Genomic DNA, 230,686 nt, shown 5'->3' with positions numbered 1-230,686 from the left:
CCATGCGCCCGGCCGCCTGGTCGTCCGTGCCGCCGCCGGCCTCGCCAGCTCCGATCTGCTCGGCCGGACGCGGTTCGTGGACGCCGCCTCGCTGACCGGCCGTGCCTATGCCACCGGACGGCCCCAGATCAGCGACGACGGCAGCGGCCCGCTCGTCCTGGGCCCAGAGCTCCCGATCGCGACGCGCCTGGGGCCGGCCATGGCCGTTCCGCTCACCGACCGCGACACACCCGTCGGCACGCTGTCCGTCGCCCGTGCCAGGACGCGCGGACGCTTCGGCGACACGGAGGTGGAACTCCTCGCGTCCTTCGCCGTCCAGGCGGCACTCACCCGGTGCCTGGCCGCACACCGAGCGGACGACGAACGGCTCCGGCACCTCCGGGACCGGGACCGCATCGGAGCGGACCTGCACGACCGCGCCGTCCACGATCTCTACGCCGTCGGCCTCGACCTGCACAGCATCGCCGGACGCCTCGACGCCGACCGGCAGCGGGCGGTACTCGACGTGGTCGACCGCATCGACGAGGTCATCAAGGACGTCACCAACACCGTCTTCGGCCTCCGGACCGGGCCCGAAAGATGAGCCGCCGCCCTCACCGGCCCGCGGTCCGACCGCGAACGCGTTCATGCCGAAGGCATGGGGCGGCCGTTCTCGCCGCCTTATGCGTACCGTCACCGAACCGGATGGGGTGAGCGATGAACGATCAGAGGGCGTCGACCGGACGGATCGTGGTCGGTGTCGACGGGTCCGAGCCGTCGAAGGCCGCCCTGCGGTGGGCGGCGCGGCAGGCTGGGTTGACGGGGGCTGTGGTCGAGGCGGTGACCGCCTGGGAGTACCCGTCGTTCTACGGCTGGGGTCCCTCCGGGTTCGACTTCGGCGACAACGCGGGTGCGGTCCTCACACAGGCGATCGACGAGGCCCTCGGTCCCGACCGCGGGGGCGAGGTCCGGCAGGTGGTCGTGTGCGGGAACCCGGCGGCCGTGCTGCTGGACGCGTCCCGGGGAGCGGAGCTGCTGGTGGTGGGGAGCCGGGGGCACGGCGGATTCACCGAGGCGCTGCTGGGCTCGGTCGGCCAGCACGTCGTCCAGCACGCCGACTGCCCGGTCGTCGTCATCCGTGGACCGGCTGACGCCACGCACGGATGAGAAGGCACCGGGAAAGGCCGGGGAAGGCCGGGGAAGGGAGAGGTCCGGCGTCCTTCGCGTGCCGAATTCCCGGCTTTGCTTCGCCGGGCAGTCGGTCAGTGCCGTCAGTACCTGGACGCAGGGTGTGGCTCAGTCCTGGCTGGTGCTCCGGTTGACCGGCTCGGGTGCGGGGCTCGGGCTGGTGGCCGCCGCGCAGTTCCTGCCGCGGCGGGCGGCCGGCGGCGGGCGGCGGGCGCTGTCGGGCGCCTCGCCCGCGGCGCCCGCGCGAAGCGCGCCGCCACCAGGGCCCGGTGCCGCGGCACCGGCGGGCCCGTACGGCGGGCTGGTCGCCGGCCGTGCCGGCAAGCGCCGTCTGATGGCCACGCAGTCCGCCTGGGCGGTCTGTCCTCGGCGCCGGGGCTGCTGACCGTCACTCCGGCCCGCACACTGCGCGGCGCCCGGGCAGTCGGCCCGTCGTGACCTGCGGTGCCGAATCGCACGTCCCGGACGAGCCTCCCGCTCGTCGGCCCGCCGGGGCATGCGGCGGCGGTGTGCGCTACCGGGCCGTGTCGTCGACGCCGTAGTCGATCATGGGCCTGACGGTGACGACGCCGTCCACGCCCTTGGCGAGCCGTTCCGCGATCTCGGCGGTGCTGCGGTTCTCGACCTCACCGCGCAGGGTGACGACACCCTCGTGCACCTGGACCTGCACTTCCGTGCCGCCCAGCCGCAGCATCCCCGCCAGCACGTCGTCCCGGATCTCCTCCCGGATCTCGTCGTCGGGGCGCAGGAAGACGCGTAGCAGGTCCGAGCGGCTGACGATGCCGATGATGCGGTCGGTGTCGTCCACGACCAGCAGCCGCCTGACCCGGTGGCGGTCCATCTCCCGGGCGGCCTGGGCGACCGGCCAGTCGGCGTGAGCGGTGACCACCGGGGTGGTCATCAGCCCGGCGGCGTTCTCCGCGCGTGCCTTGGCCCTCTCGTGGGGCCATTCGGGGGGTGCTGCCTGCTCGCCGTATTTGTCGGGCTGGTCGACCTGCTTGCGGAGCAGGTCGGTTTCCGACACCAGTCCCATCGGCGCGCCACGCGCGTCGGCCACGGGCACGGCGCTGATGCCATGGGTGGCCAGGACGGACGTGATCTCTTTGAACGGGGTGTCGGGGCGGACGGTGACGACGTCGCGTGTCATCACCTCGCCGACGGTGCTGTGCTGGGCGGGTTTCGTCGCCGGCCTGCCTTTCGAGACGGGGGTCTGAACCGTTGGGTGGGGCGGACTCGCGGCCCAGGCGACGGCGTCGTCTAGTTCGTCGTATCCGAACTGCCTCACCTCGGCCTGGACGAAGTGGTGAGCGAAGTGCGGTACGAGTCCGGCGAGCTTGCTGTCGGCCGCCAGCGCGATCCGCCCGATCCTGCGATGGTGGTCGCGGACGAAACGCACATGCCGCAGCAGGCTTCCGATGTTCTCCCAGCCCGGGAAGTCGCGGACATGCACCACGACGCCGGACAGGGCGTCGTGGGTTTCGAGCCAGCTGTCGGCGGTCTGTGCCAGTGCGTCGAAGTCCTGCGTGCGCAGGGGCTGTTCCACCTCGACCACGAGAACCTTGGACTCGGTCAGAAGCTCGTGGGACACGCCGGGCCCCTCAGGCAGCGAGACGAGCCAGCGCAGGGCCTCCTCGCGATCCTGGCCGCCGAAGACGCGTACCGGACAAGGCATCAGGAAGCTCGCGAGCCGGGTCGAGTCCCGGATCCAGCGCATGTCGGTGACGACGGCGCACCCCTCGAACAGGCGCATGGCGCCGGTCCCGGTCTTGAGGTCCTCCCATCCGGCGGCCGGGGTGAAGGACCGGAACTCCGGGCCGCACTCCCACAGGAGCCGGATGCGGCGGCCTTCCCTGCGGGCGTCATCGATGAGCGGCTCGATCACCGCCTTGTAGTCGTCCTTCGACACCGTGCCGCTCGCCTTGACCGCGTCGACCCCTGAGGGCGCGTCCTGGGCTCTTTCAAGCATGCCGTTCCTCTCTGGGCGCAGGTGCTACCCGGCCTGCCTCTGCCATCGGAATCGACTCGTATGGCTACTTTTCCTGTTTTCCAGTCTTTTTTCCTGTTGTTCCATCATGGCAAGGTGCCAAGGTCTCCGCGACCGTGTCGCACGTCGCACGTCGCGCACGTCGCACGAAGATTCGGCTCGGCCGCGAGGCGGGCGGGGCGCGATCACCACGGCCGTGAGCGAGGGCCGTGCGGCGCCCGCCCGGTCGGCTACCGCCGTCCGTACAGCCGGTCGAGGCCGATGAGTGTCACCTGTCCCTGGGCTTCGGCGGCGCGCAGGGCGGGGCTGAAGCCGGCACCGCTGTAGCAGGCCGGCCGGGCGTGGGTGATGTCCTCGCCGCGGTCGGCGAGGACGTCGAGGAGGCCGCGGAGATGTTCCAGATGGACCAGGTCCATGACCTCGTCCCAGCGGGCCAGGCCCACCGACAGCAGAGTCCCTTTGCGCACGCCCCCGTGGCCGCGTACGACCACTTCCGCCGCCACGTCCGCGCCCCCGGAGTGCGCCGGGTCGGCCACCGATCCGTGAGCCGCGGACCTGGCAGGGGCGCCGAAGACGTCAGGGCCGGCGAAGTGGAGGGCCCAGTCACGGCAGATCTGAGCGAAGTGGGACCTGGCCACCATCGAGTCGAAGCCCGGGCGGGCGTGCTTCCAGACCGCGACGGCGTCCTGCTGTGCCAGAGCCGACCGATGAGGTCGTACGACCGCGTGCTCGAAGGCCAGCAGCGGCTCGGCCACGCACAGCCTGACGAGGCTGGGCCGGAACGCGTCGGGCTCGCTGTGCAGCAGGCCGTGTTCCCGCAGCAGCCCGAGGCAGCGCGCGGTGTCGGTCAGGGGAGCACCGAGGCAGTCCGCGACCTGGCCCTGGGTCGCGCAGCCCGTGGCGACGGCGGAGAGCGCGGAGTGGCACAGGGCGCGGTCCTTGTGGTCGGTCTCCTCCTGCAGCAGGTGGTACGCCTCGCGGTACAGGGGCCGGCCGGGATTGAGCACGGTTCTGCACACCCAGGCGTCGAAGTCCTCCCGCCCGGTGGGGCTGTCCTCGTGGACGTAGGCGTGCCGGTAGGCGGGCGTTCCGCCGACGACGGCGTGCACGAGCAGCGCGAGGGCGGGGTCGTCGATGTCCCAGAAGCATGCCGCCCGGCGGTAGTCGAACGGGCGCAGGGTGAGGTGCAGATCGCTCAGTTCGTGCAGCGGGGAGGCGGTACTGAACAGCCGGTGCATCAGGGGCAGGGAGCTGCCGCTCAGCAGGAGACGGGCCCGGCCGGGGCGGCCGCCGTCGTGGCGCCGGTAGACGCCGTGCAGGACGGAGGGAAGCGAGGGGCTCTGCCGAACCAGGTCGGGGAACTCATCGATGACGATGGGCGTCGGGCACCGGTCCCCGAGCGCCAGGAGGTCGTCGACGGCGTCCTCCCAGCCGTGCCAGTGCGGTGCGCAGGAATCGTTCGTGTACCGGGCGAACTCGCCGGCGAGGTGGCTCAGCGACTCGGCCTGCGTCCCCTGCTGCGCCCCGAAGTAGAAGCCGCCCAGCGCGCTGGTGAGCGCCTCCAGCAAGTACGTCTTGCCCTGGCGAAGCCGCCCGCTGACCACCCCGAGGCGGACCTCGGGCCGGCGGTCACAGGCGAAGGCGACGAGTTCCTGCCACTCGGCGTCCCGGTCGAAGACCTTGTGCGGCTTGCCCGGTGGAGGGATGTCGGACGACGACGGCACGGCCAGCTTCCCCTCGTTCGGCGGTGCTTCCCTTCCCAGTACAACGCCGGACGCCCTGCCCCGCGACACGCGCCCGGGATTACCGAGGACTGGGATTGCTGCGGACTGGGATGATGAGAGGTGCCGCTCGGCACGGGCTCCTGTCGCGGGCGTGGGGAGGTGTCGGCCGCCCGTGTCTGCGGGCGATGGACGCCGGGCTCACACCCGAGTACGGCGAATGGGGGCGGGAGGGGCGCACCTATGTCCTGGCCGACGCCGTGGACCGACACCCACGCACGTGACGGCGTCGGCGCTGAGGCGTCCGTGGCCGAGGCGGCACACGGAGCCGTGCTGCGACGGATCGGGCCGGTGTGACCGGAGGTCTCGCCCCGGCGAGCGGTCGCCCGGGCGCTGACCGTCGTACGTCCGTGGGGAACGGGCCAGGCCCTGGTCCTCCGTCAGTTGGTCACCGACACCTTCGGCCTCGACCGAATGGAGGACGCCTACGAGGTGTTCCGCACGCGGCACCGCCCACAGGAGCCCTCAAAGTCGTGCTTCACCGAGAGTGATTCACGTATCCGTCGAAGTTCAGGCGGCCACGCAGACAGCCTCGACGAAATGGCCCACCTGTTTTTCCGGCAGGCGGCGTGCGAGGTCCGCCTCGCTGATCATGCCTACCAGGCGGTGGTTCTCGATGACCGGCAGCCGCCGGATCCTGTGCTCCTGCATGACCTGGAGGACCCGGCCGCTGTCGGTGTCCGCGTCGACCGTGACCGGCTTGCCCTGTTCGAGCTGGCCCGCGGTCATGCTCCGGGGGTCCCTGCCCTTGGCGAGACACTTCACGACGATGTCACGGTCGGTGATGATCCCGTGCAGACGATCGTCCTCCCCGCAGATCGGCAGGGCCCCGACGTCCAGCTCTTTCATTCTGCGCGCTGCGGCTTCCAGAGTCTCGTTCTCCTGGATGCAGGTGGCGCCGGCGTGCATGATGTCCCGCGCGGTGGTCATGACTGCTTCCTTCCGATGGGGCCGATGGGGGTGCGTTCTCCGCCGGCGGCGGATGCTCGTCGGCGGCCGGGTGTCCGCTCGCATCGGACCGGCTGGGCGCTCGCGCAGCAGACCGCCTCCGACACCGTGCCGATGCGGTTGTTCTGTTCGTCGGCGACCGGGACCCCTGCGACCGGCCGCCGCGGCGTCCCGTCCCGGCTGGTCAGCCCGGACGGACACCCTGCTGGCCACGTGCGGCGAATGTACTGCCCGCTGTCTCGTGCCGCAGGTCAGGCGGTCGGCTGGAGAAGCAAGGCGCGGATGTCGTGCGGGAGTTGTTCCAGCGCCGCTTCCAGGTGCCCGGGCGAGACGTGCTTGCGTACGACGCTGGTGACCGCAGCGGCGATCCGGGGGACGTCCTCGGCGCTGACCTTGGCTTCCTGGACGAAGCGGTCCACGTACCCCTGGCGGTCGTACTTGACCGGTACGGCACTGGGGTCCCAGCCGTCGTAGTAGGCGCCGCGCACCAGTTCGGGCAGTTGCGCGGCGAAGTTGGCGGTCACATCGACGGTGAGCCGGTCGCGGAGCGTGTGCAGCCAGGTGCGCAGGATCCGGTGGGCGAGGTGGCGGTCCTCCGTGTCCAGGGCTTCCGACACCGCTTTGAGCCAGATGTTCGCGCTGTGGATGGAGTGCTCGAAGTCAGGGGGGTGTGTGGGGGGCATGGATCTTCCCTTCCGGTCGGTCCGCGGGAAGGACGTGCTGCGCGGGTGCCGAGAAACCTCGTCCACACCTGCGAGGCTGACTTTGTTCAGAAGCGGCGGGATCGCGGCACAGGCCCGGTGGCGTCCGGTCGGGCACCAACGGCGCCGCTGTGGCTTCTCTTTCCCTGCCCAGGGCTCCATGCTAAGGCGGGCGGGGCCGGTTGGCAGCCCCACCCGGCACCCGGCACCCAGCACCCGGCACCCGGCACCCAGCACCCAGCACCCGGCACCCAGCACCCGGCACCGTGCGGCCGTGCGCCCAGGGCCATGCGCTTGGCCGGCCCGGCGTCCGGCGGAGTCCGGTCGGCTCCTCTTGGCGCGGGCTTCCCACCTCGTCGCTGTCCGGGCCGCTTCGGCATGTCCGGTTCAGGGCAAGGAGGTTGATCAGCCGGGGACGGGCACGCTGGCCGTGCGCGCAGGCCCGATGAGCGCAAGTGTGGAGAGGGGGACATACGCGGCAAGGAGGCTGCCATGAAGCGATCGGCACCACAGCAGGCTCCCGAGATCCAGGTGGAGACCCAGGGGCAGATGCCGCCAGGAGCCATCGAGTACGCACAGGAGAAGGTACGGGCGCTCACCGGCCGCACGCGGGAGCCGGTTCTGTTCGCCCGCGTCAAGCTGACCCGCATGGCCAACCCCGCCATGGAGCGGCCGGCGATCGCGCAGGCCAATATGGACGTCAACGGGCGTCCGGCTCGCGCGCATGTGGCCGCCACGACTGTGACCGAGGCCGTCGACCTGCTGCAGGACCGGCTCGGCGCACGGCTGGAACGTCTCGAACAGCACTGGGAGGCACGGCGCGGCAGGACGCCCGCGCCGGGCTCGCACGAGTGGCGGCACGGCAGCGAGCCCACCCACCGCCCGGACCACTTCCCGCGCCCGGCCGAGGACCGGCAGGTCGTGCGGCACAAGTCCTACTCGCTGGCCTGGGAGACGCCCGACGAGGCGGCCTTCGAGCTGGAGACGATGGACTACGACTTCCACCTCTTCACCGACATCGGCACCGGAGAGGACAGCGTGCTGTACCGGTCGGGCCCGACGGGCTACCGCCTCGCCCAGGTGCGCCCGCACCCCGAGCTGGTCGGCCCGGCGGCCGTGCCGCTGACCTTGAGCGAGCTTCCCGCTCCCCGGATGAACGTGGCCGAGGCGAAGGAGCGGCTGGACCTTGCGGGATTCCCGTTCGTGTTCTTCGCCGACGCCGCCACCGGACGGGGAAACGTCCTCTACCACCGCTACGACGGCCACTACGGCCTGATCTCACCGGTCGAGTAGCGGCCCCGCCACCCGAGGGCCGCGCCCAGGCGGGAGGCCCGGCCCCGGGGCCGATGACGTGCCTCCCCGCGTTCAGAACCGGGCCTCCCCGTGAGGTGCCGGGGCCGTGTGGCCGGTGAACCGGTCACGGGCTTGCCGGGTCGGGAGTGATCATGAAACTTTCCTTCCTCGAACCTCTCTACACGCAACGCGGTCCTTTCGCGTCCGTCTATCTGGACACGTCCCGTGACGGCGCCATCGAGGATCCCGATGCCGCGGTGCAACTGCGCTGGCGGCGTCTTCGGGAGGCGCTGATGGCCGAGGGAGCGGACCGGGACTCCATCACCGCGGTGGCGGGCACCGTGGGCGGCGACGCGGACGTTCCCGGCACGCACGGCCGGGCTGTCTTCACCGCCCACGGACACCTGGCCCTGCTGGACGAGTTGCCCGCACCGCCCACACGGGACACCGCGCACTTCGGCACGCTGCCGGACACCATGCCGCTGATCGTGCAGCACGCGCCCGGGATCCCGTACCTGGCGGTGCACGTGCACTACGGCGGCCGGCACTCGACGGACGCCGTCGGCACCGTACGGATCGAGGCCGAGGCGGGTTTGTGGCCCCTGACCAGGGTCACGCCGGGACACCGCGTGGACCAGGAGATCCCGGTGGCCGACTGGACCCGTGCCGCCGGAGAGGTCGGCCGAGAGCTGGAAGGACACGCACGGCGCATCGACGTCGAGACGGTGTTCGTCGCCGGAGACGTCTGGGCCCGCGGCATCCTCGTCCGCCGGCTACCGGCGGCCCTGCGCGGGCGGGTCACCACCGTGGACGGCGCCGGCGAGTCCGAGCCCGGCCGGGCCCTGATGGAGCAGTGCCTCGAACGCCTCTTCACCGGGCGCATGGCCGCGCACGACCGGGCACTGCTGGACGCCTTCCTCGCCGAGCGTGCCCGCGGCGGAGCGTTCGCGGAAGGTCTCGCCCCCGCCGTGTCGGAGCTGCAACGCGGCAGGGTCAAGGCCCTCTTCCTCAACGACCACCCCGAGTCGCCGTTGCGTCTGTGGGCCGGCCCGGAACCTGGTCAACTCGCCCTCGCCGAAGAGGAACTGCGCTCCTACGGAATACGGGAGATCAGCGAAGAGCGCGCCGACACGGCCCTGGCTCGCGCGGTCGTCGGCACGCGGGCCGAGCTGGTCGTGGTGCCCGAGCAGGAGCTGAGGCTGAGCGAGGGCGTGGGCGTACTGCTGCGCTACACCGATCCCCGCCTCCCGTGAGCGAACGGACTTCCGAGAAGCGGCAACACTTCGCCCCGAGCCTCAGCGCGCGTTGTCGAGCACCGGTGCGCCGAGCTGCCGGGCAGCGGCGCGCCAGGCCCGGGTCAGCGCGCTGTGCGTCATGGCGAGTGCCTGGGCCTGGGTCTGTCCGCTGTCCAAGCGCAGGGGAGCGCCGACGTACACGCGCAGTCGTGGACGGCGCAACGGGGCGGTGAGCAGCCGGGCCACCTGTTCGAAGGGGCTGCCGGATGTCAGCGCGCGGGCTCCGGCCTGGCCTACCGGCACGATCTGGGCGCCGGTGGCGCGCGCGAGGTGGAAGAGGCCCGGGTGAAAGGGCCGGGGCGGAGCCTCGCGGACGCCCTTGCGATGGGGGAGCCCGCCTTCCGGGTAGAGCAGGACGGACCGGCCCGCGGCCAGTGCGGCTTGCGCTTCTCGCAGGGCCTGGGCGGCCCGCGGGTCGTGGCGGTGCACGGGGATGTGCCCCTCGCGGGTCAGGGCGCGGCCGAGCAGGGGGACGCGCCACAGCCCGGCGGCTGCCAGCACGATGGGCTCGGTGCCGAGGCGGCGCAGCGCGGCGAGGACGATCGCGGGGTCACTGAGCGAGGTGTGGTTGGCGATGACGATGCTGCCTGCGACCGGTCCAGAACCGGTCTCCGTGGTGATGTCCAGGCGGCCGAAGACCGGCACTACGGCGGTTGCGAGGCGACTGAGCACAGCGGCACCCCCAGGGCGGCGACAACCGGAGGCTGCTCTTGTCGTTGCGTGGGGCGAGCACTCCGTGATCACCCTATGCCGCGCGTGCCGCTCCGGTCGGCTGTCCCGGCCCCTTGCCGCCCGGCCCGGGGACTCCATTCGGCGTCAGTCGGCCGCGCGGCCGCGCTCGCCATGTGCTCCTGAGGCGCGCCGGGCCGTCGGGCAACAGTGGTTCGCCGTGCGCCCGGTCGTCCCGGCAGCGTTCTGCCAGGCGGGTTCTCCGTCCCGCGGGGCGCCCACGGACTACGGCGCCCGCTGCCGCGCCGACGGGCCGTCCCGGCGAGGCGGTGGTAGGCGGGCGGCCGACGAATGCGCCGTCGCAGGATGCCGGCCCGGCCCGGCCACGCGTACCGCCCTTCAGGACGGCATCGGGTGCGAGACCGGTCGGCCGCTGCGAAAAGCGCGATCGACGTCCTCGCCGGTGGGCTTCTGCCGCGTGAACACGTCCTGCCCCACCACAGTGGACTCCCACGCCTCCACCGTGGCGGAACGGGTCAGCAGCCACGTGCTGAGGATGCGTTCCGGGTCGGCCAGGAACTGGCCGCTCCAACTCGTGACCGAGCCCACGTTGCCGTGCTCGTTGCGCCAGGCGACCGTCCAGCCGAGAGCGATGCCGTTCCCCGGGCTCGCAGGCCCGTCATGGCGCCCGGTGAGCAGGTACGTCCCCGGCGTGTGTCCCACGGCGGTCACGTACTGCCCGCTGACGGTCCCTTCGGGGTCCATCTCCAGGTGCATTTGTGAACCGAACTCGTTGTACCACTCTCCGTCAATGGGCATGGTCTTCCCTCTACTCGCTCGCGCCTGCGGCAGCACGGGCCGGAACCGCCCCTGCCTCCCTGCGGTGACCGCCACCGTAATGCCAAATACGCGGATGAATCCGACAGGCGTGCCGGAGGCTGGGAAGAGGGACGGGCTGTCGTGGACCTCAGGCTGCGCCGGGACGGGCGGGCAGCGTTGCCGAGGTCGGCCCCCTCGCTAGCCCTTGAGGACGCCCAGCGGCACCAGGCGCGCTACCAGGCGCCCCAGGTTGTTGTGTTCGCTGGCCCGGACGACGGCGTCGACGTCCTTGTACGCCTCGGGCGCTTCCTCGATCACGCTGCGCCAGGAGGCGGGCCGCACCCAGACCCCCGCACCGGCCAGTTCGAGGCGCAACTGCCGGGCGGACGTCTCACGGTGGGCGCGGTGCCGGCTCCAGACGCGGCCCGCGCCGTGGCAGCAGGAGTCGAACGCCCGGTTGCCGGTGCTGCCGGTCATGACATACGAGGCGGTGCCCATCGTGCCGGGCACGAACACCGGCTGGCCGAAGCGGCGCAGGGCGTCCGGCAGGTCGGCGTGGCCCGGCGGCAGCGCCCGGGTGGCGCCCTTGCGGTGGACACACAGCAGCGCCCGGGCGCCGTCATGGGGGTGGGTCTCCAGCTTGGCCAGGTTGTGCGAGACGTCGTAGAGCAGATCGAGCCCCGAGCCGGTCAGCTGCAGGAACACCTGGCGGGCCGCGTCGGCGAGCAGCTGGCGGTTGGCGCGGGCGTAGTTCGCGGCCGCTGCCATCGCGCCCAGGTAGGCGCGGCCTTCGGGCGAGTCGACGGGCGCGCAGGCGAGTTGCGCGTCGGGTACGTCGATGCCGTAGTGCCGCATCGCGGCGTCCATGACCCGCACGTGGTCGGAGCAGATCTGGTGGCCCAGTCCGCGTGAGCCACAGTGGATCATGACGCACACCAGGCCGGGCCGCAGGCCGAACGCCCGTGCGCAGGTCTCGTCGTACACGGTGTCGACCGCCTGGATCTCCAGGAAGTGGTTGGCCGAGCCCAGGCTGCCGACCTGCCCGGCGCCACGGTCCAGCGCGCGTTCGGCGACCTGGGCGGGGTCGGCGTCACCGACGGCTCCGCCGTCCTCGCACCGCTCCAGGTCGCGCGGCACCCCGTGGCCCTGTTCGACCGCGTACCGGGCGCCGCCGCGCAGGATCTCGCGCAGCTGTGCCCGGCCCGTCAGGTCCCAGAGTCCGCCGCGCCCGAGCCCGCGTGGGATCAGGCCGTCCAGCCGGTCCATCAGCGCGGGCAGCCGGTGCCGCAGGACGGTGCGGTCGACGTGCGCGGTGAGCAGGCGCACCCCGCAGGAGATGTCGAAGCCCACCCCGCCCGGCGAGATGACGCCGCCGCCCGCGACTTCGGTGGCGGCCACACCGCCGATGGGGAAGCCGTAGCCCCAGTGGATGTCGGGCATGGCGTACGAGGCGCGGACGATGGCCGGAAGCGTGGCCACATTGGCCACCTGGGCGAGGGCCTGGTCACCCGGCTCGTTCGGCAGCAGCTCCCGTGGGGCGAGGACCACGCCGGGTACGCGCATGGCGCCGGTCTGTTCGATGCGGAACCGCCAGGGTCCGTCTGCCATGAGCCGGATGTCCATGTCGGTTCGGCCTCCTCGGAGAGGCGTCCCGGCACCGGAGCCGGGACGGGCGTCACACATCGAGCGTGACTCGGCACGCCCACCCGTGCGCGTCCCGGGCCAGCCGCAGGCCGTGCAGTGCGACGGCCTTGGGCACGGCCCCGGTCTGCGTGGCCGCCGAGCTGTCGGCCATCGTGAACCGCACCCGCACGCCGTCCGGTTCCGGCGTCACCGTGACGTCCACCGGGAGTTCGTCCGCCGCGTCCATGCGGTAGACGACTTCCTCGAGCACGGCGACCAGGAGCCGGCTGTCGTCCTCGGCCGCCACCACACACTCCCGCGTCCCGTGGGAGGCGCCGGCGGGCAGTTCGGCGAAGCTGCCGACCATGCCCCGCACCGCCTCGGCGATGCACTCCTCACGTGTCGGTGCCCAGGCCTCGACCCGCAGATCACCGGTGTGCGGCACCCTCCGGTGACCGCGCAGCGAATGCCCGGGCCCGGTGGTCATGGCCGTCCGGAGACCCGGCCGGTCGGGCCGACGCGCGTCCCGGCACGCAGGATCATGGCTGGCGCGTTCCTGTCGCGTGGTGCAGGGGGCGTGCGGCCGCCGTTCGACCGGCCGCCTCACGCGGTCGCGCGGGTGCGGTTCGAGCGTCGGCCGTGCGGACCCCTCGGTCGCCTCCCTGCGGGAGCGGTGGTTCAGCCCTCGATCTCGATGTGACGGGGCTTGGCCGCCTGGGCCTTGGGAACGGCGACGGTGAGAATGCCGTCGGCAAGGGTGGCGTGCACCTCCTCGGCCTTCACCTCGGTGGGCAGCAGCGCCCGGTACTCGAAGCGCCCGGTGCGGCGCGTGGCGCGACGCAGTACGCCTTCCCGTTCGCTTTCCTTCAGCTCCCCGGTGATGTGCAGTTCCCGTCCGCTGACCTCGACGTTGACGTCCTCGCGTTTGACGCCGGGCAGTTCGCACTCGATCTTGTACGCTTCGTCGGTCTCGCTCAGGTCGGCCAACGGCGCCCAGGCCATGGGCTCGGCCCAGGACGGTGCGGCGGACTCCAGGAACCGGTTCATGCGCTCGAAGAACTCGTCGAACTCGGCGGCTATCGGCGGGTAGGCCCGCTCCAGCATGCTGCCGTGCCGGTGTCGTGCGGGCAGAGTCATGAGGCTCACCTCCGCGGATGTGGACTCGAAAAGCCGTGTGACCCTCTTGCTCTCCATCATGAGCGGCGGCGGCCCGGTCTGCGACTCGCACCGGCGCGGCACGGACGCGGCGGGAAGGCGCGCATCGGCGGCCGAAGGCCAGTGCGGCGGCGCCGGGGGCAGGGCGGGCCGGGCAGCGCCACCCGCCAGGAGCCTCGGGCTCGGGGGTACGGTCTCGCCTCGTCGCTGCCCGGCGTGCGCCCGTAACCGCGGCAGCCACTCGCCCGCACACACCGGCAGGACGACGGACACCCGCACACACGGGCAGGACGACGGGCAGGCGGCGGCGGGAGCGACACCCTGGCGCGGCCTCGCCCGGCCGGAGTCCGGACGCGAGGGACGGCTCCGCGGCGTACGCGGCGTACGCACGCGCACCGGGAGCCGGTGAGCCGGTCGCCTCCCTCGCCCGCCGGCTCGGGTTCCCCGGCCCTGGCTTTACCCTGCGTACATGGACGCACCGCATGCCCGCCGCCGGCATGCGAGGTCGCGCCGCCATGGATGCTTGGGTGGGCGGGGAGGCGGACTCCCTGAACCCCCTGACGTCGTGCGGGGGCGTGAAGGGCGGTAAGCGTGCAGGTCATGGCGGGTATGGAGCGGAATTCATGCGGTTGACGGTCTTCTGGCAGCGGATGGCGGAACACTTCGGTGCCGGGTACGCCGACACCTTCGCGCGCGATCATGTGATGACGGAGCTCGGCGGACTGACGGTGCACGAGGCGCTGGACGCCGGCTGGGACGCGAAGGACGTGTGGCGTGTGGTCTGCACGGTCATGAACGTTCCGGGAGAGAAGCGCTGACCGTGCGCGAAGATCGGATACGGCCCACGCGTTGTCAGTGGCGTGCGCGAGAATTGCCCCGTGGCAGCCACTGACGAGGACGGGCGGACCGCCCAGGACGCATCCCCGGTCGACACGACGCCGCGCGCCGGGGCGCCGGCCGCCGGCGTCGCGGTACCGGGCGCCCGCATGCCACGCTGGCTGCCGCGCGCCATGGTGCTGGCGCTCGCCCTCGTCGCCGCCTTCCAACTGGGCAGCTGGGCGTTCCACCAGCTCACCGGCCTGTTGATCAACATCCTCATCGCGTTCTTCCTGGCGCTGGCCATCGAGCCCCCGGTGAGCCGGATGGCCTCCCGCGGCATGCGCCGCGGCTTCGCGACCTTCCTGGTCTTCCTCGGCCTGGCGATCGCCGTCGCGGGCTTCGTCACCCTGCTCGGCTCGATGCTCGCCGGACAGATCAACAAGATCGTCGAAGACTTCCCGGACTACCTGGACTCGGTCATCAACTGGGTCAACGAGACCTTCCACAGCCACCTGAGACGGGTCGACGTCCAGGAGGGCCTGCTGCACTCCGACTGGCTGCGCAAGTACGCGCAGAACAGCGCGGCCGGCGTGCTCGACGTCTCCGGGCAGGTGCTCGGCGGTCTGTTCCAACTGCTGACGATCACCCTGTTCGCCTTCTACTTCGCCGCCGACGGCCCCCGGCTGCGCCGCACCCTGTGCTCCGTGCTGCCGCCCGCCCGCCAGGCCGAGGTGCTGCGCGCCTGGGAGATCGCGGTCGACAAGACCGGCGGCTATCTGTACTCGCGCGGTGTGATGGCGCTGATCTCCGGCATCGCCCACTACATCCTGCTGGAGGCCCTGGGCGTGCCGTACGCGCCCGTGCTGGGCGTCTGGGTGGGGCTGGTCTCGCAGTTCATCCCCACCATCGGCACCTATCTCGCGGGTGCGCTGCCGATGCTGATCGCGTTCACCGTCAACCCCCTGTACGCGGTGTGGGTGCTGGTGTTCGTCGTGGTCTACCAGCAGTTCGAGAACTACGTGCTCCAGCCCAAGCTGACCTCCAAGTCGGTCGACATCCACCCGGCGGTCGCCTTCGGCTCGGTCATCGCGGGCACCGCGCTCCTCGGCGCGGTCGGCGCACTGGTCGCCATCCCGGCGGTCGCCACGCTCCAGGCGTTCCTGAGCGCCTATGTGAAGCGTTACGACGTCACGGACGACCCGCGGGTGCACGGCCACCGCCGGCGCGGCAGGGGCGGTCCCGGGCTGCTCACGCGCGTGCGGCGGCTGATATGGCAGCGGCCCCCCGGGGAATCCGGGGACAGCCCGTCCTGACGGCCGCCGCTAACGGTAGGTGAGCACCGCCCACACCCCGGCCGCGGCCACCGCCGCCGCGTAGCAGCCCACCGCCGCGGCCACGACCCGCCACCGGGTCTCCTCGCTCCACGTGGTGCGGGACAGCAGCCAGGCCAGAGCCGGCAGGACCAGCACCGCGTGCAGGCTGACGCCGTGCAGCGGCTTGAGCGGGGCCGTCGACCCGTACGCCGCCGCCTGGTGCCCGCTCCGGACGAGCACCACCCCGCGCGCGATCATCGCCGCTCCCGCGGCCAGCGCCACCAGCAGGATCGCGAACCCGGAGCGCACCGCGAGCGCCATGCCCGCGGGGCCTGACGGCCGCCGCCGGAAGGACGCCACCGCGAAGACGGTGAGCAGCGCCACCAGGACCCCGCCGCCCACCGCGAGCACCATGGACACCGCCGTGTCGAACGGCGTCCCCATGTCGAGGTGCGAGGGCACCCGCCGCCACGCCTGCAGCGTGATCCCGCCGACCTCCACCACACAGTCGGCGGCGAACACGAGGAGCAGGACGGTCCGCAGCCGCTCCCCGATCCTCAGATACGAGGTGACCCAGGTGACCGCGATCAGCGTCAGCCCGAAGGAGAGCCCGAACGTGACGGGCTTGCGCCAGGAGACCGGGCCGTACCAGGGGCCGCCGTCGACCGCGAACACCACCAGATGCGCCAGGCCGGACAGGACGAGGAGCGCACCGGTCGTGTGACACAGACGCTCGGCGGGGCGCACCTCGTCCGGCGGGTTCGCCGGTGGCTTCCGGGGCGGACTCTTCAGGGAGGAGGACATGCGCTCAGCCTCCCGGGGGCCGTCCGCGCGGTCGTCGTCCGGCCGAAGACACCCGCGGTACGCCTCGCGGAGTAGGGGGATCAGGAGACCGTGGCGGCCGGCGGGATCCACCGCCGGGTGCGGGGCACGGTGCCTTGTACTCCGTAGTCCTTCTTGAGGTGTTCGGGGATGGCGTAGTGCATGACGCGGCCCCGCGTGAGCGAGGACAGTTCGAGGACGGTGGTGAGGTGGCCGAGGCGGTCCAGGGCCCACGCGCCCAGCGGGGAGCGGTCCTCGATGGTCTCCAGGACGCCGAGGAGATGCGGTACGGCCTTGACGACGGTGTCCCACGGGGTGCGCGGCACCGCCAGCCAGTCGGCGCAGGTGTCGCCGACCAGATGGCGGATCAGCGCCGAGACGACCGGGTCGAAGAAGGTGCCGGGGACGACCTCCTCGTAGAGGTCGATGAGCTGCCGGGTCAGGACCACGCCCTCCTCGGATGGGCCCATGTACCGGACCATGTACAGATCGAGGAAGGCGCGCGCCTCTTCGAGGGTCTTCGGGACGGCCTCCTGGTCCACGCCGAGCATGGCGCCCACCACCCGCCACGCGTAGTAGTACGCCTGCGCGCCCTCCGTGGACAGGTGGACGCCCAGCCGGTGCAGGCTGTCGAGGACCAGCAGAGAGAAGAACATCTGCCCGCCGATCATGTCCTCCTGGCAGATCGGCGTGCCCAGCGCCTCGGTGTCCCAGCGGTTCTCACGCCTGAGGTGATGCCGGATGGAGGCGTGCAGCAGGCGCACCTTCTGGGCGGCCGGGATGAAGCGGCTGCCTGCCTCGAAGGCGCCGGGCTGCATGAGGTACACCGTGAACTGACCGGTCTCCGCCATGCGCTTGGACGGGTACCGCAGCCCGTGGGTGGCCGACAGCAGCTGCGCCACGCGCGGGACGACGTAACAGGCGGGCATGGCGGCGAAGGACAGCGCGGTCGAGATGTGCACGTTGTTGTCGATGAAGAACAGCCGGGCCTTCTCCATCTCGCCCCAGTCCACCCAGGACGGCGGCATCCGGGTGGCCTCCAGGTACTCCCGCGCGACGTCGGGCAGCCCGTCCGGCAGCGGGGCGCCGGCGGTGGAGACGTACCGCATGAGGGTGTTGAACGTGCCCACCTCCCCGCGTTCGAAGAGCGCGGCGACCGTGGCGTCGGCGAGTTCGTCACCGGCGTGCCGCAGGGTGTCCATCGAGGCCTCGGTGCAGGTCACGGCAGAACTCCTTGTCGTCGCGGGTGCCCTCCGGGCCACCCGTGGGGGGGCAGGACAGTCAGGACAGGCGGACCGCGGCCGAGTGGGCCAGCGAGGTCAGGGCGCCGGCGGCGGGAGCCGGCACGTCCAGTTCGTGGAGAGCGTCGAGTGCTTCCGCGACCCGCGCGCCGATCATGTGCTCGATCCGGTCGGGTGCTCCGAGCCGGCACATCACCTCGCGGACCGCGTCCAGGCCGTCCGCGTCCAGATCCGGGCTGCCGAGCAACGCGCCCAGCCGCTCCCGGTCGTCGGCACGGGCGAGCCGCCAGGTCTCCGCGAGCAGGGCGGTGGGCCGGTGGCCGCGTACGTCGTCGGCGTTGGCCTTGCCGGTGTGCTCCGGTGCCCCGAACAGGCCGAGCAGGTCGTCGCGGAGCTGGAAGGCCTCGCCCAGCGGCAGTCCGTACGCGGAGTACCCCTCGCGCAGCCGCTCGCCGGCCCCGGCCAGGGCGCCGCCGATCAGCAGGGGCTGCTCGACCGTGTACTTCGCGGTCTTGTAGCGGATCACCTTCAGCGAGGCCGAGGTGTCCGGACCGGCTCCGGTGCGCAGGATCTCCAGGCACTCGCCCGCGATCAGCTCCCGGGCCAGCACCGACCACAGGGGCCGGGCGCGGGCGAGGTAGGCGGCGGGCAGCCCGCAGGTCGCGAACAGCTGTCCGGCCAGCGACATCAGCAGATCGCCCACCAGCATCGCCAGCGACCGCGCGGTGGCCTCGGCGCGCGGACGGTCTCGTACGGCGGTGCGCAGGGCGAGATGCGGGGTGGGGCGCCCGTGCCGCAGCGGGCTGTCGTCGATCAGGTCGTCGTGTACGACGGCGGCGGCGTGCACGAGCTCCATGGAGGCCGCCGCCCGCACCAGCGCGGCGCTGTCCGGCTGGCCCGCCGCGCGCCAGCCCCAGTAGCAGAAAGCCGCCCGCAGCCGTTTGCCGTCCGCGGCCGCCGCCTCCAGTTGCTCGGCCACCGGGCTCAGGAGCGGGTCGACCGCGGCGAACAGGTCGGCCTCCTCGGCGACGAACCGGCGCAGCACCTCGTCGACGCGGTTCTTGAAGGCGGTCGGATCCCACCGGTCAGTCATCGGCGGTGGTCCGTCGGGCGAGGGCGTGCCGGGCGAGGATCTCCAGATGGGCCGGGGGCACGGCCGCGTACCGGTCCAGCACCAGGCGTCCCCGCGCGGTGAGGTCGTGCTCCGCCTCCGCCGCCAGCGCACCGGCGTCCGAGCGGCGCAGCAGCCCCCGTAACGTCCCGAAGGCGGTGCCCACCGTGCTCACCGCCAGGTCGGCCAGCCCCGCCGCCAGCAGCACGGCCTGCTCGTCCAGACCGCGTCGTCCCGTCTCATGTGTCATGCGCTCTCCCACCCGCAGCACCACAGGGCGGCGCCGCTCCCCGGCCGCCTCTTCGAGCATCGCGGCAGCGCGGGCGGGGCATGCGGAAACTCACGATCGGGTGAACGCCTTGCGGGGTGGTGCGGGGTTCCGTGCCGCGGTCCCGCCTCCGGCTGCCGCCCCCCGGCGCGCCGCGCGCTCCCGCCCGCGGGCCGCGTACGCCCGCCTCCCGGCGCCGGCCGTCCCCGCCTCGCGCCCCGTCCCCGCCTCGCGCTCCGTCCCCGCGCTCAGTGGGTGAGCGGTGGGTGAGCACCCTGCGGGGAAGTGGCGGGAGTACCGGGTGGTGCGCTTGACACGAAAATCGAACATCCATTCTTATGGGAGCTCCGGGGAGGCTCCGGGTGGGGATTTCAGTGGCAGTTCGACACGTTTTCGGCGGATAAGTCCCCGAGTTGTCCACAGGCCGAACCGGCGTCGGGGCGCATTGTCAGTGGCAGGCGTTAGCGTCTTTGACGTGAAGCGATCGACTCAAGCAAACCGGGTGGAACCCATGGCAGGAACCGACCGCGAGAAGGCGCTCGACGCCGCGCTCGCACAGATTGAACGGCAATTCGGCAAGGGCGCGGTGATGCGCATGGGAGACCGGGCCAATGAGCCCATCGAGGTCATCCCGACCGGCTCGACCGCGCTCGACGTCGCCCTCGGTGTCGGTGGCCTGCCGCGCGGCCGCGTCGTGGAGATCTACGGCCCGGAGTCCTCCGGTAAGACGACCCTGACCCTGCACGCCGTGGCCAACGCACAGAAGGCCGGAGGCCAGGTCGCCTTCGTGGACGCGGAGCACGCCCTCGACCCCGAGTACGCGAAGAAGCTCGGCGTCGACATCGACAACCTGATCCTCTCCCAGCCCGACAACGGCGAACAGGCCCTGGAGATCGTGGACATGCTGGTCCGCTCCGGGGCCCTCGACCTCATCGTCATCGACTCCGTCGCGGCGCTCGTCCCGCGCGCGGAGATCGAGGGCGAGATGGGCGACAGCCACGTCGGTCTCCAGGCCCGCCTGATGAGCCAGGCGCTGCGGAAGATCACCAGCGCGCTCAACCAGTCCAAGACCACCGCGATCTTCATTAACCAGCTCCGCGAGAAGATCGGCGTGATGTTCGGCTCCCCGGAGACCACGACCGGTGGCCGCGCGCTGAAGTTCTACGCCTCGGTGCGTATCGACATCCGCCGCATCGAGACCCTGAAGGACGGCACCGAGGCGGTCGGCAACCGCACCCGGGTCAAGGTCGTGAAGAACAAGGTCGCCCCGCCCTTCAAGCAGGCCGAGTTCGACATCCTCTACGGCCACGGCATCAGCCGCGAGGGTGGTCTGATCGACATGGGCGTGGAGCACGGCTTCGTCCGCAAGGCCGGCGCCTGGTACACGTACGAGGGCGACCAGCTCGGCCAGGGCAAGGAGAACGCGCGCAACTTCCTCAAGGACAACCCCGACCTGGCCAACGAGATCGAGAAGAAGATCAAGGAGAAGCTGGGCGTCGGTGTCCGCCCGGCGGAGCCCGCCGCCGAGCCGGGCGCGGCCGCGGCGGTCACCACCACCGTGGCCTCGGACGACGCGGCGAAGACGGTGCCCGCACCGGCCGCCGCCAAGGCCACCAAGCCCAAGGCCGCCACCGCCAAGAGCTGACGCCGTGACACGACGAACCGACTGGGCCGACCACGAGTACACGTCCCCCGGTGCCCCACGGGGGAGGGGCACCGGGGGCGACTCGGGCTCCGCCGGGGGCGGTGACGAGGCCTATGGCACGGGCGGCGACTACGGGAGCGACGGCGCGTACGGCGCCGGCACGCACGGCGGTCCGGGCGGGCCCCGCGGGCACGGGTCACCCGGCCGTGGCTCGCGCAAGCCCGGGACGCGCCGTCGGCGTGGCTTCGGGGAGCCGTCCGGTGAGGACGGAGGTTCCGCTTCCTCGTCGAGGGCCGAGCAGGAGGAACCTTCAGCGGACCCGGTTGAGCGGGCGCGGGCGATCTGCCTGCGCCTGCTCACCGGGACCCCGCGCACCCGGAAACAGCTCGCGGACGCCCTGCGCAAGCGGGAGATCCCGGACGACGTGGCCGAGGAGGTGCTGTCACGGTTCGAGGAGGTCGGGCTGATCAACGACAGCGCCTACGCGGACGCCTGGGTGGAGTCCCGGCACCACGGCCGGGGGCTCGCCAGGCGCGCACTCGCCCAGGAACTGCGCACCAAGGGGGTCGAATCGGCGCTCGTCGACGAGGCCGTCGGCCGGCTCGACGCCGAGCAGGAGGAGGAGACGGCCCGCGAACTCGTCGCCCGCAAGCTCCGCTCCACCCGGGGCCTCGACCGCGACAAGCGGATCCGCCGCCTCGCCGGCATGCTCGCCCGCAAGGGGTACCCCGAGGGCATGGCCCTCCGGGTCGTCCGGCGAGCCCTGGAGGAGGAGGGCGAGGACACCGAGTTCCTGGAGGCCGGGGACTTCTGACGGGGCGACAGTCCCCAAGGAAGTCGGGTTGACCCTCCCCCGTCAGGGCACCGGACCACCGCAGTGCTCCGGGCCCTTCAGTGCCGACGACGGTGTACGCCATGATGCTGCTGCGCTACGCCCGCAAGACCGTCCGCGCTCGCAAGGGCGTTTTCCTCGGTGCCCTCCTTGCCCTGCTCTGCGCGGCCGCCCCGATCTCCGCCTGCGGCACCCTCCTCGACACCGGCCTGCGCGGCAGGATCCGCACCGAGCGCTACGCGGCGACCCCCGGTCGTGGTCTCCGGCGACCAGCACGTCCACGGACCACCGTCTCGCGGACCACCGTCTCCCCGTGCGGCTCACCACCCTGCGCACCGGACCCGCCTCGGCTCCGGTCACCTTCCTCGACGTCGTGGTCCTTACCGTCTCCGTAGCCTGCTCGGTCCATTGCTGGGCGGCCGCGCTGTCGCCCGCCGGCCCTTCCGGGACGAGTGGCGCCGCGGTACGGGTGGTGACGGCGTCGACGGTGAAAGAGTCAGCCTCCAGCCTCCAGCCGCCACCGTCGGGGGCCCGATCCCCGAGGGCCCAGGCTCTCGGCCGCGTCCCTGCGGGGGCGCCGGGGTCTCGAACGCCCGAAGGCCTGGGCCGGACCGCTTGCGACTGGGCGCGCGCCTAGGACGACGGGGGTGACTGGGGCGGCTGAGATGTGACCGGCAGGCCCGCCGCCTTCCAGGCCTGGAAGCCGCCGACCAGGTCCGTCGCCCGGTGCAGGCCCAGCTGGTGGAGGGAGGCGGCGGCCAGGCTGGAGGCGTAGCCCTCGTTGCAGACCACGACGACCTGGATGTCGTGGCCGGTGGCCTCCGGGGTCTTGTGGCTGCCCTGGGGGTCCAGGCGCCACTCCAGTTCGTTGCGCTCCACGACGAGGGCACCGGGTATCACCCCGTCCCGTTCGCGCAGCGCCGCGTACCGGATGTCGACGAGCAGGGCCTCGCCGGTGCGCGCCGCGTCGTACGCCTCCTGCGCCTCGATGCGCCGGTAGCCCGCGCGCACCCGCTCCAGCAGCTCGTCGATGCCGACCGGGCGCGGCTCCACCGGTTCCGCGCCGCTCACTGCCAGTCCTCCGGGCGCTCGACCTGCTCCAGGCGCAGCACCTGCCCGGTGCGGCTGTAGCGGCGGATCCGGGGCAGCGGCGGGTAGTAGGCGTGGACGGAGACCGCGTGGTGCTCGGTGGACTCGTTGAGCACCTCGTGGACGTGATCGCGGCCGAAGGACCTGCCCTTCCCCGCGGGCAGCCGGCGCTCGCGGTCGACGCCCTCGGAGAGTTCCAGGGTCTGCCAGCCGTCGGTGGGCAGCCGGGTGGCCAGCGAGTTCTCCTTCAGCTCACCGGCGGCGGCGGTGAAGGCGCCGAACGACTCGGCGTGGTCGTGCCAGCCGGTGCCGGTGCCGGGGGGCCAGCCGATCAGCCAGGCCTCGCTGCCGGCGGGGCCGTCGAGCCGTACCCAGGTGCGGCCCCCGGAGTCGAGCGGGAGTGAGGCGATCAGCTCGGCGTCGGCGGCCGTACGCCGGACGAAGTCGAGAAGGTCCGCCTGGGTGGGCGCGGCGCCTGGCGCGGGGGCGGAGGAGGAGGCGGAGGAGGCGGAGAGGGAGGCAGACACGTGCACCGATCCTGAGGAGCGTTCGCGGAACGGGGCGCAGACGGCGCCCTGAGAAAGAAAGAGGAATGCGAAGTCAGCAGGACGGAAGACACACGCAGCCCGCATAGCGGACGAGGTCCACATGGACCTTCCGCCACAGGCGCACAGTGGTGTCGTTCACGATGCGGAGTACACCATGCCGGTGCGGGCCGGTCAACTCACCATCAGCATGTGAACCGCCCGGTCACCGGGCGGGAGAATCGGCCTACGCCCCCGTCCTCTGCTCCGCCCGCGCGGTGTTCTCCGCGTCCTCGACGGGCTCCGTGCTCTCCTGGCCCTTGCCGCCCAGGGTCGCCTCGGCCGCCGCGTAGAGATCGGCCGGGCGGACCCCGTTGAGGGCGGTCACCAGGTGGCCGTCGGGGCGCACGAGCAGCACGGTGTGCGCCGGGGCGCCCGGGTAGGCCTCGGCGACCAGCAGCTCGGCCGGGTGCGGCAGTGCGGTCACGGCCGCCGCGAGCCGGGGCATGAGCCCGGCGGAGACCCAGTGCTTGCGGTCCCACACTCCGGTACCGGGGGCGATGAGGACGACGAGCAGCGCGCCCCGGCCGAGCCGCGAGCGCAGCCGCACGAAGGTGCCGTCCTCCGCGGTGACCCGGACATCGGTGACCGGCGAGCCGAACGGGGTGCCGACCGGGACCTCGTGCTCCAGATGCCGGGGCGCCAGGGGCGAGGCGGCGTACGCCGCCGGCTCACCGAGCGGGCCGTGCCCCAGGTGACCGTCCGCGAGGAGCGCGTCCTGCCCTCGGGACGCGCCGGGGACGAACCCGCGCAGCCCGCCACCGCCGCGCAGCACCGGCAGCACCTGGTCGGCGGCGCGCAGCCGGGCGGCGACCGCTCCGCGCCGCTCGGTCTGGTAGCTGTCCAGCAGCGCCTCGTGAGGGCCGTTATGCCAGGCCGGGGCCAGCTTCCAGGCGAGGTTGTCGACATCCCGCAGCCCCTCGTCGAGCCCGTGCGTCCCGAGCGCGCCGAGCAGGTGCGCGGCGTCCCCGGCGACGAACACCCGGCCCACCCGCCACCGGCGGGCGAGCCGGTGGTGCACGGTGTGCACTCCGGTGTCGAGCAGGTCGTACGGTGGTGTGGTGCCGTCCGTCCAGCCGGCGAGGGTCTCGCGGATCCGGGTCACGAGCAGCTCGGGCGTGACCAGGTCCTTGCCGGGCGGCAGCAGCCAGTCCAGGCGCCACACGCCGTCCGGGAGGGGGCGGGCGGTCACTTCCCCGGCCGAGGGCCCGGACGTCCGCCACGGCGGTGTCCGATGGAGCAACGCCTGGCCGGGCCACGGAAGTTCCACGCGCAGCGCGGCGACCGCGTGCCGTTCCACCGCCGTACGGCCCGGGAAGCGGATGTCCAGGAGCTTGCGCACGGTCGAGCGGGTGCCGTCGCAGCCCACCAGGTGGCTGCCGCGCCACCAGGTGCCCTTGGGGCCACGGGTGTGCGCGGTGACCCCGGAACGATCCTGCTCGACGGTGTCCAGGCGGCTGTCGGTGACGACGTTGACCAGCGGTTCCCCGGCGATCGCGGCGCGCAGGGCGTTGGCCAGCACGTGCTGCGCGATGTGCAGCGGGGAGGGCTCGCCGGCGTCGTCGAAGACGACCTCGCGCATCACCTGCCGGCGCCGTACCGACCGCCAGCCGGTCCAGCGCAGGCCCAGATCGTCCAGTGCCGCGCCGCTCAGCCGCGCCACCAGGGCGGTGGTGTCCTCGCGCAGCACCACCGTGCGCGCCGGGCGCGGCTCGTCGTTGCCCGGGCTCTCGTCCAGGACGACGGACGGCACCTCCTGGCGGGCCAGCGCCAGGGCGAGCGTGAGCCCGACGGGCCCCGCTCCGACGATGATCACCGGGTCCACGGCGCGGCGCCCCCTGCCCGTACGCGAGTCCCGACGGAGATGGATGAACAGGTGGGTGGAGCAGGGTGCACGATCACAGAACGTATGCAACAGACTGGGCGCCACCCGGTCAAGCGGCGCACCTGGGGACACGTCAGCATGGCGGGCGCGCGGAGCCCGTCGGGCCGGTGGAAAGCGGCGGAGGCGGCGACCGTCCGGCCGCCGCCCCGCTACCCGTGCGCGGGTTGACTCCGGGTCAGGCGGACGTCCCCGAGCCGAAGGCGCCGGCCACCTCGGCCGTGTTCAGGTCCTGGACGTCCTCGGCGCCGAGGACCGCGCCCGTGCTCCGCTTGCTGCGCCGCAGCCGGCGCTCCAGCCAGGAGGCGAACGTGGTGAGCGCGAGGTTCAGCACGATGAAGATGACCGCGACGACGACGAAACTGGGGATGACGTTGGCGTAGTTGGCGGCCAGGGTGCCGCGTGCCGTGAGCAGCTCCGTGAACTGCAGCATCACCCCGCCCAGCGCGGTGTCCTTCACGATCACCACGAGCTGGCTGACGATGGCCGGCAGCATCACGGTGACCGCCTGCGGCAGCAGGATGCCGGTCATCGTCTGCCCCTTGCGCAGCCCGATCGCGTACGCCGCCTCCGTCTGCCCCTTCGGCAGGGCCAGGACGCCGGCCCGTACCACCTCGGCCAGCACCGAGGCGTTGTAGAGCACCAGACCGGTGACGACCGCGTACAGCGGGCGTTCGTCGCTGCCGACGTCGGTGGAACGGACGTAGAACTCCTGGGCGAACAGCATCAGCAGCAGCACCGGGATCGAGCGGAAGAACTCGACCACCCAGCCCGCCGGGATCCGCACCCAGGTGTGGTCGGACATCCGGGCCATGCCGAAGAGCGCGCCCAGCGGGAGCGCGATCACCATGGCGAGCGCGGCCGCCTTGAGGGTGTTGCCGAGGCCCGGCAGCAGATACGTGGTCCACGCCTCGGAGGTGGTGAACGGCTGCCACAGGGCCCATTTCAACTGGCCCTTGTCGTCCAGCTTCTGCCAGACCCACCAGGCCAGCAGGGCGAGGAGCAGCACGAAGACGACGGAGAGCAGCAGGTTGCGCCGCTTGGCGCGGGGCCCCGGGGTGTCGTACAGGACGGAGCTCATCGCTTCACCGCCAGGCGCTTGGCGAGCCAGCCGAGGAACAGGCCGGTCGGGAGGGTCAGGACCACGAAGCCGAAGGCGAAGACCGCGCCGACGGCCACTGTCTGGGCCTCGTTCTCGATCATCGTCTTCATCAGGGCCGCGGCCTCGGCGACGCTGATCGCGGCCGCCACGGTGGTGTTCTTGGTCAGGGCGATCAGGACGTTGGCCAACGGTCCGATCACCGCGCGGAAGGCCTGCGGCAGCACGATCAGCCGCAGGGTCTGGGAGAAGTTCAGCCCGATCGCGCGGGCCGCCTCGGCCTGCCCGACGGGCACGGTGTTGATGCCGGAGCGGAGGGCCTCGCAGACGAAGGCCGCGGTGTAGGCGGTCAGGCCGAGCACCGCGAGACGGAAGCCCTGGACCTTGAAGTCGGAGGCGCCGAGCGTCACGCCGAAGATGTCGGCCAGGCCGAGCGAGGTGAAGATGACGATGACGGTCAGGGGGATGTTCCGGACGATGTTGACGTAGGCGGTGCCGAACCCGCGCATCAACGGGACCGGGCTGACCCGCATGGCGGCCAGCAGGGTGCCCCAGACCAGCGAGCCGACGGCGGAGAAGACGGTCAGTTTCACCGTCGTCCAGAACGCCCCTAGGACGTCGTAGCCTTGAAGAAAGTCGAACACGATTTCCCGCGCTTCCGGGTGTGTGGCGTACGTGGAGGGCATGACACGCCGCCGCCGGGGAAGCGGTGGCGGGCGGCGCGCCCGAGAGGGTCCCCTTGAGAACCGTGCCTTACTTGACGATCACGCCGATCTTCGGAGCGGGCTCGTTCTTGTAGCCGGCCGGGCCGAAGTTCTTGTCGACGGCCTTCTGCCAGGAGCCGTCGCCGACCATCTTCTCCAGCGCCTTGTTGATCTTGTCCATGGTCGCGGCGTCGCCCTTCTTGACGCCGATGCCGTAGTTCTCGTTGCTCAGCTTCAGGCCGGCGAGCTTGAACTGGCCCTTGTACTTGTCCTGTGCCGCGAAGCCCGCGAGGATCGAGTCGTCCGTGGTCACGGCGTCGACCGCGCCGCTCTGCAGGCCGGCGATGCACTCCGAGTAGGTGCCGACCTCCTTGAGGTTGGCCTTCGGGGCGAGCGTCTTCTGGACGTTCTGCGCCGAGGTCGAACCGGTCACGGAACACAGCTTCCTGCCGTTGAGGTCCGTGCCCTTGGAGATGGTCGAGTCCTTCTTGACCAGCAGGTCCTGATGGGCCAGCAGGTACGGGCCGGCGAAGTCCACCTTCGCCTTGCGCTCGTCGGTGATCGAGTAGGTGGCCGCGATGAACTTGACGTCACCGCGCGCGAGGGCGTTCTCCCGGTCGGCGCTCTTGGTCTGCACGAACTCGATCTGGCTCGGCTTGTAACCGAGCTGGCCGGCGACATAGGTGGCGACGTCCACGTCGAAGCCCGAGAAGGAGCCGTCGGGCTCCTGGAGGCCGAGACCGGGCTGGTCGTACTTGATGCCGATCTTGACCTTGCCGCCGCCCGAGGAGCCGTTGTCGTCCTTGTCACCGCTGCCGCACGCCGTGGCGGACAGGGCGAGCGCGAGCACGGCGGCAGAGGCTGCGGTGACCTTGCGGAACTGCATGATGAACATCCCTCGTTTTGGTGAAGACGGCGAAGACGGCGAAGACAGCTCTGAGGCCGGCTCTGAAGACAGCTGTGGAGACGTCCGTGGAGACGTCCGTGCAGACGTCCGTGGAGACGTCTGTGAAAGGGAAGCGGGCGCTGCCGCGCCTCAGTGGTGCAGGATCTTCGACAGGAAGTCCTTGGCCCGGTCGCTGGCCGGGTTGCTGAAGAACTGGTCGGGTGTCGCCTGTTCGACGATCCGGCCGTCGGCCATGAAGACCACGCGGTTCGCGGCCGAGCGGGCGAAGCCCATCTCATGAGTGACGACGATCATCGTCATGCCGTCCCTGGCCAGCTGCTGCATGACCTCCAGGACCTCGTTGATCATCTCGGGGTCGAGAGCCGAGGTCGGCTCGTCGAAGAGCATGACCTTCGGATCCATCGCCAGCGCCCGCGCGATGGCGACGCGCTGCTGCTGGCCGCCGGAGAGCTGCGCGGGGTACTTGTCGGCCTGGGTGCCCACCCCGACCCGGTCGAGCAGGGCGCGGGCCTTCTCCTGGGCCTGCTTGCGGTCCGCCTTGCGGACCTTGAGCTGGCCGAGCATCACGTTCTCCAGCACCGTCTTGTGCGCGAAGAGGTTGAAGGACTGGAAGACCATGCCGACGTCGGCGCGCAGCCGGGCCAGCTCCTTGCCCTCCTGGGGCAGCGGCCTGCCGTCGATGGTGATCGTTCCGCCGTCGATGGTCTCCAGGCGGTTGATGGTGCGGCACAGAGTGGACTTGCCGGATCCGGAGGGCCCGATCACCACGACGACCTCACCGCGGGCGATCGTCAGGTCGATGTCCTGGAGTACGTGCAACGCTCCGAAATGCTTGTTGACGTTCTTCAGGACGACCAGGTCGCCGGTCGCGGCCACGTCTTCCTTGACCACCGATACTTCGGTCATCGCTTTCGGACTCCGTCCTCCTCGGTTGCGCAGAATGTAGTTTTCGCTGATGAGCGGCGTCAGCACATCTGAGGGAGATCTGAGCATCACGATCCGATAGCAACCGGGCACATGTTGTGGCAGTGCTGGCGGTCCGCGTATCGGCCGCGTAACGGAACCCGTCCGCCACCGGAACCCACTTGACGCCGTCGGCGTCCATCAGCGTGACTGCCCTGTGCACGCGCGCGTGTTCGCGTTTTCCACGATGCGCGGATTCTCCGCAGGCAAGCCGACGACGAACCACCACCGTACGACCGCTGAACCGGAGGGGGCCGGAATGAGAGTGCTGCTCGTCGAGGACGACAACCACGTTGCCGCCGCGCTCTCCGCGGTCCTGGCCCGGCACGGGTTCTCCGTCACCCACGCCCGCAGCGGCGAGGAGGCCCTGCGGGCCCTCGTCCCCGAGAGCGACGGCTACGACGTCGTCCTCCTCGACCTCGGCCTGCCCGACCAGGACGGCTACGAGGTCTGCGGCAAGATCCGCAAACGCACCAGCACCCCGGTGATCATGGTGACGGCCCGCTCCGACGTCCGCTCCCGCATCCACGGCCTCAACCTCGGCGCCGACGACTACGTGGTGAAGCCGTACGACACCGGGGAACTGCTCGCCCGGATCCACGCGGTGAGCCGGCGCACCCATCACGAGGACGGCGCGGCCGGCGCCGACGGCGACAGCGCGCTGCGGCTCGGCGCCGTCCGCATCGAACTGCCCACCCGTCAGGTCAGCGTGGACGGCACGGTCGTCCAGCTGACCCGCAAGGAGTTCGACCTGTTGGCGCTGCTCGCCCAGCGGCCCGGCGTGGTCTTCCGCCGGGAGCAGATCATCAGCGAGGTCTGGCGCACCAGCTGGGAGGGGACCGGCCGCACCCTGGAGGTGCATGTCGCCTCCCTGCGCGCCAAACTGCGCATGCCCGCGCTCATCGAGACCGTACGTGGCGTGGGTTACCGGCTCGTCGCCCCGGCCGCGTAGCGGGGACGGGTGCGCACACGTCTCCTGCCGCTGCTCATCGTCCTGATGGCGGCCGTGCTGCTCGCGCTGGGCGTACCGCTCGCCGTCAGCACGGCCGCCGCGCAGCAGCAGAAGGTCGTCGTCGACCGCATCGACGACACCGCGCGGTTCGCGGCCCTCGCCCAGTTCGTGACCGACACGCCCACCACCGCGCGCCCCATGAGCACGGACGACCGGCTGGAGACCCTCCGCCGCGAACTGATCAGCTACTACGGCGTCTACGGCATCCGCGCGGGCGTCTTCCACCGCAACGCCTCCGCCATGGCCAACGCGCCCGACGACTGGCTACTGCCGACCACCGGTGAGGTCCGGGAAGCCTTCGACGAGGCCCTGCTCAGCCGCCGCAGCCACGACCCCGCGCAGGTGTGGCCCTGGCAGCACAGCCGGCTGGTGGTGGCCTCGCCGGTGATCCGGGACGGTGACGTCGTCGCCGTGGTGGTCACCGACTCGCCCACCGGCCCGATGCGCTCCCGCACCCTGCGCGACTGGCTGGTCATCGGCGCCGGCGAGGGCGCGGCGATGCTGCTCGCCGTCGGCGCGGCGCTGCGGCTGACCGGCTGGGTGCTGCGACCGGTACGGGTGCTCGACGCCACCACGCACGCGATCGCCAGCGGCCGGCTCAAGTCCCGGGTAGCGGCGGCCGGCGGCCCGCCGGAACTCAGACGGCTGGCCCTGGCGTTCAACGAGATGGCGGACAACGTCGAGGACGTGCTGGAGCAGCAGCGGGCCTTCGTCGCCGACGCCTCCCACCAGTTGCGCAACCCCCTCTCCGCGCTGCTGCTGCGCATCGAACTGCTCGCCCTCGAACTCCCCGAGGACAACGAGGAGATCGCCTCGGTCCGCACCGAGGGCAAGCGGCTCGCTCAGGTGCTGGACGACCTGCTCGACCTGGCGCTGGCCGAGCACGCCGAGGCGGACCTGACACTGACCGACATCGGGCGGCTGGCCGAGGAGCGGATCGCTGCGTGGGCACCGGCCGCCGCGGCGAAGAAAGTCCGGCTGACCGGGCACTGCACGCCGACGACGGGGTGGGCCGACCCGGTCACGCTGTCCAGCGCGCTGGACGCGGTGATCGACAACGCGGTGAAGTTCACGCCGGAGGGAGGCGTGGTGGAGGTGACCGTGACCGCCGAGCGGGACGTGTCGACGGTCGTGGTGACCGACACGGGACCGGGGTTGACCGATGAGGAGCTCGCGCGCGTGGGGGACCGGTTCTGGCGGAGCGGGCGGCATCAGAACGTGAAGGGGTCGGGGCTGGGCTTGTCGATCACGCGGGCGTTGCTGGCGGCGGGTGGGGGTTCGCTCTCGTGCGAGCACCATGAGCCGCGGGGGTTGCGGGTGACCGTGTCCGTGCCGCGAGGCGGGTGAGAGACGGGGCGGCGCGGTGGTGGACCGGGTGCGGACCGGTGCGCACTCGCCGCGCCCACGCGGCGGAGCCGCATGTCCGTATCGCCCCGCGCTCCTGACGGGGCGGTGTGGTCACGGCTAGGGCTTCACCGAGCGGTAGTACCGTCTGGCCCCTTCCTGCAGGGGCAGCGGGTCCGTGTAGATCGCTGTGCGCAGGTCCACGAGCTGGGCGGAGTGGACGTGGTTGCCGATGTCGTCGCGGCTCTTGATGACCGTGCGGGTCACCCACTCGGTGAGGCGCGGGTCGATGTCCTTGCGGGTCATCAGGACGTTGGAGACCGCGATCGTGGGGACGGTCGTGCCCTGCTGCACGGAGGGGTACGCCGACTCCGGCATGTTGGTCGCCCGGTAGTAGAGCGCGGCCTCGCCCTCGGTGTGCAGCCGGGTCACGAGGTTTCCGCCGATCGGCACGAACGTGAAGCTGAACTTCTTCGCCAGGTCGAGCAGCCCCTTGGTCGGCAGGCCGCCCGACCAGAAGAACGCGTCGAGCTTGCCCCGCCGCAACTGGTCCGGGCCGGTGTCTATGCCCTCGGACATCGGTGTGATGTCCTTCGCCGGGTCCATCCCGGCGGCCTTGAGCACCCGGTTGGCGATCAGCCGCACCCCCGAGTTGGGCAGCCCGATCGCCACCCGCTTGTGCCGCAGCTGTGTGACGTTGGTGATGCCCGAGTCGCGCGCCACGACGAGCTGGACGTAGTCGTCGTAGAGCCGCGCCACTCCGCGCAGCAGTCCGGCACCCCGCCCGCCGTTCAGTTCGTACGTCTCCACCGCGTCGGCCGCCGCGATGGTGAAGTCGGCCTGGCCGGTCGCCACCCGCCGCACGTTCTCGTACGACCCGTTGCTCTGCACCAGCTTCACCTTCAGCCCCGGCATGTCCTTGCCCAGCTCGGTGCGCAGCCGTTCGCCGTACTCCTGGTAGACGCCGCGCAGGGTCCCGGTGCTGAAGGTGATCGTCCCGGTCGGCGGCTTCGCGCCCAGCGGCAGCAGCCACCACAGCAGCAGGCCGAGGGCGACGATGCCGGCCGCCGCGCACTGGAGCGCACGGCGTCCGCGGATACGGGGGAACGGCTTGGGCATGCGCGCGATCCTGCCAGCCGGTCACCGTCCTGGCCAGGGCCGGTCGGTGCCAAGGGCACGGCGGCGGGCCGGGACTGTCAGCGGCGGCCGCTAGAGTCGTTCGCATGACCAGTTCCGTCCCCGGTGGCCCGACCGGAGCCTCGCCCGCCCGCCTCGTCCGGGAGTTCCACCACGCCTTCGGTCTGGACGCCCGCAGCACGCCGACCGAGGTGTCCCCCGAACTGGCCGCGCACCGGGAGGAGTTGCTCGCCGAGGAGGCCGCCGAAGTCGCCGAGGTCGCGGTCGGGGGACCTCTTGACCGGCTCGCGCACGAGCTGGCGGACGTGGTCTACGTGGCATACGGCACCGCGTTGGTGCACGGGATCGACCTGGACGCGGTGCTCGCCGAGATCCACCGGTCCAACATGAGCAAGCTGGGGCCCGACGGGCAGGTGGCCCGCCGGGCCGACGGCAAGGTGCTCAAGGGCGAGCACTACCGGCCGCCGGACGTCTCGGCGGTGCTGCGCGGTCAGGGCTGGACACCGGGCGGTACGGCCTGACCCAGGTGCCCAGGTGCCCAAGGGTGCCGGGGTCGAGGGTGCTGCCCGCCCCGGCCCGTCAGCCCTGTTGCTGTGCGGCTGCCCGGCGCTGCCGCTTGCTGAGAGGCGCCTGGGAGAGGTCCTCGGCGCTGGACCTGAGGTTCTTGTAGCCGTAGCCGCGGTCGGTCAGCCACGCCCTGGCCGCCTCCTCGGCGCGCTCGGTCGCCTCCAGGATGTCCTCCTCGTCCTCCCCGCTGTCCTGGAAGCGGAAGGTGAAGGCCGGCCGGGCGGCGATGTCGTAGCTGAGGTGGCCCTCCGGCGTGAAGGCGGCGCGCAGCACGTCGTGGTCGGCGGCCCGGGAGCGCAGTTCGGCGCGCTGCTCGGCGCTGAGGCCGTCGAAGACGCCGCGGACGGTGACGCGGAAGGTGCGGGTGGTCATGACGCGACCCTAGGCAGGCCGGGGCGCACCGCTCCACCGCATTTCCGGCGCCCGCCGAACACTCCCTAGCCGCCGGCCCGGCCGAGCCGCAGGTTCCAGCGTCCCGGCCCGCCCGTGACCTCCGTCGCCGACAGCGGGGGGACGTCCACGCGCCAGAACGCGGTCTCGGGTGCCCCGAGGACGTGCAGCACCATGGCCCGCACCACCTCCGGCTCCACCACGGCGACCGTCCTGCCGATGGCCAGGCCCGTCCGGTCCAGCCAGCCGGTGACCCGGGCGCGCAACTCCCGTACCGATTCGCCGCCGTGGGGCGCGGCCCCCGGGTCGGTCAGCCACTGGAGCAGCGCGTCGGGTTCGGCGGTGCCGACCTCCTCCAGCGTCCGGCCCCGCCAGCGGCCCGCGTCCAGGCCGGACAACTCGGGCTCCGCCGAGGCGTCGAGACCCAGTGCGGCCGCCGTCTCCCGGCAGCGCACGCTGGGGGAGCACACCTCCTCGCCCGCGGCCGGCAGGGACATCGCCACCGCGTCCGGCTTCTCGATCGAGTCACCGTCGTCGAAGCGGGCCCGCCGCAGCGAGGGGGTCATGGCCGGGGCTATGAGGATGACACGGCAGGTCACGGGAGGTTCCTCCTTGGTCGTCCGTCCATCGGCCCCCGGCCCGGCGGCGGTCCACCGCCGGGCCACCGCCGGCCCAACGGCCGCCGTCGACGGCGGCCGCGGGTGACGGGCGGGCACGACAGTACGCCGTCGGCCACCCGTACCCGGGCCCGCGCCAGGCCTCGGCCACGGTTCCGCCCGCACCCACCGGGCCGCCGCGACCAGGTTCTCCGGAGCGGCCCGGACCTCCGGCCGGCGGCGGGACTTCAGGCCGCGGCCGTGGGTGGCCCCACAGCCTTTCGGCCGGGACGGTCCTCGGGCCGGTCCGCACCAGGGCGCCGGCCTCCGCCGGGCTCGGCACCCGGGCGAGCGGGGCCGTGGCTTCGCCGGCCCGGTTGTCAGTGCCGGCTGGCACAGTGGGCGGTGTGGACACTCAACGCCGTGAACTGGCCGCACGCTTCGTGGAGTCGCACCGGGAAGGCTGCTTCCTGCTTCCCAACGCATGGGACGCGGGAAGCGCCCGCGTTCTGGAGGCGGCCGGTTTCCCGGCCGTGGCCACCACCAGCGCGGGCATCGCCTTCTCCCTGGGCCGCGCGGACCACGACTACGGCGGCGCCCGGGTCGACCGCGCGAGGATGACGGACCGGATCCGCGAGATAGCCGCCGAGGTGCGGATCCCGGTCAGCGCGGACCTGGAGGACGGGTTCGGAGAGTCCCCGGAGACCGTGGCCGAGACGATCTCGCTGACCCTCGCGGCCGGAGCCGCCGGCGGCGGCATCGAGGACTTCACCGGCGACCGCTCCCGGCCGCTGTACGACCCGGAGCTCGCCACCGACCGGATCCGCGCCGCGCGCGAGGCGGTCGACGCGGCAGGCGAGCCGTTCGCCCTGGTCGGCCGGACCGATGTGCTGCTGACCGGCGGCCCGCTCGACGAGGCGGTCCGGCGGGCCAACGCGTATCTGGCGGCGGGCGCCGACTGCGCGTTCGTGCCGGGCGCAGCGGACGCGGCGACGATCGGCACACTGGTGCGCGAGCTGGACGGCCCGCTGAACGTGGTGATGGGCCTGACCGGCAACGCCCTGTCCCTGGCCGACCTCCGCGAACTCGGCGTGCGCCGGGTCACGGTGGGCGGGAGCATCGCCCGGGCGATGTACGCGCATCTGCTGGACGCGGCGAGGGAGCTGGCGGACCGGGGGACCTTCTCGTACGCCGAGAACCAGATCTCGCAGACGGACCTCAACCAACTCTTCCGGAGGTGATTAACCGGCCAGGCCGGTGGTCCGGCCCGCCCCGGCACCCGGGCGGGCGCCGGGCCGGACCCCCTTGGGGAGCGCCTACCCTTGTCTCATGACCAGCAGCAGCGACCGGAGCCCCGCGGTGGACGTTCAGGAACCCAGGACCTACGAAGTGCGCACCTACGGGTGCCAGATGAACGTCCACGACTCCGAGCGATTGTCCGGGCTGCTGGAGGAGGCCGGGTACGTGCGCGCCCCCGAGGGGGCCGACGGCGATGCCGATGTCGTGGTCTTCAACACCTGCGCCGTCCGGGAGAACGCCGACAACCGGCTCTACGGCAACCTGGGCCGCCTCGCGCCGAAGAAGGCGGACCGGCCCGGAATGCAGATCGCGGTCGGCGGCTGCCTGGCGCAGAAGGACCGCGACACGATCGTACGGAAGGCCCCCTGGGTCGACGTGGTCTTCGGCACGCACAACATCGGCAAGCTGCCGGTCCTCCTGGAGCGCGCCCGGGTCCAGGAGGAGGCCCAGGTCGAGATCGCCGAGTCGCTGGAGGCGTTCCCCTCGACCCTGCCGACGCGCCGCGAGAGCGCCTACGCCGCCTGGGTGTCGATCTCCGTCGGCTGCAACAACACCTGCACGTTCTGCATCGTCCCGGCCCTGCGCGGCAAGGAGAAGGACCGCCGCACCGGCGACATCCTCGCCGAGATCGAGGCCCTGGTCGCCGAGGGCGTCTCCGAGATCACGCTGCTCGGCCAGAACGTCAACGCGTACGGCTCCGACATCGGCGACCGCGAGGCCTTCAGCAAGCTGCTGCGGGCCTGCGGGAACATCGAGGGCCTGGAGCGGGTCCGGTTCACCTCCCCGCACCCCCGTGACTTCACGGACGACGTGATCGCCGCCATGGCCGAGACCCCGAACGTGATGCCGCAGCTGCACATGCCGCTGCAGTCCGGCTCGGACACGGTCCTGAAGGCGATGCGCCGCTCGTACCGGCAGGAGCGCTACCTCGGCATCATCGAGAAGGTGCGGGCAGCGATCCCGCACGCGGCGATCACCACCGACATCATCGTGGGCTTCCCCGGCGAGACCGAGGCGGACTTCGAGCAGACGATGCACGTCGTGCGCGAGGCCCGTTTCACGCAGGCCTTCACCTTCCAGTACTCCAAGCGGCCCGGCACTCCCGCGGCGACCATGGAGAACCAGATCCCCAAGGAGGTCGTCCAGGCGCGTTACGAGCGTCTCGTCGCCCTCCAGGAGGAGATCTCCTGGGAGGAGAACAAGAAGCAGGTCGGCCGCACGCTCGACCTGATGGTCGCCGAGGGGGAGGGGCGCAAGGACGGCGCCACCCACCGCCTGTCCGGGCGCGCCCCCGACAACCGGCTCGTCCACTTCACCAAGCCGGACCAGGAGGTCCGCCCCGGCGACGTCGTCACCGTCGAGATCACCTACGCCGCCCCGCACCACCTCCTCGCCGAGGGCCCGGTGACCGGCGTGCGGCGCACCCGCGCCGGCGACGCCTGGGAGAAGCGGAACGCGGCCGAGGCGGCCAAGCCGGCGGGCGTGCTGCTGGGGCTGCCGAAGATCGGCGTGCCGGAGCCGCTGCCGGCGGCGACCGGGGGCTGCGCGGCACACTGAGCGCGCGCCATACTCCTCACGGAGATCACGAGCTGGGGGGCGGGACCATGGCGCGCTGGGTGGTTGTGGTGCAGTTCGGGAACGGGGAGTACTACAGGGTCGAGGAGGTCACCCGCTTCGAGAGCACCCTGGAGCAGGCCCGGGCCACCCTCTACGAGGTCGCGTGCAGCCACCGTCCGCGCACGGGCCTGCGCCAGCAGCGCCGTGAGGTGTTCCGGATGGAAGACGGGGACGCGTACTACGTCCACATCGCCGGCATGGTGTCCACGCACCGTGTGTTCTACCGGCTGGCGGAACTCGCGTGGAGCACCGGCGCCGCGTCGGCGTACCCGCAGTAGGCTGCCGATCATGCTTGTCGCAGCCGCCGTCTGCCCCTGCCCGCCCGTTCTCGTTCCCGAGGTCGCCGCGGGAGCCGCGCCGGAACTGGACACCGCGCGTGCCGCCTGCGCCGACGCGCTCGGGGTGCTCGCCGCCGCCCGGCCCGACCTCCTGGTGGTGGTCGGGCCCGCGGAACAGCCGGGGCGGGGGGTCTTCCCGCAGGGCAGCCGGGGCACGTTCAGGGGTTTCGGGGCCGAGGTCGACGTACGGCTGGGCAGCGGCGCGGCCGGTGGCGGAGACGCTGTCGGCGGGCGGGACGCCGCCGATGAGCGGGAGCTGCCGCCCTCGCTCGCCGTCGGCGCCTGGCTGCTGGAGCGCACCGGCTGGGCCGACGCCCCCGTCGAGGGACTCGGCGTCGGCGAGCTGCTGGAGCCCGAGCGGTGCGTGCGGGCCGGCCGGGAGATCGCCGGCCGGGCCGCGCGGGTGGCACTGCTGGTCATGGGCGACGCCAGTGCCTGCCGCACCCTCAAGGCGCCGGGCTACCTGGACGAACGGGCGGCCCCCTTCGACGCCGAGGCCGCCCGGGCGCTCAGCGCGGCCGACATCGCCGCGATCAAGGCCCTCGACGCCGACCTGGCGTACCAGCTCAAGGCCGCCGGCCGCGCTCCCTGGCAGGTCCTGGCCGGCGCCGCCGAGGACGCGGACCTCGGCGGCGCCCTCCTCTACGACGACGCCCCGTACGGCGTCTGCTACCTGGTGGCGGCCTGGTCCTGAGCACCGGCCGCCCCGCGCCCTGGTCCTGACCGCCTGCCGAAACGGCGGACGGCCGGGAGCCGGGTGACTCTCGGCCGTCCGCCGATCTTCTCCGGGTCCCGCCCGGCTCAGGAACCGGGCGGCGGCGCGTCCGGCCGGGGCGGGGCGGTGTGGCCGGTGGTACCGCCCACGGCGTCCGGGTGCACAAACCGGTCCATGGCGCCCTTGGCCCGGCCCGTACCGGTCTGGATCTTCTCGCTGTACTTGCCCTTGGTCTTCTCGTCGACCACCCGCGCGGCCTTGTCGATGCCGTGCTGGAGCTTGTCGATCTTGTCCTCGTGCTGCTGCGCGAGGTGGGATGCCTTGTCCTTGGCCGGGGCGAGCTTGGCCTTCAAATTGTCCAAGAGACCCATGGTTACCTTCCCTGGTATGGCTTCCCTCGCGGGCCGTTATGTGCGGGCGCCCTCGCCGGCCTCGTTGTCGGCGGCCTCCTTGGCGGACTGCTGCCTGGGGATCTCGGTGCTCTCGGCGGCGACCGCGGCGCGCTCCCGCTCCGTCCTCGCGTCCGTGCTCCGGCCGTCGCCCTCGCCCGAGTCCTTCGCCACCGCCTCGGCCGTCTCCTCCGTGGCGTTGTCCGGTCCGGGCCCGTCCGGCTCGGCGCCGTCCGATGCCTCGGCCTCGGCCTTAGCCTCCGGCTCCTGCGACGTCGTCGGCTCTTCCGACGTCTTCTGCTTCTTCCCAAGGAACCGTGCAAAAACGCCCATATCAACTCCATACGTTACTCGTGCGAGCGAAATCCCGCGTGATCCCGGTGCGTCCGATTGCGTCGGACCGGCCGCCGCCTCTCGCGGGCGGCGGGAACCACGCATCGGGCAACGAAGCCGCACACGCTCCGTCACGTAACTCGTTCGAGACCCGCCTCCGGGGTTTGCGAGACTGGTGCGGTGAGCAGCGCACCCCCCGCCCCCCGTGTCATCGCCGTCGTCGGCCCCACCGCGGCCGGAAAGTCCGACCTCGGTGTCTTCCTGGCCCAACGGCTCGGCGGGGAGGTCGTCAACGCCGACTCCATGCAGCTGTACCAGGGGATGGACATCGGCACCGCCAAGCTGACGACCGAGGAGCGTGCCGGCGTCCCGCACCACCTGCTCGACATCTGGGACGTGACCGTCACCGCCTCCGTCGCCGAGTACCAGCGGCTCGCCCGCGCCCGTATCGACGCCCTGCTCGCCGCCGGCCGCTGGCCGATCCTGGTCGGCGGCAGCGGGCTGTACGTCCGCGGCGCCGTCGACAACCTGGAGTTCCCCGGCACCGACCCCGAGGTCCGGGCCCGCCTGGAGGACGAGCTCGCCCTGCGCGGCTCCGGCGCTCTGCACGCCCGGCTGTCCGCCGCCGACCCCGAGGCGGGCCGCGCGATCCTGCCCAGCAACGGCCGCCGTATCGTCCGCGCGCTGGAGGTGATCGAGATCACCGGGCGCCCCTTCACCGCGAATCTGCCCGGCCACGACTCGGTCTACGACACCGTCCAGATCGGTGTCGACGTGGCCCGGCCCGAGCTTGACGAGCGCATCGCGCTGCGTGTGGACCGGATGTGGGAGGCCGGTCTCGTGGCCGAGGTGCGCGCACTGGAGGCGCACGGACTGCGCGAGGGACGCACGGCGTCGCGCGCGCTCGGCTACCAGCAGGTCCTGGCGGCGCTCGCCGGCGAGTGCACGGAAGCGGAAGCGCGGGCCGAGACGGTCCGTGCCACCAAGCGCTTCGCGCGCCGCCAGGATTCGTGGTTCAGGCGCGACCCCCGCGTGCACTGGTTGAGTGGGGCCGCGGCGGACCGCGAAGAACTTCCGCGGCTGGCCCTGGCGTTGGTCGAACGACCGGTCACAGCCTGATCACGTCATGGCATCGGGATGCGCCACCGGTCATCGAGGCCTCCAGTGCCGTGCCATCATCGAGCTTCGATCGTAAGTGGAGTCCTAGGTTGGGAGGGCGCGTGGCGATGGAGGCCGGCCCTCGCGACACCGCAGACACCGAGCATGTCGCCGTCGGGCCCGTTGACGGGGAAGACGCCGAGGCCCGGCTGAGCTCCGACGGTCCGGACGACACGGTGGGCGGCGGCGTCACCGCCGACGGCCCCGAGCCGGAGGAGATGTTCGCGAGCGGCCCCGAGGTCGAGGTCGAGCTCCGCCCGCAGCGCCGCCTGCGCCTGTGGCAGCTGGCGCCCATCGTCGGCCTGGCCGCGGTCGGGTCCCTGATGTTCGCCTTCCCGCTGGCCTTCGACTTCGGCGACAGCGGCGCGGTGATCGCGATGCTCGGTCTGCTGATCTGCTCCTGCGCGGCCGGCTGGGGAATGATGGCGGCGCGCAGGGTCGGCTACACCTGGCCGGGGCTGCCGGCCAGGGGGTCGAGCCGCAGGGCCGACTGGCGCGTGGTGATCGGTTACGTGGTCCTGGTGGCGATCGTGGTCGTGCTGGCCGTGTGGCGGGTGGCGAGACTGCGCTGAAGCAGGGCTTCGCCGGAGCTGCCGTAGCGCTCGCTGAAAGCGCCCCGGGTGGAGCGACCCGTAAGGTACGCGGGGAAATGCGCGACAGGCCCCTCGGCGACCCGCGGCTGAGATGCGACGCGCTCCCCTCCCGTACCCTCGAAGAATGAGCATCCCCTTCCTCAAGGGCCACGGCACCCAGAACGACTTCGTGATCGTCCCGGACCCCGGCAACGCCCTGGACCTCACCCCGGCCGCCGTAGCCGCCCTCTGCGACCGCCGCGCCGGCCTCGGCGCCGACGGCGTGCTGCACGTTGTACGGTCTGCCGCGCACCCGGAGGCCAAGGGGATGGCCGCCGACGCCGAGTGGTTCATGGACTACCGCAACGGCGACGGCTCGATCGCCGAGATGTGCGGCAACGGCGTCCGCGTCTTCGCCCGCTACCTCCAGCACGCCGGCCACACCACGGAGGGCGACCTCGCCGTCGCCACCCGCGGCGGCGTCAAGGCCGTGCACATCGCCAAGAACGGAGACATCACCGTCGGCATGGGCAGCGCCCGCCTCCCCGAGGGCGACGTGACCGTGAGCGTCGGCGAGCGCAGCTGGCCCGCGCGGAACGTGAACATGGGCAACCCGCACGCCGTTGCCTTCGTCGAGGACCTCGCCGACGCCGGTGACCTCCGCACCCCGCCCCCCTTCAGTCCGCCGTCGGCCTACCCCGAAGGGGTCAACGTCGAGTTCGTCGTCGACCGCGGCCCCCGCCACGTCGCGATGCGCGTGCACGAGCGCGGCGCCGGCGAGACCCGCTCCTGCGGCACCGGCGCCTGCGCGGTCGCCGTGGCCGCCGCCCGCCGCGACGGAGCCGACCCCTCGGTCACCGGCGCCCCGGCGACGTACACCGTGGACGTGCCCGGCGGACGGCTCGTCATCACCGAGCGGCCCGACGGCGAGATCGAGATGACCGGCCCCGCCGTGATCGTCGCCGAGGGCGAGATCGACGCCGAGTGGCTGGAAGACGTCACCCGTTAGCTGACCGCGCATCGGAAACCGTGCTCCAGACGGCCATTCAACATCCAGATCAACGGCCCGCGTTGCCCCTGACGGCGAGAAACATCGGCCACCCCGCGAACAGGTGGCGCAAAATCGTAAACCTCGAAATCGTCGCTCGATGGGGTGATCCGTTTCACGCTCGGCGGGAGCCGGTCAATCGGGGGCGATCGGCTCGGTAGCATCAAGCACCGGCACGGACGGGGGAACGTCGCCAATCCCTGAGCCGCGTATGCCCTGGGGCCCCGTCCGCCGGTCACGAGCCGGAGGTGCCCATGAGTGCGGAGGCCACGAACCCTGTGACGTCCGGTCCCGTAGCGCCCGCGGCGGCGGTCCGCAGGAAGGCCCGCCCCCGGATCGACCTGCGCCGGCTCGGCCGGGCCGCGCTGCTCGGCAACGCCGCTCGCGGCAAACTCCCCGATGCCATCGGCCACGTCGTCGAGGCGCACCGCGCCCACTACCCCGACGCCGATCTCGAACCCCTGCGCCGGGCCTACGTGCTGGCCGAGTCCTCGCACCGCGGCCAGATGCGCAAGAGCGGCGAGCCGTACATCACCCACCCTCTCGCGGTCACCCTCATCCTCGCCGAACTCGGCGCCGAGACCACGACCCTGACGGCGTCTCTGCTCCACGACACCGTCGAGGACACCGATGTGACGCTCGACCAGGTCAGGGAACAGTTCGGCGAGGAGGTCCGTTATCTGGTCGACGGGGTGACGAAACTCGAGAAGGTCGACTACGGGGCCGCCGCCGAACCCGAGACCTTCCGCAAGATGCTCGTCGCCACCGGCAGCGACGTCCGGGTGATGTCGATCAAGCTCGCCGATCGTCTGCACAACATGCGCACCCTCGGCGTGATGCGCCCCGAGAAACAGGCCCGCATCGCCAAGGTCACCCGTGACGTCCTCATCCCGCTCGCCGAGCGGCTGGGCGTGCAGGCGCTGAAGACCGAGCTGGAGGACCTGGTCTTCGCCATCCTGCACCCCGAGGAGTACGAGCACACCCGGGAGCTGATCGCCGAGAACGCGGCCCGCACCGGCGACCCGCTCGCCGAGATCGCCGACGAGGTCCGCGGTGTGCTGCGCGAGGCCGACATCCCGGCCGAAGTCCTGATCCGGCCCCGCCACTTCGTCTCCGTGCACCGCGTCAGCCGCAAGCGCGGCGAACTGCGCGGCGCCGACTTCGGCCGGATCCTCGTCCTGGTCAACGAGGACGCGGACTGTTACGCCGTCCTCGGAGAACTGCACACCTGTATGACCCCGGTGGTCTCGGAGTTCAAGGACTTCATCGCCGTACCGAAGTTCAACCTCTACCAGTCGCTCCACACGGCGGTCGCCCGCGCCGACGGACAGGTCGCCGAAGTCCTCATCCGCACCCACCAGATGCACAAGACCGCCGAGGCCGGCGTGGTCGCCCTCGGCAACCCCTACGCCCCGGCCGCCGACGCTCCCGCGGCGGACGCCTCCGACTCCCCGGCCGACGGCGAGCGCGCCGACCCCACCCGCCCCGGCTGGCTCTCCCGTCTCCTCGACTGGCAGAAGGCCGCCCCGGACACCGACACCTTCTGGTCCACCCTGCGCGAGGACCTCGCCCAGGACCGCGAGATCACCGTCTTCCGCCCCGACGGCGGCACCCTCGGCCTCCCCGAGGGCGCAACCTGCGTGGACGCCGCGTACGCCCAGTACGGCGAGGACGCCCACGCCTGTATCGGTGCCCGCGTCAACGGCCGCCTCGCGACCCTCAGCACGGTCCTCGTGGACGGCGACACCGTCCAGCTCCTGATGGGGCAGGACCCGGCCTCCGAGCCCTCACGGGAGTGGCTGGAGCACGCCCACACCCCGGCGGCCCGGATCGCCATCCAGCGCTGGCTCGCCACCCACCCGGACAGCACCGAGGAGCCGCCGGCGCCCGCCCCCAGCCGGCCCGTCCCCGACCCCGCGGTCCCCAGCGCCGCCCCCCGGACCGCCAACGCCCTGGTCGTGGACCGCCCAGGGGCGACCGTACGGCTCGCCGGCTGCTGCACCCCGGTCCCGCCCGACGAGGTCACCGGTTTCGCCGTCCGCGGGGGAGTGGTCACCGTGCATCGCGTCGAGTGCGCCTCGGTACTCCACATGAAGAGCACCGGGCGCCCCGAGGTGACCGTGAGCTGGGGCGACAGCACGGCCTGCCGGGTCACCCTGGTCGCTGAATCGTTCGGCCGCCCGCATCTGCTCGCCGACCTCACCGAGGCGATGGCCCAGGAGGGCGCCGAGATCGTCTCGGCGACCGTGGAACCCCCCAGCCAGCAGCGCGTGCGGCACACGTACACCGTGGAGCTTCCCGACGCGGCCCACCTGCCCGCCCTGATGCGCGCGATGCGCAACGTGCCCGGTGTGTACGACGTCGGCCGAGCGCAACACCAGTGACCTACTCGTTCGAGTGGATCGGTCGCGCGTCGGCGTCTTGACGGCGGGGTGCGCTGGTAGCGGTGTTTCATGCCGCTCACCCTCCGCTTTCGCCTGCTGACGGGACGTACTCACCTGCTGACGGGGCGCACCGGCCCACTGACGGGAGCCCGGCCGCTGACGGGACGCACCCGCCCACCAGTGGCCCGCCCCGGCCAGCCCCGGCGTGTCGCCGGCCCGCTCCCGTCTGCCGTCGGTCCGCTCCGGCGCCGGCGGGCCGCCGCCCTGCTCGCCTCCGCCGTCTCCGTCGCCCTCCTCGGCGCGAGCGCCCCGCCGGTCCCGCTCGGCCTCGGCGACCGGCTCTTCCCGTACCTCGGCAACCCGGGGTACGACGTGGCGTCGTACGACCTCTCCTTCACCTACCGCGGCAGCAACGACACGCCGCTCGAGGCCGTCACCACCATCGACGCCCGGACCATCGCCGACCTGGACCGGCTCAATCTGGACTTCGCGCACGGCAAGGTCGAGTCCGTCGAGGTGGACGGCCGTCCCGCCGACTTCGAGAGCGCCGGTGAGGACCTGGTCGTCACACCCGGCCGGCCACTGCGGCGGGGCGACCGGACACGGATCACGGTGAAGCACACCAGCGATCCGGTCTCCGCCAAGGGCGAGGACGGCGGCTGGGTGCGCACCGCCGACGGGCTCGCCATGGCCAACCAGGCCGACGCCGCGCACCGGGTCTTCCCGTGCAACGACCATCCCTCCGACAAGGCGATGTTCACCTTCCACGTGACCGCCCCGAACGACTACACCGTCGTAGCCAACGGCCTGCCCGCGAAAGCGTCCCGGACCGGCCGCACGACCACCTGGACCTACCGCACCCAGCACCCCATGGCCACCGAGCTGGCCCAGGTCTCCATCGGCCGCTCCGCCGTACTGCACCGGGCCGGACCGCACGGACTGCCCGTCCGGGACGTCGTCCCGAGCGCCGAGGCCGGGAAACTCGAACCCTGGCTGGCGAAGACCCCGGACCAGATCGCCTGGCTGGAGCGCAAGGTCGGCACCTTCCCGTTCGAGACGTACGGCGTGCTCATGGCCCAGGCCTCCACCGGCTTCGAGCTGGAGACCCAGACCCTCTCCCTCTTCGAGGAGCACCTGTTCACCGAGCCCACCCACACCAAGTGGTACCTGGAGTCGATCATGGTGCACGAGCTGTCCCACCAGTGGTTCGGCGACAGCGTCAGCCCGCGCGTCTGGTCCGACGTCTGGCTGAACGAGGGCCACGCCACCTGGTACGAGGCGCTGTACGCGGAGGAGAAGGGCCACCAGCCCATGGTCAACCGCATGAAGGCCGCATACGGGGCCTCCGACCGCTGGCGTGCCGCCGGCGGACCGCCCGCCCTGCCCAAGGCCCCCGAGCCCGGCCAGAAGATCAGCATCTTCCGGCCGAACATCTACGACGGCGCCGCCCTCGCCCTCTACGCCCTGCGTCAGGAGATCGGCAAGCCCGCCTTCGAGCGCCTGGAGCGGGCCTGGGTCCAGCGGCACAAGGACGGCACGGCGACCACCGCGGACTTCGTCCGGCTGGCCTCCACGATCGCGAACCGCGACCTCACCGGCTTCCTCGACGCCTGGCTGTACGGCGAGAAGACCCCGCCGATGCCCGGCCACCCGGACTGGAAGCCGGTCCCGGCCTCGAAGGAGCTGGCCGGCAAGTAACAGGCCGGGAAGCGACGGCCGGGCGACCCCGGAACGACCAACGGCGGAGCGACCCCCCGGAATAACACGGTGCCGGGACGAGCCGTACCGTGCGACCATCATGGGACCGGCGCGGTACGGGTCACGGGGAATCTCCCGGGGTACTCGTACGTTGACTGAATGAAAGCCGGTTTCGGCATTCCCATCGACGTAAGGACCCAATGACCTCCTCTTCTTCCCCTTCCCAGGACACCAGGCGCCTCGCGCAGGACTACCCCGACGGTCTTCGGGCCGATGCCCTGATGGAAGAGGACGTCGCCTGGAGCCACGAGATCGACGGAGAGCGGGACGGCGACCAGTTCGACCGCTCCGAGCGCGCGGCCCTGCGCCGCGTGGCAGGCCTCTCCACCGAGCTCGAGGACGTCACCGAGGTCGAGTACCGCCAGCTCCGCCTGGAGCGGGTCGTGCTGGTCGGGGTGTGGACCTCGGGCACCGTGCAGGACGCGGACAACTCCCTCGCGGAACTGGCGGCCCTCGCCGAGACGGCGGGCGCGCTCGTCCTCGACGGCGTCATCCAGCGCCGCGACAAGCCGGATGCGGCCACCTACATCGGCTCCGGCAAGGCCCTGGAGCTGCGCGACATCGTCCTCGAAACCGGCGCCGACACGGTCATCTGCGACGGTGAGCTCAGCCCGGGCCAGCTGATCCAGCTGGAGGACGTCGTCAAGGTCAAGGTCATCGACCGGACCGCCCTGATCCTGGACATCTTCGCCCAGCACGCCAAGTCCCGCGAGGGCAAGGCGCAGGTCGCGCTCGCGCAGATGCAGTACATGCTGCCGCGGCTGCGAGGCTGGGGTCAGTCGCTGTCCCGGCAGATGGGTGGCGGTCGCGGTGGCCTGGCCACGCGTGGTCCCGGTGAGACCAAGATCGAGACGGACCGGCGGCGGATCCGCGAGAAGATGGCGAAGATGCGCCGGGAGATCGCGGAGATGAAGACCGGCCGCGAGATCAAGCGCCAGGAGCGCCGCCGCAACAAGGTGCCGTCCGTCGCCATCGCGGGCTACACCAACGCCGGCAAGTCCTCCCTGCTCAACCGCCTCACTGGCGCAGGCGTCCTGGTCGAGAACGCCCTGTTCGCGACCCTGGACCCGACGGTCCGCCGCGCGGAGACCCCGAGCGGCCGTCTGTACACCCTGACGGACACCGTCGGCTTCGTCCGCCACCTGCCCCACCACCTGGTCGAGGCGTTCCGCTCCACCATGGAGGAGGTCGGCGACTCCGACCTGATCCTGCACGTGGTCGACGGCTCGCACCCGGCTCCGGAGGAGCAGCTGGCCGCCGTGCGCGAGGTGATCAGGGACGTCGGCGCCACCGACGTGCCCGAGATCGTCGTGATCAACAAGGCGGACGCGGCGGACCCCCTGGTCCTCCAGCGCCTGCTGCGCAACGAGAAGCGCTCCCTCGCGGTCTCGGCCCGCACCGGCCTGGGCATCGAGGAACTCCTCGCCCTGATCGACAACGAGCTGCCCCGCCCGTCGGTGGAGATCGAGGCCCTGGTCCCGTACACCCACGGCAAGCTGGTGGCCCGCGCCCACAACGAGGGCGAGGTCCTCTCGGAGGAACACACCGCCGAGGGCACCCTCCTCAAGGTACGGGTGCACGAGGAACTGGCGGCGGAACTCGCGCCGTACGTTCCGGCTCCGGCCGCGTGACAGTTCGCAAGTGAAGGCCCGCCCCCTTGGTTCGGCAGTTTCCAGGGGGCGGGCCTTTTCGCACCCCCCTCAGGGGCGCGGGGAACCCACGGCGGCCGTCAGCCGCCCACTGACAGACACCTCTGTGGCGACAAGTCGGCGGTCACTCACTGATCCGCGAACTCCTTACTGACCCCCTCGTACACACCCCTGGCCACGTCCCCGAACCGAGGCCCGGCCAGCCACCCCGAACTCACCGGCCCGATCGACGTGTTGGACACCAGCGCCGGCTTGCCGTCGGCGCCCGTCTCCACCCAGCCGCCCCCCGACGCCCCACCGGTCATCGTGCACCCGATCCGGTACATCGTCGGCGCCGACGCATCGACCGACAGCCGCCCCGGCTTGTCCGCGCACTGATACAGCAGCGACCCGTCGTACGGCTTCGCCGCCGGATACCCGGCGGCGGTGATGCTCGGCACCTTCGGCACCGCGGGCGCGTCGAAGTTCACCGGCAACGCCGAACCCACCGTCTCCTCAAGTGACTTGCCGCCATTACCCTGCTCGGGCGTCACATGGATCACGGCGTAGTCGTACGACGCCCCGTGGCCGCCCGTCTCACCGCCCTGGTCGATCCACTGCTGCGAGGTCTGCGCCCCGTCCCCCCACCAGACGCCGTACGGCGCGATCTCCGAACGGTTCGCCGCCGCCAGCGCCGAACCGGTCAGCCCCTTGTCGTTGTACGACGGCACGAACGCGATGTTGCGGTACCAGCCGCCGTTCCTGCCGGCGTGCACACAGTGCCCCGCCGTCCACACCAGGTTGGACTTGCCCGGGTGCGCCGGGTCCTCGACGACCGTCGCCGAGCAGACCATCGTGCCCTCGGGGGAGTCGAAGAAGACCTTCCCGGCCGTGGCCGCGCTCGCGTGATACGCCGGCCGCACCGCCTTCGCCCGGACCGGCTCCGGCGTCGGGTCGGTCACCCCCTGGTCACCGGAGATGTCGTTGGCGTCAACACCCTTGTCCTGGTCGGGGTCGTTGGCGTCGCGCATCCGGTTCGGGTCCCACAGGCCCTTGACGATGGGATTGATGAAGTCGTCGGCCTCGCGCAGCCAGTCGTTCTTGTCCCAGTTCTTCCAGGCGCCGTTCTTCCATTTGTCGACGTCGATCCCGTGCTCTTTGAGCTTGTTCTTGATGTCGTCCGGGATCTTGATCTTGCCGTCACCGGTGCCGGCCGTGGCGGACGCGGACGCCGGGCCGCCCGCGTTGTCGTCGCCCGAGCCGCCGCAGGCGGTGGCGGTCAGTGCCAGAGCCGAGGCGAGGGCGACGGCCGCCAGCGCACGGGGCGCGCCCCTTCCCCCTCGAAGGGCGAACGACGGCCGGATGGATCGCATGGTGGTGACTCCCCCTGCTGGTAAGGAACTTCAGCGCCACACACTATGCGCTCGCTGTGCGCCGCTTCCCATGGAAGGGCAACGGTTTCGCTACGGCCCTCACCAGCGAGGCAACCGCAGTTCGTAGGTGGGATCGACGCGTCGCATGTAACCGGTGTCGTCACGCGTGCGCATTCCCGACTCCAGGTACAGCCGGTGCAGCCGGTCGAGCACCTCGTGATCGAGTTCGACGCCGAGCCCCGGGCCGGTGGGGACCCGGACCGCTCCGTCGGCCAGCTCCAGCACACCGGGCCGGATCACGTCGTCGGCGCTGTTCCACGGGTAGTGCGTGTCGCAGGAGTGGTCCAGGTTCGGGATCGCCGCCGCGACATGGGTCATGGCGGCCAGGCTGATGCCCAGATGCGAGTTGGAGTGCATGGACAGGGCCAGGCCGAACGCCTCGCAGACGGCGGCGAGTTCCCGGGTGCGACGCAGCCCGCCCCAGTAGTGGTGGTCGGTGAGCAGCACCTGGATCGCGTTCCGCTCGACCGCCGGCCGGAGGTGCTCCCAGGCGATCACGCACATGTTGGTGGCGAGGGGGAGCGGCGACTCCTCGGCCACGGCCGCCATGCCCTCGATGGTCGCGGTCGGATCCTCCAGGTACTCGAGGACGCCGTCGAGTTCCCGTGCCACGTACCCCGACGTCTCCACCGTCCAGGCCGTGTTCGGGTCGAGCCGCAGCGGCTGGCCAGGGAACGCCTCCGCGAGCGCCCGCATCGCCGCTATCTCCTCGTCCGGTGGGAGCACGCCCCCCTTCAGCTTGAACGACCGGAACCCGTACCGCTGTCGCATCAGCCGGGCCTGCTCCACGATCCCGGCCGGGTCCAGCGCCGCGCCCCAGCCGTCGCCGACCGCCGGGCGGCCGTCCAGGGCGGGATGCTCCGCCCACTTGTAGAAGAGATAGGCCGCGAACGGCACCGAGTCCCGGACCCGGCCGCCGAGCAGGTCGCTGACCGGGCGCCCGAGCAGCCTGCCCTGGGCGTCGAGGCAGGCCACCTCCACCGCACTCGTGGTCCACCCGCGTTCGTGCGAGCTGGGCACGGTCGGGAACAGAGCCGCGTCGATCGCCGCGGTGACGGCGGTCACCTCGAAGACGTCCATACCCACCACGAGCCGCGCCGCCGCTTCGAGACACTCCAGCCGGGCCGTGCCGCCGGGAGCCTCCCCGAGCCCCACCGTGCCGTCCTCCAGCACGAGTTGGAGCACGATCCGCAGGGCCAGCGGCTCGTGGACGCCGCTGGAGTTCAGCAGCGGCGGGTCACGGAAGGCGATCGGGGTGACGATCAGCTCACGGATCTTCGTGCTCATGGGCCACTGCCTCCGGTCCGCGGTCGCACTCACCGCTGTTCAAGTCAGCAAACCTGCATCACATATCTAAATCGATGAGCCAAGTTATGAATCGTTCGATCCTCACGTCAAGACACGGCGAGGGGCTCGGTCGGGAGCGCTGGGGGTGGGTCCGTGTTGGTCCGCGTCCCGCGGGGTGAACGGCGGACGGGCCAGGAAAGGCAAGCTCGCGGCAATGATCTCGAGGTGACCCGTAACCCGCCGACCGGTCCGGGGTTGGTAGCGGTGGGGGGCCCGCTGCCTGCGCCCGGTCCCCGCCGATCAACTCGCCTCTGGACAGCGGGGAGGACAGCGAGCCGTGGCCGTGACGGAGTCGGTGACCGGGGGGACGTTCGGGGGAGCGCACGCGGCGCACGAGGGGATCCTCAGGCGTCAGTCGGCGCGTGAGTCGCGGGCACGTACCTACGCGCGCGCCCTGCCCATCGTGCCGGTGCGGGCCCGCGGCCTGACCATCGAGGGCGCCGACGGACGCCGCTACCTGGACTGCCTCTCCGGCGCCGGCACCCTCGCCCTCGGACACAACCACCCCGTCGTGCTGGAAGCGATCCGCAAGGTCCTCGACTCCGGGGCCCCGCTCGCCGTCCTCGACCTGGCGACCCCCGTCAAGGACGCCTTCACCACCGAACTGTTCCGCACCCTGCCGCCCGGCCTCGCCGACCGCGGCCGCGTCCAGTTCTGCGGGCCCGCCGGCACGGACGCCGTCGAGGCGGCCTTCAAACTCGTCCGGGCCGCGACCGGCCGCACCGGCATCCTCGCCTTCGCCGGCGCCTACCACGGGATGACCACAGGCGCCCTGGCCGCCTCCGGCGGAGCCGGCGAGGTCCGCGTCGCCCGGCTGCCCTATCCCCAGGACTACCGCTGCCCGTTCGGCGTCGGCGGCCTTGGCGGCGCCGAACTCGCCGCCCGCTGGACCGAGACCGTCCTCGACGACCCCAAGTCCGGCGTCCCCCTCCCCGCCGGCATGATCCTCGAACCCGTCCAGGGCGAGGGCGGGGTGATTCCCGCGCCGGACGACTGGCTCCGCCGGATGCGCCGGCTCACCGCCGACCGGTCCATCCCCCTGATCGCCGACGAGATCCAGACCGGGGTCGGCAGGACCGGTGCCTTCTGGGCCGTCGAGCACAGCGGCGTCACTCCCGACGTCATGGTCCTGTCCAAGGCCATCGGCGGCAGCCTCCCCCTGGCCGTCGTCGTCTACCGCGACGACCTCGACGTGTGGGAACCCGGCGCCCACGCCGGTACTTTCCGCGGCAACCAGCTCGCCATGGCGGCCGGCGCCGCCACCCTCGCCCACGTCCGCGAGAACGCCCTCGCCGAACGAGCGGGCCGCCTCGGCGCCCACATGCTCTCCCAACTGCGTCGGCTCCAGGACGACTTCGCGTGCGTGGGGGACGTGCGGGGGCGGGGGCTGATGATCGGGGTGGAGCTGGTGGATCCGGAAGGGGAGGCGCTCACGGGGGCGGCGGAGCGCGCGAGGGAGGCCAAGGAGGCTGGGGAGGCCACCGGGGAGGCGGAAGCCCAGCCAGCCGGTGCTGCCGTGCGGACGCGGGGCGGTGCGGTGAGCGGGAGGGACGGTGGACCTCGGTCCGGGCCGCGCCCCGCCGCCCCCGAACTGGCCGCGGCCGTCCAGCGTGCCTGCCTGGAGCGGGGCCTGATCGTCGAACTCGGCGGCCGCCATGCGGGTGTCGTACGACTGCTGCCGCCGCTGACCATCACCGACGAACAGGCGGCCGCGGTACTGGACCGCCTCGCCGACGCCGTGGCCGCCGTGGCCCGCGACCCGGCCGCCCACGGCGCCCGGCCCCGACGACCCGGGGGCCGCAAGGAGCCGGCCGACTGACCGGCGCACCGGGAAGGCCCCGGACGTCCGGCACGCCCGCCCCGAACCGGCCACCCGGACCACCCGGAAGGCCAACGTCAAGAAGGCCGGGGCCAAGGCCGAGAAGGCCGGAAAGACCCGGCCGGGGCCTGCCCGCCGAACCGCCGACAACAGGCCGGCCGACCGGCGCACCGCGGACGAACCAACCGGGCGACGACCCCGGAGGGTTCCGACCGCCGCACGCACCGAACTCGACATCGTCCACACCTCTCTCGTCAGGACATCCAGCACTCGACTCACCGTCCGACCAGCCCGGTTCGCCGGCACGACGCCGAACGCCGCACCGCCCGAGCCCCCGAGGAACTTCCTTGAACGCCACCCCCGCCCCCGACGACAACGGAGACCGAGGTCCACAGGGACGCCCGGTCCCGCTCGCCGAGTCGGTCCCTCCGCAGCGAGGCCGCACCGCCCCGCCCGAGGTACCCCGCGACGACCCGGAAGACCTCCTCGAACACCCCGACCCGCACCTCGCCGCGCAGGCCGCCGCCGCAGAGAACCTGCTCCGCTGCTGGGTACGCGAGACGAACCTGCCCGCGCCCACCACCGGCACCCTCCGCATCCCGCTGCCCGCCAGCGGTACGACGCTGGTCACCCCGGTCCGCCACTGGTCCGCGACCGGCTGGCACCGCTTCGGCCCGCCCCGCCTGGCCGGCGCCCCCGACACCGCCCCACCCGTCGACGCGGTCACCCTCGCCGCCCTGCTCACCCGCGAGGCGACCACAGCACCCGCGCTCACGGCCGACCGAACCGCGGGCGGCACCGGCCACGCCGCCGACGTCACCCCCGGCCTGTGGGGCGCCCCCGACGACGGCGACCTCGTGGCCCGGGTCGCCGACTCCCTGCGCCGCACGGTCACCTTCATCGCGGACCGTCGCGCCCACCCCGCCGACGGCCCCGACCACTTCCTCGCCGCCGAGCAGGCACTTCTCCTCGGACACCCACTGCACCCGACCCCGAAGAGCCGCGAGGGCCTGACCGACTCCGAAGCCCGGCTCTGCTCACCGGAGCTGCGCGGCTCCTTCCCCCTGCACTGGATGGCGGTCGCCTCCTGTCTGCTCGCCACCGACTCGGCCTGGACCGAGCGAGGCCGTCCCGTTGCCGCGCCACACCTCGTGGAACGCCTGGCCGGCATCGTCCTGCCCCTGCCCGACGGCTTCGCCGCCGCCCTGCCCCTGCACCCCTGGCAGGCCCGCGAGGCCGCCCTCCGTCCGGAGACCGCCGCCCTCCTCGACGCCGGACTCCTCCGCGACCTGGGCCCGCTCGGCGCCTCCTGGAACCCCACCTCCTCCGTGCGCACCGTCCACCGCACCGGCGCGCCCGCCATGCTCAAGCTGTCGCTCGGCCTGCGCATCACCAACTCGCGCCGGGAGAACCTCCGCAAGGAACTCCACCGCGGCGTCGAGGTGCACCGCCTGCTGCGCACCGGCCTCGCCAGACAGTGGCAGGCCGTCCACCCCGGCTTCGACATCGTCCGCGATCCCGCCTGGCTGGCTGTCGACGGCCTGGACGGCCGGCCCGTGCCCGGACTCGACGTGGTGATCCGGCACAATCCGTTCGCCCCGGCCGACGACGTGTCCTGCGTCGCCGGGCTGGTCACGCCCCGGCCCCTCGACGTCCCCGCGGCGAACGGCAGCCCCCGCCCCTACCGCTCCCGGCTGGCCCGGGTGGTCTCCCGGCTCGCCGAACGCACCGGCCGACCTGTCGGCGCCGTCAGTGCCGAGTGGTTCCTGCGCTACCTGGAGCAGGTCGTCCGCCCGGTGCTCTGGCTCGACAGCGAGGCCGGTATCGCCCTGGAGGCGCACCAGCAGAACACCCTCCTCCTGCTGGACGCCGACGGCTGGCCCGCCGGCGGGCGCTACCGCGACAACCAGGGCTACTACTTCCGCGAGTCCCGACGGGCGGACCTCGACGCCCGGCTGCCCGGCATCGGGAAGCGCAGCGACACCTTCGTCTCCGACGAGGTCACCGACGAGCGTTTCGCCTACTACCTCGGCATCAACAACGTGTTCGGTCTGATCGGCGCGTTCGGCTCCCAGCGGCTCGCCGACGAGCGACTCCTGCTCGCGGCGTTCCGCCGGTTCCTCGTCGCCGCCGCGGCCGGACCCGCCCGGCTGCGCACCTCCCTGCCCGGCCGCCTGCTCGACTCACCCGTCCTGCCCTGCAAGGCCAACATGCTGACCCGGCTGCGCGGCCTCGACGAGCTCACAGGTCCCGTCGACACCCAGTCCGTCTACGTCACCATCACCAACCCCCTCCACTCGTAGCTCTGCTGAGCCCACCGACACCGTCTCCGCCCCGAGGAACATGCCCCATCTCGTCTCCTGAGAGGAGCGCACCATGCCTCCCACCGACGCGAGCGCCGACACAGGCTCCGTCCCGGTGCACCCCGGACCCTCTGGCCACCCCGGTGACCCCGGCCGATGCGGACCCGCCGAGGACATCAGGGACTGTGAGGACACCCTGGACCTCCGCCTGCCCGACGAACTTCTCGCCCCCCTCGCCGGGAAGACGACCGACACCGGCGAACGAGCCCCAGGACTGACCCATGACCGACCCGTTCCCCTCGTCTCGCCCGGCCTGCTCAGCCTCCCGGGCACGCTCGACCTGCTCGACCAGGTCGGCACCTGGGGCCCCGTCGAATGCCCCGTCGGCCTCTTCCACCTGACGCCGGTCCACGTCGAACGCGACCTGCCGATCATCAGCGGCTGGATGAACGACCCCGCCGTGGCCGCCTTCTGGCAGCTGGCCGGCTCACAGGCGCAGACAGCGGACCATCTGCGTGCCCAGCTCACGGGAGACGGACGGAGCGTGCCGTGCCTGGGCGTGCTCGACGGCACCCCGATGAGCTACTGGGAGATCTATCGAGCCGACCTCGACCCGCTCGCGCGCCACTATCCGGCCCGTCCGCACGACACCGGCGTCCACCTCCTCGTCGGCGATGTCGCCGACCGGGGCCGGGGACTGGGGTCCGCCCTGCTCAGAGCCGTGGCCGACCTCGTACTCGACCACCGCCCCGCCTGTGCGCGCGTCGTCGCGGAACCCGATCTTCATAACACCCCCTCCGTGGCCGCCTTCCTCAACGCCGGCTTCCGCTACGCCGCTGAGGTCGACCTGCCGGGCAAACGGGCCGCCCTCATGATCCGGGACCGGTCCCTACGTCATCTGATGTAGCGCTGAGTGATGGCGCGTACACATGTAGTACGAATCGGCGACCGATCGAGTTCCCGGCCGTCCGAAAGAATTTCGACCGGCCCGCCCGGCGGCCCGCCCGTCCCCCTCGGCCTGCCCCTCCCCCCTTGGCCCGTCCGCCCAGGAGCCCCGGCGTGATCTCACCCCCCGTCCCCGGTTTGATCGCCCGGTTGTCGGTGCCGGGTCGTAGGGTGGTCGCGCTATGACGAAGCCCTCACTCCCCGAACTCCTGCATGCCGCTGTCACAGCTGTCGGCGGTACGGAGCGCCCCGGCCAGGTGACCATGGCCGAATCGGTCGCCGAAGCGATCGATGACGGATCCCATCTGCTGGTCCAGGCCGGCACCGGCACCGGAAAGTCACTCGGTTATCTGGTGCCCGCGCTCGCGCACGGGGAGAGGGTCGTCGTGGCGACGGCGACCCTCGCCCTGCAGAGACAGCTCGTCGAGCGGGATCTGCCGCGCACCGTCGACGCCCTGCACCCGCTGCTGCGCCGGCGCCCGGAGTTCGCCATGCTCAAAGGCAGGTCGAACTACCTGTGCCTGCACCGGCTGCACGAGGGCATGCCACAGGACGAGGAGGAGGGCCTCTTCGACCAGTTCGAGGCGGCCGCGCCCACCAGCAAGCTCGGTCAGGACCTGCTGCGGCTGCGGGACTGGGCCGACGAGACGGAGAACGGCGACCGGGACGACCTCACCCCGGGCGTCTCCGACAAGGCCTGGGCCCAGATCTCGGTCTCCTCCCGGGAGTGCCTGGGCGCCTCCAAGTGCGCCTACGGCGCCGAGTGCTTCGCAGAGATGGCCCGTGAGCGCGCCAAGCTCGCCGAGGTGGTCGTCACCAACCACGCCCTGCTCGCGATCGACGCCATCGAGGGCGCCCCGGTACTTCCGCAGCACGAGGTGCTGATCGTGGACGAGGCGCACGAACTGGTCTCCCGGGTCACCGGCGTCGCCACCGGCGAACTCACCCCGGGGCAGGTCAACCGTGCCGTCCGGCGCGCCGCCAGGCTGGTCGACGAGAAGGCCGCCGACCAGCTCCAGACCGCCGCCGAGGGCTTCGAGCGGCTGATGGAGCTGGCTCTGCCGGGGCGCCTGGAGGAGATCCCGGAGGATCTCGGCTACGCCCTTGCGGCGCTCAGGGACGCAGCCCGCACCGTGATCTCCGCGCTCGGTACGACCCGCGACAAGTCGGTCCAGGACGAGGACGCGGTCCGCAAGCAGGCGCTGGCCTCCGTGGAGACCGTGCACGACGTGGCGGAGCGGATCGTGAACGGCTCCGAGTTCGACGTTGTCTGGTACGAACGTCACGACCGCTTCGGTGCCTCACTCCGGGTCGCCCCCATGTCCGTGTCCGGCCTGCTCAGGGAGAAGCTCTTCGCGGACCGCTCGGTCGTGCTCACCTCGGCGACCCTCAAGCTCGGCGGCGATTTCAACGGCGTCGGCGCCTCCCTGGGTCTCGCCCCGGAGGGCACCGAGGGCGACGACTTCCCGAAGTGGAAGGGCGTCGACGTCGGCTCGCCCTTCGACTATCCGCGACAGGGCATCCTCTATGTCGCCAAGCACCTGTCGCGCCCCGCACGGGACGGCGACCGCGCCGACATGCTCGACGAACTGACCGAGCTGATCCAGGCCGCCGGGGGCCGCACCCTCGGCCTCTTCTCCTCGATGCGGGCCGCCCAGCAGGCCGCGGAGGAACTGCGCGTCCGGATCCCCGAGTTCCCGATACTGCTGCAGGGCGAGGAGACCCTCGGCGAACTGATCAAGAACTTCGCGGCGGATCCCAGGACCTGCCTCTTCGGCACGCTGTCGCTCTGGCAGGGCGTCGACGTCCCCGGCCCGAGCTGCCAGCTGGTCGTCATGGACAAGATCCCGTTCCCGCGCCCGGACGATCCGCTGATGAGCGCCCGGCAGAAGGCCGTCGAGGACGCCGGCGGCAACGGTTTCATGGCGGTCGCCGCCACCCACGCCGCGCTCCTGATGGCCCAGGGCGCCGGCCGGCTCGTACGCGCTTCCGGGGACCGCGGCGTGGTCGCCGTACTCGACCAGCGGCTGGCCACCGCGCGGTACGGCGGCTACCTCAAGTCCTCACTGCCCGACTTCTGGTACACCACCGACCGCAACCAGGTCCGCAAGTCGCTGGCGGCGATCGACGCGGCGGCGCGGCAGGCGGAGGCGGAGTGATTCGCGGGCCGGCCTGACCCGCGCCGGTCAGGCCGGCCCGCGATCCAGGCAGGCTGTCGCCGCGATCCGGACAGTGCAGGACCCCGGAACCGGCGCAGGGGTCCCGGGGCCCGATCGGAGGGCGGGCGGAGACGACCGCCCGCCGCAGGCGTCACACGCGCCGCAGCACCGCGACGACCTTGCCCAGGATGGTCGCGTCGTCGCCGGGGATCGGCTCGTAGGCGGCGTTGTGAGGGAGGAGCCAGACATGGCCGTCCTCGCGCTTGAAGCGCTTGACGGTGGCCTCGCCGTCGAGCATGGCGGCGACGATGTCACCGTTCTCGGCGACCGGCTGGCGGCGGACGGTGACCCAGTCACCGTCGCAGATCGCGGCCTCGATCATGGAGTCGCCGACGACCTTGAGCACGAACAGCTCACCGTCACCGACCAGCTGCCGGGGGAGAGGGAAGACGTCCTCGACCGACTCCTCGGCGAGGATCGGCCCACCGGCGGCGATCCGGCCGACCAGCGGGACGTACGACGCGGCGGGCTTGCCGGCGGTGTCCGTGGGCTGCACGGTCACGGCCTGGTCCGAGCCACGCACCTCGTACGCACGCGGACGGTGCGGGTCGCGGCGCAGGAAGCCCTTGCGCTCCAGAGCCATCAGCTGGTGCGCCACCGAGGACGTGCTCGACAGACCGACGGCCTGGCCGATCTCCCGCATCGACGGCGGGTAGCCGCGCCGCTGCACCGAGTCCCGGATCACCTCGATCACCCGTCGCTGCCGATCGGTCAGGCCCGAGCTGTCCGCCCGGATGCCTGGAGGTCGGCCCGGCAGGGAACGCTTGAGTCCCTCGGGATTCACGGCTTCGTTCATGGCATGCACCGGGTCGAGTCGGCCCTGGGAGCGGTCCTGGGCGGTGATGGTGGCACTGTCTGCGGTCGTGGTCACGTCGGCCCCTCTCGATGGTCTCCCTGCTGGACAACGGTAGTTGCTTTCGAAAGGTTGCGCCAAACACACGTTCGAGTGAAAAAACGCGGTTTGCCCTACGTGATCTCATGTCTGGCTGTATGGCTCAAGCGGTACCCGGCGGGCAAAAGGGCCCATTGCTGTACTCTTCACCGCCGGGCCGATGACCTTGTGGGTGCACCCAGTGTGCCATCCGGACCGCCGCCGACCGGGATGTCCGTCCCCATCTGCGCCTGAGTCGCACGTGACCTCCGTGCGGCGCTCACCGTATCTCCGTATTCGCCGTAGCGGTACGTGTGCGACACGCGCAACCTAGTGATGTATCAGCCAATCACCACATCTAGTGGTTGGATTGCTACTGCAGCCCACAAGTTGTGGTCCCCCGGGTCCCCGGTCTCTCAGAGATCGCCTATGCTTGGGGCTGCTTCGAGGGGCCCGTGTGGTCCAGCGAGGCTATTGAGTCTGCTGTGAGGAGGGTTGGAGATCATGCACTGCCCCTTCTGCAGGCACCCCGACAGCCGTGTGGTCGACAGCCGTACGACCGACGACGGCACGTCGATCCGCAGGCGCCGCCAGTGTCCGGACTGCTCCCGTCGTTTCACGACCGTGGAGACGTGCTCGCTCATGGTGGTCAAGCGGTCCGGGGTCACCGAGCCGTTCAGTCGTACGAAGGTCATCAACGGTGTGCGCAAGGCATGCCAGGGGCGGCCTGTCACCGAGGACGCGCTCGCCCAGCTCGGCCAGCGGGTCGAGGAGGCGGTGCGGGCCACCGGAAGCGCCGAGCTGACCACCCACGACGTGGGACTGGCCATACTCGGCCCGTTGCAGGAGCTCGACCTGGTCGCCTACCTGCGGTTCGCCTCGGTCTACCGGGCGTTCGACTCGCTTGAGGACTTCGAGACCGCGATCGCGGAGCTCAGGCAGGCCGCGCAGGATCCCGCGGACGACGAAGACGCGGGAGTGGGGGGCCAGGAGGAAGAGCACGGGCCAGGCGGGGCCGCACAGGCGCCCGCCCCCGTTCACATCGCCGGCTGACGGGCGGACCGGAACCGGGCGGAGGGCCCGGATTCCTGGGGGTCGGACGGCGATCCAGGACTTGTCGCGGGTGGCGGCCGAAGGTGCCCGCGACGCGAACACAGAACAGTGTGTCACGGGAACATCGTGGCATTTCAGGGCGTTTTAGCCCGTACCAGGGAGGCGGCATGACAGAGACGGCGAGCGGTCCGGCACGGAGTTCCCGCGCGAAGGCCACCAAGGCCGGCAAGGGACTGCGTATCGAGCGCGTCCACACCACCCCCGGCGTACACCCGTACGACGAGGTGAGCTGGGAGCGCCGTGACGTCGTCATGACCAACTGGCGCGACGGCTCGGTCAACTTCGAGCAGCGTGGCGTCGAGTTCCCCGACTTCTGGTCGGTGAACGCGGTCAACATCGTCACCAGCAAGTACTTCCGCGGTGCCGTGGGCACCCCGCAGCGCGAGACCGGCCTCAGGCAGCTGATCGACCGCATCGTGAAGACGTACCGGAAGGCCGGTGAGGACCACAAGTACTTCGCCTCGCCCGCCGACGCCGAGATCTTCGAGCACGAGTTGGCGTACGCCCTCCTGCACCAGATCTTCAGCTTCAACAGCCCCGTGTGGTTCAACGTGGGCACCCCGCAGCCCCAGCAGGTCTCCGCCTGCTTCATCCTGTCCGTCGACGACTCCATGGAGTCGATCCTCGACTGGTACAAGGAAGAGGGCATGATCTTCAAGGGCGGTTCCGGCGCCGGCCTGAACCTCTCCCGGATCCGCTCCTCCAAGGAGCTGCTCTCCTCCGGCGGCAACGCCTCCGGCCCGGTCTCCTTCATGCGCGGCGCCGACGCCTCCGCCGGCACCATCAAGTCCGGTGGCGCCACCCGCCGCGCCGCCAAGATGGTCATCCTCGACGTCGACCACCCCGACATCGAGGACTTCATCGAGACCAAGGTCAAGGAGGAGGAGAAGATCCGCGCCCTCCGTGACGCGGGCTTCGACATGGACCTGGGCGGCGAGGACATCACCTCCGTCCAGTACCAGAACGCCAACAACTCGGTCCGCGTGAACGACGAGTTCATGAAGTCGGTCGAGCAGGGCGGCCGGTTCGGTCTGCGTGCCCGGATGACCGGCGAGGTCATCGAAGAGGTCGAGGCCAAGAGCCTGTTCCGCAAGATGGCCGAGGCGGCCTGGGCCTGTGCCGATCCGGGCATCCAGTACGACGACACCATCAACCACTGGCACACCTGCCCGGAGTCCGGCCGGATCAACGGCTCGAACCCCTGCAGCGAGTACATGCACCTGGACAACACGTCCTGCAACCTCGCCTCGCTGAACCTGATGAAGTTCCTCAAGGACGACGGCAAGGGCACCCAGTCCTTCGACGTCGACCGCTTCAGCAAGGTCGTGGAGCTGGTCATCACCGCGATGGACATCTCCATCTGCTTCGCGGACTTCCCGACCCAGAAGATCGGCGAGAACACCCGCGCCTTCCGCCAGCTCGGCATCGGCTACGCCAACCTCGGCGCCCTGCTGATGGCGACCGGCCACGCCTACGACTCCGACGGCGGCCGTGCCCTCGCCGGTGCCATCACCTCCCTGATGACCAGTACCGCCTACAAGCGCTCCGCCGAGCTCGCCGCGGTCGTCGGCCCGTACGACGGCTACGCCCGCAACGCCGACGCCCACAACCGCGTCATGAAGCAGCACGCCGACGCCAACACCGTGGCCGTCCGCATGGACGACCTGGACACCCCGGTCTGGGCCGCCGCCACGGAGGCCTGGCAGGACGTGGTGCGCCTCGGTGAGAAGAACGGTTTCCGTAACTCCCAGGCGTCCGTCCTCGCCCCCACCGGCACCATCGGTCTCGCGATGTCCTGCGACACCACCGGCGTCGAGCCCGACCTGGCCCTGGTCAAGTTCAAGAAGCTGGTCGGCGGCGGCTCGATGCAGATCGTCAACGGCACGGTCCCGCAGGCCCTGCGCCGCCTGGGCTACCAGGAGGAGCAGATCGAGGCGATCGTCGCCCACATCGCCGAGAACGGCAACGTGATCGACGCCCCCGGCCTCAAGCACGAGCACTACGAGGTCTTCGACTGCGCCATGGGCGAGCGGGCCATCTCCCCGATGGGCCACGTCCGCATGATGGCCGCGATCCAGCCCTGGATCTCCGGTGCCATCTCCAAGACGGTCAACATGCCGGAGACGGCGACCGTCGAGGAAGTCGAGGAGATCTACTTCGAGGCCTGGAAGCTCGGCGTCAAGGCACTCGCGATCTACCGCGACAACTGCAAGGTCGGCCAGCCCCTCTCCGCCAAGACCAAGGAGAAGGAGAAGACGGAGATCGCCGAGAAGACCGAGGCGACCATCCGTGAGACGGTCGAGAAGGTCATCGAGTACCGCCCGGTCCGCAAGCGCCTCCCGAAGGGTCGTCCCGGCATCACCACGTCCTTCACCGTCGGCGGTGCCGAGGGCTACATGACGGCCAACTCCTACCCGGACGACGGCCTGGGTGAGGTCTTCCTGAAGATGTCCAAGCAGGGCTCGACCCTCGCGGGCATGATGGACGCCTTCTCCATCGCGGTCTCCGTCGGCCTCCAGTACGGCGTCCCGCTGGAGACGTACGTCTCGAAGTTCACCAACATGCGCTTCGAGCCGGCCGGCATGACGGACGACCCGGACGTGCGGATGGCGCAGTCGATCGTCGACTACATCTTCCGCCGCCTGGCGCTGGACTTCCTGCCGTTCGAGACGCGTTCCGCGCTCGGCATCCACTCCGCCGAGGAGCGTCAGCGGCACCTGGAGACCGGTTCGTACGAGCCGTCCCTCGACGATGACGAGGTCGACGTCGAGGGTCTGGCCCAGTCGGCGCCGCGTGCCCAGGAGCTGAAGGCCGTGGCCGCCCCCAAGATCGAGGCGGCCAAGCCCGCCCCGAGGCAGGCGCACACCAGCGCCGAACTGGTGGAGATGCAGCTGGGGATCCAGGCCGACGCCCCGCTCTGCTTCTCCTGCGGCACGAAGATGCAGCGGGCCGGCTCCTGCTACATCTGCGAGGGCTGCGGCTCGACCAGCGGCTGCAGCTGACCGGTCGATGTGACATGAGGTGAGGGGCGCCGGCCGTGGCCGGCGCCCCTCACCGTGTGCCCGCTCCGGGCGGTCGTTCGCCGTCAGGGGCGGCCGAGCGCACCCATCTCCCGGGTGAAGACCACCGGGTCGTCCTCGAAGCCGTGCAGGCCGGGCCGGAAGCCCCAGTCACCGGACCCGTCGCGCACGAACTCCGCGACGGTGGCCGCCGTCGCCCCGAGGACCGTGCCGAAGTCGTCCTCGGCCAGTACGTTGTAGCCCTCCCGGACACGGACGGCCGGGTTCAGGACATTCACGAACGTCCGGTGCGTGGGCCGCTGCTGGATGACGACTCCGACGACCACGCGCGCGTACCGGCTGTCGAGCCGGTTCAGTTCGAGTGTCATCACCTCGTCCCAGCCGAAGCCCTTGCCGTCCGTGCTGTCCCGGTTGAGAAAGATCGTGCCGTCGGGCGAACGGCTGTCGAAGTGCACCAGATAGGCCGGAGTCCCGTACGGGTCAACCGTCGTGTACGTACCGGCGATGACGTCGAGATCGGTGGGCGGCTGCCCGGAAGGGCTCGGATCCCACTTCACCGCGACCTCGACCTTGCGGATCGCCTTGCTGAAACCGCTCACCACGCGTCCCCTTCCCCCTAGAGGTCACTGCCCCAACTGATGTTCTGCCAAGCCTCTTTGCCCATCGTGCCATGCGCGCGGGGGCGCACGCGCGGGTGATCTCTGCCGGAGCGTGACCGACGCCACGCCCCATGGCCTTACGATGGCGCGGTGCTGGTCAAGTGGATTCGCTGCACCGTGGTTGACCGCCGCGGCTTCGAGCGGGGGCAGCGGAAATGGGCGGGGCTTCTGGGGGAGCCGGGATTTCGGGGACAGGGCGGGGGCTGGAGTCGACAGCGACCTGGAGTGGCGCACATCTTCGCCTTCTGGGAGAGCCGTGCCTTCTACGACTCCTTCATGGCGCGTTCGCACGACCGCCTGGCCGCGTCCCAGTCCGGGACGTACAAGAACCAGCAGGTCAAGCTGTTCGAGTACCGGTTCGACGTGAAGACCGGCTTCGAACCGCGGTTCACGGACAGCGACCTGGTCCGGGTCGCCCTGTGCCGGGTGCACGAGGAGCGCGTCGAGCACTTCACGCTGATGCAGGAGAAGGTCTGGAACCCGGCGATGGCCGGCTCGCCCGGCATGATCCGCGGCATGTTCGCGGAGGCCCCGGAGCACGAGTTCATGATTCTTTCGATGTGGCGGGCGGCAGCCGAGCACGGCAAGTACCGCACCGAACGGGTGGAGCGGCTGGCGTTGCGCGCCCAGACGGAGGCCGACATCGCGGCCCTCACGGGAGACATCGTGGAGCTGGAACCGAGCTGGATCGTTTGAAAATCAAACCCATAATTTTGTGTGACCTGCGCTGTATGAGGCCCCTCCGAGTGCTCCACTTTCCGCCACTCGATCTAGGGTTTTGGCATGGCACGACCACGGCGCATCGTCCTTGTCCGGCACGGCGAGTCAACCGGCAATGTCGACGACTCCGTGTATGAGCGGCAACCAGACCACGCGCTGGCCCTGACCGAGCGGGGCTGGCGGCAGGCTGAGGAGACCGGGAAGCGCATCCGGGAGATCTTCGGCCAGGAGCGCGTCAGCGTGTACGTCTCTCCCTACCGCCGTACGCACGAGACCCTCCGCGCCTTCCACCTCGACCCGGATCTCATACGCGTGCGCGAGGAGCCCCGGCTGCGTGAGCAGGACTGGGGAAACTGGCAGGACCGCGACGACGTGCGCCTGCAGAAGGCGTACCGGGACGCGTACGGGCACTTCTTCTTCCGCTTCCCGCAGGGGGAGTCCGGGGCCGACGTGTACGACCGCGTCGGCGGCTTCCTGGAGAGCCTGTTCCGCAGCTTCGAGGCGCCGGACCACCCGCCCAACGTGCTCCTGGTGACCCATGGCCTGGCGATGCGGCTGTTCTGCATGCGCTGGTTCCACTGGACGGTCGCGGAGTTCGAGTCGCTCTCCAATCCCGGGAACGCCGAGATGCGGATGCTCGTCCTCGGGGACGACGGCAAGTACACGCTCAACCAGCCCTTCGACCGCTGGCGGGACCCGGAGCCCTACTGGATGAGCGGTTAGGCTGACCGCGATGACCTCCTTCACTGATTCCCCGACCCCAGGGCGCCTGGAGCGCGCCCTGGCCAGCCTGCGCGGACTCGCCGTCGGCGACGCGCTGGGCTCGCAGTTCTTCGTGCCGGAGAACTATCCGCTGCTGAAGCGGCGGGAGCTGCCCGCGGCCCCCTGGCAGTGGACCGACGACACCGAGATGGCCTGCTCCGTCGTCGCGGTCCTGGCCGCCCACCACCGCGTCGACCAGGACGCGCTGGCCCACTCCTTCGCCGCGCACCACGACTTCGACCGGGGCTACGGCCCCGCCGTCAACCGCCTGCTGCGTCTCGTCCGGGAGGGCGGCGACTGGCGCGAGCTGGCCGCCGGGCTCTTCGACGGGCAGGGATCCTGGGGCAACGGCGCGGCGATGCGGATCGCGCCCCTGGGCGCCTGGTACGCGGACGATCCGGAGCAGGCCACCCATCAGGCAGAGATCTCGGCCTACCCCACGCATCAGCACCGGGAGGCCGTGGCCGGTGCCATGGCCGTGGCGGCCGCAGCGGCGCTGGCGGCCGCGCCCGGCGGCCCGCCGAGCCCCGGGGCATTCCTGGACGGGGTCCTCGCTCTCGTCCCCAGGAGCGCGGTCGGCCAGGGCCTGCGACGCGCCCGCGACATGCTCGACTACGACGACGCGGGCACCGTCGCGGCCGTCCTGGGCTGCGGACGCCGTACGACCGCCCAGGACACCGTCCCCTTCGCCCTCTGGTCGGCGGCACGTGCCCTCGGTGACTACGAGACGGCCTTCTGGGCGACTGCACAGGTGGGCGGCGATGTGGACACCACCTGCGCCATCGTGGGCGGCGTGCTCGCGGGCGGCGCGGCGGGGGCGCTGCCGGCCGCATGGGAGGAGCGGACGGAGGCGCTGCCGGAATGGGTACCGACGGGCGCGGGGGCGGTGGCGGGGCGGGGATCGGCGTCGGCGGGTTGACGGCGGAGGCCGGGCGCGGAACCTTTGCGGCGACGACGCGGCTCGGCGACTCTTCGGGCTGGCTGGTGCGGAACCTCGCGAGGCCGCGCCGTCGACGAGGGCGCCGGGGGCGCCGGGGGCGCCGGAGGCACGCGAGGGGACCGGCGTCGCCGTCTTCCGGCGGGCGCGGTTTGTGCAGGCCGCCGAAGCGCGCCGGGGCGTAGCCGTGTCGGCCCGAGAACCGCCGGGGCTTCTGTGAACCCGGCGGTCCATATGGGGAACTTTCCGTGGTCGACGGGAACTCTGCGTGACATTCGGGTGTTTTCCCGGTAGCCGCCCCGCTCTGCGTATGTACCGGAAGGCGGGCGGGAGGCGTCGTCGCGGGGGAGGTGCGGGGCCGTGAGGGTGGAGCCGGTTCTTCTGGTGTTGTGCGCCGGGCTGATGCTCGCGGCGCCGACGGTCGCGATGCGGATGGCCGGGCCTCTGCCTCTGCCTCTGCCGTCTGTCCCCTGGCAGAGGTCCGGCCGTCCGCGGCGCTGCGCGGACCCGGTGGGGTCAGCCCACCCCCGGGCCGGCCGTGCCCGCGAGGGCTTCGAGGTCGCTCTTGCGGACCTTGATCACCAGCCAGGCGGTGAGCAGGCCGAGCCCGGCCATGACAGCGGCGGGGACGAACGCGGTCGAGATGCCGTGCGCAAGCACCTCGTGCCCCCAGGGCGCGGGCAGCTGATGAGACTTGGCGAACTCCGCCTTCTGCTCCGGCGAACCACCGGCCAGGAACTTCGGCAGCTGCTTCTTCGCCTCGTCCTTGCTGGCCGAGCCGAACACCGTGGTCAGGATGGACAGACCCAGCGAACCGCCCACCTGCTGCATGGCGTTGAGCAGCCCGGAAGCTGCCCCGGCCTCGTGCTGGGCGACACCGGAGACCGCGGTGACCGTCGCCGTCACGAAGTTCAGCCCCATACCGAAGCCGAAGATCAGCATGGGTCCGAGCACTCCGCTGACATAGGAGCTGTCGGGTTTGATGAACGTCTGCCAGGTCAGTCCGACGACCACGAGCGCCGAACCGGCCATCATGAACGGCTTGGGACCCAGGACGGGCAGGAACCGCTGTGAGAGCCCGGCGCCGACGGCGATGGCCACTGTCACGGGCAGGAACGCCAGACCGGCCCTGATCGGGCTGTAACCCAGCACGTTCTGCACGAACAGCACGATGTAGAAGAACATGCCGAACATCGCCGCGGCCAGGCTGAGCATGATCACGTAAGTGCCGGCGCGGTTGCGGTCGGCGAACATTCTCAGCGGTGTGATGGGCTCTTTCGCCCGGGTCTCGATGAAGACGAAGGCCAGCAGAAGCACCACCGCGGCGGCGAACGACCCGACGGTCAGGCCGTCGCGCCAGCCGTCCTCCGAGGCCCGGATGAAGCCGTACACCAGGGAGGCCATGCCGAGGGTGGAGGTGAGCGCGCCCGCGATGTCGAACCGGCCGGGATGCCGTTCGGACTCGTTGATGTACTGCGGGGTGAGGGCGACGATCAGCAGTCCGATCGGTACGTTGACGAAGAACACCCAGCGCCAGTCGAGCCAGTCGGTGAGCATGCCGCCCGCCAGCAGGCCGATGGCCCCACCGCCCGCGGAGACCGCCGCGAACACTCCGAACGCCCGGTTCCGCTCCGGACCTTCGGGGAATGTCGTGGTGATCAGCGCCAGCGAGGTCGGCGACGCGATCGCGCCCCCCATGCCCTGGAGGGCGCGGGCGGCGAGCAGCTGCCAGGGTTCCTGGGCGAGACCACCGAGGAGCGAGGCGAAGGTGAACAGCAGAATGCCGGTCATGAACACCCGGCGCCGGCCGAGGATGTCACCGGCCCGCGCACCGAGGAGCAGCAGGCCGCCGAAGGTGAGGGTGTAGGCGCTGACCACCCACGTGAGATCGGTGGTGCTGAACTTGAGCGCGTCTTGAATGTGCGGGAGCGCGATGTTCACAATCGTCGCGTCGAGTACCACCATGAGCTGGCAGGCGGCAATCACGGTGAGCGCGATGCCGGGGCGCCCCTGCCGACGGGCCGCACCCGGTTTCTGGTCCGGTATCAGTTGAGAGGTTGTCACTATGGATCCCCCACGAAGGTGTTAGTGAACGCTCGCGTTCACTGTCGTGTCAACGGTAGTGAGTCCCCAGTAGAGAACGCAAGCGTTCACTTAACTCCGCGTCGCGTGTCACGTCCCCCTTCGCCGTCGCGCGCCGCGTCCCCCCGCTCCGGAATTCCTGCTCCCCCTTGCTCGCTGGAGAAACTCAGATGGTTACCTCGCGCTGGACTGCCGCTTCCGCTCAGGCGGCCTCCCCTCGTCGGCGCGGTGCGGTCCTCGAACGCGCGATCCTGGACGCCGCCTTGGAACAGCTCAGCACCGTCGGCTGGAACGGCCTCACCATGGAGGGCGTCGCCGCCGGTGCCCAGACCGGGAAGGCGGCGGTCTATCGCCGCTGGCCCTCCAAGGAAGACCTGGTCGCCGACGCGCTGCAGGCCGGTCTGCCGCGTCTGGAGGAGGCGCCCGACCTTGGAAGTGTGCGCGAAGATCTGTTGGCTCTGTGCCGGCAGGCCCGGGACGCGATGTTCTCGCGCCCCGGCTTCGCACTGCTGTCCGTGATTCACGAATGCGATCCCCTGCAGGTCGCGCGGTTCCACGGCGTGATCTTCGACGGGGTCGTGGGGCCGGCGATCCGGCTGATCGGTGACATCGTCACCCGAGGTGTCGAGCGGGGGGAGGTGCGCGCCGATGCGGCCAACGGGTATGTCCTCGACGCCATTCCGGCGATGATGATGTACCGCAACAAGATTTATGGAAGCGAATGGAGCGACCGCGAGATCGCGGAGATGATCGACCGGTTCATGCTTCCGCTGCTGCTGTCGCACGGGGCGTGAGCAGCGGCTCCGGCGGTCTTTGGCGCGGTCCGGGAAGCCGGGGTGTCGCTCGGGGATCGGTGCGGCGTACCCTAAGGGCGCCATGCCGTACGAACCGCCTACTCACACCGTCGAGCGCTCCCTTCGCGCCACGACCGGAGCCAAGGTCATTGCCGGTGTCGACGAGGTGGGGCGCGGCGCCTGGGCCGGTCCCGTCACCGTCTGTGCCGCGATCACCGGTCTTCGCCGACCCCCTGAGGGCCTCACCGACTCCAAGCTCCTGACCATCAAGCGGCGTACGGAACTTGCCGGCACGCTGCGAGGGTGGGTCACGGCCTACTCCCTGGGGCATGCCTCGCCGGAGGAGATCGACGACCTGGGGATGACCGCCGCACTGCGGCTTGCGGCGGTCCGTGCCCTGGAGGCCCTGCCGGTCCGTCCTGACGCGGTCATCCTCGACGGAAAGCACGACTACCTCGGTGCCCCGTGGCGGGTGCGCACCGTCATCAAGGGTGACCGATCGTGTGTCGCCGTGGCCGCGGCCTCGGTGATCGCCAAAGTTCAGCGCGACAAAATGATGGCCGAACTGGGTATCGACCATGCAGACTTCGGATTTGCGGACAACGCCGGGTACCCGTCGCCCGTGCACAAGGCCGCACTGGAGGAGCGGGGCCCCACCCCGTACCACCGGTTGTCGTGGGCGTATCTTGATGCGCTGCCCCAGTGGCGGCACCTCAAGAAGGTCCGCAGCTGGGCGGAGGGAAGCGTTCCGGAGATCGAGGGTCAGCTCGGCTTCGATTTCTGACGTTCCAGTCGCACTGTTGTGCCACCCGGTTCATGTGACCTGCACCAACGTTTGATAAATATCAGCTCATGCCTCTCATTCCCGAGGAGCCTCAGATTCACGAGAGTGCCCAGGGTCCCCGCGCCACCTCGGCCAGTGGCCGTACCGCGCCGACCCCTCGTCCCGTACCCGGCCCCCGCCCCGCGGCTCCGTCGCGTCCCGGTCGTCCCGGCCCTCTGCGGCCCACGCCGCCGGTGCAGCGCACGCCGCGTGACGTGGCCGCGCCAGGCCAGCCCGGTCCGGCCGTCCCCGCCGCGGCAGCGGCGGCCCCGCAGATCCAGCTGATCCCGGCCTCCGTCGAGAGTGCTCTCGACGCGGCCGAGGAAGCAGTGGACCTGCTCCTCGACTCGGGTCGTGCCCCCGGCGACGTGCTGGTGATCACCACCGGCGCGCAGCACCCGTGGGCCGATCACGAGCTGTCCTTCGGCGAAGCCTCCTACTGGGCCCAGCACGACGCGGGCGACGACGTCTTCTATGCGGACGCCGCCGTCGCTTCCCGTGCCGCGACCCGCGCCGTGGTCGTCGTCGCCCTCAACGGCGGCCCTGACACCGTCGCCGCCGCGGCCCTGCCGCTGGCCCTCTCCCGGGCCGGCGCCCTGCTGATCGTCTGCGGGGACCCGCAGCGCATCAACTCGGTGCTCGGCGCGGGCGTCTGAGCTGTCTCCGGCACCTCTGGGACTCCGGAGGTACCGAAGGAGCCGCAGCATGAGTCGCGGCGGTGACTCGCACAGTGGTGCTTTTGGCGTGCCCGGACGAAGGGCGAGCGCCGCTGCCCGTCGCGGAGCACGGCGCGACCGCCGAGCACGCCGTACGTCATGTCCACAGCGCCGTGCCCGGCGGAGCGAGCCCGGCCGGTGCCCCCTCGCGGGGGCCGGGGTTCAGCGGGCGGCAGCGCGGCGCAGTACCTCGGAGACGGCGCCTCCCGTACGCGGCGGCAGCGGCGGGGCCTCCGACAGGGCGAAGGGTTCGGGAGTCGAGTCGGCGTTGGGCCGCCGCCCGCCGCGGCCCTCGCCGAGCACCTGCCAGCCGTCGTGCGTCAGCGTGATGTACGCCCCGCAGCGCAGGCCGTGCAGTGTGCAGGCGTCCCGCAGCCCCCACATCCAGGCGCCGTCCTCCTCCGTCCAACGCGCGTCCCCCTCGCGGCAGTAGAGCAGCACGGCGGTCCGTACCGGGGTGCGGCGGCGCAGGTCGTGGGGGATGACCCGGCGCAACTGCGCCAGCAGCGCGTTGCGGAACATCCAGCCGTCGGCCGGGGTCGAGCGCCGGCCGAAGGAGGCGCTGGCACAGAGCCGTTCCTCCGGATCGAGGACGGCGACGACCGCGGTGCCCGGGCGGGGGCGATGCCGGGAGTGCAGGCCGCTGACGACCTCGCGTGGGTTGCGCAGCAGCGGTATTCCGGCGTCGGCCCACTCGGCGGGCTCAAGCAGACGACTGGCGGACGCGGCGGACGCGGACGTCAACGAGGCCGCCGAGGACGGAGCGAATCCGAAGGTCACGTTCCTCCCTTCGGCTACGCGCCCACACTGGGGGCGAGATCTGATTCGGGGCCGCGCGCACCGCAGCAAAGCCCAACCGGATCACGGACGAGCCGTGCGGGGAGCGGAACTCAATTGTTCCTGTCGAACTTGGATGCGGCAACGAGCAAATGGGGCCACCGACTGTTATCTGGTGGTGCGTGACTTATATCCCTACCCGATGAGGTGCCCCGCGACCCCTGGGACGTTCGAGCGCGGCACGTCCGTGCGCCGCGCCCCGCGCCGGATTCGGGTCATGGCGGGCCGGGTCAGCCCTGAACAGCGAGGACCAGCGGCAACACCCCCCGTGCCCCGGACCTGAGGAGCAGGCGTGCGGCGACCGCCAGGGTCCAGCCGGTCTCGGTGAAGTCGTCCACCAGCAGGACCGGCCCCTGGACCTCGGACAGAGCGGTGGCGAGGCCAGGCGGCACGGTCAGGTCGCCGTCGAGGGCCTTGAGACGCTGGGCGCTGTTGCTGCGCGAGACCAGTCGCGCCTCGCCCGCGTGCTCCACGGAACCCAGCAGGGGCAGTCTGCCGACCTCCGCGACGCGCGCGCCCAGGGAGTGGATCAGCAGGGGCCTGGAGCGCGAGGCGACGGTGACGACGCCCACGGGGCGTGGCTGTGCCTCGGCCACGCCCGCGGCCCAGCCGCCCGGGCTCTTCGCCCAGTCGGCCAGCACCTCCACCACGGCACGGGCGACATCGTCCGGCACGGGTGCGTCCGCGGCCCGGGGCGCGAGCAGCGGTCGTAGCCGATTGCCCCAGCCGATGTCCGACAGCCGTCCCAAGGCCCGTCCCACCGAAGCCTGTTCACCGGCCGGGATGCGCCCCTTGAGAGAGATGCCGATCGCCGGCAGGCCGGTCGGCCACATCCGGCGCGGCTCCACCTCGACGCCCGCGCGGCCCAGGTCGACCCGTGCGGCGTCCAGCGCGGCAGCGGAGGTGTCGGCCGTGAAGCGTGGCCGCACACAGTTGTCGCAGCGGCCGCAGGGCTTGGCGCCCTCATCGTCCAGCTGGCGCTGCAGAAACTCCATCCGGCAGTCCGGCGTGGCCGCGTAGTCGCGCATGGCCTGCTGCTCGGCCTCGCGCTGCCGCGCCACCCAGGCGTACCGCTGCGCGTCGTACGCCCACGGCTGCCCGGTCGCGATCCAGCCGCCCTTGACCCGGCTGACCGCGCCGTCCACGTCGAGCACCTTCAGCATGGACTCGAGCCGGGAGCGGCGCAGCTCCACCAGCGGCTCCAGCGCGGGCAGCGACATGGGCCCGCCGGCCCTGGAGAGGACGTCCAGGGTGCGGCGCACCAGATCCTCCGAAGGGAAGGCGAGCGAGGCGAAGTAGTCCCAGATCGCCTCGTCCTCCTTCCCCGGCAGCAGCAGCACCTCGGCGTGTTCGACACCGCGGCCCGCACGGCCCACCTGCTGGTAGTAGGCGATGGGGGAGGAGGGCGAGCCCAGGTGCACCACGAACCCGAGATCGGGCTTGTCGAAGCCCATGCCGAGCGCGGAGGTGGCGATCAGCGCCTTGACCCGGTTGCCGAGCAGGTCCTCCTCGGCCTGCTGCCGGTCGGCGTTCTCCGTCTTCCCCGTGTACGACGCCACGGTGTGCCCGCGCTGCCGCAGGAACGCGGTGACCTCCTCGGCGGCGGCCACGGTGAGCGTGTAGACGATGCCGGAACCCGGCAGTTCGTCCAGGCGGTCCGCGAGCCAGGCCATGCGGTGCGCGGCGTCCGGCAGCCGCAGCACATTCAGGCTGAGGCTCTCCCGGTCCAGCGGACCGCGCAGCACCAGCGCGTCCGAGGCGGCACCGGTCCCGAGCTGCTCGGCCACGTCGGCGGTCACGCGCGCATTGGCCGTGGCGGTGGTCGCCAGCACCGGCACGCCCGGCGGCAGGTCGGCCAGCATGGTGCGCAGCCGCCGGTAGTCGGGGCGGAAGTCGTGTCCCCAGTCCGAGATGCAGTGGGCCTCGTCCACGACGAGCAGTCCGGTCGCCGCGGCGAGCCTGGGCAGGACCTGGTCGCGGAAGTCCGGGTTGTTGAGCCGCTCCGGGGACACGAGCAGGACATCGACCTCGCCGGCCCCGATCTCCGCCTGAATCGCCTCCCACTCCTCCGTGTTGGAGGAGTTGATGGTGCGGGCGTGGATGCCGGCCCGGGCCGCGGCCTCCACCTGGTTGCGCATGAGCGCGAGCAGCGGGGAGACGATCACCGTCGGGCCGCTGCCCGAGGCCCGCAGCAATGAGGTCGCCACGAAGTACACCGCGGACTTGCCCCAGCCCGTGCGCTGGACGACCAGGGCCCGGCGCCGGTCCGCGACCAGCGCCTCGATCGCCCGCCACTGGTCCTCGCGCAGCCGGGCGGCGCCCGTGTCGTCCCCGACGAGACGGGCGAGGACGGCGTCCGCCCGGGCCCGGAGTTCCGCGTTGCTCGTGTGCTCCATGCGTCCCATACAACAGGACGGGACCGACAGCCGGGCGAGCCTGTGGATACGGAAGACGGCTTTGTCGTGTCCCTGATTTGACTTATCCACAGGCCCAACCGGAATCACAAGATCCGCGAGATCGTCTGTCGTATGACGAATCACGGCGAAATCCCTGGACCCCACGAAAACGGCGACATCACCCGAGGCCCGGTCCCCCTCGGGCCATCCGCCCACGAGACCCAGGTCACCCTGCGCACCCCGGCCGAACTGGCCGACGCGCTGCCCTACCTGCTGGGGTACCGCCCCGAGGACAGCATGGTGCTGGTGGCCCTGCACGACCGCGCCGGCCGCGGCCGCTTCGGCGGACGGGCCCGGCTCGGCATTCCCGTCAACAAGGACGACTGGGAGTCGGCCGCACGCCAGCTCGCACAGGGCCTGGTGACCGGTGGCGAGCGCCGGGGAGCCCGGCCCGAACAGATGGTCGCCTACGTCTGCCAGGAACCGGCGCCCGGCGAATCGGGCCGGGACGTGATGCGCCGGCTGACCCCCCTCGCCCAGCTGCTGCGGACCGAGTGCGGTCGGCTCGACGTGCCCGTGATCGAGGCACTGTGCGTCTCCGACGGCCGCTTCTGGTCGTACTGCTGTCCCACTGAGAAATGCTGTCCGCCCGAGGGCGCCCCCATGGGCCTCCCCGGCACCTCCGTGCTCGCGGCCGCGGCCACGTACGCCGGTATCCAGGTGCGCGGCAGCCTGCGCGAGCTGCGGGCCCGGCTGCTCCCCTGGGAGACCGGCGCCGTGCTGGAGCAGGAGGTCGCCCTCGACAGCGCCGGAATGGCCCTGGTGCCTCGCATCCTCGACGGTTCCCTCCGGGCGGGCGTGGCCGAGGAGACCCTCGCCCTCGCCGAACGCGTCATCCACCGGTACGCCGCTGCCACCCCTGTGTCCGGCACCCACCGAGCCGACCTCCGCGACGACGCCCTGGTCTCCCACGACGAGGCGGCGACACTGATTCTCGGCCTGCAGGACCGCACGACCCGTGACCGCGCGGCCGCCTGGATGGAAGGCGACGAGGCGGGACCGGCCCTGCGCCTGTGGCGGGCCCTGGCCCGCCGCTGCGTCGGCCCGTACGGCGAACACGCCGCCGCTCCCCTCACTCTGGCGGGTTGGGTCGCCTGGTCCACCGGTGACGACCTGGAGGCACGGGAGGCCCTGGCGATGGCCCTGGGCGCGGACCCCGACTACCTCTTCGCCCGTCTGCTCCACCAGGCCTGCAACGAGGGCCTTGACCCGGAGTCGATCCGCCGCTGCCTGCGCCCGGAACGCGCGGGCAGTACGGGCCTCGCGCGGGCGGACGGCACGGCAGCGGTCGGTGACGCCGGCCTGCTCCACCCCGCCGACCTCGACCCCGACCCCGACCTTGACCTCGCCCCCGGTGCCGGTGCGGAGACCGGTGCCGAGGCCGAGGCCGACGGTATGCCGGCCACCGCCTCCGGTAGCCGCCGTCGCCGCCGTCCGCGCATCACGGACGCCGCCGACGACCGGCGGCCGAAGGCGGATTGCGAAAGGCCGCGACCAGCGCGCTCGGAGCGCAGCCGCCCTGGTTCGTCCGGGCCGGGCGCGGGCCGCACACGCACGCGTGCGGCGCAGCGAGCGGAGCGGAGCGGGACCGGGGACAGCCGAACCGCACAGGAGGGCAGGCGCTCCGGGGACGGCCTCGGCGAGGGGGGCGAATGAACGGCGGACAGTCGTGGTCGGCGGGCGGCCGGACCCCGGCCGGCGAGCGCCCCAGCACGGACCCTCGCCCTCCGCCCGCCCCGCGGCGCGCCCCTGGGCGAACTCGGCCCGCCGGGCTGCGGGTCGCCGGTACGCCCTTCTCGATGCGGGTCAGCCGCCTCGGCATGGCCATGGTCGAGGAGGCCGCGACCGGCCTGCGGCCCGGGGTGTGAGCTGCCAGAAGGAGGGCGGCGAGCCGGTACGACGTCACGGCCGTGGCGAAAGGACGGCCGAGTGGAGAGCACGTGCCGGAACGAACCGGGGCGTATGCCGGAGCGAAGTGGATCAGCCCTCGGAGTGACCACCGAAGGGAGTGTTTATCGTCAGGCAGACGACTATGATCACCGCATGCCCTACGACCCGTCAGCCTTTCCGCCGTTCGCCGTCACCGTGGACCTGGTCGTGCTGACCGTGCGTCGCCATGCCCTGTGCGCGTTGGCCGTACGCAGAGGCGAGTCGCCGTTCCAGGGACGGTGGGCGCTGCCGGGCGGCTTCGTGAGGGCAGACGAGGATCTTTCGCAGGCGGCGGCACGGGAACTCGCGGAGGAGACCGGGCTGCGGGCCCACGAACCCGACGCCCCTGCCCAGGAAGGCGGAGCCCACCTGGAGCAGCTGGCGACCTACGGTGACCCCAAGCGTGACCCCCGGATGCGCGTGGTCAGCGTCGCCCACCTCGCCCTGGCCCCCGACCTGCCCGCACCCCGCGCGGGCGGTGACGCCAGCAACGCACGGTGGGCGCCGGTGGAGGAGCTGCTCACGCAGGGCGGCTACGGCCGGGACGGCGAGTCCGTCGCGCCGCTCGCCTTCGACCACGCCCAGATTCTGTCCGACGGTGTGGAGCGGGCCCGCTCCAAGATCGAATACTCGTCCCTGGCCACCGCGTTCTGCCCGCCCGAGTTCACGGTCGGTGAGCTGCGCCGGGTCTACGAGGCGGTGTGGGGAGTGGCGCTCGACCCGCGCAACTTCCATCGCAAGGTGACCGGTACCCCCGGCTTTCTCGTCCCCACCGGCGGTACGACGACCCGCCAGGGCGGCCGCCCGGCTCAGCTCTTCCGGGCCGGCGGGGCCACCTTGCTCAACCCGCCGATGCTGCGGCCCGAGGTGTGACCGTCCGGCCGTGCGAACTCGGCAAAGGTTAAAACCTTTCATACCCGGAAAAACGGTCATTTCGCGCTATCTTCCCTAAGGTGATCCAGGCCTTCGGACTGACCAGCATTCCCCGCAAGGCGCACCCGCCCGCCGTCGACGACGTGACCTTCGAAGCGCGCGCGGGCCGCGTCACCGCACTCCTGGGCGAGGCGGGCGCGGGCAAGACCACGGTGCTCAGACTGATGCTCGAACTCCAACAGGGGCGTGGGCTGACCTACTTCAGGGGCCGCCCTCTGCACCGCATCGCCCACCCGGCCCGTGAGGTCGGCGTACTCCTCGGTGACGTCCCCGGTCATCCATCGCGTTCCGTCCGCGGTCATCTGCGCATGCTGTGCGCGGCGACCGGGGTGCCTGCCCGGCGCGCCGACGAAGTGCTCGAAGCCGTCGGGCTCGTCAGCCTGCGCGAGGAGCGGCTGGGCACGCTGTCACACGGCATGGACCGCCGGCTCGGTCTGGCCTGCGCCCTCCTCCCCGCCCCGCACACCCTCGTCCTGGACGAGCCCACGGACGGCCTGCCCACCCGCGAGGCCCAGTGGCTGCACCGCATGCTCCGGGCACACGCGGCACAGGGCGGCACGGTCCTGTTCACCACCGCCGACCCGAAGGAGGCCGCCCGCGCCGCCGACCGGGTCGTCACCCTGAAGTCCGGCAGACTCGTGGCGGACCAGGAGGCCAGGGAGTTCGCCCGCACCCGGCTCCGCCCGCGCGTGGCCGTCCGCAGCCCCCATGCCGACCGGCTCGCCGCCGTGCTCAGCAAGGAGGCACGCATTGCCCACCGCTCGGTGGAGGTCGTCCGGGAAGGAGGCAACCGCCTCTGTGTGTACGGCAGTACGACCGCCGAGGTCGGCGAGGCCGCCTTCCGCCACGGCATCCTGGTCCACCAACTCGCGGACGAGACAGGCGACATGGGCCCGGGCGCCGTCCTGCCGGAGCCGTCGACGGGTGAGGTGCCGGAGGAGGTGCTGCAGGAGCCGAACTCTCGGGAACCGGCCGCCGCGGACGAGGGCCGGTCGACGCGCGAGCTGACTCCTGGTGCGAGCCGGGGTGAGCGGACCGCGGTGGAGAGTGCCCGGGCGGCGTGTCCGCAGCGAGCCGCCGGAGAGGCGTCCGCCGCCGGCCGGCAGGACGCGCCGCGCGCGGACCGGCGCACGCAGGCGGACACACCCGCGGTCGCCCCACAGCCGAGGGCGGAGCGGGCCGCCCCGAGCCTCGCACAGCAGCCGCACGCCGCAGGCCAGGAGCCGAGTCGAAGCCGATCGACGGCCGCCGATGAACCCCGCGGCGCGGCTGAACCGCAGCCCTCGGCCACCGCCGCTGGGCTCGCCGACGACTCGGCCCTCATGTCCCTGCCCGCGACCCCGGACACGGAGTTCTCCGCTCCTGCGCGTCCCAGCGACCAGCTGTCCGCCCCGGCGAGTGCCAAGCCTTCGACGACCCCCGGGCGCGCCCAGCCGTCGGTCTCCCTCGGCTCCGCCGAGCCCGCCGGTCATGGCGGGGCCACCAGGACAGCACCCGCCGTCCCGGCACAGCCACCGGCCGCCACTTCCGCCCAGCCGCTGACCCGCACGGCGTCCGCCGGGGCCGTGATGTCCGTCGAAGCCACGACAGACCAGTCGCCGACCCACGCCGTACCCACCGAAGGGGCCACCACCCAGCCCGTTGCCCGCGGGCTGTCCCACGAGGCTCGGTCCGCACAGCCGCCGACGCAGAGTGGGTCCGCCGAAGCCGCCGTCGGCGGGCCGCCGAACCGCGACGTACCCGCCGAGGGCCGCACAAGCCGTCTGCCCGCTGACTCTGAGCCTGTATCCGCTGAGGGCCGCAGAAGCCGTCCGGTCACTCATTCCGGACTTGTATCCGCCGAGGGTCGCACAAGCCGTGCGCCCGCTCACTCCGGACCCGCCGAAACCCCCACCGTCCGGCTGGCCGGGGGCCGTCCGCAGCCGGAGTCGCAGCCCTCCAGGGGCCCGGCGGCGGGCGACGAGCCCGCCGCCCCGGCCCCGGTCGGTCCCGCGCGCCGGGACGGGGCCGCCGATGATCCGGGCGTACTGTCCCCGCTTCCGCCTCCCATCTCCGTCCGCCCTGCCCCCAGCCCCCTTCGCCCGCTGCGCTACGAACTCCGCAGGGCTGCCGGGATCGGCGCCGGCTTCCTCACCTGCGGTGCCGTACTGCTCGTGTCCGCCCTCACCGCCGTGCTGCTGGCCCGGGCCGGGCACACCCCCCAGGCCCGGCTCTTCGCGGCCTGGCCGCGGGAGCTGCCGCTGCCCCCGGCGGCATTCGGCGCGGGACTGCTCGGCGCGCTGGCCTTCGGAGACGAGTTCCGCCACCCCGCGCTGGCGGCCGATCGCGGCACCGTGCCCCGCCGACTGGGGCTGCTCACCGCGAAACTGCTGGTCTCCGGGGCCACCTCGGTACTGCTCTCGTTCCTCACCGTGGGCTGCGACGCCGAAGTGCTCTACCTCGTCTACGGTCGGGAGCTCGTGCAGGTTCCCACCGACTGGTTCCTGCTGACCGTGAGTTGGTTCGGACTGATCGTCGGCTGTGCCTGGGCCGGCGTACTGGCGGCAGGTGTCTTCCGGTCCACCACGGCCGGTCTCGCCGCGGTGCTCGCCGTACCCGTGCTCGTCGTGCCCGTCGTACACGAGGCGGTGCAGGGCACGGGGGTACGGATGGCCGCCGGACTGCCGATGCGGTTGCGGGAGACGTTCCTGCTGAAGTGGCCCTTCGGGGGAGAGCGCTATCTGGCCGGAGCGGCCCGGGTGCTGGCCCAACCCGTGGGTGGCGCACTGGCGTTGTCGCTGGCGGCGCTGCTCTGCGCGTATCTGTTCAGCACCCTGCGAGCCAGGGTCCGATGACCGGGGACCGGACTCTTGTGATCCCGCCGCGCGCACAACTCCCCACAGAAAGGCCATTTCTTTGCGATAAGGCGTCAATTGCGACGCTGTGAGCGATCACCCTTTCGTGTGCTTTTCACCAAAGACCTCAAGGGAGTTGGAGGCAGCGCCGACAAAGGATCCGTGAGTACCCTTGCGCACACCATGATGACCGCCGCCCGCTCCTCAGACTCTGGTCTGGTCGGCCCGGGCGAACTCGACCGCTACCCCTATGCGGAGGTCCCCGGCACCGACCGTGTCGGTACGCCGTCCTGGGAGGGCGCGGATCCGGAGCTGGGCCGTGTGGGCCGGCGCGCCGCGGGCAGCCGCGGCCGCGGACTGCACGGTCAACTCGTCCAGCAGCTGGGTCAGATGATCGTCTCCGGCGACCTGGGCGCGGACCGCCCCCTGGTCCCCGAGGAGATCGGCCAGCGCTTCGAGGTCTCCCGCACCGTCGTCCGCGAGTCCCTCCGGGTCCTGGAGGCCAAGGGCCTGGTCAGTGCCCGCCCGAACGTCGGCACGCGCGTGCGTCCCGTCAGCGACTGGAACCTCCTCGACCCGGACATCATCGAGTGGCGGGCCTTCGGGCCCCAGCGCGATGACCAGCGCCGTGAGCTGAGCGAGCTGCGCTGGACGATCGAGCCGCTCGCCGCCCGCCTCGCCGCCGGGCACGGGCGGGAGGATGTCCAGCAGCGCCTGTGCGACATGGTCGAGATCATGAGTCACGCCATGGCGCAGGGCGACGCGCTGACCTTCTCGCGCGCCGACGCCGAATTCCACTCGCTGCTCATCCAGATCGCCGGCAACCGCATGCTGGAGCACCTCTCCGGCATCGTGTCGGCGGCCCTCCAGGTCTCCGGCGGCCCGGTCACCGGCTGTGACCGGCCGAACGAGGCGTCCCTGGCCCAGCACGCGCGGATCGTCGACGCCCTCGGCACCGGTGACGGGACCGCGGCGGAGTCGGCGATGCGTCAGTTGCTGAGCATCCATCCCGAGGTGGAGCGCGTGGTGCCCGCCCCGCGCGAGCACTGACCGGCGTCGAGAGCGGTGCGCTCGGTCAGCGCCGCGGTCTCGGGGTGCCGTCGGTCCGGGAACCCGCTTCCGCCGGTCGCCGCCGGACCCTGCCGGATCCCTCAGGGCTCCGGCAGGGTCCGGCGGTGCGGCGGGGGGCCCGGCGGGGCCGACATGGTGTGCGGTGGCCGGCCGTATGGCAGGCCCGGCAACGGTCCGAACGGCCCGGAGAGATCATCAACGACAACTTTTGTCCTTGTTTGGTCGTTTTTGAATGCTTACGGGATGTGACTCGGGCCACGTAGATTGGGCGTAACGCTCTTGCGAACAACGCGATGACTTAAGAGGTGACAGCCGCGGAGGGAATACGGACGCCATTCATGGCGCTGTCCATCTCCCCGGCCCGCGCCCGCGCCGTCGGCCCATCCCCAAGCCGGCGGTCGGCTCCAGTCCGTCCAGGACGGGGCCGGAAGCCGTTTTCCAACGTTCCGAGAGGTTGTTCGTGTCGGCCAGCACATCCCGTACGCTCCCGCCGGAGATCGCCGAGTCCGTCTCTGTCATGGCTCTTATTGAGCGGGGAAAGGCTGAGGGGCAGATCGCCGGCGACGATGTGCGTCGGGCCTTCGAAGCTGACCAGATTCCGGCCACTCAGTGGAAGAACGTACTGCGCAGCCTCAACCAGATCCTTGAGGAAGAGGGTGTGACGCTGATGGTCAGTGCCGCGGAGCCCAAGCGCACCCGTAAGAGCGTCGCAGCGAAGAGTCCGGCCAAGCGCACCGCCACCAAGACGGTCGCGGCGAAGACGGTGACCACCAGGAAGGCCACCGCCACGGCGGCCCCGGCCGTGGCGCCCGCCGCCGTCGCCGACGATCCGGCCGAGGAGGCGGCGCCGATGAAGAAGGCCGCCGCCAAGAAGGCCGCCCCCACCGCCAAGAAGGTGGCCGCGAAGAAGACCGCGACCGCCGCCGCCAAGAAGACGGTGGCCAAGAAGACCGCCGCCAAGAAGGACGACGCCGAGATCCTCGAGGACGAGGTCATCGAGGAGGCGAAGGCAGGCGCAGAGGAGCCCGAGGGCGCCGAGAGCGCAGGCTTCGTCCTGTCCGACGAGGACGAGGACGACGCGCCGGCGCAGCAGGTCGCCGCGGCCGGTGCCACCGCCGACCCGGTCAAGGACTACCTCAAGCAGATCGGCAAGGTCCCCCTGCTCAACGCCGAGCAGGAGGTCGAGCTCGCCAAGCGCATCGAGGCCGGTCTGTTCGCCGAGGACAAGCTGGCCAACGCCGACAAGCTGGCCCCCAAGCTCAAGCGCGAGCTGGAGATCATCGCCGAGGACGGCCGCCGCGCCAAGAACCACCTTCTGGAGGCCAACCTCCGCCTGGTGGTCTCCCTCGCCAAGCGCTACACCGGCCGCGGCATGCTCTTCCTGGACCTCATCCAGGAGGGCAACCTCGGTCTGATCCGCGCGGTCGAGAAGTTCGACTACACCAAGGGCTACAAGTTCTCCACGTACGCCACCTGGTGGATCCGTCAGGCGATCACCCGCGCCATGGCCGACCAGGCCCGCACCATCCGTATCCCGGTGCACATGGTCGAGGTCATCAACAAGCTCGCGCGCGTGCAGCGCCAGATGCTCCAGGACCTGGGCCGCGAGCCCACCCCGGAGGAGCTGGCCAAGGAACTCGACATGACCCCGGAGAAGGTCATCGAGGTCCAGAAGTACGGCCGTGAGCCCATCTCCCTGCACACCCCGCTGGGCGAGGACGGCGACAGCGAGTTCGGTGACCTCATCGAGGACTCCGAGGCCGTCGTTCCTGCCGACGCCGTCAGCTTCACGCTCCTCCAGGAGCAGCTGCACTCGGTGCTGGACACTCTGTCCGAGCGCGAGGCCGGCGTCGTCTCCATGCGGTTCGGTCTCACCGACGGTCAGCCGAAGACCCTCGACGAGATCGGCAAGGTCTACGGCGTCACGCGTGAGCGCATCCGCCAGATCGAGTCCAAGACCATGTCCAAGCTGCGCCACCCGTCGCGTTCCCAGGTGCTGCGCGACTACCTCGACTAGGTCGCCCTCTTACGGCGTCGAAGGCCCGGCCCCCTCGCGGAGGCCGGGCCTTCGTGCTGCGGGCGGCTATGCGCTGGACGACTCTGGGTGTCCCAGTCCCACCCAGAGTGAGGAGCGTGCATGTGCCGTTCTGTTGCCCCGGCCCTGATCCGGCCGCTGATCCTGACGGCCGTGGCCACCGCCATACCGCTGGCCACCACGCCTCCCGCCGTCGCCGACAGCGTCGTGGTCGGCGGCTTCCCCGTCGACGTCTCCCAGGCCCCGTGGACGGTCGCACTGTCCAGCCGTGACCGGTTCGGGGGTACCCGGGCCGGTCAGTTCTGCGGCGGAGTGGCGATCGCCCGGACCGCGGTGCTGACCGCCGCCCACTGCCTGGCCGACGAGGTCATCGGGTCACAGTCCGACCCGGTCCGCGACCTCAAGGTCATCGCTGGCCGTACGGATCTGCTCGCGGGGCGGGGCCAGGAGATCCCGGTGACCGCCGCCCGGGTCAATCCGGCCTACGACCCCGACGCCAACACCGGTGACTTCGCCGTCCTCACCCTTGCCGAGCCCCTGCCCGGCGACGCGGTCATCACGATGGCTCCCGAGGGGGACACCGCCTATGCGCCCGGCACCAGCGCCCTGGTCTCGGGGTGGGGGGACATCACGGGCGGCGGCGACTACTCGCGCCGGCTGCACGCGGCACGGCTCCATGTGCTGCCCGACGAGACCTGCGAGCGGGCCTATCCGGGCGGCGCCGACGGTGCCTACCGGGCGGACTCGATGGTGTGCGCGGGCGAGACCAGCGGTGGCCCGGACGCCTGCCAGGGCGACAGCGGAGGGCCGCTGGTCGCCGACGGGAAGCTGATCGGACTCGTGTCGTGGGGGAGCGGCTGTGGCCGGCCGGGGAGCCCTGGCGTCTACACGCGCGTCTCGGAGGCCGTACGGGCGCTCGGCCCCGGCGGTGCCCTCAGCGGCTCACGCGGGCCTCACAAGCCCTCCTGAGGGCCTCGGCGGACATGACGAGGGCGGCCGCTCCCACAGGGGAGTGGCCGCCCTTCACCGGCCTGTGCCGGAGTTGGCTCGTCGTGGATGCGAGAGGTCAGCGCTCATCTTCGGAAGCGGTGGCCGAAGCGGGGGTCAGCCGCTCCGTCTCGTCCTGTATCTCAGCGGCGATCTTCTTGAGTTCCGGCTCGAACTTGCGACCGTGATGGGCGCAGAAGAGCAGTTCTCCGCCGCTGAGCAGCACGACGCGCAGGTAAGCCTGGGCGCCGCAGCGGTCGCAGCGATCGGCGGCCGTCAGGTGGCTCGCGGGGGTCAGAACAGTAGTCACGTCGCCTCTTCTCTAGCTCGACGAGCTGTCGTACCAGGGTCAACATCCAACCAGCCCGAAAACGTTCCCGCTCGGGGCTTCTCCTCGAAAAAAATCTTTCGAGGTGGCCGTCTGCTGCCGGTTGGCGGCGAATGTGCCGTATTGCGTCTTCTTAGGTGCTTACGGGTTCGCGCGGTTCATCGGTCTCATCCTCCCGGCGGGGTTGCCGGTTGTTTGTGAGGACGTGCCCGGAGCCTAAATGGTTCATGCCTCGAAGGGAACGTGATATGTACTTCACTCCATCGAGGGATCGAACACGCATACGACGTTGGACTAGTGTGAGTTCATGACGAGGGTGGCGTTACAACGGCTCTACCAGGCCTCGGTACCCTCTGAGCGGCGACCGAAGCCGGCCCTTACCCAAAAGGGGCCTCATTGAAATTCAGCGAGGAGCGAACCGCGTGACCGCCGATACGTCCGTGCCGTCCACTGCGCTGCTGGCAGGAGCAGACCGGGACGGCTCCAACTACACCGCGCGGCACCTGCTCGTCCTTGAGGGGCTCGAAGCCGTGCGCAAGCGCCCTGGCATGTACATCGGCTCGACCGACAGCCGGGGCCTGATGCACTGCCTGTGGGAGATCATCGACAACGCGGTGGACGAGGCCCTCGGCGGCTACTGCGATCACATCGACGTCGTCCTTCACGACGACGGCTCCGTCGAGGTCCGGGACAACGGCCGCGGCATCCCCGTGGACATCGAGCCCAAGACCGGCCTGTCGGGCGTCGAGGTCGTCATGACCAAGCTGCACGCCGGCGGCAAGTTCGGCGGTGGCTCGTACGCGGCCTCCGGCGGTCTGCACGGCGTCGGTGCCTCCGTGGTCAACGCCCTCTCCGCGCGTCTCGACGTCGAGGTCGACCGTGGGGGCCATGTGCACGCCATCAGCTTCCGCCGTGGCGTGCCGGGGGCCTTCACCGGTGCCGGCCCGGACGGCAAGTTCGAGGCCGCGAGCGGGCTGCGCAAGACGAAGAGGGTGCCCAAGACCCGCAGCGGCACGCGCGTGCGCTACTGGGCCGACCGGCAGATCTTCCTCAAGGACGCCAAGCTCTCCCTGGACACGCTCCATCAGCGTGCCCGCCAGACCGCGTTCCTGGTGCCCGGCCTGACCATCGTCGTCCGTGACGAGTACGGCCTCGGCGAGGGCGGCAGCAAGGGCGAGGAGTCGTTCCGCTTCGACGGCGGCATCAGCGAGTTCTGCGAGTACCTGGCCACCGACAAGCCGGTCTGCGACGTCCTCCGCTTCTCCGGGCAGGGCACCTTCAAGGAGACCGTCCCGGTCCTCGACGAACACGGCCAGATGACCCCCACCGAGGTCACCCGCGAACTCGGCGTCGACGTGGCGCTGCGCTGGGGCACCGGTTACGACCAGAACATCAGGTCCTTCGTCAACATCATCGCCACGCCCAAGGGCGGCACCCATGTGGCCGGCTTCGAGCAGGCCATCCGCGAGACTCTCAACGAGGCGCTGCGCACCAAGAAGCTGCTGCGCGTCGCCGAGGACGACATCGTCAAGGACGACGCCCTGGAGGGCCTCACCGCGGTCGTCACCGTCCGGCTCGCCGAGCCGCAGTTCGAGGGCCAGACCAAGGAGGTCCTCGGTACCTCGGCGGCGCGCCGGATCGTGAACAACGTGGTCTCCAAGGAACTGAAGGCCTTCCTCACCTCCACCAAGCGCGACGCCGCCGCCCAGGCCCGCGTGGTCCTGGAGAAGGTGGTCGCCGCCGCGCGGACCCGCATCGCGGCCCGTCAGCACAAGGACGCGCAGCGCCGCAAGACGGCCCTGGAGTCCTCGTCCCTGCCCGCCAAGCTCGCCGACTGCCGCAGCGACGACGTCGAGCGCAGCGAGCTGTTCATCGTCGAGGGCGACTCCGCGCTCGGTACCGCGAAACTCGCCCGGAACTCCGAGTTCCAGGCGCTGCTGCCGATCCGCGGCAAGATCCTCAACGTCCAGCGGTCCTCGGTGACGGACATGCTGAAGAACGCCGAGTGCGGGGCGATCATCCAGGTCATAGGGGCGGGCTCCGGCCGCACCTTCGACATCGACGCCGCCCGCTACGGCAAGATCATCATGATGACCGACGCCGACGTCGACGGATCCCACATCCGCTGCCTGTTGCTGACGCTGTTCCAGCGGTACATGCGGCCCATGGTCGAGGCCGGCCGGGTCTTCGCCGCGGTCCCGCCGCTGCACCGGATCGAGATCGTCCAGCCCAAGAAGGGCCAGGACAAGTACGTGTACACGTACTCGGACCGCGAGCTGCGCGACAAGCTGATGGAGTTCCAGAGCAAGGGCATCCGGTACAAGGACTCCATCCAGCGCTACAAGGGTCTCGGCGAGATGGACGCCGACCAGCTGGCGGAGACGACGATGGACCCGCGCCACCGCACCCTGCGCCGCATCAACCTCTCCGACCTCGACGCGGCAGAACAGGTGTTCGATCTTCTGATGGGCAATGACGTGGCCCCCCGCAAGGAGTTCATCTCCAGCTCGGCGGCGACGCTGGACCGGTCACGGATCGACGCGTAGCCGCAGTGCTCGGCCTCGGCCTCGGCCGAGGAGGTGGCCGCCAGGCCAGGCCGGGCTGGGCTGGCGGCTGGCGGCTGGTGGACAGGACAGGGCCGGGTGCAAGGCCGGGCGGCGGAGGGTGCGCGCTGTCAGCCCGGTCCCACCTGCCGGTCCGCCGGGCGCACGGCCCCGTCGGCCGTCCGGTCAGCCGCCGATCGATCGTTTCCGCGGGATACCCCCTGGTCTTCCTGCGGGGTGCCGACTGGCTGTTCTGCTAGATGCCGGCCGGGTTCGTGGTCGGCTGCGAGGTGCCTGGCGGTGGTCGCAGGGGTGCCGACTGGCCGTTCCGTGAGATGCCGGCCGGGCTCGGGGGCGGTTGTGTGTCGCGAGATGCCTGCCGGCGGTCACAGGGGACCGACCGGTCGTTTCGAGAGGTGCTGCCCGTCGACTTCGGCCGGTCGGTGTCCGGCGGCTGCCCAGACGGGATGCCGAGCGCCTGTTCTGCGAGATGCCATGCCCGCCTTCGGTTCGCCCGCTGCCGACTCGTCCGCGCCCTGTCGGCTCGTCGCCCGGCGGTGGTCCGCGCCGTCCCGCGGGTGGGTCTCCACCCCGGGGTGGAGAGATCCCGCTTGCTGGAATCCACCCGTGATCCACCCCCGCTCCGATCTGCTGACCTGCGCGTTTCCGTAGCGTCGAAGGCGTCGGCAGCTCCCGCTCCCGGCACCGCCCCTTCCCGCTCACGGAGGCTCTGATGCCCGGGCTCGTCAACGCGTTGCTGATCGTGGCCGTCGTCGTCGTGGTGATCGTCCGGCAGTTCCGCGCCCGCCCGATCAACACAGGCCGGCGCTGGTGGCTGGCGCCCGTGATCCTCGCGGTCGTCGCGCTGCGCGAGCCCGGCATACTCGACGCCCACCACCGCACCGCGTCCGCCCTCCTGCTCGCCGCCGAGATGCTGGTGGGACTCGTGATGGGCGCTGCGTGGGCCTGGACCACCCGGGTGTGGACGGAAGCCGACGGCGTCGTGTGGACCCGGAGCACCAAGGCGAGCGGGCTCGTCTGGTTCGCCGGCATAGCCGTCCGTGTCGGTCTCTACGCCGTCGGAGCCGTCATCGGCGTCCATCAGGACAGCGCGGCCCTCATGCTAGGACTGGCGCTCACCCTGCTGGTCCGCGCCGGCATCCTCGTCTGGCGTGCACAGTCGCTGCCCTCCGCCGCGCCCGCGGTCGGCCCCACCCGGGCGTACGGTGACGGCATGGCCCGGGTCACCAGGAAGGAAGGCGTGTGACGGAGAACGCCTGGACACGCTGGCCCTCGCGAGAAGCGCTGAGCCGGGCGGGGATCTCCCGAGCCCGGCGCTCCCTTGCCTGGGGCGTGAGACTGCTTGTCCTCACCCTGCTGCTGTGGAGCGCCTTCAACCAGTCGCACGTCCACGGCTGGGGCGTGGTCGGGGCGGTGGCGGGGGTCGTCGTGACCGCCCTGGTGTCCTGGGGGTTCTTCCGGACCACCTACGCCCACCGGCTCTTCGCCTCCCTGCTGCTCATCGCTGTCCTTCTGGCCCTGGCGGTCGTGGCGGAGACCACCGGCTTCCGGGGACCGGCCCTCGTGATCTGGTGCGGTTGCGGAATCACCGCCCTGGAGCGGCTGCCGGTCGCGATCGCCCTGCCCGTCGCTTCGGTGGCCCTGGCCTCGTACTCCGCGTTCAACAACGACGTATGGCTGACCACCGCGGCCACGGTCGTCGGCCTGGCTCTCGCCGGTTATGTCATGAGGCTCGACTCCGAGGCCCGGGGCCACGCACAGCGGCTGCTCGCCCAGGAGCGCGCCGCGAGAGCGGCCGAGGCCGAGTCGGCGGCGCTGGCCGAGCGGGCCAGGATCGCCAGGGAGATCCATGACGTGCTGGCCCACAGTCTCTCCGCCCAGATGGTGCACCTGGAGGCCGCGCGGCTGCTGATCGAGCGTGGAGCCGACCGGGAGCAGATCCTCGAACGGGTGGTGGCCGCCCGCGGAATGGCCCGCGACGGGCTCGCCGAGACCCGCCAGGCCCTGTCCGCCCTGCGCGGCGAGCTCACCCCGCTGGAGGACTTCCTGACCGCACTCGTCGGTTCGACCGACGGCGCCGAGGTCACAGTCACAGGTGCACGCCGCGCCCTGTCCGCCGAGGCGTCGCAGACCGTACGACGCGTCGCCCAGGAGGCGTTGACGAACGTCCGCAAACACGCCCACGGCGCCAAGGTCCAGGTACGGCTTGACTACAGCGATCACGAAGTGATGCTGAAGGTGAGGGACTCGGGCGGTCGTCCTGGCGAACTCACCGGCGCCGGCAACGGGTACGGTCTGCTGGGTATGCGGGAGCGGGCCGAGCTGCTCGGCGGGTCGCTGCAGGCAGGGCGGGATGACGAGGGGTTCGAGGTGAGGTTGAGGGTGCCCGTATGACAGAGGGGGAGAAGAAGCCCGCGCGGGTCGTGGTCGCCGACGACCAGACAGTGGTCAGGGAGGGCATTGTGATGCTCCTCGGGCTGCTGCCCGGCGTGGAGGTCGTCGGAGCGGCCGGGGACGGGGAGGAGGCGGTCCGGCTGGTCGCCGAACTGGCCCCGGACGTGGTGCTGATGGACCTGAGAATGCCGCGCTGCGACGGGGTGGAGGCGACCCGGCGGATCCGGTCGGAGTACCCCGGGACCCAGGTCGTGGTGCTGACCACGTTCGCGGACGACGAGTCGCTGTTCCCGGCGCTGCGGGCCGGTGCCCGTGGCTATCTGACCAAGGACGCCGGCGGCGACGAGATCGTGAGAGCCGTGGAGAGCGTGCTCTCGGGAGACGCGGGCCTGTCGCCGAGCATCCAGCGGAGGCTGCTGGAGCGGCTGTCGCAGCCCGAACCGGCGCCCGCGGCCCCGGAGGCGCCGGACGGGCTCACCGCGCGCGAGACCGAGGTCCTGGTGCTGATCGCCGAGGGGTTCAGCAACCAGGAAATCGCCCGGAGACTGCACGTCTCCACCGCGACCGTGAAGACGCACATCAACAACCTGTTCGCCAAGACGGGACTCAAGGACCGGGCCCAGGCGGTGCGTTACGCGTACGGGAAGGGACTGGTGCGGCTACCAGCGGATTGAGTCACCTGATGGGGTGAAGAGCCAGGGGAAGAAGAGTCGGGGATGTTCCCGATCTGTCCATCCTTGGGCATGCAGTCAAGCAACGGACGTCATCGCGATGGCGGGGACGGCACCGAGAGTTCGGCCGGGCGGTACGAGGACCAGGGCGAGTACGGCGCGGCCTCCGGAGAAGTCAGGTACGAGGACCCCTGGTACGACGCGCTGGCCTCGGGCTGGGGTGAACCGGACGGCACCGGGGGGCCGGCTCCCGCCGTACCGGGCGCGCGAACCGAGTGGGAGGGGGCGGCTGTTCGCACCCGTGACGTGTATCTGGAGGTACAGCGCAGCGCGGCCTTCCAGGAGGTGCGCCGCCGGTACCGGAGATTCGTGGTGCCGGGGGTAGCCGTCTTCCTCACCTGGTACGTGGGATATGTGGTGACCGCCACGACGGCGCCGGGCCTGATGGCGCGGCCCGTCGCCGGAGCGGTGAACGTGGCGATGGTCGCGGGGCTCGGGCAGTTCCTCACCACGTTCCTGCTCACCTGGGCCTACGCCCGGCACGCGCGGCTGCGCAGGGACCGTGCCGCGCTGGAGCTGCGCTGGGACACCCAGGAGCTGACCCGGGGCGCCCGGGGCGGTGCGGCATGACGGGCCGTCATGAGACGCTGGCACTACTGCTGTTCAGCGCGTTCGTCGCCGTGACGCTGGGGATCACGACGTGGGTGAGCCGGAGGCGGCACGGTTCGCCGGAGGAGTTCTACGCCGGCGGTCGGCTCTTCTCGCCGATGGAGAATGGTTTTGCCATCGCGGGCGACTACATGTCGGCGGCCTCCTTCCTCGGGGTGACCGGGCTCATCGCGCTCTTCGGCTACGACGGGCTGCTGTATGTGGTCGGCTTCCTGGTGGCGTGGCTGGTCGTGCTGTTCCTGGTGGCCGAGCTGGTGCGCAACTGCGGGCGGTTCACGCTGGCCGACGTGATCGCGGCGCGGATGAGCGAGCGGCCGGTGCGGATCGCGGTGGGAACGTCCTCGGTCACCGTGTCCGTTTTCTATTTGGTGGCGCAAATGGTGGGGGCGGGCAGCCTGGTCGCGCTGCTGCTCGGGCGGACCGGCGAGGCGGCGCAGGCGTGGACGGTCATCGGGGTCGGCGCGCTGATGGTGATCTATGTGTCGTTGGGAGGGATGCGGGCCACGACATGGATCCAGATCGTGAAGGCGGTCCTGCTGCTGAGCGGGACGGTGGCGCTGACCGTGCTGGTGCTGGTGCGTTTCCACGGCGACATCGACCGGCTGCTGCTGACGGCCGCCGACCGCAGTGGGCACGGGAAGGCGTTCCTGGTGCCGGGGCTCAGGTACGGCGGGAGCTGGAGCGCGCGGCTGGACTTCGTCAGCCTGGGGCTGGCACTGGTGCTGGGCACGGCGGGCCTGCCGCACATCCTGTCCCGCTTCTACACGGTGCCGACCGCGCGGGCGGCGCGGCGTTCGACGGTCTGGTCGATCGGGCTGATCGGGAGCTTCTACCTGATGACGATCGTGCTCGGCTTCGGGGCGGCGGCCCTGGTCGGGCCGGACGCGGTGCGGGCGTCGAACGGGAACACAGCGGTTCCGCTGCTGGCGCTCGACCTGGGCGGCGGCGCGGGCTCCACAGTCGGAACGGTTCTGTTCGCGGTGGTCGCCGCAGTCGCCTTCGCGACGATCCTCGCCGTGGTCGCCGGGATCACCCTCGCCTCCTCGGCGTCCGTCGCCCATGACCTGTACGCCACGCTGCGCAGGCCGCATGCCAGGCAGCGCAGCGAGGTCGCTGTGGCGCGCGTGGCGGCGGTCGGTATCGGTGCCTTGGCGATCGCCCTCGGACTGCTGGCCCGTGACATGAACGTCGCCTTCCTGGTGGGGCTCGCCTTCGCGGTGGCGGCCTCGGCGAACCTGCCGGTGCTGCTCTACTCCCTGTTCTGGCGGGACTTCACGACCCGCGGCGCGGTGTGGGCCGTATACGGCGGGCTCGTGCCCGCGCTGGGGCTGGTCGTGCTGTCCCCGGTGGTGTCCGGGAGCCCGGGCGCGCTGTTCCCGGGAGTGGACTTCCAGTACTTCCCGTTGCAGAACCCGGGGATCGTCTCCATCCCGCTCGGTTTCCTGGCCGGCTGGCTCGGCACGGTCACCTCGGACGAGGTCCCGGACGAGGCCAGGCACGCGGAGACCGAGGTGCGGTCGCTGACCGGGGCGGGGGCCGTGTAGAGCATCCCGGAGGAGCTACGGGGCCACCCAGGCGTAGCGGTGTTCCGGGCGGCCCGTGTCGCCGTACTTCAGGGAGAGGCGGAGGCGGCCGGCCTGTTCCAGGTGGCGGAGGTAGCGCTGGGCGGTGGAGCGGCTGAGGCCGGTCTCGGCGGCGACCTCGTGGGCGGAGAGCGGATGGTCGGCGCGGTGCAGCACACCGCAGATGAGGTCGGTCGTGGGCTCGGAGTGGCCGCTGGGCAGGCCGGGCGCGGACGGGGCCGGTGAGGTGCGCAGGGCGCCGAAGATCCGGTCGACCTGGTCCTGGCCCGTCAGACCCCGGCCGCCGACCCGGTCGACGGTACGGCGCAGGGCCGCGTAGGAGTCCAGGCGGGCGCGCAGGGCGGCGAAGGTGAACGGCTTGACCAGGTAGTGCAGGGCGCCCAGACGCATCGCCCGCTGGACGGTCGTCACATCACTGGCCGCCGTGATCATGATGACGTCGGTGCCGTGGCCCTGTTCCCGCATCTGATGGATGAGTTCGAGGCCGGTCTGGTCCGGCAGGTAGTGGTCAAGCAGGACCAGGTCGACGCTGCCGCGGCCCACGGCGGCCAGGGCCTGGGCAGCGCTGTGCGCGCGGGCGGCCACCCGGAAGCCGGGAACCTTCCCCACGTACTTGGCGTTTATCTCAGCGACGCGGAAGTCGTCGTCGACCACCAGGACGTCAATCATCAGGCCTCTCCTTCAAGGCCGGCGAGCGTTAAGCCCGTGTTTCGGCTCCGCAGTTGTAGCGCGAGCAAAATGAGCACAACAGGTGCTTGCGAGCAAAAGAACGGCTTGCGCCCATAAGACTGCTGCCGTGGTGCGGGCCACACCTACCGTCCCGGCCCATGAGCACAGACACCAGCCCCGCCATCGAGCTACGGGGCGCGAGCAAGATCTTCAAGACCCCGTCGGGGGGTCTGCACACGGCCGTCCGCGACCTGGACCTCGCCGTGGGGCGCGGCGAGTTCGTGGCCGTCGTAGGGCCGACGGGGTGCGGCAAGTCCACCACGCTGACCCTGGTCAGCGGGTTGGAGGAGCCCAGTGAGGGCGAGGTGCTGGTGGCCGGTGAGCCGGTCGCGGGCGTCGGCGACAAGGTCGGTTTCGTCTTCCAGCAGGACGCCACCTTCCCCTGGCGGACCGTGCTCTCCAACGTGATGGCCGGCCCCCGTTTCCGCGGGGTGCCCAAGGCGGAGGCCAAGGAGAAGGCCCGGGCCTGGCTGGCCAAGGTCGGGCTCGCCGCGTTCGAGGACCGTTACCCGCACCAGCTCTCCGGCGGCCAGCGCAAGCGTGTGGCGCTCGCGGCGACCTTCGTCAACGACCCCGAGATCCTGCTCATGGACGAGCCGTTCTCCGCGCTCGACGTGCAGACCCGGGCCCTGATGTCGGACGAACTCCTTGAGCTGTGGGAAGGCACGGGCGCCTCGGTCGTCTTCGTCACCCACGACCTGGAGGAGTCCATCGCGCTGGCCGACAAGGTCGTCGTCATGACCGCCGGGCCCGCGACCGTGAAGCAGGTTTTCGAGATCGACCTGCCCCGCCCCCGCAAGGTGGAGTCGGTACGTCTGGAGCCGCGGTTCATCGAGATCTACCGCGAGATCTGGGAGTCCCTCGGCGAAGAGGTCCGCATCACCCGGGAGAGGGGCGCCGCTCATGTCGCCTGACACCCTCAGCACACCGGTCGTCGAGACGGCCAAGACGGCGCCGGACCGCGCCCGGTCGCGGGCCCAGGCCGCCCGCAGACGCAAGACGATCGTGTTCGCCGTGCGCGTCCTGCTCCTGGTGGCCGTCCTCGGCCTGTGGGAGGTCCTGTCCCGCGCCAAGGTCATCGACCCGTTCAACTTCTCGATGCCGTCGAAGATCTGGGACCAGATCTGGACCTGGGTGACCCACGGCACCGCGCTCGGCCCGCTGGGCGAGCAGATCTGGTACACGCTCTACGAGGCGCTGCTCGGCTGGGTCATCGGTGTCATCGCCGGTGTGGTCTTCGGTATCGCGCTGGGACGGATCGCCTTCCTCGCCGATGTCCTTGGTCCGTACATCAAGGTGCTCAACTCGATCCCCAGGATCGTGCTCGCCCCGATCTTCGTGATCTGGTTCGGGCTCGGCGCGTCCTCCAAGGTCGCCTCGGCCGTCGTGCTGGTGTTCTTCCCGGTGTTCTTCAACGCCTTCCAGGGCGCCCGTGAGGTCGACCGCAACCTGGTCGCCAACGCGCGGATCCTCGGCGCGAGCGACCGCAGGGTGACCCTCCAGGTCGTCATCCCGTCGGCCACCTCGTGGATCTTCACCAGCCTCCACGTCAGCTTCGGCTTCGCTCTCATCGGCGCCATCGTCGGCGAGTACATCGGCGCCACCAAGGGCATCGGCCTGCTCGTCGCGCAGTCGCAGGGCACCTTCAACGCGGCCGGTGTGTACGCCGCGATGACCATCCTCGCCGTCGTCGCGCTCGCCGCCGAAGGACTTCTCACCTTCGCCGAGCGCCGCATCTTCCGGTGGAAGCCGTCCGGTTCCGACAGCTGAGCCCGCCCCCTCCTCTCCCCTTCTCTCCCGCTCTTCTCCACCCCGCACCGCCTCTCACAAGGACGTGAACCGTCATGCGCAAGTCCGCCAGATACAGCGCCCTGGCCGTCGCCGGCCTGCTCGCCCTCTCCTCCCTCACCGCCTGCGCCAACGACGCGGCCGGCACGGCCGCCACCGGCTCTGGAAAGGGCACGAAGGTCAAGATCATGGTCGGTGGCCTGGACAAGGTCATCTACCTGCCCGCGATGCTCACCCAGCGGCTCGGCTACTTCGACGCCGAGGGCCTGAACGTGGAACTGCTGACCGAGCCGGCCGGTGTGCAGGCCGAGACGGCGCTCGTCGCCGGACAGGTCCAGGGAACGGTCGGCTTCTACGACCACACGCTGGACCTCCAGACCAAGGGCAAGGCGGTGGAGTCCGTCGTGCAGTTCTCGCGCGCTCCCGGCGAGGTGGAGGTCGTCTCCACCAAGGCGGCCGGTGACATCACCTCGCCCAAGGACTTCAAGGGCAAGAAGCTGGGCATCACCAGCCTCGGGTCGTCGACCGACTTCCTCACCAAGTACCTCGCCGTCAAGAACGGCGTGAAGGTCAGCGACTTCTCTCCGGTCGCCGTCGGCGCGGGCGCGACCTTCATCGCGGCGCTTCAGCAGGGCTCCATCGACGGCGGCATGACCACCGACCCGACCGTCGCGACGATCCTGGACAAGAAGGCGGGCAAGGTCCTGGTGGACATGCGGACGCCGGAAGGGTCCCAGGAGGCGCTCGGCGGGCCGTACCCGTCGTCGAGCCTGTACATGCAGACGGACTGGGTCAACGGTCACAAGGACACCGTTCAGAAGATGGTCAACGCGTTCGTCAAGACGCTCAAGTGGATGTCCACGCACAGCGCCGCCGAGATCGCGGCGAAGATGCCCGCCGACTACGCCCAGGGCGACAAGGCTCTCTACACACAGTCCATCAAGAGCACCCTGCCGATGTTCACCAAGGACGGAGTCATGCCCGAGAACGGTCCGGAGACCGTGGAGAAGGTGCTCAAGGCGTTCAACACGAACATCCAGAACGCCGATGTCGACCTCAGCAAGACGTACACCACCGAGTTCGTCGAGGCCGCCAAGTAGCAGGACTCAGCCGCGGGTCGCCCACACGTAACGGTGTTCGGGGCGGCCCGCGTCGCCGTATCTGAGGGTCAGCCGGGCCCGTCCCGTGCGCTCCAGGAGCTTCAGATACCGCTGGGCGGTCTGGCGGCTCACCCCCGTCCGCTCGGCGATCTCCTGGGCCGACAGCGGGCCGTCGGCGCTCATCAGGGACTGGCGCACCAGCTCGGCGGTGGTGGGGGAGTGCCCTTTCGGCAGCCCCGGCCCGGACGGCACGGACAGCGCGCCGAAGATGCGGTCCACCTCGGCCTGTTCCGCCTCGCCGCCGCCGTCCAGGGTGCGCCGCAGCCGCGCGTACGCCTCCAGCTTGGCGCGCAGCCCCGCGAACGCGAACGGCTTGACCAGGTACTGCAGAGCACCCTGCCGCATCGCCGCCTGCACGGTCGACACGTCCCGGGCCGCCGTCACCATGATCACGTCGGTCTGGTGGCCGCGCCGGCGCATCTCCTGGAGCACCGCGAGGCCCGTGTCGTCGGGCAGGTAGTGGTCCATCAGGACGAGGTCGAGGCGGGGCAGGGTCTCCAGCCGGTGCAGCGCCTGCGCCGCGTTGTGGGCCTCGCCGGCCACATGGAAGCCGGGCACCTTCTCGACGTAGGCGGCGTTGACCCGGGCGACCCGGGTGTCGTCGTCGACGACCAGGACCTCGATCATCGGGCCTCCTCCTCGGCCGGTGCGAGCACCCGGGCCGGCTCCAGCTCCGGTTCGGTCAGTGCCTCGGGGAGGACGACCGTGAACTGGGCGCCTCCGCCTTCCGGTTCGTCCACGGTCGCGCTGCCGCCCTGCCGTTCGGCGAGCCGGCGCACCAGAGGCAGTCCGATGCCGCGCTTGCCGTGTGCGGGCGGTTTCTTGGTGGACCAGCCCTCCGTGAAGACCAGTTCCCGCTGTGCCGCCGGGATCCCGGGCCCGGTGTCCCGCACCCTGAGGACGATCGTCCGGCCCCGCGCGCACAACTCGACCTCCACGCGTGCGTGCGGCGTACCGGCGACCGCGTCCAGCGCGTTGTCCACCAGGTTGCCCACGACCGTGACCAGGCCCCTGGGGTCGATCAGCCGGTCCGGGAGCCAGGTGCGGTCGGACACCCACAGGGCGACGCCGCGCTCGGCCGCGACGGTCGCCTTGCCGACCAGCAGGGCGGCCAGCAGCGGGTCCTGGATCTTCTCCGTGACCTGCTCGGCGGTGACCCGGTGGTCGCCGACCACCTCGCCGACGAACTCGACCGCGTCGTCGTACATCTCCAGTTCCAGCAGGCCGAGCAGGGTGTGCATGCGGTTGGCGTGTTCGTGGTCCTGGGCGCGCAGTGCGTCGATCAGGCCGCGCGTGGAGTCGAGTTCGCGGCCGAGCTGTTCCAGTTCGGTGCGGTCGCGCAGGGTGGCGACGGCGCCGCCGTCGTCCGTGGGCATGCGGTTGGCGACCAGAACCCGCTGGCCGCGCACGGTGAGCAGATCCGTGCCGGTCACCCGGCCGGCCAGCACATCGGTGGTACGGCCCGCGCCGAGCGCCTCGTCGGGGGACCGGCCGACGGACTCGTCACCGATGCCCAGGAGCCTTCTCGCCTCGTCGTTGAGCAGCCGGATGCGGCCGCCGCGGTCGAGGGCGACGACGCCCTCCCGGATGCCGTGCAGCATCGCCTCGCGCTCCGCGAGCAGCGCCGAGATGTCGGAGAACGCCAGGTCGCGGGTCTGGCGCTGGACCCTTCGGGAGACCAGCCAGGCCGCGAGCGCGCCGGCCGCGAGGGCACCGCCGGCGTAGGCGAACAGCCCGGGGATCGTGCTGAGCAGCCGCGCCCGCACGCTGTCGTAGGCGATGCCGACCGAGACCGCCCCGATGATCCGGTGCTTCGAGTCGTACAGCGGCACCTTGCCGCGTGCGGAGCGGCCCAGGGTGCCGTTGTCGATCTGCATGACCTCCTTGCCGGCCAGCGCCTCGCTGGGGTCGGTCGAGACGTGCTTGCCGATCTCCGAGAGGGTGGTGTGCGACCAGCGCACCTTATGCCGGTCCATCACCACGATGTACTCGGCGTGGGTGGCCTTGCGGATCCTCTCGGCCTCCTTCTGCACCGGCCCGGTCGCGCTGGGCGGGGTCGTCAGCAGGCCCTCGGCGATCTGCGGGTTCTGGGCGGTGGTCTCGGCGATCGCCAGCGCCCTGCGCATCGCCTCCTGGTCCAACTGCTTGCTCAGGGGCGCGAGGAAGAGCCCGGTCGCGAGCACCGCGACCCCCGCGGCGATCGCCAGCTGCATCAACAGGACCTGCGAGAACACCTTCCGGGGCAGCCGGGGGCGTAGACGGCGCACAGGGGGCGTGGGGCTCATACCCGCGACGGTACGTGCGCGGGTGCGCGGGGCTTAAGGGGGTGTGGCGTGGATCTCCCGACCAGTTCCTCCAGTTCCTGAGGAGCCCTCGGGAACCCGTGGACCCGAAGGAGCCCGGGAATTCCGGGTCAGCTCGCCAGGGCCGTCGCCGTCCGCAGCTCCCGCAGCGAGACCACGTCCATCCGGGCCGGCGACCCCAGCACCGACACCCCGCAGCTCTCCGGGCGCGGCGGCAGCGCGGCGCCCTGGGCCACGCGGACCCGCCAGCGGCGGCCGTCGGCGTGGGCGACGGTGACCTCCCAGCGCGGGGCCGCGCCCTCGGTCCGTACGACGCTCAGCACGCCCGCGGTGTACTCGCCCACCGCCTCCCGCACGGCCAGTTCGGCCGCCTGGCCGGGCCGTTCCCAGGCGGAGCAGCCGCGGCAGCCGTCCAGCACCACACGGCCCTGCTGGATCCCGTGCAGGACGTCCTTGACGGCATGAGCCTCGGCGCGGCCGTACGCGTAGCCGTAGGGCAGGACGAGCACCGTCGGCGAGAAGCGATGACCACCCAGATGGGTGACCTCCCAGGTGCCCGGTGTCCCGGACGCCGCCAGTTCGGCGGCGAGCGGGCGGCCCAGCAGGGCGCAGCAGCGGTCCCGCCTGCCGTTGGTGCAGACGAGCGCGAGCGGGCCGCCCCGGTGCGGCCTGCCGTCGAGCGCCACGCCGAACGAGCGGGGGTCGCCCGCGCCGAGCGCCGCGAAGTCGAGACCGAGCAGCCGGTGCGGATCACGGGTGGTGGCGCTGTGCAGCCAGACGTTCCCGGGAACCGTGTGGGCGACGTACACCTGCCGTACGGCGGGGGTGCCGGGGTCGGCGTGGCGGCCGGGGCGGCGGATCAGGGCGATCCGTACGCCCGTCCCCTGGGCGGCGGTCTCCAGGGCGCGGCCCAGCGCGGGGTCCAGATGGCTCGAAGTCAGCGCCTTGGGACCCCACGGGCCGGGTTGCTCCAGGAGCAGCCACGTCGTCGCGGTGGCGGCGGTACCGGAAACAGGCTCGTCGAGCATCCGGGAGACGGTTGCGCACCTACTCACAGAGGTGAGCCTAACCTGACTTCGCCCGGGGTGACTTCCGGCGTCGCCCGTCCGCGCCTCCGAAGGGGTGCCGAAGGGGTCATTCCGGCAGGGGCTGTGGCGGTTTCGGGCCGACGTAGTGGCCGCTGGGACGCATGCGCAGCGGGCGTTCGCCGTACTCCTCCAGGGCGTGGGCGATCCAGCCCGCCGTACGGGCGACGGCGAAGACGGTCTCGCCCGCGCTGGCGGGCATGCCGCAGGAGGCCGTGAACACGGCGAGCGCCAGGTCCACGTTGGCGTGCAGCGGAGTGTGCCGGGCGGTCGTGGCGACGATGTCCCGGGCCGCGAGCAGCGCGGGCTCCGCGTGGGGGACCTCCTCCAGCAGCGCGAACAGGACACGCGCGCGTGGGTCCTCGCCCTGGTAGAGGCGGTGGCCGAGACCGGGGATACGGCGGCCCGCGCGGAGCTCGTCCGCGATCACCGTGGCGGCGCTGCCCTGGTCGAGGACGTCGAGCAGCATCCGGTGGGCGAGGCCGCTGGAAGCGCCGTGCAGGGGGCCCTCGAGCACGCCGAGCCCGGCCGACACGGCCGCGTACGCGTGGGCGCGCGCGGAGGCGGCGACCCGGACCGCGAGGGTGGAGGCGGCCAGGTCGTGGTCGACGAGCAGCGCGAGCGCGGTGTCCAGACAGCGCAGCGCGGCGTCGCCGGGTTCGATGCCGGTCAGCCTGTCCCACAGGCGGTGGGCCAGCGGGCCGTCGTCGTGCCCCCGCCGGCGCCGCCCGGGGAGCGCGGCGACGAGCGTGGGGATCAGCACGCGCGCGGCGCCGAGAACGGACTCCTCGGACAGGTCGAAGCGCAGTGGGTCCTCGGCGGCCGCGGCGATCGTGGCGACCCGCAGCCGGTCGGTGGTCGAGGTGTGCTCGGGCAGCGCGTCGACGGCCCGGCGGGCGACCGCGACGGTGGCGGGCGGCGCGGTGAAGGTCACACCCCGGGTCATGCGGCCCGTCCACAGCCACTCGGCCACCTCCTCGTAGGAGTGGTGTGCGGCGAGTTCCGTGGCGTCGACGCCCCGGAAGAAGTACCGGTCCTCGTCGATCAGGGTGATCCGGGTGCGCACCGACAGATCACCGCCGGAGCCGGGACTCCCGGCGGCCTCCCGCCGGTTGCGCCGGGCCAGCGCCTCCACCTCCCCGGCGTCGAAGGTGCTGGCGCGGCCTCCGGGCTCGCGTCTGCTGCTGAGCTGGCCCCGGCTCACGTAGGCGTACACGGTCTCGGGCTTCACGCCGAGCAGTTCGGCGGTCTCCCGGGTGCTCAGCCGCCGCGCGGGACTTCCGGGAGCGGGGTGTTGATCGCGCATGGGCGTCACGGTAGCCGTTTCGGCATGGATTGACTCGATCAATGTTGATGCGGGTTGGCTCCGCATATGGACCGACGGGTCAATGCTTGCGGTGGACCGACGGGTCAATGATGGGATGGACGGGCGGATCAATGCTTGCGGTGACGGGCAGGTCAACGCGCTGCAAGGCGGTCCCGGTGCGCCGCGAGCAAGGTGCCGGTCGACCGGCCGTACGGCGACCGACCGGGCCGAGGCCGCCGGGAACAGGGGTGACGGGCCCCGTGCGGCCCTCCAGTCGGGCGGGGCGGCCTCGTCGACCGGGCCGCGCCGTGCTGTGGACACCGGCGCCCATGGCGGCTGCGCCCGGTCCGCGGTCGGCTACGCGCGGTGCCACGCCGGTGGGCCCTCCCGTCCCGGCTGTCGGCGACGACCGCGGGCGCCGGGACCATAAGCTCACTGCATGACCGACCACACCCGTACCCTCTCCCTGGTCCTGAGTCTGATCAGGAGCGGAACGGCCGTGACCAGGCCCGACCTCGGCCGGCAGACCGGTCTGGGCCGGACGGTCATCACGCAGCGGGTGGACCACGCGATCCGCCTCGGCCTGGTGGCCGAGGGCGAGCCGGCCCCCTCCACCGGCGGGCGGCCCTCCCGCATCCTGCGCATCGCGTCCGACCGCGGTGTCGTCCTCGGCGCGGTGTTCGGCGCCACCCATCTGCACGCGGCGGTGACCGGCCTCGACGGGACCGTGCTCGCGGACCGGCGGGTGCCATGGGACATCGAGTCGGGCCCCGAGTCGTCCCTGGCCACCCTGGTCGAGGTGGCGGGGCTGCTGCTCAGCCAGGAGCTGCGCGAACGCCTGTGGGGGGTGTGCGTGGGCGTTCCCGGGCCGGTCGACTTCGCGCGCGGGACGCCGGTGCGGCCGCCCATCATGGCCGGCTGGCACGGCTTTCCGCTCCGGGACCGCCTCGAAGCCCACTACGGCGTGCCGGCCTGGGTCGACAACGACGCCAACCTGATGGCGCTGGGCGCCTGGAGCCGGACCCGGGCGGCCGCCGGTGACAACATCCTGCTCGTCAAGGCGAGCACCGGGATCGGGCTGGGCCTGATGTCCAGGGGGCGGTTGCACCGGGGAGCGCGTGGCGCGGCCGGTGACCTCGGGCACACGATCGTCGCCGAGGAGTCCCGCCACCGGTGCCGGTGCGGCAAGTTCGGGTGCCTCGAAGCGTTCGCGGGCGGCTGGGCCCTCACCCGTGACGCACGCACCGCGGCCCTGGAGGGGCGAAGCCCCTTCCTGGCCGCACGCCTGGAGAGCGCGGAGCGCCGGGACGCGCGGCTGGCCGTCACCGACGTGCTCGACGGCTGCCGGGCCGGCGACCGGGTCAGCACCGAGCTCGTCAGCAGGGCGGGTGAGCTGGTCGGCGGGCAGTTGGCGACGCTCGTCAGCGTCTTCAACCCGTCGACGGTCTACCTCGCCGGCGTGCTGGCGCAGGCGGGCGACGTGTTCCGGGACCCCGTCGCGGAGGTGGTGGCCAGACGGTCGCTGCCGCTGGCCACCGACGAACTCGTCATCGCCCAGGTCCCCCCCGACCGCTCCGAGGGAGTCGTCGGAGCGGCGACCCTGGCCATCGACGAGCTGTTGCACCCGGAGCTGCTCGACCAGTGGATCCCGCACGGCAACCCCCGCGGGATCCGCGCACGCACCGGCGAGTCCACCGACCCGCTCTCTCTCGACGCGCCGCTGGCGGGGGCCCGGTAACAGCTTCTATGACGCTGCCGGTGCGGCGGGCCGGCACGGAGCACTCCTCCTTGACCGGACCTGACCAGGAGCATCCGGTAACGGCCAGGTGGTCCGCGGTACGGACGGTCGACGGGGGCGGGCAGTCGACGCCTGCGCGGAGCGGATCGCTCACCCGGCCGCCGGGACGTCGACCCAGCCGCCGCCGCGCGCCGAGTCGACGACCGCCTGGGCGATCTCGGCCGCGCGCAGCCCGTCGGCGAAGGACGGCATGCCGGTGACCTGTTCGCCGCCGATCGCGGCGTAGGCGTCGGCGACGAAGTCGGCGAAGGCCTCGTAGTACCCCTGCGGATGCCCGGACGGCAGGCGGGCCGCCCGCCCGGTGGGCGCCCCGGACCGGTTCGGGTCGCGCAGCAGCACCTCGTTGGAGTTCCGGCCGCCGATCCACAGCGACTCCGGGGTCTCCTGGCGGAACGCGTAGCTGGCGTCCGGCCCGTCGAAGGAGAACGACAGCGCGTTCTTGTACCCGGCGGAGACCTGGCTGACCACCACCGATCCGATCGCGCCGGTGTCGGTTTCGAGGAGTACGACCGCGCCGTCCTCGGTCTCGACGGGGCGCGGGGTGCCGTCCGCCGCCGGCCGGGCCGCCACCGCGCGGGCGAAGGACGCGTTCACCCGGGTGATCCGCTGTCCGGTCACGAACTCGGCGAGATCGCACCAGTGGACGCCGATGTCCCCGAACGCGCGCGTGGCCCCGCCGTCCGCCGGGTCGACCCGCCAGTTGGTGGCCCCGGCGTCGGCGAGCCAGTCCTGCAGATAGCTGCCGTGGATCAGCCACGGGGGCCGATGCCCCGGCCGCCGGATACGGTCGCGTGCCTCACGCACGGACGCGTAGTACCGGTACACGAAGGGCACGGCGGTGACCAGCCCGCGCTCGGCCGCCAGCGAGGTGAGTTCACGGGCGGTCGCGGGATCGGTGGCCAGCGGTTTCTCACAGACGACCGGGACACCGGCGGCGAGGGCCGCACGGCAGAACCCGGCGTGCGTGGCGTTGGGCGTGCACACGTGCAGCACGTCCACCCCGTGCCGCAGCAGGTCCTCGACCGAGTCGAAACCGCGGCCCGCCCCGAACTCCGCGGCGGCGCGGCGGCCCTTGCCGGGCGTCGACCCGACCACGCCCACCACCTCACCGCCCGCCACGAGCGCGGACCGGGTGTGCACGGCCCCCATGAAGCCGGTACCGATGACACCGACGCGCATGACACGCACCTCTTCTCTCCTCTGGCGGAGTTAACGCGTGAACAGATCGAAAAACTCGGGAGTGATGAATTCCGAGAGGTCGACTTTCGCTCACGGTAAGCTAAAGTGTCCGGAACGCCAAGGAGGCTGCAGATGAACCAGAGCCAGGCACAGAGCCAGGAACCGGCCCGGCAGCCGGTCACCCTCTTCACCGGCCAGTGGGCGGATCTGCCGTTCGAGGAGGTGGCGCGACTGGCGAGCGAGTGGGGCTACGACGGGCTGGAGATCGCGGCCTCCGGCGACCACCTGGACCTGGCCCGCGCCGAGACGGACCCCGACTACCTGCCCGAGCGGCAGGCGATTCTGGAGCGCTACGGACTGAAGGTCTGGGCGATCTCCCACCACCTCGGCGGCCAGGCCGTGTGTGACGACCCGATCGACTTCCGGCACCAGGCGATCCTGCGCCCGGAGGTCTGGGGCGCCGGCGACCCGGAGGGTGTCCGGCAGCGCGCCGCCGAGGACATGAAGCGCGCCGCCCGTGTCGCCCGCAGGCTCGGCGCCGGCACCGTCGTGGGGTTCACCGGATCCAAGATCTGGAAGTACGTGGCGATGTTCCCGCCGGTCTCCCAGGCGGTGATCGACGAGGGCTACGAGGACTTCGCGCGCCGCTGGAACCCGATTCTCGACGTCTTCGACGCCGAGGGCGTGCGTTTCGCCCACGAGGTCCACCCGTCCGAGATCGCCTACGACTACTGGACCAGCGAGCGCGCTCTCGAAGCGATCGGCCGCCGTCCGGCCTTCGGCTTCAACTGGGACCCCTCGCACATGATCTGGCAGGGCGTCGACCCCGTCGGCTTCATCACGGACTTCGCCGATCGCATCTACCACGTCGACTGCAAGGACACCCGCCTGCGGCCGCCGTCGGGACGTGCCGGGATCCTCGGCTCGCACCTGCCCTGGGGCGACCCGCGCCGACGCTGGGACTTCGTCTCCGTCGGTCACGGCGACATGCCCTGGGAGGACGCCTTCCGCGCCCTGGCCGCCATCGGTTACGACGGCCCGGTCTCGGTGGAGTGGGAGGACGCGGGCATGGACCGGCTGCACGGCGCGGCCGAGGCCGTCGGCCGCATCCGCTCCGCGCTGTGGCCGCTGCCGAAGGCCGCGTTCGACTCGGCGTTCAGCAACCAGTGATCCCGGCCGGCAGCCGCGCACCCGGCACCGGGCCCGGCACCGGCCACGGGCGCGGGCGCGGGCGCCTGGGGCGCGGCGCGATCCGCCGTCGAAGGGGGGAGGGCAGCAGTCCCGCGGTCGTCGTCGACCCGGTGCGCTCCCTGCCGGCGGAGGCCGGGCCGGGGCCGGAGGGCTTTGCGGGCAACGCCGTCGGTGTGCAGGCGCCCGTCGCCCGCACCGCGCCACCGGAACCGTCGTGTCCGGTCGAGGGTGTGGTTCCCCGAGCGGACGGGCCTCGCCCCGGATCGGCTACGGCTTCCCGGGGCAACGGATCAGCCCTGCCCCGGGAAACGGCGCCGGACCTGCGTGCTTGTGATCGCGCCGCTCATCCCGGAGCTCGGCGGATCCGGTAAGCGGAGCTGAAGCCAGGGGCAAGCCGAGCTTGCTGGTCCGATGGCGGCGCCGCTGCGACGCTCGGGTCATGACGAGGATTCAGGACGAAATCGGCGCCCGGGGTTATCGCCGATCCGAACTCCGCGCGGACACGGTGCGGGGCGCCGCCCGGGTCGTGATGCGCACCGCAACCCTCGTGGTGGTCGTGGCGCTGGGTGTGGCGGTGACCGCCGGGTGGGCAACCCCCATGGCCGTCGACGGCTGGACCGTGGCCGCGGCGGCGGGCGCGGTCGGCCTGATCGCCGGGCTGCCGCGCACCGTCCTCGGTTCCGGGCCGGCCATCGGCCGAGGAGGGGAGATCTTCGCCTTGCTGATCAGCACCCTCCTTCTCTGGGCCTTCGCGGCGACCCTCGCGTTCTGCCTGAGCTACTTCTTCCACGCCCATGCGCTCGACCGGCGCGCCACCCTCAAGGTCACGGCGACCGTCTCGCACTGCGTGAACCGAGGCGACGCCGGCAATCGGTGCACCTACCGCTGGGTCGCCGGCGACCACGCGTACAGCTCCCAGGACACCGCGGCCCGGGTATGGCCGGACGGACACCGCGTCACCGTTCGCATCGATCCGGCCCACCCCGACCACCCGGCCCTGGTCACCCGCAGCTACTGGGCGTCGTGGCTCGGCGTCGCGGTCGGTGCTTTCGGTTCGCTCGTGGCCGCCCTGATGACGTGGAGCGCGGAATCCGGCCTGGACGAGTGATGAGGCGGTCCGGCTGCGAGAATGGGCACGACAGGGTGGTGGAGGCCGCGGTGAGTGGGGGCGGAGTGCGGCTCGATCCGAAACGCTTGCTGATCCTGCGTCACATCGCCGAAAGCGGCGGCGTGGCCGCTGCCGCCCGTGCGCTTGGGCACACGGCGTCTGCGGTGTCGCAGCAGTTGCAGCGACTGGAACAGGAGGCCGGCGTGCCGCTGGTCGACCGCAGCGGCGGGCGGACCGAACTGACCGCGGCCGGACGGCTACTGGCGGAGCACGGCGGCCGCGTCGGTGACGTACTGGCCGACGCCGCCCGCGAACTGCAGGCCCTGACCGGCCAAGCGTCAGGCCCGGTCACCATCGGGGTGCCCGGGCCGGCCATCACCTACTTCGCCACCACCACGCTCCGTTTCCTCGCCGAAAGCCACCCGGCGATCACCCCCCGGCTCGTCGAGACCGACCGAGAGGACGGGCTGCGAGCGCTGCGGCTGGGTGAGTTCGACGTCCTGGTGATCGAGGACGACAGTGCGGCCCCGACCCCGCTCCCGCCGGGGGTCACCGCGCAGGTGATGCTGCGGGACGAGTACCGCTTGGTGCTCCCGGACGGCTGGGAGACACCCGGCAGCCCGGCCGAGCTGACCGGGCGACCGTGGATCGGCGCCCCCGGGGGCTCACCGCGTGACCTGGCGTTCCAGCGGCTCGCCGCGGCGCACGGCATCGCGCCGTCGGTGCAGCACGTCGCCGCCTACCGGTTCGCCGTCTACAGCATGCTCGCCGCCCGGCTCGGCCCGGCGATCCTGCCGGCGCATGCCGCCGAACAGATCACCCACGGCGGAATCACCGCCCTGCCCGTCCCGGGCGACTACCTGGTCCGTTCACTGCGCCGCAGCGGCGCAGGCGCACCGGTCCCCGCGGCCGAGGCCGCGGCGGATGCCTTGCAGTCCGCACTGCTGTGCACCGCCGAGTTCCTCGCCTCCCGCGGCCTGACCGCCGGCGAGCCCCGCGTCTACAAACTGATCGACCCGAGCGTCTGAAACCCCGTCCTTCCGAGCTCCCACCGGGTGCGAGCGGAGGTTCTGCGGGTCCGGTCCGGATGCTCCGTGATCACCCAGGACTTCGGCGGCCCCGCGCCGAGTTCACCGGAGCCCGGTGGCCCGGTGGCTCGGTGGCGTGGTGGCGCGGCGGTGTGGTGGCGCGGTGGCGCGGTGGCCCGGTACGCGGGGCCGCGGCCGGAGGCGGGTGAGGTCGTCATCGCCCGAACGGAACGGGGCACGGCGGGTGGCCCGGCCGTTTCCTATCCTGGACCGGCCCGCCACCACCCTCCCGTCCGAAAGAGGCCCCCCGTTGGAGCAGCGCCCCACCTCCCGGCAGATCCCGGTAGTCGTCCTCGCCGGATTCCTGGGGGCCGGGAAGACCACACTCCTCAATCACCTGCTGCACCGCAGCGGGGGCAGCCGGATCGGGGCGATCGTCAACGACTTCGGAGCCATCGAGATCGACGCGATGGCCGTGGCCGGGGCCCTCGGCGACTCGACCGTCTCGCTCGGCAACGGTTGCCTGTGCTGTGCCGTCGACGCCAGTGAGCTGGACGTCTACCTGGAGCGGCTCGCGTGCCCCGCCACGGGTGTCGACGTCATCGTGATCGAGGCCAGCGGTCTCGCCGAACCTCAGGAACTCGTCCGCATGCTGCTCGCCAGCGAGCTTCCCGGGATCGTCTACGGCGGCCTCGTCGAGGTCGTCGACGCCGCCGAGTTCGACGGTACGCGCGCGAAGCACCCCGAGATCGACCGCCATCTCGCCCTCGCCGACCTGGTCGTCGTCAACAAGCTCGACCGGGCCGCGGCGGGCGGCGAGGGCGTCCTCGGCGTCGTGCGGTCGCTCAGCGACCGCGGCGCCGCCGTCGTGCCCGCGATCTACGGCCGTATCGACCCCGAGTTCCTGTTCGACTGCCGGCCTGGCGGGGAACGCATCGGACAGCTGTCCTTCGACGACCTGCACGACCGCCACGACGACGGCACGCACGAGGGACACCTGCACACCGCCTACGACAGCCTGTCCTTCGCCTCCGGGCTGCCCCTCGACCCCCGCCGGCTGATGGCCTTCCTCGACGGCCGGCCCGAGGGGCTCTACCGGATCAAGGGGTACGTCGACTTCGGCCCCTACGACACGGGCAACCGGTACGCCGTGCATGCCGTGGGCCGGTTTCTGCGGTTCTACCCCGAGGCCTGGGGGCCTGGCGAGGAGCGGCGCACGCAACTCGTGCTGATCGGCTCCGGCATCGACGCGGCCGCGCTGCGCAAGGAACTGGAGGCGTGCGCGGACGACGCCCCGCACACCGACGAACACGGCATGTGGGGCGTCCTGCGCTACGTACCGGGCCTGGCGGAAGGCCCTGACGACGGGGACGAGGCCTAGCTACACCGGCCCCGCCACCACCGACACCGTCTTCGGGAGCGACACGCCGGAGCCGTCGCGGCGCGGGTCGATCTCCGGGAGGTCGGCCGGGGTGCCGGTCTTCTGGGCCGCCTTCGCCGGGACCGGGCCCGCCCAGGCGAAGGCCAGACAGTCCTCGCCCTTCAGGAACCGCTGGCAGCGCACGCCACCGGTGGCCCGGCCCTTGCGCGGGTACTGGTCGAACGGGGTCAGTTTGGCCGTGGTCTGCACCGAGTCGTCGAGCGTGCCGCGCGAGCCGGCCACCGTGAAGACCACCGCGTCGGCCGCCGGGTCGACGGCCGTGAAGGAGATGACCTTCGCGCCCTCCGTGAGCTTGATGCCCGCCATACCGCCCGCCGGACGGCCCTGCGGACGCACCTGGGAGGCCTGGTAGCGCAGCAGTTGCGCGTCGTCCGTGATGAAGACCAGGTCCTCCTCGCCGGTGCGCAGCTCCACCGCGCCGACGATCCGGTCGCCCTCCTTGAGGGTGATGACCTCCAACTCGTCCTTGTTGGACGGGTAGTCGGGAACCACCCGCTTGACCACGCCCTGCTCGGTGCCGAGGGCGAGACCCGGCGAGGACTCGTCGAGCGTGGTCAGGCAGACCACCGACTCGCCGTCCTGCAGGGAGAGGAACTCGGAGAGAGGTGCGCCGCCGGCGAGGTTCGGGGCGGTCGCGGTCTCCGGGAGCTGGGGGAGGTCGACGACGTTGATGCGCAGCAGGCGGCCCGTCGAGGTCACCGCGCCGACCTCACCGCGCGCGGTCGCGGGAACCGCCGAGATGATGACGTCGTGCTTGGCGCGCTTGCCGTCGGTGTCCTTCGGGAACGGCTCGCCGCTCGTCGTGCGCGCCAGCAGGCCCGTCGAGGACAGCAGCACCCGGCACGGGTCGTCGGCCACCTGGAGCGGTACCACGGCCGCCTGGGCGCCCGACGCCTCCAACAGGACCGTGCGTCGCTCGGTGCCGAACTTCTTCGCCACCGCGGCCAGTTCCGCCGAGACCAGCTTGCGCAGCTCCGCGTCCGAGTCCAGGATCCGGGTCAGCTCGGCGATCTCCGCGGTGAGCTTGTCCTTCTCCGCGTCCAGCTCGATGCGGTCGTACTTGGTCAGCCGGCGCAGGGGCGTGTCGAGGATGTACTGGGTCTGGATCTCCGACAGCGAGAAGCGGCCGATCAGCCGCTCCTTGGCCTGTGCGCTGTTCTCGCTGGAACGGATCAGACGGATCACCTCGTCGATGTCGACGAGGGCGGTGAGCAGGCCCTCCACCAGGTGCAGCCGGTCGCGGCGCTTGCCGCGGCGGAACTCGCTGCGCCGGCGGACCACGTCGAAGCGGTGGTCCAGGTAGACCTCGAGGAGCTCCTTCAGGCCCAGCGTGAGCGGCTGGCCGTCCACCAGCGCCACGTTGTTGATGCCGAAGGACTCCTCCATCGGCGTCAGCTTGTAGAGCTGCTCCAGGACCGCCTCCGGCACGAACCCGTTCTTGATCTCGACGACCAGACGCAGTCCGTGCTCGCGGTCGGTGAGGTCCTTGACGTCGGCGATGCCCTGCAGCTTCTTGGCGTTGACCAGGTCCTTGATCTTGGCGATGACCTTCTCGGGGCCGACCGCGAACGGCAGTTCGGTGATGACCAGACCCTTGCGGCGGGCCGTCACCGTCTCCACCTCCACCGTCGCCCGGATCTTGAAGGTGCCGCGGCCCGTCTCGTAGGCGTCCCGGACGCCCTCCAGGCCGACGATCCGGCCGCCGGTCGGCAGGTCGGGGCCCGGGACGTACTTCATCAGGGCGCCCAGGTCCGCGTTCGGGTAGCGGATCAGGTGGCGGGCGGCCGCGATCACCTCGCCGAGATTGTGCGGCGGCATGTTCGTCGCCATGCCGACCGCGATCCCCGACGAGCCGTTGACCAGCAGGTTCGGGAAGGCGGCCGGCAGCGCCACCGGCTCCTGTTCCTGGCCGTCGTAGTTGGGCGCGAAGTCGACCGTGTCCTCGTCGATCGACTCGGTCATCAGGCTGGTCGCCTCGGCCATCCGGCATTCCGTGTACCGCATGGCGGCCGGCGGATCGTCGTTGCCCAGCGAGCCGAAGTTGCCGTGGCCGTCGACCAGCGGGACGCGCATGGAGAACGGCTGGGCCATGCGCACCAGCGCGTCGTAGATCGACGAGTCGCCGTGCGGGTGCAGCTTGCCCATCACCTCGCCGACCACGCGCGCGCACTTCACATAGCCGCGCTCGGGGCGCAGCCCCATCTCGTTCATCTGGTAGACGATCCGGCGGTGCACCGGCTTGAGGCCGTCGCGGGCGTCCGGCAGGGCGCGCGAGTAGATGACCGAGTACGCGTACTCAAGGTAGGAGCCGCGCATCTCGTCCACGACGTCGATGTCGAGGATCCTCTCCTCGAACGAGTCGTCGGGCGGCGGGGTCTTCGTGCTGCGGCGGGCCATCGCTGCCGGCTCCTTGCTCATGCGTGAACGGATCTGACGCGGACCATTGTGGACCGCGGCACTGACAACCCGGGCCAGGGCCCGGTCGCCGCGGACCGCCCCGGTGCCGGAAGCCGTCACAGGGCGGGTGGGACGCAGGCTACGCGATCCGCCCGTGCGATCCGCTGTGGGCGTACGTCGTGCGGGAACTTCGCCGGGTCCCCGCACGCTTGCATACAGTGGCAGGACCGGCATAAAAACCGCGGTTCGAGACCGCTTCCGCGAGCGAAGGGACGTACATGCCCATGGGTCACACGACCACGGCCGAGACAGGCTCCGGAGGCCTGGCAGCGACCGAGCACCGCTTGGCCAACGGTCTGCGCGTGGTGCTCTCCGAGGACCACCTGACCCCGGTCGCGGCGGTCTGCCTCTGGTACGACGTCGGTTCCCGGCACGAAGTCAAGGGCCGTACCGGCCTGGCTCACCTTTTCGAGCACCTGATGTTCCAGGGCTCCGCCCAGGTGAAGGGCAACGGCCACTTCGAGCTCGTCCAGGGCGCCGGCGGCTCGCTCAACGGCACCACCAGCTTTGAGCGCACCAACTACTTCGAGACCATGCCCACCCATCAGCTGGAGCTCGCCCTCTGGCTGGAGGCCGACCGCATGGGCTCCCTGCTCGCCGCCCTCGACGACGAGTCGATGGAGAACCAGCGGGACGTCGTCAAGAACGAGCGCCGCCAGCGCTACGACAACGTCCCCTACGGCACCGCCTTCGAGAAGCTGACCGCGCTCGCCTACCCGGAGGGCCACCCCTACCACCACACGCCGATCGGCTCGATGGCGGATCTGGACGCGGCCACCCTGGAGGACGCACGCGCGTTCTTCCGCACCTACTACGCGCCCAACAACGCCGTCCTGTCGGTCGTCGGCGACATCGACCCGGAGCAGACGCTCGCCTGGATCGAGAAGTACTTCGGTTCCATCCCGGCGCACGACGGCAAGCCCACCCCGCGCGACGGCTCGCTGCCCGACATCATGGGCGAGCAGCTGCGCGAGGTCGTCGTGGAGGAGGTGCCCGCGCGCGCGTTGATGGCCGCCTACCGGCTCCCGGAGGACGGCACGCGCGCGTCCGACGCGGCCGACCTGGCCCTCACCGTCCTCGGCGGCGGCGAGTCCTCCCGGCTCTACAACCGCCTGGTGCGGCGCGACCGCACGGCCGTCGCCGCCGGCTTCGGGCTGCTGCGGCTCGCCGGGGCGCCCTCCCTGGGCTGGCTCGACGTGAAGACCTCCGGTGACGTCGAGGTGCCGGTCATCGAGGCCGCCATCGACGAGGAGCTCGCCCGGTTCGCCGCGGACGGCCCGACATCCGAGGAGATGGAGCGCGCCCAGGCCCAGTTGGAGCGCGAGTGGCTGGACCGGCTCGGCACCGTCGCGGGCCGCGCCGACGAACTGTGCCGGTTCGCCGTCCTGTTCGGCGACCCGCAGCTCGCCCTGACCGCCGTCCAGCGCGTCCTCCAGATCACCCCCGAGGAGGTCCAGGAGGTCGCCCAGGCCCGCCTGCGTCCCGACAACCGCGCGGTGCTCGTCTACGAGCCGCTGTCCGCGGAGTCCGCGGAGCACGCCGAGGAGGCGGGGCGCGGCGAGGACCCGGAGCAGGAAGCGACCGTAGAGGCCGGCAACGAGAACGAGGAGACGGCCAAGTGACCGAGCTCGCCACCATGGACTTCCACCCCCGGCCGCAGCCCGGCGAGGCCAGGCCCTGGGCCTTCCCCGCCCCCGAGCGCGGCGCCCTGGACAACGGCCTGACCGTGCTGCGCTGCCACCGGCCCGGCCAGCAGGTCGTCGCCGTCGAGGTGCTCCTGGACGCGCCCCTGGACGCCGAGCCGGCCGGCCTGGACGGCGTCGCCACGATCATGGCGCGTGCCTTCTCCGAGGGCACCGACAAGCACTCCGCCGAGGAGTTCGCCGCCGAGCTGGAGCGGGCCGGCGCCACCCTCGACGCGCACGCCGACCACCCCGGCGTCCGGATCAGCCTGGAGGTCCCTGCCTCCCGGCTCGCCAAGGGCCTCGGGCTGCTCTCCGACGCCCTCAGGGCGCCTGCCTTCGCCGAGAGCGAGGTCGAGCGGCTGGTCCGCAACCGCCTCGACGAGATCCCGCACGAGCTGGCCAACCCCAGCCGCCGGGCCGCCAAGGAGCTCTACAAGGAGCTGTTCCCGGCCACCGCGCGGATGTCCCGGCCGCGCCAGGGCACCGAGGACACGGTCGAGAAGATCGACGCGAGTGCCGTCCGCGCGTTCTACGACCGGCACGTCCGCCCCGTCACGGCCACCGCGGTCGTCGTCGGCGACCTGACCGGCATCGACCTCGACGAGCTGCTCGGCGAGACCCTGGGCGCCTGGCGCGGCTCCACCGGCCGGCCCCGGCCGGTCCCGGCCGTCACCGCCGACGACACCGGCCGGGTCGTCATCGTGGACCGCCCCGGCGCCGTCCAGACCCAGCTGCTGATCGGCCGCGTCGGCCCCGACCGGCACGACCGCGTCTGGCCCGCCCAGGTGCTCGGCACCTACTGCCTGGGCGGCACCCTCACCTCCCGTCTGGACCGCGTCCTGCGCGAGGAGAAGGGCTACACCTACGGCGTCCGCTCCTTCGGGCAGGTCCTGCGGTCCGCCCCCGACGGCACCGGCGCCTCGATGCTCGCCATCAGCGGCTCCGTGGACACCCCGAACACCGGCCCGGCGCTGACCGACCTGTGGACGGTGCTGCGGACGCTCGCCGCCGAGGGACTCACCGACGCCGAGCGCGACGTGGCCGTGCAGAACCTCGTCGGGGTGGCGCCGCTCAAGTACGAGACGGCGGCGGCCGTCGCGGGCACCCTGGCCGACCAGGTCGAGCAGCACCTGCCCGACGACTTCCAGGCCACGCTCTACCGGCAACTCGCGGGCACCGGCACGGTGGAGGCCACCGCGGCCGTCGTGAACGCCTTCCCGGTGGACCGCCTGGTGACCGTCCTGGTCGGGGACGCGGCGCAGATCAAGGAGCCCGTCGAGGCCCTCGGCATCGGCGGCGTCACGGTCGTCGCGGCGGAGTAGTCTCCCGCGACTGCGGCGGAGTGGCGTCACGCAACTCCACGCGCGCGTGCGGAGCCCTGGTGGCCGTCGGCCACCAGGGCTCTCGAATGTCCGAATTGGGATGGAGGTTGCCTGTCTGCCCTGTGGGATGCGCTACAAAAGCCGTGATCCGTTTGGGCATTGAAAGCAGCTCCTCATAGGTTCTTCCGGGCTGTTCGTCAGGCAGTGCGCCGCGCCCGCGGCACCGGACAGTCATCGCCGAGTCCCCGTACGGCGCGAGCCAGGGGAGCCGGGGACCCACGCAGTCCCTGGGGTGAATCGGGTGCCCGCGCGCGTGCGAGGGGGCCCGTAGGAGACCTTCCTGCTCCGAACCCGTCAGCTAACCCGGTAGGCGAGAGGGAAGGAAAGGACCAGCCTCTACATGGCGTTCATGTGCGCCTCCGGGAAGCACCGTCGTCCCGGCCGGGTGAAGCGCACCACCGCGCAGGCCGCCGGTATCGCGGCCCTCACCACCACGGGTGTCATCGGCACCGTCTCGGCCGCCCCCGCGCTCGCCGCCGAGAACTCCGTCGAGCAGACCGGCCTCACCCCGGTCATCACGATGAGCGAGTCCGTCGCCGAGCAGATCGACGCCCAGGCCGCGGCCCAGAAGGCCGTCGCCGAGCGCGAGGCGGCCGCGGAGGCCGCCCGCCAGAAGGCCGCCGAGCAGGCCAGGAAGGAGCGCGCGGCCAAGGCACGCGCCGCCCGCGCGGCCGAGCGCAAGCGCCTGAACACCTTCGTCGCGCCGATCAGCGACTCCTACGTCTCCACCGGCTACCGGACCGGCGGCTCCCTGTGGTCCTCCGGTACCCACACCGGCATCGACTTCCACGCCGCGAGCGGCACCGTCGTGCACGCGGTCGGCACCGGCACGGTGGTCTCCACCGGCTGGGGCGGGGCGTACGGCAACGAGATCGTCATCAGGATGGCCGACGGCATGTACACCCAGTACGGCCACCTCTCGTCCATCGGCGTCTCGGTGGGCCAGCAGGTCACCCCGGGCCAGCAGATCGGCCTCTCCGGCGCGACCGGCAACACCACCGGCCCCCACCTTCACTTCGAGGCCCGCACCACCCCGGACTACGGCTCCGACGTCGACCCGGTCGCCTACCTCCGCGAGCACGGCGTGCACGTCTGACACGCGCCGGCGGGTGACCCGGCGGCGCGCCCCGTGTGAAAACGCGGCGTGGCCAAGTCCCGGGGAAGCCCGACGACATCCGTGAGATCTTCGGAAGCCCCGGCCCCGGCGCCGGGGCTTTCGTCGTTTTCGTGCACCCGGTGTCCAAAATATATCCCCGGATTCCGGCCCGCCGTCGGAAATTCCCGCTCATTGCAATAGAGTCACGGAACGGGCGCCACTCGGCGGCGTTGCACGGGAATTAAGGCGGAGGTCGGTCATGCGTATTCCGGCGCACTCGGTATGCACGGCGATCCGGGACGACATCGTCGCGGGTGTCTACGAGCGAGGCGGCCGGCTCACCGAGGAACTCCTGGCCCGCCGCTACGGGGTCTCGCGCGTCCCGGTCCGCGAGGCCCTGCGCACCCTGGAAGCCGAGGGGTTCGTGGTGACGCGCCGGCACGCGGGCGCGTGCGTCGCCGAACCGACCGAGCAGGAGGCCGCCGACCTGCTGGAGATGCGCATGCTCCTGGAGCCGCTCGGCGCCCTGCGGGCCGCCCAGCGCCGCACCGAGGCCCACCTCAAGGTGCTGCGCGGACTGGTCAGGCTGGGCCAGGAGCGGGCCAGGCGGGGCAACAGCGAGGACCTGCGCTCCCTGGGCGGCTGGTTCCACGAGACCCTGGCGCAGGCCTCCGGCAGCCATGCCCTGACCTCGACGCTGACCCAGTTGCGGCACAAGATCGCCTGGATGTACACGACGGAGACGCCCGCCAACCCCGTGGAGTCCTGGACGGAGCACGGCGCCATCGTGGACGCGGTGGCGCGCGGTGACGGCGAGCGCGCCCGGGCGATCACGGCACTGCACACCGAGCGCTCGACGGTCTCCCACCGGCTCCGCTTCTCCGGCACCACCGAACGGGCGAACGGTGTGAGGACTTCGCAACACCCCGTAAACATGTCGGGCCTGCGGCATTAACACGCGCGCCGTATACAAAGAAGTGCTATTCGGTGGGGCCGGTTTTCTGTGCCCTAATTCACGCGCGCCGGGAATTAACGGTCGTGCTTCTTTCGTGTGCCCGCGATAAAGCCGGGCGCCGGAGCCTTCACAAACTCGGGGGCGGTTCCCTCCCGAAGCGTGTGCGGCTCTGTCGTGAAGTCAAGTGCGGCTGTCATGGAATTACGGCCCATGACGGACGCACGACGGGGCCGGGCCGTCCCCTGTGGGAGTCGGCCCGGCCCCGGGCGTGCGGACGCCGGTGCTCAGACGGTCTCGGGGAGCTCCTCGAGACCCTCGGCGACCAGCTTGGCCAGGCGGTCGAGGGCGGCGTCCGCGTCCTCGGCCTCGGAGGCGAGGACGACTTCCTCGCCGCCCTGGGCGCCCAGCCCCAGGACAGCCAGCATGGAGGCCGCGTTGACGGGGTTGCCCCCGGCCTTGGCGATCGTCACCGGGACGCCTGCGGCCGTGGCGGCTCGGACGAAGATGGAAGCGGGGCGGGCGTGGAGGCCCTCGGCCCAGCCGACGTTGACGCGGCGCTCAGCCATGTGATGCTGCCCTTCGGTGTTCAGGGTTGTCTAGACCAGTTTTCCACAACGTGAAGCGACCCCGGAGCGGACATCGGTCCCCTCCGGGTGTGTAGCCGGACCGCGGCCTCGGTCCGGCTTCCGTCCTCCACAGACTGCCTCGCGCCGTTGTCGGACGCTAGCCGTACTCTGGGGGCCATGCAGACCCCGGCGGACCCGCAGGACCGGCACGAGTACCCGTCCCACTGGGAGGCCGACGTGGTGCTGCGCGACGGCGGTACCGCACGCATCCGACCCATCGCCGTCGATGACGCCGACCGCCTGGTCAGCTTCTACGAGCAGGTCTCGGACGAGTCGAAGTACTACCGCTTCTTCGCGCCCTACCCCAGGCTCTCCGCCAAGGACGTCCACCGTTTCACGCACCACGACTTTGTGGACAGGGTGGGACTCGCGGCCACCGTCGGCGGCGAGTTCATCGCAACCGTACGCTATGACCGCATTGGCGCCGACGGGTCGCCCGCCTCGGCGCCCGCCGACGAGGCCGAGGTCGCCTTCCTCGTCCAGGACGCCCACCAAGGGCGGGGTGTGGCCTCCGCCCTCCTTGAGCACATCGCGGCCGTCGCGCGCGAGCGCGGGATCCGCCGCTTCGCCGCCGAGGTGCTGCCCGCCAACAACAAGATGATCAAGGTGTTCACGGACGCCGGCTACACCCAGAAGCGCAGCTTCGAGGACGGCGTCGTCCGCCTGGAGTTCGACCTGGAGCCCACCGACCGCTCCCTCGCGGTGCAGCGCGCCCGCGAGCAGCGCGCGGAGGCCCGTTCGGTACGACGGCTGCTGGCGCCCTCTTCCGTGGCCGTGATCGGCGTCGGCCGGGCGCCCGGCGGGGTCGGCCGCAGCGTCCTCGGCAACCTCAGGGACGCCGGCTACACCGGCCGTCTGCACGCCGTGAACCAGGCTTTCCCGGACGACCTCAAGGAGGTCGACGGGGTGCCCGCGCACCGCTCGGTGCGGGACATCGACGGCCCTGTCGACCTGGCGGTGGTCGCCGTACCCGCCGAGCACGTGCCCCAGGTCGTCACCGAGTGCGGCGAACACGGCGTGCAGGGGCTCGTCGTCCTCGCGGCCGGCTACGCGGAGAGCGGCCCCGACGGCCGCGAGCGCCAGCGCGCGCTCGTCCGGCAGGCGCGCACGTACGGCATGCGCATCATCGGCCCCAACGCGTTCGGGATCATCAACACCGCGGACGACGTCCGGCTGAACGCCTCCCTCGCACCCGAGATGCCCCGTCCCGGCCGCATCGGCCTGTTCGCGCAGTCCGGCGCCATCGGCATCGCCCTGCTGTCCCGGCTGCAGCGGCGCGGCGGCGGCGTCACCGGCACCACGGGCGTCTCCACCTTCGTCTCCTCCGGCAACCGCGCGGACGTCTCCGGCAACGACGTCCTCCAGTACTGGTACGACGACCCCGAGACCGACGTCGTCCTCATGTACCTGGAGTCCATCGGCAACCCGCGCAAGTTCACCCGCCTCGCCCGGCGGACGGGGACGGCGAAGCCGCTGGTCGTGGTGCAGGGCGCGGGGCAGGCCCCGCCGGGCCACGCGATACGCGCGACGCGGCTGCCGCACGCCACGGTGTCCGCGCTGCTGAGGCAGGCCGGGGTGATCCGTGTCGACACGATCACCGAGCTGGTCGACGCGGGGCTGCTGCTCGCGCGGCAGCCGCTGCCGGCCGGGCCGCGGGTGGCGATCCTCGGGAACTCGGAGTCGCTCGGGCTGCTCACGTACGACCGGTGCCTGGCCGAGGGGCTGCGGCCGGCCCGGCCGCTGGATCTGACGACGCGGGCGAGTGCCGAGGACTTCCGCCGGGCGCTGTCGCGGGCGCTGACGGACGAGTCGTGCGACGCGGTGGTCGTCACGGCCATTCCGACGATCGGGGAGGGGGCGGTCGGGGACGCGGAGCTGGCGGAGGCGCTCAGGACGGCGGCCGAAGAGGTTCCGGGGAAGCCGGTTCTTGTGGTGCACGTGGAGCTCGGGGGGCTTGCGGAGGCGCTTTCCGCCGCGGGCCGTACCGCACCGCAGGCGGGTGCGACGGCACCCGGCACCGGTGGCGGTGCCCACCCGTTCCGCCCTGCGGAACGCCTGCCCACCGCGGTAACGGCGGATGCCGCCGCGGTGAAGGCGGAAGCCGCTGCCGTGAAGCCGGATGCCACTGGGGTACCGGCGGATGCAGCGGAAGCCACCGCGGCGAAGGCAGATGCCCCCGCGGTAACCGCGGAAGCCACCGCCGTGAAGGCGGAAGCGGAGGTGGCGTCTGTCGTGCTGTCCCCGTTCTCCAAGCTCCCCGCCCCCCACCCCTGCTCCCGTCTCATCCCCGCCTATCCCGCCGCCGAGCGGGCCGTCCGGGCCCTCGCCGAAGCCGTGAAGTACGGGCAGTGGCGGCGCGAGGCCGCCGAGCCCGGGAAGGTGCCCGAGTACGACGACATCGACGAGAAGGGGGCCGCCGAGCTGATCGGCGCCCTGCTGGAGCGGGGGGAGGGACTCGCCATCGGCGACGAGGAGACCTGCCGGCTCCTCGGCAGGTACGGCGTCGCCGTGCACCGCGCGCTGCCCGCCCCCACCCCGCAGGCCGCCGTCGAAGCCGCCCATACCCTCGGCTATCCCGTCGCCCTCAAGGCCACCGCCCCCCACCTGCGTCACCGCGCCGATCTGGGCGGAGTGCGGCTGGACCTGGCGGACGAAGAGCAACTGCGCCGCGCGTACGACGAGTTGAGCGAGCTGTTCGGGCCGCCCGAGGAGCTGCGGCCGGTGGTGCAGCGGATGGCTCCCCGGGGCGTCGACACCGTCGTACGGGCAGTGATCGACCCGGCCGCGGGGGCCGTGCTGTCCTTCGGCCTCGCCGGAGCCGCCTCGCAGCTGCTCGGCGACATGGCGCACCGGCTGGTTCCGGTCACCGACCGGGACGCGACCTCGCTGGTGCGTTCGATCCGGACCGCGCCCCTGCTGTTCGGCTGGCGCGGCTCGGACCCCGTCGACACGCCTGCCCTGGAGGAGTTGCTGCTCCGGGTCTCCCGGCTGGTCGACGACCACCCCGAGGTGGTCGCGGTCACCCTGGAACCGGTCGTGGTCGCGCGGCACGGCCTGAGTGTCCTGGGGGCCACCGTGCGCCTCGCGCCACCGCCGGCCCGCGACGATCTGGGCCCGCGCACCCTGCCCGCCTACTGACCGCCACCGTACGCCTCCGGCCAGGGCGAAGACCCGCACCGGTCGGCGGCGTTCGACCCGGCCGCGCGCGACGGCGGCGGCCCGGGACCCGGCCGTGCGCGACTGGCCCGGGTCTCCTTGACCACGGATTAGGATGGACGCCATGGCCAAGACCAGTACGACGACCCAGGGGCTGCGCGTCGCGATCGAGCGCAGCGGCTACTACCCGGCCCTCGTGGCCGAGGCGGTGGAGGCCGCCGTGGGCGGCGAGCCGATCCAGTCGTACCTGGTCCACCAGGAGACGACGTTCGACCAGAACGAGGTGCGGCGGCATGTGACCGTGCTCGTCCTCACCGGCAACCGCTTCATCGTCAGCCACACCGACGAGCAGGCCGCCGACAGCACCTCCCCGACCCCGTACGCCACCACCTCCACCGAGTCGGTCAAGCTCGGCCGGATCTCGTCGGTCGTGGTCAGCCGGGTCGTGGCCAACCCGGAGCAGTACACGCCGGGCACGCTGCCCCGCGAGATCGTGCTGACCATCGGCTGGGGCGCCGTCTCCCGCATCGACCTGGAGCCCGCAGCCTGCGGCGACCCCAACTGCGAGGCCGACCACGGATACACCGGCAACTCCACGGCGGACGACCTCAGCCTGCGGGTCAGCGAGGCCGGGGACGGCCCGGAGACGGTGCGCCAGGCGCTCGCCTTCGCGCAGGCCATCTCCGAGGCGACCGCGGACGTCACCCGCTGATGGCATACGCCGCCTGGGACCATCCCGAACCGCTCGCCCTCGGCTCCGCGCCGCTGCCCGAGTACGGCAGCGGCTCCCTCGCCGACCTGCTGCCCACCCTGGCCGCAGGCATGGCCGTACCCGGAACGACCGCGTCGATCACGGAGCTGACGCCCGCCGACCGCAACTGCGTCTTCCTGGTCGACGGGCTCGGCTGGGAACAGATCAGGGCCCACCCGGACGAGGCGCCCTTCCTCACCGCGCTGCTGGGCAGCTCGCGCGGCGGCACGGGACGGCCGATCACCGCCGGCTACCCGGCCACCACCGCGACCTCCCTCGCCTCCGTCGGCACCGGCCTGCCGCCCGGCGCCCACGGCCTGCCCGGGTACACGGTCCGCAACCCGGCCACCGGTGAGCTGATGAACCAGCTCCGCTGGCATCCGTGGACCTCCCCGCGCTCCTGGCAGCCGTACCCCACCGTCTTCCAGCTCGCCCAGGACGCCGGCGTGCACGCGGCCCAGGTGTCCTCCCCGGCCTTCGAGCACACCCCGCTCACCAAGGTCGCGCTCAGCGGCGGAACGTTTCACGGCCGGCTCACCGGCGAGGAGCGCATGGACCTCGCGGCCGAGCAACTCGCCGCCGCCGACCGCTCCCTGGTGTACACGTACTACGCCGAACTGGACGGTGCCGGGCACCGCTACGGCATCGACTCCGACACCTGGCGCGGCCAGCTCATGCACGTCGACCGGCTCGTCCAGCGGCTCGCCGAACAGCTTCCGGCGCGCAGTGCGCTGTACGTCACCGCCGACCACGGCATGGTCGACATCCCGTTCGACGAGCAGCACCGCATCGACTTCGACGCGGACTGGGAGCTGCGCGCCGGTGTCGCGCTGCTGGGCGGCGAGGGGCGGGCCCGGCACGTCTACGCGGTGCCCGGCGCCGCGAACGACGTCCTGGCCTGCTGGCGCGAGGTGCTCGGCGAGCAGTTCTGGGTGGCCTCGCGGGACGAGGCGATCACGGCGGGCTGGTTCGGCCCGCCGGACCGGTTCGACGAGCGGGTGTACGACCGGATCGGCGACGTCCTCGCGGCCGCGTACGACGACGTCCTGATCATCGCGTCCGAGCGGGAGCCCAAGGAGTCGGCGATGGTCGGCAACCACGGCTCGATGACCCCCGCCGAGCAGCTCGTGCCGCTGCTCGAAGTACGCTCCTGACTCCGTGCCCCGCCACTGACCGAAAGGCGCTCGACTCCCCATGCCCGAACTGGTGTTCTTCTCCGGAACGATGGACTGCGGGAAGTCGACACTCGCTCTGCAGATCGGTCACAACCGGTCGGCGAGGGGTCTGCAGGGTGTGATATTCACTCGGGACGACCGCGCGGGGGAGGGGAAGCTCTCCTCGCGGCTGGGCCTGGTGACGGACGCGGTCGAGGCGGCTTCGGGCATGGATCTGCACGCCTACCTGGTCGACCAGCTGTCGAAGGGCGGCAGGGTGGATTACGTGATCGTGGACGAGGCGCAGTTCCTCGCCCCGGCGCAGATCGATCAGCTGGCGCGGGTCGTGGACGACCTGGGCCTCGATGTCTTCGCCTTCGGCATCACGACCGACTTCCGGACCAGGCTCTTTCCGGGTTCGCAGCGGCTGATCGAGCTGGCGGACCGGATCGAGACCCTTCAGGTCGAGGCGATGTGCTGGTGCGGGGCGCGTGCCACGCACAACGCCCGCACGGTGGGCGGCGAGATGGTTGTGGAGGGCGAGCAGGTCGTTGTCGGCGACGTGAACGGCCCGGCCGCGGAGGTCGGCTACGAGGTGCTGTGCCGACGCCATCACCGCCGCCGCATGACGAGCGCCGCCGCGCGTGCCGGCGAGCTCTCGCCGGACGTCCTGCCGTTCGCCTCCTCTTGAGGGCCAGGGCCGGGTCCACCGCGGTGACGCCGTCGGCTCACGCGACGCCAACCGCGGTGGGGCCCGTGTCCACGGGCGGAGACCGTCGGCTACGGCCTCACCGGCGACCGGCGCCCTCGGTATGCGCGCCTACCGGGCCCCGGCGCCGGGCGCGCGAGTCGGTGGCGCCCGGAGGGTGCGGTGGCAGGGCGGCCGGACCGCGGCGCTGACGGACTCAGCCGCCGCTCTTGCGCCGGAACGACCGCTGGCTGGCGGCCGGGCCGTGCGCTGAACGGACCTTCGACGAGGCGGCGCTCCCAGCGGCGTCGGCGGCGTCCGCCTGCACACCGCGCTTGCGTGCCAGGGCTTCCCGGAACTTGCGCTTCAGGTCGTATTGCCCGTCGCTGTCGGGTGCCAGAGCGGACGTCTCGGGTTCGGACGGCTCCGAATCTTGTGTGGACGCAGAGTCTGCGGTCATGGTGACCTCCTGGGCTCGGGCAGTGAGAAGCACAGCTTGTCATGCCGGGGCGCGGTGCGGTGCGCAGGCGACATCGTGCTGGCTCCGGCTTCGGCCCGCCAGGGCCGCCTTGCGGGCCTCGCCGGCCTTTCGGGACCTGCCGCGTGCGCCACTCGAGGTGTGGAGGAACGTCATCCGGGCAAAGGGGTGCGGTGTGAGTTCGTACTCCTACGACGAGTCACTGCTCGCACGGCTTCACTTCGGGCGCGACGACGCCGAGCGTGACGCGCGTGACGCACTGGGGCTGTTGTTACGCGGTGGATTCTTACTCAATGCCGCCTATGAGGCCGCGATGTCCGGGCGGAAGATGCTGATCATCGGTCGCAAGGGGTCCGGCAAGAGCGCCGTGTGCATGCAACTGATGGCCGACGGCGCGGGTCGCGCGGGGCGGGTGCTGGTCACCCCGGACGAGGCCGCGGGGGAGCAGCTGCGGCGGTTCGAACTGGAGGGGCTGCCGGGGGACTCGGCCAGGCGCTGATCTGGCGGTACGTGTTCGCCCTCCACGCCGCCCGGCATCTCGTGGCGCACGCCGGGGACGCGCATGGCCGCAGGTCTCCGGCCGTGCGGGCACTGCGCCGGTTCCTGAGGAGGAACGGCGAGTCGGCGGACGAGCCGGGTGTCCCGCTGGGCAGCCGGCTGGCGCAGAGCGCCAAGGGGTTGCAGACCTCGCTGTCCCTGGAGGCGTTCGGCGTCAAGGCGGGGCTCGACCTCGCGCAGGCGCCGTCCGAAGGCGCCCACGCCGCCAGGCAGCTGGAGGTCGTCGAGCAGGGCGTGGCGCGGGCCTTCGCCGAACTCGGCTGCGACGCCGCGCACGAGCCGTTGTTCCTCATGGTCGACCAGCTGGAGCAGGTGTGGTCGGCCGAGACCGACAGCAACTCCATGGTCATCGGGCTGTTGCTGGCGGCACGGCACGGCACGGCACGGCACGGAGCGAGCCGTTACGGGCGGTTGTACCGAGGCGGCCGAGCAGCCTGAAGGGGCCCATGACAGGCGGATCCGTGTCGCCGAGTCGCCGCACCGAAGCTCGTCAGCAACAGTTCGCCGAGCGAACTCCGCCAGCGGCGCGGCGAGTTGGGGACTGACCTGCGGAGTCGTGCCGAGCGCCAGGACGAAGTGCCAGCCCTCACCCATCCGGGAGCGGCGCGGTGGGCGTGGAGCGGTGGGCAGCAGACGTACCTGGAGCGCTAGAAGCGCATGTCCCGGCCCCGGACGACGGCGCGGCGTGCGGTGATCTCCTCGATACTGTGCCACGCGTAGGAGTGGCGTCTGCGCCCGACCACCGAGGTGATCGCGTCCCGTGTCAGCTCCAGCTCCACCGGCCGGCGTGGCGTGAGGAAACCGACCACGGTGATCAGAGCGCCGACGAAGGGCCAGAACACCACGGGCAGCCAGTTCACGGGCTCCTGCCATTGGCCGCCCACGGTGAAGCGGATGAGGAAGACGCCGGTGATGGGTCCCACCGCCGCCCAGCGCGCCAGCGGCAGCCTTCGGGACCGGCCGCGGACGTGGTAGCTGCCCGCGGTCCGTTCCACGGTGAAGTCGCGGGCGTCCGAGGCCGTGCCGACGAGGCGGCATCGCCCGGGCCGGGGCCGGGACGCGCGGCTGTGCGGTCCGGTTGCCTGACGCCACGTCATGCGGCGGGCGCGGGCGCGACCACCGGTGGGTTGAGGCGGGCGAAGCCTTCCTGACGCTGGTAGGGGAAATACGGGTAGGGCGCCGTCGTGACGCTCGCCGCGTCGAGTTTCGCCATCTGGTCGGGTGTGAGCGTCCAGCCGACGGCACCGAGGTTCTGGCGAAGCTGGTCCTCGTCGCGGGCGCCGATGATGACGGAGGAGACGGTCGGTCGCTGCAGCAGCCAGTTGATGGCGATCTGCGGAATGCTCCTGCCGGTCTCCCGCGCGATCTCGTCGAGGGCGTCGACCACGCGGTAGAGGTGTTCGTCCTCGACCGGCGGGCCGTAGTCCGCGGTGCGGTGCAGTCGGCTGGTGGCCGGCAGCGGCCGGCCGCGGCGGACGTTACCGGTGAGCCGTCCCCAGCCGAGCGGGCTCCAGACGACGGCGCCGAGGCCCTGGTCGAGTCCGAGGGGCATCAGCTCCCATTCGTAGTCGCGGCCGACGAGTGAGTAGTAGACCTGATGTGCGACATAGCGCGGGTGGCCGTGTCTCTCCGCGCTCGCGAGGGACTTCATCGCCTGCCAGCCGGAGAAGTTGGAGATGCCGAGGTAGCGGACCTTCCCCGCGCGGACGAGATCGTCGAGTGCGGACAGGACTTCCTCGACCGGCGTGCCGGCGTCGAAGGCGTGCAGCTGGAACAGGTCGATGTAGTCGGTGCCGAGCCGGCGCAGGGCGTCCTCGCACGCGGTGATCAGGCGCGAACGGGAGGTGCCCGCATCGTTCGGGCCGTCGCCCATCGGCAGACCGGTCTTGGTGGACACGATCACCTGGTCCCTGCGGTCTTTGATCGCCTCGCCCAGCACCTCCTCGGAGGCCCCGCTGGAGTAGACGTCGGCGGTGTCGAACATCGTGATCCCGGCATTGAGGCAGATGTCCACGAGACGGCGTGCTTCTCGCGCGTCGGTGTTGCCCCAGGCACCGAACAGCGGTCCCTGGCCGCCGAAGGTGCCCGCGCCGAAGCTCAGTGCGGGGATCTTGAGGCCGGATGCGCCCAGCCGCCTGTATTCCATGGCCGTTCCTCTCTCGTCTCTCGTCATCCGAGCTGGCTAACGGGTCTTCAGTTCCGTTAGAGTAGCCCTCAACGTAGCAGGTGCGAGTGATTAACGAAACTGGAGTCCCGTTATGGGGTTTGAGGGTGCGGACCCGGGGACCGTCCGTCCAGGAGGGCGCACGGCGCGGGTGCGGGCGTCGGTGCTGCGAGCGGCCGGCGACGCCCTGGCCGAGCACGGCTTCGCCCGCCTGGACCTCGCCGACATCGCGCGCCGTGCCGAGGTGGGCAAGACCACCGTCTACCGCCGCTGGGGAACGGTGACCAGCCTGGTGGCCGATCTCCTGCTGGACATGGCCGAGCAGTCACTGCCGCGTACCGAGACCGGTTCGCTGCTCGACGACCTCAAGGCCAACGCCCGGCTCGTGCAGCGCACCTTGGCCGACCCGCGGCAGGGAGCGCTGTTCAAGGCGGTGATCGCCGCCGCCACCTGCGAGGCGAAGACAGCCGAGGCCCTGCACCGCTTCTACGACATCCGCGTCACGGAGTGGGCCCCCTGCGTCCAGCAGGCCATCGACCGGGGCGAGGTGCCTGCGGGCACCGATGTCCGCGAGGTGATCCGTGCTGTCTCCGCCCCTCTCTACTACCGCCTGCTGACCAGCGGTGACCGCCTCGACGAAGCCGCCGCGGACCAGGCCGCCGAGGCCGCCGCGGCCGCCGCGCGTGCGGGAGTGTACTTGCGGGGCGGCGAAAGCCGGGCGTGACCGGCCACCGCATCCGTCGCCGAGCGCGGGTCGCCGAGCGCGGGTCGCCGGGCGGGGGGCGCCGGGCGGGGGGCGCCGGGCGCATGGTGGCGCCGGGTTCCTCCCCGGCCTGTTCGGCGAGACGGGGCCCTCTTCGGCGAGACGGGGCGGCCCTCTTCGGCGAGGCGGGCGGCGTGGCCGTCGTCGTGGCCGGGCATCCGGGCATCCGGGCCTTCGCGGGGGCGGGGGCGGTCGGACTCGTACCGTGTCCCGGAGCCGGAGCCGGAGCCGGAGCCGGAGCCGGAGCCGGAGCCGGAGCCGGAGCCGGAGCCGGAGCCGGTTCAGCGCGGGCTCTGGACCACCGAGAAGACCGCGCCCTCCGGGTCGGCCACCGTCGCGACCGGCCCGTGCATGCTGTCCCGGACCGGCTTCAGCGCCTGCCCGCCCAGCTCCGCGACCTCTCGCACGGTCGCGTCCACGTCGGCCACCTCGAAGTACGTCAGCCAGTGCGGTCCCCGCTCCCGGGGCAGCGAGAGTCCGACGCCGTGGATGCCGGCCACCGGGCGGCCCCCGACGTGCAGGGTCACGTAGTCGAAGGCGGCGGACACCACCGGCTCCTCCTCGTAACCGAACACCGCCTCGTAGAACTTGGCGACGCTCGACGTCTCGAAGGTGAGCAGCTCGTCCCAGACCGGGGTGCCGGGGACGCCCGTCAGGGGGGTGCTCAGGTGGGCCGAGGCCTGCCAGATACCGAACACCGCGCCCGACGGGTCGCAGGCGATGGCCATCCGCCCGGCCTCGGCCGCGTCCAGCGGCCCGACCCCCACCGTGCCCCCGCACAGCCGGGCCGTCTCCGCCGTCAGATCCACGTCGTCCGAGGCGAAATACGGTGTCCAGGCGATCGGCAGGCGCAGATCCGGCGGCAGCTGCCCGATGCCCGCGACCTCCCGGCCGCCGAGCAGGGCCCGCACATAGGGGCCGAGTTGCTGGGGTCCGGGCTCGAACTCCCAGCCGAACAGGGCTCCGTAGAACTCCTCGGTCGCGGTCAAGTCGTGCACCATCAGACTCACCCTGCAGGGGGTGCCGGGCGCGCGCCGAGCGTGTGTGTCGCCGTTCGGGCCGGCCGCTCCCCGTACCTCGGTCATCGTCACTCTCTCCTCGGCCCCTCGCGGTGGCCGTGTCGCTTCCGCTGTCCGGACCGGTTGTGCCGCAGCTGCGGACACGCTCCGTGCCGATGCTCGCACCCTCCGTGGCGCCTTGCGTCCAGGGCCGTGGAGCGGCTTCGCCGTGAGGATGCCTGGTCTGCCGTTTCTCATCCGTTTCCGGTGGATTGCCGACGAATGTCCATCGGCTGTACAGCAAGTGCCCGATCACGTACGCGTGGTGATCGAGCCTGTCCGGCCGAGCAGAGTAGTCGTACCTGGACGATGCGGCCACCCCTGGCGTAAGGATGGGGCCATGGAAGCCATCATCACCGCAACCGAACTCGCCGAGGACCTGGCCGGGCCGAACCCGCCCGTGCTGCTGGACGTCCGCTGGCAGCTGACCGCGCCCGGCACGCCGCCCTTCGACGGCCGCGCGGCCTACGCGGCGGGGCATCTGCCCGGCGCCGTCTATGTGCACCTGGACGGCGAACTCGCCTCGCCGCCCGGCGTGAACGGCCGGCATCCGCTGCCCGACCTGGCCGTCTTCGGCGCGGCGATGCGCCGCGCCGGGGTGTCGGCGGACCGGCCGGTCGTCGTCTACGACGGCGGACAGGGCTGGGCGGCGGCGCGTGCCTGGTGGCTGCTGCGCTGGACGGGTCACCCGGACGTGCGGGTCCTCGACGGCGGGTTGCCGTCCTGGCAGGGCGCTCTTTCGGCTGAGGTGACCGAGCCGGTCGAGGGTGACTTCGAACCGGCTCCGGGTGCGGGGCGGTTGCTCGACGCGGACGGGGCGGCCGCGCTGGCCCGCTCGGGTGTGCTGTTCGACGCCCGCGCGGGGGAGCGGTACCGGGGGGAGGTGGAGCCGATCGACCGGGTCGGCGGCCACATCCCGGGCGCGGTGTCCGCGCCGACCACCGAGAACGTCGGCCCGGACGGCCGCTTCCTGCCCGCCGCCGAACTCCGCGACCGCTTCAAGGGCCTGGGCGCCTCCGAGGGGGCGGAGGTGGGCGTGTACTGCGGCTCGGGCGTCTCCGGCGCCCACGAGGTGCTGGCGCTGGCCGTCGCGGGCATCGACGCGGCACTGTACGTCGGTTCGTGGTCGGAGTGGTCCGCCGACCCGTCCCGTCCGGTGGCGGTCGGCCCCGACCCGCAGTAGCGGCGGCCGCAGGGCAGTCGTACGTCATGCCGGGAGAGGGAGGCACGCACGCGTGCCTCCCTCTCCCGTATGAACCCGTATGAACCCGTATGAACTCGTACGGTCGTACGACCTGTTCTTAATCCTGCTTCTTGCGCCGTGTTCCGAAGACGATCTCGTCCCAGCTCGGCACCGCGGCCCGGCGGCCGGGGCGGACACCGTCGGCCTCGGCCTGGCGGTCGGTGGCGCCGATCAGCCGGTCGCGGTGGCTGCCGACGGAGCGGGGCATGAGGACGTCCGCGTAGGCCGAGCCGGCCGAGGCCGCCGGGGCCGGGGGCTCCTCCGCCGGTTCCGCGGCGGGCTCCTCCGGGATCTCCCCGGGGCGCTCCGGGACCACCATGTCGCCCCGGAAACTCGGCACCGCCTCCAGAAGGCTGGTCAGCGAGTCGCGTTCGCCGGCCGTCTCCTCGGCCGGTTCGGACGGCTGCGCGGGCAGGGCCGGCCGCTCACGGTCCCGGTCGCCGGAGCGGTCCAGCGAACGGTCGCGCGGCAGCCGCGCGATGCGCGGCACGAACGGAAAGCTGGGCTCCGGTACGGCGAGGTCGTCGGACTCGCCGATCAGCGAGCGCGCCTCGTCGTCGACCGCCTGGACGAGCCGCCGGGGCGGGTCGTAGGTCCAGCTCGCCGAGTGCGGTTCGCCCGCGACCCGGTAGACGAGCAGGACCTCCCAGGTGCCGTCGTCCCGGCGCCAGGAGTCCCACTGCACGGTGTCCTTCTCGGCACCGCGCAGCACCAGCCGCTCCTGCACGGCCTCGCCGAGCAGGGGACCGGAGTTCTCGCCGGGCCGGCGGACGGGCGTCTTGCGTGCCCGCTCGGCCATGAAGGCGCGCTCGGCCAGTACCGGACCCTCGAAGCGCCGCACCCGGTCGACGGGGATCCCGGCGAGCTGGGCGACCTCTTCGGCCGTCGCACCCGCTCGTATCCGCGCCTGGATGTCCCGGGGCCGGAGATGGCTCTCGACCTCGATCTCGATCTGGCCGAGCCGGGGCCGGTCGCCGCGCACGGCGGCACGGAGCCGTTCGTCGATCGGAAGGGTGTACTCCGTTGAGTCGGCAGCCTTGAGCACCAGCCGTGTGCCGTCATTGGAGACGGCCACGACACGCAGTTCGGGCATGGGGACCTCCCGGGTGGTGCCTGCCGACGTCACGTGCGTCGCTGCTTCCGCTAGTCGAGTGTGGCCTGCCCGGGTGCAGCCTGCCACAACCTTGCCGAGTTGCCCGGCGTGTCGGGCGCGGGCCCGGGATCGCCGTTATGGCACGGTTACCTATTCGCAACGCTAAGTGACCAACTCCGTCACCCTGTGCATCCAGCCCCCCTCCCGGCGGTCCTGCAAGGCCCCGGACGCCCTGGCGGGAGACCGGACCCAGGGCTCGCAACAGTACTCCATTCGGGCCACGTGCGTGGATTGGCGCGCCGCCCAACTTCTGGCAACAACCGTTGTTCGCTCGTAGTTTGCCCGCATCGGGCGATCTTGAACGTGGTGCACTTCACGCAATCGTCAGAAACGGAACCAATAGTTTCGTCCGTGCGTCCGCATTTTGTCCGGCTGGTCGAACAACTGCCGGGGGTGCAGGCGGGGTTCGGTGCGGCGACGGTCAGCGACGCGGTCGCCGGCGGCAGCACGCCGTCGAGGCCGCCCGGCTCCCCGGGCGCGGCCGCCGGCGGGGAGCGGAGTGCTGCCCCGCGCCGGACGGCTTCTCGGCTACTGCCCCAGAACCCTCCGCAGGTAGTCGTTCTGGAACAGCCGCTCCGGGTCGAGCCGGTCTCGCAGCGCGGTGAACTCGCCGAAGCGCGGGTATGCCTGGGCGAAGTAGTCCGCGTCGCGGGTGTGCACCTTGCCCCAGTGCGGGCGGCCCTCGTGGGCGGTGAGGATGCGCTCGGCGGCGGTGAAGTACGCCTGGTACGGCGTGCCCCGGAACATGTGTACGGCGATGTAGGCGCTGTCCCTGGCGGACGCGGTGGACAGGGCGATGTCGTCGGCGGGGGCGGTGCGGACCTCGACCGGGAAGTTGACCCTGAGATCGGAACGGTCGACCATCGCCTTCAGTTCCCGCAGCGTGTCCACCAGGGCCTCGCGCGGGACGGCGTACTCCATCTCCACGAAGCGCACCCGCCGCGGGGATGTGAAGACCTTGTACGGGATGTCCGTGTAGGTCCGCGAGGACAGCGCCGTGCTGGAGATCCGGGCGATCGTCGGTACGACGGCGGGCGCCGCGCGGCCGACCAACTGGGCGGCGTGGAAGACGCCGTTGGAGAGGAACTCGTCCTCGAACCAGCCTTTCAGCTGCCCCACCGGCTGTGGCGGCCCTGCGCTGCGGTTGTTGCGCTTGGTGTTGGTGCTGCCGGTGTGCGGGAACCAGTAGAACTCGAAGTGCTCGTTCTCGGCGCAGAGCTGGTCGAACTCGGCGAGCACCCGGTCCAGCGGCATCGGCTCCTCCCGCGCGGTCAGCAGGAAGAGCGGCTCCACCGCGAAGGTGATCGCGGTGACGATGCCCAGGGCACCGAGACCGACCCGCGCGGCCGCGAAGACCTCCGGATTCTCCTTCTCCGAGCAGGTGAGCACCGAGCCGTCGGCGATGACGAGTTCGAGCTCCTTGATCTGCGCGGCGAGCGAGGCGGACTCACGGCCGGTGCCGTGGGTGCCGGTGCTGGTGGCCCCGGAGACCGTCTGCTCCATGATGTCGCCCATGTTGGTCAGCGACAGGCCCTCGCGGGCCAGCGCCACATTGAGCCTCTTGAGCGGGGTACCGGCCTCGACCGTGACGGTCATGGTCTTGCGGTCGATCTTGCGGATACCGGTCAGCAGCTGAGGGCGGATCGAGACACCGTCGGTCGCGGCGATCGCGGTGAAGGAGTGGCCGCTGCCGACCGCCTTCACCTTCAGGCCGTCCTCCGCCGCCTGCCGTACGGCCGCCGCGAGTTCGTCGACGGAGGCGGGTGTGACCTCCCGCGCGGGGCGGACGGTGACATTCCCTCCCCAGTTACGCCACGTGCCGCTCTTCCCGCTCGCTGTGCTGCCCAACGGTGCCTCCCCGCCCCGTGACCGGCCGGCTGAGCCGGCGGTACCCGAGGAAACCGACCATGACCGCGACGGCCCCGGACGCGGCCGGAACCCCGTACCCGGCGCGGGCGCCGGCCGCGTCGATCACCAGGCCGGCGACCGAGGAGCCGAGCGCCACCCCGACCGCGAGGCCGGTGCTCACCCAGGTCATGCCCTCGGTGAGTTTCGCGCGAGGTACGTGCTTTTCGATGAGGGACATCGTCGTGATCATCGTCGGTGCGATGGACAGGCCCGCAACGAACAGCGCCACGGCCAGAAGCGGAAGGTTTCCGACCAGTAGGAGGGGGATCATACTCACGGCCATCGCACATACGCCCAGTAGCCACCGGCGTTCCGGTCTCCCCGCGAACCGCATGAGCCCGAAGACGGCTCCGGCCAGGCAGGAACCCGCCGCGTACAGCGCCAGGACGACGCTGGAGGCGCCCTTGTGGCCGCGTTCGTCGGCGAAGGCGACGGTCACCACGTCCACTGCCCCGAAGATGGCGCCGGTGGCCACGAAGGTCGCCACCAGCACCTGGAGGCCGGGCGCGCGCAGCGCCGAACCGCCGCCGTGGTGCCCGCGCGGGTGCGGCTCGGGCTCGGTGGCCCGCTGGGCGGTCAGCCAGAGGACGCCGGCGGCGAGGAAACCGCAGGCCAGCAGCGGACCCGCCTCCGGGAACCAGGTCGTGGACAGGCCGATGGAGAGGATCGGCCCGATGATGAAGCACACCTCGTCGACGACCGACTCGAACGAGTAGGCGGTGTGCAACTGCGGGGTGCCCCGGTAGAGGGCGGCCCAGCGGGCCCGGATCATCGCCCCCAGGCTCGGCACCGCGCCGATCCCCGCGGCGCACCCGAACAGCACCCAGTCCGGCCACCCGAAATGCGCCGCGAGCAGCAGCCCGGCCGCCGCGGCGAGCGCGAGCAGGGTCGCGGGACGCAGGACGCGGCGCTGGCCGTGCTGGTCGACCAGCCGGGACACCTGCGGCCCGATCGCCGCGGCGGACAGCGCGATGGTGGCCGACAGCGCGCCCGCGAGCCCGTACCGCCCGCTGAGCTGGGAGATCATCGTGACCACGCCGATGCCCATCATGGACAGCGGCATCCGGCCGACGAAACCCGCGGCGGAGAAGCCCTTGCTGCCGGGGGCGGCGAAGAGGGCGCGATAGGGGCTGGGCACGGGGATCTCCGACGGCTGTACGGGGTAAGGCGCGACTGCGCCTGATACAGCTTACGAGTGAGGTCACCCGAACGCACCCGTCGGGTACCGGGGATAAACCTCCCGAATCCGACTCTTCATCCTCCTGTTTCCGGACCGTCAGCGCCGGGTGGCAGGATCGGCTCATGTCAGACGCGCTCGATGCCACCCCCTACGACGCCCTGCTCCTGCTCTCCTTCGGCGGCCCGGAAGGCCCGGACGACGTGGTCCCGTTCCTGGAGAACGTGACCCGCGGGCGCGGTATCCCGAAGGAACGCCTCAAGGAGGTCGGGCAGCACTACTTCCTGTTCGGCGGGGTCAGCCCGATCAACGGCCAGAACCGCGCCCTGCTGGACGCCCTGCGCAAGGACTTCGCCGAGCACGGCCTGGACCTGCCGGTCTACTGGGGCAACCGCAACTGGGCGCCGTACCTGACGGACACCCTGCGCGAGATGGTCGCCGACGGCCGCCGCCGCGTCCTGGTGCTCGCCACCAGCGCCTACGCCTCCTACTCGGGCTGCCGCCAGTACCGCGAGAACCTCGCCGACTCGCTGGCCGCGCTGGAGTCCGAAGGCCTCGAACTCCCGAAGATCGACAAGCTGCGGCACTACTTCAACCACCCCGGCTTCGTCGAACCGATGATCGACGGAGTGCTGGCGTCCCTCGCCGACCTCCCCGAGAGCGTCCGCGCGGGCGCCCACATCGCCTTCACCACCCACTCCATCCCGACCGCGAGCGCCGACACCTCGGGGCCGGCCGAGACACACGGCGAGGGCGGCGCGTACGTCGAGGAGCACCTGGACGTGGCGGAGCTGATCGCCGCCGCGGTCCGCGAGCGCACCGGCGTCGACCACCCCTGGCGGCTCGTCTACCAGTCCCGCTCCGGCGCCCCGGGCATCCCCTGGCTGGAGCCCGACATCTGCGACCACCTGGCGGAGCTGCACGGCGCCGGGGTCCCGGCCGTCGTGATGGCCCCCATCGGCTTCGTCTCCGACCACATGGAGGTCCTCTACGACCTCGACACGGAGGCCACGGCCAAGGCCGCGGAGCTGGGTCTGCCGGTACGCAGGGCCGCGACCGTCGGGGACGACCCGCGGTTCGCCGCCGCGATCCGTGACCTGGTCCTGGAGCGCGCGGCCGTCGAGAACGGGCGGCAGGTCACGCCGTGCGCCCTGGGCACGCTCGGCGCGAGCCACAACCTCTGCCCGGCCGGCTGCTGCCCGGCCCGCGCCCCCCGCCCCGCCGCGGCCGGCGCCGACAGCCCCTACGCGTGAGGAGCCCCGTGACCGACGCCCCGTACACGGACCTGCTGGAGCTCGCCCGGGAAGCGGCCGCCCGCGCGGGCGAGCTGCTGCGGGACGGCCGCCCGGCCGACCTCGCCGTGGCCCGGACCAAGTCCAGCCCGATCGACGTCGTCACCGAGATGGACATCGCGGCGGAGAAGCTGATCACCGACCTGATCGCCGGGCACCGTCCGGACGACGGCTTCCTCGGCGAGGAGGGCGCCGCCACGGAGGGCACGAGCGGCGTCCGCTGGGTGATCGACCCGCTCGACGGCACGGTCAACTACCTGTACGGGCTGCCGACCTGGGCGGTCTCCATCGCGGCCGAGCAGGACGGGGAGACCGTGGTCGGCGTCGTGGCGGCGCCGATGCGCGGCGAGACGTACCACGCGGTGCGCGGCGGCGGGGCCTGGGCGACGGGGGCGTGGGACGGCGAGCGCGAGCTGCGCTGCCGCCCGGCGCCGCCGCTGGAGCAGGCGCTGGTGTCGACCGGCTTCAACTACGTCTCCGGCGTCCGCGCCCACCAGGCCGAGGTCGCGGCCCGGCTGATCCCGCTGCTCCGCGACATACGGCGCAGCGGGTCGGCGGCGGTCGACCTGTGCGACGTGGCCTGTGGCCGGCTGGACGGGTACTACGAGCGCGGCCTCAACGCCTGGGACTGGGGCGCGGGCGACCTCATCGCCCGCGAGGCCGGCGCCCGCACGGGTGGCCGCCCCGGAGAAGCCCTCTCCCGCGATCTGGCGGTCGCCGGCACCCCCGGCGTCTTCGAGCCCCTCCAGCGCCTCCTGGAGGACTTCGGAGCCTGGCACGACTGAGGGACACCGCACGCCGGGGCCGGGGCCGGGGCCGGGGCCGGGGCTGAGGCGGGCACGGCACCGCCGGTCATCGCCGTGGCGGCCGGGCGCCGTCGCGGCGGGAAGAGTGTCGGCGGTGCGGGAGCCCGGTTCGGCTGTGGGGGAGTGGTCGCGGGCGGTCTGGCCGGCAGGGCGCGGCCGGTCACCGTCGTGGTGGCCGGGCGTCGTCGCGGTGGGGAGAGTGTCGGCGGTGCGGGTCCCGGTTCGGTCGCCGTGGGCGGTCTGGCCGGCGGCTTCGGGCATTGATCCCCGAGGGGTGCGGGCACCTTTGGCCGGGATTCCGGGCGCGGTCGTTTCGAGCGGTGGGTGCGCTCTCGCGGAAAAGTCCCGCGCCGTGGCCGGGTGAGGCAGGAATCGAACGCTGTTGCGCTGGGAAAGGATCAGGCACGAGCGGGGCCCCGGCGCTGGATTCGCCGGGGCCCTGCTCTCGCGGTGCTGTGCTGCTGCGCTGCGGGACTGTCAGACGCTGGTCGCGCCGACTTCCACACCGTGTTCGGCTGCGAGGCGGCGCAGGTCGTCGAGCTCGGCCTGTTCCACTTCGACGAGGAAGTCGTCACCCTCGTCACGAGCCCTCGTGAGGTCGGACTCGGTCGCCTTTATGCGCTGCAGAAGTCCTGCGGTGAATGCGTCCATGCTGCGCCCCCTCGTCCTGGGTCGTGGGTCGGTGGCACGGGGGTGTGCCGTCGGGAAGGGGCGATCACGTCTCTCGCGGGTGCCCAGCGCTGCCGTGCCGGGCGGCGACGGTGCCGGACACCCCCATCGTCCACTCTGCTGTAGCGGCGGTGTACGTACCGCATGGTGCTGCGGCACATGCAGAGCGTGATCGCGGGGTGTACATGCCGTCCTCCCCCCGCTCTCCTCCGTGGAAACCTCAACCGCAGGAGAAAATCCCGCATTCCCGCCCCACCGCCTCCGATCCCGCTGTGCGGCCCCCCGTCTTACTGCCGACTTATGGCCGAAAAGGGCAGGATGGAGGTCACACACCCATGAAGACCCCTGCCCGCGGGCGCCGGTGCGCGCTACGCGAGTGGACAGAGGAAGGACAAGCGACGTGCGCGTACTCGTCGTCGAGGACGAGCAACTGCTCGCCGATGCGGTGGCCACCGGACTGCGCCGGGAGGCCATGGCCGTCGACGTCGTGTACGACGGTGCGGCCGCCCTGGAGCGCATCGGCGTCAACGACTACGACGTGGTCGTTCTCGACCGTGACCTCCCCCTCGTGCACGGCGACGACGTCTGCCGCAAGATCGTCGAGCTCGGAATGCCCACCCGCGTGCTGATGCTGACCGCGTCCGGTGACGTCAGCGACCGCGTGGAGGGCCTGGAGATCGGCGCCGACGACTACCTTCCCAAGCCCTTCGCGTTCAGCGAGCTCATCGCGCGCGTGCGCGCCCTCGGCCGGCGTACCAGCGTGCCGCTGCCGCCCGTCCTGGAGCGGGCCGGCATCAAGCTCGACCCGAACCGCCGCGAGGTCTTCCGTGACGGCAAGGAGGTCCAGCTCGCGCCGAAGGAGTTCGCGGTGCTGGAGGTGCTGATGCGCAGCGAGGGCGCGGTGGTCTCCGCCGAGCAGCTCCTCGAGAAGGCGTGGGACGAGAACACCGACCCCTTCACCAACGTCGTGCGGGTGACCGTGATGACCCTGCGCCGCAAACTGGGCGAGCCCCCGGTGATCGTCACCGTCCCCGGCTCGGGTTACCGGATCTGATGACCGTGGCCACCACTCCCGCACCCCCGCAGGCGCCTCCCAAGCCCACCTGGGACCCCAGAAGGCCGCAGCCGGTCTTCCCGTGGCTGCGCCCGACCATCCGGATACGGCTCACCCTCCTGTACGGCGGCATGTTCCTGATCGCCGGCATCCTGCTGCTGTCGATCATCTACCTGCTCGCCGCCCAGGCGATCAGCACCGGCAACCAGCCGCTTTTCAAGATCGTCAAGTTCCAGGAACTTCAGGTCTCCAGCGACAACTGCCCCGCGATCAACATGGCCAGCACGGCCAACTCGGTGCCGCTGCAGGACTTCAACAACGCGATCGCGCAGTGCGTCGACCACCAGCGCCAGGCGGCCCTCGACGACCTGCTCAGCCGCTCGCTCCTCGCCCTGCTGGGTCTCGCCGTGATCGCCTTCGCGTTCGGTTACGCGATGGCCGGCCGGGTGCTCTCCCCGCTCGGCCGGATCACCCGCACCGCCCGCGCGGTGGCCGGCTCGGACCTCTCCCGCCGGATCGAGCTGGACGGCCCGGACGACGAGCTCAAGGAGCTCGCGGACACCTTCGACGACATGCTGGAGCGGCTGCAGCGGGCCTTCACCGCCCAGCAGCGCTTCGTCGGCAACGCCTCGCACGAGCTGCGCACGCCCCTGGCGATCAACCGTACGCTCCTGGAGGTGCACCTCTCGGACCCGGACGCGCCCGTGGAGCTGCAGCAGCTCGGCAGGACCCTGCTGGCCACCAACGAGCGCAGCGAGCAGCTCGTGGAGGGCCTGCTGCTGCTCGCCCGCAGCGACAACCAGATCGTCGAGCGCAAACCGGTCGACCTGGCCGAGGTGGCCTCCCAGGCCGTCGACCAGGTGCAGGCGGAGGCGGAGGCCAAGGGTGTGACGATCCGGGGCGTGCGCAAGCCGGCCGTGGTCCAGGGCAACGGCGTGCTGCTGGAGCGGATCGCCCTGAACCTGGTGCAGAACGCGGTGCGCTACAACGTGCCCGAGGACGGCTGGGTGGAGGTCGACACGGACATCCAGCACGGGCAGGCGGTGCTGTGCGTCGCGAACACCGGGCCGGTGGTGCCGGCGTACGAGATCGACAACCTCTTCGAGCCCTTCAGACGGCTCCGTACCGAGCGCACGGGCAGCGACAAGGGGGTGGGCCTGGGTTTGTCCATCGCGCGGTCCGTGGCCCGGGCGCACGGCGGGCACATCGCGGCCCAGCCCAGGGAGGGCGGCGGACTCGTGATGAGGGTCACGCTGCCGGTCTGATGCCGTTACAAGATCGCGACACACGCGGGGGATGTTCGCTTTGCGCTGAATTTTCCAACGGCGCGGCACATTCCCCTCTGTGTGATCGATCACAAGGGCGGATTTCAGGCCATCTACTCTCCGTGATCATGGCTGGGGGAATAAAGCCCGGAAAATCCCTGTTTTCAGGGGTCTTGATCACGGGAAGTACAGGGTGAGGCGCCTTTGAAGTGCCGCGACAGAACCGTGTACGGTCCCCATCGCCATTCAACCCGATCACTCTTGAGGGGTCCGGTTGGGTGTCGATTGAGTAACAGACCTTGATGTGAGGCAAAATCTCCGCCTCAGGTCGGGCACAAGTCCGGCCTCTCACGCGTTACGTGCGCTGGAGACACCGCAGACACCCAGAGGGGGAGAGCGACAAATGGCAACCGATTACGACACTCCACGCAAGACCGACGACGACGTCGACTCGGACAGCCTTGAAGAGCTGAAGGCCAGGAGGAACGACAAGTCGACATCCTCGGTGGACGTCGACGAGTTCGAGGCCGCCGAAGGCCTGGAGCTGCCCGGCGCGGACCTCTCGAACGAGGAGCTGGCCGTCCGGGTGCTGCCCAAGCAGCAGGACGAGTTCACCTGCATGAGCTGCTTCCTGGTGCACCACCGCAGCCAGCTGGCCCGCGAGAAGAACGGTCAGCCGATCTGCCGCGACTGCGACTGAGGAAGGGTCGGGCATGACTGGCTCGACCCCACCTCGGAAGCGCCGTCTCCCCTTCCAGGGAGCGGACTCGGGGCTGTCGAACGGCCCAGGCGCGCATGACGACGACGAGCGGGGCTCATCCGATCCGGGAGCCTCGCTCGAACCGGCGGCCGGCCGGGGCGACCTCCCGGCGCCGGTGGATCAGCCTGCGCCCGTCGGCAAGACGGACGTCCCCCCGCTCGAACGGATTCGAGAGTGGGGGAAGGTCGCGGTCATCCGTGACAAGGCTGTGGACATGGCCCGCGAAGGCGCCCGTAGGGGCGGCAGCCGGGCGAAAGCGGGGCTGGCGTACCTCGCGGACCGGATCATCGAGATCGCCCCGCGTGTCCCCGTACGCGACCTCGCGACCCTGCGAGGGCACTTCCCGGGCCTCGGGCCCGAGCAGCTCGCCGACAAGCTGGTGGCGGGCGCGGCGGCCGCGACCTCGGCGGTCGGGGCCGGTGTCGGGGCGGCGGCGATGCTGCCGGTGCCGCCGGCGATGCCGACCGAGCTGGCCGCGGAGATCACCGGGGTCGCGGCGATCGAGCTGAAGATGATCGCCGAGCTCCACGAGGTGTACGGCGTGCGGCCGCCGGGGAACCTGAAGGCCCGCAGCACCGCGTATCTGTCCTCCTGGTCGGGGGAGCGCGGGATCGACGTGATGAAGCCGTCGACGATCAACACGGCCCTCGGCGGCCAGGTGAAGCGCAACCTGCGCCAGCAGATCATGAAGCGGGTGGTGCGGGACCTGCCCAACCTGATGCCGTTCATGGTGGGCGCCGCGGTGGGGGCCGTCATGAACCGCCGGGACACCAGAAGACTCGCGGCACGGATCCGGGCGGACCTGAGGAAGATCCAGGTGCCCTGGGAGGCGCTGCCTCAGCTGCCGCCGCTGGAGGAGCCGGCCGAACCCCTGCCGATCGCGGAGCTCCCGGAGGAGTTCGGGGGCTGACGGCGTCCCGGGTGCGCGGCCGGTTCGGCACCGCGGGGCCCGGCATTCGTGGCGCGGCGCCGTCACGGCGGAGAACAGGCCTGGCGCCGGAGAACCGGCCGAGCGGCGGAGAGAAGAGACCGGCGAGAGAAGAGACCGGCGAGAGAAGAGACCGGCGGCGGAGCAGCGACCGGCGACCGAGGTGCTACGCCTTCGTGCTGCTCTTCGCCGCCTCGATCGCCGCGGCCAGCGCCTCCGGCTCCCGGGTCGACAGGTACAGGTACGGCGTCGGGTCCTCGGGATCCGTGACCTCCACGCGCAGGGCCCTCGGGATGTAGGAGCGCAGCAGCAGGAAGGCGCGGACGTCGGCCTTGTAGGTGCGCCAGGCGCGCGCCTCCTCCGGGTCCAGGATCTCCGACGGGCCCAGGGCGGACACCGGGATCTTCGCCTCGCCGGCGATCAACGAGTCGCCTACCACGCGGATGCGCGGGGAGCCGTACGAGCTGGCCATCACGGCCGCCGCCGCGGTGCCGCCGACCAGGCCGCCCAGCATCGGCAGGGTGCCGAACGGCAGCAGTATCAGAGCGAACGAGACGCCCACGAGAAAGCTGATGAACCACCACGACCGGGGGGCGGTGAGGCGTTCTTCGTACGGGGTGGCGGAGAGCTGCATGGAGCCAAGCTTGGCACGGTGTCCTGATTCACCGGACGCGCGGGTAAGGTCTGCGGCTGTGAGTCGTAGTTCCGCAGCTCTTCAGCCTCCCGCCGGTGCCCGGAAACCGGAGCGGCACCCCGACGCGCCCGCGCCCGGCGAGCTCATCGGTGCACACTACGAACACTGTTTCGGGTGTGGCCATGAGCAGCCCCACGGCCTGCACCTGGAGGCACGGGCCGGCGAGGGGGTCTCCATCACCGCCGAGTTCACCGTGCGCCCGGCCCACCAGGGCGCCCCGGGCCTCGCGCACGGCGGCGTGCTCGCCACCGCCCTCGACGAGACGCTGGGCTCGCTCAACTGGCTGCTGCGGAAGATCGCCGTGACGGGGCGCCTGGAGACCGATTTCGTGCGGCCCGTGCCCGTCGGCACCACGCTCCACCTGGAGGCGGAGGTGGTGGCCGTGGCCGGCCGGAAGATCTACTCGACCGCCATCGGACGCGTGGACGGCCCCGAGGGACCCGTCGCGGTCCGCGCCGACGCCCTCTTCGTCGAGGTCCCGGTGGAGCACTTCGTCGATCACGGCCGGGAGGAAGAGATCCAGGCCGCCATGAAGGACCCCGACCAGGTCCGGCGGGCCCGCGCCTTCGAGGTGAATCCGTGAACCCCGGAATCCCGGTCGCCCCGGCCCGTCCGCCGGCCCCGCTCGGCGTCCTCGTCCGCCGCGTCGATCCGGACGTGCCGCTTCCGGCGTACGAGCACCCCGGTGACGCGGGAGCCGATCTCCGTACCACCGAGGCGTGCGAGCTGAAGCCCGGTGAACGGGCCGTACTGCCCACGGGAGTGTCGATCGCCCTCCCGGAGGGGTACGCGGCCTTCGTGCACCCTCGTTCGGGGCTCGCCGCCCGGTGCGGTGTGGCCCTCGTGAATGCCCCAGGGACGATTGATGCCGGGTACCGTGGGGAGATCAAGGTGATCGTGGTGAACCTCGACCCGCGCGAGCCGGTGCGGTTCGAGCGCTTCGACCGGATCGCCCAACTGGTCGTCCAGCAGGTCGAGAGGGTCCGCTTCCAGGAGGTGGCGGAACTTCCCGGCTCGGCGCGGGCCGAAGGGGGCTTCGGGTCCACCGGCGGTCATGCCGCGGTGGGCGACGCGAGCGGCACAAGCGGTCAGGCCGCCGAGGGCGGTCGGACGGGTGGGAATCGATACGCTTCGGTCGTATCCGACCGGGAAGGACAGTGACGTGTTCGGACGTCGCAAGAAGAAGGGTGCCGCCGAGGACGCGGCCGGCGAGGCCGAGCAGGTCGTCGACAGCGTCGACACCGAGGCGGACGGGGAAGAAGGCGAGCGCGAGCGCGTTCGTCTGGAGCCGGAGCCCCGGCCCGACGGGCCGTGGGACGACACCGAGGTGCGCGAGCCCGGCGAGGGCCGGGTGGACCTGGGCGGTCTGTTCGTGCCCGGCGTGGACGGCATGGAGCTGCGGGTCGAGGTCGCGGGAGACGCGATCGTCGCGGCGACCGTCGTGCTGCGCGACAGCGCCATCCAGCTGCAGGCCTTCGCCGCGCCCAAGCGCGAGGGCATCTGGGGCGAGGTGCGCGAGGAGATCGCGACCGGCATCACCCAGCAGGGCGGCATCGTCGACGAGGTCGAGGGTCCGCTGGGCTGGGAGCTGCGCGCCCAGGTGCCGGTGCAGCTGCCGGACGGCACGGGCGGCTTCCAGGTCGTGCGGTTCGTCGGTGTGGACGGTCCGCGCTGGTTCCTGCGCGGTGTGATCTCCGGGCAGGGCGCGGTGCAGCCGCAGGCGGCCGGGCTCCTGGAGCAGATCTTCCGGGACACCGTGGTGGTCCGTGGCGAGGGCCCGATGGCGCCCCGCGACCCGATCGTCCTGAAGCTGCCCAACGACGCCCAGATGGTTCCCGAGGGCGTCCAGCAGGAGGAGTCCTCGCGCTTCTCCGGCGGCATGGGCCAGCTCCAGCGCGGACCGGAGATCACCGAGGTCCGGTAGGAGAGCAGGCAAGGCGACAAGGGCCGCATCCCGCGCGGGATGCGGCCCTTTCACATGCGCTCGGGGTCCCGTGTGAACGGCTCTCCCTTACTTCACACCTTGACGGAAGGCTGGTCCGTACCTACGGTCTCGGATCAACGCCTATGTTCACAGAGGCGCTCCAAGTTCACATACGAGAACGTACGAGAACGGAGTCGCTGTGCGTCGCATCCCCCTGCTCGCGGCCGCGGGAGCCCTGCTCCTGGGCGCCCTCACCGCCCCCGCCGCCCACTCCGCCCCCACCACCTTCGTGCACCCCGGCGTCACCGTCTCCAAGGCACAGCTGGACTTCGCCCGCACCGAGGTGCTGGCCGGCGCCCAGCCCTGGAAGGCGGCCTACGACCAGATGATGGCGAGCAAGTACGCCGACCTGAACCGCACGCCGACCCCCTGGGCGACGGTCGAGTGCGGCTCGTACTCGAACCCGAACTACGGCTGCACCGACGAGCGCGAGGACGCGATCGCCGCCTACACCGACGCCCTCGCCTGGTATGTCACCAAGGACGCCCGCTACGCCCAGAAGGCCATCCAGATCATGGACGCCTGGTCGGTCACGATCACCGGTCACACCAACAGCAACGCGCCCCTGCAGACCGGCTGGGCGGGCTCCACCTGGCCCAAGGCCGCCGAGATCATCAGGTACACGTACACCGGCACCTGGGCGAACGAGGCCCGCTTCGCCACCATGCTGCGCGACGTCTACCTGCCCACCGTCATCAAGGGCTCCAACTCCAACGGCAACTGGGAGCTGACGATGATGGAGGCCGCCGTCGGCATCTCCGTCTTCCTGGAGGACAGGGCGTCGTACGACACGGCCATGGCGAAGTTCCGCACCCGCACGGCCGCTTACGTCTACCTGGCCTCCGACGGTTCGGTGCCGAAGACCGTGCCCAGCCAGAACCTGGACACCACCGCCAAGATCGTCTCCTACTGGCAGGGCCAGTCCACCTTCGTCACCGGCCTCACCCAGGAGACCTGCCGGGACTTCACGCACACCGGGTACGGCATCTCCTCGATCTCGCACGTCGCCGAGACCAGCCGGATCCAGGGCGAGGACCTCTACGGCACGGACGTCGGCGAGCGGCTGCGGCAGGCGCTCGGCTTCCAGTCCAAGTACCAGCTGGGCACCGCCGTCCCCGGCTGGCTCTGCGGCGGCTCCCTGAACCTGGGGCTCGGGCCGGTCACCGAGGTCGGCTACAACGCCCTCCACAACCGCCTCGGCATCGCCATGACCAACACCCAGACGCTCACCCTGGGCAACCGCCCCGCGGGCACCAACAACCTCTTCGTCGCCTGGGAGACCCTCACGCACGGCGACAACCCCAACTGAACGGACGGGAACGCCACGGGCGCCGGAGCCACGGCACCGGCGCCCGTCAGAGTTGCGTCAAGGATGCCCGCTGCCGGGGGTTCCCGCACCGCCGGCCCGGATCGCTCGCCGTAAGGTCGTCGCTGCGTAGACGGCAATCGCGGGAAGACAATAGGACCATGGCACGCGGCAGGCTTCGGATCTATCTCGGTGCGGCACCGGGCGTGGGCAAGACCTACGCCATGCTCTCCGAGGCGCACCGGCGGGTGGAGCGGGGCACCGACTGCGTGGTCGCCTTCGTCGAGCACCACGGCCGGCAGCGCACCGAGGTGATGCTGCACGGCCTGGAGGAGAGCCGGCGCAGGGAGCTGGAGTACCGGGGCGCGATGTTCACGGAGATGGACGTGGACGCCGTACTGCGCCGGGCCCCCGCCGTCGCCCTGGTGGACGAACTCGCCCACACCAACGTCCCCGGCTCCCGTAACGCCAAGCGCTGGCAGGACGTCGAGGAACTGCTGGCCGCCGGGATCGACGTGATCTCCACCGTCAACATCCAGCACCTCGAATCGCTCGGCGACGTCGTCGAGTCCATCACCGGCGTGCGCCAGCAGGAGACCGTGCCCGACGAGGTGGTACGGCGCGCGGACCAGATCGAACTCGTCGACATGTCGCCCCAGGCGCTGCGCCGGCGCATGGCGCACGGCAACATCTACACCTCGGACAAGGTCGACGCGGCCCTGTCCAACTACTTCCGGCCGGGCAACCTGACCGCCCTGCGCGAACTGGCGCTGCTGTGGGTCGCCGACCGGGTCGACGAGTACCTGAAGCAGTACCGCAGCGAGCACCAGGTCTCGGCGATCTGGGGCTCACGGGAGCGGATCGTCGTCGGGCTCACGGGCGGGCCGGAGGGCCGGACGCTCATCCGGCGGGCCGCCCGGCTCGCCGAGAAGGGCGCCGGCGGCGAGGTGCTCGCCGTCTACATCTCCCGCAGCGACGGGCTGACCTCCGCCTCCCCGAAGGAACTCGCCGTCCAGCGCACCCTGGTCGAGGACCTCGGCGGCACCTTCCACCACGTCGTGGGCGAGGACATCCCCGCGGCCCTGCTCGACTTCGCGCGCGGCGTCAACGCCACCCAGATCGTGCTCGGCTCCTCGCGCCGCAAGGCCTGGCAGTACGTCCTCGGACCCGGCGTCGGTGCCACGGTCGCCCGCGAGTCGGGACCCGACCTGGACGTCCACATCGTCACCCACGGCGAGGCCGGCAAGGGCCGCGGGCTGCCGGTGGCCCGGGGCGCCCGGCTCGGGCGCGGCCGGATCATCGCGGGCTGGGTGGTCGGCCTGGCCGGCCCGGCCGTCATGGCGGTGCTGCTCAGCACCGTCGGCCTCGGCCTCGCCAACGACATGCTGCTCTTCCTGACCTTCACGGTCGCGGCGGCCCTCCTCGGCGGGCTCTTCCCGGCGCTGGCCTCGGCGGCCTTCGGGTCGTTGCTGCTGAACTACTTCTACACCCCGCCCCTGCACCGGCTCACCGTCGCCGACCCGAAGAACATCGTGGCCATCGTGATCTTCTTCGGGGTCGCGCTGTCCGTCGCCTCGGTCGTGGACCTCGCGGCCCGCCGCACCCACCAGGCCGCCCGGCTGCGCGCCGAGTCGGAGATCCTCTCCTTCCTCGCCGGGAACGTGCTGCGGGGGGAGACGAGCCTGGAGGAGCTCCTGGAACGGGTCCGGGAGACCTTCGGCATGGAGTCCGCCGCCCTCCTGGAGCGGGCGGGCGGCGTCGAGCCGTGGACCTGCGCGGGCCGCGCCGGGTTCGGGCCCGACCTGGAGCGCCCCGAGGACGCCGACGTCGACGTGCCGATAGGCGACCGGATGGCCCTCGCGCTGACCGGCCGGGTACTGCCCGCCGAGGACCGCCGGGTGCTCGCCGCCTTCGCCGCCCAGGCGGTCGTCGTCCTGGACCGCAGGCGCCTCCAGGAGGAGGCCGAGCAGGCCCGCGCGCTCGCCGAGGGCAACCGGATCCGTACCGCTCTGCTGGCCGCCGTCAGCCATGACCTGCGCACCCCGCTGGCCGGGATCAAGGCGGCGGTGACGTCGCTGCGCTCGGACGACGTGGAGTGGTCCGAGGAGGACCGGGCGGAGCTGCTGGAGGGCATCGAGGAGGGCGCCGACCGGCTGGACCACCTCGTGGGCAACCTGCTCGACATGTCCCGGCTGCAGACCGGCACCGTCACCCCTCTCGTCCGCGAGACCGACCTCGACGAGGTGGTCCCGATGGCGCTGGTCGGGGTACCGGACGGCAGCGTGTGCCTCGACGTCCCGGAGACCCTGCCGATGGTCGAGGCCGACGCCGGGCTGCTGGAGCGGTCGGTGGCCAACCTGGTCGAGAACGCCGTCAAGTACAGCCCGTCCGGCCGGCCCGTACTGGTCTCCGCGAGCGCCATCGTGAACCGGGTGGAGGTACGGATCGCGGACCGCGGGCCCGGCGTGCCGGACGAGGCCAAGGAACGCATATTCGAGCCCTTCCAGCGCTACGGTGACGCTCCGCGCGGCGCCGGGGTCGGACTCGGGCTCGCGGTCGCCCGGGGCTTCGCGGAGGCGATGGGCGGCACCCTCAACGCCGAGGACACGCCCGGCGGCGGGCTCACCATGGTCCTCAGCCTCCGTGCGGCAGGATCGGTCACCACCGCCGTGGCGGCACCCGCGGCAGAACCGGAAAGGCAGGCCTCATGCTGAGCGCGACCGGGGGTGCCCCCCAGCCCCCCACGCGTGTGCTCGTGGTCGACGACGAGCCGCAGATCGTGCGTGCCCTGGTGATCAACCTCAAGGCGCGCAAGTACGAGGTCGACGCGGCCCCCGACGGCCGCACCGCCCTCGAACTTGCCGCCTCCCGCCACCCCGACGTGATCGTCCTCGACCTCGGTCTGCCGGACATGGACGGCGTCGAGGTGATCAAGGGGCTGCGCGGCTGGACCCGGGTGCCGATCCTGGTCCTGTCCGCCCGCCATTCCTCCGACGAGAAGGTGAAGGTGCTCGACGCGGGCGCCGACGACTACGTCACCAAGCCCTTCGGCATGGACGAGCTGCTGGCCCGGCTGCGGGCCGCCGTACGCCGCGCCGAGCCAGTCGCCGGCGGTGGCGAGGACGACGTCCTGGTGGAGACCGAGGGCTTCACCGTCGACCTGGCCGCGAAGAAGGTCAACCGGGCCGGCCGGGACGTCCGGCTCACCCCGACCGAGTGGCACCTGCTGGAGGTGCTGGTCCGCAACACCGGCCGGCTGGTCAGCCAGAAGCAGCTGCTGCAGGAGGTGTGGGGGCCGTCGTACGGGACGGAGACCAACTACCTGCGCGTGTACATGGCACAGCTGCGCCGGAAGCTGGAAACGGACCCGTCGCACCCGAAGCACTTCATTACGGAGCCGGGGATGGGGTACCGGTTCGAGAGGTGAACCGGTTCGAAGGGTGAGCTGGGCTGCGGCGGTGTCGGCGGGCCCCGGTACGCTTCAGATATGAGTGCTGTTCCTCGTTCCGAAAAGCCGGCCGGCCGGTTCCGGCGGATGCTCGACCGGCTCTCCTCGTCGCAGGAGGACCTGGAGTCCGAGGAGCTGCGTGAGGACGCCGACACGGCGGGCTGTACCCGGATCGGTGACTGCCAGGACCGGCAGATCGTCACCGTTACTGGTACCTTGCGCACGGTCACCCTGCGACCGCGCGCCGGAGTCCCGGCCCTGGAGGCCGAGCTGTTCGACGGCTCCGCAGCGTTGGACGTCGTGTGGCTCGGCAGGCGTTCCATCGTGGGCATAGAACCGGGGCGCAGGCTGATCGCATCGGGCCGGATCTCGCTGAGCCGGGGCCGCCGGGTGCTGTTCAATCCCAAGTACGAACTGAGACCCCTCGGTAGGGAGTAGCCGGTGACGTCGCTCGACAAGCCGACCGAAGACACACAGACGGCGAACGCCCGGGCGGAAGACGCACGGGCGGTGACCGAGGCCGCGCTCTTCGAGGCGTTCGGCGGTGTCCGGGGCATGGTCGAGACGGTCCTGCCCGGCCTGCTCTTCGTCACGATCTTCACCATCAACAAGGACCTGCACTGGTCGGCGATCGCCGCCCTCGCGGTCTCCGTGGTGCTGGTGGTGGTCCGCCTCGCCATGAAGGACACCGTCAAGCACGCCTTCAGCGGGGTCTTCGGCGTCGCCTTCGGTGTCGTCTTCGCGATGATGACCGGCAACGCCAAGGACTTCTACCTGCCCGGCATGCTCTACACGCTGGGCCTGGCGCTGGCGTACATCGTCACGACCCTGTGCGGGGTCCCGCTGATCGGGCTGATCCTCGGCCCGGTCTTCAAGGAGAACCTCTCCTGGCGCAGCCGCAACCCCGGCCGCAAGAAGGCATACGCCAAGGCAAGTTGGGCCTGGGGCCTGATCCTGCTCGCCAAGTGCGCGATCCTCTTCCCGCTGTACTGGTGGGCCAACACCGCCCAGCTCGGCTGGGTGCTCGTCGCGTTGAAGATCCCGCCGTTCCTGCTCGCGGTCTGGCTCACCTGGGTCTTCCTGGCGAAGGCGCCGGCGCCGATCGACGTGTTCGCGGAGATGGAGGCGGCGGAGAAGGCCGAGGAGGAGCGCAAGGCGGCACTGGCCGCGGAGAGCGGTGAGGCCTCCGGCGGACGCCACCGCAAGTAGGCGACACGACGGAAGGGGCGCCCGCCGCGGGGAGGGCGCCCCTTCCGGGTGCGTACGTCAGCCTTCTTCCCGCCGTACCGACAGCAGGTCCTCCAGCTGCTCCTCCCGGGCCTGGGCGGCCACGAAGAGGAGTTCGTCGCCCACCTCCAGGGAGTCCTCGCGGGAGGGGGTGAGGACCCGGTTGCCGCGGATGATCGTGACCAGGGAGGTGTCCTCGGGCCACGCCACGTCGCCGACCTGGGTGCCGGCCAGGGCCGACTCCTCGGGCAGCGTCAGCTCCACCAGGTTGGCGTCGCCGTGGCTGAAGCGCAGCAGCCGGACCAGGTCGCCGACCGACACCGCCTCCTCCACCAGGGCCGACATCAGGCGCGGCGTCGAGACGGCGACGTCCACGCCCCAGGACTCGTTGAACAGCCACTCGTTCTTGGGGTTGTTGACCCGGGCGACGACGCGCGGAACGCCGTACTCTGTCTTCGCGAGCAGTGAGACGACCAGGTTCACCTTGTCGTCGCCGGTCGCGGCGATCACGACGTTGCAGCGCTGCAGCGCCGCCTCGTCCAGCGAGGTGATCTCACAGGCGTCGGCCAGCAGCCACTCCGCCTGCGGCACCCGCTCGACCGAGATGGCGGTCGGGGCCTTGTCGATCAGCAGGACCTCGTGGCCGTTCTCCAGCAGCTCGCCCGCGATCGAGCGGCCGACGGCACCGGCCCCGGCAATGGCGACCCTCATCAGTGACCGCCCTCCTCTTCCGGACCCCCGGCGAAGGCGGCCTCGACCGTGCCGACGTCGTCCGTCCGCATCATCACGTGCACCAGGTCGCCCTCCTGCAGGACCGTCTGCGAGGTGGGCAGCATCGCCTCGCCGAGCCGGGTCAGGAACGCGACCCGGACACCGGTCTCCTCCTGAAGCTTGCTGATCTTGTGGCCGACCCACTTCGGGGAGACGTGCACCTCGGCGAGCTGCACCCCGCCGGTGGGGTCGCGCCACAGCGGCTCGGCGCCCGAGGGCAGCAGCCGGCGCAGCATCTGGTCGGCGGTCCAGCGGACCGTGGCCACGGTCGGGATGCCGAGGCGCTGGTAGACCTCGGCGCGCCGGGGGTCGTAGATCCGGGCCGCGACGTTCTCCACCCCGAACATCTCGCGGGCGACCCGCGCGGAGATGATGTTCGAGTTGTCGCCGCTGGAGACCGCGGCGAAGGCGCCGGCCTCCTCGATGCCCGCCTCGCGCAGGGTGTCCTGGTCGAAGCCGACTCCGGTGACCCGGCGGCCGCCGAATCCCGGGCCCAGCCTGCGGAAGGCGGTGGGGTCCTGGTCGATCACGGCGACCGTGTGCCCCTGTTGCTCCAAGGTCTGGGCGAGAGCGGAACCCACTCTGCCGCAGCCCATGATGACGATGTGCACGACCGTCCTTCCGGTGTTCAGAAGTTACTGCTCAGCCCCATCAGGGTCTCAGACCGAGCCCCAAGCTACACACGCACCGTCCCGGCCGGGCACCCCTCGGACACGCTCATCGGCGAGTGATGCTGCGCACGCTCCAGGCGGTGAGGATTCCGAGGCCGAGGAGGGCGACCGTGGCACCGATCAGCTCTGCGGTCGCGGGCATGGGACCTCCGAAGCGAGAAGACAGGCGGGGTCTGCCATCTAGGCACGGATCGGGCGTAAGCTGCGGAATCCGAAGTTCCAGCCGTCACCTTTTTCACTCGGGAGGCAGATCACGTCCTGCGGCTGGAGACCCGCCAGGTGGAAGGCCTACGATCCTCTCTCGTGTCCAAACTGACCGACGTGCCCAAACGGATCCTGATCGGGCGCGCTCTGCGCAGTGACCGGCTGGGGGAAACTTTCCTGCCGAAGCGCATCGCACTCCCCGTCTTCGCCTCCGACCCGCTGTCCTCCGTCGCCTACGCGCCGGGGGAGGTCCTGCTGGTCCTGTCCATCGCGGGCGTGTCGGCCTACCACTTCAGCCCCTGGATCGCGGTCGCGGTCGTCGTGCTGATGTTCACGGTGGTCGCCTCCTACCGGCAGAACGTGCACGCCTACCCGAGCGGCGGCGGCGACTACGAGGTCGCCACCACCAACCTCGGCTCCAGGGCGGGCCTGACCGTCGCCAGCGCCCTGCTCGTCGACTACGTCCTGACCGTCGCCGTCTCCATCGCCTCCGGCATCGAGAACCTCGGCTCCGCGGTCCCCTTCGTCGTCGAGCACAAGGTGCTGTGCGCGGTCACCGTGATCGTGCTGCTGACGCTGATGAACCTGCGCGGTGTGAAGGAGTCCGGCAAGCTCTTCGCGATCCCGACGTACGTGTTCGTCGGCGGCGTCTTCATCATGATCGCGTGGGGTGCGTTCCGGGGGCTGGTCCTCGGTGACACGATGCGCGCACCGACCGCGGGTTACCACATCAGGGCCGAGCACCAGGGCCTGGCGGGCTTCGCCCTCGTCTTCCTCCTGCTGCGCGCCTTCTCCTCCGGCTGCGCCGCGCTCACCGGTGTCGAGGCCATCTCCAACGGCGTCCCGGCCTTCCGCAAGCCGAAGTCGAAGAACGCGGCGACCACCCTGGCCATGATGGGCCTGCTGGCGGTCACCATGTTCTGCGGCATCATCGCGCTCGCCATGACCACCAAGGTCCGCATGGCGGAGAACCCGGCCACCGACCTGATCCGGGGCGGCGTCCCGATCGGCTCCGGCTACGTCCAGAACCCGGTGATCTCCCAGGTCGCCGAGGCGGTCTTCGGCAAGGGCAGCTTCCTGTTCGTGCTGCTCGCCGCCGCCACCGCCCTGGTCCTCTTCCTGGCCGCCAACACGGCGTACAACGGCTTCCCGCTGCTCGGCTCGATCCTCGCCCAGGACCGCTACCTGCCGCGCCAGCTGCACACCCGCGGCGACCGCCTCGCCTTCTCCAACGGCATCGTGCTGCTCGCCGGCACGGCCGCCCTGCTGGTGGTCATCTACGGCGCCGACTCGACCCGCCTGATCCAGCTCTACATCGTCGGCGTGTTCGTGTCCTTCACGCTCAGCCAGACCGGCATGGTCCGGCACTGGAACCGCCACCTGGCGGTGGAGGAGGACCAGGCCAAGCGCAGCCACATGATGCGCTCCCGCGCGATCAACGCCTTCGGTGCCTTCTTCACCGGCCTGGTGCTGGTCGTCGTCCTGGTCACGAAGTTCACCCACGGCGCCTGGGTGGCGCTGCTCGGCATGTGCATCTTCTACGCCACGATGACCGCGATCCGTAAGCACTACGACCGCGTCTCCGAGGAGATCTCGGCCCCCGAGGAGCCGGACGACGACCTGGTCCGCCCCTCCCGGGTCCATTCGGTCGTCCTCATCTCCAAGATCCACCGCCCCACCCTGCGCGCCCTGGCCTACGCCAAACTGATGCGCTCGGACACCCTGGAGGCGCTCACCGTCAACGTCGACCCGGCCGAGACGAAGGCGCTGCGCGAGGAGTGGGAGCGACGGGGCATAGACGTACCCCTGAAGGTCCTCGACTCGCCCTACCGCGAGATCACCCGGCCGATCATCGAGTACGTCAAGGGCCTGCGCGCCCAGTCCCCGCGGGACGCGGTCTCCGTGATCATCCCGGAGTACGTGGTCGGCCGCTGGTACGAGCACATCCTGCACAACCAGAGCGCGCTGCGCCTGAAGGGCCGGCTGCTCTTCACGCCCGGCGTGATGGTGACGTCCGTGCCCTACCAGCTGGCGTCCTCCGAGGCGGCCAAGCTCCGGGCGCGCAAGCGGCAGGAGTGGAACGCGCCGGGCGCGGTGCGGCGTGGTCCGGCGGAGCACCGGCCCAAGGAACACAGCGGCGGCTGAGCGGGCGGAAGAGCGCCGGCGACCCCGTAGACTGGTGGGCTGTCGTCGGCCCTCGCCCGGGCCGTTTCCCTCCCCCTTGATCTGGAGTCACCCCGCCATGCAGGCAGAACCGAAGAAATCGCTGGTGGGGACGGAGTACGAGGTCGAGGTCGGCCCGGTCGCGCACGGCGGGCACTGTATCGCCAGGACCGCCGAGGGCCAGGTGCTGTTCGTCCGGCACGCGCTGCCCGGCGAGCGGGTCGTGGTCCGGGTGACCGAGGGCGAGGAGGGCGCCCGCTTCCTGCGGGCGGACGCGGTGGACGTCCTGGAGGCGTCCAAGGACCGCGTCGCGGCCCCCTGCCCCTACGCCGGTCCCGGCCGCTGCGGCGGCTGCGACTGGCAGCACGCCAAGCCGGGTGCCCAGCGCCGCCTCAAGGGCGAGGTGATCGCGGAACAGCTCCAGCGGCTCGCGGGCCTCACTCCCGAGGAGGCCGGCTGGGACGGCACGGTGATGCCCGCCGAGGGCGACAAGCTGCCGCCCGGCGAGGTGCCCCAGTGGCGGACCCGGGTGCAGTACGCCGTCGACGCCGACGGCAACGCGGGACTGCGCCGGCACCGCTCGCACGAGGTGGAGCCGATCGAGCACTGCATGATCGCGGCGCCGGGCGTCAGCGAGCTGGGCATCGAGGAGCGGGACTGGTCGGGCATGGCGGCGGTGGAGGCGATCGCCGCGACCGGCTCCCAGGACCGTATGGTCATCCTGGAGCCGCGCCCGGGCGCCCGGCTCCCCCTGGTCGAACTCGACCGGCCGGTCTCGGTGATGCGGGTCGACGAGCACGACGGCGGCATCCACCGCGTCCACGGCCGCGCCTTCGTCCGTGAACGCGCCGACGGCCGCACCCACCGGGTCAGCAGCGGCGGCTTCTGGCAGGTCCATCCGAAGGCGGCGGACACCCTGGTCACGGCGGTCATGCAGGGTCTCCTCCCGCGCAAGGGCGAGATGGCGCTGGACCTCTACTGCGGCGTCGGCCTCTTCGCCGGAGCGCTCGCCGACCGCCTCGGCGAGAAGGGCGCGGTGCTCGGCATCGAGTCCGGAAAGCGCGCGGTGGAGGACGCCCGCCACAACCTCGCCGGCTTCCCGCGGGTCCGCGTCGAGCAGGGCAAGGTCGAGACGGTCCTCCCGCGCACCGGCATCACGCAGGCCGACCTCATCGTCCTCGACCCGCCCCGCGCGGGCGCCGGCCGCAAGACGGTGGAGCACCTGGTGTCACTGGACGCCCGCAGAATCGCGTACGTGGCCTGCGACCCGGCCGCACTCGCCCGCGACCTTGCGTACTTCCGGGACGGGGGGTACCGGGTACGGACACTGCGGGCGTTCGACCTGTTTCCGATGACCTCGCACGTGGAGTGCGTGGCGATTCTGGAGCCTGCTGCAAAGGGGCTCTGAGCTGCGACTTTCATAGGCGCCTCAGGTGCGGCCGGGTGGGCGCGACCTGTTTCCCCGAGCGCACCGTGTGGAGCACCTTTTTGGCCAGCGAAGGCTGTCCGACCTGGCCTTCCTGTGGTGGCTGTCGAATCGACGTGATCGTCTTTACGTATCTCGGCCCGGACGGCGACAGCCGTCTTGAGGCTCAGATGACGCTCGCTCTGACGAGGCGTCACCGCAGGGGTGGCGGCCGTACGGTGCTGGCATGGGTGACCGGCGACCACGGGCGCCTTGAGCCGGTGCAGCAGCCTGTCACGGTGGGCCAAACCGAGGAGCCAGCAAGGCATCCAGGTGACCAAGTCGTACTGCGCGATGCCGGCCAGACTCTCCAGACGCACGTACCCCAGACCGATCACCAGCCGTGCGACGAGCGGAACAGCGGCAGCAGCAGGGGCGACAGCAGCAGGAGCCGCAGGTAGGTGCGCCCGGATTCGGTCGCTGGCCTCCAGCGCCCGGCCCCCCTACACCGGCATCTCCTTCGTCGAGACCGACCTGTTCGACGCCGACACCCGCCACCCGCGCAGCGCCGCGGTCATCGGCGGCGGGTTCTTCATCGCCCTGGGGCACGAGCGCGGTGTCCTCGCCCACCGGGAGACCGACGGCAGCCTCCACGTCGACCGCGTCCACGCCGAGTGGAACAACAAGGCCGTCGGCCTCGTCTCCTACGGCTTCGACGGCGGCGTGCGCGCCGTCGAAGCCCTGCGCCCGGTCCTGGGCGCCCTGCAGCTCGCGGACGTCTCCGCGACGGTCACCTTGAACCTGCGCACCGACTTCGCCGACTTCGGCGCCACCTTCACCCCCGGCGACCACCAGGGCCCCGCCCTCACGGCGATGCTCGACCAGCTCCTGTCGTGGAGCAACGCCCTCGCCTGCACCCGCAACAGCGCAGCCTCGGCAGCTTCCTGAAGAACCTCCCGCACGACCTCCTCTCACACGACGGCTCCGGCCCGCAGCCCACTTCACACGCCGGTGAAGGCTGCGCCTCGGCTGCGAGCAGGACCGCAACACCGGCCACGCTGCGGCTCACACACGCGCTCGGTTCCCGCCGAGCGGCAGCACGGATGAAAGGTCGACCGTGATCCTCGGAGCTGGAGATCACGGGGGAGCAGTGCCTCCAGCATGATCTTCACCCTTGCTCGCACGGTGCGGCCGGGCACTGGCGCAGGTCGGGTGCCAAAGGCGGCGTGCCCTCACCCGGTGGGCGAAGGGGGGACGCCTCCGGCAGGCCGGCTGACCGCCGGATGCGGCGTACGGGTATCCGGCGGCGCACGGCGCGCTGACCTGTTCGCGCCGGCTTCCCGACGTCGAGCCCGTAGGCGGCAAAGGCTTCGTCGTCGGTCCACTCGGCGCCCGTGAGGTTCGCCTGCAGATCCTCGCGCTCGCAGCGGCCGCGGGCGTGGCGGCGGCCGAACTCCTCGAGCTCGGCGTTGGTCCAGCGGCGGGAGGCCGCGAACACGTCGATCAGGTCGCGGGGCGCTCCGCTGTCGGCGAGGGCGCGGACCTTGGTCCCGATCACGTCCTACTCCGCGAGGACGGTCCCGTACGGGCTCTGGGCGACCGGCCGCCGGAAGATCTCCCTGAGGATGTCGACTTCGCATTCCTGCCCGGTGGTCGGGGCGGACACAGTGAATCGAGCGGACAACGGGGCAGTTTCCAGCGCGTGCACCCTCGCCACCGGCCGGCTCCCCGCCGCGGACCTCACGTGCGCTCCCGTACGACCGACACGCACCGCAGCGCGCTGAGCCCGGTCTCGACGGCACCCAGCGCGTGCTCATTGAGCTGTTCTCCGGCCGTCGCCCTCGACCTCCCGTCAGCGGTCCGTCAGTTGCCCTCGGGAGAATCGGGGACGTCCCGACCAACGCAGTCATCCGGAGGCGCCATGGCCATCGCCTGCGGTTCCTGAGCATGCCTGGTACGTCGCGGAGATCGGCTGACAGTCCGGACATCCTGCCTCAGACGAGAGGGAACGACCGTGTCCCAGCAGGCCCTCAGGCATGGCGCGGCACCCGTCGCCATCCGCAGCGCCGCCTGGTATCTGCCCGAGCACACTCTGCCGATCACCGATGTACGGACGCTCGACGAGACCGAGCGCGCCACACGCGACGCTCTGGGCATCGACACGGTCCGGGCGGACGACCGGCTGAGTTCCGTCACTCTCGCGGAACGCGCCGCGCGCCGGGCGCTCGAACAGACAGGGCTTGACGCCCGGGACCTGGGCGCTCTGGTGATGGTGGAGTCGCGGGTCCAGGAGACGTTTCTCAGCTCCGAGGCGACCAGGCTCCAGCACCGACTCGGCGCCGACAACGCCACCACCTTCTCGGTGGGCGGGCTCGGCTGTGTCTCGATCACCCCGGCCCTGCTGACGGCCCGCGGACTGCTGGCCGCAGACCCTGCCCTGGACCATGTCCTGGTCGTGCACGGCAGCAAACCGGCCGCCGCCCTGCGCTACCGCCACCCCGTCACGGTGAACGGCGACGGCGGGCAGGCACTGCTGCTCTCCCGCGGCGGGAGGACACGGGTCCTCGACATCGCGCAGCTGACCAACGGGCGCTACTGGGACCTCTTCCACATCGACTACCGGGACCGCCCCACCGCCATGTGGCGCGAACAGTGCACGGAGCCCAGAACCTACTCCTTCCGCCTGGCCATGGAGACGCGCAACCGCCTCTCTGCGATGTTGAGCGACCTGCTGCGGCGCAACGGAATCGGCCGGGGGGACGTCGCCGGCTTCGTCAGCCAGAACCTGTCCGCCGGGAGCTTCACCTTCCTCGAGGACTCCCTCGACATCGAACTGCTGCCGGCGTGCCGGGAGAACCTCCGGCAGTACGGACACCTCGGTCCCAACGACGTCTTCCTCAATCTCCGCACCGCACTGGACCGCAAGGAGCTGGCCCCCGGTGACCTTGCGGTCCTGATCAACGTGAGCCCGGTGGCCGCCTGGAGTCTGCTGCTGGTCGAGACAGGTTCACAGGAGGACACGGCATGAACGACATCACCTCGCAGATCACCGGCTTTCTGAGCATGGCTCTCCGTCGGCAGGTGGAGCCGGACGACGACTACTTCGCACAGGGCCTCGCCGACTCGCTGTTCGCCCTGGAGCTGGTGACCTTCGTCGAGAGCCGCTTCGCCCTCACCGTCGAGGTCGAGGACCTGGATCTGGACAGTTTCAGGACCGCCAACCGCGTCACGGAGTTCGTCCGGCGCAAGATCGCGGCGCCCGAGTGGGGAGAGGCACATGCCGAGGGCTCCTGAAAGCGGCCCCGCCGCGGTGACCACGGATCTGTCGCCCACGGAGCCCGTGGACCTGTGTCGGGTCGCGGCCGATCTGGCGGCCGACGCACACGACCGCGCCGCACGCTGGGACCAGGACGGCGGACTGCCCGATTCGGTGCGCAGGGAGGTCGCAGCGTCGGGACTGCTCGCCGCGGACCTGCCCGAGCGGTACGGGGGCGCCGGCCTCGATCCGCTCACGCTCGGGGAGATCACCGCACGGATCGGTGGTGAGTGCAGCGCCCTGCGCGGGCTGCTGACCGTTCAAGGGATGGTGGCGGCGGCACTGCTGCGCTGGGGTACCGAGGCACAGCGGGCCGACTGGCTGCCCAGGCTGGCCGGCGGGGAGCTGACCGCAGGCTTCGCGGCGACCGAGCAGGGCGCAGGCAGCGCGCTGGGGTCGGTGGAAACCCGTATCGAGGCGTCGGGCCGGTCGGACCACCAGGAACTGGTCGTGAGCGGCCACAAGAGGTGGGTCACCTTCGGTGCGGTCGCCGACGTGTTCATGGTCCTCGGCAAGTACGAGGGAAAGCCGGCCGCCGTGCTCGTGGACGCGGACCGCGCCGGTGTCGACCGGGAGCCGGTGAACGGCCAGCTCGGCATGCGGGGCGCCCGGATCGCCCATCTGTCCTTCGGCGGCGTGCGAGTGCCCCGGGGTCAGCTCGTCGCCCCTCCCGGTCTGGGGCTCTCCCACGTCGCCGGTACCGCGCTCGACCACGGCCGGTTCACGGTCGCCTGGGGTTGCGTGGGCATGGCGGAGGCGTGCGTCGAGGACGCCGCCTCCCACGCCGCGGTCCGTCGGCAGGGCGACATCACGCTGGGAGACAACCAGTTGGTCCGGTCACTGCTGGCCAGGGCCGCGGTGGACGCCGCCGGGGCCCGGCAACTCGCCCGCAGGGCCGCGGAGGTACGGGCAGCGGGCCCGGGGCACGGGGTGTCGGAGACGCTCATGGCCAAGTACGCGGCGGCTTCCGCGGCGGCCGAGGGCAGCCGCGCCGCCGTACAGGTGCTCGGCTCGGCCGGCTGCGCACCCGACAGCAGGGCGGGCCGTCACTTCCGGGACGCCAAGGTCATGGAGATCATCGAAGGAGCGCAGCAAGTGTCCGAACTTCACATAGCAGAGCGGTTGTTGCGCCGCTTCGGTGACGCCGCGCGCGGCGCGGACCGCACCGCCGGGCCCCGGCTTCCCGGAGAGTCGCCGTGACGGCGGCAGCGGGCGCGCCCACCGTCAAGTGCCTGGTGTGGGACCTGGACGACACCCTGTGGGACGGGGTGGTGCTGGAAGGCGACGATCCCGTCCCCTTCCGCCCGGCGCTGGAGACCCTGGCCGAGCTGGACCGTCGGGGCATCCTGCACGCCGCCGCCGGCCGTGGCGAACACCTCGTCTCCCAACTCCATCTGACGCAGCGCCGGCTGGCGGACTGGTTCTGCGCGACAGAGGTGGGCTGGGGCGCCAAGTCCGCCGCGGTGCGCCGGATCGCGAAGGCCCTCAACATCGGTCTGGACACCATCGCGTTCGTCGACAACGACCCGGTGGAGCGGGCGGAGGTCGCGAGCGAACTCCCCATGGTCCGCTGCTATGCGGCGGCGGAGGTCGGGCAGCTGCCGGAATACCAGGAGTTCCAGCCCGAGCACATCACCGCGGAGGCCACCGGGCGACGCCGGCTCTACCGGGCCGAGTGGCAACGCCAGAAAGCCGAAGAGGAGTTCACCGAAGGACGCCAGGCGTTCCTCGACTCGCTCGACCTGGTCATGGAGGTGCGCCCGGCCACCGAGGAAGACCTGTCCCGGGCCAGTGAGCTGACCGTCCGCACGCATCAGCTCAACAGCACGGGACTGACGTACGACATCGACGAACTGCGCCGGTTGAGTTCCGCACCGGACCATCAGGTGCTGCTGGCCACGCTCCGCGACCGCTTCGGTGACTACGGGATCATCGGCCTGGCCGTCACCGCACTCGTCGGGCGGGACTCGGTCCTGCGGCTGATGCTGATGTCCTGCCGAGTCGCCTCGCGCGGTGCGGGGAGCGTGCTGCTGCACCATCTGATCCAGCAGGCCCTGGCGGCAGGCCGGCGCCCTGTCGCGCACTTCATCCCGACCGAGGTGAACCGGAACCTGCTGGTCACGATGTGCTTCGCAGGCTACGAGACGACGGGCACCGACGAGGACCACCTCGTGCTCACCGTGGACCCGGAGCGTCCGCTGCCCAAGGCCCCCGGCCACACGCGCGTGCTCGGCGGCGTAGCGTGAACGGCGCGGGAAGCGGGGCCGCGATGCCCCGACATCCCGATGGCACCGATGGGTTCCTCCCCGCGGACGCCCCGGCGGAGGTACGGCCGGTGTGGACCGCCTTCCGAAGCCAGGTGGTCAGGGCGCCCGAGGCGACCGCGCTCATCATCGGCGGGGTCTCGCTGACGTACCGCGAACTCGACGATGCCTCGGCCGGTCTCGCGCGGCTGCTGTGGCAGCACGGACTGCGGCCGGGACGTGTCGTCTGCGTCCGGACGCAGCAGAGCGTCCTGTCCGTGGTCGCCATGCTCGCCGCACTGCGCGTGGGTGCCGCCTGGGCGGTCCTGGAACCGGACCTGCCCGTCGGGAGGTTCGAGGCGCTGTGCCGGGACGTCGACTGCGCGGTGGTGCTGAGCGAGGGCGGCGACGCCGTGCCGGCCTCCGCCCTCTCGGCGATGTCCGCTCCGCCGACGGTCGTGGCCGCGGCGGACCTCCAGCTGACCCGGCTCGTCGAGACGGGCCGGGAACTGCTTGCCGACCCGTACCCACCGGTCCCTGAGCAGGGCCCCGCCTACGTCGCCTACACCTCGGGATCCACCGGTGTGCCCAAAGGCGTGATGGTCACCCGGGGCCAGCTCGCGGTATCGATCAGTTGCCGGGGGCCGGTGTACGGCACCGAGCACTCCGTCTTCCTGATCGCGCTGCGGCTGTCCTTCGACGGGATTCTCGGCGGAATGTTCTGGTCGCTCACCGGCGGCCACACGCTGGTGCTCCCCGAACCCCGACAGCTCGTGCGGGTGGCGGAGTTCACCCGGCTGGCCAGGGAACACCGTGTGACACACCTGTTCAACATTCCCTCCTACTACCGGGCGGTGCTCCAGGATCCCGCCGGCCTGCCCGACACCCTGCGGGTGGTGGTCGTGGGGGGTGAGGCATGCACCCCCGGGTTGGTGGGCGCACACCACGAGCGACTGCCGCGGACCCGGATCGTCAACGAGTACGGGCCCACCGAGACGACCATCGCCTGCACGGTGGAGACCGATCCGGACCCGACCCGGGAACGTATCCCCATCGGACGGCCCTGGCCGGGGACACAGACCCTGGTACTGGACGAGCGGCTGCGTGAGGTCCCGGCCGGGGAGCGGGGCGAACTCTACGTCGGCGGCCCCCTCGTGGCACTCGGCTACGCGAACCAGCCGGCCCGTACGGCCGAGCGATTCGTCGCGGACCCGTACGGGCGGCCGGGCGGGCGCCTCTACCGCACCGGGGACATCGCCAGCGTCGACGAGCGGGGCGCGCTGCACTACCACGGCAGAACGGACGACCAGGCCAAGATCCGCGGTGTGCGGATCGAACTCGGCGAGATCGAGAGCGTGCTGGAACGCCATCCGGGTGTGGAGCAGGCCGTGGTGCTCTGCGAACGTGCCGGACAGGACGAGCCGCAGGTGATCGCCTTCGTACTGCCGACGCCCGGCAGCGGGCCGCCGGACGCCTCGGAGCTGCGCGCACACTGCCGGGGCCGACTGATAGAGCAGGCCACACCGACCTTGTTCGTGCCGGTCGACCACATGCCGCTCGACCGCAGCACCAAGGTGGACCGGGCCACGCTCCGCACCCTCGTCCCGACGGACCGGCAAGCCTCCGGAGGCACCGCGGGCGGGGACTGGAGCGGGCACCGGCTCGCCGTCCGGCGGATCTGGGCGGAGGTCCTCGGGCACTCCGGCTCGGGCCCGGACGACAACTTCTTCGCCGTCGGCGGGAGCTCGATCAAGGTCGTCGACCTGCACGACAGGCTGGACAGGCGATGGCCCGGGGCGCTGCGGGTGGGCGAGCTGTTCGACTACATCACCATCGCCACCCAGGCACAGCGCATCGCCGACCGCCTGGGCGAGCGCGCGCAAGGCGAGGAACACGCCCCGCCGGCCGCATACGAGCTCTGACACGCGTGAACGGAGAGGTGACATGAGCGGTACGGGCGTGACACCCCGCAGACCGGCCGTCGCGGTGATCGGCATCGCGACGAGATTCCCGCAGGCCGATTCCCTCACCGCCTTCCGGGCGAACCTGCGGGCGGGAAGAGACTCGGTGCGCCCGATCCCTCCGGAACGGATCCGGAGCACCGGGCTCGATCCCCGCCACGACTATCCGGAACAGGGCTACCTCGACCGCATCGACCTCTTCGACCATGAGCACTTCGGGATGTCCCGTCGCGAGGCGGAGGTGACCGACCCGCAGCACCGGCTGGCACTCCAGCTCACCCACGAGGCGCTGGAGAACGCCGGATACGCCCCGTCCGGGCTCAGAGACAGCCGGACAGCGGTGATCTTCAGCTCGCCGAGCAACGGCTACGCACCTCTGGTGCGCGAGCACGGCACCCTCGGCATGACCGGAAACATTCCCTGCGCCCTGCCCGCCAGGATCTCCCACCTCTTCGGTTTCACCGGCCCCTGCTACGGCGTGGACACCGGATGCAACGGCTCACTCGTCGCCGTTCACCAGGCATGCCGTGAACTCGGCGACGACGACGCGGACTACGCCGTCGTGGGCGGGGTGCAGCTGCGCCACATCGTGCAGCCGGCGGCCGCGGTGGCCGACTTCCCCGGCATCGCCTCGCCCACTGCCCGGTCCCGCGCGTTCGACCGTGCGGCGGACGGTGCGGGCGCCGGCGAGGGCGGTGGGGTGGTGCTCCTCACCACGCTGGAACGGGCGCTGGCGGAGAACTCGTTCATCCACGCCGTGATCCGCGGCAGTGCCGTGGTGCACAACGGCCGGCACTCCGCGACCATCAGTACCCCGAGTGCCCGCTCGCAGGCCCAGGTCATCACCGAGGCGTGGCGCAACGCCTCCCTGGACCCGGCGACCGCCGGATACATCGAGACGCACGGTTCGGGTACCCGGCTCGGCGACGCGGTCGAAGCCGAGGGCCTGGCCCTCGCTCGCCCCGACGGCGACCGTAGGGTGAAGGTGGGCTCGGTCAAGACCAACATCGGGCACCTGGACCACGCGGCGGGGATCGCAGGGCTGGTCAAGGCGGTCCTCAGCGTGCACCACGGCGAGCTGTACCCCTCGCTGCACTTCGAGGAGCCAGCCGACGAGGTCGACCTCGAAGGCGCCCGCCTCGAGGTCGTCACCTCGCTCGAGCGGTGGGACGACGAGACGCGCCGGGCGGGCGTGAGCTCGTTCAGCCTCGGCGGCGTCAACGCGCACTGCGTGGTCGAGCGGCCCCCGGCGACCGCCCCGGTACGCCCCGCCGTCAGCACCCCGCAGCTGGTCGCGGTCTCCGCCCGCAGCCGGGCGGACCTGCTCGCCCAGTGCGAGCGGCTGTCGCTCGGACTGCGCCACACCGCACACCCGCTGGCCGACGTCGCGCGCACGCTGAACGAGGGCAGGGACCACGACGCCCACCGTGCGTCGGTGGTCGCCCGGGACACCTCCGAGCTCGCGGCCCGCCTGGCCGCCGAGGTCACCTGGCGTCGGCTCGAGGCGGGGGAGGCTGCTGCCACCGGTGCCATGGCTGCCCCTCGGGTGGTCTTCCTGCTCTCCGCGGACGCCACCACCGACGAGCCAAGCGATCAGGTGGCGGACGGGTTGCCGGACGAGCTGCCCGCACCGGCCGACCGCGCCGCGATGGTCGGCGGCCAGCTCGCGACGTACCGGCGGCTGGTCCGGGCCGGCGTCTCGCCGGACGGGTTGATGAGTTCGGGGATCTCCCGCTACACCGCCCGGTACCTGCGGGGCGATCTCAGCGCCGACGACACCGCCGCGCTGCGGCGAGCAGGCAGCGGGCAGGACCCCGCGGTGGCGGGCGACCCGCTGCGGGTGGAGCAGCTCCACGCGGCGGCGGACGAGCAACTCTCCGAGGGCCCCGTGGTGTTCGTGGAGCTGGCGTCCCGTGGCGAGATCAGCGAACGGTTGACGGCCCATCTCCACGACCGCGCGGACGCCCGCGTGTTCCGCCTGCGGCCCGGCGCCGCCGACGCCGCCGTCCTGGAGCTGCTGGGCCGGCTGTACGAGGAGGGCGTCGACCTGGACTGGTCCGCGCTGCGGGCCGACCCGTCGGCGGGCCGGGTTCCGCTGCCGGGACATCCGTTCACCGGCGTTCGCTGCTGGGCCAGGCCACTGGGTGAGGTGCTCTCCTTCGACGAGCTCCAACGGCCCACCGCTCCGGCACCGGCACCGGCACCGGCACCGGCTGCCGAGGAGCCGGTCCGCGCACCCGGCGAGCAACGGACCGAAGCGTGCGGAACCGTACTGAACTGGCTGCGGGGCACCCTCGTGGAACTGCTGCACGCCGATGAGGTCCCGGCCGACGCGGACTACTTCTCCATCGGTGGCAATTCCGTCATCGCGCTCCAGCTCGTGGAGCGGGTACGGGCGGGGCACGGGGTCCGGCTCAAGCTGGCGGACATCTACGACCACCCCGTCGTCAGCTCGCTCGCGGAGGCCATTCACGACCGGGTGCCGCACGCGCCCGGGCCGGAATCGCCGAGCGCCGTCGGCGCGCCGACGGCCCCGGTGGTTCCCGAGGTGCCCGACGCCGAGTTGCCGCCGATCGTCCCGGGCGGCGAGCCGGTGCTGTCATACGGGCAGGAACGCATGTGGTTCCACCACCAGCTCGACCCGACGACCACGCTCTACAACCTCCCCGGCGCCTCCCGGTACCGCGGCCCCCTGGACGTCGAGAAGTTCAGGCTCGCCTGGGAGGACCTGGCGCGGCGCCACGAGGTGCTGCGGTCCAATCTAGTCGAGGCCGATGGCAGGCCCGAGCTGGTGATCCGGCCGGAACTGGGCGACTTCTTCACGTACCTGGACGTCTCGGGCGAGGACGCCCCGGACGCCGCGGCGGGTGCGGTCGTCACCGCCGCCATGCGCCGGGTCTTCGACATCGCCGGCGAACCGCTGGTACGGGTGACCGTCGTGCGGCTCGGCGACGACGACCACATCGTCTGCTGGTGCATGCACCACGCGGTGAACGACGGCTGGGCTCCGGAGATCCAGACGCAGGACCTGCTGGAGTTCTACACGGCCCGCCTGGAGAACCGTGCCCCCAACCGCGAACCGCTGCCGGTGCAGTACGCGGACTACGCACGTTGGCAGCGCGAACTGGTGGCCGACTCCCGGCTTGACGGTGAACTGGGCTACTGGCGCGAACGGCTGAGCGACCCGCCCGCGCTGGAGCTGCCCACCGACCGGCCGCGCCCCGGCCGGATGGACTTCGCGGGTGCCACCCACGGGTTCACCATCCCGGGCGCACTGGTGCAGCGGCTGCGCGAGGTGGGCGCCCAGGAGACGGCCACTCTGTTCATGGTGCTGCTCACCGCGCTCACAGTGCTGCTCGCACGCTGGTCGGGCCAGCGGGACATCGTCGTCGGCACCTCGACCATCGGTCGTAACCGGCCCGAACTGTGGGGTCTGCTCGGCTTCTTCAACAACACCATCGCGTTGCGCTCCGACCTGTCGGGCGATCCTGGCTTCCGCGAGCTGCTGCGCCAGGTGCGCGGGGTAGTGCTCGGCGCCCTCGACCACCAGGAGGTCCCGTTCGACAGGGTCGTGCGCGAGGTCGTCGCCGACCGTGATCCGAGCCGCAACCCGCTCTTCGACGTGATGTACGTGCACCAGACGCTGCCACCGGCCGCCGCCTTCGGCGAGATCGTCACGGGACCGGCGCACGATCCGGAGGTCATCCCGCATTTCCCCGGGCTGCCCCCCGGCACCGCCAAGTTCGACATCTCGATGGTCGTCGGCGAACTGGCCGACGAGGACGACTTGGTGGTCATGATGGAGTACGCGACGCGGCTCTTCGACGCCGACACGATCTCCGCCATGTCCGAGGCGTTCCTGGACCTGCTGCACGCCGTCGCGGACAACGGGGACACGCTCTACAGCGACCTCCCCGGCGGACCTCCCCCGGTGACCGGACCGGTCGCGGACCGACCGGTCGTCAGCTGCCTCGAACTGCGTGGCGAGGTGCGGCTCCCCGCACTGCGCACGGCGCTGGCGGAACTGGCCGAGCGGCAGGAGACGACGCGTGCCGGGACCGGCGAAGCCCCGGGACACGGCTCATCGTCCGACGACGGCTTCTTCACCACCGCTGACGTCTCCGGTGAGAGCGAGCCCCTCTTCGCGGCCAGGGAGATCGCGCAGAACGAGGCCGCACACGTACTCGATCCGGCATCGGGTCACCGGCTCTACGCGCTCCTCGCGACGACGGGCCCGGCCCGGCACGTCCTGCTGGTGACCACCTACCAGCAGGCCCACGACGACGGTCCGCCGGAGGCGTTCTTCCGGGATCTGCTCACTCTGTACGGTGCCCGCCTGGACGGACGCCGGGCCGAGCTGCCCGAACTTCCCACGCTGTCCGGCGAGTACACCGAGCCCTGGACAGGCCCCCGGAGGGAGGACCAACTCGCCTACTGGAGACGGACACTGACGGGACTGGCCGATGGCGTGCCGCCGCTGGACCGGGCCCGGCCCGCCCACGGCACCCGCGCCACCGCCAGCCTCGGGTCCCGGATTCCCGACGACCTCGCCCACGCGGTAAGCCTTTCCGGGACCAGGGAGAGCGTGCTGGCGGCCCTCGCCGCCCTGCTCGCCCTGCACACGGAGGCGGACGAGGCGCTCATCGGGCTGACCGGCACGGCGCTTCCCCTCCCGGCGGCGCGGAGCCTGCCGCTGCGACTGGACCTGGCCGACGACCCGTCCTTCGAGAAGCTCACCGACCGGGTGCGGCGCGCCATCACCGACGCGGAACAGCATCGGTACGTGGCGTTCGCCGACATCGTCCGCGCGGCCGGACTGCCCCACGAGCCGGGCCGGGCACCGCTGTTCGATGTGGCGTACTCCTACCAGGCGCTGCCGGCGGCACTCGGCTCGGCGGCCGGGGTGGAGGCGGCCCCCGTGCGGTGGCCCGGCACGGACGCGGGACGGCTCACGCTGCCGCCCGTCCGCAGCGAGCTGGACCTCTCCTGGTCCGTCGTCGAAGGGCCGGGCCGGGACGAGCTGTCCATCTCGCTGGACTACCGCACCGAGCTCTTCGACCGGTCGAGTGCCCGGGCTTTCCTCGAAGGACTGCTCACGATTCTGCGCGCGGCCACCCGCGCCCCCCGTGCACCGCTGTCCGGCCTGTGGCCCATCCGCACGACGACCAGCGCAAGCACACCCGCGAAGCCGGCCGCGGCACGGCCCGCGTACACCGACTGACGCGGCTCGGCCGACGAAGGAGACCTGCAACAGTGGGCGATCAGACAGACGTTCAACAGACCGCGGGGACCGTTCCGGCCGGGACACCGGTGGGCATCGTCGGCGCGGGCACGATGGGTGTCGGTGTGGCGCAGTGCTTCGCCGAAGCCGGCCACCCCGTGGTCGTCGTCGACAACGACCCCGGCATGCTGGCCTCGGGGCCGGCCCGGCTCCGCGCGGGGATCAGGACGGCCACGCTGGTGCGCCCGGGGTCCCGGCAGGCGCGGGCGGGCGTGGCCGTATCCCGCGTCGAGTCCCTCGTGACCTGGTCCGCCGAGCTCGCCGACCTGGCGGACGCTCTCCTGGTGGTGGAGTGCGCCCGGGAGGACGAGGACGTCAAGGAGGGGATCCTCCGCGAGCTGGACCGGATCTGCGGGGCCGAGGCGATCTTCGCGTCCAACACCTCGTGCATCCCGGTCAGCCGCCTCGGGTCCTTCACCGCCCGCCCCGACCGGGTCATCGGCACCCACTTCATGAACCCCGCGCCGCTCAAGGACGCGGTGGAGGTGATCCGCGCGCCGGAGACCAGCGGTCTCACCGTGGAGCGCACGGAGGCGTTTCTCGCCCGCCTCGGAAAGCACGCCCACGTGGTTCGTGACGCCCCCGGCTTCGTCACGAACCGGGTGCTGATGCTGACGCTCAACGAGGCGGCCGCCGTGCTGGGCGAGGGAACCGCCGACGCCGAGACCGTGGACCGCATTTTCCAGGACTGCTTCGGTCACCCCATGGGGCCGTTGCGCACGGCCGACCTCATCGGTCTCGACACCATCGCCGACTCGCTGGAGGTGCTGCGCCGGCATACCGGCGAGGACCGCTTCCGGCCCTGCTCCCTGCTGGCCCGTCTCGTCGCCGAGGGCAACGTGGGGCGCAAATCGGGCAGTGGCTTCTACCAGTACTCGTCACAGCACCTCACCGCGCCGGGAGGAACGGACCGTGGCTGACCGCCGGGGCGCACCCACCGACACGCCCCCCGCCGGACAGGACGCCTGGCGTGCCGCAGGACACTCCGGTCCGGCGCCCACCGCCCCCAGCGGCCACACCGCCCAGCTCGTGGAGATCCACGGCGACCTGGACCTCACGACGCTGGGCAAGGCGGTCGCCCAGGTCGTGGCCGAGACCACCGCAGGGCGGTCGCGCTTCGCCGGCGAGGGACCGCACGGACCGCCCGCCCCGGAGAAGCCGGACGTCCTGCCGCTGCCCGTGGTGGACCTGAGCACGGAGACGGACCCGCGGGGCGCCGCCGACGCGTGGACATGCGCGGCGCTCGCACGGTGCGGCGAGGAGACCTGCCAGCCCTGGTCCGCGCAGGCGTTGCTGAGGCTCGGCCCGGACCACCACCACTGGTTCCACCAACACCATCGGGCCGTGGTCGACCGCTTCGGCTGTGCGCTGATCACCCGTCGGGTCTCCGAGGTGTACACGGCACTGGCCGAGGGGCGCCCGGCTGCCGAGGGCGCCCTGGCCACCCGGGCCCAGTCGGCCTCGGCAGCGGCCGGGTACGCCGGAGCCGCGCAGAAAGCCGACCGTGACCACTGGCGCAAGCGGTTCGCCGACCTCCCCGAGCCGGTGACCTTCGCGTCCGCTCCCGTCCGGGACGCCGACCGGTTGCGGGCACCGGTGAACTCCCGCCCGGTGACGCTCGGCACCACCGACACCGAACGCCTGCGTTCCACGGCCCGCTACGGCGGTGTGCCGGTGCGGGCGGTGCTGTGCGCCGCCGTGGCGGCCTACGCCCACCGGCTGAGCGGCGCCACGGACGTGGTCATCGGCGTGCCGATGGACGGTCGGCCGAACCGGGTGAGCAGGCGCGTACCGGACGCGAGCGAGTACATCGTGCCCCTGCGGCTGACGGTACGGTCCGCCGTCACCTTCGCCGAACTCGTCCAGGACGTCGGCCGGGAGTTGCGCGAGGCGGTCAGGCACCAGCGGCCGGCCCACTGGGAGTTGGGGCGCGAGGCCGGGGCGACGGACGATCGGCCCCGGCTGTTCGGGCCGATCGCCGACATCCGCACCCCCGGGACCCTCGTGCGGTTCGGTGAACTGTCCGTGAGGGTCCACGACCTGGTGCCCGACCCGGTCCACGACATACGCGTCGTACTCGACGACGACCCCGCTGAACAGCGGCTGCGGGTCGTCTTCAGCGGTGCGGCGGATCGCTATTCCGCCGCCGAACTCGACGCGCACGCCAGGCGTTTCGGCCGTCTGCTGTCCATGGCGGTGGCCGATCCGGGGCACCCGCTGGGCACCTTCCGCCTGCCGGCGGCGGACGAGCGGGCGGCCGTTCCCTCCCGGACGGGCGGCACGGCCTCCGGAGCACCCCGCCGAACGCTCACCGACCTGCTGGAGAGCGCCGCCCGGAGCCACCCGGACGCGGTCGCCGTCACCGGCGCCGACGCCGAGCTCACCTACGCGGAACTCCACGAGCGCGCCAACCGGTTGGCCCGGCTCCTGCTGGCCCGGGGTGCCGGGCCGGAGTCGGTCGTCGGGCTGCTGCTCGCCCGGCGCGCCGGAACACTCGTGGCGATGCTCGCGGTACTCAAGGCCGGTGCCGCGTACCTGCCGCTCGACCCCGCCTACCCGGCCGAGCGACTCCGTTTCATGGTCGAGGACGCGGAACCCATCTGTGTGCTGACCGACACCGCCACCGACTCGTACGTCGCAGACGCCGTGAGCCGGTTGACCACGACCGTCCGGCTCGACGACCCCGCGATCGCCGGGGAGTTGGAGCACTGCTCGCCCACGGCACCGGCCGACGCCGACCGTCCCGAGCCGCTGCGGCCCTCGCATCCCGCGTACGTCATCTACACCTCGGGCTCCACCGGTACCCCCAAGGGGGTCGTGGTGCCGCACCGTGGTGCGGTCGCGCTGATGGACTGGGCGGCCGCCGAGTTCGGCGCCGGATCGCTGGCACACGTGCTGGCGGCGAGCTCCTTCAGCTTCGACGTGTCGGTGGCCGAGATCTTTCCGGCGCTGGCGGTCGGCGGCAGGGTCGAAGTGGTCGGCAGTCTGCTGTCGTTGCTCGACGGCGACCCGCCGCGCTGGTCGGGCGGTCTGCTGTGCGCCATCCCTTCACTGTTCTCCAGGCTGATGGAGACCGGCGGTCTCGAGGTGTCGGTCAAAACGCTCTCGATGACCGGTGAGGCGCTCCCCGCGACCCTTGCCGCGCGGATCCGGGACATCATGCCCGGCACCCGGGTGCTCAACGTGTACGGGCCCACCGAGGCCACCGTCCTTGCCACCGCGGCCACTGTCCAGGCCACCGCCTCGGCGGGCGACGGTCCGGTGCCGGAGGGCGCACCGCCCATCGGACGGCCGCTGGGCCACGTCCGCGCCTACGTGCTCGACAGCTCTCTCCGCCAGGTGGAGGCCGACCGCGAGGGCGAGTTGTACCTGGCGGGAGACGGCCTTGCCCGGGGATATCTGAGCCGGCCCGGGCTGACCGCGGAGCGTTTCGTCGCCGACCCCTTCGGTCCGCCCGGCGAGCGGATGTACCGGACGGGTGACCGGGCCCGTTGGCGCCCCGACGGGCAGCTCGACTTCCTCGGCCGCGCGGACGCCCAGGTCAAACTCAATGGTTTTCGCATCGAACTCGGCGAGGTGGAGGCGGTGATCGCCCGGCACCCCGCCGTCACCGAGGTCATGGCCTGCGTCCGGCAGGGGACGAGTGGCGACGCCCGGCTCGTGGCCTACCTGGTGCCCGCGGAGGGAGCCCGCCTTCCCGGCGGCCACGTGCTGCGGGACTGGGCGGCCGAGCGGCTGCCGACGCATATGGTCCCGGCAGAGCTGAAGGCCGCCTCCGTGCTGCCGCGTACGGGCAGCGGCAAGCTCGACCGTGGGAAACCGCCGACAGGCGTACGGCCGCTGGAGGCCGACCCTCCGACGGCCTTCGGCCGGCGGGACCCCCATCTCGCTTCGCTCGCCGCCGACGGAGCGCGGGAGGAGCACGTGGCACGGGTGTTCCGCGAGGTGCTCCGGCTCCCCGAAGTCGCCACGGACGTCAGCTTCTTCCACCTCGGCGGCGACAGCGTCATGACGATCCAGCTGGTGAGCCGACTACGCCGGGTGGGTCTTCTCCTCACACCGCAGGACATCATCGAGCACAAGACGGTCAGGGCGCTGGCCTCGGTCGTGCGCGAGACGAACCGTGCGAAGAGCCCGGAGACCTCCGCCGCGCTGGCCGAAGCGGCCGCCGAGCCCGCCGGAAGCGTCGGGTCCCTCCGCTCGCCCGGGGCGGGCGACGACACCGCGAGCAACAGGTGGGGCGGCATCCAGGAGATGTCCGAAAGCGACATCGGAGTCCTGTTGCCGCTTCGCGAGTCGGGCGACAAGGCACCTCTGTTCTGCGTGCACGCGGCGGCGGGCTTCTCCTGGGGCTACGCGGGACTCACCTCGCCGCTCGGCGCCGACCGGCCGGTGTACGGCCTGCAGGCCCGGGGCCTGGACGGCACCGAAGTGCTGCCGGTGTCCCTGCGGGAGATGGCGGCGGACTATCTGGACCATGTCAGGTCCGTCCAGCCCACGGGCCCCTACCACCTCCTCGGCTGGTCCTTCGGGGGGACGGTCGCTCACGAGATGGCGGTGCAGTTGGAGGAGAACGGCGAATCGGTGGAGACGCTGGTGCTTCTGGACGCCTACCCCGCGGGCGCGGGCGTTGCCGGACCCGCGGCCTCGGCCGAGGCCGCGGGTCCGGCCGCCGGCCGGGACGTCCTCGCGGCGCTCCTGGAAGAGGGACTGCTGGCCTCGTTCGACGAGCGGCGGGTCGCCGCGCTGGCCCGGATCTTCACCAACAACGCCCGGGTCGCCGGCCTGCACCGGCCGCGCCCGTTCGGCGGGAACACGGTGATGTTCACCTCCCAGGACCACCCGCCCGAGACCGCCCTCGGCCTGTGGCGCCCGCTGATCAAGGGGTCGCTCCAGCTCCTGCCGGTCGACTGCACGCACATGGAGATGGGACGCCCGGCCGCGCTCTGCGAGATCGGCCGCGTCCTCGTCGGACAGTGGGCCGTCGAGGCACCACAGAAGGGGTCGGTGAACGCTCCGTGAGGAACGAGCCGGAGTATGTGCGCTCGCCGGATCACCCGTCGATGCCGCTCACCACGATGCAACACGGGATCTGGTGGGCGCAGCACCTGGCGCCTCCGGTCCGGTACCAACTGGCGAGTGCGTTCGAGATCGTCGGAGACCTCGATCCAGAGCTGTACGACGCCGCTTTCCGGTTCGCGGTGTCGGAGACCGAGCCGTTCAGGTCGCGGTTCGCCGTCACGGCCTCCGGGGAGCCGAGGCAATGGGCCGGCCCCCTCCCTCCCTGGCACATACCGGTCGTCGACCTCCAGCGGGAACCCGCGCCGATGGCCGCCGCGCTGGACTGGATGCGGGCGGACCTCCCACGCCCGCTCGACCTGGAGAACGGTCCGGCGTTCAGGACCGCGTTCCTGCGCCTCGCCGGGGACCGGGTCTGCTGGTACCTGCTCGTGCACCACCTGGTGGTGGACGGCTTCGGTCTGGCGCTGTTCGCCCGACGGCTCGGCGAGATCTACGCGGCGTTGGAGCGCGGCGAGTCCCCGGAGCCCGGCCACCAGGTGCCGTTGGACACCCTGCTCAACGCCGAGCGGGCGTACCGCTCCACGCCCGACTTCGAGGCCGACCGTGAGTTCTGGACGGCGAAGATGGCCGGTTGGCCGGGAGCCGTCCGGCCGGGTGGGTCCGGGCCCGCCGCACCTGGCCGGGACACACCCGGCCGGACCGGCGTCGGCGGGACGGGCGGGGCACCGGTGCGTGGTGCGTCCCGGATGCCCCAGGACCGGGTGGCCGCCCTCCGTGCACGCGCACGCGAACTCAACCTGCCCTGGACGGTGCTGGCGACCGCCTCCGCCGTCCTGCTGGACCACGCCCGTACCGGCGGGGGCGATGAGGTCGTCGTGGGGTTCCCGGTCGCCGGCCGCACCCCCAGGACGGCGGGCGCCGTGACCGGTGCGGCGTCGAACGTGCTCCCGCTGCGGATACGGGTCGACCTGCGCCGGCCGGCCGCCGAACTGATCCGGACCGTCGGCGAGGCAACCACCCTCGCCCTCGACCACCAGCGCTATCGGTACGAGGACCTCCGCCGTGACCTCGGCTTCACCGGGTCCGTGCACGCGCCGTACCAACTGATCGCGAACATCGTCCCGTTCAGCTTCGGCCGCAGTTTCGCCGGACGGCCGATGACCCTCAGACAGCTCAACACCGGCGCGGTGGAGGACCTCTCCGTCGTGATCAGGCCGGAACGCGGCCGGGCCGGCCTGATGGTGGAGGTGCACGCCGAGGCCGGGCGGTACGAGCCCGAGGAGGTCGCCGCCGAGGCCGACCGCTGCGTACGCCTGCTCGACCAGCTGATCGACGAACCCCGGCGCCCCGTCGGAGAGCTGGATCTGCTGGCACCGGAAGAGCGCAGGCTGCTCGCACCGCGCATCGGCACGCCCGCACCCCCGTCGCCCCGTACACTCCCCGAGCTGTTCGAACACTGGGCCGCACTCACCCCGCACGCACCGGCGGTCAGCCATGGCGACCGGCAGCTCACCTACGCCGAACTCAACAGGCGCGCCAATCGGCTGGCCAGGACGCTGATCCGGCGCGGCGCGGGACCCGGACGCACCGTCGCCGTCCTCTTCCCCCGCTCCGAGGACATGGTCACCGCGATCCTGGCGGTGTCCAAAACCGGCGCGGCCTACCTCCCGCTCGACACGGGATGGCCGCCGGAGCACACGGAGCGGATCCTCGCCGACGCCCGGCCGGTATGCGTTCTCTCCGTGACGGACCCGACGGGAGCTGCCGCGACGAGCGGCACCGGCTCGCCGGACAGCGACGCCAACCCGACCGACGCGGACCGCACAGAGCCGCTGACGCCCGACCATCCCGCATACGTCATCTACACCTCGGGATCCACCGGCCGCCCCAAGGGCGTGGTGGTCCCGCACCGCGGTCCGGTGGCGCTGTTGCGGGCGGGAGCCGCCGGGTTCGGGTTCGGTCCCGACGACACCTGGGCGATGTTCCACTCCTGTGCCTTCGACTTCTCCGTGTGGGAGATGTGGGGTGCCCTCACGCACGGTGGCCGGCTCGTGGTCGTCCCCCGCGAGGTCAGCCGCTCGCCCCGCGCCTTTCTCGACCTGCTGGTGCGGGAGCGCGTGACGGTGCTCAACCAGACGCCCTCCGCCTTCCGGTCGCTGGAGCAGGCGGACGCCGAAGCCCCCGCGCAGGAGCGGGAACTGGCCCTGCGCTGGGTCATCTTCTGCGGTGAGGCGCTCTCCCCGGCCGTCGTGCGTTCCTGGTACGGGCGGCACCAGGACTCCTCGCCCGTCCTGGTCAACATGTACGGCATCACCGAGACCGCGGTCCTCTCGACCCGGCTCGACCTGGACCGCGGCCACGGTACGGCGAGGGTCGTCCCGATCGGCAAGGCCGTCGCCGGCACCCGGCTGTACGTGCTGGACAGCCGGCTGCGCCTGGTGCCCCCCGGGGCGGCCGGTGAGCTGTATGTCGCGGGTTCCGGTGTGGCCAGGGGCTATCTGAACCGCCCCGCCCTGACGGCGCAGCGCTTCGTGGCCGACCCGTTCGGCCCCGCCGGGTCCCGGTTGTACCGCTCGGGCGACCTCGTACGCGCCCGTCGGGACGGCTCACTGGAGTACCTCGGCAGGGCGGACGACCAGGTCAAGATCCGTGGCTTCCGGATCGAACCGGCCGAGGTCGAGGCGGCGCTGCTGGCCGCCCCCGGCGTGGCGGGCGGGGCCGTGCTGGCGAGTTCCGGTGTCGTTCCGTACGGTCCGGCCCGCACCGGGGCGGACGGCGGTCAGGGAGCCGACGGGGCCGCACGGTTGGTGGCCTACGTCGTCCCCACCCGGGAGGCGGCGGCGGACGATCCCGGGCAGGCCCATGCCCGGCTGCGGGAATGGCTGCGCACGCGGCTCCCGGCGCACCTGGTCCCGTCCCTGTTCGTCCCCCTCGACAGGCTGCCGCTCACCCCCAACGGGAAGCTGGACCGGGCGGCGCTCCCTTCCCCCCACGCCCGCGCGCACACGCCGTCACGCGCCCCGGACACGCCGCTGGAAGCCGAACTGGCCGGGCTGTACGCCGACCTGCTCGCCGTGGCGCGGGTGGGCGCCGACGACGACTTCTTCGACCTCGGGGGCGACAGCCTGCGGGCGACACGGCTGGTCAGCATGGTGCGCCGAGCCGGCCTCGGCGCCCGGGCGGAGCTGGATGTCAGGGACGTCTTCGCCCACCCGACCGTCGCCGGGCTCGCCGCTCATCTGGGCGACACGGATCATCCGGGCGACACCTTCATGGCATCGGGGCCCCGGCTCGTCCCTCGGCTTCCGTCGTCCGGGGACCGGGGCGCCGAGCCGGTCCCGCTCTCCTTCGGCCAACGGCGCTTCTGGTTCCTGCACAAGCTCGCCGGGCCCGACAGCACCTACAACGTTCCCCTGGTGCTGCGCTGGGACGGCGAGCTGGACCGGGAAGCGCTCCGTGCCGCCCTGGGCGACCTCACGGCCCGGCACGAGCCCCTGCGCACCCTCGTCCAGCAGCGGGACGGCCAGGCGGTCCAGCACATCCTGCCGGTCACGGCAGCGCGCCCGGCATTCACGGTCGAACCCGTCGCCCCGGACCGGCTGCCGGCCGCGTTGAGCGCCGCGGCCGGCCGCCCCTTCCACCTGGAGAGCGAACTCCCGCTCCGTACGGTCCTTTTCACGACCGAGACCTCGCGCGGGCAGTCGTTGCTCCTGCTGCTCCACCACATCGCCTGCGACCGGGCTTCGCTACCGCGGCTGCTGGACGACCTCGGTACCGCGTACCGGGCCCGCGTCACCGGTGACGCCCCTGACTGGCCGCCATTGCCCACCCAGTACGCCGACTTCACCCTGTGGCAGCGTCGACTGCTCGGCACCGACGGCGAGCCCAGCGCCCTGCGGGCCGGTCAGCTCGCCCACTGGAACAAGACCTTGGCCGGTCTGCCGGAACGTATCGCGCTACCCACCGACCGGAGGGAGCAGGCGCCGTCCGGGCGCCCGGCGCACACCGCCGGCGACACGGTCGCTTTCACCGTCCCCGCGGACGTCCACGGACGGCTCCTGGAGGTGGCCGCGGACGAGCAGGCCAGCCTCTTCATGGTGGTGCACGCCGGACTGGCCGCGCTGCTCACCCGCCTCGGCGCGGGTACGGACATCCCGATCGGCACGGCGGTCTCCGACCGCGCGGACTCGGAGCTCGACGGCCTCGTCGGCTTCTTCGTGAACACGCTCGCACTGCGCACCGACACCTCGGGAGAGCCCACCTTCCGTGAGCTGCTCGGCCGGGTCAGGCAGGCCGATCTGGCGGCCTTCGCTCACAAGGACGTGCCCTTCGACCTGGTCGTGGAGGCGCAGGGACCACGGCGGGCGGCGAGCGGGCAGGCCGTGTTCGGCCGAGCCCTGTTCCAGGTGATGTTGGTGCTCACACCCTCTCTTCCCGAAAGGCTGGAGCTACCGGGCGTGTCCGCGACGGTGGACCTGGTCGGCAGCAGCTCCGCCGGGTTCGACCTGACCTTCGGCCTGTTCGAGCGGCGCGACGCCGACGGCACCTGCCGCGGACTCGACGGCGTGGTCGAATACCGGACCGAGCTGTTCGACCGGCCCACCGTCGAGGCCCTCTGCACCCGCTTCACGCTGCTGCTGCGTACGGCCGCAGCCACTCCGGACATCCCGGTCCACGACATCGACCTGTCAGGGCCGACGGAACGCTGACCGCCGCACGCTCGTGGAAGTGGTCCGCCCGCACGGAGACCGACCGGTCTGGCCCTGGCGCCGAGGCGGCTGATTTTCTGGGGACGGCGGAGCGCAGGTCATTCAATGGACGATTCAGAATTCACAGGGGGTCTGTCGTGTCGTCGCAGGAACGCCTCATGGTGCGGGTCGCCGCTGCCGAACTACCGCACCACGCACCTCTCGAGCTGTACGAGCGCCTGCGCGACACGTGCCGGGCCGAGGACGTCTTTCTCTTCGAGAGCACGGACGGCGCCGCACCCGACCGCCGGTCCGCCGTCGTCGGTCTGGGCCGTCTGGCCGAGATCCGGGTCTTCGCCGAACACGTGGAGATCGACGGCGTGCCGGGCGTGGCGTCGGTGCTGGCTCTGGCCGCCGAGGAGGCAGGGCTGCTTCCCGAGGAGTCGCCGTCGGGCGCCCCCGGAGCAGGCACCCGGCGACTGCGCATACCCGGCCCAGCCGCCGTCTGGCGGCTGCTGCCCCTGGCACAGCACGTCTTCGAGGTGGACACCGACATACCGCAGACCTCGTACGCCTTCGGGTTCCTGGCCTCGCTCGCCTACGAGTCGGTCTGGCACATGGAGACGCTGCCTCCCCGGACCAAGAAGGCGAACGGGCCCGACATCACGCTCACGCTCTTCCGGGATGCCGTGTGGTACGACCTGACCACGGCCACGGTGCGTCATCTCGCCGCGGAGAGCGCGGCGTTCGGGGACCGCGCACCGGATGCCCCGTCGCTGGAGGAGGCCGCTCGGGCCGCCCAGGAGCGGGGCGGCACGGACGCCGCCCCGGTGCCCGCGGCTCCCTCTCCCTCGTCCGTGCACGACACCGTCGGCCGCCAGACGTTCCTGTCGTGGGCTCACCGGTGCCTGGAGCACATTCGGGTCGGGGACATCTATCAGATCCAGGTCGGTCACCGTATCGACGTACGCACCGAGCTCACCCCCGTCGACGTCTACCGGCGGCTGCGCGGCCGCAACCCCTCGCCGTACATGTTCCTGATGCCCCGCGCCGGCAGCCTGCTCATCGGTGCCAGCCCCGAGCTGTACTTCCGGATCGAGGGCGACGAACTCGAGATGCGTCCCATCGCGGGCACCGCGCGCCGGGGGCCGGACGACGAGGAGAACGCCCGGCGCGTCAAGGAGATGCGGGAGAGCACGAAGGAACGCGCCGAACACATCATGCTGGTCGACCTCTGCCGCAACGACATCGGCCGGGTCAGCCGCCCCGGCACGCTGCCCGTGGACCGGCTGATGGCCGTGGAGTCCTACTCGCACGTCTTCCATCTCGTCTCCACCGTCACCGGACGTCTCGACGAGGGCCTGGGCACCTGGGAAGCGTTGCGCGCGACGTTCCCGGCGGGGACGATGACCGGCGCGCCCAAGGTGCGGGCCATGGAGATCATCGACGGTCTGGAACGGGAGCGACGCGGCAGCTACGCGGGCGCCGTGGGGCTGGCGGACGTGCGCGGGTGGAGCGAACTCGCGCTGTGCATCCGCTCGATCGAGTACGACGGAGCCACCTACTCCACGCAGAGTTCGGCGGGCCTGGTGGCCCAGTCGGACCCCGAGTCCGAGTGGCAGGAGACGCTGGCGAAGATGGGCGCCGCCTACTGGGCGCTCACGGGGGAGGAGCTGCGATGAAGGTGCTGCTGATCGACGCGTACGACAGTTTCGTGCACATCATCGACCAGTATCTGCGCCACCTCGGCGCGCAGACGCGGGTCGTGCGCTCGCTGACCCGCTCCGTCGAGGAACTCGCCGGGTACGAACCGGACGCCGTGGTCCTCGGGCCGGGTCCCGGGCATCCGGCCGAGTCGGGCCATGTGGAACTGGTGCACGAGTTCGCCGGTCGGGTGCCGCTGCTCGGCGTGTGCCTGGGCCACCAGGCCATCGCCCTGGCCTACGGCGGCCGGATCGAGGTGGCCGACCAGGTGATGCACGGGCGGATCAGCACCGTGCGGCACGACGGCACGGGCCTGTTCGCCGGTCTCGGTCACACCCTGCAGGCCACCCGCTACCACTCTCTCGTGGTCGCCCAACCGGTTCCGGAGGCCCTGGAGACCACGGCCGTCGCGGTCGACCACGGCTATGTGATGGGCCTGCGGCATCGCACCCTGCCCGTGGCGGGCGTCCAGTTCCACCCCGAGTCCGTGATGACCACCGGAGGCCTCACGCTGCTGGAGAACTTCCTGGCCATGGCGGCGGACGAGCGCGGCCGGGAGCGGCCGCTCAGCGGGATCTGACCTCAGCCAGTACCCGGACGGCCTCGGTGATGCCCGAGCGCGGAAGATGCGCGTGGCCCACGACGAGCGCGGGTGCGCCCCGGCGCGGCCAGGCGTGGAAGGCCGCCCCGCCGCGCACCGCGACGGAGCGGCGCAGCGCCCCGGACACCAGGGTCGCCTCGTCGGTGTGCCGGGGGAGCCTGAGGTACGCGTGCAGCCCCGCCGCCGGGCCGAGCACGTCGGCGTCGGGCAGATGCCGGCGGACGGCCTCCACGAGGGCCTGACGGCGGCCGCTCGCCCGGGAGTTGAGCCTTCGCAGGTGCCGGTCGAGCAGCCCGCCGCGCAGCAGCTCGGCGAAGGCCAGCTGGGTGAGGGTCTCGGTGCCGAGGTCGTGCCGGGCACGCTCGCGCAGCAGCTGGTCCAGCAGATCGGGCGGTGCGGCCAGCCAGCCGAGCCGCAGTCCGGGGGCGAGGGACTTGCTGGCTGTGCCCGCGTACACGACGCGTTCGGGGGCGAGGCGTTGCAGCGCCAGCGGACGTCGACCGCGTTCGTACCACAGGCCCCCGTCGTAGTCGTCCTCGATGATCAGGCCGTCGACGTCCCGGGCCCAGCGCACGAGGTGCTCGCGCCGGTCGTCGCGCAGGGTCACGCCAGTCGGGAAGTGATGCGTGGGAGTGACGAGGACGGCGCGCAGGCCCGTCGCGGCCAGCGCCGCCACATCCAGGCCCGCCTCGTCGACGGGCAGGGGCAGCGGACGCACACCGCATTCCTGGAGGAACCGCCGCTGTCCGGGATGGCCCGGGTCCTCCACGCCGATCGCGTCGACCCCCTGCCGGCGGAGCACGCCGCACAGCAGGTTCAGTCCCTGCGCGAACCCGCCCACCACGGCCAGCCGCTCGGGGGCGGTCCGAACGCCGCGGGCCCGCCCCAGGTACTGGGAGAGTTCCAGGCGCAGCGCGGGGGCTCCGGCCAGCGGAGGATAGGAGTGTGCCGAGGGGGCGCCCGACCGCAGCGCGCGCTCGTAGCAGGTGAGCCAGTCGCGCCGCGGAAAGTCGGACGGACTGCCGCCGCCCGGCCGTAGGTCCCAGCGCACCTCCGGCACCCGGTCCTCCCCGAGGAGCGTCGGTACGACCGCCTGGGCGGTCAGGTGTCCGACGACGCGGGTGCCCGCGCCCTGGACGGCTTCCAGGTATCCCTCGGCGACGAGTTGGCCGTACGCCTCCACGACCACGCTGCGCGAGACGTCCAGGTCGTCCGCGAGGCGGCGGCTGGAGGGCAGCCGGGTTCCCGCGTGCAGGCTTCCGGCCGCTATCTCGCTCTTGATGAAGCTCTGTATCTGCGCGGTCAGGGAGACCTCGGAATCCCGGACGACTTCGACCGCCATGTGGAGGGACATGAACTTTTCTCTCCTTGGGAAGTGGCCTGTATTTCTCGCCTGGCAGTGGTCTGGTCGGGTTGCGTGCCCGGACGTGACACTGGTCGCCCGGATCGATGCCAGATCCGTGTCGCAGATGTCCGAGGAGAATTCACGTGACAACCGGACCGCAGAGTTTCAGTTGGCCCGAATTGCTGAATTCGCTGCTCGATCTGAAGGACCTTTCCGCGCGGGAGACCGACTGGGCGATGGATCAGGTGATGTACGGCGTCGCGGGGCCGGTGCGGCTGGCCGGGCTCCTGGTGGCGCTGCGGGCGAAGGGCGAGACCGTCGAGGAGATCGAGGGTCTGGTCGGCGCCATGCGGCGGCATGCGGTGCCGCTGGACGTGCCCGGCCCCACGGTGGACATCGTGGGCACCGGCGGGGACGGTTCGAACAGTGTCAACATCTCCACGATCTCGGCCATCGTGGCGGCCGGAGCCGGGGCGCGGGTGGTCAAGCATGGCAACCGGTCGGCGTCCTCCTCCTGCGGATCGGCCGACGTCCTGGAGGAGCTGGGGGTGGCTCTGGGGCTGCCCGCGGAGGACGTCGGCGCCGTCGCCGAAGAGGTCGGCATCACGTTCTGCTTCGCGCCGGCGTTCCATCCCGGCATGCGGCACGCGGCGGCGCCGCGCCGCGAGCTCGGGATACCCACCGTCTTCAACGCCCTGGGCCCGCTGCTCAATCCGGCCTCGCCCACGGGTGCGGCGATCGGAGTGGCGGACGCGCGGCTCGCGCCGCTGCTGGCTGGGGTCCTCGCCCGGCGTGGGTCGAGGGGGCTCGTGTTCCGGGGCGACGACGGAATGGATGAACTGACGGTCACCACAACCTCCACGATCTGGGTGGTCACGGACTCCGGGGTGCGCGAGGAGACCTTCGACCCGCGGGACATCGGCATCGGGCTCGCCACGCCCGACGCCCTGCGCGGCGGCGACCGGGCCCACAACGCCCAAGTGGCGCGTGAGGTCCTCGCCGGTGCGCGCGGTCCGGTGCGCGACGCGGTACTGCTGTCGGCCGCGGCCGGTCTTGCCGCGCTGGAGCCGGACGGCGGACGCTCGGTCGGCGAACATCTGGCGACGGGATGGGAGCGGGCGGCGGAATCGGTGGACTCGGGCGCGGCGGCAGCGGTCCTGGAACGATGGGCGGCCGTCACGACCAAGCGGGCGCAGCCAGCGGGGCCGGCGCCTCGGTGAGCCGCGGCTGCCGCCGACGGCTCTGCGCCGCGAGCCCTGAGGGGTCCTGTTCCGCGGTACCCGGGCCCCGGCCTCGCGCCGGCCGACTCCGAGGTGCGGCGCAACGAGGGACACGTACGCCGGGCCGGACGGCCGCGCGGCGAGCCGTGGGGCGGATTCCGGACAGGTCCGAGGCGCACCCACCCCACCTGCCCGGCGTCATCCGTCGACCGGACCCTGGACCTGGGATGCGGCCAGGAGTTCGGCTACTGCCGTTCGGGGAGTGCCGTGGGTCACCAGTGCCTCGCCGACGAGGACCGCGTCCGCGCCCGCGTGGGCGTATGCCGCGACGTCCGCCGGGCCGCGGACGCCGGACTCGGCGATCCGCACCAGGCCCTCGGGAAGGTGCGGCGCGACCCGCGCGAACGTGCCACGCTCCACCTCCAGCGTCGTCAGGTCGCGTGCGTTGACGCCGATCACCGTGGTGCCGGCGGCCACCGCGCGCTCCGCCTCGGGCTCGTCGTGCACCTCCACCAGCGGCGTCAGTCCAGCCTCGAGCGCCAGCGCGACGAACTCGGCCAGCTGGGCCCGGCCCAGGGCGGCGACGATCAGGAGCACCATGTCCGCGCCGTACGCACGCGCCTCCCACACCTGGTAAGGGTCCACGACGAAGTCCTTGCGCAGCACGGGCACGTCCACCCGGGCGCGCACGGCCTCCAGATCCGCCAGGGAGCCCCCGAACCGGCGTCCCTCGGTCAGGACGCTGATCGCGGCCGCACCGCCTGCCGCGTAGTCGGCGGCGAGGGCCCCGGGATCAGGGATGCCGGCGAGCGGACCGCGCGAGGGGCTGGCCCTCTTCACCTCCGCGATGACCCGCACCCCCGGCCCGCCCCGCAGCAGCGGCACGCAGTCCCGCCCCGCCCCCCGGGCCAGGGCCCGCTCCCGCACGGCCGCCTCGGGCAGGCGCTGCCTGCGTGACGCCACATCGGCACGTACGCCCCTGACGATGTCGTCGAGAGCATTCATCGCTGTGTTCCGCCTCCCTGACCTGCGGGCTGTGACCGACCGGACGATAAACGTTCGGAGCGGGCGGAGAACACTTCCTTAAGCAGCGGCGAAAACTTCCGTGTGAGCGCGCGAACGGGGTGGGGAGCCGTCGTCAGTGGCCTGTCAGTGCCGGTCGACAGCATGGTCACGAAAGGCGATGCCGAATAACACATTCTTCCGTCCATTCCTCCGTAGGTTGGCAATCACGTGTCGAAGACTTTGGGCTGTTCAGTCGCGGCCGGGACGACGGCCGTACGCGTTCCGCGGTGGACCACGGCCGACGAGACGGGCGCGCGGCGAGGAGTGACCGCCGAACTCGTGCTGTCTGCCGAACTGACCCCCCGGCTGCGTACGGTGGCCGTCGAGAGCGCGGCCCAGTTGGACGCCGTGCTCCTGGCCGCACACCTGCGGGTGGTCGCCGCGCTGACCTCCGACCAGAACCCGGTCACCGGGTACGTGCCCGCCGACGGTGATCCCGGCGCGCCACGCTCGCTGGGTGTCAGTGGTGTGCTGCGGAAGAGCTGGGGCGAACTCGTGCGGCAGGCGGCCGCGGAGGCGAGCCGGCGCGCCCCGGCGCCGGACCCGGCCTCCGGGGCGAACCACGATTGCGTCCTGGACCTGTCCGCGACAGACCTGATCACGACGGACCTGTCCGCAGCGGATCCGGCCCAGCACGACGCACCGCCCCTGTGGGTGCGTATCGCCGTGCACGCGGACCGCGTCACCGTCCGCGCCCGGTCCCGCTCGGACGTGATGTCCGAGGAGCAGCTGACCCGAATCGTCGGCTACCACGCACGGGCCTTGGAACTGCTGGCCGTCCACCCCGACGCACCGGCGGGCGAGCGGAGTCTGCTCGCCGAGGACGAACGGCACTTCCAGATCTACGGGTTGGCGGGCGAGTCGGTGCCCTTCGACGGGAGGCTGTTCGTCGAGCGGTTCGAGGAGCAGGTCCGGTCGACCCCTGACGCGATCGCGGTGTCGCACCGGAGCCGGTCATGGACCTACGACCGGCTCAACACGAGCGCCAACCGGATCGCCCACGCGCTGCTGACGGACGGGCTCCGTGACGAGGACGTGGTGGCCGTCGTCATGGAACGCGGCCTGGAGTGGGCAGCGGCCACGATCGGCGTACTCAAGGCAGGCGGGTGCTATCTGCCGGTGCATCCGGACCTACCGGCCGCCCGGATCGCCGCTCAACTCGACCACGCGGACTGCCGGTTCCTGCTCGGGGAGGGTGCGGACCCGCATGCCTTCGTGAGGGGCAGGGACGACGCGCGCCGCTCGGTGGACGTCGCGGCCCTGACCGCCGGAACCGGTGGTCATGGTTCCGAGGCGCGGACGACCGGCAACCCGGGCCGGCCACTCACGCCCCGCAGGCTCGCCTACATCTACTTCACCTCCGGCTCCACCGGCACGCCGAAAGGCGTGATGTGCGAGCACGCGGGGTTGCTGAACCACCTGTTGATGAAGGTCGCCGACCTCGGACTCGGCCCCGGCGACGTGGTGGCGCAGACTGCCGCGCAGTCCCTGGACATCTCGCTGTGGCAGCTGATCGCCCCCCTGCTGACCGGCGGCGGTTCACGCATCGTGGACACCGACGTGCTCCTGGACGTCGACCGTTTCCTCGCCGAGCTGACCGCGTCGCGCGTCTCCGTCGCACAGTTCGCCCCGTCCTACTTCGACGCGCTGATCACGGCACTGGAGCGCGGCCCCCGCGGTCTCGGCGTGCTGCGAGCCGTCTCGGTGACGGGGGAGGAACTGAAACCGGCGCTGCTGCGGCGGTGGTTCGCGTGCCATCCGGGCATCCGGGTGGTCAACGCGTACGGCGCGACCGAGCTCTCGGACGACACCATGCACGAGTTCCTCGACATGGTGCCCGAGCACGGGCCCGTCACGCTCGGCCGGATGCGGCGCAACGTGCATGGCTACGTGCTCGACGAGCAGGGTGGGCTGGTGCCGCTCGGCGCGACCGGAGAGATCGTCTTCTCCGGGGTCGCGGTCGGCCGTGGCTACGTCAACGACCCCGAGCGGACTCGGGCCGCGTTCGTGCCCGATCCGTTCCGGCCCGGCGAGCGGATGTACCGTACGGGGGACTTCGGACGCTGGCTGCCCGGGGGCCGGCTCCAGTTCCTCGGCCGCCGCGACCAGCAGGTCAGGATCCGCGGATTCAGGGTCGAGAGCGGTGAGATAGAGAACCGGCTCATGGCCCTGGACGAGGTGAAGGACGCGGTGGTCGTCGCCTCGGGGGCGGGTGACCGGCACCGGGTCCTGGTCGCCTTCCTGGTCGGTGCCGTCCGTCGGCAGGCCGCCGACATCCGGACCGGCCTGGCCCGCCATCTGCCGGACTACATGATCCCCGCGCACTGCCACTGGATCGACGCCCTGCCGGTCAGCGCCAACGGCAAGGTGGACCGGAAGGTTCTCGTCGAGCTGGCCGCCACGCTCGGCCATGCCGGCGTGCCGAGCACGGCGCCCACCACGCCCACCGAGCAGCGCCTCGCGATGGCCTGGGCGGAGGCGCTCAACGTTCCGTTGCAGAGCATCGGGCGGGCCGACAACTTCTTCGCGCTGGGCGGTACGTCGCTCGCGGCGACCTGGCTCGTCGTGAAGCTGGACCGGCTCGTCTCGCTGACGCAGATCGTCGCCCATCCCGTGCTGTCCGACCTCGCCGCCGCCGTCGACGCGGGTGGGAACACGACGGCGGAGGGCCCGGAGCCCGGCCTGCTCCGACCGCTGACCTGTGCGCTCCCTGGCCGGACCGAGCCCGAGGGCCGCCTGGTCTGCTTCCCCGGCGCGGGCGGGAACGCGGTCAACTTCCTCGCTCTGGCGCGGGAACTCGCTCCGAGCGGCATCGAGGTGTACGGCGTGGAGCTGCCGGGCCACGACTTCGTGCCCGGTACGCAGGATCTGGCGGAGGTGCCCGAGGTGGCGCGCCGGGTTGCGCAGGAGCTGGGGCGGCTGACCGCCGTATCGCTCGTGCTGTGGGGGCAGCGGGAGGGTGCGGCGCCCGCGCTCGCCCTGGCCCGGCTGCTGGAGGACGGCCCTTCGGCAGCTCGTCGGGTCATCGTCGGCGGCGTCGCCCCGGACTGGCCGGCCGGGGTGCGGGCGGCCATGGACCGCACCCGTGCCATGAGCGACCAGGAGGTCGCCGCGACCCTCCTGGGCGAGGGCGCGTACGTGGAGTTCGACGGGCTCAAGCCGGAGCGGGCGCGGCTGCTCGGGCCCGCCTACCGGCACGACGTGCGGTCGGCCGGAGACTTCCTGCTGGCCGCCCGCCTCGACCCGGAGGCGCACCGGGTCAAGGCGGGCATCGAGCTCGTCGTCGCTGAGGACGGGGCGGACGGCGAACACGGCCGCGGTCACTGGGACTGGCGGCTCTTCTCCGACAAGGTGACGCACCGCCGGCTTCCGGGTGGCGGAGCCCACTTCCCGCGCGCACGGGCGACCGACGCGAAAGACGCGGTGCTGACCGCGCTGAACCGAACCGCCCCTTCGTCCCCGTGAGGAAACCGATGCCCAACGACCATGTGACGACGGCAAGTTCCAGTGGTGCGGGAGGGCTGACCGGGCGGATCACCGCCGGCCCCGACGCGCTCCTGCGCGCCGAGGTGCTCGAGCCGCAGCTCCGCTTCGAGATCGACGCCCTGCTGCCCTGGTACGTCCAGCTGGAGAAGGTGCTGCTGCTGGAGTACCGCCGGCTCGGCCTGCTGGACGGTGCCCAGGTCGGTGCCATCGCCGACCTGCTCGACCGGGTCACACCCGAGGCTGTGGCCCGGGAAGCCGAGGAGAGCATGAGCGACATCGCCTTCACCCTGGAGCGCCACGTCGCCCGCCGGCTGACCACGGTGCCGCCCGCGTGGCACGTCGACCGCAGCCGCAACGACCTCCAGGCCACCGCGCAGCTGATGCAGGGCCGGGCGAGGCTGCTGGGGTGCGCCGAGGAGCTGATCGCGTTCGGCCGCACCGCGCACCGGCTGGCCGGGCGTGGTGCCGACCTGGTGATGCCCGGCTACACCCATATGCAGCCGGCCCAGGTGATCAGCCCCGGCTTCTACTTCGCGGCACTGTGCGACCAGGTACTGCACACCCTTGAGCGGCTGGAGTCGGTGTACCGGACCGCTGCTGCCTCGCCGATGGGCGCGGGCGCGATGGCGGGACAGGAACTGCCCTGGGACCGGGCCCGGATGGCCGCGCTGCTGGGCTTCACCGAGGTCCGCACGCACGCGCTGCGGGCCGTGGCACAGCGCGACTGGGCACTGGAGGCCTGCGCGGAGTTCTCCCTGCTGGGCGTCGCGTTGAGTCGCTTCGTCACCGACCTGATGACCTGGGGCAGCGCGGGATACGGCTTCATCGACCTGCCGGACCACTGGTCGGGCATCTCCTCGGCGATGCCGCAGAAGAAGAACTACCCGGTGCTGGAGCGGATCCGGGCCCGTACGGCGCATCTCGGCGCGGCCTACACGGCCATCGCCACCGGGCAGCGCTCCACCCCGTACAGCAACTCCGTCGAGATCTCCAAGGAGGCAGGGGCAGGAGTACCCGCCGCCTTCGACACCGCCGGGTCGGTGCTGCGGCTGTTCGGCGCGGTGCTGGAGAACCTGCGGTTCCGGGAGGACCGGATGCGCGAGGCCTGCGAGAGCGAGTACCTGGGCGGGTTCACGCTCGCCAACCTGCTGACCCTGCGAGCCGGGGTCCCCTGGCGCACGGCCCAGGTGGTGGCAGGGCGCTACATCGTCCAGGCCGTCGAGCACGGGCTGCCTCCCGCGGAGCCCGACGGCGCACTGCTCGACACGATCCTGGCCGCCGAGGGACATACGGCCGAACACGCGGCGGAACTGCTCGCCGAGGCGATGAGCGTGCAGGGCGGCCTCACGGCGAAGCGTTCGGACGGCTCGGCCAATCCGGACGCCGTACGGGCCCTGCTCGCGGACCAGGAGACGGCGTTCGACGCGTGGGACAAGCGCTGGTACGGACGACGGGCGCACATCGACGCGGCGGCGGCCGAGGTCGACCGGCTGCTCGCCGGTCCGGAGGGACGGCAGGAGTGGTGAGGTCCTCCGACGCCGTCCTGCGGCAGGATGCCCCGGGGCGCGCCCCGGCGCCGTTCGCCGCGGTGACGGGGATGAGTACCGCGTCCGGCACATTTGGCGAGCTGCTTCAGGGCGTGCTGCCCGAGGAGAACAGCGACTTCCTGGTCACCCTGCCCATCGCCCGCTGGGCCCGGGTGACCTTCCACGGCACACCCGGTACCGACGAGTTGGAGGTCCAGCCGGCCCACAAGCTCAAGGCGCTCCGGCTCACCAGGATGATCATGCGGTCCGCGGACGCGCCGATGGGCGGGGTGCTGACCATCGAGAGCACGCTGACCGAGGGCAAGGGCCTTGCCAGCTCGTCCGCCGACCTTGTGGCGACGGCACGCGCGGTCGCCAACGCACTGGGTGAGCCGATGCCGCCCCGGCGGATCGAGTCGCTGCTGGCGCAGATCGAGCCCACCGACGGCGTGCTGTACCCCGGCATCGTGGCCTTCTACCACCGTCGGGTGGCACTCCACACCGAACTGGGGTCCCTACCGCCGATGACCGTGGTGGGCGTCGACGAGGGCGGCGAGATCGACACGATCGCCTTCAACCGCATCCCCAAGCCCTTCTCCGCCGCGGACCGGGCGGAGTACGCCCGACTGCTGGAGCGGATGGCCGGGGCGGTGGCCCGTGCGGACCTCGCCGAGGTGGGCGCGGTGGCCACGCGCAGTGCCCTGATGAACCAGGTGCTGCGGCCCAAGCGGACGCTCGACGACATGATCGACGTCTGTCGGCAGGTCGGCGGGCTCGGGGTGGTCGTCGGCCACAGCGGGACCTGTCTCGGGGTGCTCCTCGACACGGCCGAGCCCTCGTATCCGCAGCGGCTGGTGGACGCCGCGAGCGCGTGCTCCGAGCTCGTCGGCAACGTCACGGTGTACCGGACCTTGAGCTTCGACCGATGAACTCCGGCGTTTCGCCGGCCCGGCGCAGGGATGGGAAGAGAGAGCGCACATGCTGAGCCAGAACGTGATCGAGGCCATCGGCCATACACCGCTGGTACGTCTGCGGCTGGGGGCCGACCGGGACGTCCGGGTCTACGCGAAACTCGAGATGAACAACCTGTTCGCGATGAAGGACAGGGTCGCCAAGCAGATCATCACCGAGGCGCGCCAGACGGGCGACCTGGCCGAGGGCGCCCCGATCGTGGAGAGCTCTTCGGGCACGATGGCCCTCGGAGTCGCCTTGGTGGGCACCGCGCTCGGCCATCCGGTGCACATCGTCACCGACCCGCGGATCGACCGTACGACGCTGGCCAAGCTGGAGGCACTGGGCTGCGAGGTGCATGTGGTGTCCGCGATGGACGACCACGGCTGGCAGGGCGCGCGGCTGACCCGGCTGCGGGAGATCATGGACAGCAACCCGGGGGCGTTCTGGCCACGGCAGTACGAGAACCCGCAGAATCCGGCCGCCTACCGGCACCTTGCCCATGAGCTGCTCGCCGACCTCGACACGGTGGACGTCCTGGTCGGCGCCGTGGGCAGCGGCGGCTCGCTGTGCGGCACCTCACGAGTGCTGCGCGAGGCCCTGCCGGAACTGTACGTGGTCGGGGTGGACTGCGTCGGCAGTGTGCTCTTCGGCCAGCCCGACCGGCCCAAGAGGCTGCAGAGCGGGCTGGGCAACAGCCTGCACCCGAAGAACCTCGACCATTCCCTGATCGACGAGGTCCACTGGCTGAACGACCACGAGGCCTTCGGTGCCACCCGCGAACTGGCCCGTGAGGAAAAGCTGTTCGCCGGCAACACCTCGGGGTCGGTGTACCGGGTGCTGGGCGCCATGGCCGAACGGGCCACACCGGGCACGACCGTCGTCGGGATCTTCCCGGACCGCGGGGACCGGTACGCCGACACCGTGCACAGCGACGCGCACTGGGCCGAACAGGATCTCCGGCGCCTGCCCGTGGCCACGGTGCCGCGTCAGGTCCTCGACGGCACGGAGGTGCACAGCTGGTCGTTCCGCCGCAACAGGGCGGACGCGCCGCGGCCGGCGTTGGTCTTCGTGGAGTCCAACACCACCGGCACCGGCATGCTGGCGCTGCGCATCGCGGCGGAGGCCGGTTATGAGCCGGTGCTCGTGACCGGCGACTCCACCCGGTACGGAGGGCTCGCCGAGACCGGTGCGACGGTCGTGGACTGCGACACCAACGACCTGGACGCACTGATCCGGGCGGTGACCAAGGCGTTCGAGTCCGGCTGCATCGCTGGTGTGTCCACGACCAGCGAGTTCTACCTGGTGGCCGCGGCGGCGCTGGCCACCGCCGTGGGGCTGCCGGCGGAGCGTGCCGAGGCGATAGCCGGCTGCCGGGACAAGGGGCGGCTGCGCGAGACCCTGCAGCGGGCCGGGCTCGGGCAGCCGCTCTTCGAGGTGGTCGAGGACGGCCCGTCCGCCGCCGCGGCCGCCGACCGGATCGGAACGCCCTGCGTGGTCAAGCCCGTCGACGACTCCGGCTCGACGCGGGTGCGCCGCTGCGACTCGGCGCAGCAGGCCGCAGAGCTGGCCGAGGAGATCACCGCCCGGACCACCAACGGACGCGGGCAGGCCATGGCGGGCCGGGCCCTGGTCGAGGAGTATCTGGACGCGCCCGAGTACAGCGTGGAGATGTTCGGGGTCGACGGCGAGCACCGGCTGATCGGCATCACCGAGAAGACCGTGACCGGTGCACCCCACTTCGTGGAGTCCCGGCACCTCGTGCCCGCCGAACTGCCCGGCGAGGCGGCGCGGGAGATGACCGAGACGGTGTCGGCCGCACTGGCCGCGACCGGCCTCGGCCGCGGTCCGAGCCACACCGAGGTGAAGCGCACCGCGACCGGCACGGCCGTCGTGGAGATCAACCCGAGGCTCGCGGGCGGCCTCATCCCCGAGCTCTACCGCCTGGCTACCGGTGTCGACCTGCTCGCCGCCCAGGTGGCCCATGCCGGTGGAGGCGAACCGCTGCTGCCCGACGGATTCGCGCGCCACGCCGGCATCCAGTTCATCATGCCCGCCGAGCGCGGCGTGCTGGAGCGGGTGGCCGGGCTGGAGGGGGCCCGGGCGGTCCCGGGCGTGGAGCGCGTGACGGTCACCGCTGCGGCGGGTACGCAGGTCGCCCCGCCCACGGACGCATACGGGCGGATCGGTCACATCGTCGCCGTCGGCGAGAGCCGGGCGGCGGTCGTCGAGGCGCTCGACCGGGCCACGGCACTGGTCAGCGTCGAACTGAGGGACAGGAAGACAGAGCGGCGGCAGTAGGCCGACGAAGCATCTCCGGCGCGAACGGCACCACCGAGGGCCTCGGCACCGCCACCTGTAGCTACTTCTTCGCCAAGCTGGCGGCAACCGCCTGACCTGGAATTTCGCATGCCGAAACGGTCCCCGCCCCCGAAACCGGGGGGCGGGGACCGTGCCGAACGGCCGGATGCCGCGCAACCGCCTCCCGGTGAGGCGTAGATGGCGTGAAGAACGGTTGACGACCACTCTTACGCATGTAAGCTCGGACTTACATGTAGAAGAAACACGCGACGTGAGTAAGGGGCTGGAGACAGTGGAGAAACGCTCGGTCACCGTCAGGGTGGCGAGTTGGAGCGCGGCTCACCCCTGGCGCGCCATCGTCGGCTGGTTCGTCTTCGTCGCGCTGTGCTTAGGAGCGTCGGCCGTCGTCGGGACCCACAGCGCCACCACCGAGGACTACCGGGTCGGCAAGGCCGGGAAGGCGGAGGCGATCGCGACGGAGGGTGGCCTGCAACGCAGGCCGGCCGAGCAGATCGTCATCGACTCCCCGTCCGGCACGCTGAACGTGTCCGCGGCCCGGGCAGCCGCCGCGGACGTCACCACGCGGATGCGGAAACTCCAGGAGGTCGACCGGGTCGAGAAGCCGGTCCTCTCCCGGAACGGCAAGGTCCTCATGGTTCAGGTCGTCATGGCGGGCGAGGAACTCGCCGCGCGCAAGAAGGTCGGCCCGCTGGTCGAGCAGACCGCGGCCGTGCAGAAGGCCCACCCCGAGGTACGCGTGCAGGAGACCGGCAGCCCCTCGATGAGCAAGGGCCTCGACCAGCAGCGCAGTGACGACCTCGCCTTCTCCGAGATGCTCACCCTGCCGGTCACCGTCATCACGCTGATGATCGCGTTCGGCTCGGTGATCGCTGCCGGTGTACCGGTCCTCCTGGCGCTCTCCTCCATCGCCGCCGCCATGGGGCTGTCCGCCGTTGCCTCGCACGTGCTGCCGGACGCCGGCGTCGGCAACAACGTCATCCTGCTGATCGGCCTGGCCGTCGGTGTCGACTACTCGCTCTTCTACCTGAAGCGAGACCGCGAGGAACGGGCCCGGGCCGGCGGCCAGCTCGGTTCCGAGGCCGTCGTGGAACTCGCCGCGGCCACCGCGGGCCGGGCCATCGTGGTCTCCGGATGTGCGGTGATCGTCTCGACCGCGACCCTGTACCTGGCGACCGACGTCATCTTCTCCTCGCTCGCCACCGGCGCCATCATCGTCGTCATGGTCGCCGTGGCCAGTTCGCTGACGGTGCTGCCCGCCCTGCTGGCCAAGCTCGGTGCCCGCGCCGAGCGTCGTACGGCCCGCCGCGCGGCCCAGGGCAAGCGGACACGGGGACACGGTGAGACCAGCAGGGCGTGGAACGCGCTGCTGCGGCCCGCGACCCGGCGCCCCGGGATCACCCTGCTGGTCTCGGTGCTCATCATGCTGGGCCTGGCGGCGCCCGCCCTCGACCTGAAGCTGAGCGTGCTGGGGAAGGACACCTTCTCGCGCAAGATCACAGCCGTACAGACCTACGACCGGCTGACCGCCGCCTTCCCGGAGATGCTCGTCCAGCACCAGGTGGTGGTGCGTGCCGACGCGGACCGCGCACCGCAGGTGGTGAAGGCGATGGAGGACCTGCGCCGGCGGGCCCAGACGGACCCGCTGTTCGCCAAGGACGTCGAGTTCAAGCTGAGCTCCTCCGGCGACCACCGGATCACCAGCCTGATGCTCTCCGTGCCGTTCAAGCCCAGCTCGCCCCAGGCGCTGCAGTCGCTCGACCGCGTCCGCGACGACTACCTGCCCGCCACGGTCGGCAAGGTGCCCGGCGCCGAGGCCTACGTCACCGGCGACATCGCCCGCGACTCCGACTACCTGGACCACCAGAACTCCAAGCTCCCGCTGATCGTCGGACTGCTGTTGCTGGTGACGTTCACCGTGACGGTGCTGGCCTTCCGGTCGGTGGTCATCGGCGTGATCGGCACCCTGCTCAACCTGCTGTCCGCGGCCTCCGCCTTCGGCCTGCTGGTCCTGGTCTTCCAGGGGCACTGGGCGGAGGGCGTCCTCGACTTCCACTCCACCGGATCGATCGGGGCGCGGGTACCCCTGTTCCTGTTCGTCATCCTCTTCGGGCTGTCGATGGACTACCAGGTCTTCGTGGTCAGCAGGATCAGGGAGGCAGTCCTGCGCGGCCTGGACACCCGCAGGGCCGTGATCGAGGGGATCGGCAGCTCCGCGGGTGTGGTGACCAGCGCGGCTGTGGTCATGGTCACCGTGTTCGCCAGCTTCGTCTTCCTCACCCTGGTCGAGATGAAGCAGATGGGCTTCGTCCTCGCCGCCGCGGTCCTGCTCGACGCCTTCATCGTGCGGATCATGATCCTTCCGTCGATCCTGACTTTGCTGGGTGACGCGAGCTGGTGGCCGTCGCGAAGGGCGCGATCGGCACGGCCAAAGCAGACCGGATCAGCTGGTTCCGAAACTGTCACTTCGTATCGCCCGCAGGAGTCGGGGCGCATCTGAGCCACGGCTGTCGATACAGGCAGCCGCGCTGAACGGCCTTCCAATCCCCCGGGAGGGCCAGGTGCTGGGCCGCCCGTACGCTGGGCGGCCCAGCATCGTTTTTGGGCTGGAATCATTCCGGAATGGCTTATTCCTTTCTCATATCTTCGAGGTATGGCGGAGTCGCAAGTTTGATATTTCTCATCCGCGATGGGGCGGACGAGGATGTGGATCAAACGAAGACGGGGGTGTCGAATCGTGGAGATCCATATACTTGGCTCACTTTTGCTCACGCGGGACACGCGGAGCTGGGGCGTGACATCGAAGCGGGTGAGCTCGGTGCTCGCCCTGCTGGCTCTGAGCCCGGGCCAGTCTGTTCCGTTCGACCAGCTCGTGGACGAGCTGTGGGGCGACGACCACATCGCCAACGCGAAGAACGCTCTGCAAGCCAACGTGACCCGGCTGCGCAAGCTCCTGGCGTCTGTGGCCGGGAGGGAGGGCAGGGAACTCGTACGAACCGTCGGCACCGGCTACCTGCTGGACGTCCGACCCGAATCGATCGACGCGCATCACTTCGTGGCCCTCGCGGACGAGGGTGCGGCCCTGCTGGGCCAGGACCCCGCAGCGGCGGCGCAGGTGCTGGAACAGGCGCTGGCCAGGTGGCGGGGCGCGGCCCTGCTGGACGTCAGCGAGGGGTTCCGCTGCCGGGCGGCGTCCGTAAGCCTGGAGGAGCGACGGCTCACTGCGTACGAGGACTGGGTCAGCGCCAAACTGGCGGCCGGTGTGGAAGGCGCGCCGGTGCCGGAGCTGCGTCAGCTGGCCACCGAGCATCCCGGCCGCGAACGCCTCAGTGAACTGCTGATGCTGGCCCTGTACCGTGACGGCCGGCAGACCGAGGCGCTCGACGTGTTCCATCAGGCCCGCAGGCGCCTGGCCGAGGACCTCGGTGTGGAGCCGGGGCGTTCTCTGCACGCGGTGTACCAGGCAATCCTTCACCAGGACGACGCCCTCGGACGTCCCCGCGGCTCCCTGGCCCTCATCGGCTGACCCACCTCTCCGTCCCTCGGAGGTGGTAATTCCGTCGAGCTCCCGTAACCGGCGTGATTCAATTACAGTGATGTAACGTAGATCGGAGCGTGTGCCCCTGCAACGGGGCGGAACGCGCCGTCGTATGTATCCGGGGACTGGGGGCTGGGTCTGCAATGCGCGTCGAGTTACGGCATGCCCGACTCGTAGCCGCCATCGCGAGTGCCGGGAGTATTTCGTCGGCCGCAACCCAGCTCAATCTTCCACAACCCGCCCTCTCTTCCCAACTACGCCGACTGGAGCGTGAGTTCGGAGGGGAACTGTTCGTACGGTCGCACAGCGGCGTGGTGCCCACTCCACTCGGCGAACGGCTGATCCCGATGCTCGTGGACCTGGCCCGGCGCGGTGATGCCGTCATCGCCGAGGTGGCCGCGCAGAGCACGAACACGCTGCGCGTCGGGAACGTGGAGTGGACGCCGCCCACCCTCAAGGACGCGATCGCCACGTGCCTGCCCTCCGCCGAGGTGCAGACCGAGACGGTGGATCCGGCCGACGCGATGAGCGCGGTCGCCGAGGGGCTGCTCAACCTGGCGCTGGTGCCCAGTCCGCCGGGCCGCCAGTCGGCCGACGTCAGAAAGCTGCCCCTCAGCACGGCGGTCGTGGTCCGCGAGCCGGTGTGGCTGGCGGTGCCGCACGGCCACCCGCTGGCCGCGAACGGTCCCGTCGGTACGGCCGAGGTACGTTCCCTCGACTGGGTGCGCTACGCGCGCGGCCACTGGTTCCACGACCACGAGGACGCGGCCTTCGCCGATCTCGTCGAGGTGCAACCCGTGCCCGCGCACCGGGTGCGCGGGCATCACGAGGCGATGAGCTGGGTCCGCGAGGCGGGCGTGGCCGCGCTGACCGTTCCCACCGGTGCCACCAAGGACGTCAGTCTCGTCCCGGTCGCCGACGCCCACATCTGCGAGCTGCTCCTGGTGTGGCGCACGGGGTCGCTGAGCCGGGCGACCGTGGCGACCCTGGTGGAGAACGTACGTCGCTACTACTGCGAGTACGCCCGTACCATCCCGCGCTTCTGGTCGTGGATGGTCGCCCACCCCGAGAACTTCCGCGAGGTCGAGCGCTACCTGACGAACCCTCACGAGGACGTGCCCGGTTCGGATTGAGAGGCCTGCCGACTCCCCGCGCAGCCACGTCAGTTCGCGGTCAGTGGCCTGTCAGCCGCTTGCTCCAGCATCGTCTGCATGACTACTGCAGCCACCAGCGCCGAACGGCGTGCCCAGATCAAGGGCATCATCTGCGACATCCTCGAGATCGAGCCGTCCGACATGACCGGCACCAGCCGGTTCAAGGAGGACCACGAGGCCGACTCGATGGGCGCCATCGAGATCCTCTCCAACCTTGAGCGGACGTACGGGATCGACCTCGACCAGAGCGTGCTGCCCCGCATGGTCAATCTCGACGCCGTGGTCACCGTCGTCGACGAGGCCGTGGCCGCCAAGTAGCAGGTGCTGCCCGGCCGGGCCCGCCCGGGTCGGGCGTGAGGGACTGGAGTGCAGGGTGAACGACAACGATCAGTGGCCGCGCCAGGTGGTGATCACCGGACTCGGCCTGGTCACCAGCATCGGCCTCGGAGCCGAGGAGTTCCTGGCCGGCCTGCGGGCCGGCCGCAGCGGGGCCAAGCCCATCACGGCCTTCGACACCAGTGGTTTCGCCCACTCCTACGGGTGCGAGGTCGCGGACTTCGACCCGGCGGAGTGGATCCGTACGTTCCAACCGGAGGAACTCGGCCGGGCGACCCAGTTCTCCGTGGCGGCGGCCAACATGGCCGTCGCCGACGCGGGGATCGGCGCGGAGGAACTCCGCGGCCGGCGGACCATGGTGTCGGTCGGCACCACGGACGCGGAGTCCCGCGACCTCGACCTGCTGGTCGGTGAACAGCTCGACAAGGGCCCGGAGCACCTCACCCCGGGGATCGCCCGACGGGCCCACGCGAGCAGGCTGTCCACGAGCATCGTCCGCGAACTCGGGCTGACCGACGTCGAGGCCCTGACCATCCCCACCGCCTGCGCGGCCGGCAACTACGCGATCGGCAGCGGCTACGACGCGATCCGGGCCGGCGACGTCGATGTGGCGCTCTGCGGGGGAGCCGACGCGGTGTGCCGCAAGACCTTCGCCGGCTTCTACCGGCTGGGCACCATCGCTCCCGAGGTGTGCCAGCCCTTCGACCGGGACCGCAAGGGCATCCTCACCGGCGAGGGCGCCGGCATCCTCATGATGGAGAGCCTGGAGTCCGCCCGGGCACGCGGCGCCCGTATCTACGCCGAGGTCCTCGGATACGGGCTCACCTGCGACGCCCACCATCCCGTCGCGCCCGACCAGGACAGCCTCGCCCGCTGCATGGCACTGGCCCACCGCAACGCCGGGATCACCGAGGCGGACGTCGACTTCATCTCGGCCCACGGCACCGGTACCAAGGCCAACGACGTGACCGAGGCGGGCGCCATCCGCCAGGTCTTCGACACTCCGCCGCCCACCGTGTCCATCAAGTCGATGGTCGGGCACAGCATGGGTGCGGCCAGTGCCCTCGGCTCGGCCGCCTGTGCCCTGGCCATCGCCGAGGGCTTCATCCCGCCCACCATCAACCACCGGGAGACCGACCCGGAATGCGGGCTGGACTGTGTGCCCAACAAGGCGCGTCCCGCTGAGCTGACCGTCGTGCAGAACAACGCGCTCGCCTTCGCGGGCAACAACGCCGTGCTCATCCTGGGCCGGCACCGGGAGGCCGCCTGATGTCCGCGCTGGTCTTCTCCACCTGGTCGGCGGTGTCCCCGTACGGCGTGGGCAGCGAGCCCTTCCGTACCGGCATCCAGGCCGGCCGCAGCGCGATCGGCGCACTCGACCGGGCGGCCTTCCCAGGACCGTTCACCGAGGGCGCGCTCGTGCCGGACTTCAACGCCGCCGATCACATCGGCCGCAAGGGCACCCGCACCATGGACCGGGTCACCGGCATCGCGGTGACCGCCGTGGGACTGCTGCTGGCCGACGGCGGACCGGAGCTGACGTCCCGGCCCGAGGAGACCGGGCTGGTGCTGGGCACCGGCTCGGGCAGTGTGCAGAGCATCATGGACTTCACCCGCGACTCACTCGTGGGGGAGCGCCCCTACCACGTCGACCCGGCGCGCTTCCCGAACACGGTGATGAACCGGGCCGCCGGGCAGAGCGCGATCTGGCACGGCATCAAAGGGCCGAACACCACCATCGCCGGCGGCCGCCTGACCGGCCTGACCGCGCTGAGCTACGCCGCCCGGCTGCATCGTGGCGGCCACTGCGCGCGGGTGCTGTGCGGGGCGGCCGAGGAGTACTCCGAGCAGCGGGCCTGGCTGGAGTGGCACGGCCGGGACGGCGATGACCGGACGTCCCCACTGGGCGAGGGCGGCGCGGTGTTCCTGCTGGAGACCGCAGAGGACGCGCGGGCGGCCGGCCGGCGGGTGCGAGCCCGCCTGCTGACCACCCGGTTCCGCGCCTTCGCCGAACCGTCCGACGCCCGCGCGGCCTTGGCGGAGTGCGTACGCGACGCCTTGAAGCAGGCCGGCGCGCGGGCCGGGGAGGTGCGCGTGGTGGCCCCGGCCGAGACGGGCGGGCACCTGGCCGGCACCGAGGAGGCCGCGATCGGGGACGTCCTCGGCTCGGCCGGGCCCCGCTTGCTGGGCAGCCGCGCGCTGCTGGGCGACACCTCTGCGGCCACCGCCGGCCTGCAGCTCGCGGCGGTGCTGTCGCTGCTCGACGACGAGGAGACCCCACCCGGCGCACTCGCCCTCGTGACGGCGGTCGACCGGGACGGCACGGCCGGCTGTGCGCTGCTCGCCGCCGCGACGAACGAGGAGAGCTGAGTGGAGACGAACGCCCGCAGGGTGGCGCTGGTGACCGGGGGTTCCCGGGGCATCGGACGGCATGTGGTCACCGCACTCGCGCGGGACGGCTTCGACGTCGCGTTCTGCTACCGGTCCGACGAGGAGGCGGCCCGGTCGGTCGCCCAGGAGGCCGAGAAGGAGGGCGCGGGTGTGTTCACCGCCCGCGTCGACGTCGCCGACGCCCGCGCCGTACGGGACTTCGTCCGCGGCGCGGAGGACACGCTCGGCCCGCTGCACGCGGCGGTCTCGTGCGCCGGCATCGTCCGGGACAACCCCTTGGTGATGATGTCCGAGGACGACTGGGACGCCGTCCTGCGCACCAACCTGGACGGCACCTACCACCTGTGCAAGGCGGCCGTCTTCGCCATGATGAAGCGCCGGGCGGGCACCGTCGTCACGATGTCGTCCGTGGCGGGGGTGTACGGCAACGCGACGCAGACCAACTACTCCGCGTCCAAGGCCGGGATCATCGGCTTCAGCAAGGCGCTGGCCAAGGAGTCCGGGCGCTACGGCGTGCGCGTCAACGCCGTGGCGCCGGGCTTCATCGACACCGACATGCTGTCCGGGCTGGCGCCGGAGCACACCCGGAAGATGACCGAGCGCATTCCGCTCGGCCGCCTCGGCCACCCCCGGGAGGTGGCCGACCTGGTGTCGTTCCTGGTCTCCGACCGCGCCGCCTACATCACCGGACAGGTCTTCGGCGTCGACGGCGGCCTCGTCGTCTGACCCGCTAAGGAGCAGCATGCCCAAGAACAAGACCCCGCGCTTCTACTTCTCACTGCGCAGCCCGTACTCCTGGCTCGCCTACCAGGAACTGACGGAACACCACAAAGACCTCGTGGAGCGGCTGGAATGGCTGCCGTTCTTCGAACCGGACGAGACCAGCGCGCGGATGCTGCGAGAACGCGGCGGACGGTTCCCGTACTCGGAGATGTCGCGGGAGAAGAACCGGTACATCCTCCAGGACGTCGGCCGGATCACCAAGGCACGCGGCATCACCGTGAACTGGCCCGTGGACATCGAGCCGGTCTGGGAGGTTCCGCACTTGGGCTATCTGGTGGCGGCCCGGGAGGGCCGGGGGCACGACTACATCGCCGCGGTCTACCGGACCCGGTTCGGCGAGGGGCGCAACGTCTGCGACCCGGCGACCATCGCGGACATCGGCCGCGAGCTGGGGATCCACCCCGAGGTGATCTCCCGCGCCCACGAAGACCCCGAACTGCGGGAGCGGGGTGCGGACATCCTGATGGAGGTCTGTACGGACGGCGTCTTCGGAGTGCCGTTCTTCGTCAAGGGTTTCACCCGTTTCTGGGGGCTCGACCGGCTCGACGCCTTCGTGGAACACGTGCGTACCGGGGTGGCCTCCGCGGCGTCCCTGGCACCCGCCACCGCCGGCGCGGTGGGCGTCGGCCGCTCGGCCGACGACGGCCACGCGGGCGGCTGCGGCTGACCGGGCCGCTCGTGGGCCCTGCCGGGTCGTGTCCCGGCCTGCCCACGGCACGCCACAGGGGCGTGGCGAACCGTCAGTTCCTGGTCAGTGCGCTGTCAGCGCGCTCGACCACCATCGATCACGACGCTGCCCTGCCCGCTCCGGACAGCCGGACGGGGCAGCGCTTCATGCATGGTCCCAAGCCCTTGAGCGTCCAGCGCCGATCGCGCTGCGCCGGCCGGGACGGCCGCATGGACCTGGTGAACCTTTCCGAGGGGATTGCAATGACGCGTGTGCCGACGACCGGCCTGCCGCTCACCGCTGGCCAGAAGGACATCTGGTTCGACGAGAAGCTCACCGGCGGCGGTGCCACGTACAACACCGCGATCTACTGGGACATCAAGGGCCCGCTGGACCGTGAGCGGTTCACGGCGGCGCTGGCCCGGCTCGCCGAGGAGTCGGAGTGCCTGCGCACCCGCTTCTTCGAGGTCGACGGCGAGCCCCGCCAGGTCGTCGAGGACCTCGCCGAGCTGCCGTTGACCGTCACCGACGTCAGCGGCGCCGCCGACCCCGTGGCCGCCGCGAACGAAGCCATCCGGGCCGACCTGCGGGTTCCCTTCACGGTCGGCGGTGACACGCCCCTGTTCCGGTTCAGCGTGTTCACGCTCGCCGCGGACCGCACGATCTTCTGCCTGCTCAACCATCACCTGGCGTCCGACGGCTTCAGCTACGTCATCTACTGGCAGCGGCTGTCTGCCATCTACGAGGCGATGACTGCGGGCACCTCGCTCGACGAGGGGCGCTTCGCCCCGCTGAGCGCGCTGATCGAGGCGGAGGCCGCCTACGCCGATTCCCCGCGCCAGGACCGCGACCGGGCCTATTGGCAGGATCACTTTGCCGACGCCCCCGAACCGGTGACCCTGGCCCGTCGGGACGCCGAGCCGGCCCAGTCGTTCCTGCGCGAGGGGACCGTCCTCGCCGACGACCTGGCCCAGCGGCTGCGGGCGGTTGCCTGGGACGCCCGGGTGACCTGGCAGACCGTGCTGGTCGCCGCGCTCGGTGCCTACACCCAGCGGATGACCGGGACGGACGACGTCATGCTGTCGCTGCCGGTCACCGCCCGCGTGGGCGGCGCTCTGCAGAACATCCCCGGCATGGTCGTCAACTATCTGCCGCTGCGGCTGCGGATCGGGCCGCGAACGACCCGCGGCGAGTTGCTCGCCGCCGCGCACAAGGAGATCACCGGGGCCCTCAAGCACCAGCGCTACCGTGTCAGCAGGGTGCGCCGTGGAATGGGGCTGGCCAGCGACGACCGGCGCCCGTTCGGCCCGTTCCTCAACATGATGCCGCAGATCGAGAAGCTGACCATCGGGCCGTGCGAGGCCGTCCTGCAGAGCCCTTCGACCGGTCTGGTGGACGACCTGGAGTTCACGGTCGCCGACAAGGGCACGGCCGGCGTCGGCGTCGACCTCAGCGCCAACGAGAGCCGCTACGACCGCGACGAGGCCCGTGACCACCTGCAGCGCTTCATCGCCTGGCTCGACCGGTTCGTGACCCTCGGCGCCGACGACCGGCTCGGCGCCCTGGACCTGCTGGCGCCCGGTGAGCAGACGCGGCTCACACGGGTGCTCACCGGCCCCGAGCGGCCCGAACCGTACCTCGGTGTCGTCGAGCGGGTACGTGCCCGGGCCGCCGAGCGCCCGGACGCCGTGGCCGTGACCGACGACGCGGGCAGCCTGACCTACGCCCGGCTGGCCGGCCGGGCGGGCGCGCTCTCCCGACGGCTCACCGGATCCGGACCGGTGGCCCTGCTGGTCGAGCCCGGACGGGACTTCGTCGTCGCCGAGCTGGGTGTGCTGGGCTCCGGCCGCGCCTTCCTGCCGCTCGACGCGCGCTCGCCGCACGCCCGGCTGACCGCGCTGCTCGCCGACAGCTCGGCCACCTGCCTGGTGGCCGACGCGGACAACCGGCAACTGGCGGAGCGACTGGTGGCGGAGGCCGGCCACCAGCTCGACCTGCTGGTCCTGGACGGCGCCGAGGACGCACCGGAGGACCTCCCGCCGGTCGTCGGCGGTCCCCAGGACCTGGCGTACGTCATCTTCACCTCCGGCTCCACGGGCAAGCCCAAGGGCGCGATGGTGCAGCGCGGCGGCATGATCAACCACCTGCTCGCCAAGGTCGAGGAACTCTCCCTGACCCGAGCGGACAGCCTGGTGCACAACGCGCCGGTGACCTTCGACATCACGGTGTGGCAGACCCTGACCACCCTGCTGGTCGGTGGGCGGATCCGGGTGGTGAGCCGGGAGACCGCGGCCGACCCGGACGCGCTGTTCGGCGTCATCGGGGACGAGGACCTGACCACTCTGGAGGTGGTCCCCTCCCTGCTGCGCGCCACGCTTGACGCGTGGGACACCACCGGCAGCGCCCCGAAGCTGCCCGGCCTGCGCTGGATGATCTCCAACGGAGAGGCACTCGCCCCCGAGCTGTGCGACCGCTGGTTCGCCCGCTACCCGGCGATCCCGCTGGTCAACATGTACGGTCCGACCGAGTGCTCGGACGATGTGACGCACGCCTACGTCCGCCAGGGCGACCTCCTCGACGGGGCGTACGTCCCGATCGGCCGGCCGCTGCGCAACACCCGGCTGTACGTGCTGGGCGACGAACTGCGGCCGGTGCCGCAGGGGGTGCCGGGCGAACTCTTCATCGGTGGCGCCGGTGTCGGCCGCGGCTACCTCGCCGACCCGGGCCGTACGGCCACCACCTTCGTGCCCGACCCGTTCGTGGGCCGGGGCGCGCGCATGTACCGCACCGGCGACCGGGTGGTGCTGCGCGCCGACGGGCAACTGGACTTCATCGAGCGCCGTGACCACCAGGTCAAGATCCGCGGCCACCGGATCGAGCTGGGCGAGGTCGAAGCGGCGCTGCGCGCACTGCCGGGCGTCTCCGACGTGGTGGTCACCGCGAGCGCCGACCAGGTCGGCCAGAAGCGGCTCATCGGCTACTACGTGCCCGAGCAGCCCGCCCCGAGCGCCGACGCGGTCCGTGACGGACTCGCCGGCGTCCTGCCCGGCTACATGGTTCCGGCCGCCCTCGTCGCCCTGGACCGGCTGCCGTTGACGGCGCACGGCAAGGTGGACCGCAAGGCCCTGCCCGCCCCCGACTTCGCCGCGCCGACCGCAGCAGTGGCCGGCGCCGCGTCCGAGGCTCCGCGCAACCCCACGGAGCAGCTCGTCGCCCAGGTGCTGGCCGAGGTGCTCGGGTTGCCCTCGGTCGGCCCGAACGACAGCTTCTTCGCCCTCGGAGGCGACAGCATCAGCTCGATCCAGGTGGTCAGCCGGGCCCGTAAGGCCGGGCTGGTCATCACCTCCCGCGACGTCTTCCTGCACCGCACGCCGGCCGCCATCGCCGCAGCCGCGCAGCCCGTGGAGGACAAGGCCCCGACGGCCGCCCAGGACGGCGTCGGTGAGATCGAGCCCACCCCGATCGTCGACCAGCTCCGCGAGGAGCTCGCCGAACATCCCGACGCCGCACGGGAGTTCAGCCAATACGTGACGCTCACGGTTCCGGCCGGAACCGACATGGAGCAGCTCACGACCGCCGTACAGGCGCTGCTGGACACCCATGACACGCTGCGGACGCGGCTGTCCGTCCCGGCCCCTGGGCTCTGGTCCCTGGAGACGCTGCCCGTCGGCGCCGTGTCCGCCTCGGACACCGTCACGCGGGTCGACGTCTGCGGTGCCGACGAGGATCCGCTGCCCGGCCAACTCGTCGCCGCGCGTGGCCGGTTGCGGCCCGAGGACGGGCTGATGGTGCAGACCGTGCTCCTCGACGCGGGCCCGGACCGGCCGGGCCGCCTGCTGATCGTGATCCACCACCTGGCCGTCGACGGGGTCTCCTGGCGCATCCTGCTGCCCGACCTGGAGGCTGTGTGGAACCAGCTGACGCAGGGCCGACCGGTGCGGCTCGAACCGGTCGCCACCTCCTACCGCGGCTGGGCCCAGGCCCTTTCACAGGAGGCCCGCACCGCCCGGCGCGCGGCTGAACTGGCCTGGTGGTCCGAGCAGTCGGGCGCTGACGAGCCGGTGCTCGGCACCCGTGCCCTCGACCCGGTCCGGGACACCCACGCGACCGCCGGAGAGGTCACGATCGAGCTGACCGTCGAGCAGACCGCCGAGCTCCTCACCTCCGTGCCGGCGGTCTTCCACGCGGAAGTCGACGACGTCCTGCTGACCGGCCTGGCGCTGGCGATCGCCGACCGGCGCCGACGGCACGGTGCCTCCGCCACCCGGACGGTCGTCGAGCTGGAGGGACACGGCCGCGAACTGATCCCCGGTGAGCCCGACCTCTCCCGCACCGTCGGCTGGTTCACCAGTGTGTACCCGGTCGCCCTGGACCTCGGCGACCTCGACTGGAACGAGGTCGCGGCCGCCGGCGAGAGCTGCGGCAGGGCGCTCAAGCGCGTCAAGGAACAGCTGCGCGCGGTGCCGGGGCACGGCCTCGGCCACGGCCTGCTGCGGCACATCAACCCGCAGACCGCCCGCGTGCTGTCCCGGCAGCCCGTGCCGCAGCTCGGCTTCAACTACCTGGGCCGCTTCACCGCCGGCACGGGAGAGGCCTGGCAGATGGAGTCCGGGGCTTGCGGCCAGAGCGCCCACCCGGACACCCCGCTGCGCCACCCCGTCGAGGTCGTCGCGGTCACCGAGGACCGCCCCGGGGGACCGGTGCTCTCGGCGACCTGGACGTACGCCAGCGGGCTGCTCTCGGAAGAGGACGTCCGGGAGCTCGCCGAGGGCTGGTTCCGCTCGCTGCGCCTGCTCGCCGAACACGCCCGGCGCCCGGGGGCGGGCGGCCGTACCCCCTCCGAGTTCCCGCTGGTGACCGTCGGCCAGGACGAGATCGAGGCCTACGAGCGCGAGGTCGAGGAACTGACGGACATCCTGCCGCTGTCGCCGCTGCAGCGCGGGCTGCTGTTCCAGGCGGAGTTCGACCGGCACGGGATGGACGCCTACACCCTCCAGGTCCTCATGGACATCCAGGGTCCGCTGGACAAGGCCGCGCTGCGCCGGGCGGTGGCGGCTCTGCTGGAGCGCAACGACGTCCTGCGGGCCTGCTTCCGCGACCGGGACGCCGGCGACCCCGTGCAGGTGATCCCCGGAACCGTCGAGGTGCCCTGGTACGAGGTCGACCTGACCGAGATCCCTGCCGACGGCAGAGAACACGAGACGATCCGGCTGACCGACGAGGAGTGGCTGCGCCGGTTCGACGTGGCCGAGGCCCCGCTGACCCGGTTCACCGTCTACACCCTGGCGCCGGACCGGTACCGGGTGGTGTGGACCGCCCACCACATCCTGGTGGACGGCTGGTCCCTGTCGGCAGTCCTCGCCCACGAGCTGGTCACGCTGTGGTCCAACGGCGCGGACACCTCGGCACTGCCACCGGTCGCCTCGGTGCGCGGCTACCTGGAGTGGGCAGGCGCACAGGACAAGGAGGCCGCGCGGACGGCGTGGCGGCAGGAACTGGCCGGAGTGGCGGAGCCCACCCGGCTCGGCCCCGCCGACCGTGACCGGGTCGACTCGCTGCCCGGGACCTGGAGCGTGGAACTGCCCGAGGACCTGACGCAGGCGCTGACCTCGTGGGCCCATGCGCGCGGCCTGACGATGAACACCGTCATGCAGGGCGCCTGGGCGGTGGCCCTGGGCCGGCTGACCGGCCGCCAGGACGTCACCTTCGGCGCCGTTGTCTCCGGACGCCCCGCCGAACTGCCGGGCGTGGAGCAGATGGTGGGCTCGTTCATGCACACGCTGCCCGTGCGGGTGCCCCTGGCCCCGGGGACCACCTTCGAGGAGATGCTGACCGACCTCCAGTCGCGTCAGCTCACCCTCGAACCGCACCAGCACCTGGGCCTGGCCGAGGTGCAGCAACTCGCCGGGGTGGGCGAGCTCTTCGACACGGTGGTGAGCTTCCACAACTACCCGACCGGTGTACTCGACCGCATCGGCGAGCACGTTCCCGGACTGTCGATGCTCGACTGGCAGGCCCGGGTGATCGCCGAGTACCCGCTGGCGCTCGGCGTGTTCCCCGGCGACCGCCTGCGGCTGGAGGCCCAGTACCGCTCCGACGTCTTCGACGTCCGGGGCGTCGGGGCGATCGTGGACCGCCTCGTGCACGTCCTCCGTGCGCTGGTCGCCGCTCCCGGCGCACGGCTGGGCAGCGTGGACGCACTGGGCGACGAGGAGCGCCGCCTCCTGCTCGGTGACTGGGCCGGCCACGCGGCGCCGGTCGCGTCCCGCCCCGCGACCGAGGTCTTCGAGGAACACGCCGCCCGGACGCCGCAGGCCGTCGCGGTCGTCGACGGCGACGACGAACTCACCTACGCGGAACTCGACTCCCGCGCCAACCGGCTGGCCCGCCTGCTCATCGACCGCGGCGTCGGCCCCGAGGACCTGGTCGCGGTGACCCTGCCGCGCTCGGCCACGATGGTGGTGGCCGCGCTCGCGGTCCTCAAGGCGGGCGCCGGCTACCTGCCGGTCGACTCCGCGTACCCCGCCGACCGCATCGGGTACATGCTTCAGGACGCCCGCCCGGTGGCCGTACTCACCACGGAGGAGATCGCGGCCGGCCTCCCCGGCACACCGGCGGCCGTCGTCACCGTCAGCACCGACGGAACGCCCGGCGACCTCGCGCGCTACGCCGACCACGACGTCGTCGACGGCGAGCGCCGCGCTCCGCTGGACGCCCGCCATCTCGCCTACGTCATCTACACCTCCGGCTCCACCGGACGGCCCAAGGGCGTCGCCGTGGCGCACCAGGGCCTGCTGGCGATGGTCTCCAGCCTGGTCGAGCGCTTCGGGCTGGACAGCAACACCCGGGTGCTCCAGTTCGCCTCGTTCAGCTTCGACGCGTCGGTCTGGGAGATCATGCTGGCGCTGCTCAACGGCGGCACGCTGGTGATCGCCGACGAGGAGTGCCGCACACCTGGCCGGCCCCTGGTCGACCTCATCAACAAGGCCCGTGTCAACCTGGCGGGTCTGCCGCCGGTGGTGGTCGGCGGACTGCCCGAGGGCAGCACCCTGCCCGCCGATCTGCGCCTCGCGGTCGCCGGCGAGGCCGTGCCCGCCGAGGTCGTCGAACGCTGGGCGGCGAGCGTACGGCTGTACAACGGGTACGGCCCGACCGAGGCCGTGGTCAGCTCGACGGTGGCCGGCCCGCTGTCCGGGACCGGCCGGCCGCCCATCGGCCGTCCGACCTCCGCGCACCGTGTCTATGTCCTGGACCGCGACCTGGCGCCGACCGCGGTCGGCGTGACCGGCGAGCTGTATGTCTCCGGCGGACTCGCCCGCGGCTATCTGCGTCGGCCGGACCTCACCGCCCAGCGGTTCGTCGCCGACCCGTACGGTGCTCCCGGCGAGCGGATGTACCGCACCGGCGACCTGGTGCGCCGGCTGGACGACGGCCAACTGGACTACGTCGGCCGGGCCGACGACCAGGTCCAGCTGCGCGGCTTCCGGATCGAGCTCGGCGAGATCTCCTCGGTGCTGCTGGCCCAGGAGGGCGTGGCCCAGGCCGCGGTCACCGTGCGCGAGGACGAGAGCGGGGACCGGCGGCTGGTGGCGTACGTCGTCCTCACCGACGAGAACGCCGTCGCCGAGGGGCTGCGCGAGCGGGTGGCCGGCGAACTGCCCGACTACATGGTCCCCTCCGCGGTCGTGGCCCTGCCCGAGCTGCCGCTGACTCCCCAGGGCAAGCTCGACCGCAAGGCGCTGCCCGCGCCGAGCGCGCACACCGCGGCACAGGGACGTGAGCCCCGCAACCCCGTCGAGGACATCCTCCGCAGTCTGTTCGCCGACGTGCTCGGCCTGGACCGGGTCACCATCGACGACGACTTCTTCGACATCGGGGGCCACTCGCTGCTGGCGACCCGGCTGGTCAGCCGGGCCCGTACGGCGCTGGGCGTGGAACTGCCCATCCGCGCCCTGTTCGAGGCGCGCACGGTGGCCGCCCTGGCCGGGCAGCTGGACACCGCCGACGCGGCCCGCCCCACCCTGGCACCGGCCCCCGCGGACGCCGACCGACCGCTGTCCTTCGCCCAGCAGCGGCTCTGGTTCCTCAACCGCCGCGAGGGGCGCGCCACCGGCACCTACAACTCGCCGATGACCTTCCGGCTCACCGGGCGGCTGAACGCCGAGGCCCTGCGGGCCGCATTGCGGGACGTGGCGGCCCGGCACGAGGTGCTGCGCACCGTGATCCCGGAGACCGACGGCATGCCGTCGCTGCGGGTGCTGGACGCCGACGACGGTGCTCCGGAGCTGAAGGTCCGGGCCCTGCCGGAGGACGGTCTGGCCGCCGCCCTCGACGCCGAGTACGACCTCGGCTTCGACCTGACCTGCGAAACGCCGCTGCGGGTACGGCTGTTCAGCCTCGGCAAGGACGAGCACGTGCTGCTGCTGGTCTTCCACCACATCGCCTTCGACGGCTGGTCGATGGCACCGCTGCTGGGCGACCTGTCGGCCGCCTACCGGGCGCGGTGCGCCGGCGGAGCCCCCGGCTGGGCGCCGCTCCCGGTGCAGTACGCGGACTACGCGGTCTGGGAACGGCAGCTGCTCGGCTCCGCTGACGACCCCGACAGCCATCTCTCCCGGCAGCTGGAGTACTGGAAGCAGACGCTGGCCGGACTGCCCGACGAACTGGCCCTGCCCGCGGACCTCCCGCGGCCGGCGGTGAGCGGGAACTCCGGCGGCGAGGTCATGTTCGAACTCGACGCCGAGCTCTACGCCGCCCTGGTGGCCATCGCCCGCCGGGCCGGCGCCACCGAGTTCATGGTGCTCCAGGCCGCGTTCGCCGCCCTGCTCACCCGGCTCGGCGCCGGGACCGACATCCCGCTCGGCACCTCGGTGGCCGGGCGCACCGACGACGCGCTCGGCGACCTGGTCGGCTTCTTCGTCAACTCCCTGGTACTGCGCACCGACACCGCGGGCGACCCGGCCTTCACCGAACTGCTGGCCCGGGTCCGCGAGACCGACCTGGCCGCCTACTCCCATCAGGACGTGCCTTTCGAGCAGATCGTGGACGCCCTCAACCCGCCGCGCTCGCTGGCCCGGCACCCGCTGTTCCAGGTCATGCTGACGCTCCAGAACAACGAGGACGCACCGCTGGTGCTGCCCGGTCTGACGGTGCGCCCCGCCTTCGTCGAGTCCGGCCGGATCAAGGTCGACCTCGCCCTGCAGTTGCTGGAGTGGCCCGAGGACGGCTCCATGCGGGGCTTGCTCGGCTACAGCACCGACCTGTTCACCCGGGCCACCGCCGAGCGCCTCGTGGCCGGCTTCGTACGGCTGCTGCGCGCGGTGGCCGCCGACCCCGGCGTCCGGCTGAGCCGGCTGGACGTGCTGGGCGAGGACGAACGCGCCCAGGTGCTCACCGCGTGGAACGACACCGCCCGGGAGGTGCCCGACACCACCCTGCCCGAGCTGTTCGCCGCGCAGGCCGCGCGCACCCCTGACGCCACCGCGGTGCTCGCCGAGTCGGGCACCCTCACCTACGCGGAGCTCGACGCCCGCTCCAACCAACTGGCCCGGCATCTGATCGAGGCCGGTGCCGGCCCGGAGAAGGTCGTGGCGCTCGCCCTGCCCCGGTCGCCGGAGGCGGTCGTCGCGGTGCTCGGTGTCCTGAAGTCCGGTGCCGGCTACCTGCCCGTCGAGGCCGACGAACCCGTCGAGCGGATCAAGCGGATGTTCGCCGAGGCCGCGCCGCTCAGGGTGGTCACCACCGGTGGCCTCGCCCGGCGGATGCTGGCCACCGGGACGACCCCGGTGGTGGTGGACGGGCCCGCGGTGAAGGCCACGTCAGCGGCGGCGGTCACCGACACCGACCGTCCGAACCCGCTGCGCCCGGCCCATCCCGCCTACGTCATCCACACCGCCGGCGCGGGCGGCCGCCCCAGGGGCGTCGTCGTCGAGCACCGCGCGGTGGTCAACTACCTGACGTGGGCCCGGGAGACGTACCACCGCGCCGGCGACGACGCGCTGCTGCCCACTCCGCTGTCCTTCGACGTCTCGGTCACTGGACTGTTCCTGCCGCTGGTCACCGGCGGCACGGTGCGCCTGGCCGAACTCGCCGAGGACGACGCCACGACGCGCGGCGGAGCCGCGTTCCTCAAGGGCACCCCGAGCCACCTGGCGCTGCTGGGCGCGCTGCCCGACGGCTGCTCGCCGAGCGGCGAACTGGTCCTCGCCGACGAGCCCGTGCAGGCCGAGCGGCTGGACGAGTGGCGCGCGGCCCACCCGCGGGTACGGGTGGTGACCGAGTTCGGTCCGACGGAGGCCACGGTCGGCGCGCTCTCCCGGATCGTCGAGCCCGGCGAGGAGACCGGCACCGGAGTCCTGCCACTGGGCCGGCCGATCGGCAACGTACGGGCGTACGTCCTGGACCCCTGGCTGGGACCGGTCGGCCCCGGCGTGCCCGGCGAGCTGTACCTCGCCGGCGACGGCCTGGCCCGCGGTTACGCCGGCAGCCCCGCGGCGACCGCCGAACGCTTCGTGCCCTGCCCCTACGGCCCGCCCGGCGCCCGGATGTTCCGCACCGGCGACCTGGTGAAGTGGGGCGCGGACGGTGACCTGAGGCACGTGGGCCGCTCGGACGACCAGGTGCGGGTGCGCGGCTTCCGGGTCGCCCTGCGCGAGATCGAAGAGGTACTGGCGTCGCAGGCGGCGGTGGACCGGGTGGCGGTGGTGGCCCGTGAGGACCGTTCAGGCGACGTCCGGCTGGTGGCGTACGTCGTACCCGCCGAAGGGGCAGCGGTGGACACCGACGCCCTGGCCAAGGCCGCGGGTTCGGCGCTCGCCGCCTACATGGTGCCGTCCGCGTTCGTGGTGCTCGACGCCCTGCCGCTCACCGCGGACGGCCGGGTGGACCGGGCCGCGCTGCCCGCCCCGGAAGAGGCGAGGGACACGGCCGGGACCGCCCCGCGCGACGAGACCGAGTCTGTCCTGCACGACATCGTCACCGAGGTGCTGGGGCTGGCCCGGATCGGGGTCGAGCAGAGCGTCTTCGACGTCGGCATGGACAGCATGAAGTCGCTGCTGCTGGTCAGCCGGGCCCGCAAGGCCGGGCTCGACGTCACCGTCGCCGATGTCTTCGTGCACCAGAGCGTGGCCGAACTCGCCGAGGTCTGCCGTGGCGGCCCGGTCGAGGCCGCCACCGGATCGGAGCACCGCAGCGGCGCGGAGCTGATGTCGCAGGCGCTCGCCGCCCCGGCAACGCCCGACATGGCCGATCCGTTCAGCGCGATGCTGTGCATCAGGCCGACCGGCAGCCTGCCCCCGGTGTTCTGCGTGCACAGCGGCGTCGGCTTCAGCCTGCCGTATCTGCCGCTCGCCCGGCACATCGGCGCCGAGCACCCGATCTATGGCATCCAGGCGCCCTGCGTGGTGGACTTCGCGCCGCTGCCCGGGTCGGTCGAGGAGATCGCCGGCGACTACATCCGGATGATCAAAAAGGTTCGGCCCGAGGGTCCGTACCACCTGCTCGGCTGGTCGTTCGGCGGCACCATCGTCTACGAGATGGCCGTCCAGCTGCGGGCAGCCGGCGAGGAGGTCGGCGTGCTCTCCGTCCTCGACGCCTATCCGCGCACCGGGGTGCCGGACGACCGCGAGGAACAGTCGCTCTACGCCTGGCTGCTGGAGGGCATCGGACACCATCGCTCCGAGTTCGGCGACCGGGACCTGACCGTCCAGGACATCTTCGAGACCCTGCGCCGCGACGACAGCCCGCTGGCGCGGATGGGGGCGCGGCGGATGGCGGCGATGGTCGACCTGATGAGCCATCACCAGACGCTGAAGTCCCGGTACGCCCCAGGGCGTTACGAGGGGAAGATGCAGCTCTTCGTCTCCGAGTCGGCGCTCTCCGACGGCGAGCAGGCCGACAAGGTGGGGCTGTGGAAGCCCGTCTTCGACGGGCCGATGGACGTCCACCACCTCGCCTGCACCCACGACGAGATGATGAGCCACGGACCACTCCAGGAGATCGGCCCGGCCGTCACCGCCGAACTGGCCCGCTGGCACGCCAAGAACGCCGGGCGGCAGTCATGACGGCCGCCGCCACCCGGCCCGCTCCCGTGGCGGCGCTCGTCACCGAGATCTCCGCGGTGACCGGCCGCCGCCTGCGGCACCTGCGGCGGGCGCCCGCCCGGGTGCTGGGCGTGGCGCTCAGCCCACTGGTGAGCATGGTAATGCTCGGCTACTTGTTCCGGGACTCCATCACACTGCCGGGTGGAGGCACCTACGGGGAGTACGTCTTCGCCGGCGGAGCCGTCCAGGTGGCCCTCGCCTGTGTGGGGCCCACCGCCATCTCCGTGGCGCTGGATCTGCACGGCGGTATGACCGACCGGTTCCGTTCGCTGCCGATCAGCCGCTCCGCGGTGCTCTTCGGACACACCCTCGCCGACCTCCTGGTGGGTCTGCTGGGGCTGGCCGTCGTCACCGGCGCCGGGCTGCTGCTCGGCTGGCGCCCGCACACCGGGCCGTGGTCCGTGCTCGCCGGCTTCGCACTGATCGGCGCGTTCATCTACGGGATGCTGTGGCTGGGCGTGCTGTTCGCGCTGACCCTGCGCAACGTGGAGACGATCAGCGTGATCACGCCCTTCGTGGTGATCGTGCTGCCCTTCCTGTCCAACGCGTTCCTGGCCTCGCAGAACATCCCGTCCCTGATCCGGCCGGTCGCGGAGTGGAATCCGGTGAGCGCCGTGATCGCCTGCTGCCGCCGGCTGTGGGGCAACCCCGCGAGCACCGGCGGCACCTTCCCCGCCGACCACCCCTGGGTGGTGGTCGCGGTGTCCCTGGGCCTGCTTCTCGCCCTGTGCTCACTGGTGAGCCTCCGCCGCTACCGCACCGCGGGCGCCTGACCCCTGGAGAGAGACAGCACATGACCACCCCACCACGGCAGACCGTGGACGACCTGGCCACGGTGGACCTCACCGATCCGCAGACCTTCCTCGACGTGGACCTGCCGGACATGTGGCGCAGGTTCCGCTCGGAGCAGCCCGTCTTCTGGCACCGGGCCACCGAACACGGTCCCGGCTTCTGGGTGATCTCCACCTACGACGACGTTGTCACCGTCTACCGCGACAACAAGCGGTTCACCTCCGAGCGGGGCAACGTCCTGGCGACCCTGCTCCAGGGCGAGGACTCCGCCTCGCGCAAGATGCTCGCCGTCACCGACGGCGTGCGGCACCGCGAGATCCGCAACCTGATGCTCAGGTCCTTCTCGCCCCGGGCGCTGGAGCCCGTGGTCGAGGGCGTACACCGGCGCACCCGGGCCCTCGTCGCCGAGGCCCTCGCCCACGGTGAGCTGGACTTCGTCACCGACGTGGCCGACCACATCCCCATCAACACCATCGGCGACCTCATGGACGTCCCGCAGGAGGACCGTGAGCAACTCGTCGCCTGGAACACCAGGACGCTCTCCCGGCACAGCGCCGACGACAGCGAGATGGAGGAGTGGCTCGCCCGCAACGAGATCCTCATGTACTTCTCCGACCTGGCGGCCAGGCGCCGGCGACACCCCGGCGACGACGTGATCAGCGCCCTCGCCACGGCCACCGTCGACGGCGAACCGCTGACCGAGGACGAGATCGTCTTCAACTGCTACAGCCTGATCCTGGGCGGCGACGAGTCCAGCCGGATGTCCTCGGTGGGCGGCCTGATAGCCCTGGCCGAGCACCCCGAGCAGTGGCGCGCGCTGAAGTCCGGCGCGGTCAGCGTCGACAGCGCCACCGAGGAGGTGCTGCGCTGGACCACCCCCGCCATGCACTTCGGCCGCCGCGCCCTGGTGGACGTACCGCTGCGTGACCAGACCGTCCGGGCCGGTGACGTGGTCAGCCTGTGGAACAGCTCGGCGAACCTGGACGAGACGGTCTTCACCCACCCGGACGTCTTCGACCTGGCCCGGACTCCCAACAAGCACGTCGCCTTCGGCCACGGTCCGCACTTCTGCCTCGGGGCCTTCCTCGGCCGCGTCCATGTGAACGCGATGCTCGACGCGCTGCGCAGCCAGGTCGCCGGCATCAGTCTCCAGGGCCCGCCCGAGCGGCTCTTCTCCAACTTCGTCTACGGCTACAGCGGCCTGCCGGTCTCCCTGACCGCCGAGCGGGCGGCCGAAGGGAGCGCCGTATGAACAGCGGCACGGATATCGGCGTCGGCGCGATCCACTGCCTGCTGCCCGACACCAGGGTGGCCGTCGAGGACCTCCCCGAGTTCGCGATGCTGGACACCGCCTCGGCGGACTTCGCCCGGGGCAGCGGTGTGCGGACCGTCGGGGTCTTCGACGAGAACGAGCAGGCGCCGCTCGCCGCGCAGGCCTGCCGGGAATTGTTCGAGGCACATCCGGGGGAGCCGGACGTCCTGCTGCTGGTGGCGCCGCGGGCACCGGACGTCCTGCTGGGCTCGGACGTCTGCCGGGTGCAGAGCGAGGCGAAACTGAACTCCGCCTACCCCCTCACCATCGAGGGGCTGGGCTGCACCGGGTCCAGCACCGCCTGGGCCCTCGCCAGGGATCTGCTGGTCGCGGACCCGCGCCGCGAGCAGATCGTCATCACCCACGCCAGCCGCCCCACCGGGGTCGACCGGATCCGGTTCCCCGTCACCGTCGTCGGCGACGGCGCGTTCGCCATGACCATGGTCCGTGGCGGGAGGCCGGTGCTGCGGGCCCACCGTGAGCAGGCGGACGGCAGCTTCCACGACCTGTTCCGCGTCGAGTACAAGGAAACCCCCTGGTACGAGTGGCGTGAGGTGTGCCAGGACCTGTCGCGCTACCGCTTCCAGCTCGCCACTCTCAGCTCGCGCCGGCTCGGCGCGATGGTGGACCAGGTGCTCGCGGACGCCGGGGTGGACCGGGACCGGGTCAAAGCCACGTTGATGCAGAACGTCACCGCCTCCGCCTACGACTTCTACACCTCTCTGCTCGGCCTGCCGATCCACCCCGTGTGCGGCCGGCACCTCGCCGAGTACGGCCATCTGGGCGCCGCCGACGTGGTGCTGAACATGGACTCCCTGCTGGCGAGCGGCGAACTGGACCAGGGCGACCTGGTGCTCGTCCTCAACAACAGCCAGGTGGCCGCCTGGGCGGTGACCTTGTGGGAGGTGTGAGCCGCCCACCGCTTCGGACCTCGCTCCCCGACCACGGAGAAGACTGATGGATTTCGCACCCACGCCAGAGCAACGGGCGCTGCGCGAGAAGGTCGTCCGGTTCGCCCGTGACAACCTCGGCGCCCAGGCGGCCGAGCACGATCGCAACGCCACGTTCGACGAGAGCGGCTGGAAGGCCTGCGCCGACTTCGGCGTGCTGGGCTGGCCGATCAAGAAGGAGTACGGCGGCGGCGGCCTGGACCCGTTGACCGCGATCATGGCCTACGAGGCGCTCGGCGAAGGCTGCGTCGACAACGGCCTGGTCTTCGCGATCAACAACCACCTCTTCGCCTGCGCCGTCTACATCGCCGACCACGGCACCGAGGAGCAGCGCCGCCGCTGGCTGCCCGCCCTCTGCGACGGCTCACTGGTCGGCGCGCACGCCCTGTCGGAGCCGGAGACCGGATCCGACATGCTCTCCCTCACCACCACCGCCGTCCGTGACGGGGGCGGCTATGTGCTGAACGGGACGAAGAAGTTCATCAGCAACGGCCCGCGCGCGGACCTGTTCATCGTGTTCGCCCGCACCGGTGGCGACGACGTCGCTCCGCAGCGCGCCCTGTCCGCCTTCGTCGTCCCGGCGGACACCGCCGGGCTCATTGCCCGCGACATTCCCAAGGCGGGCCTGCGCGGCACTCTGATGGGCGAGATCACCTTCGACGGCTGCGTGGTCGGGGAGGACCAGCGGCTGGGCGCGGAGGGAGCCGGGTACCGGCTGTTCACCTCCACCATGGAGTGGGAGCGCGGCTTCATGTTCGCCAGCCAGGTCGGCGTGCTGAGCCGGCTCACGGACCGCTGTGTCGCGTACGCCACCGGCCGCCGCCAGTTCGGCCGCCCCATCGGTGCGTTCCAGTCCGTCTCCCACCGGATCGCCGACATGCGGGTCCGCCTGGAGCTGGCCCGGCTGATGCTCTACAAGGTCGGCTGGCTGCGCACCGAGGGCCGCCTCGCGATGCAGGAGGCGTCCATGCTGAAGCTCTACGTCAGCGAGGGCCTGAAGGCCACCGCGCTCGACGCCATGCAGATCCACGGCGCCCGCGGCTACACCGAGGAACTCGGCATCGAGCGGGAGGTACGGGACGTGCTCGCGGGCACGATCTACGGCGGCACCTCCGACATCCAGCGGTCCATCATCGCCGGCCTCATGGGCCTGCCGACGACGGCGTAAGGACGAGAGGCCGACATGCACTCCTACCGACTCGCCCTCGACGAACCGGTCTCGGGGGCCCACCTCGACGAACTCAACCGGCGCGTCTACTACATCTCCGAGGCCATCACCGGCTTCCGGCTCGTCCCCGGCGACGGCGACGCGGTCGACGCGGTCGAGGTGACCACCGGGTATCCGGTCGACGCGGAGGCCCTGGGCAAGAAGCTCCGGCACGTCGTCGACACCGAGGTGCGCCCTCAACTGCCCACCCCGCCCAAGGTGCTGTGGCGCTCCGCCACGGACCGCACCCCGCGCGCCGGCACCTTCGACGGGCTGCTGGCGGACGGCGTGGTGCACGAGATCGGGCCCGGCCAGGTGGCGCTGGGAGCCCCGGCACTGGCCGCGCTCGACGCGCTCGACGGACTCCTGCGGGACATCATCCGCGAGGAGTTCGAGGCCCACGAGTACCGCTACCCGACCCTGCTGCCGATCACCGCGCTGCACCGCAGCGGATACCTCTCCTCCTTTCCGCAGCACATGATGTTCGCCGCCCGGCTCGACGGAGACGTCGACACCTACCGGGCCTTCGCCGAGGAGGTCGGGGCGCGGGACACCATCGGCGACCGGGTGCTGCACCGCTGCGCACCGGTGGACCGGTGCCTGCCGCCCACGATGTGCTACCACACCTTCGACCAGTTCGCCGGGAGCACCCTTCCCGACGAGAACACGGTCGTGACCGCCAGGGGCGGCTCCTTCCGGCACGAGTCCCGCTACCACCGGACCCTGGAGCGGCTGTCCGACTTCACCATCCGCGAGACCGTCTTCCTGGGCACCGCCGAGTTCGTCCGCGAGGCCCGCGACCGGTTCCGCCGGCGCGCCGTCGAGCTGGTCGAACAGCTCGACCTGGCCGGCCGGGTCGAGGTGGCGAGCGACCCCTTCTTCGCCGGAGCGGCGACCGCGGCCCAGGTCTCCTCGCAACGTCTGCTGGAACTCAAGCACGAACTCCATCTGGACGTCGGCCCCGGGGACAGCATCTCGATCGGCTCGTTCAACCTGCACGAAAAGCACTTCGGCGACGCCTTCGGCATCAAGGGATCCGACGGCGCCACGGTGTACTCCGCCTGCGTCGGATTCGGCCTGGAGCGGTTCACCTACGCCGTGCTCTGCCAGTACGGATGGGACGTCGCCGACTGGCCGGCCCCGCTTGCCGAGCGGTGCCGCACCACACCTCGACCGGGCAAGGGAAAGCGATGACTGATACCAGCCAGATCCGGCGCGTGGCCGTCCTGGGCGCCGGCACGATGGGCGTCGGCGGTGCCCACGCCTTCGCCGCGGCGGGCTTCTCCGTGGTGCTCGTGGACACCACCGACGCCGCCCTCTCCCGGGCCCGTGACCTGATCGGGGAGAACGCCCGGCTGTACGCGATGCTCGACCGCGAGCTGGCCAAGAGCACCCCCGACGAGGTGCTCTCCCGGATCGAGTTCCGCACCGGTCTGGACGGGCTCGCGGACGCCGACTTCGTCGTGGAGAACGTGACGGAGAACTGGCAGATCAAGGAGAAGCTGTACCGCGAGATGGACGCGGTCGCGCCGCAGCACTGTGTGTTCGGCGTGAACACCTCGGCCATCCCCATCACCCGGATGGCATCGGTCACCGGCCGTCCGGACCGGGTCGTCGGCACCCATCTGATGAACCCCGTGCCGCTGAAGAAGCTCGTCGAGGTGATCCGCGGCTTCCACACCTCGCCGGAGACGATCGAGGTCACTCGTGGGCTGTTCCGCGCCGTCGGCCAGGACATCGTGGTGGTCGAGGACTCCTCGGGCTTCGTCACGAACCGCGTCGCCATGCTCAGCGTCAACGAGGCGATCCTGCTGCTGCAGGACAACGTGGCGCAGGCCGGCGACATCGACCGGCTCTTCCGGCAGTGCCTGGGCCACCAGATGGGTCCGCTGGAGACCGCGGACCTGATCGGCCTGGACACCGTCATGTACTCGCTGGAGGTCCTTCTGGACAACTTCAACGACCCCAAGTTCGCTCCGGCGCCGCTGCTGCGCAAACTCGTCGCCGCGGGCCGCCTGGGCCGCAAGAGCGGTCATGGTTTCTATTCGTACGAGCCGGTCACCACCGGGAAGAAGGCAGAGGCCTGATGACTGACGACATCGCCAAGATCGTGCGCACCTTCATCGGCGAGCACGTCCGGGACACCGAACTCGGTGACGACCACGACATCTTCGCCACGGGCAGCGTCAGCTCACTGTTCGCCGTGCAGCTCGTGATGTGGGTCGAGCGGACCTTCGACATCGCGGTGCACCCCACCGACCTCGACATCGAGAACTTCCGCACGGTGAACCACGTCGTGCGCTTCGTGGAGTCCCGTCGGGCGGCCACTCCCGCCTGACCCCCCCGGTTTCGGGTAGCGGTCAGTGCCGTGTCAGCGGGCCTCGACACGATGTTCGTATCGGGGCCCGCCACGGCCTTGGTCCCTGAATTCCTCAGACTTGGAGAGCACTAAGTGACGAACCCCTTTGACGACCAGGACGGCACGTTCCTCGTACTCGTCAACGACGAGGACCAGTTCAGTGTGTGGCCCGCCTTCGCCGCGGTGCCCGACGGGTGGACGGTGTCGCTGGGCGAAGGCACCCGAGAGGCCGCCCTGGCCCATGTGGAGGCACACTGGACCGACATGCGGCCCAGAAGCCTCCGCGAGCCCGCCGAGGGCCTCGGCGCCTGATCCGGCGTCGCGGACACCGCCGAGACCCGTGAAGACCGCGATCCGGGCCGAAGGCCTGCGCAAGCGATTCAAGGGCCACCAGGCCCTCGACGGCGTCGACCTCAGCGTCGTGGAGGGCTCCGTTCTCGGCCTGCTCGGCCCCAACGGAGCAGGCAAGACAACCACCGTACGTGTCCTCAGCACCCTGCTCGAACCGGACGGCGGCCACGCCGAAGTGGCCGGATTCGATGTCGTCCGCCGACCCGCGGAGGTCCGCCGTCGGATCGGCCTGGCCGGCCAGTACGCGGCCGTGGACGGGCTGCTCACCGGACGCGAGAACCTCACCCTCATCGGTGTGCTGCTGCACCTCGGCCGACGCGGCGCCCGTCGCCGGGCCGGGCAGCTGCTGGACCAGTTCGACCTGACCGGCGCCGCCGACCGGCCCGTCCAGACCTACTCCGGCGGCATGCGGCGCCGACTCGACCTCGCGGCCTGTCTGGTCGCGTCGCCCTCGGTGCTCTTCCTCGACGAACCGACCACCGGCCTGGATCCGGTGAGCCGCATGTCGCTGTGGACCGCCGTGCGCGATCTGGTGGCCGACGGCATGACGGTCCTGCTGACCACCCAGTATCTGGAAGAGGCGGACTTCCTCGCCGACCGTATCGCCGTCGTCGACACCGGACGGGTCGTCGCCGAGGGTACCCCGGACGAGTTGAAGCGATCTGTCGGACCGGACCGGCTGGAGATCCGGGTGGCGGGCCACGGTGCCGTCGCCGACGCCCTGGCGGCCCTGCGGACCAACGCGTTCGACGACCCGGCAGTGGGCCGGGACGAGGGCGTCATCTCCCTCCCGCTCGATGCCGGCATGGGCAGTATCGCCGCTGCCGCGACGGCCTTGGAAAAGGCCGGGGTGACCGTCGTGGACTTCGCCGTGCGTCGCCCCACACTCGACGACGCGTTTGTCCGACTCACCGGACGATCGGACTGATTCGGCCGCACACGACCGCACGCACATCATTCGCCCATCGGCCGACCGGTGGGGGGTGGATACATGACTGAAGTCCTGCACGACACGGGGGTATTGCCATGCAGCGAATTCATTTCACGACAGCCGACCTGGCGCGAACACGACTGCAGTCCACCGCGGGACCAGAAATAGAGTCGCGACTGGCTCGAGAACTGTTCACGCGTGGCGTCGGCACCATCTATGCGCGATGGCAGCGCCAGGTCTATGCGAGGCTGTGCGCGAAATCGGGCCACGAGTCGGCGTCCGCGTTGGCCCCGGGCGATTTCTGGCGGGCTGCGGTGGCCCCTTACTGGAGCCGGGTGCTGGCCCACTACGAGGCCGAGTGCGACGCCCGCGGGCGGATGGTCATGGCGGGTGGTGTCGAGCAGCTGCTCGCCGGGCTGGGACGACGGGCGCTCTGGAACGGTCAGGTGCTGGAACTGCACGACGGCCCCGACAGCGATGTACGTCTCGGCGGAAAGGGCCTGGTGCTCAGCCCCTCCGTGTTCCTCGCCCACCGCCCCGCCCGGCTCTTCCGCGCCGACGAGCAGCGCGGCCAGCCCGTCCTGGTCTTCTCCGCGCCGCCGAGCGTGGAGCAGTCCGCCCTGCTGTGGGACGACGTCAGTCTCCCGTCCCAGGCACTGGCCGCCCTGGTCGGCCAGACCAGGGCGGCGGCCCTGCGCGAGCTGCGGGTCTCACGCACCACCAGCCAACTCGCCGACCGTCTCGGCGTCTCGGCACCCTGCGCCAGCCAGCACGCCTCCGTACTGCGCGAGTCCGGGCTGATCACCACCCGGCGGGTGCGCAACACCGTGCTGCACTCGGTGACCCCGCTCGGGCTGGCCCTTCTGGACGGCATGACGGTCGCCGCGGGCCAGGTACGCGGCCCGAAGCCCGTGCCGTCCTCGGCCGGGGTCTGATGCACCGGCCCCCGGGGGCCGTGGCGGAACCTGCTGTCAGCTGGTTGTCAGTGGCCGGTTGGTGTACTGGGGCCGGATCCGCGGAGGTGCCGAACGTGGTCGGCCGGCGGCGAGCAGGAGGCTCTTGATGTCCTGGACGGAATGCAGCGAACCCCGGCCGTTCGCCGCGAAGCGGCTGGTCTGCTTCCCGCATGCCGGCGGGTCGTCGTACTTCTTCCGGGACTGGCGCAAGGGGCTGCCCGAGTTCGAGGTGCACGCGGTCTGCTACCCGGGTCGGGCCGACCGGTTCGGTGAGCCGACGGCCACCGACCTGGTGGCGATGGCGGGCGAGATCGCCGAGGCCGTCAAGCCGCTGACGGACCGGCCCACCGCGCTCTTCGGACACAGCATGGGCGCGGTGGTGGCGTACGAGACGGCCAGGGCGCTGGAGGCCGAAGGGGCCGTGCTGTCGCAGCTGATCGTGTCGGGTGCCCGCGCCGGCCATCTGGTACGGCGAGACGCCTGGGCGGCCGGGGAGAACGAAGAGAGCGTCATCGCGGCGCTCCAGCAGCTGGGCGGTACCGACACCGAACTGCTCGACCACCCGATGTTCCGTGAACTGATACTGCCGTACGTCCAGGCCGACTTCCGGATGCTGGGCAGCTACGAACACCGCGCGGGTGCACTGCTCGGCTGCCCTGTCACGGCCGTGGCGGGGGCGAGCGATCCCCGGGTGACGGCGGAGCAGGTGGCCCAGTGGGCACAGGTGACCGAGGGGCCGTACCAGCAGCGGATGGTGCCGGGCGGGCACTTCTACCTCGCGGACTCGCCGCCGTACGAGCTGGTGCGGGAGGTGTGCGCCGAGCGGGGTGAGACACCGAGCCGGTAGGCCGGTCCGGCAGCCGAAGGGCGGGTGCCGGTCTTCCGGCCGGCCTCGATTCGAAGAAGCTCGATCACTGGGGGACGCAAGTGCGGGGCCGAAACGGGCAGAGGGCTGCCATGATCGCCATGGTCGTGCTGCCACTGGCGGTGATCGTGTGGGCCGCGGTGGCGGTCGCCACGTCGAAGTCGTCGGCCGGGGCGGCGGTGCACGAGGCGGCACGGCTGGACAGGGGCGGTCATTTCTTCCTCGCGGTCGCGGCCATCCTGTCGGCCGTCTTCGTGGGCGGATGGCTGGCGGACCGGCTGGGACAGCCGCGGGTGATCGGCGAGATCTGCGTGGGCCTGGCCATGGGGCCGACCGTGCTGGGACGGTTCGCACCCGGCGCGAAGGACTGGCTGTTCCCGGCGGACAACCTGCCGATGCTCGACGGGCTGGCTCAGATCGGCCTGGTGTTCTTCATGTTCGGGGTGGGCCGCGAACTGACCGGAATGTCGCTGCGAGGCATCGGACCGCAGGTGCTGATGGTGAGCCAGGCCTCGCTGCTGATCCCGTTCGCGGCCGGCACCGCGGCCGCCGTGCCCCTCGTCCAGGACTTCGCGGGACGGGCGGGCCACCCGGCGGCCTTCGTCCTGTTCGTGGGATGCGCACTGAGCGTCACCGCGCTGCCCGTACTGGCCCGGATCCTCACCGATCTGCGGCTCACCCGCACACATCAGGGGCAGTTGAGCCTATTCGCCTCCGCGCTCGGGGACGGCGTGGTGTGGTCGGTGCTCACCGCGATCCTGGCGGTGGTGCACGGCAGCAGCCCCACGGGCGTGCTCTGGAACGGCCTGTTCGCCGCCGCCCTGACCATCGTCTTCCTCGGCCCGCTGCGCCGCGGGCTGGCCCGCTGGGCCCGGTCCCGTCAGGCGGTCGGCGAGGGCGCCGAGGGCGACGCCACACTCATGCTTCTGCTGGCGGGAGGTATCGCCGCGACGGCCACTCTCACCACGGTCGTCGGCGTGCACCAATTGATCGGGGCCCTGCTGGCCGGACTGGCCTGGCCCACCGGCAACGCCCGCACGGCGCGGGTGGCGGACCGGCTGTCGAGCACGTCCAAGAACGTGCTGCTCCCGTTCTTCTTCTTCGGATTCGGGCTCACCATCGATCTCGGGTCCTTGCGCTTCGACCGTTCCTCGGTGCTGGCCATCGCCACCCTGCTGGTCCTGGCCGTCGTCACCAAGGTGTGCGGCCCCGCGCTGAGCGCCGTCCTCACCGGCATGCGCCCGCGGCCGGCCCTCACGCTCGGAGTGCTGCTCAACGCCCGCGGTCTGACGGAACTCGTCATCCTGCAGATCGGCTACCAGGCAGGTGTCATCGACCAGCGCCTGCTCAGCATCCTCACCATCATCGCGCTGGTCACGACGATCCTGACGAGGCCGCTGCTCCGGCTGATCGGGCCGGAGGGCGTCGAGCCCGCGCCCTCGCCGTGCGAGCCCGAGCAGGACGGCGTGGCCGCGAAAGGCGCACCCGAGCGCTCCTCCCTGTCCCACTGACACCTCGGCGGCAGGCGGCTCGCATGATCGACGAGATACTTCCCGCGGCCGTCATGAGCGCCGAGTCCTTCGGGGACGAGCCGGACGCGTGGCTGTTCCCCGAGGAGCGGACGGCCCTGGGAGAGGTCGGCGAGCCGCGCCGCCGGGAGTACACGACGGTGCGCCACTGCGCCCGGCGGGCCCTGGGCGGGCTGGGCCTGGCACCGGCGCCGCTGGTAGCGGGCGCACGGGGCGCCCCGCGCTGGCCCGAGGGCGTCGTCGGCAGCATGACCCACTGTGCGGGATACCGGGCCGCCGCCACCGCGCACCGGTCCGACGTGCACACCCTGGGCATCGACGCGGAGCCCCATGCGCCTCTGCCCGACGGCGTGCTGGAGTACATCGCGCTGCCGCAGGAGGCCTCGGAGGTCACCCGGCTGGCCCGCCACACCCCCGCAGTGCACTGGGACCGGCTGTTGTTCTGCGCCAAGGAAGCCGTCTACAAGGCATGGTTCCCCGCGACACAGAGCTGGCTCGGCTTCGAGGGGGCGGCGATCTCCCTCGCGCCCGACGGCACTCTGCACGCGCACGTCCTGTCCCCGGCCCCCTCGCAACCCGTCCCCGCACCGCGGGAGTTCGCGGGACGGTGGCTGGTACGGGACGGACTTGTGCTGGCGTGCGTGGTGTCCCCGACCCTTGATTGACTGCGTTTCTGGCATGTGTAAGATTTGGCTTACACATGCAGTCCGGGGCGGCGGGAGGTGGGGCGTTGACCAGCGAGGAGCTTCTGGCCTTCCTGTCCGCCGTCGGGCATGTCCAGCGGCTGCGGGCCATCGCAGGCCTTGCCGACGGGCGTATGTACGTCAGCGAACTGGCCCGGCAGCTGGGCATGTCCCGCCCCCTGCTGTACATGCATCTGGAGCGTCTGGAGAAGGCCGGCCTGGTCGTCGGCCATCTTGAACTCTCGGACGACGGCAAGGCCCTGAAGTACTACGAGCTGGTGCCGTTCGATCTGCACATCAACCTGCAGACGATTCTGGAAACCCTGCGCGCGGACGAGCTGCAGTCGCCTGCAGCGGATGGGCCTGCCGATGAGGAAGGTTAGAACGTTATGAGGGGGACCCTGACATGACCGGCGCTGTTGTCGCCATCGCCATCGTCTTGATCGTCGTCGGAGGTATCACGGCGGCGGTGGTCTCGAACTTCAGACTGCAGCGCCACCGCGCTGACGCCGTGGCCATGGCCTCGTACCGCAAGCTCGCCGAGGAGGCAGTCGCCCGGCAGGAGGCACTGCAGACCGAACTGGCCGAGCTGAAGGCCAAGGTGAGCTCGATCGACGACATGCTGCGGAGGATCGAGTGACCAGGCCGGCACCCGGGCGCCTGCGCCCACCGGCCTCCCTGGTCAGACTCCCGTTGTCCGCCGCCCCCTGGCTCGCCGCCGGCTACCTCGCCAGCTATCCCCTGGTCGGGGGCGCCCTGTTCGCCGTGGCGACGGCCGCCTTCCTCGGCGGCGTGGTACTGAGCCAGTTCACGGTGACCGTACCGCTGCTCGTCGGCCTGGCGTGGGTGATCAGGGGCTGCGCGCAAGTCGAGCGGGGCCGCGCCGCACTTGTCGACCGGCCGATCCCGTACCGGTACAGCGAGGTCACCGAGCCTGGCTTGCCCGCCCACATCAGAACCCGCTGCGCCGATCCCGCGATCGTCCGCGACTGCGCCTACCTCATCCTCCTCTTCCCCCCTCTGCTGGTCCTGGACCTCTTCGCGCTGGTCATCTGGCTGCTGTCCCTCGGCTGCCTCACGCTGCCCCTGTGGTACCGGGCGACGGACGTCTCCGGCAGGCTCACGGGCGAGGACGGCATGCTCGCGTGGGTCCACACCCTGCCCGGGGCACTGGCGCTCGCGCTCGTCGCGCTCGTCCTGCTTCCCTTCGCCGCCCGGCTTCTCCTGGCCACTGCCCGGCTCCACCTGACCGCGGCCCAAGCGGTGCTCCGCCCGCCCGGCGACCCCCTCGCAGAGGCCAAGGGCGTGCTCGACCGCCCTGGTCCGCTCTCCGCCGTGCCGGGTGGCCTTCGCACCGGCACACCCACAGCACCGACAGAAAACGGGGAATCCCATGAACCGAACACCGGCCGGACCATCTGACCCGGTCATCCACCTGGACTCCGTGCACAAGGTCTACGGCGGCGGCAGGAACAAGGTGACCGCTCTCGACGGAGTCACCATCAGTCTGCGGAGGGGGACCTTCACCGCGGTGATGGGCCCGTCCGGATCCGGCAAGAGCACCTTTCTCCACTGCGCCGCGGGCCTGGACCGGCCGACGTCCGGTGAGGTCAGGCTCGACGGCGTGGACCTGTCCCGGCTCAAGGAACGGGAGTTGACCAAGCTGCGACGCGAGCGCGTCGGTTTCGTCTTCCAGGCGTTCAACCTGATGCCCGCACTGAACGTACGGGACAACGTCACCCTGCCCTTACGTCTGGCAGGACGCCGCCCCAAGGCCACCGAGGTCGACGAGGTCATCGAACGCGTCGGCCTCGCTGCACGTCAGAAGCACCGCCCCGGCGAACTCTCCGGCGGCCAGCAGCAGCGGGTGGCCATCGCCCGCGCGCTCGTCACCCGGCCCGCCGTGGTCTTCGGCGACGAGCCGACCGGAGCCCTGGACACCCGAACCGCTCGCGAGGTCCTCGGACTGCTGCGCGAGGCCGTCCAGTGGTCCGGGCAGACCATCGTGATGGTCACGCACGACCCCGTGGCCGCCGCGCACGCGGACCGCACCCTCTTTCTCGCCGACGGCAGGATCGTCGACGCACTGGAGCGTCCGACCGCCGACGTGGTCGCCGAGCGCATGACCCATCTCGGAGCCTGGGCCGAGGAGCAGACGGCGCACGACAGGCAGTACGGAGCGGCCCAGTGATCGGCCTCGCGCTGCGCTCCCTGAAGTTCTACAAGGGGGGCTTCGTCGCCTCGTTCATCGCGCTGTTCTTCGGCGCCGCCATCGTGATCGCCTGCGGCGGGCTGCTGGAGACCGGAGTACGCGAACTGGCCGCGCCGCAGCGGCTCCAGGCCGCACCGATCGTCCTCACCGGGGACCAGGGCTACCCCGGTTCCAACAAGGTCTTCCGAGAGCGGGTCCGGCTCGACACCGCTGCCGTGTCCAAGGCCGAGGCGGTATCCGGTGTCCAGGCGGCCGTGCCGGACATCTCCATCCCGGCCGTGGTCGTTCCGGCCGGCGGCAAGGGCGGCGTCACCGCCACAGGTCACGGCTGGGACTCCGCCCGGCTCGGACCGTACCGCCTGGTCCAGGGCAGCGCCCCGAGCGCCGCGGGCCAGGTCGCGCTCGACTCGCGGCTCGCCGCCCGGGCGGGTGCCAAGACGGGCGACCGGGTCACGCTCGGCCTGCACGGCACCCTGACCGCATACCGGGTGACCGGGCTGGTGAGCGGCCCCGGCGCCGCCGGGACCCTGTTCCTCGCGGACACCGACGCGGCGCGTCTCGCTCCGCAGCAGGGCAAGGTCGACTCCATCGGTGTCCTCACCCGCCCGGGCACGGACCGGGACCGAGTGCGGGCCGCGCTCGCCGACGCCTTCGCGGGCGACCCGGTCTCCGTGCTGACCGGCGACGAACGGGGCCGTGCCGAGTTTCCCGACGTGGTGATCCACGGCAAGAACCTGGTGTCCATGTCGGCGGTGTTCGGCGGGCTGGCCGCGATGGTCACGGTGTTCGTGGTGGCCAGCACACTCGGTCTGTCCTTGCAGCAGCGGCAGCGGCAGATGGCTCTGCTGCGCGCGATCGGCTCGACGCCCGGCCAGGTCCGGCGCATGGTGCTGGCCGAGACGTTCACCGTCGCCGTCTTCGCCACCGCGCTGGCCTGCGTGCCCGGGCCGCGCCTCGGGCGCTGGCTGCTGGGCCGGTTCGTGGACGCGGACGTGGTGCCCGACGTGCTGATCTACCGCAGCGGCTGGATCCCGATGGTGGCGGGCGCCGGGGCGGCGCTGCTGACCGCTCTGGGGGCCGCCTGGATCGCGGCGCGCGCCGCCGCCCGCACCCGCCCGACCGAGGCACTGGCCGAGGCCTCTCTCCAGCGTCGCCGGCTCAACTGGATCCGCGCGGTCTTCGCCGTGCTCTGTCTGGCGGGCGGCACCACTCTCGCGTTGGTCACGATGAACGTCGACGGTGCCACGGCGGGCAGCACGGCCACGCCGGCCGCGATGCTGTGGGCCGCCGGATTCGGTCTACTCGGCCCCACCCTGACCAGAGTGATGACGGCCCTGCTGCGCTGGCCACTGCGCGCGGTCACCGGCCTCGCCGGGCAACTGGCCATCCTCAACGCCAAGGCCCGGGCGACCCGGCTGGCCGGAGCGGTCATGCCGGTCATGCTCGCCACCGGCATGGCCACCGCCCTGATCTACCTGCAGACGACCCAGAACCAGGGCGCCCAGCAGGCGTTCGAGGACAACCTCCGCGCCGACGTGGTGCTCACCTCGGCGACCGGCGGGATGCCCGCGTCCCTGGCCGCCGACATCGACAAGAAGCCCGGCGTGGCGGCGGCCTCCGCCTACGTGCCGAGCTCCGGCTTCCTGGAGCCGTCCAAGGCCGAGATGGCGGCGTACGACGGCAAGGGCCGCAAACCGAAGGGCACCCCCGTGCAGATTACCGGGGTATCCGCGACGGGCATCGAGCGCACCACGGCGATCCGTGCGGTGAGCGGCAGCCTCACCGATCTGACCGGGGACACCGTGGCCCTGCCCGAGTCCTCCGCCGGAGGACACCGCATCGGTGAGCGGATCCCCATGCGCCTGGGCGACGGCACCGAGGTCGAGCCCCGCCTGGTGGCGACGGTCGGGGACCAGCGCGGATACGGTGCGGCCCTGATGCCCGCTGCCACTGTGGCCGCGCACACCACCGACGGCACGGTGCCGCAGATCCTGGTCGCGGCGGACTCCGGCTCCGGCGCCGCGCGGCTCGCCACCGAACTCACCGGCTCCGGGGCGCCCTTGCCCGGGCTGCGCGCGGCCGACCGTGGCGACCTGGTCACCGCCTCGGCCGAGCAGAACGACACCCAGGCCTGGGTGGCGTACCTCCTGGTCGCCATGGTCGTCGGGTACGCGGTCATCGCCCTGGTGAACTCGCTAGTGATGGCGACCGGCGAGCGGCGTCGGGAGTTCACCCTCCAGCGTCTTGTCGGCGCCACCCAGGGCCAGGTGATGCGGATGATGACGGTGGAGGCGCTGCTGACCGCGCTGGCCGGTCTCGGGCTGGGCATGCTGGTCGCCGTCGCGACCCTGGTACCGCTGAGCCAGGCCGTGCTCGCCCGGGCGATGCCCGCCGGTCCGCCGTCGATTCTGCTGGCGGTCCTGGCCTCCGCACTCGTCCTGACGGTCGGTACGACGCTGCTGACCGCCCGGCTGGCGCTGCGCACCCGGCTCTCCTCGGCCATCGGCAGCCGCGAATGAGCTGAACCCCGTCCGCCTCACCTGAACCACCTGCGTATTTCGTCCACCACTTAACAACGTGGTGGACGAAGCCTTGTCAAACCTACGCTCGCTCTTATGGCGTTGAAGCCCATCGGAAACCATCTCGTCACAGAATTGGAGTTTTTCGATGCTGAATAGAGTAGTGATCGTGGGTGGTGGTACTGCCGGCTGGATAACCGCGTCGTACCTCAAGGCAGCCTTCGGGGACCGCATCGACCTGACCCTCGTCGAATCCGGAAAGGTCGGCACCATCGGTGTCGGCGAAGCCACGTTCAGCGACATCCGGCATTTCTTCGAGTTTCTCGGGCTCAAGGAATCGGACTGGATGCCGGCGTGCAACGCCACGTACAAGCTCGCGGTGCGCTTCGAGAACTGGCGCAAGCCGGGTCATCACTTCTACCACCCGTTCGAGCAGATGCGGTCCGTCGACGGCTTCCCGCTGTCGGACTGGTGGCTCAAGAACGGCCGCACCGACCGGTTCGACGTGGACTGCTTCGTGATGGCCAACATCTGTGACGCCGAGCGCAGCCCGCGTCACCTCGGCGGCGCCATGCTGTCGCAGCCGTACGACGAGAACGGCGAAGAGCCCCAGGGCCTGACGATGTCGGAGCACCAGGGCAAGACCCAGTTCCCCTACGCCTACCACTTCGAGGCCGCGCTGCTGGCGAAGTTCCTCACCCAGTACACGGTGGACCGCGGTGCGAAGCACATCGTCGACGATGTCCAGGACGTCAAGCTCGACGAGCGCGGCTGGATCAGCAGCGTGGTCACCGCCGAGCACGGCGAGCTGACCGGCGACCTGTTCATCGACTGCACCGGTTTCCGCGGGCTGCTGCTCAACAAGGCCCTGGAGGAGCCCTTCATCTCCTTCCAGAACACCCTGCCCAACGACAGCGCGGTTGCCCTCCAGGTGCCGCAGGACATGGAGGCGCGGGGCATCCGGCCCTGCACGACCGCCACCGCGCAGGACGCGGGATGGATCTGGACCATCCCGCTGTACGGCCGTATCGGCACCGGGTACGTGTACGCGAGCGACTACCTGTCCGCCGACGAGGCCGAGCGCACCCTGCGCGAGTTCGTGGGGCCGAGCGCGGCCGACGCCGAGGCCAACCACATCAAGATGCGCATCGGCCGCAGCAACCGCTCCTGGGTGAACAACTGCGTGGGTATCGGCCTGACCAGCGGCTTCGTTGAGCCGTTGGAGTCGACCGGCATCTTCTTCATCCATCACGCGGCCGAGCAGCTGGTCAAGAACTTCCCCGGGCCCGACTGGAACCCGGTGCAGCGCGACAGCTACAACAACTCCGTCGCCCATGTGATGGACGGCGTACGCGAGTTCCTCGCCCTGCACTACGCCGCCGCCGGGCGCAACGACACGCAGTACTGGAAGGACACCAAGACCCGGGAGCTGCCCGACGGTCTGGCCGAGCGGATCGAGCACTGGAAGTACCAGCTGCCGGACACCGAGTCGGTCTTCCCCTACTACCACGGGCTGCCGCCGTACTCCTACATGTGCATCCTGCTCGGGATGGGCGGCATCGACCTCAGGCCGTCGCCGGCACTCGCGCTCGCCGACAACAGCGCGGCGCTGAAGGAGTTCCAGTCGGTGCACGACCATGCCGCCGCTCTCATCGGCCAGCTTCCGACGCAGTACGAGTACTTCACGCACATGCGCCGTTGACCCCGCAGGCGCCGCGGTGGCCGCTCCGGCCGCCGCGGTGCAGCGTCCGTCGCCCCAGGGAGCTTCACCCCGTGACCGAACTCGCCCGACTCAACGAATCCGCACGGCCGACGGCTCCGGCGTCCGTGGCCGAGAGCCAGCGCGCCATGATGAGCGGCTTCCCCACCGGGGTCGCCGTCCTCACCACGACCGACCCCGACGGCACGCCCCGCGGGATGACCGTCTCCTCGGTGTGCAGTGTCACGCTGAACCCGCCTGTCCTGCTGGTCTGCCTCCGCAGCGGCAGCCCCACTCTGCGGTCGGTCCTGGACACCGGCCGGTTCGTGGTGAACCTGCTGCATGGCGGCGCCCAGCCGGTCGCCGAACTGTTCGCGTCGGGCGCGCCCGATCGTTTCGACCGCGTGCGCTGGGAGTACGACGCCGGCGATCCCTACACGGCCGGCCCCCATCTCCTCCACGACGCACACGCCATCGCGGACTGCCGGGTGAGTGACGAGCACCGCAGCGGGGACCACCTCGTGGTCTTCGGCAGCGTTCTGCGGGTCACCCCGTTCCCGGACCGGCTGCCGCTGGTCTACGGCAAGCGGCAGTACCGGGTGTGGCCGGTGGGGAGGGACCGCCATTAGCCGGTGCTGTCGCAGCGGAAGGTTTCAGGTATTCAGTCGGCGGGCTCCCTCACCTTGCTCAACAGAACGGCCAGCCCCCCGAGCAACTCGGCGCCGCCGCGTACGGTGAGGAGTGTCCTTCCCCCACAGACCCCGGCCTGGGTGATCAGCGCTGACTCTGACGTCGGCACGATCACGTGCCTGGCTGGATCTCCCCGGCGGTGCAGCACATTCCGAGCGGGCCTGACGCGCTGCGGTGCAAGCGCCTAACCTGGACCGGCCTTGGCCGGACGGGCTCAGCATGGATCTCCGCCGGAAGTGTGGGGAGCTGAGGGGCACCCCACGGACACCGCAGTCCCTGCCACCTCCCAAGGTCCTCGGCGGCACGGCCTGCCGCTGCGTACGCTGTGCTCAGGGCTTCGGTCATGATCTTTGCGCGCGTCTGGCGTACGGCTGTCGCGGTGACGCACGTATGACGCACGAGGCTCTGTGAACGGTTTCGATTCAGCCTCGAAACCGCCCCTGACCTGCATGTTTCTTAACAAGGTGCCAATTGCGCACCTTCCCGATGACGCATCATGTGGAGTGCGTGGCGATTCTGGAGCCGGCCGGGAAGGGTGCCTGACCTGCGGATTCGGGTCGATGGCCCGGGCGGAGTCGTGCCGGGAGAGCGGCATCGGGGGCCCGTGCATCTCGGTAGACGCCGTGTGAGGTCAGCGAGCTGCTCGGCCGCGGTGATGTTTCCTTGCTCGGCGAGGCGCCGGAGCTCGTCCGCGTTCCCCTGTTCCGTCGCGAGTTCGATCAACTGGTCGGTAGCCGTGCCGTTGCCCTCGGCGGAGAGGCGGCGCAACCCGGCGAGGTCGCCCAGCTCGGTGGCGAGTTCGATGAGCTGGTCGGTCGCGGTGGGGTTGCCGGTGTCCGCGAGGTGCCGCAGTTCGCCCATGTCGCCGTGGACCGCGGCCAGTTCGATCAACTCGTCGGCGGCGTCCGGGTCGCCCCGGTCGATGCGCTCGCACAGAGCGGCCACATCGGACTGGTAGGAGTGGTTGGACTGGTCGGGCTCGGTCGTCATGGGACTCTCCCTGGCCTATGGCGCTATGAGTCGGAGCGGGGCAGTTTTCCGGAAGCACGCAGCCATGGGCGGGAAACCGTAATGGCGGGCGTAGAAGCGGCCGACGTGGTCGGCGAAGACCAGCTCGGCGTCTTGCGGCACACGAACTGTCCAGCATCTATCACCGAGATGACGCTTATTTCTGTCATCTCAGGCGCATCAAGGGTGAGCTTTGATGGGCGGGGCGGGCGTGGGCGTTCGGTGCGGGTCAGGAGAGCCCCGAGGCTCGCAGCACCGCCTGGACCGTCTCGTCGTCGATGCGATGACCGATTCGCTGGATGATGTCCGCTCCCTGGCGCAGCGTTCCGCGTTCCAGGGAGTGGTGGACGCCCGTGTCGAGTTCGTGCCAGAGCAGGGGGTTGCGCGTGAAGGTCCGGGGATCGAGTTCCAGGCGGTGGCCGTGGACGTCCCGCAGGACCAGATGGGAGGAGACGCCGTCGTACTGCCGTACGGCTGTCAGCGCACCCGTGTGGATCACTCGCCTGCGCCAGGGGGTGCGTACCGCGAGCCAGCCGGGGCCCGCCGTCACCCTCGGCGGCAGCAGGACAGCGCATACGGTGGCAGACAGTGTGACCCAGAGCAGTGCGCGGAGGGGCGACAGGCTGCCGGCGTCCCAGTCGACCGTGACGCTCATGGCGTCGAACATCAGGGCGCAGCACACCGCGAGCCGGGCGCTGCCACGCCAGTGGCGGTCGCCGGCCGAACCCGCCGGTCCGCTCCGTCGCATGCCGTTGACGCTAGGCGCCGGTGCGGGGCCCGGTGAGCGTCGCTGACGGGGCTCTAACGGCGTACCGGCGAATCTTGACGCGATCCTGACGTGGTCGGCGCAGCCGTTC

Annotated in this window: 185 protein-coding genes, 3 pseudogenes and 1 riboswitch (1 of these 189 cut by a window edge); of the genes and pseudogenes, 130 read left to right on the top strand and 58 right to left on the bottom strand. The window is 71.5% G+C overall.

All coding sequences use genetic code 11. The features are described from left to right. The 3 genes from LQ326_RS16485 to LQ326_RS16475 form a co-directional block, all read left to right on the top strand. Window positions 1-583: the final stretch of a GAF domain-containing protein gene (locus tag LQ326_RS16485; RefSeq protein WP_234537309.1), read on the top strand. 794 nt of this gene lie to the left of the window's left edge; the window shows 583 of its 1,377 coding nt (coding positions 795-1,377); its start codon lies beyond the left edge, outside the window; its stop codon occupies window positions 581-583. A 113-nt stretch (window positions 584-696) separates the two neighbouring features. Beyond that, window positions 697-1,146 (top strand): universal stress protein, encoded by a 450-nt coding sequence (locus tag LQ326_RS16480; protein ID WP_234537307.1) that lies wholly within the window; start codon window positions 697-699, stop codon window positions 1,144-1,146. A gap of 124 nt (window positions 1,147-1,270) precedes the next feature. After that, complete coding sequence (locus LQ326_RS16475) at window positions 1,271-1,552, top strand: hypothetical protein (protein WP_234537305.1); 282 nt, start codon at window positions 1,271-1,273, stop codon at window positions 1,550-1,552. A 129-nt stretch (window positions 1,553-1,681) separates the two neighbouring features. Here the strand turns inward: LQ326_RS16475 and LQ326_RS48315 are convergent, their stop codons facing one another. The 4 genes from LQ326_RS48315 to LQ326_RS16450 form a co-directional block, all read right to left on the bottom strand. Beyond that, on the bottom strand, window positions 1,682-3,133 hold the full coding sequence (locus LQ326_RS48315; protein ID WP_308401937.1) for an STAS/SEC14 domain-containing protein: 1,452 nt from the start codon (window positions 3,131-3,133) through the stop codon (window positions 1,682-1,684). Between the two features lie 248 nt (window positions 3,134-3,381). Beyond that, a complete protein-coding gene (locus tag LQ326_RS16460; protein WP_234537304.1) occupies window positions 3,382-4,875 on the bottom strand; it encodes an AAA family ATPase in 1,494 nt (497 codons plus the stop codon). Window positions 4,876-5,442: 567 nt separating this feature from the next. Further along, window positions 5,443-5,862: a CBS domain-containing protein gene (locus LQ326_RS16455; protein ID WP_234537302.1), complete on the bottom strand. Its 420-nt coding sequence runs from the start codon at window positions 5,860-5,862 to the stop codon at window positions 5,443-5,445. Window positions 5,863-6,131: 269 nt separating this feature from the next. Then, window positions 6,132-6,563, bottom strand: coding sequence for a DUF2267 domain-containing protein (locus tag LQ326_RS16450; protein ID WP_234537300.1), 432 nt, complete (start codon window positions 6,561-6,563; stop codon window positions 6,132-6,134). A gap of 510 nt (window positions 6,564-7,073) precedes the next feature. Between LQ326_RS16450 and LQ326_RS16445 the strand changes: the two genes are divergently transcribed. Together LQ326_RS16445 and LQ326_RS16440 are read left to right on the top strand one after the other, a co-directional pair. Next, window positions 7,074-7,874, top strand: coding sequence for a sigma 54 modulation/S30EA ribosomal C-terminal domain-containing protein (locus tag LQ326_RS16445; RefSeq protein WP_234537297.1), 801 nt, complete (start codon window positions 7,074-7,076; stop codon window positions 7,872-7,874). Between the two features lie 152 nt (window positions 7,875-8,026). After that, complete coding sequence (locus tag LQ326_RS16440; RefSeq protein WP_234537293.1) at window positions 8,027-9,127, top strand: baeRF2 domain-containing protein; 1,101 nt, start codon at window positions 8,027-8,029, stop codon at window positions 9,125-9,127. A gap of 42 nt (window positions 9,128-9,169) precedes the next feature. Here the strand turns inward: LQ326_RS16440 and LQ326_RS16435 are convergent, their stop codons facing one another. The 5 genes from LQ326_RS16435 to LQ326_RS16415 form a co-directional block, all read right to left on the bottom strand. After that, on the bottom strand, window positions 9,170-9,841 hold the full coding sequence (locus LQ326_RS16435; protein WP_234537290.1) for a lysophospholipid acyltransferase family protein: 672 nt from the start codon (window positions 9,839-9,841) through the stop codon (window positions 9,170-9,172). Window positions 9,842-10,237: 396 nt separating this feature from the next. Beyond that, complete coding sequence (locus tag LQ326_RS16430; RefSeq protein WP_234537287.1) at window positions 10,238-10,657, bottom strand: avidin/streptavidin family protein; 420 nt, start codon at window positions 10,655-10,657, stop codon at window positions 10,238-10,240. 198 nt (window positions 10,658-10,855) lie between these two features. Further along, entirely contained in the window at window positions 10,856-12,265 is a 1,410-nt protein-coding gene (locus LQ326_RS16425) for an RtcB family protein (RefSeq protein WP_308401936.1), read from the bottom strand. Between the two features lie 67 nt (window positions 12,266-12,332). Beyond that, window positions 12,333-12,767, bottom strand: coding sequence for an archease (locus tag LQ326_RS16420; protein ID WP_234537284.1), 435 nt, complete (start codon window positions 12,765-12,767; stop codon window positions 12,333-12,335). Window positions 12,768-12,958: 191 nt separating this feature from the next. Continuing rightward, window positions 12,959-13,417, bottom strand: coding sequence for an Hsp20/alpha crystallin family protein (locus LQ326_RS16415; RefSeq protein ID WP_234537280.1), 459 nt, complete (start codon window positions 13,415-13,417; stop codon window positions 12,959-12,961). 641 nt (window positions 13,418-14,058) lie between these two features. Here LQ326_RS16415 and LQ326_RS16410 point away from each other — a divergent pair. Then, window positions 14,059-14,253: a DUF3046 domain-containing protein gene (locus LQ326_RS16410; RefSeq protein ID WP_234537278.1), complete on the top strand. Its 195-nt coding sequence runs from the start codon at window positions 14,059-14,061 to the stop codon at window positions 14,251-14,253. Between the two features lie 60 nt (window positions 14,254-14,313). Continuing rightward, a complete protein-coding gene (locus LQ326_RS16405; RefSeq protein ID WP_234537275.1) occupies window positions 14,314-15,567 on the top strand; it encodes an AI-2E family transporter in 1,254 nt (417 codons plus the stop codon). Window positions 15,568-15,576: 9 nt separating this feature from the next. Here LQ326_RS16405 and LQ326_RS16400 read toward each other — a convergent pair whose 3' ends face one another. The 4 genes from LQ326_RS16400 to LQ326_RS16385 form a co-directional block, all read right to left on the bottom strand. Next, on the bottom strand, window positions 15,577-16,371 hold the full coding sequence (locus LQ326_RS16400) for a hypothetical protein (RefSeq protein ID WP_234537273.1): 795 nt from the start codon (window positions 16,369-16,371) through the stop codon (window positions 15,577-15,579). Window positions 16,372-16,451: 80 nt separating this feature from the next. After that, on the bottom strand, window positions 16,452-17,612 hold the full coding sequence (locus LQ326_RS16395; protein WP_234537271.1) for an oxygenase MpaB family protein: 1,161 nt from the start codon (window positions 17,610-17,612) through the stop codon (window positions 16,452-16,454). 58 nt (window positions 17,613-17,670) lie between these two features. Beyond that, on the bottom strand, window positions 17,671-18,723 hold the full coding sequence (locus LQ326_RS16390) for a polyprenyl synthetase family protein (protein ID WP_234537269.1): 1,053 nt from the start codon (window positions 18,721-18,723) through the stop codon (window positions 17,671-17,673). Then, the gene (locus tag LQ326_RS16385) at window positions 18,716-18,991 is read right to left on the bottom strand and encodes a polyprenyl synthetase (protein ID WP_234537267.1); all 276 of its coding nucleotides are present in this window, start codon (window positions 18,989-18,991) and stop codon (window positions 18,716-18,718) included. The genes LQ326_RS16390 and LQ326_RS16385 overlap by 8 nt, the downstream gene beginning before the upstream one ends. Window positions 18,992-19,520: 529 nt before the next feature. On the opposite strand from LQ326_RS16385, the gene recA reads away from it, so the two are divergent. The 3 genes and pseudogenes from recA to LQ326_RS16370 all read left to right on the top strand — a co-directional run. Next, window positions 19,521-20,654: a recombinase RecA gene (gene recA / locus LQ326_RS16380; RefSeq protein WP_234537265.1), complete on the top strand. Its 1,134-nt coding sequence runs from the start codon at window positions 19,521-19,523 to the stop codon at window positions 20,652-20,654. Window positions 20,655-20,658: 4 nt separating this feature from the next. Next, window positions 20,659-21,468, top strand: coding sequence for a recombination regulator RecX (gene recX, locus LQ326_RS16375; RefSeq protein WP_234537262.1), 810 nt, complete (start codon window positions 20,659-20,661; stop codon window positions 21,466-21,468). A 104-nt stretch (window positions 21,469-21,572) separates the two neighbouring features. Further along, window positions 21,573-21,768 (top strand): annotated as a pseudogene (locus tag LQ326_RS16370) (hypothetical protein); the annotation flags it as partial. A gap of 351 nt (window positions 21,769-22,119) precedes the next feature. Here LQ326_RS16370 and LQ326_RS16365 read toward each other — a convergent pair. The 8 genes from LQ326_RS16365 to LQ326_RS16335 form a co-directional block, all read right to left on the bottom strand. Continuing rightward, window positions 22,120-22,563 (bottom strand): rhodanese-like domain-containing protein, encoded by a 444-nt coding sequence (locus tag LQ326_RS16365; RefSeq protein WP_372496871.1) that lies wholly within the window; start codon window positions 22,561-22,563, stop codon window positions 22,120-22,122. Then, complete coding sequence (locus tag LQ326_RS16360) at window positions 22,554-23,102, bottom strand: cupin domain-containing protein (protein WP_234537259.1); 549 nt, start codon at window positions 23,100-23,102, stop codon at window positions 22,554-22,556. Before LQ326_RS16360 ends, LQ326_RS16365 begins: the two co-directional genes overlap by 10 nt. Before the next feature lie 73 nt (window positions 23,103-23,175). Next, window positions 23,176-23,223 (bottom strand): hypothetical protein, encoded by a 48-nt coding sequence (locus LQ326_RS48675; protein ID WP_372496870.1) that lies wholly within the window; start codon window positions 23,221-23,223, stop codon window positions 23,176-23,178. A gap of 123 nt (window positions 23,224-23,346) precedes the next feature. Further along, window positions 23,347-24,984: an FAD-dependent monooxygenase gene (locus LQ326_RS16355; protein ID WP_234537257.1), complete on the bottom strand. Its 1,638-nt coding sequence runs from the start codon at window positions 24,982-24,984 to the stop codon at window positions 23,347-23,349. 235 nt (window positions 24,985-25,219) lie between these two features. Then, window positions 25,220-26,122, bottom strand: a complete 903-nt coding sequence (locus LQ326_RS16350; protein ID WP_234537254.1) for an amino acid ABC transporter permease — start codon at window positions 26,120-26,122, stop codon at window positions 25,220-25,222. Then, window positions 26,119-26,784 carry an amino acid ABC transporter permease gene (locus tag LQ326_RS16345; protein WP_181807070.1) on the bottom strand — a complete coding sequence of 222 codons (666 nt, stop codon included), beginning with the start codon at window positions 26,782-26,784 and terminating at the stop codon, window positions 26,119-26,121. Before LQ326_RS16345 ends, LQ326_RS16350 begins: the two co-directional genes overlap by 4 nt. Before the next feature lie 109 nt (window positions 26,785-26,893). Further along, window positions 26,894-27,730 (bottom strand): glutamate ABC transporter substrate-binding protein, encoded by an 837-nt coding sequence (locus LQ326_RS16340; RefSeq protein WP_234537250.1) that lies wholly within the window; start codon window positions 27,728-27,730, stop codon window positions 26,894-26,896. A 150-nt stretch (window positions 27,731-27,880) separates the two neighbouring features. After that, a complete protein-coding gene (locus tag LQ326_RS16335) occupies window positions 27,881-28,657 on the bottom strand; it encodes an amino acid ABC transporter ATP-binding protein (protein WP_234537248.1) in 777 nt (258 codons plus the stop codon). 316 nt (window positions 28,658-28,973) lie between these two features. Between LQ326_RS16335 and LQ326_RS16330 the strand changes: the two genes are divergently transcribed. Continuing rightward, window positions 28,974-29,666 (top strand): response regulator transcription factor, encoded by a 693-nt coding sequence (locus LQ326_RS16330; RefSeq protein ID WP_234537247.1) that lies wholly within the window; start codon window positions 28,974-28,976, stop codon window positions 29,664-29,666. Window positions 29,667-29,675: 9 nt separating this feature from the next. Beyond that, window positions 29,676-31,073 (top strand): sensor histidine kinase, encoded by a 1,398-nt coding sequence (locus tag LQ326_RS16325; RefSeq protein ID WP_234537245.1) that lies wholly within the window; start codon window positions 29,676-29,678, stop codon window positions 31,071-31,073. Between the two features lie 117 nt (window positions 31,074-31,190). On the opposite strand, the gene LQ326_RS16320 is transcribed toward LQ326_RS16325, so the two are convergent. Further along, complete coding sequence (locus LQ326_RS16320) at window positions 31,191-32,189, bottom strand: TAXI family TRAP transporter solute-binding subunit (protein ID WP_234537242.1); 999 nt, start codon at window positions 32,187-32,189, stop codon at window positions 31,191-31,193. 104 nt (window positions 32,190-32,293) lie between these two features. Here LQ326_RS16320 and LQ326_RS16315 point away from each other — a divergent pair, with 104 nt between their 5' ends. Further along, window positions 32,294-32,728 carry a pyrophosphohydrolase domain-containing protein gene (locus tag LQ326_RS16315; protein WP_234537240.1) on the top strand — a complete coding sequence of 145 codons (435 nt, stop codon included), beginning with the start codon at window positions 32,294-32,296 and terminating at the stop codon, window positions 32,726-32,728. Between the two features lie 58 nt (window positions 32,729-32,786). Here the strand turns inward: LQ326_RS16315 and LQ326_RS16310 are convergent, their stop codons facing one another. Then, window positions 32,787-33,146, bottom strand: a complete 360-nt coding sequence (locus tag LQ326_RS16310; protein WP_234537238.1) for a DUF6204 family protein — start codon at window positions 33,144-33,146, stop codon at window positions 32,787-32,789. A gap of 65 nt (window positions 33,147-33,211) precedes the next feature. Then, window positions 33,212-33,763, bottom strand: a complete 552-nt coding sequence (locus tag LQ326_RS16305; RefSeq protein ID WP_234537236.1) for a histidine phosphatase family protein — start codon at window positions 33,761-33,763, stop codon at window positions 33,212-33,214. 404 nt (window positions 33,764-34,167) lie between these two features. Between LQ326_RS16305 and LQ326_RS16300 the strand changes: the two genes are divergently transcribed. From LQ326_RS16300 to LQ326_RS16285, 4 genes are all read left to right on the top strand, one after another. After that, window positions 34,168-35,001 carry an isocitrate lyase/PEP mutase family protein gene (locus LQ326_RS16300; protein ID WP_234537234.1) on the top strand — a complete coding sequence of 278 codons (834 nt, stop codon included), beginning with the start codon at window positions 34,168-34,170 and terminating at the stop codon, window positions 34,999-35,001. Between the two features lie 88 nt (window positions 35,002-35,089). Then, window positions 35,090-36,616 (top strand): tRNA (N6-isopentenyl adenosine(37)-C2)-methylthiotransferase MiaB, encoded by a 1,527-nt coding sequence (gene miaB / locus LQ326_RS16295; protein WP_234537231.1) that lies wholly within the window; start codon window positions 35,090-35,092, stop codon window positions 36,614-36,616. 47 nt (window positions 36,617-36,663) lie between these two features. After that, window positions 36,664-36,954, top strand: coding sequence for a hypothetical protein (locus LQ326_RS16290; protein ID WP_234537228.1), 291 nt, complete (start codon window positions 36,664-36,666; stop codon window positions 36,952-36,954). Between the two features lie 10 nt (window positions 36,955-36,964). Continuing rightward, window positions 36,965-37,708: a class III extradiol dioxygenase subunit B-like domain-containing protein gene (locus LQ326_RS16285; RefSeq protein WP_234537226.1), complete on the top strand. Its 744-nt coding sequence runs from the start codon at window positions 36,965-36,967 to the stop codon at window positions 37,706-37,708. 107 nt (window positions 37,709-37,815) lie between these two features. Here the strand turns inward: LQ326_RS16285 and LQ326_RS16280 are convergent, their stop codons facing one another. Together LQ326_RS16280 and LQ326_RS16275 are read right to left on the bottom strand one after the other, a co-directional pair. Beyond that, on the bottom strand, window positions 37,816-38,100 hold the full coding sequence (locus tag LQ326_RS16280; protein ID WP_234537222.1) for an antitoxin: 285 nt from the start codon (window positions 38,098-38,100) through the stop codon (window positions 37,816-37,818). A 36-nt stretch (window positions 38,101-38,136) separates the two neighbouring features. Next, window positions 38,137-38,451 (bottom strand): hypothetical protein, encoded by a 315-nt coding sequence (locus tag LQ326_RS16275; RefSeq protein ID WP_234537219.1) that lies wholly within the window; start codon window positions 38,449-38,451, stop codon window positions 38,137-38,139. 180 nt (window positions 38,452-38,631) lie between these two features. On the opposite strand from LQ326_RS16275, the gene miaA reads away from it, so the two are divergent. The 6 genes from miaA (at window position 38,632) to hflX (ending at window position 47,002) form a co-directional block, all read left to right on the top strand. Continuing rightward, on the top strand, window positions 38,632-39,570 hold the full coding sequence (miaA, locus tag LQ326_RS16270; RefSeq protein WP_234537216.1) for a tRNA (adenosine(37)-N6)-dimethylallyltransferase MiaA: 939 nt from the start codon (window positions 38,632-38,634) through the stop codon (window positions 39,568-39,570). A gap of 107 nt (window positions 39,571-39,677) precedes the next feature. Further along, a complete protein-coding gene (locus tag LQ326_RS16265; protein ID WP_234537328.1) occupies window positions 39,678-40,181 on the top strand; it encodes a hypothetical protein in 504 nt (167 codons plus the stop codon). Window positions 40,182-40,326: 145 nt separating this feature from the next. Further along, window positions 40,327-41,190 carry a diaminopimelate epimerase gene (gene dapF, locus LQ326_RS16260; protein ID WP_234537213.1) on the top strand — a complete coding sequence of 288 codons (864 nt, stop codon included), beginning with the start codon at window positions 40,327-40,329 and terminating at the stop codon, window positions 41,188-41,190. Between the two features lie 293 nt (window positions 41,191-41,483). Continuing rightward, window positions 41,484-43,613: a RelA/SpoT family protein gene (locus LQ326_RS16255; protein WP_234537211.1), complete on the top strand. Its 2,130-nt coding sequence runs from the start codon at window positions 41,484-41,486 to the stop codon at window positions 43,611-43,613. Between the two features lie 69 nt (window positions 43,614-43,682). Then, window positions 43,683-45,311 carry a M1 family metallopeptidase gene (locus LQ326_RS16250; RefSeq protein ID WP_234537208.1) on the top strand — a complete coding sequence of 543 codons (1,629 nt, stop codon included), beginning with the start codon at window positions 43,683-43,685 and terminating at the stop codon, window positions 45,309-45,311. A 200-nt stretch (window positions 45,312-45,511) separates the two neighbouring features. After that, window positions 45,512-47,002 (top strand): GTPase HflX, encoded by a 1,491-nt coding sequence (hflX, locus tag LQ326_RS16245; protein ID WP_234537205.1) that lies wholly within the window; start codon window positions 45,512-45,514, stop codon window positions 47,000-47,002. Window positions 47,003-47,148: 146 nt separating this feature from the next. On the opposite strand, the gene LQ326_RS16240 is transcribed toward hflX, so the two are convergent. Then, window positions 47,149-48,372: a trypsin-like serine peptidase gene (locus LQ326_RS16240; RefSeq protein ID WP_234537204.1), complete on the bottom strand. Its 1,224-nt coding sequence runs from the start codon at window positions 48,370-48,372 to the stop codon at window positions 47,149-47,151. Window positions 48,373-48,471: 99 nt separating this feature from the next. Next, the gene (locus LQ326_RS16235) at window positions 48,472-49,719 is read right to left on the bottom strand and encodes a glucarate dehydratase family protein (RefSeq protein ID WP_234537201.1); all 1,248 of its coding nucleotides are present in this window, start codon (window positions 49,717-49,719) and stop codon (window positions 48,472-48,474) included. Between the two features lie 337 nt (window positions 49,720-50,056). Here LQ326_RS16235 and LQ326_RS16230 point away from each other — a divergent pair, with 337 nt between their 5' ends. The 4 genes from LQ326_RS16230 to LQ326_RS16215 all read left to right on the top strand — a co-directional run bounded on the left by LQ326_RS16230 (window position 50,057) and on the right by LQ326_RS16215 (window position 57,005). Then, complete coding sequence (locus LQ326_RS16230) at window positions 50,057-51,598, top strand: diaminobutyrate--2-oxoglutarate transaminase family protein (RefSeq protein WP_234537199.1); 1,542 nt, start codon at window positions 50,057-50,059, stop codon at window positions 51,596-51,598. 347 nt (window positions 51,599-51,945) lie between these two features. Further along, window positions 51,946-53,901 carry an IucA/IucC family protein gene (locus tag LQ326_RS16225; RefSeq protein ID WP_234537196.1) on the top strand — a complete coding sequence of 652 codons (1,956 nt, stop codon included), beginning with the start codon at window positions 51,946-51,948 and terminating at the stop codon, window positions 53,899-53,901. A 73-nt stretch (window positions 53,902-53,974) separates the two neighbouring features. After that, entirely contained in the window at window positions 53,975-54,808 is an 834-nt protein-coding gene (locus LQ326_RS16220; RefSeq protein ID WP_234537193.1) for a GNAT family N-acetyltransferase, read from the top strand. 220 nt (window positions 54,809-55,028) lie between these two features. After that, window positions 55,029-57,005: an ATP-dependent DNA helicase gene (locus LQ326_RS16215; protein ID WP_234537191.1), complete on the top strand. Its 1,977-nt coding sequence runs from the start codon at window positions 55,029-55,031 to the stop codon at window positions 57,003-57,005. Between the two features lie 151 nt (window positions 57,006-57,156). On the opposite strand, the gene lexA is transcribed toward LQ326_RS16215, so the two are convergent. Then, window positions 57,157-57,936, bottom strand: coding sequence for a transcriptional repressor LexA (gene lexA / locus LQ326_RS16210; protein WP_181804556.1), 780 nt, complete (start codon window positions 57,934-57,936; stop codon window positions 57,157-57,159). Window positions 57,937-58,440: 504 nt separating this feature from the next. On the opposite strand from lexA, the gene nrdR reads away from it, so the two are divergent. Continuing rightward, window positions 58,441-58,989 (top strand): transcriptional regulator NrdR, encoded by a 549-nt coding sequence (gene nrdR, locus LQ326_RS16205; RefSeq protein WP_234537188.1) that lies wholly within the window; start codon window positions 58,441-58,443, stop codon window positions 58,987-58,989. Window positions 58,990-59,156: 167 nt separating this feature from the next. Then, complete coding sequence (locus LQ326_RS16200) at window positions 59,157-62,051, top strand: vitamin B12-dependent ribonucleotide reductase (RefSeq protein WP_234537186.1); 2,895 nt, start codon at window positions 59,157-59,159, stop codon at window positions 62,049-62,051. 83 nt (window positions 62,052-62,134) lie between these two features. Here the strand turns inward: LQ326_RS16200 and LQ326_RS16195 are convergent, their stop codons facing one another. Next, window positions 62,135-62,668: a TerD family protein gene (locus tag LQ326_RS16195; protein WP_234537184.1), complete on the bottom strand. Its 534-nt coding sequence runs from the start codon at window positions 62,666-62,668 to the stop codon at window positions 62,135-62,137. A 150-nt stretch (window positions 62,669-62,818) separates the two neighbouring features. On the opposite strand from LQ326_RS16195, the gene LQ326_RS16190 reads away from it, so the two are divergent. The 3 genes from LQ326_RS16190 (at window position 62,819) to LQ326_RS16180 (ending at window position 65,129) form a co-directional block, all read left to right on the top strand. Next, a complete protein-coding gene (locus LQ326_RS16190; RefSeq protein ID WP_234537182.1) occupies window positions 62,819-63,424 on the top strand; it encodes a YdbC family protein in 606 nt (201 codons plus the stop codon). An 87-nt stretch (window positions 63,425-63,511) separates the two neighbouring features. Further along, window positions 63,512-64,171: a histidine phosphatase family protein gene (locus LQ326_RS16185; RefSeq protein WP_234537180.1), complete on the top strand. Its 660-nt coding sequence runs from the start codon at window positions 63,512-63,514 to the stop codon at window positions 64,169-64,171. A 10-nt stretch (window positions 64,172-64,181) separates the two neighbouring features. Further along, window positions 64,182-65,129, top strand: a complete 948-nt coding sequence (locus tag LQ326_RS16180) for an ADP-ribosylglycohydrolase family protein (protein WP_234537178.1) — start codon at window positions 64,182-64,184, stop codon at window positions 65,127-65,129. A gap of 534 nt (window positions 65,130-65,663) precedes the next feature. Here the strand turns inward: LQ326_RS16180 and LQ326_RS16175 are convergent. Then, window positions 65,664-67,211: an MFS transporter gene (locus tag LQ326_RS16175; protein ID WP_234537175.1), complete on the bottom strand. Its 1,548-nt coding sequence runs from the start codon at window positions 67,209-67,211 to the stop codon at window positions 65,664-65,666. A gap of 188 nt (window positions 67,212-67,399) precedes the next feature. Here LQ326_RS16175 and LQ326_RS16170 point away from each other — a divergent pair, with 188 nt between their 5' ends. The 3 genes from LQ326_RS16170 to LQ326_RS16160 all read left to right on the top strand — a co-directional run bounded on the left by LQ326_RS16170 (window position 67,400) and on the right by LQ326_RS16160 (window position 69,502). Continuing rightward, on the top strand, window positions 67,400-68,023 hold the full coding sequence (locus LQ326_RS16170) for a TetR/AcrR family transcriptional regulator (RefSeq protein WP_234537173.1): 624 nt from the start codon (window positions 67,400-67,402) through the stop codon (window positions 68,021-68,023). A gap of 82 nt (window positions 68,024-68,105) precedes the next feature. Then, entirely contained in the window at window positions 68,106-68,807 is a 702-nt protein-coding gene (rnhB, locus tag LQ326_RS16165) for a ribonuclease HII (protein ID WP_234537170.1), read from the top strand. 68 nt (window positions 68,808-68,875) lie between these two features. Next, entirely contained in the window at window positions 68,876-69,502 is a 627-nt protein-coding gene (locus tag LQ326_RS16160) for a hypothetical protein (RefSeq protein ID WP_234537168.1), read from the top strand. Window positions 69,503-69,724: 222 nt separating this feature from the next. On the opposite strand, the gene LQ326_RS16155 is transcribed toward LQ326_RS16160, so the two are convergent. Together LQ326_RS16155 and LQ326_RS16150 are read right to left on the bottom strand one after the other, a co-directional pair. Beyond that, window positions 69,725-70,342 (bottom strand): hypothetical protein, encoded by a 618-nt coding sequence (locus LQ326_RS16155; protein WP_234537166.1) that lies wholly within the window; start codon window positions 70,340-70,342, stop codon window positions 69,725-69,727. A 287-nt stretch (window positions 70,343-70,629) separates the two neighbouring features. Next, window positions 70,630-72,795 (bottom strand): RecQ family ATP-dependent DNA helicase, encoded by a 2,166-nt coding sequence (locus tag LQ326_RS16150; protein ID WP_234537164.1) that lies wholly within the window; start codon window positions 72,793-72,795, stop codon window positions 70,630-70,632. 132 nt (window positions 72,796-72,927) lie between these two features. On the opposite strand from LQ326_RS16150, the gene LQ326_RS16145 reads away from it, so the two are divergent. The 7 genes from LQ326_RS16145 (at window position 72,928) to LQ326_RS16115 (ending at window position 82,626) form a co-directional block, all read left to right on the top strand. Next, on the top strand, window positions 72,928-74,511 hold the full coding sequence (locus tag LQ326_RS16145) for a DUF4192 domain-containing protein (protein ID WP_234537162.1): 1,584 nt from the start codon (window positions 72,928-72,930) through the stop codon (window positions 74,509-74,511). Next, complete coding sequence (locus LQ326_RS16140) at window positions 74,508-74,723, top strand: hypothetical protein (protein ID WP_372496864.1); 216 nt, start codon at window positions 74,508-74,510, stop codon at window positions 74,721-74,723. Before LQ326_RS16145 ends, LQ326_RS16140 begins: the two co-directional genes overlap by 4 nt. Window positions 74,724-74,898: 175 nt before the next feature. Next, on the top strand, window positions 74,899-75,657 hold the full coding sequence (locus LQ326_RS16135; protein WP_234537160.1) for an NUDIX hydrolase: 759 nt from the start codon (window positions 74,899-74,901) through the stop codon (window positions 75,655-75,657). Window positions 75,658-75,737: 80 nt separating this feature from the next. Beyond that, window positions 75,738-78,551 (top strand): ABC transporter ATP-binding protein, encoded by a 2,814-nt coding sequence (locus tag LQ326_RS16130; protein ID WP_234537158.1) that lies wholly within the window; start codon window positions 75,738-75,740, stop codon window positions 78,549-78,551. 162 nt (window positions 78,552-78,713) lie between these two features. After that, the gene (locus LQ326_RS16125) at window positions 78,714-79,601 is read left to right on the top strand and encodes a FadR/GntR family transcriptional regulator (RefSeq protein WP_234537156.1); all 888 of its coding nucleotides are present in this window, start codon (window positions 78,714-78,716) and stop codon (window positions 79,599-79,601) included. A gap of 481 nt (window positions 79,602-80,082) precedes the next feature. Then, window positions 80,083-81,639: an RNA polymerase sigma factor gene (locus LQ326_RS16120; RefSeq protein WP_308401930.1), complete on the top strand. Its 1,557-nt coding sequence runs from the start codon at window positions 80,083-80,085 to the stop codon at window positions 81,637-81,639. A gap of 120 nt (window positions 81,640-81,759) precedes the next feature. Continuing rightward, window positions 81,760-82,626 (top strand): serine protease, encoded by an 867-nt coding sequence (locus tag LQ326_RS16115; RefSeq protein ID WP_234537153.1) that lies wholly within the window; start codon window positions 81,760-81,762, stop codon window positions 82,624-82,626. Between the two features lie 97 nt (window positions 82,627-82,723). On the opposite strand, the gene LQ326_RS16110 is transcribed toward LQ326_RS16115, so the two are convergent. Beyond that, window positions 82,724-82,954, bottom strand: coding sequence for a DUF7455 domain-containing protein (locus LQ326_RS16110; protein WP_234537151.1), 231 nt, complete (start codon window positions 82,952-82,954; stop codon window positions 82,724-82,726). Between the two features lie 440 nt (window positions 82,955-83,394). Here LQ326_RS16110 and LQ326_RS16105 point away from each other — a divergent pair, with 440 nt between their 5' ends. The 6 genes from LQ326_RS16105 (at window position 83,395) to LQ326_RS16080 (ending at window position 90,814) form a co-directional block, all read left to right on the top strand. Then, entirely contained in the window at window positions 83,395-85,518 is a 2,124-nt protein-coding gene (locus LQ326_RS16105) for a DNA gyrase/topoisomerase IV subunit B (RefSeq protein ID WP_234537148.1), read from the top strand. A 730-nt stretch (window positions 85,519-86,248) separates the two neighbouring features. After that, the gene (locus tag LQ326_RS16100; RefSeq protein ID WP_234537146.1) at window positions 86,249-86,782 is read left to right on the top strand and encodes a DUF1453 domain-containing protein; all 534 of its coding nucleotides are present in this window, start codon (window positions 86,249-86,251) and stop codon (window positions 86,780-86,782) included. Beyond that, on the top strand, window positions 86,779-87,930 hold the full coding sequence (locus LQ326_RS16095) for a sensor histidine kinase (protein WP_234537144.1): 1,152 nt from the start codon (window positions 86,779-86,781) through the stop codon (window positions 87,928-87,930). Before LQ326_RS16100 ends, LQ326_RS16095 begins: the two co-directional genes overlap by 4 nt. Beyond that, window positions 87,927-88,604 carry a response regulator transcription factor gene (locus LQ326_RS16090; RefSeq protein WP_234537142.1) on the top strand — a complete coding sequence of 226 codons (678 nt, stop codon included), beginning with the start codon at window positions 87,927-87,929 and terminating at the stop codon, window positions 88,602-88,604. The genes LQ326_RS16095 and LQ326_RS16090 overlap by 4 nt, the downstream gene beginning before the upstream one ends. 69 nt (window positions 88,605-88,673) lie before the next feature. Then, on the top strand, window positions 88,674-89,231 hold the full coding sequence (locus tag LQ326_RS16085; protein ID WP_234537140.1) for a DUF485 domain-containing protein: 558 nt from the start codon (window positions 88,674-88,676) through the stop codon (window positions 89,229-89,231). Continuing rightward, the gene (locus LQ326_RS16080; protein ID WP_234537138.1) at window positions 89,228-90,814 is read left to right on the top strand and encodes a monocarboxylic acid transporter; all 1,587 of its coding nucleotides are present in this window, start codon (window positions 89,228-89,230) and stop codon (window positions 90,812-90,814) included. The genes LQ326_RS16085 and LQ326_RS16080 overlap by 4 nt, the downstream gene beginning before the upstream one ends. 15 nt (window positions 90,815-90,829) lie before the next feature. Here the strand turns inward: LQ326_RS16080 and LQ326_RS16075 are convergent, their stop codons facing one another. Continuing rightward, window positions 90,830-91,522: a response regulator gene (locus LQ326_RS16075; protein WP_234537136.1), complete on the bottom strand. Its 693-nt coding sequence runs from the start codon at window positions 91,520-91,522 to the stop codon at window positions 90,830-90,832. A gap of 158 nt (window positions 91,523-91,680) precedes the next feature. On the opposite strand from LQ326_RS16075, the gene LQ326_RS16070 reads away from it, so the two are divergent. From LQ326_RS16070 to LQ326_RS16060, 3 genes are all read left to right on the top strand, one after another. Further along, window positions 91,681-92,496 (top strand): ABC transporter ATP-binding protein, encoded by an 816-nt coding sequence (locus LQ326_RS16070; protein WP_234537133.1) that lies wholly within the window; start codon window positions 91,681-91,683, stop codon window positions 92,494-92,496. Further along, complete coding sequence (locus LQ326_RS16065) at window positions 92,486-93,352, top strand: ABC transporter permease (protein ID WP_234537132.1); 867 nt, start codon at window positions 92,486-92,488, stop codon at window positions 93,350-93,352. The genes LQ326_RS16070 and LQ326_RS16065 overlap by 11 nt, the downstream gene beginning before the upstream one ends. A gap of 74 nt (window positions 93,353-93,426) precedes the next feature. Next, a complete protein-coding gene (locus tag LQ326_RS16060) occupies window positions 93,427-94,470 on the top strand; it encodes an ABC transporter substrate-binding protein (protein WP_234537130.1) in 1,044 nt (347 codons plus the stop codon). 6 nt (window positions 94,471-94,476) lie between these two features. Here the strand turns inward: LQ326_RS16060 and LQ326_RS16055 are convergent, their stop codons facing one another. The 4 genes from LQ326_RS16055 to LQ326_RS16040 all read right to left on the bottom strand — a co-directional run bounded on the left by LQ326_RS16055 (window position 94,477) and on the right by LQ326_RS16040 (window position 99,224). Next, complete coding sequence (locus LQ326_RS16055; protein WP_234537128.1) at window positions 94,477-95,157, bottom strand: response regulator; 681 nt, start codon at window positions 95,155-95,157, stop codon at window positions 94,477-94,479. Next, complete coding sequence (locus LQ326_RS16050) at window positions 95,154-96,815, bottom strand: ATP-binding protein (RefSeq protein WP_234537125.1); 1,662 nt, start codon at window positions 96,813-96,815, stop codon at window positions 95,154-95,156. Before LQ326_RS16050 ends, LQ326_RS16055 begins: the two co-directional genes overlap by 4 nt. Before the next feature lie 128 nt (window positions 96,816-96,943). Then, window positions 96,944-97,888 carry a ferredoxin family protein gene (locus LQ326_RS16045; protein WP_234537122.1) on the bottom strand — a complete coding sequence of 315 codons (945 nt, stop codon included), beginning with the start codon at window positions 97,886-97,888 and terminating at the stop codon, window positions 96,944-96,946. Window positions 97,889-97,967: 79 nt separating this feature from the next. Then, window positions 97,968-99,224, bottom strand: coding sequence for a citrate synthase (locus LQ326_RS16040; RefSeq protein ID WP_234537119.1), 1,257 nt, complete (start codon window positions 99,222-99,224; stop codon window positions 97,968-97,970). 439 nt (window positions 99,225-99,663) lie between these two features. Between LQ326_RS16040 and LQ326_RS16035 the strand changes: the two genes are divergently transcribed. Then, window positions 99,664-100,962, top strand: a complete 1,299-nt coding sequence (locus tag LQ326_RS16035) for an ROK family protein (protein ID WP_234537115.1) — start codon at window positions 99,664-99,666, stop codon at window positions 100,960-100,962. A 150-nt stretch (window positions 100,963-101,112) separates the two neighbouring features. Here the strand turns inward: LQ326_RS16035 and LQ326_RS16030 are convergent, their stop codons facing one another. After that, the gene (locus LQ326_RS16030; RefSeq protein ID WP_234537112.1) at window positions 101,113-102,201 is read right to left on the bottom strand and encodes a Gfo/Idh/MocA family protein; all 1,089 of its coding nucleotides are present in this window, start codon (window positions 102,199-102,201) and stop codon (window positions 101,113-101,115) included. A gap of 132 nt (window positions 102,202-102,333) precedes the next feature. Between LQ326_RS16030 and LQ326_RS16025 the strand changes: the two genes are divergently transcribed. The 4 genes from LQ326_RS16025 to LQ326_RS16010 all read left to right on the top strand — a co-directional run bounded on the left by LQ326_RS16025 (window position 102,334) and on the right by LQ326_RS16010 (window position 106,909). Continuing rightward, window positions 102,334-103,371 carry a sugar phosphate isomerase/epimerase family protein gene (locus LQ326_RS16025; RefSeq protein WP_234537110.1) on the top strand — a complete coding sequence of 346 codons (1,038 nt, stop codon included), beginning with the start codon at window positions 102,334-102,336 and terminating at the stop codon, window positions 103,369-103,371. A gap of 460 nt (window positions 103,372-103,831) precedes the next feature. Then, window positions 103,832-104,500 (top strand): DUF3592 domain-containing protein, encoded by a 669-nt coding sequence (locus tag LQ326_RS16020; protein WP_234537107.1) that lies wholly within the window; start codon window positions 103,832-103,834, stop codon window positions 104,498-104,500. Then, on the top strand, window positions 104,500-105,528 hold the full coding sequence (locus LQ326_RS16015; RefSeq protein ID WP_234537105.1) for a LysR family transcriptional regulator: 1,029 nt from the start codon (window positions 104,500-104,502) through the stop codon (window positions 105,526-105,528). Before LQ326_RS16020 ends, LQ326_RS16015 begins: the two co-directional genes overlap by 1 nt. 310 nt (window positions 105,529-105,838) lie before the next feature. After that, window positions 105,839-106,909, top strand: a complete 1,071-nt coding sequence (locus tag LQ326_RS16010; RefSeq protein ID WP_234537102.1) for a CobW family GTP-binding protein — start codon at window positions 105,839-105,841, stop codon at window positions 106,907-106,909. On the opposite strand, the gene LQ326_RS16005 is transcribed toward LQ326_RS16010, so the two are convergent. Then, window positions 106,910-109,366 carry a DNA gyrase/topoisomerase IV subunit A gene (locus LQ326_RS16005; RefSeq protein ID WP_234537326.1) on the bottom strand — a complete coding sequence of 819 codons (2,457 nt, stop codon included), beginning with the start codon at window positions 109,364-109,366 and terminating at the stop codon, window positions 106,910-106,912. A gap of 278 nt (window positions 109,367-109,644) precedes the next feature. On the opposite strand from LQ326_RS16005, the gene LQ326_RS16000 reads away from it, so the two are divergent. The 4 genes from LQ326_RS16000 to LQ326_RS15985 all read left to right on the top strand — a co-directional run bounded on the left by LQ326_RS16000 (window position 109,645) and on the right by LQ326_RS15985 (window position 114,544). Continuing rightward, window positions 109,645-111,048 (top strand): M16 family metallopeptidase, encoded by a 1,404-nt coding sequence (locus LQ326_RS16000; protein WP_234537101.1) that lies wholly within the window; start codon window positions 109,645-109,647, stop codon window positions 111,046-111,048. Further along, window positions 111,045-112,433 carry a M16 family metallopeptidase gene (locus LQ326_RS15995; RefSeq protein ID WP_234537098.1) on the top strand — a complete coding sequence of 463 codons (1,389 nt, stop codon included), beginning with the start codon at window positions 111,045-111,047 and terminating at the stop codon, window positions 112,431-112,433. The genes LQ326_RS16000 and LQ326_RS15995 overlap by 4 nt, the downstream gene beginning before the upstream one ends. A gap of 225 nt (window positions 112,434-112,658) precedes the next feature. Next, window positions 112,659-112,821, top strand: a riboswitch (cyclic di-AMP (ydaO/yuaA leader). A gap of 12 nt (window positions 112,822-112,833) precedes the next feature. After that, window positions 112,834-113,589, top strand: a complete 756-nt coding sequence (locus LQ326_RS15990) for a M23 family metallopeptidase (RefSeq protein ID WP_234537095.1) — start codon at window positions 112,834-112,836, stop codon at window positions 113,587-113,589. A gap of 259 nt (window positions 113,590-113,848) precedes the next feature. Beyond that, entirely contained in the window at window positions 113,849-114,544 is a 696-nt protein-coding gene (locus tag LQ326_RS15985) for a GntR family transcriptional regulator (RefSeq protein WP_234537094.1), read from the top strand. A gap of 284 nt (window positions 114,545-114,828) precedes the next feature. Here the strand turns inward: LQ326_RS15985 and LQ326_RS15980 are convergent, their stop codons facing one another. Continuing rightward, a complete protein-coding gene (locus LQ326_RS15980; RefSeq protein ID WP_234537092.1) occupies window positions 114,829-115,110 on the bottom strand; it encodes an HPr family phosphocarrier protein in 282 nt (93 codons plus the stop codon). 177 nt (window positions 115,111-115,287) lie between these two features. Between LQ326_RS15980 and LQ326_RS15975 the strand changes: the two genes are divergently transcribed. The 4 genes from LQ326_RS15975 (at window position 115,288) to LQ326_RS15960 (ending at window position 120,922) form a co-directional block, all read left to right on the top strand. Next, the gene (locus LQ326_RS15975; protein ID WP_234537090.1) at window positions 115,288-118,308 is read left to right on the top strand and encodes a bifunctional acetate--CoA ligase family protein/GNAT family N-acetyltransferase; all 3,021 of its coding nucleotides are present in this window, start codon (window positions 115,288-115,290) and stop codon (window positions 118,306-118,308) included. Between the two features lie 133 nt (window positions 118,309-118,441). Then, complete coding sequence (locus LQ326_RS15970) at window positions 118,442-119,038, top strand: DUF5998 family protein (protein WP_234537088.1); 597 nt, start codon at window positions 118,442-118,444, stop codon at window positions 119,036-119,038. After that, the gene (locus LQ326_RS15965) at window positions 119,038-120,231 is read left to right on the top strand and encodes an alkaline phosphatase family protein (RefSeq protein ID WP_234537086.1); all 1,194 of its coding nucleotides are present in this window, start codon (window positions 119,038-119,040) and stop codon (window positions 120,229-120,231) included. Before LQ326_RS15970 ends, LQ326_RS15965 begins: the two co-directional genes overlap by 1 nt. 40 nt (window positions 120,232-120,271) lie before the next feature. Further along, complete coding sequence (locus tag LQ326_RS15960) at window positions 120,272-120,922, top strand: thymidine kinase (RefSeq protein WP_234537084.1); 651 nt, start codon at window positions 120,272-120,274, stop codon at window positions 120,920-120,922. Between the two features lie 214 nt (window positions 120,923-121,136). On the opposite strand, the gene LQ326_RS15955 is transcribed toward LQ326_RS15960, so the two are convergent. Next, complete coding sequence (locus LQ326_RS15955) at window positions 121,137-121,379, bottom strand: DUF5302 domain-containing protein (protein WP_234537082.1); 243 nt, start codon at window positions 121,377-121,379, stop codon at window positions 121,137-121,139. A gap of 193 nt (window positions 121,380-121,572) precedes the next feature. Between LQ326_RS15955 and LQ326_RS48310 the strand changes: the two genes are divergently transcribed. Both LQ326_RS48310 and LQ326_RS48305 read left to right on the top strand, forming a co-directional pair. Beyond that, window positions 121,573-121,896 (top strand): hypothetical protein, encoded by a 324-nt coding sequence (locus tag LQ326_RS48310; protein ID WP_308401928.1) that lies wholly within the window; start codon window positions 121,573-121,575, stop codon window positions 121,894-121,896. A gap of 11 nt (window positions 121,897-121,907) precedes the next feature. Continuing rightward, a complete protein-coding gene (locus LQ326_RS48305; protein ID WP_308401927.1) occupies window positions 121,908-122,393 on the top strand; it encodes a hypothetical protein in 486 nt (161 codons plus the stop codon). Between the two features lie 209 nt (window positions 122,394-122,602). Here the strand turns inward: LQ326_RS48305 and LQ326_RS15945 are convergent, their stop codons facing one another. Then, window positions 122,603-122,950 carry a hypothetical protein gene (locus LQ326_RS15945; RefSeq protein WP_234537080.1) on the bottom strand — a complete coding sequence of 116 codons (348 nt, stop codon included), beginning with the start codon at window positions 122,948-122,950 and terminating at the stop codon, window positions 122,603-122,605. 98 nt (window positions 122,951-123,048) lie between these two features. Then, the gene (locus LQ326_RS15940) at window positions 123,049-124,101 is read right to left on the bottom strand and encodes an aldo/keto reductase (RefSeq protein WP_234537076.1); all 1,053 of its coding nucleotides are present in this window, start codon (window positions 124,099-124,101) and stop codon (window positions 123,049-123,051) included. A 112-nt stretch (window positions 124,102-124,213) separates the two neighbouring features. Between LQ326_RS15940 and LQ326_RS15935 the strand changes: the two genes are divergently transcribed. After that, the gene (locus LQ326_RS15935) at window positions 124,214-124,843 is read left to right on the top strand and encodes a TetR/AcrR family transcriptional regulator (protein WP_234537074.1); all 630 of its coding nucleotides are present in this window, start codon (window positions 124,214-124,216) and stop codon (window positions 124,841-124,843) included. A gap of 320 nt (window positions 124,844-125,163) precedes the next feature. Here LQ326_RS15935 and LQ326_RS15930 read toward each other — a convergent pair whose 3' ends face one another. Then, the gene (locus tag LQ326_RS15930) at window positions 125,164-125,967 is read right to left on the bottom strand and encodes a VOC family protein (RefSeq protein WP_234537072.1); all 804 of its coding nucleotides are present in this window, start codon (window positions 125,965-125,967) and stop codon (window positions 125,164-125,166) included. Between the two features lie 313 nt (window positions 125,968-126,280). On the opposite strand from LQ326_RS15930, the gene LQ326_RS15925 reads away from it, so the two are divergent. Beyond that, complete coding sequence (locus LQ326_RS15925; RefSeq protein ID WP_234537067.1) at window positions 126,281-127,123, top strand: sulfurtransferase; 843 nt, start codon at window positions 126,281-126,283, stop codon at window positions 127,121-127,123. 118 nt (window positions 127,124-127,241) lie between these two features. Here LQ326_RS15925 and sepH read toward each other — a convergent pair whose 3' ends face one another. From sepH to LQ326_RS15910, 3 genes are all read right to left on the bottom strand, one after another. Continuing rightward, complete coding sequence (gene sepH / locus LQ326_RS15920; RefSeq protein ID WP_234537063.1) at window positions 127,242-128,276, bottom strand: septation protein SepH; 1,035 nt, start codon at window positions 128,274-128,276, stop codon at window positions 127,242-127,244. A 588-nt stretch (window positions 128,277-128,864) separates the two neighbouring features. Continuing rightward, window positions 128,865-130,184, bottom strand: coding sequence for a D-arabinono-1,4-lactone oxidase (locus tag LQ326_RS15915; protein ID WP_234537060.1), 1,320 nt, complete (start codon window positions 130,182-130,184; stop codon window positions 128,865-128,867). After that, complete coding sequence (locus tag LQ326_RS15910) at window positions 130,144-131,382, bottom strand: MFS transporter (protein WP_234537058.1); 1,239 nt, start codon at window positions 131,380-131,382, stop codon at window positions 130,144-130,146. The genes LQ326_RS15915 and LQ326_RS15910 overlap by 41 nt, the downstream gene beginning before the upstream one ends. A gap of 164 nt (window positions 131,383-131,546) precedes the next feature. Here LQ326_RS15910 and LQ326_RS15905 point away from each other — a divergent pair, with 164 nt between their 5' ends. Both LQ326_RS15905 and LQ326_RS15900 read left to right on the top strand, forming a co-directional pair. Next, on the top strand, window positions 131,547-132,674 hold the full coding sequence (locus LQ326_RS15905) for a ferrochelatase (RefSeq protein WP_234537055.1): 1,128 nt from the start codon (window positions 131,547-131,549) through the stop codon (window positions 132,672-132,674). Window positions 132,675-132,682: 8 nt separating this feature from the next. Continuing rightward, window positions 132,683-133,498, top strand: a complete 816-nt coding sequence (locus LQ326_RS15900; RefSeq protein ID WP_234537052.1) for an inositol monophosphatase family protein — start codon at window positions 132,683-132,685, stop codon at window positions 133,496-133,498. A 498-nt stretch (window positions 133,499-133,996) separates the two neighbouring features. On the opposite strand, the gene LQ326_RS15895 is transcribed toward LQ326_RS15900, so the two are convergent. Further along, entirely contained in the window at window positions 133,997-134,170 is a 174-nt protein-coding gene (locus LQ326_RS15895) for a hypothetical protein (RefSeq protein WP_181802767.1), read from the bottom strand. Window positions 134,171-134,588: 418 nt separating this feature from the next. Between LQ326_RS15895 and LQ326_RS15890 the strand changes: the two genes are divergently transcribed. From LQ326_RS15890 to LQ326_RS15875, 4 genes are all read left to right on the top strand, one after another. Further along, a complete protein-coding gene (locus LQ326_RS15890; RefSeq protein WP_003993508.1) occupies window positions 134,589-135,242 on the top strand; it encodes a response regulator transcription factor in 654 nt (217 codons plus the stop codon). Window positions 135,243-135,247: 5 nt separating this feature from the next. Beyond that, a complete protein-coding gene (locus tag LQ326_RS15885) occupies window positions 135,248-136,507 on the top strand; it encodes a sensor histidine kinase (protein WP_234537324.1) in 1,260 nt (419 codons plus the stop codon). Window positions 136,508-136,910: 403 nt separating this feature from the next. Continuing rightward, entirely contained in the window at window positions 136,911-137,207 is a 297-nt protein-coding gene (locus LQ326_RS15880) for a DUF4193 domain-containing protein (RefSeq protein ID WP_003997302.1), read from the top strand. 13 nt (window positions 137,208-137,220) lie between these two features. Continuing rightward, on the top strand, window positions 137,221-138,177 hold the full coding sequence (locus LQ326_RS15875) for a hypothetical protein (protein WP_234537050.1): 957 nt from the start codon (window positions 137,221-137,223) through the stop codon (window positions 138,175-138,177). Window positions 138,178-138,361: 184 nt separating this feature from the next. Here the strand turns inward: LQ326_RS15875 and LQ326_RS15870 are convergent, their stop codons facing one another. Continuing rightward, window positions 138,362-138,829, bottom strand: coding sequence for a DUF3093 domain-containing protein (locus LQ326_RS15870; protein WP_234537046.1), 468 nt, complete (start codon window positions 138,827-138,829; stop codon window positions 138,362-138,364). Window positions 138,830-138,887: 58 nt separating this feature from the next. Here LQ326_RS15870 and LQ326_RS15865 point away from each other — a divergent pair, with 58 nt between their 5' ends. From LQ326_RS15865 to LQ326_RS15830, 8 genes are all read left to right on the top strand, one after another. After that, complete coding sequence (locus tag LQ326_RS15865) at window positions 138,888-139,472, top strand: PaaI family thioesterase (RefSeq protein ID WP_234537045.1); 585 nt, start codon at window positions 138,888-138,890, stop codon at window positions 139,470-139,472. Next, entirely contained in the window at window positions 139,469-140,050 is a 582-nt protein-coding gene (gene dut, locus LQ326_RS15860; protein WP_234537043.1) for a dUTP diphosphatase, read from the top strand. Before LQ326_RS15865 ends, dut begins: the two co-directional genes overlap by 4 nt. 1 nt (window position 140,051) lies before the next feature. Further along, window positions 140,052-140,813: a DUF3710 domain-containing protein gene (locus LQ326_RS15855; RefSeq protein WP_181802763.1), complete on the top strand. Its 762-nt coding sequence runs from the start codon at window positions 140,052-140,054 to the stop codon at window positions 140,811-140,813. 199 nt (window positions 140,814-141,012) lie between these two features. Beyond that, window positions 141,013-142,182 carry an alginate lyase family protein gene (locus LQ326_RS15850; RefSeq protein ID WP_372496860.1) on the top strand — a complete coding sequence of 390 codons (1,170 nt, stop codon included), beginning with the start codon at window positions 141,013-141,015 and terminating at the stop codon, window positions 142,180-142,182. Between the two features lie 158 nt (window positions 142,183-142,340). Next, a complete protein-coding gene (locus LQ326_RS15845; RefSeq protein ID WP_234537041.1) occupies window positions 142,341-144,893 on the top strand; it encodes a sensor histidine kinase in 2,553 nt (850 codons plus the stop codon). Continuing rightward, the gene (locus LQ326_RS15840; protein ID WP_234537039.1) at window positions 144,887-145,606 is read left to right on the top strand and encodes a response regulator; all 720 of its coding nucleotides are present in this window, start codon (window positions 144,887-144,889) and stop codon (window positions 145,604-145,606) included. The genes LQ326_RS15845 and LQ326_RS15840 overlap by 7 nt, the downstream gene beginning before the upstream one ends. A 60-nt stretch (window positions 145,607-145,666) precedes the next feature. Then, window positions 145,667-146,065: an OB-fold nucleic acid binding domain-containing protein gene (locus LQ326_RS15835; RefSeq protein WP_181802759.1), complete on the top strand. Its 399-nt coding sequence runs from the start codon at window positions 145,667-145,669 to the stop codon at window positions 146,063-146,065. 3 nt (window positions 146,066-146,068) lie between these two features. Next, window positions 146,069-146,836: a DUF3159 domain-containing protein gene (locus LQ326_RS15830; RefSeq protein ID WP_234537037.1), complete on the top strand. Its 768-nt coding sequence runs from the start codon at window positions 146,069-146,071 to the stop codon at window positions 146,834-146,836. Window positions 146,837-146,893: 57 nt separating this feature from the next. Here the strand turns inward: LQ326_RS15830 and LQ326_RS15825 are convergent, their stop codons facing one another. Both LQ326_RS15825 and LQ326_RS15820 read right to left on the bottom strand, forming a co-directional pair. Continuing rightward, window positions 146,894-147,565 (bottom strand): potassium channel family protein, encoded by a 672-nt coding sequence (locus LQ326_RS15825; RefSeq protein WP_234537036.1) that lies wholly within the window; start codon window positions 147,563-147,565, stop codon window positions 146,894-146,896. Continuing rightward, entirely contained in the window at window positions 147,565-148,236 is a 672-nt protein-coding gene (locus tag LQ326_RS15820; protein WP_234537033.1) for a potassium channel family protein, read from the bottom strand. Before LQ326_RS15820 ends, LQ326_RS15825 begins: the two co-directional genes overlap by 1 nt. 363 nt (window positions 148,237-148,599) lie before the next feature. Here LQ326_RS15820 and LQ326_RS15815 point away from each other — a divergent pair, with 363 nt between their 5' ends. The 3 genes and pseudogenes from LQ326_RS15815 to LQ326_RS48670 all read left to right on the top strand — a co-directional run. After that, complete coding sequence (locus LQ326_RS15815) at window positions 148,600-150,645, top strand: APC family permease (protein WP_234537030.1); 2,046 nt, start codon at window positions 148,600-148,602, stop codon at window positions 150,643-150,645. Between the two features lie 97 nt (window positions 150,646-150,742). Then, the gene (locus LQ326_RS15810; RefSeq protein WP_234537027.1) at window positions 150,743-152,071 is read left to right on the top strand and encodes a class I SAM-dependent RNA methyltransferase; all 1,329 of its coding nucleotides are present in this window, start codon (window positions 150,743-150,745) and stop codon (window positions 152,069-152,071) included. Window positions 152,072-152,515: 444 nt separating this feature from the next. Further along, window positions 152,516-153,016, top strand: a pseudogene (locus tag LQ326_RS48670) (NADPH-dependent FMN reductase); the annotation flags it as partial. Window positions 153,017-153,413: 397 nt separating this feature from the next. On the opposite strand, the pseudogene LQ326_RS15800 reads toward LQ326_RS48670, so the two are convergent. Next, a pseudogene (locus LQ326_RS15800) lies at window positions 153,414-153,779 on the bottom strand (nucleotidyl transferase AbiEii/AbiGii toxin family protein); the annotation flags it as partial. A 345-nt stretch (window positions 153,780-154,124) separates the two neighbouring features. Here LQ326_RS15800 and LQ326_RS15795 point away from each other — a divergent pair. The 11 genes from LQ326_RS15795 (at window position 154,125) to LQ326_RS15745 (ending at window position 176,863) form a co-directional block, all read left to right on the top strand. Beyond that, window positions 154,125-155,096 carry a 3-oxoacyl-ACP synthase gene (locus LQ326_RS15795; RefSeq protein ID WP_372496869.1) on the top strand — a complete coding sequence of 324 codons (972 nt, stop codon included), beginning with the start codon at window positions 154,125-154,127 and terminating at the stop codon, window positions 155,094-155,096. Continuing rightward, window positions 155,093-155,362, top strand: coding sequence for an acyl carrier protein (locus LQ326_RS15790; protein ID WP_234537022.1), 270 nt, complete (start codon window positions 155,093-155,095; stop codon window positions 155,360-155,362). Before LQ326_RS15795 ends, LQ326_RS15790 begins: the two co-directional genes overlap by 4 nt. Continuing rightward, window positions 155,346-156,584: an acyl-CoA dehydrogenase family protein gene (locus tag LQ326_RS15785; RefSeq protein ID WP_234537021.1), complete on the top strand. Its 1,239-nt coding sequence runs from the start codon at window positions 155,346-155,348 to the stop codon at window positions 156,582-156,584. The genes LQ326_RS15790 and LQ326_RS15785 overlap by 17 nt, the downstream gene beginning before the upstream one ends. After that, window positions 156,581-157,630: an HAD-IIIC family phosphatase gene (locus LQ326_RS15780; RefSeq protein ID WP_234537019.1), complete on the top strand. Its 1,050-nt coding sequence runs from the start codon at window positions 156,581-156,583 to the stop codon at window positions 157,628-157,630. Before LQ326_RS15785 ends, LQ326_RS15780 begins: the two co-directional genes overlap by 4 nt. 89 nt (window positions 157,631-157,719) lie before the next feature. Further along, the gene (locus tag LQ326_RS15775; RefSeq protein ID WP_234537017.1) at window positions 157,720-159,549 is read left to right on the top strand and encodes a non-ribosomal peptide synthetase; all 1,830 of its coding nucleotides are present in this window, start codon (window positions 157,720-157,722) and stop codon (window positions 159,547-159,549) included. Window positions 159,550-159,571: 22 nt separating this feature from the next. Beyond that, the gene (locus LQ326_RS15770; protein WP_234537015.1) at window positions 159,572-164,809 is read left to right on the top strand and encodes a condensation domain-containing protein; all 5,238 of its coding nucleotides are present in this window, start codon (window positions 159,572-159,574) and stop codon (window positions 164,807-164,809) included. Between the two features lie 32 nt (window positions 164,810-164,841). Next, window positions 164,842-165,789, top strand: coding sequence for a 3-hydroxyacyl-CoA dehydrogenase family protein (locus LQ326_RS15765; protein ID WP_234537014.1), 948 nt, complete (start codon window positions 164,842-164,844; stop codon window positions 165,787-165,789). Beyond that, window positions 165,782-169,891 carry a non-ribosomal peptide synthetase gene (locus LQ326_RS15760; protein ID WP_234537012.1) on the top strand — a complete coding sequence of 1,370 codons (4,110 nt, stop codon included), beginning with the start codon at window positions 165,782-165,784 and terminating at the stop codon, window positions 169,889-169,891. The genes LQ326_RS15765 and LQ326_RS15760 overlap by 8 nt, the downstream gene beginning before the upstream one ends. Window positions 169,892-169,932: 41 nt before the next feature. Next, window positions 169,933-174,600 (top strand): non-ribosomal peptide synthetase, encoded by a 4,668-nt coding sequence (locus LQ326_RS15755; RefSeq protein ID WP_234537010.1) that lies wholly within the window; start codon window positions 169,933-169,935, stop codon window positions 174,598-174,600. 158 nt (window positions 174,601-174,758) lie between these two features. Beyond that, window positions 174,759-176,261, top strand: a complete 1,503-nt coding sequence (locus LQ326_RS15750) for an anthranilate synthase component I family protein (protein WP_234537319.1) — start codon at window positions 174,759-174,761, stop codon at window positions 176,259-176,261. After that, on the top strand, window positions 176,258-176,863 hold the full coding sequence (locus LQ326_RS15745) for an anthranilate synthase component II (RefSeq protein ID WP_234537008.1): 606 nt from the start codon (window positions 176,258-176,260) through the stop codon (window positions 176,861-176,863). Before LQ326_RS15750 ends, LQ326_RS15745 begins: the two co-directional genes overlap by 4 nt. Here LQ326_RS15745 and pdxR read toward each other — a convergent pair. Next, entirely contained in the window at window positions 176,850-178,238 is a 1,389-nt protein-coding gene (gene pdxR, locus LQ326_RS15740) for a MocR-like pyridoxine biosynthesis transcription factor PdxR (RefSeq protein WP_234537005.1), read from the bottom strand. The two genes, LQ326_RS15745 and pdxR, sit on opposite strands and share 14 nt — an antisense overlap. Before the next feature lie 134 nt (window positions 178,239-178,372). Here pdxR and trpD point away from each other — a divergent pair, with 134 nt between their 5' ends. Beyond that, the gene (trpD, locus tag LQ326_RS15735) at window positions 178,373-179,449 is read left to right on the top strand and encodes an anthranilate phosphoribosyltransferase (protein WP_234537002.1); all 1,077 of its coding nucleotides are present in this window, start codon (window positions 178,373-178,375) and stop codon (window positions 179,447-179,449) included. A 198-nt stretch (window positions 179,450-179,647) separates the two neighbouring features. On the opposite strand, the gene trpC is transcribed toward trpD, so the two are convergent. Further along, the gene (gene trpC / locus LQ326_RS15730; RefSeq protein WP_234536999.1) at window positions 179,648-180,454 is read right to left on the bottom strand and encodes an indole-3-glycerol phosphate synthase TrpC; all 807 of its coding nucleotides are present in this window, start codon (window positions 180,452-180,454) and stop codon (window positions 179,648-179,650) included. A gap of 228 nt (window positions 180,455-180,682) precedes the next feature. On the opposite strand from trpC, the gene LQ326_RS15725 reads away from it, so the two are divergent. From LQ326_RS15725 to LQ326_RS15565, 33 genes are all read left to right on the top strand, one after another. Continuing rightward, window positions 180,683-183,979, top strand: coding sequence for a non-ribosomal peptide synthetase (locus tag LQ326_RS15725; RefSeq protein ID WP_234536997.1), 3,297 nt, complete (start codon window positions 180,683-180,685; stop codon window positions 183,977-183,979). 8 nt (window positions 183,980-183,987) lie between these two features. Beyond that, window positions 183,988-185,526, top strand: coding sequence for an argininosuccinate lyase (locus LQ326_RS15720; RefSeq protein ID WP_234536995.1), 1,539 nt, complete (start codon window positions 183,988-183,990; stop codon window positions 185,524-185,526). Between the two features lie 71 nt (window positions 185,527-185,597). Further along, window positions 185,598-186,455, top strand: a complete 858-nt coding sequence (locus LQ326_RS15715; RefSeq protein ID WP_234536994.1) for a GHMP family kinase ATP-binding protein — start codon at window positions 185,598-185,600, stop codon at window positions 186,453-186,455. Window positions 186,456-186,504: 49 nt separating this feature from the next. Beyond that, a complete protein-coding gene (locus LQ326_RS15710) occupies window positions 186,505-188,778 on the top strand; it encodes a pyridoxal-phosphate dependent enzyme (RefSeq protein ID WP_234536992.1) in 2,274 nt (757 codons plus the stop codon). Window positions 188,779-189,049: 271 nt separating this feature from the next. Further along, entirely contained in the window at window positions 189,050-191,296 is a 2,247-nt protein-coding gene (locus LQ326_RS15705; protein WP_234536990.1) for an MMPL family transporter, read from the top strand. Between the two features lie 294 nt (window positions 191,297-191,590). After that, window positions 191,591-192,322 carry an AfsR/SARP family transcriptional regulator gene (locus LQ326_RS15700; RefSeq protein WP_234536988.1) on the top strand — a complete coding sequence of 244 codons (732 nt, stop codon included), beginning with the start codon at window positions 191,591-191,593 and terminating at the stop codon, window positions 192,320-192,322. A 155-nt stretch (window positions 192,323-192,477) separates the two neighbouring features. Then, window positions 192,478-193,467: a LysR family transcriptional regulator gene (locus LQ326_RS15695; protein WP_234536986.1), complete on the top strand. Its 990-nt coding sequence runs from the start codon at window positions 192,478-192,480 to the stop codon at window positions 193,465-193,467. Window positions 193,468-193,545: 78 nt separating this feature from the next. Beyond that, window positions 193,546-193,806: an acyl carrier protein gene (locus tag LQ326_RS15690; RefSeq protein ID WP_234536984.1), complete on the top strand. Its 261-nt coding sequence runs from the start codon at window positions 193,546-193,548 to the stop codon at window positions 193,804-193,806. A gap of 55 nt (window positions 193,807-193,861) precedes the next feature. Then, a complete protein-coding gene (locus LQ326_RS15685) occupies window positions 193,862-195,094 on the top strand; it encodes a beta-ketoacyl-[acyl-carrier-protein] synthase family protein (RefSeq protein WP_234536981.1) in 1,233 nt (410 codons plus the stop codon). Next, window positions 195,094-196,194 (top strand): beta-ketoacyl synthase N-terminal-like domain-containing protein, encoded by a 1,101-nt coding sequence (locus LQ326_RS15680; RefSeq protein WP_234536978.1) that lies wholly within the window; start codon window positions 195,094-195,096, stop codon window positions 196,192-196,194. The genes LQ326_RS15685 and LQ326_RS15680 overlap by 1 nt, the downstream gene beginning before the upstream one ends. Next, window positions 196,195-196,941, top strand: a complete 747-nt coding sequence (gene fabG / locus LQ326_RS15675; RefSeq protein ID WP_234536976.1) for a 3-oxoacyl-ACP reductase FabG — start codon at window positions 196,195-196,197, stop codon at window positions 196,939-196,941. Window positions 196,942-196,957: 16 nt separating this feature from the next. Beyond that, window positions 196,958-197,665, top strand: coding sequence for a 2-hydroxychromene-2-carboxylate isomerase (locus LQ326_RS15670; protein WP_234536974.1), 708 nt, complete (start codon window positions 196,958-196,960; stop codon window positions 197,663-197,665). A 263-nt stretch (window positions 197,666-197,928) separates the two neighbouring features. Continuing rightward, window positions 197,929-209,727, top strand: coding sequence for an amino acid adenylation domain-containing protein (locus LQ326_RS15665; RefSeq protein ID WP_234536972.1), 11,799 nt, complete (start codon window positions 197,929-197,931; stop codon window positions 209,725-209,727). Next, the gene (locus LQ326_RS15660; protein WP_234536970.1) at window positions 209,724-210,539 is read left to right on the top strand and encodes an ABC transporter permease; all 816 of its coding nucleotides are present in this window, start codon (window positions 209,724-209,726) and stop codon (window positions 210,537-210,539) included. The genes LQ326_RS15665 and LQ326_RS15660 overlap by 4 nt, the downstream gene beginning before the upstream one ends. A 20-nt stretch (window positions 210,540-210,559) precedes the next feature. Next, window positions 210,560-211,810 (top strand): cytochrome P450, encoded by a 1,251-nt coding sequence (locus LQ326_RS15655; RefSeq protein ID WP_234536968.1) that lies wholly within the window; start codon window positions 210,560-210,562, stop codon window positions 211,808-211,810. Then, entirely contained in the window at window positions 211,807-212,781 is a 975-nt protein-coding gene (locus LQ326_RS15650; protein WP_234536966.1) for a 3-oxoacyl-[acyl-carrier-protein] synthase III C-terminal domain-containing protein, read from the top strand. The genes LQ326_RS15655 and LQ326_RS15650 overlap by 4 nt, the downstream gene beginning before the upstream one ends. 46 nt (window positions 212,782-212,827) lie before the next feature. Beyond that, window positions 212,828-213,988, top strand: a complete 1,161-nt coding sequence (locus LQ326_RS15645) for an acyl-CoA dehydrogenase family protein (RefSeq protein ID WP_234536964.1) — start codon at window positions 212,828-212,830, stop codon at window positions 213,986-213,988. A 15-nt stretch (window positions 213,989-214,003) separates the two neighbouring features. Next, the gene (locus tag LQ326_RS15640; RefSeq protein WP_234536962.1) at window positions 214,004-215,221 is read left to right on the top strand and encodes a class-II aminoacyl-tRNA synthetase family protein; all 1,218 of its coding nucleotides are present in this window, start codon (window positions 214,004-214,006) and stop codon (window positions 215,219-215,221) included. Then, window positions 215,218-216,114 carry a 3-hydroxyacyl-CoA dehydrogenase family protein gene (locus LQ326_RS15635; protein ID WP_234536959.1) on the top strand — a complete coding sequence of 299 codons (897 nt, stop codon included), beginning with the start codon at window positions 215,218-215,220 and terminating at the stop codon, window positions 216,112-216,114. Before LQ326_RS15640 ends, LQ326_RS15635 begins: the two co-directional genes overlap by 4 nt. Beyond that, window positions 216,114-216,365: an acyl carrier protein gene (locus LQ326_RS15630; RefSeq protein ID WP_234536955.1), complete on the top strand. Its 252-nt coding sequence runs from the start codon at window positions 216,114-216,116 to the stop codon at window positions 216,363-216,365. Before LQ326_RS15635 ends, LQ326_RS15630 begins: the two co-directional genes overlap by 1 nt. 114 nt (window positions 216,366-216,479) lie before the next feature. Continuing rightward, the gene (locus LQ326_RS15625; protein WP_234536953.1) at window positions 216,480-216,698 is read left to right on the top strand and encodes an MbtH family protein; all 219 of its coding nucleotides are present in this window, start codon (window positions 216,480-216,482) and stop codon (window positions 216,696-216,698) included. A gap of 28 nt (window positions 216,699-216,726) precedes the next feature. After that, entirely contained in the window at window positions 216,727-217,665 is a 939-nt protein-coding gene (locus LQ326_RS15620; RefSeq protein WP_234536949.1) for an ATP-binding cassette domain-containing protein, read from the top strand. Between the two features lie 317 nt (window positions 217,666-217,982). Then, the gene (locus tag LQ326_RS15615; RefSeq protein WP_234536946.1) at window positions 217,983-218,603 is read left to right on the top strand and encodes an ArsR/SmtB family transcription factor; all 621 of its coding nucleotides are present in this window, start codon (window positions 217,983-217,985) and stop codon (window positions 218,601-218,603) included. A 127-nt stretch (window positions 218,604-218,730) separates the two neighbouring features. Further along, on the top strand, window positions 218,731-219,471 hold the full coding sequence (locus tag LQ326_RS15610; RefSeq protein WP_234536944.1) for a thioesterase II family protein: 741 nt from the start codon (window positions 218,731-218,733) through the stop codon (window positions 219,469-219,471). Window positions 219,472-219,581: 110 nt separating this feature from the next. Then, window positions 219,582-221,000: a cation:proton antiporter gene (locus LQ326_RS15605; protein ID WP_234536942.1), complete on the top strand. Its 1,419-nt coding sequence runs from the start codon at window positions 219,582-219,584 to the stop codon at window positions 220,998-221,000. Window positions 221,001-221,023: 23 nt separating this feature from the next. After that, a complete protein-coding gene (locus LQ326_RS15600; RefSeq protein ID WP_234536940.1) occupies window positions 221,024-221,683 on the top strand; it encodes a 4'-phosphopantetheinyl transferase family protein in 660 nt (219 codons plus the stop codon). Between the two features lie 65 nt (window positions 221,684-221,748). Beyond that, on the top strand, window positions 221,749-222,084 hold the full coding sequence (locus LQ326_RS15595) for an ArsR/SmtB family transcription factor (protein WP_234536937.1): 336 nt from the start codon (window positions 221,749-221,751) through the stop codon (window positions 222,082-222,084). A gap of 23 nt (window positions 222,085-222,107) precedes the next feature. Continuing rightward, entirely contained in the window at window positions 222,108-222,341 is a 234-nt protein-coding gene (locus LQ326_RS15590; RefSeq protein ID WP_234536935.1) for a hypothetical protein, read from the top strand. Beyond that, a complete protein-coding gene (locus tag LQ326_RS15585) occupies window positions 222,338-223,123 on the top strand; it encodes a sensor domain-containing protein (protein WP_234536933.1) in 786 nt (261 codons plus the stop codon). The genes LQ326_RS15590 and LQ326_RS15585 overlap by 4 nt, the downstream gene beginning before the upstream one ends. Continuing rightward, the gene (locus LQ326_RS15580; RefSeq protein WP_234536931.1) at window positions 223,095-223,892 is read left to right on the top strand and encodes an ABC transporter ATP-binding protein; all 798 of its coding nucleotides are present in this window, start codon (window positions 223,095-223,097) and stop codon (window positions 223,890-223,892) included. Before LQ326_RS15585 ends, LQ326_RS15580 begins: the two co-directional genes overlap by 29 nt. Beyond that, window positions 223,889-226,432 (top strand): ABC transporter permease, encoded by a 2,544-nt coding sequence (locus tag LQ326_RS15575; protein ID WP_234536929.1) that lies wholly within the window; start codon window positions 223,889-223,891, stop codon window positions 226,430-226,432. The genes LQ326_RS15580 and LQ326_RS15575 overlap by 4 nt, the downstream gene beginning before the upstream one ends. A gap of 148 nt (window positions 226,433-226,580) precedes the next feature. Next, window positions 226,581-228,134: a tryptophan halogenase family protein gene (locus LQ326_RS15570; RefSeq protein ID WP_234536927.1), complete on the top strand. Its 1,554-nt coding sequence runs from the start codon at window positions 226,581-226,583 to the stop codon at window positions 228,132-228,134. 71 nt (window positions 228,135-228,205) lie between these two features. Then, the gene (locus tag LQ326_RS15565) at window positions 228,206-228,760 is read left to right on the top strand and encodes a flavin reductase family protein (RefSeq protein ID WP_308401925.1); all 555 of its coding nucleotides are present in this window, start codon (window positions 228,206-228,208) and stop codon (window positions 228,758-228,760) included. A gap of 517 nt (window positions 228,761-229,277) precedes the next feature. Here the strand turns inward: LQ326_RS15565 and LQ326_RS15560 are convergent. Both LQ326_RS15560 and LQ326_RS15555 read right to left on the bottom strand, forming a co-directional pair. Then, window positions 229,278-229,811, bottom strand: a complete 534-nt coding sequence (locus tag LQ326_RS15560) for a hypothetical protein (protein WP_234536925.1) — start codon at window positions 229,809-229,811, stop codon at window positions 229,278-229,280. Window positions 229,812-230,058: 247 nt separating this feature from the next. Continuing rightward, complete coding sequence (locus LQ326_RS15555; protein WP_234536923.1) at window positions 230,059-230,577, bottom strand: hypothetical protein; 519 nt, start codon at window positions 230,575-230,577, stop codon at window positions 230,059-230,061. Between the last annotated feature and the right edge of the window lie 109 nt (window positions 230,578-230,686).

It is taken from the genome of Streptomyces shenzhenensis, assembly GCF_021462265.1.
GTDB classification, from domain to species: Bacteria; Actinomycetota; Actinomycetes; order Streptomycetales; family Streptomycetaceae; genus Streptomyces; species Streptomyces shenzhenensis.
This window is presented reverse-complemented; position numbering and strand designations above follow the sequence as displayed.

Excerpts from the sequence above, each read along its gene's own strand:
- LQ326_RS16480 (WP_234537307.1), top strand. The coding sequence starts at position 697 with ATGAACGATCAGAGGGCGTCGACCGGACGGATCGTGGTCGGTGTCGAC.
- LQ326_RS48315 (WP_308401937.1), bottom strand. The coding sequence starts at position 3,133 with ATGCTTGAAAGAGCCCAGGACGCGCCCTCAGGGGTCGACGCGGTCAAG.
- LQ326_RS16455 (WP_234537302.1), bottom strand. The coding sequence starts at position 5,862 with ATGACCACCGCGCGGGACATCATGCACGCCGGCGCCACCTGCATCCAG.
- LQ326_RS16450 (WP_234537300.1), bottom strand. The coding sequence starts at position 6,563 with ATGCCCCCCACACACCCCCCTGACTTCGAGCACTCCATCCACAGCGCG.
- LQ326_RS16445 (WP_234537297.1), top strand. The coding sequence starts at position 7,074 with ATGAAGCGATCGGCACCACAGCAGGCTCCCGAGATCCAGGTGGAGACC.
- LQ326_RS16440 (WP_234537293.1), top strand. The coding sequence starts at position 8,027 with ATGAAACTTTCCTTCCTCGAACCTCTCTACACGCAACGCGGTCCTTTC.
- LQ326_RS16430 (WP_234537287.1), bottom strand. The coding sequence starts at position 10,657 with ATGCCCATTGACGGAGAGTGGTACAACGAGTTCGGTTCACAAATGCAC.
- LQ326_RS16425 (WP_308401936.1), bottom strand. The coding sequence starts at position 12,265 with ATGGCAGACGGACCCTGGCGGTTCCGCATCGAACAGACCGGCGCCATG.
- LQ326_RS16420 (WP_234537284.1), bottom strand. The coding sequence starts at position 12,767 with ATGACCACCGGGCCCGGGCATTCGCTGCGCGGTCACCGGAGGGTGCCG.
- LQ326_RS16415 (WP_234537280.1), bottom strand. The coding sequence starts at position 13,417 with ATGACTCTGCCCGCACGACACCGGCACGGCAGCATGCTGGAGCGGGCC.
- LQ326_RS16410 (WP_234537278.1), top strand. The coding sequence starts at position 14,059 with ATGCGGTTGACGGTCTTCTGGCAGCGGATGGCGGAACACTTCGGTGCC.
- LQ326_RS16400 (WP_234537273.1), bottom strand. The coding sequence starts at position 16,371 with ATGTCCTCCTCCCTGAAGAGTCCGCCCCGGAAGCCACCGGCGAACCCG.
- LQ326_RS16390 (WP_234537269.1), bottom strand. The coding sequence starts at position 18,723 with ATGACTGACCGGTGGGATCCGACCGCCTTCAAGAACCGCGTCGACGAG.
- LQ326_RS16385 (WP_234537267.1), bottom strand. The coding sequence starts at position 18,991 with ATGACACATGAGACGGGACGACGCGGTCTGGACGAGCAGGCCGTGCTG.
- recA (WP_234537265.1), top strand. The coding sequence starts at position 19,521 with ATGGCAGGAACCGACCGCGAGAAGGCGCTCGACGCCGCGCTCGCACAG.
- LQ326_RS16350 (WP_234537254.1), bottom strand. The coding sequence starts at position 26,122 with ATGAGCTCCGTCCTGTACGACACCCCGGGGCCCCGCGCCAAGCGGCGC.
- LQ326_RS16340 (WP_234537250.1), bottom strand. The coding sequence starts at position 27,730 with ATGCAGTTCCGCAAGGTCACCGCAGCCTCTGCCGCCGTGCTCGCGCTC.
- LQ326_RS16335 (WP_234537248.1), bottom strand. The coding sequence starts at position 28,657 with ATGACCGAAGTATCGGTGGTCAAGGAAGACGTGGCCGCGACCGGCGAC.
- LQ326_RS16330 (WP_234537247.1), top strand. The coding sequence starts at position 28,974 with ATGAGAGTGCTGCTCGTCGAGGACGACAACCACGTTGCCGCCGCGCTC.
- LQ326_RS16320 (WP_234537242.1), bottom strand. The coding sequence starts at position 32,189 with ATGCCCAAGCCGTTCCCCCGTATCCGCGGACGCCGTGCGCTCCAGTGC.
- LQ326_RS16315 (WP_234537240.1), top strand. The coding sequence starts at position 32,294 with ATGACCAGTTCCGTCCCCGGTGGCCCGACCGGAGCCTCGCCCGCCCGC.
- LQ326_RS16310 (WP_234537238.1), bottom strand. The coding sequence starts at position 33,146 with ATGACCACCCGCACCTTCCGCGTCACCGTCCGCGGCGTCTTCGACGGC.
- miaB (WP_234537231.1), top strand. The coding sequence starts at position 35,090 with ATGACCAGCAGCAGCGACCGGAGCCCCGCGGTGGACGTTCAGGAACCC.
- LQ326_RS16290 (WP_234537228.1), top strand. The coding sequence starts at position 36,664 with ATGGCGCGCTGGGTGGTTGTGGTGCAGTTCGGGAACGGGGAGTACTAC.
- LQ326_RS16285 (WP_234537226.1), top strand. The coding sequence starts at position 36,965 with ATGCTTGTCGCAGCCGCCGTCTGCCCCTGCCCGCCCGTTCTCGTTCCC.
- LQ326_RS16280 (WP_234537222.1), bottom strand. The coding sequence starts at position 38,100 with ATGGGTCTCTTGGACAATTTGAAGGCCAAGCTCGCCCCGGCCAAGGAC.
- LQ326_RS16275 (WP_234537219.1), bottom strand. The coding sequence starts at position 38,451 with ATGGGCGTTTTTGCACGGTTCCTTGGGAAGAAGCAGAAGACGTCGGAA.
- LQ326_RS16265 (WP_234537328.1), top strand. The coding sequence starts at position 39,678 with ATGGAGGCCGGCCCTCGCGACACCGCAGACACCGAGCATGTCGCCGTC.
- dapF (WP_234537213.1), top strand. The coding sequence starts at position 40,327 with ATGAGCATCCCCTTCCTCAAGGGCCACGGCACCCAGAACGACTTCGTG.
- LQ326_RS16255 (WP_234537211.1), top strand. The coding sequence starts at position 41,484 with ATGAGTGCGGAGGCCACGAACCCTGTGACGTCCGGTCCCGTAGCGCCC.
- LQ326_RS16250 (WP_234537208.1), top strand. The coding sequence starts at position 43,683 with ATGCCGCTCACCCTCCGCTTTCGCCTGCTGACGGGACGTACTCACCTG.
- hflX (WP_234537205.1), top strand. The coding sequence starts at position 45,512 with ATGACCTCCTCTTCTTCCCCTTCCCAGGACACCAGGCGCCTCGCGCAG.
- LQ326_RS16240 (WP_234537204.1), bottom strand. The coding sequence starts at position 48,372 with ATGCGATCCATCCGGCCGTCGTTCGCCCTTCGAGGGGGAAGGGGCGCG.
- LQ326_RS16235 (WP_234537201.1), bottom strand. The coding sequence starts at position 49,719 with ATGAGCACGAAGATCCGTGAGCTGATCGTCACCCCGATCGCCTTCCGT.
- LQ326_RS16220 (WP_234537193.1), top strand. The coding sequence starts at position 53,975 with ATGCCTCCCACCGACGCGAGCGCCGACACAGGCTCCGTCCCGGTGCAC.
- LQ326_RS16215 (WP_234537191.1), top strand. The coding sequence starts at position 55,029 with ATGACGAAGCCCTCACTCCCCGAACTCCTGCATGCCGCTGTCACAGCT.
- nrdR (WP_234537188.1), top strand. The coding sequence starts at position 58,441 with ATGCACTGCCCCTTCTGCAGGCACCCCGACAGCCGTGTGGTCGACAGC.
- LQ326_RS16200 (WP_234537186.1), top strand. The coding sequence starts at position 59,157 with ATGACAGAGACGGCGAGCGGTCCGGCACGGAGTTCCCGCGCGAAGGCC.
- LQ326_RS16185 (WP_234537180.1), top strand. The coding sequence starts at position 63,512 with ATGGCACGACCACGGCGCATCGTCCTTGTCCGGCACGGCGAGTCAACC.
- LQ326_RS16180 (WP_234537178.1), top strand. The coding sequence starts at position 64,182 with ATGACCTCCTTCACTGATTCCCCGACCCCAGGGCGCCTGGAGCGCGCC.
- LQ326_RS16170 (WP_234537173.1), top strand. The coding sequence starts at position 67,400 with ATGGTTACCTCGCGCTGGACTGCCGCTTCCGCTCAGGCGGCCTCCCCT.
- rnhB (WP_234537170.1), top strand. The coding sequence starts at position 68,106 with ATGCCGTACGAACCGCCTACTCACACCGTCGAGCGCTCCCTTCGCGCC.
- LQ326_RS16160 (WP_234537168.1), top strand. The coding sequence starts at position 68,876 with ATGCCTCTCATTCCCGAGGAGCCTCAGATTCACGAGAGTGCCCAGGGT.
- LQ326_RS16150 (WP_234537164.1), bottom strand. The coding sequence starts at position 72,795 with ATGGAGCACACGAGCAACGCGGAACTCCGGGCCCGGGCGGACGCCGTC.
- LQ326_RS16145 (WP_234537162.1), top strand. The coding sequence starts at position 72,928 with ATGACGAATCACGGCGAAATCCCTGGACCCCACGAAAACGGCGACATC.
- LQ326_RS16140 (WP_372496864.1), top strand. The coding sequence starts at position 74,508 with ATGAACGGCGGACAGTCGTGGTCGGCGGGCGGCCGGACCCCGGCCGGC.
- LQ326_RS16135 (WP_234537160.1), top strand. The coding sequence starts at position 74,899 with ATGCCCTACGACCCGTCAGCCTTTCCGCCGTTCGCCGTCACCGTGGAC.
- LQ326_RS16115 (WP_234537153.1), top strand. The coding sequence starts at position 81,760 with ATGTGCCGTTCTGTTGCCCCGGCCCTGATCCGGCCGCTGATCCTGACG.
- LQ326_RS16100 (WP_234537146.1), top strand. The coding sequence starts at position 86,249 with ATGCCCGGGCTCGTCAACGCGTTGCTGATCGTGGCCGTCGTCGTCGTG.
- LQ326_RS16090 (WP_234537142.1), top strand. The coding sequence starts at position 87,927 with ATGACAGAGGGGGAGAAGAAGCCCGCGCGGGTCGTGGTCGCCGACGAC.
- LQ326_RS16085 (WP_234537140.1), top strand. The coding sequence starts at position 88,674 with ATGCAGTCAAGCAACGGACGTCATCGCGATGGCGGGGACGGCACCGAG.
- LQ326_RS16080 (WP_234537138.1), top strand. The coding sequence starts at position 89,228 with ATGACGGGCCGTCATGAGACGCTGGCACTACTGCTGTTCAGCGCGTTC.
- LQ326_RS16075 (WP_234537136.1), bottom strand. The coding sequence starts at position 91,522 with ATGATTGACGTCCTGGTGGTCGACGACGACTTCCGCGTCGCTGAGATA.
- LQ326_RS16070 (WP_234537133.1), top strand. The coding sequence starts at position 91,681 with ATGAGCACAGACACCAGCCCCGCCATCGAGCTACGGGGCGCGAGCAAG.
- LQ326_RS16065 (WP_234537132.1), top strand. The coding sequence starts at position 92,486 with ATGTCGCCTGACACCCTCAGCACACCGGTCGTCGAGACGGCCAAGACG.
- LQ326_RS16060 (WP_234537130.1), top strand. The coding sequence starts at position 93,427 with ATGCGCAAGTCCGCCAGATACAGCGCCCTGGCCGTCGCCGGCCTGCTC.
- LQ326_RS16055 (WP_234537128.1), bottom strand. The coding sequence starts at position 95,157 with ATGATCGAGGTCCTGGTCGTCGACGACGACACCCGGGTCGCCCGGGTC.
- LQ326_RS16050 (WP_234537125.1), bottom strand. The coding sequence starts at position 96,815 with ATGAGCCCCACGCCCCCTGTGCGCCGTCTACGCCCCCGGCTGCCCCGG.
- LQ326_RS16040 (WP_234537119.1), bottom strand. The coding sequence starts at position 99,224 with ATGCGCGATCAACACCCCGCTCCCGGAAGTCCCGCGCGGCGGCTGAGC.
- LQ326_RS16035 (WP_234537115.1), top strand. The coding sequence starts at position 99,664 with ATGACCGACCACACCCGTACCCTCTCCCTGGTCCTGAGTCTGATCAGG.
- LQ326_RS16030 (WP_234537112.1), bottom strand. The coding sequence starts at position 102,201 with ATGCGCGTCGGTGTCATCGGTACCGGCTTCATGGGGGCCGTGCACACC.
- LQ326_RS16025 (WP_234537110.1), top strand. The coding sequence starts at position 102,334 with ATGAACCAGAGCCAGGCACAGAGCCAGGAACCGGCCCGGCAGCCGGTC.
- LQ326_RS16020 (WP_234537107.1), top strand. The coding sequence starts at position 103,832 with ATGACGAGGATTCAGGACGAAATCGGCGCCCGGGGTTATCGCCGATCC.
- LQ326_RS16015 (WP_234537105.1), top strand. The coding sequence starts at position 104,500 with ATGAGGCGGTCCGGCTGCGAGAATGGGCACGACAGGGTGGTGGAGGCC.
- LQ326_RS16005 (WP_234537326.1), bottom strand. The coding sequence starts at position 109,366 with ATGGCCCGCCGCAGCACGAAGACCCCGCCGCCCGACGACTCGTTCGAG.
- LQ326_RS16000 (WP_234537101.1), top strand. The coding sequence starts at position 109,645 with ATGCCCATGGGTCACACGACCACGGCCGAGACAGGCTCCGGAGGCCTG.
- LQ326_RS15990 (WP_234537095.1), top strand. The coding sequence starts at position 112,834 with ATGGCGTTCATGTGCGCCTCCGGGAAGCACCGTCGTCCCGGCCGGGTG.
- LQ326_RS15985 (WP_234537094.1), top strand. The coding sequence starts at position 113,849 with ATGCGTATTCCGGCGCACTCGGTATGCACGGCGATCCGGGACGACATC.
- LQ326_RS15980 (WP_234537092.1), bottom strand. The coding sequence starts at position 115,110 with ATGGCTGAGCGCCGCGTCAACGTCGGCTGGGCCGAGGGCCTCCACGCC.
- LQ326_RS15975 (WP_234537090.1), top strand. The coding sequence starts at position 115,288 with ATGCAGACCCCGGCGGACCCGCAGGACCGGCACGAGTACCCGTCCCAC.
- LQ326_RS15970 (WP_234537088.1), top strand. The coding sequence starts at position 118,442 with ATGGACGCCATGGCCAAGACCAGTACGACGACCCAGGGGCTGCGCGTC.
- LQ326_RS15965 (WP_234537086.1), top strand. The coding sequence starts at position 119,038 with ATGGCATACGCCGCCTGGGACCATCCCGAACCGCTCGCCCTCGGCTCC.
- LQ326_RS15960 (WP_234537084.1), top strand. The coding sequence starts at position 120,272 with ATGCCCGAACTGGTGTTCTTCTCCGGAACGATGGACTGCGGGAAGTCG.
- LQ326_RS15955 (WP_234537082.1), bottom strand. The coding sequence starts at position 121,379 with ATGACCGCAGACTCTGCGTCCACACAAGATTCGGAGCCGTCCGAACCC.
- LQ326_RS15940 (WP_234537076.1), bottom strand. The coding sequence starts at position 124,101 with ATGGAATACAGGCGGCTGGGCGCATCCGGCCTCAAGATCCCCGCACTG.
- LQ326_RS15935 (WP_234537074.1), top strand. The coding sequence starts at position 124,214 with ATGGGGTTTGAGGGTGCGGACCCGGGGACCGTCCGTCCAGGAGGGCGC.
- LQ326_RS15930 (WP_234537072.1), bottom strand. The coding sequence starts at position 125,967 with ATGACCGAGGTACGGGGAGCGGCCGGCCCGAACGGCGACACACACGCT.
- LQ326_RS15925 (WP_234537067.1), top strand. The coding sequence starts at position 126,281 with ATGGAAGCCATCATCACCGCAACCGAACTCGCCGAGGACCTGGCCGGG.
- sepH (WP_234537063.1), bottom strand. The coding sequence starts at position 128,276 with ATGCCCGAACTGCGTGTCGTGGCCGTCTCCAATGACGGCACACGGCTG.
- LQ326_RS15905 (WP_234537055.1), top strand. The coding sequence starts at position 131,547 with ATGTCAGACGCGCTCGATGCCACCCCCTACGACGCCCTGCTCCTGCTC.
- LQ326_RS15895 (WP_181802767.1), bottom strand. The coding sequence starts at position 134,170 with ATGGACGCATTCACCGCAGGACTTCTGCAGCGCATAAAGGCGACCGAG.
- LQ326_RS15880 (WP_003997302.1), top strand. The coding sequence starts at position 136,911 with ATGGCAACCGATTACGACACTCCACGCAAGACCGACGACGACGTCGAC.
- LQ326_RS15875 (WP_234537050.1), top strand. The coding sequence starts at position 137,221 with ATGACTGGCTCGACCCCACCTCGGAAGCGCCGTCTCCCCTTCCAGGGA.
- LQ326_RS15870 (WP_234537046.1), bottom strand. The coding sequence starts at position 138,829 with ATGCAGCTCTCCGCCACCCCGTACGAAGAACGCCTCACCGCCCCCCGG.
- LQ326_RS15845 (WP_234537041.1), top strand. The coding sequence starts at position 142,341 with ATGGCACGCGGCAGGCTTCGGATCTATCTCGGTGCGGCACCGGGCGTG.
- LQ326_RS15840 (WP_234537039.1), top strand. The coding sequence starts at position 144,887 with ATGCTGAGCGCGACCGGGGGTGCCCCCCAGCCCCCCACGCGTGTGCTC.
- LQ326_RS15835 (WP_181802759.1), top strand. The coding sequence starts at position 145,667 with ATGAGTGCTGTTCCTCGTTCCGAAAAGCCGGCCGGCCGGTTCCGGCGG.
- LQ326_RS15825 (WP_234537036.1), bottom strand. The coding sequence starts at position 147,565 with ATGAGGGTCGCCATTGCCGGGGCCGGTGCCGTCGGCCGCTCGATCGCG.
- LQ326_RS15810 (WP_234537027.1), top strand. The coding sequence starts at position 150,743 with ATGCAGGCAGAACCGAAGAAATCGCTGGTGGGGACGGAGTACGAGGTC.
- LQ326_RS15790 (WP_234537022.1), top strand. The coding sequence starts at position 155,093 with ATGAACGACATCACCTCGCAGATCACCGGCTTTCTGAGCATGGCTCTC.
- LQ326_RS15785 (WP_234537021.1), top strand. The coding sequence starts at position 155,346 with ATGCCGAGGGCTCCTGAAAGCGGCCCCGCCGCGGTGACCACGGATCTG.
- LQ326_RS15770 (WP_234537015.1), top strand. The coding sequence starts at position 159,572 with ATGAGCGGTACGGGCGTGACACCCCGCAGACCGGCCGTCGCGGTGATC.
- LQ326_RS15755 (WP_234537010.1), top strand. The coding sequence starts at position 169,933 with ATGCCGCTCACCACGATGCAACACGGGATCTGGTGGGCGCAGCACCTG.
- LQ326_RS15750 (WP_234537319.1), top strand. The coding sequence starts at position 174,759 with ATGGTGCGGGTCGCCGCTGCCGAACTACCGCACCACGCACCTCTCGAG.
- LQ326_RS15745 (WP_234537008.1), top strand. The coding sequence starts at position 176,258 with ATGAAGGTGCTGCTGATCGACGCGTACGACAGTTTCGTGCACATCATC.
- pdxR (WP_234537005.1), bottom strand. The coding sequence starts at position 178,238 with ATGTCCCTCCACATGGCGGTCGAAGTCGTCCGGGATTCCGAGGTCTCC.
- trpC (WP_234536999.1), bottom strand. The coding sequence starts at position 180,454 with ATGAATGCTCTCGACGACATCGTCAGGGGCGTACGTGCCGATGTGGCG.
- LQ326_RS15720 (WP_234536995.1), top strand. The coding sequence starts at position 183,988 with ATGCCCAACGACCATGTGACGACGGCAAGTTCCAGTGGTGCGGGAGGG.
- LQ326_RS15715 (WP_234536994.1), top strand. The coding sequence starts at position 185,598 with ATGAGTACCGCGTCCGGCACATTTGGCGAGCTGCTTCAGGGCGTGCTG.
- LQ326_RS15710 (WP_234536992.1), top strand. The coding sequence starts at position 186,505 with ATGCTGAGCCAGAACGTGATCGAGGCCATCGGCCATACACCGCTGGTA.
- LQ326_RS15695 (WP_234536986.1), top strand. The coding sequence starts at position 192,478 with ATGCGCGTCGAGTTACGGCATGCCCGACTCGTAGCCGCCATCGCGAGT.
- LQ326_RS15690 (WP_234536984.1), top strand. The coding sequence starts at position 193,546 with ATGACTACTGCAGCCACCAGCGCCGAACGGCGTGCCCAGATCAAGGGC.
- LQ326_RS15680 (WP_234536978.1), top strand. The coding sequence starts at position 195,094 with ATGTCCGCGCTGGTCTTCTCCACCTGGTCGGCGGTGTCCCCGTACGGC.
- LQ326_RS15670 (WP_234536974.1), top strand. The coding sequence starts at position 196,958 with ATGCCCAAGAACAAGACCCCGCGCTTCTACTTCTCACTGCGCAGCCCG.
- LQ326_RS15665 (WP_234536972.1), top strand. The coding sequence starts at position 197,929 with ATGACGCGTGTGCCGACGACCGGCCTGCCGCTCACCGCTGGCCAGAAG.
- LQ326_RS15660 (WP_234536970.1), top strand. The coding sequence starts at position 209,724 with ATGACGGCCGCCGCCACCCGGCCCGCTCCCGTGGCGGCGCTCGTCACC.
- LQ326_RS15655 (WP_234536968.1), top strand. The coding sequence starts at position 210,560 with ATGACCACCCCACCACGGCAGACCGTGGACGACCTGGCCACGGTGGAC.
- LQ326_RS15650 (WP_234536966.1), top strand. The coding sequence starts at position 211,807 with ATGAACAGCGGCACGGATATCGGCGTCGGCGCGATCCACTGCCTGCTG.
- LQ326_RS15645 (WP_234536964.1), top strand. The coding sequence starts at position 212,828 with ATGGATTTCGCACCCACGCCAGAGCAACGGGCGCTGCGCGAGAAGGTC.
- LQ326_RS15640 (WP_234536962.1), top strand. The coding sequence starts at position 214,004 with ATGCACTCCTACCGACTCGCCCTCGACGAACCGGTCTCGGGGGCCCAC.
- LQ326_RS15635 (WP_234536959.1), top strand. The coding sequence starts at position 215,218 with ATGACTGATACCAGCCAGATCCGGCGCGTGGCCGTCCTGGGCGCCGGC.
- LQ326_RS15630 (WP_234536955.1), top strand. The coding sequence starts at position 216,114 with ATGACTGACGACATCGCCAAGATCGTGCGCACCTTCATCGGCGAGCAC.
- LQ326_RS15610 (WP_234536944.1), top strand. The coding sequence starts at position 218,731 with ATGTCCTGGACGGAATGCAGCGAACCCCGGCCGTTCGCCGCGAAGCGG.
- LQ326_RS15605 (WP_234536942.1), top strand. The coding sequence starts at position 219,582 with ATGATCGCCATGGTCGTGCTGCCACTGGCGGTGATCGTGTGGGCCGCG.
- LQ326_RS15600 (WP_234536940.1), top strand. The coding sequence starts at position 221,024 with ATGATCGACGAGATACTTCCCGCGGCCGTCATGAGCGCCGAGTCCTTC.
- LQ326_RS15590 (WP_234536935.1), top strand. The coding sequence starts at position 222,108 with ATGACCGGCGCTGTTGTCGCCATCGCCATCGTCTTGATCGTCGTCGGA.
- LQ326_RS15580 (WP_234536931.1), top strand. The coding sequence starts at position 223,095 with ATGAACCGAACACCGGCCGGACCATCTGACCCGGTCATCCACCTGGAC.
- LQ326_RS15570 (WP_234536927.1), top strand. The coding sequence starts at position 226,581 with ATGCTGAATAGAGTAGTGATCGTGGGTGGTGGTACTGCCGGCTGGATA.
- LQ326_RS15560 (WP_234536925.1), bottom strand. The coding sequence starts at position 229,811 with ATGACGACCGAGCCCGACCAGTCCAACCACTCCTACCAGTCCGATGTG.
- LQ326_RS15555 (WP_234536923.1), bottom strand. The coding sequence starts at position 230,577 with ATGCGACGGAGCGGACCGGCGGGTTCGGCCGGCGACCGCCACTGGCGT.